A 230,686-nucleotide genomic window follows, 5' to 3' on the forward strand; every position below is an offset into this window, starting at 1 on the left:
TTGCATGTGTAAGGCATGCCGCCAGCGTTCAATCTGAGCCAGGATCAAACTCTTCAGTTCAATTCCTGTTTTGTGCCATCTCTGGCAGGTTCCGAAGAACCGTCGCTCACTCAAAATACTGACCAGGACGTTCTTGCGAACCTTCCTGTATTTCTTTTGTGCGAGCACTTCTATCATTTGAGCATTCCGGACCCGAAGACCCGGCGCATCTGATATCGTGCCCACACTTATCGGCTGTTGCTTGTTAAAGAACTTGTTCTGTCTGCCCCGACCTTCCGGTCAGCGCTGCGAAGCGTCGTGTTCGTCAGCAGCAGAGAAGCGAGATTATGCGGCGTTTCCTTCTTCGTGTCAACAGCGAATTTCACACTTCCAAACATTCGCTGTAACACCTCGCCGCACCTTCTCTCCTCTTGCAGTTGGCGCCTTCAGCATCCGCTGCAAGAGGACGCGCACTATATCAAACGACCCGGAACGATTGCAAGGGGATGGGGAAAACAAATTGTAGCTAGTGGCTTTCCGGCTGCCAGCCGGAATCGGCGGTTGAAGCGTGTGTCTTGAGCGGACCAGGCCGTATCGATTTCATGGGCGGCGACAGTGGATTGCGCCGGATAGCGAGCCACAATCAGCTGCTCCGACGTTCCCTTAGAGGAACGAGAGCGCTATCAACTTCGGCTGTACTGACTAGGAAGCACTGCGTCTCTTGTCGAACGCCTACGATTTCGAAACGCGATGTCAATATAGCTAACCGCCTTGCACCGGCTTGTATTTTTGCGCCATTTCGTCTCCGCCGTTTCTGACAACCATCTCTTTGCGGTTTTCGACAAGCCTATGGACAAGGATTTCGGAGGCCGGGTCTGATTGCGCGCGCGCGTGGCCCAGGAAGTTCCCAACGAAATAGCTCCGCGCTTAGATAGCAGTTTCAGGATTTCGAGCTAAGGCCATTATTCCGCTTGTAATAATGGCAAATGATGCTGCGCGCAGAGTCATAGCTATACCACGCACTGTTGTTGGATCAGAGCCGACACCGGTCATGCAGAAAACCCTCACCCGATTAGTTTTGGGCACGACAGACAAACGATATTGGCGTGCCAAACGACCTTGAACTCATGGATCCTAGCTCTTAAGCTTCTTATGCAAATGCACTCGCGCAAAGCTCATGCAAAGGCTTATGGATAAGTAAAATGAATCACGCTGAAGCTGCGAAAGGGATGGATACCAGGCGGTTCCCCGCGCAAAGGACGCGGATCAACGATCAATTAGGATTGGCTAAGCTATCGCTTTTGTTGGCGCGGCTGGCTGGGATCGAACCAGCGACCCTTGGCTTCGGAGGCCAATACTCTATCCACTGAGCTACAGCCGCGCTGTTGTGTTTACTACGAGAGGGAAGCAGGATACAGTCTTTCCGCCTTGCCGTCCACGGCTAGAGTTGCCGCATTACAAAAACGACATGTTACGTCTATAATTGACAGTTCGACGCGATCTTGCACTACGGCATTATCTGCTTGTGATCGTGAGCGTAGTGGCATAGGAATTCAAAACTGTTTTTTGAGGAACCAATGACTGACGCACATCATGAATCACAGTCGGTGATCCGTACTCCAAAGCAGCTGATTGCTGCGGTGCTGGCCGGGTTTCTTGTACCAATTATTACGATCGTATTGCTCGTACAGTACGTCGGCAATACAACACGGGTAGGTGCCGGCTCGGAAAGTCAGAGCGATGAAGCGATTGCTGAACGCATCAAACCGGTATCCGACATTGGCTTTACTTTCCGTGATGCGAACGCACCAAAACAGTTGCAAGCCGGCGCCGATGTGTACAAGGGTGTATGTGCCGCCTGCCATGCTAGCGGAGCGGCCGGGGCCCCCAAGGTAGGCGATGCCGCGGCCTGGTCGGCTCGTATTGGTCAAGGGTATGACACCCTCGTTTCCCATGCTGTTAACGGTATCCGTGCAATGCCTGCCAAGGGTGGCAATCCGGATCTCGATGACGTCGAAGTCGCGCGGGCCATGGTTTATATGGCCAATCAGTCCGGCGCAAAATTCAAGGAGCCGGAAGTGAAGGCAAACTCCTCGGCTGCGGCCTCAAAAAACGAGGCTATGGCGGCACCTGCTGCAACCCCGCAAAATGCCGCGCCAGCATCAGCGGCAGCTCCGACTCCCGCAGCTCCTGCTCCGGCTCCTACTTCGACTTCTGCCACCGCGGCGGATGCCGGACAAAAGCTTTATGCCTCTGCCTGTGTTGCCTGCCATGGCGCAGGCGTGGCGGGCGCGCCAAAATTCGGCGACAAAACCGCGTGGGCGGACCGCCTGAAGCAAGGCAAGGATGTTCTTTATGAACATGCAATCAAGGGGTTTCAGGGAAAGAACGGCATCATGCCAGCCAAGGGCGGTTCTTCGGCATCGGATGAGGAAGTCAAAGCAGCGGTGGATTACATAGCGGCTGCAGCTAAATAAAACCTGGTGTCGCGATAAAAGCCAGTTTTCGAACTGGCTTTTATTTTGTCTGCTCGCTTGGCGCTGCCGCAGATTTGGAAGTCTTAGACTGTGCCCAGCGCCAGAATAGATAGACGCCTATTCCGGCACCAAGTAATGGAATCCCTTTCGTAAGCCAGGGCTTGAGATGCTTGCAGAGCCTGCGGCGCACCGGCCACAGTGTCATAGCCAAAGAAAGGATGCGATTCGCACTGGAAAAATCAAATAGCCCCCAAGCCGCGGCCGCTGCACTCCGACTCGCAATCCGCTTCACCCAAGTATTAGGCTGAATTTGCTCGATTAGCAGATCGCGCTGCAATTTAATGCTCGACCGCTGCAAGCTGCCGGCGGTAAGCAGCTCGAGTTTGCGTCGGGCGCTATGGCCGGATTTCCACATCGCGCACGCTCTCCCGCTTATTTGACCAGGACGTCCATATCCTTGCGCAGCTCGGCCCGAGTTACTGGCAACCACTCCAAGCGCTGCAACATGGCTAGCGCCCAACGCAGCGCCATAAAGCAAGCGACTGTGAACACCGCTGCGAGGATAAGCAAAATTTTCCAGCCGATTACCGGCCAGGCGAAGTACACCAGCAAGCCTGACCAGAACGCCAGCGCGAACCAGGCAGTGAGCAAGCCCAATGCGGCGATAAGCATCGCCTTCAACAACACGGAACGCGTCTCGGCAAGCTCCAGAGACGCCAGTTCGATCCGATTTTGGAACAGAGCCGACATGTCGCGCAGCAAGGCCATCAATCTGGAAAGCGGTCCCGCACCCGGGGACGTTCCGACTGCCTCTGGCTTGTTCATGCCGGCTTGAAGAAAGAATTATCTGCGGCCGATGAGAATGCCGATCAGCATGCCGACGCCAGCGGAAATTGCCACTGCATTCCAGGGATTTTCACGTACGTAGGTGTTGGCATTTCCAGCGACTTCCTTGCTGGTGTCGATCGCCGCACTTTGCAATTCCTGAGCTTTGCCCATTGCGGTATCCAACAATTCCATACCGCGTGCACGCAATTCATCCGCCTTGGCACCGGTCGACGAGGTCGCTTCACGGAATAAGCTTTGGGCGTCGCGGACCAAGGTGCGAACATCAGTGCGTACGGTTTTCAGGTTATTTTCCAGCATGGCAATACTCCTGTGCGAAAACTAGAATGCGACCCAAGCGCCTTACCTCAGGTATCCGAGAGAAGTTGACTAGGACGCGGGCGGAACGAGCAGGGTACAAAAGAGTGTTGTTTTTTGCAAGCAATGAGCCGGCTGCAATGCTTGCCTTAACGCATCAGCTTGCCGGTCCGACTCACAACCGTCAGATCGACGAAATGTGAGCCGATATGGTTATTCGGCGAAAAACTGAGCGTATAACCACCCAGGTTGATTTGTCCCAGATTGTCCAGTGCCTGGCGCACCGAAGCGCGCGTTGGTGTTGTACCAGCCTTTTTTAGCGCGCTTACCAGAAGCTTCGCATTGAGAAAGCCTTCCATCGTCGGATACGAGTAAGGCGTGCCCTTCGCATAGGTATTCATCAGCTTCTGGTATTCCGCTACCAGTGGCAGCGTCGCACTGTAGGGAAAGGGCATGACCTGCGACATGCCGACACCCTGCAATACCGAAGCATTGACGGTCTTCGACAAACCCTCGACATTCGCGGTCGAAATGCAGAACAGGAAAGCTTGGCCGCCGGCCGCACGGAATTGCTGGATGAACTCCGCAGTCGGCGGCGTGATGGACACCATGATGACTGCATCCGGCGTGCTCTCGACCACATCCTTGACCGCGTTGCGCACATCCGTGGTGTAAGGCTCGTAACTTGCGCGTGCCACCAACGCGACATTGCGCTTCCTGGCCGCGTCCTCGGCCGCGCGCAGGCCTGCCTCACCGAAAGGATTGTCTTCATAAAATACCGCGATGCGCTTTGTGCCGAGGCTCGTTACATGCCGCACGATGGCATCGACTTCTTCGACATAGCTGGCGCGTAAATGGAAGATTGCCGGATTTTGTGTTTCGCGCAGCAGGCGTGCGCCAGTCGTTACACCAACGACCGGCGGCGCTGCGTTGTCGAATACTCCCTGTCGCAGCAATTCCGACACATTGTCGGTGCCGTACAGCCCGGTCAGTGCGATCACGCGTGGATCGGCGACGAACTCCCGGACATTGCGCAGCGTGTTTTCCGGCTTGTACGCGTCATCCTTGACCACCTGGACGATTTTCTGGCCATTGATACCGCCTTCGGACGCATTGACGTGATCGAAAACGATCTTGGCACCGAGCGCCAGCCCGCGGCCGGTGCCGCCCGCCTCTCCGGTCAGTGGTACCGACTGCCCCACCACGATGTCAGCATGCGCTGCCGAAGTGAGAAACATTGCTAGTCCCAGCGCCAGGGAATGAAAAGCTCGCGATCGCACCATGATTCTCCAATGCAACAAGGAATGCCCCTATTAAATCAGAGTCATTTATGTTTATCTAGAGAAATAATTTCTGTTGAGAAAATATGCAAACCTCGTGCATTGATCGCAACACGTCAATCAGTCTGCTCGTATGCCTCCCTTCATGCCCTGTCCGTGATGCGCCAGCGCATACCAGAGCGCGCCGATCCACTCATGCAGGGCATAGCTCGAATCACGCAAGGCAGCGGCATTCGGAATGAAATCGCTGATGAGAAGCGGACCGCGGGATCGGTAGTTGGTCGGCGCGGGAACCACCTGGAGGCCGGTTTGCAGGAAAACGGCGCGTGCTCGCGGCATGTGCATGGCATCAGTCACCAGCAAAATGCTTCGCACGCCAGACGAGCGCAGTACTTCAGCGGAGTAGCGAGCATTTTCGGCAGTGTTATCCGAGTTTGCCTCAACCCAGCGCACCGGTACCGAAAAGTCCTCGCGCAACGCCCGGGCCATCAGTTGCGCCTCGGATTCGAATGCGCCTTCCGGACTGCCACCGGTGACCAGGATCGGCAAACCGGTCTGTCGCTGCAGCCGGGCGCCATAACGCAGGCGCGCCAGCGAGGCGGCGATCGGCACATCATGACCCGCATATTCCGGCGCATTACGGCTGCGCCCGCCGCCGAGAATCACGATGACCTCCCCCTGCTGCGACCCGGACCATGGTGGATTCATCTCCTCCAGCGGCCACATCAGCAGGCGTGCGCAGACGCCAGTGGACAGCGCCGTCAGCAAGGCCAGCGCGCACAGCGTCAGCGCCGGGCCGCCGCGCGGAAAACGACGGCGCATCAACATGCCAGCCGCCGCTGGAATCAGCAGCGACAGCGGCGGCAGAAACAGTGCGGCAACGGCATTGGTCAGCAGCCAGACTATGCTCATTCGTCCATCTGTTCATGTGCGATCGAGCGCAACTGGAAGCGGCCGTCGTCGTTGAACAGCCAGGACTCGGCAACCTCGACCCGGCCATTGCGCAGCAGGTGCGATGCCGGTTTCGGAAATGGCGTGCTGCTGCGCAATGCGGCAAGCGCGGTCTGCTCATTGGCGCGGTCATGGTTGGAACGCAATATCTGGCTACGCACCAGATTGCCATCGCGGTCGACCGAAAAGCCGACCACGACGATGGAGCGCAGCAGTGCTTGTGGCCGATCGGTGTAGACGCGCGTGGAATTGACCTCGCTGATACGTTGCGCGAGGTCGGCCTTGTAGGCATCGACGCTGCGGGCGGTGGAAGTGCCATCGCCCGTAGTCTGCACCCGCGTGGCGCCGACGCGGCCGGTAGTCACATCGAGCGGCGCGTGGGAACAGGCGGCAAGCACGGCGACGAGCGGCAGGACAAGTTTGCGGTACATGGCGTCTCCTCGGTAATCATGGCGCGAGCCTTGGCGGCCCGGGATGATATTGTCATGGATGATTCGATAATCGAAACACAAGTAAACCGGCGTTTTCCGGCATTTCTCAAAAATTCGTGCCGGACACTGGCATTTCACGGGGAAGTCCTGTAGACTTCGCCCCGCTTCAGACGCAGAGCAACACGTCCGAAAGCAGAGGCAGCATGCAAAGCACCGGGGTGCTTAGCTCAGTTGGTAGAGCGGCGCCCTTACAAGGCGTAGGTCGGGAGTTCGAGCCTCTCAGCACCCACCAGCCGGTCGGCATGCAGCAGTACAGATTTCTCAGCAGTACTGGAGTGGTAGTTCAGTTGGTTAGAATACCGGCCTGTCACGCCGGGGGTCGCGGGTTCGAGCCCCGTCCACTCCGCCAATACCAAAAACGCCCGCGCAAGCGGGCGTTTTTCTTTTCCGGTGCCGCATCGCTGCCCTACCCCGCCAGGCGCAAATACAGCCTTGGCAAGCGTTCCGGCAGTTCCATCGCGCTTTTCACCACCAGATACTGCCCTTCCCCGAACATCCTGCGTGCATAAGCGCCGGCCGCGCCATCGACCGTCACGCAAAATGCATGATTGCCGCCTGCCCTGACTTCCGCCACCGCATGGCGCGCATCCTCAACCAGATAGCCCGGATGAAACACATCAATGTCATGCGGCTCGCCATCGGTGACGACCAGGATCAACTTTTCCTCGCTGCGCACCCCATTCAGCAAGCGGCCCGCGTGTCGCAATGCCGCGCCGATGCGGGTGGATTGTTCGCCGCCCATCGCGGCCAGGCGCGACATGGCCAGGTCGTCGAAGCGCGCATCGAAGTCCTTGAAGCGCAGGTAACTGAGCTCGTGCCGGCCAGCCGAGCGAAAGCCATGGATCGCAAAACGGTCGCCGTTGCGCTCCATCGCGTCGGCCAGTAACACCGCCGCCTCGCGTATCGCATCCAGCACCGTGCCCTCCTCCATACGTTCACACGTGGATGCCGACAGATCGAGCAGCACCAGTACCGCCAGCGAGCGACGCCGATGCAGCGTGCGCTGATGCACGCGCGCATCCGGCATCGTCCCCGAGCGGAAGGCGATGGCGGCATCGATCAGCGCGTCGATATCGAAACGCTCGCCGTCGAGCTGCCGGCGCAGATGCACCGGCTCGCGTGACCGACGCGCGCGAATTTGCGCCGCCAACCGTGCAGCCATGGATTCGTATTGCGCCATGCCCGCCTGCAGCAGCGCCGGATCAATGCCCGGCGCCGGACGCTCGATCACGCTGCACCAGCGCGGCCGCAAGGCGCCGAGGCGGCTGTCCCATTCCGGATAAAGCGTTGCCCGCGCGGGTGCTGCACTCTCCTCCATGTCCGCCCCTACCAGCTTCGCCGCTAACTCTTCCTGTCCCGCCCCCGGCATACGCTGCTGCGGCGCGCCCTCGGTGGAGACGTCCGCCAGCGCCACATCCTCGAAGCGCGTCTCGGACGGCGCCTCACCGTCGTCCCACAAAAAGCCATGGTCGTCGCGATACGGCGGCTCGACCGCATAGGTCTTTGCGTTGAACTGCAGCCGCATCTGCCCGATGTCATTGCCAAGCAGCGATGCCACCTCGCGCAGCGCCAATGCATCGCTGCCATGGCGCTGCGATGCGGCAACCAGGCGCCGCGCCTTTGCGATCCACGGATGACCATCCTCATGCGTCGGGTCCAGCAGCGCGCGCGACAGCCGCAGCATCAATCCGGCAAAGCTTTCATCGTCGCCAGCATCAGGAAAGCAGCCCAGCCACAAGCGGCGCAAGCCAGGCATGGCGGCGATCGCCAGGGCCTCGATGCGCGCATCTTCCAGCAGGCCCAGCAGCACGATCTGTATCGGCTTCAGGCTGCCGCGCGCAAAGCGCTGATGGCTGTAGGCCAGGTGCGCCGCTGCATGCGCCGCGGCTGCGCGATACAACATGAACGCCGCCTCGCCGCTGGCCGCATGCCAGGTCTGCGGCAAATGGATGCCGATCTCGGACAGATAGGGCCGCGTCTGCTGCAGCGGCCGCGCCAGCGGATGCAGCCGGATCTCGCGTCCCCATAACGCGCGCAGATATGGGGAAAGTCGCCGCGCCGCGGCATCGAAATCGACCGGCATCGATCTCAGTCGAAAAAAGTATCGACCAGGTCCGACAGCGCCGCCGCCATCGCCTCGTCCTCGGTAAGCGGCTGCACCAGCGCCATGCGGCAGGCCTGGTGCGCCGGTATGCCGCGCGCAATCAGGCTGGCCGCGTACACCAGCATGCGCGTCGAGGCGCCCTCTTCCAGCCCATGTCCCTTCAGATTGCGGCTCTTCGCGCCGACGGCCACCAACCGCCGCGCCACCTCGGCCTCGACGCCGCCTTCATGCGCCACGATCTCGGCTTCGCGCTCGGGCGGTGGATAGTGGAAATCAATGGCGACGAAGCGCTGGCGCGTCGAGGTCTTCAGATCCTTCATCAGACTCTGATAACCGGGGTTCCATGAAATCACGAGCTGGAAATCCTCATGTGCCCGCAGCACTTCATTGCGCTTCTCCAGCGGCAGCATGCGCCGCGCATCGGTGAGCGGATGGATCGCCACCACCGTGTCCTGCCGCGCTTCGACAATCTCATCGAGATAGCAGATCGCGCCAGTCCTTGCGGCCAAGGTCAGCGGACCGTCCTGCCACACGGTGCCGCCGGCATCCAGCAGCCAGCGGCCGACCAGGTCGCCGGCACTCATGTCCTCGTTGCAGGCCACCGTCACCAGCGGCCGCCCCAGGCGCCAGGCCATGTGCTCGATGAAGCGGGTCTTGCCGCAGCCGGTCGGCCCCTTGAGCATCGTCGGCAGCCGCGCCGCGTACGCGGCTTCGAACTGCGCGACCTCATCGCCGACCGGCAGGTAATACGGTTCCGTCTCGAACCGGTGCCGCTCCATCCTCTCCATCAGCGATGCTCCAGCTCCTTCGGACCCGGTATGCCGGGAATCGGGCATTCCTCGGTGCCGGGCGTGCTGCGCGTCATCGCCTCAACCATCTCGCGCGTGCCATCCGGATCGTTGACCCACTTCGCATAGAAGTCGAACGGACAGGAAGCCTTGCCGCGGATGTCGTCGCCGGAGTTGATCATGCCGGTGTAGCCGCGATGCAGCAGCTTGTACAGATGGTTTTCCGACTGCAGGTTCTTGCGCGCATCGCGGATCAGCGAGGTCGACAGCGCGGCGTACTGGATGCCCATTTCCTCCTCGCCGCATTCGCCCAGCGTGCGACCGTCGAAGCCGACGATGGCCGAATGCCCGAAGTAGGAATACACGCCATCGAAGCCGGCCGCATTGGCGACCGCGACATAGGTATTGTTGGCCCAGGCCATGGCCTTGGCCATCAGGATCTGCTGCTCCTTGGCCGGATACATGTAGCCCTGGCAGCGCACGATCAGCTCGGCGCCGCGCATGGCGCAGTCGCGCCAGATTTCCGGATAGTTGCCGTCGTCGCAGATGATCAGGCTGATCTTCAGGCCTTTCGGTCCTTCGGACACATAGGTGCAATTGCCCGGATACCAGCCTTCGATCGGCACCCAGGGCATGATCTTGCGGTACTTCTGCACGATCTCGCCCTGGTCGTTCATCAGGATCAGGGTGTTGTACGGCGCCTTGTTCGGATGCTCCTCATGGCGCTCGCCGGTCAGCGAGAACACGCCCCAGACCTTCGCGCTGCGGCAGGCTTCGGCGAAGATCGCGGTTTCCTCGCCCGGCACCGCGGCGGCGGTGTCGTACATCTCCTTGGCGTCGTACATGATGCCGTGGGTGCTGTACTCGGGGAAGATCACGAGGTCCAGGCCCGGCAGGCCGAGCTTCATGCCCTTGATCATCTCGGCAATCTTCCTGGCGTTGTCCAGGACCTCGGCCTTGGTATGCAGGCGCGGCATCTTGTAGTTGACGACGGCGACGCCGACGGCATCCTTGCTGCTGGAAATATCTCCGTGGTACATCTGGTTCTCCGGTGATGATGGGGAAAACGATTGCGCAAGCTCCCGCTTCCCCGTTCGCCCTGAGTAGGCCGCACAGCGGCCGTATCGAAGGGCTCGGTTGCACAAACAAGTCCTTCGATACGCCTGCTACGCAGGCTACTCAGGACGAACGGCATACGGAGGGTGCCGATCACGACACAAACTCCGATGCATTGCTCCAACGCTCACGCGCAAATGCTGCAGTGGTAGCCCTTGCAGTTATGCAGCACGCTGCTACGCGCCGCGCCGGCCTTGGTGCCCGGGCCGGTAATGCCTTCGCCGGCCAGCTGCTGCGCCAGGCTCTGCGGCCTCCACGCATCGACGCGCTTCAATTCCACGCGGCCCGTGATCGATGGCGTGGCCGCGGTCATCTCGCCGCAATACGGGCATTCGATCTTCTGATGCAGGCTGTCCACCTTCAGCATCTTTTCGAAGTTGCCCTCGCAGTGGCTGCAATGGATGTCGTAGAAAGGCATGTCGGTTTCCTGTCAGGTTGCTGTCGATGCGATGGCGCCGCGCTGCAAGCCGCGCGGCGCCGATGCGGGATTTACTTGCGGCCCCAGTACGGCTTGTCGTTCAACATGCCTTTCGGCGTGATGTCCTGGTCGAAGATCTCGGTCGGTATCGACACCGTCGCCGCGCAGTTCGGAATGTCGACGATGCCGCCGATGCGTCCTTCCACCGGCGCCGCAGTCAGCAGCATGTAGGCTTGCGGACCGGTCAGGCCGAAGTTGGTCAGGTAATCGATCGCCTTCAGGCAGGCCTGGCGATAGGCCACGGTGGCGTCCATGTAGTAGTTCTTGCCGTTTTCCACGCTGATGCCTTCGAAGGTCAGGTAGCGGCTGTAGTGCGGCTTGACCACGCTGGGCATGAAGATCGGCGCGCTCAGGTTGTACTTGGCCATGCCGCCCTTGATGAGATCGAAGCCGACGTGGGTCGCGCCATCCATCTCGATGGCACCGCAGAAGCCGATCTCGCCATCGCCCTGCGAGAAATGCAGGTCGCCCATCGAGAAGCCCGCGCCCTTCACATACACCGGGAAGAAGATGCGCGTGCCGGTGGACAGGTCCTTGATATCGGTATTGCCGCCATGCTCGCGCGGCGGCACGGTGCGCGCGGCTTCCCTTGCCATGCGATCGAACTCGGCGCCTTTCACGCCGCGCAGCACCGCGGTCTTCGGCTCGGGCGGCTTGGCCAGGTCGAGCTTGGCCAGCGGCGCTTCGCGCCGGTTCCATTCGGCCAGCAGATCATGCGACGGCAGGCAGCCCATCAGGCCCGGATGCGTGAGGCCGGCGATGCGCACGCCGGGAATGTGGCGTGAAGTCGCATACAGGCCCTTCAGATCCCAGATCGCCTTGGCCGCATCCGGGAAGTAGTCGGCCAAAAAGCCGCCGCCATTGGATTTGGCGAACACGCCCGAGAAGCCCACCGGCGTGATCGGCTTGATGTCCAGCAGATCGATCACCAGCAGGTCGCCCGGCTCGGCGCCTTCGACATAGAAGGGCCCGGTCAGCGGATGCGCGCGGGTCAGGTCGACGTCGCGCACGTCGGCCACATCGTCGTTGTCGAGGATTTGCGCATCGAGGAAGTCCAGCGTCTCGATGATGATTTCCTCGCCGGGCCGCACCCGCGACAGAAAGGGGATGTCCGGATGCCAGCGGTTGTGGCCCAGTTCGGCCTGCTCGGCCAGCGGCACGCCAGGCTTGATCGTGAAATGCTGCATGCTTCCTCCTTGTGTTTGCTCGATTGTTTGCTCGATTGACTTCGCTCTTTGCTGCGATGCGCGGCTCAGAACGGCGGGAAGGCGCCGGCCATGCAGCCAGCCTGGTAGCCGCCGTTGACGGTGTCGTCCTTGATTGCCTTGCACACCCGGTTGACCCACTCCTCCTTCGTCAGCACCGTGCCGTCCGGCAGCGTGCCGCCGTCGGCGTTGACCACCTTCAGGCAGACCGGGCAGGTCTGCACCGACGCCGTCGCGCGGCCCTTGCCGCGGTCGGTGAAACCGTCGTTGCCGTGCTTGTTGTGTTCCATGTATCCGATCATTTCGGTTCTCCTTGTAAAACGTCATTCGTAGGTTGGGCTGACGAAGGAAGCCCAACATGAATGCTGCGGGCATTTACGCTTCCGTTGGGCTTGTCAGCCCAACCCACGCAGCCATGTGCTGCCTGTTTGCGCTTCACACCGACAAATACCGGCTGATCGTCGGCGCATCGACCACATCGCGCGCGCCTTCGTAGACGAAGCGGCCCTTGTCGATCACCAGGAAGCGGTCCGCGATTTCCAGCGTGAAGGACAGCACCTGCTCGGACACCACGATGGTCAGCTGGCGCAGCTTGCGGATCTCCTTCAGGCTCTTGGCGATGTCCTTGATGATCGACGGCTGTATGCCCTCGGTCGGCTCGTCCAGCAGCAGCACCTTCGGGTTGGTGGCCAGCGCCCGCGCAATCGCCAGCTGCTGCTGCTGGCCGCCCGAGAGATTGCCGCCGCGCCGGCCGCGCATGTCGTACAGCACTGGGAAGAGCGCATACAGCTCTTCGGGCACACGGCCCCTGGCCGAGGCCGGCAGCCCGGTCTGTATGTTTTCCAGCACCGTCATGCTCGGGAAGATCATGCGGCCCTGCGGCACATAGGCCACGCCGCTGGCCACGCGCTCATGGCTTTCCAGGCCGCCGAGCTCGCGGCCGTCGACCTTCACGCTGCCGCTGCGGCTCGGCAGAATGCCCATCAGCGTCTTGAACAGCGTGGTCTTGCCCATGCCGTTGCGGCCCATGACGGCAACGATTTCCTGCTTTTCCACGTTCAGGCTGATGTCGTGGATGACTTCGCTCTGGCCATAGCCGGAAGCGAGATTGGCAATGTTCAACATGTGGACTCCCGCTCCCTCAATGACCCAGATAAACCTCGATGACCTTCGGATTGGCCTGCACCGATTCCATGCTGCCTTCGGCCAGGATCTTCCCCTGGTGCAGCACGGTGACCTTGTGCGCGATGCTCTTGACGAACTCCATGTCGTGCTCGATCACCACCACCGAGCGGCCCTGGCTGATGCGGCCCAAGAGCTCGGCGGTCTTCTCGCGCTCGGACACGCTCATGCCCGCCACCGGCTCATCCAGCATCAGCAGCTCCGGCTCCTGCATCAGCAGCATGCCGATCTCGAGCCACTGCTTCTGCCCGTGCGACAGCAGGTCGGCCTGCTGATGCAGCAGCTCGGACAGGAAGATCTCGGCCGCGACCCGCTCCACCCGCTCGACCACGTCCGCCGTGCGCTCGAAGGTCAGCGCGCCGAATACCTTGCGGCCGCGCGGAAAGGACATCTCGAGGTTCTCGAACACCGTCAGGCTTTCGTAGATCGACGGCGTCTGGAACTTGCGGCCGACGCCGGCGCGCACGATCTCGTGCTCTTTCATTTTGGTCAGCTCGATGTCCTTGAACTGGATGCTGCCCGAGGTGGCAGCGGTCTTGCCGCAGATCAGGTCCAGCACCGTGGTCTTGCCGGCGCCGTTCGGGCCGATCACGACCCGCACTTCGTTGCGGTCCACGTACAGGTTCAGGTTGTCCACCGCCTTGAAGCCGTCGAAGGAGACGGTCAGGCCTTCAATGGCCAGCACCGGACGGTTGCTGGTGATGCCGCCGATCGCGTGTTCGTTCATTTCGATGCCTCCATGCCGGGAACCTTGATGGCGCTCTTGCCGCGGCCGCGCCGCAGCAGGCCGAGCAGGCGCTTGCCATGGCTGTCATACAGACCCGCCAGGCCGTTCGGGAAATACATCACCACCGCGATGAACAGGCCGCCCATCAGGAACAGCCACAGCTCGGGAAAGGTCTCGGAGAAATAGCTCTTGCCGAGATTGACGATCACGGTGCCGTAGACCGCGCCCAACAGCGACATGCGACCGCCGACCGCGGCGAAGATCACCATCTCGATCGAGGGCACGATGCCGACGAAGGAAGGCGACATGAAGCCGACCTGCAGCGTGAACATGGCGCCGCCGATCGCGGAGAACGCGGCGGCCACGCAGAACACGAAGATCTTGAAGCTGGCCACGTCGTAGCCCGAGAAACGCACCCGCTCCTCCTTGTCGCGCATGGCCATCAGCAGGCGGCCGAGCTTGGAGCCGAGCACATAGCGTCCGAACAGGATGCAGCCGATCAGCAGGCCGGCATTGATGAAGTACAGCATCAGCTTGGCGTGGTCGCTGCGGATGTCCCAGCCATGCAGCGTCTTCAGGTCGGTGATGCCATTGACGCCGCCGGTCAAACCCTGCTGGCCGATGATGAGGATGGTCAGGATCGAGGCGATGGCCTGGGTCACGATCGAGAAGTACACATCGCCGACGCGGCGCTTGAACATGGCCAGGCCGATGACGAGGGCGAACAGCGTCGGCAGCGCCAGCACGGCAAGCAGCGTGAACGAGAAGCTGTGGAAGGGTTGCCAGAACAGCGGCAGCTCGGTGATCTGGTTCCAGTCCATGAAGTCCGGGATGCCGGGCGTGGTCTGGATCTTGGTGGACACCGGATCCGAAGCTTCCAGCTTCAAAAACATCGCCATGCAGTAGCCGCCGATGCCGAAGAAGATGCCCTGGCCCAGCGACAGGATGCCGCCATAGCCCCAGCACAGCACCAGGCCGACCGCAACGAAGGCGTAGGACAGGTACTTGCCCATCAGGTTGAGGCGGAACGGGTCCAGCAGCGCCGGGATCACCGCGAACAGCAGCGCGGCCAGCACCGCCAGGCCGACGGCGCCGTCGCGCCCGCCCAGGAGGTTTCGATATGCAGCTTTCATCGCTATTCCTTGTCAGGTGGTGGTCACTTGCGGACCTTGGTCGCGAACAGGCCTTGCGGACGCAGCATCAGGATCACGATCACGGCCGACAGCGTCAGCACCTTGGCCATGGAGCCGGTCAGGAAGAACTCGGTGGTGGACTGGGTCTGCGCGATCGAGAAGGCCGAGGCGATGGTGCCGAGCAGGCTTTGCGCGCCGCCGAAGACCACGACCAGGAAGGTGTCGACGATGTACAGCGAGCCCGAGGTCGGACCAGTGGAGCCGATGGTGGTGAAGGCGGCGCCGGCCACGCCGGCCACACCGCAGCCGAGCGAAAAGGTGGCGCGGTCGACCTTCTTCGTATTGATGCCCACCGCGCCGCTCATCATGCGGTTCTGCATCGTTGCGCGCACCTGCAGGCCCCAGCGCGAGCGGAACAGCAGCACGAAGATGGCGCCGGTCAGCAGCACGGTGAGCGCCATCATGAACAGGCCGTTCAATGGAATGTCGATGCTCTCGGTCGGTTTGAACGAGCCCATCAGCCAGTCCGGCAGCGTGGCCGAGACTTCCTTGGCGCCGAAGATGGAGCGGAAGGCCTGCTGCATCGCCAGCGACAGGCCCCAGGTGGCAAGCAGGGTGTCGAGCGGACGCTTGTACAGCTTGCTGATCAGCAGGCGCTCGGTGAGATTGCCGATCGCATAGGCGACGACGAAGGACAGCAGCACCGCGGCGAAGAAGTAGTAAGGCTGCAGCGCGGGCGCGTAATCGGTGGTCCACTTCGACAGCAGGTAGGTGATGTAGGCGCCGATGGTGAGGAATTCGCCATGGGCCATGTTGATCACGCCCATCTGGCCGAAGATGATCGCCAGGCCCAGCGCCATGAGCAGCAGCACGCAGAACACCGACAGGCCGTTGAAGCCCTGCATGGCGAAGATGGCGCCGAATTCGGATAAGGAACTCATGTTTGCTCCCGTGATGCATGAAGACGAAAGGGGGCAGCGCAGGACCAGCTCGGCGCCGCGCTGCCCGGAGAGGATTACTGATAGCCCTTCGGGAACGGGTTCGGCTCGATCAGGCCCGATTCATAGATGACCTTGAACTGGCCATCCTTCTGCACTTCGCCGATGCGGGTCTTGCTCCACAGGTGATGGTTTTCATGCACCTTCACATAGCCTTCGGGAGCGGTCTTCAGTTCCAGGCCCGGCGAAGCGGCGACGACCTTGTCGACATCGAAGCTGCCGGCCTTCTCCACTGCGGCCTTCCACAGCCACGGGCCGAGATACGCGGCCTGGGTCACGTCGCCCATGACCGAGTTGGCGCCGTACTTGGCCTTGAAGTCGGACACGAATTTCTTGTTGTTCGGGTTGTCGAGGCTTTCGAAATACTTCATCGACGCGAAGAAGCCTTCCATGTTCTCGCCACCGATGCCGAGCAATTCATCCTCGGTGACCGACAGCGTCAGCAGCTTCTGGCTCTTGGCGGTTACGCCGGCGGCCTTCATCTGCTTGTAGAAGGCGACGTTGGAGCCGCCGACCACGTCGGCGAAGATCACGTCCGGCTTCTTCAGCTTGATCTTGTTGATCAGCGAGCCGAACTGGGTATTGCCCAGCGGGTAGTACTCTTCGCCGACCACCTGGCCATGCAGCACGTTCTCGATATGCTTGCGCGCGATCTTGTTCGAGGTGCGCGGCCAGATGTAGTCCGAGCCGACCAGGTAGAAGGTCTTCGCGCCCTTTTCCTTGGCGATCCAGTCCAGGCTGGCGATGATCTGCTGCGTGGCTTCCTGGCCGGTGTAGAACACGTTCTTCGACTGCTCCAGGCCTTCATAGAAGGTCGGGTAATACAGCAGGCCGTTTTCCTTCTCGAACACCGGCAGCACCGCCTTGCGCGACGCCGAGGTCCAGCAGCCGAAGACGGTGGCGACCTTGTCGTTGACCAGCAGCTTCTTCGCCTTCTCGGCAAAGGTCGGCCAGTCGGAAGCGCCGTCTTCCTGCACCACGCGGATCTTGCGGCCGAGCACGCCGCCCATCGCATTGATCTGGTCGATCGCCAGGCGCTCGGCCTGGATCGAGCCGGTTTCGCTGATGGCCATGGTGCCGGTGGCCGAGTGCAGCTGGCCGACGACGACTTCGGTATCGGTGATGGCCAGGCCCGTGGTGTTGACCTTCGCGGTCGGATACTGCTGCGCGAAGACCAGGCCCGGCATGGCCAGCGCGCCGGCCACGGCCAGCGACAGCAGCGCCTGCCGGCGCTTGGGCGACTTCGGAGAAGAGGGGGTGCGTTGCGACATGCGATGCTCCTTTAGTTGGCTGGATGCTTGTGGCGGGATGCTGGTGGCCGGCACCGTTTTGCGATGACGTCCGGCTTGGGAAGGAGCATAGGTTTGCGGCTTGAGTCCCATCAATACGTCGTTTGACGTAAGCAGCGGGTACTGGAGCGCATGGGCATTGCGCATGCATCGCGATGCGGCATGAAAGGCACGGCATGCTTCAAGCGGGTGCAAGTCGCGTGCACCGGGGTGAAGCGTAAACATGCCGTGCCAGAGGAATTGGTGCGGCGCGGCAGGATGGCGCAAAGCTTGCTAAGACGATGTGTTCGGACGCGTCGCGTCCGCTCGCTACGGAGACCGTGTGCACGCCCCCGCCACACAACGCATCGTCAAGGTTCGACGCGACTACAACACCTGGGTCGCCGATGAAACCCTGGAAGACTATGCGCTGCGTTATGCGCCGCGCAGCTTCCGGCGCTGGTCGGCCTTCCGCATTGCCAATACCGCGCTGGGCGCAGTGTCCTTCCTCGCGCTGGAAGCGATCGGCGGCGCGATCACGCTGTCCTATGGCTTCATCAATGCGTTCTGGGCCATCCTGTGCGTGTCGCTGGTGATCTTTGCCACCGGCCTGCCGATCAGCTATTACAGCGCGCGCCATGGCATCGACATGGATCTGCTCACGCGCGGCGCCGGCTTCGGCTACATCGGCTCCACCGTCACCTCGCTGATCTACACCTCGTTCACCTTCATCTTCTTCGCGCTGGAAGCCTCGATCATGGCGCAGGCCATCGAGCTGTATTTCGGCCTGCCCGTCGAATGGGGTTATGTGCTGTGCTCGCTGGTGATCATTCCGCTGGTGGCGCATGGCGTGACGCTGATCAGCCGGCTGCAGTTGTGGAGCCAGCCCTTGTGGATCGCGCTGCTGGTGCTGCCCTATGCCTGCGTGCTGCTGCGCCAGCCGGATGCGGTGTCGCAGCTGCTGAGCTTCAATGGCCGCACCGAGGATGGCACGCACTTCAATGTGCTGCTGTTCGGCGCAGCCGCGACAGTGGCGATTTCGCTGATTGCGCAGATCGGCGAGCAGGTCGACTTCCTGCGCTTTCTGCCCGAGAAGACCCGCGCCAACCGCAAGCGCTGGTGGAGCGCGCTGCTCATCGCCGGGCCCGGCTGGATCGTGATGGGCGCGGCCAAGATGCTCGGCGGCGCCCTGCTCGCCTTCCTGGCGATACAGCAGCAGGTGCCGATGGAAAGGGCGATGGAGCCCACGCGCATGTATCTGGTCGGCTTTTCCTATGTCTTCACCGATCCGGCCTGGATACTCGGCGCGGTTACCCTTTTCGTCGTGGTGTCGCAGGTGAAGATCAACCTGACCAATGCCTATGCCGGCTCGCTGGCCTGGTCCAATTTCTTTTCGCGGCTCACGCACAGCCATCCGGGGCGCGTAGTCTGGGTGGTGTTCAATGCGCTGATCGCGGTGCTGCTGATGGAGGTCGGCGTATTTCGCGCGCTCGAGCATGTGCTCGGGCTGTATTCGCTGGTCGCGATTTCCTGGATAGGCGCGGTGGTGGCGGACCTGATGATCAACAAGCCGCTGGGCCTGTCGCCTGCCGGCGTAGAGTTCCGGCGCGCGCATCTGTACGACGTGAACCCGGTCGGCATAGGCGCCATGCTGGCCGCTTCGCTGCTGTCGATCGCGGCGCTGGCAGGCGTCTTCGGCCGTCATGCGCAGGCGCTGGCGCCCTTCATCGCGCTGGGCGTGGCGCTGTTGACCGCGCCGGTCATTGCGTTCGCAACGAAGGGCCGCTATTACCTCGCCCGCACCGACAGGCTCTCCGCTGCGCCGGGCACGGCGCAACGCTGCGTGGTCTGCGAAAACGTTTTCGAAGTGGAAGACATGGCGCATTGCCCGGCCTATGCCGGCGCGATCTGCTCGCTGTGCTGCTCGCTCGATGCCCGCTGCGAAGACCGCTGCAAGCCGCATGCGCGCTTTTCCGAGCAATGCCTGCAGGCGCTGGACAGGCTGCTGCCGCAAGCCTTCACGAAGCGTCTCAAGACGCGCCTCGGCCATTACCTGCTGGTGGTATCGGTGCTGTCGGCGACGATCGCCGCCATTCTGGGCCTGCTCTACATCGAGGAAGTCGACGCGCTCCATGCGATGCCCTATTACTCGGCAAGCGCGCTGGGCACGCTTTTCGTGAAGCTCTTTGCGGCGCTGCTGCTGTTGACCGGCATCGGCGCTTGGTGGCTGGTGCTGACCGATGAAAGCCGCGGCGTGGCGCTGCAGGAATCGGAACGGCAGACCAATCTGCTGCTGCAGGAAATCGAGGCGCACAAGCGCACCGACATCGAGCTGCAGCGCGCCAAGGAGGCGGCCGAAGCGGCGAACGGGGCCAAGAGCCGCTATGTGACGGGCATGAGCCACGAGCTGCGCACGCCCCTGAACAGCATCCTCGGCTATGCGCAGATCCTGCAGGCCGACCCCGGCATGCCCGAGCACCGGCGCGATGCGCTGGGCGTGATCCGCCGAAGCGGCGAGCATCTGCTGAGCCTGATCGACGACATGCTCGACATCGCCCGCATCGAGGCCGGCAAGATGCGGCTGAACACCGGCGAGCTGCCGCTGAAGGAGTTTCTCGACCAGCTCGCGCGCATGTTCCAGCCGCAGGCGGCGCAGAAAGGCCTGGCCTTTCGTTATGACAGCGCCGGCCGGGTGCCGGAATACGTGCATGCGGATGAAAAGCGGCTGCGACAGATCCTGATCAACCTGCTCGGCAACGCGGTGAAGTTCACCCGCGAAGGCGGCGTGACGCTGCGCTTTTCCTATGCGCGCGAGCTGGCGCAATTCGATATCGAGGATACCGGCCCCGGCATTCCGGCCGCAGATCTGCAGCGTATCTTCCTGCCCTTCGAGCGCGTCGACGGCGCTGGCGATGAGAACGGCACCGGGCTGGGGCTGGCGATCTGCAACATGCTGGCCCACATCATGGGCGGCGAGCTGACAGTGGCCAGCGAGCCGGGGCGCGGCAGCGTGTTCTCGCTGCGCATCTACCTTTCCGAAGTGCGAAGGCCGAGCTCGCGCGCGCAGCAGCCGGGCCAGATCGCAGGCTATCTGGGCGAACGCAAGCGCATCCTGGTGGTGGATGACCAGCAGTCGCAGCGCACGCTATTGGGGGCGATGCTCGCGCCGCTGGGCTTTGATATCGAGCAAGCTGATTCCGGCGCGGCGGCCCTCGCCGCGATCGACGCTGCGCCGCCGGACCTGGCGCTGATCGACATCGGCATGCCGGGCATGGATGGCTGGTCGGTATGCCGCGCGATCCGCGCGCGCGGCCATGCGACGCTGCCATTGATCCTGGTCTCGGCCAATGCCTTCGATCTGTCGGGCCGGCAGAACGAAGCGCTGCCTTGCAACGACTTCATCATCAAGCCGGTGGCGATGACGGAATTGCTGGCGAAGATCAGCCTGCATGCGGGCATCGCCTGGATACCGCGCCACGCGGCCTCGTCGCCGCCCCCATCGCCACGTGCGCGGCCGGTGCTGCTGGTGCCATCGCAGCGGCGGCTGAAGGAATTGCTGGAGCTGGGATCGGTGGGCTATGTGAAGGGCATCCTGGCGCGGCTGGACGATATCGAGCGCCTCGATCCGGCCTATGCCGCCTTCACCGGCCAGTTGCGGCACCTGGTGAAGAATTTTCGGCTGAACGACTATGCAAACCGACTGCAGGAGGTGATCCATCATGACCTGGACCAAGCCTGAACACGGCAACACGGTGCTGATCGTGGACGATGTGCCGGAGAATCTCGCGGTGCTGTCCGACGCGCTCGACGAAGCCGGCCATACGGTGCTGGTGGCCACCGATGGCACGAGCGCGCTGGAGCGGCTGGCGCGCATCACGCCGGATCTGATTCTGCTGGATGCGGTGATGCCGGGCATCGACGGCTTCGAGACCTGCCGCCGCATGAAAGGCATGGAAGCCTCGCGCGATGTGCCGGTGGTGTTCATGACCGGGCTCACCGAGACCGAGCATGTGGTGCGCGGCTTCGAGGCGGGCGGCGTGGATTACGTGACCAAGCCGTTGCGCCCGGCCGAGGTGCTGGCGCGCATTGCTTCCCACATCCGCCATGCGCAACTGCTGCGGCAGGCGCGTTCGTCGAATGATGCTGCGCCGGCGCAGGCTGAGCCCGGCGCGCCGGACCTGGCGCATTACGCGCTCACGCCGCGCCAGCTCGAAGTGCTGACCTGGATCGCGCACGGCAAGACCAATCGCGACATCGGCGACATCCTCGGCATGAGCCCGCGCACGGTGAACAAGCACCTCGAGCACATCTACGTGAAGCTGGGCGTGGAAACGCGCGCCGCGGCGGCGGCGCTGGTGGCGGGGAGGAAGATGGGGGAAAGGGCGCGGATGTAGGTTGGGCTGACGAAGGAAGCCCAACGGAGGTTCGCAAGGGATCGAGCTTCTGTTGGGCTTTTCAGCCCAACCTACGCAAATCCATACGGTTGCGTTCGTAGGTTGGGCTGACGAAGGAAGCCCAACGGAAGTTCGCAGGGGATCGAGCTTCTGTTGGGCTTTTCAGCCCAACCTACGCAAATCCATACGGTTGCGTTCGTAGGTTGGGCTGACGAAGGAAGCCCAACGGAGGTTCGCAGGGGATCGAGCTTCTGTTGGGCTTTTCAGCCCAACCTACGAAGCCTCAGGCCGCCTGCTTTACCGCCGGCGCGGCCAGCATGCCTTCCTTCACTTCGCCGCCCAGTGCGGCAACCAGGTCGGCGATCAGCTTGGCCAGCTCGCCGGTCATCAGCATCATGTCGGCGTCGAAGCGCTCGTCGTCGCCGGAGGTGGTGACTTCATTGCTTTCCTTGAGCACGTCCAGCGGCGCGATGCGCTTGATGCCGAGGTTTTCGGTCAGCACGAAGGACACCTTGTCGGACCAGGTCAGCGCCAGGCGGGTGCATTGCTTGCCGGCTTCGATGTGACGTCGCACGTCGTCGGCTTCCAGCGTGTGGCGCACATAGCGCACCGTGGCCTTGCCTTCGCCGGTGGCGCGCAGTTCGGTGTCCTGGTCCACGGTGAAGCCGCCCGGCGCTTCGTCGGCCAGCAGCCATTCGGTCATCGCGGTCACCGGCGAGAAGGCCACGCGCAGCGTATCCATCGGGAACGGGTTGATGGCCTTCAGCAGCAGGCGGATCACGTCTTCGGCCTTCGAGGCGCTGCCGGCATCGATCACCAGCCAGCCGTTGACCGGGTCGATCCAGACCCAGGTGCTGGAGCGAATCGAGAACGCGCGCGGCAGCAGTTCATCGGCGACCTGCTCCTTCAATTCCTTCATCTGCTTGCGGCCCGGCTTGAAGCCCTGCTGCTCTTCGAGCTCGGCGGCCTTGGCCTTGGCGACCTGGTTGATCACCGAGGACGGCAGCAGCTTTTTTTCGGTGCCGAGCTGAAGCAGCATCTGGCGGTTCACCGCATGCACCAGGCGGCCGTTGTCGCGCGGCGACAGCCAGCCCTGGCGTTGCAGTTCGAGGCTGGTGCAGGGCGTAAAAGCCTGCGGCGCCAGCGCTTCTTCAAGTTGTTCGGAAGTCATTGCCCACGGCGCGGGCAGACGGTAGATCTGCAGGTTCTTGAACCACATGGCAATCGTCGGTGCGTTGAAAAGGCGGCCATTCTACACGGCCGATTCGCGCTTTCCGGCAACATTGCCAGGCCGTTAAGGATTGGCCGATAACCGGCTTTGCGATGCTGCAAGAAGGCGACACCGCCATTGTGATAAGGTCAACGTTTCGCCAACTTCACAACTCTTACAACATGGCTAACATGCTCTACCGCCGGCTCGGCAACAGCAACCTCAAGGTCTCCGCCCTGTGCCTGGGCACGATGATGTTCGGCGACCAGACCGACATCGATGAAGCCGGACGCATCGTTGCGTCGGCACACGAGCACGGCGTCAATTTCATCGATACCGCCGACGTCTACACCAAGGGCGCTTCCGAGGAAATGGTCGGCCGGCTGATCGCCGCCAACCGCGATGACTGGGTGCTGGCGACCAAGCTCGGCAATCCGATGACGAGCGCGCCCAACATGAGCAATTACTCGCGCACCTGGATGCTGCGCGAAACCGAGGCCAGCCTGCGCCGCCTGAATACCGAACATATCGACATCCTTTATCTGCATCTCGACTACCACGGGGAAAACCTGGAGGAAGCGGTGCGCACGCTGGGCGATCTGATCAGCGCCGGCAAGATCCGCTATTTCGGGCTGTCGAATTTCCGCGGCTGGCGCATTGCCGAGGTGATGCGGCTGTGCCAGCAGCTCAATGTGCCGCAGCCGGTGGTGTGCCAGCCCTACTACAACATGCTGAACCGGATGCCGGAAGTCGAGATCCTGCCGGCCTGCGCGCATTACGGCATCGGCGTGGTGCCCTACAGCCCGATCGCGCGCGGCGTGCTGACCGGCAAATATGCGCCCGGCCAGAAACCGGCCGAAGGCACCCGCGCCGGTCGCGCCGACAAACGAATGATGGAAACCGAATTCCGCGAGGAATCGCTGCAAATCGCGCAGCAGCTGAAAGCCCATTGCGACGCGCGCGGCATCGCGCTCGGCCAGTTCGCCACCGCCTGGGTGCTGGCCAACCGCAACATCACGTCGGTGATTGCCGGTCCGCGCACGCTGGCGCAGATGGAGGATTACTACCCGGCGCTGGATGTGACCATCAGCGCCGACGAGGAAGCGATGATCGATGACCTGGTGCATCCGGGCCATGCATCGACGCCGGGATACACCGATCCGAACTATCCGTTCTTCGGCAGGGTAGCCCGGCCATGAATGCCGCCGACCTGCGACTGGCCCCGGCGCTGATGGCCACGTCCGCCGACGGCGTGGCAATGCGCACGGTGGCGCTGCGGCTGCCGCCAGGCACGGATTTGCGGCCGGCGCTGCTGCATTACTGCGAGTCGCAGGCAATTGAGGCGGCCTGCGTGCTGTCCGCGGTCGGCAGCCTGCAGGATGCAGCGATCCGCTTCGCCGGCCGCAAGAATGCGTGCCATGCCGAGGGCAAGCTGGAAATCGTGTCGCTGTCGGGCACGCTGTCGCGCCATGGCTGTCATCTGCACATCGCGGTGGCCGATGGTCGCGGCCGTGTGAGCGGCGGCCACCTGATGGAAGGCTGCCGCGTGCGCACCACTGCGGAAATTGTGCTGGGCGTGTTGCCCGGCGTGTGCTTCGAGCGCGAGCACGACGCGATGACCGGGCACCGCGAGTTGCAGATTCGAGCGCTTTGACTGCGCGGGTTGTCCGTATCCTCAAGTCGCGCGCAGCCGAATCGAAGCGTCCCATAACTGCAGAGCCGGACATTGCATGTTCCTCGTTGGCCCAGCAAACACCGCTTGCGCGCCAAGCCGTCGTTGAGACGCGATCCGCCTTCCACGTAATTTGATTTTCGTAGGGTGGGTGCAGCCCACGCGTTGAACGAAAAGACGCTTGGGCTGCGCCCACCCTACGCACCTCCCTCGCTTGCCGAATTCGGATCACGTTCCCGCCTTACGTTTCCTTCAACTTCCTGACCAAACAGATTTACGTCGGTCGATATCGACCACGTTTTCTCCATGCTTCTTTCCTGGGAGTTGATTGAACGCAAATCCGAAACATGGACAGGTTCCGTACAGGACAGTAGCGTCTAACCAACCGCTAAGCAAAATGCGGTTTTGCAGTGCAGAACAAAAGACGCCATCAATCGATTCTGTTCCCGTCAGCAAGGAGACCTGCAACCATGCGTACACGCCTTCCCACCCGTCCCGCACTGCTGCTATGCAGCGCCATGTCCCTACTGCTCGCCGGCTGCGGCGGCCAGAGTGACGGCGTCGCGGCCGGCACCAGCGTCAAGGCCGATCTGTCCACCGTCACCGGCCTGCTCGATCCGCTGGCGCCGACCAGCGATCTTGGCGGCGCCGATGCGCCGGCCATCGATTACAGCAGCCGCTCGCTGTATTCCGGCGCGGCGCCACGTCCCGGCCCGGACCTGCTGTACGCAGCCGCACCGACTGCGCCGCAATTGCAGAACACCGGCATCTGGCGCGCAAACCCGATCCTGATTTCCGGCGCCAGCGCCTACCGCCGCGGCGAGTTTCTGTACCAGGACTATCTGTACGACGACCGCGGCGCCAAGGCGCTGCCCGATGCGCTCGACCCGCGCATCAACGCCGAGACCTTCTCCGGCGCCAGCGGCACCTATACCTATCCGAGCGACGCCAGCTACGCCGGCAACGCGGCCGACATCGTCGAGCTGCGCGTCAAGCCGCAATCGACCTTCACCGCCTTCCGGATGACGATGAACAGCCTGCTCGATGCGGACAAGCTTGGCTTCACGATTGCCATCGGCGACTCGGCCGCGCCGCAGCCGTTTCCCTTCGGCGCCAATGTCTCGGCGCCGGCGCAGTACTTCCTGACGGTGCATGGCAGCCAGGCGGTACTGACCCGCGCTGCCGACGGCGCAGTGATCTCTCCAGCGCCGACAGTGACCATCGACATGACGCGCCGCCAGTTCGAAGTGCGCGTGCCGACCGCGGCCTGGAATCCCGGCAGCGCCAGCGTGCGCCTGGCGGCCGGCGCCGGGTTATGGGATGCGGCGAACAACCGCTACCTCGTGCCTGGCGCCACCGCTTCGGCCACCGCGCCCGGCGGCGGCGCGGGACTGACCGCGCCGGCAGCTTTCTTCAATGTCGCCTTCCGCTTCAACGAGCCGATGTTCACCCCGGCGCAGATCGCTTCCGGCAAGTCCTACTGGCGCGACGATGCGCAGTCGCGCGCGCTGGCTGCCAACGACATCAGCGCCTTCTACGCCTACGTCGATTTCGCCAAGCTGAAAGCCGGCGTCAATGACGACATGCCCGGCCAGCCGCAGGGCGTGCCGCAGTCCGGGCCCATGAACCGCATCTTCGCCAGCCATGTCGAGACCAAGCAGGGCGTGGATTTCTCGGTGGCCTGCGGCAGCGCGCCGACCTGCAAGGGCGAATACCGTGGCCAATTGCAGCCCTACACCCTCTACGTGCCGAGGAAAACCATGCCCTCGGCCGGCTGGGGCTTCACGCTGCTGCTGCATTCGCTCGGCGGCAATCACAACCAGTACCTGAATTCGAACAACCAGTCGCAGCTCGGCGAGCGCGGCACCGGCCACATCATCGCCACCGCGCTCGGACGCGGACCGGACGGCTGGTATGTCGAGGATGCGGCGGCGGACACCTTTGAAATGTGGGCGGACATCGCGCGCAATTACCCCTTGAATCCGCAGATGACCGCGATCAGCGGCTATTCGATGGGCGGCCATGCCACCTTCAAGTTCGCTACCCGCTATCCGGACCTGTTTGCCAAGGGCCATGCAGTGGTCGGCCCGCCGGCGCTGGGCATCTGGGCGCCGCCGGCCGCGCCCACCGGCGGCGAGGACACCAACACCTACAACCTGTTGCCGGGCCTGCGCAATGTGCCGCTGATGATGTGGGTGCAGGCTACCGACGAGCTCGTGCCCTACATCGGCACGCGCACCCAGGCGCAGCGCATGGACGATCTCGGCTACCGCTACCGTTTCGACACCTACACCAGCGGCGACCACCTGACGCTGGCGCTGCACGACCAGTTCCAGGGCAGCGCAGACTTCCTCGGCGACGCCAATGTCGAGCGCGATCCGCCGCATGTGACCTACGTCGCGAACCCGCCGATGGATGTGCCGGCGCGCGGCCTGGTCGGCAATCATGCGTACTGGCTGTCGAACATCGCGGTGCGCGATCCGGCGGCCGGTCCGCGCGGCACGGTCGATGTGCTGTCGCGCGGCTTCGGCCTTGCCGATCCCGTGGCCGATGCCACCGCCTTCGGCGCCGGCGCCACCACCGGCAATCTCGGCGTGCAGGTCTACAACAGCCAGTTCAAGACCTGGGGCCTGCCGCAGCCGGCGCCGGTTGCGAACCGGCTCGACATCGTCGCGCGCAATGTGTCGGCGGTGACGGTGAATGTGAAGCGCGCGCAGGTGGATTGCGCCGCGGCGCTGGTGGTCGACACCGACGGCCCGCTCACCGTGACGCTGGATGGCTGCAACCGGCAGGTGCGGTATTAGAGGCTGTTATGGACCATCAAAAGGGCCTGGGAGCCGCCATAACGGGCCATCTGCGGCGTTGCGAATGCTCGCGATAGCAATGGCTATCGCTGCGCTTCGCGCCTTGCATCTGACCCCTTCTGGCGGCTCCCAGACTCCTTCCGAAGTCCATAACAGCCTCAATGAAGCTCAGGCCGTCGCCAGCATCACGCGGTTGCGGCCGGCTTCCTTGGCCGCGTACAGCGCGGCGTCGGCGCGGCTGATGGTCTGGGCGCAGCGCTCTCCGGCGCGGCGCTCGGCAATGCCGGCCGATACCGTCACCCGGGCGCAGTCGCGCAGGCTGGGAATCTGCAGCGCCTCGATGCGTTGCCGGATGCGCTCGACGAACTGCTCACCGCCTTCGATGCCGGTATGCCGCAGCAGCAGCAGGAATTCCTCGCCGCCGTAGCGGCCGAAGCAATCCTGCTGCCGCACCTCCTGCTGTATCGTCGCGGCCACCACCTTGAGCACCTCGTCCCCGGCGGCATGACCGCAGTTGTCGTTGATCCACTTGAAGCGGTCCAGGTCGAGCAGGCAGATGCAGACCGCCTCGTTGCCGCTGGCATCGGTGCGATCGATTTCCTCGCCGAGACGGCGGCGGTTGTAGACGCCGGTAAGCGCATCGCGGATCGCCAGTTCGTTGATGGTGTGGTTCGCCACTTCGAGCCGGTGAAAGGCATCGCGCCGACCCATTTCAATCAACGCCAGGAACAGCGCGATGGCCACGCTCACGCCGATGAGACTGAAGATGTAGGCGAAATGCGGATAGGCGGTTGCCAATACCGTGAAGTGCACGTTGTCGCCCATTGCCGTCTGCATGGCGACCAGGCTGGCGCTGCTGATTGCCAGCCAGGTCAGCGCAGAGCCGGTGCTGCCAAGCATGATGGCCATGAGCGGACAGGCGATGTACCAGAGCGAGCCCGGCGACACCGCGCCGCCAAAGACAATCGATTCCCAGGTCTTGAAGCCGAACAGTGCGAGGATGAAGATTTCTCGGGCGAGCGCCAGGGAACCGCTGCAGCGGTAGATCAGCGGCGCGCCCAGCATGAAGGGCGTCACCGCCAGCAACGGCAGCGCCAGGTTCCACATGCCCAGCACCGCGTATTCGGCCACGAAGGCCGGCACCAGCAGCGCGCCCATCATTGACACGATGACCAGATTGGCGACCGAGATCCGGTGCTCCGTCGAGGCGTCGCCGGACGGCATGAAATAGCCGAGGTAACGCTCGTACAGCGCTTTGCCGGGCCAGTTGGTGTTGGACATGGAAGTGGTTGTCGGAAATGGCGATTCGAAAATCGCGCCTCATCCCGTTAACGACTTGGCCAGTTAAAACTTTAGCGACAGTTACAACGGCAATTCGCCCTGGCGCGGCAACGGCGACGGTGCGCCGTCTGCTTCACCACGGCGCACCAGGCTGCCCACGCGCACGCCGAGCAGCCGCAGCCGCAGCTGCAGCGGCACCCGGCGCAGGCATTCGCCGGCGGCGCGTCGTATCGTCACGGCGTCATCAGTGGCGTCGGGCAAACTCAGGTCGCGGGTGACGGTGCGGAAATCCTCGTAGCGCAGCTTGATGCCGATGGTGCGGCCGACGTAACCCTTGCGCCGCAAATCCTCAGCGACGCGTTCGCACAGGCCGGTGAAGATCTGCGACAAGGTGTCCCGGTCATGGCGCGCATGCAGATCACGCTCGAAGGTGGTTTCCCGGCTCAGGGATTTCGGCTCCGAACTGGTTTCGACGACGCGTTCATCCTGGCCCTGCGCCACGCGCGCCAGCCAGGCGGCATAGCTGCGGCCGAAATGCTGCTGCAGCAGGCCGGCATCGGCGCGCGCCAGGTCGGCGATGGTGGCAATGTTCAGCGCGGTGAGCTTTTCCGCAGCCTTCGGACCAATGCCATTGATTTTCTTCGCCGGCAGCGGCCAGATGCGGCGCTCCACGTCGCCGGGCTGCAGCAGCAGCGTCAGGCCGTCGGGCTTGTCGAGATCCGAGCCGATCTTGGCCAGCAGCTTGTTCGGCGCGATGCAGATCGAGCAGGTGAGGCCGGTGGCTTCGAACACCGCGGTCTTGAGCCGCTGCGCCAGGCTTGCGCTGTCTTCCGGATGCTCGGTCAGATCGAGATAGATTTCATCGATGCCGCGGTCTTCCATCTGCGGCGCGATCGCCAGCACCGCTTCCTTGAACAGCTGCGAATAATGGCGGTAAGCGTTGAAGTCAGCCGGCAGCAGCACCGCGTCCGGCGCGAGCTTGGCCGCCTTCATCAGCCCCATGCCGGAATGCACGCCCAGCGCCCGGGCTTCGTAGGTGGCGGTGGTGATCACGCCGCGGCCGGCATAGTCGCGCATGCGCGCGTACTGGCGCTGGCCGTCGGGCCCGGTTTGCGGCTGCAGGCTGGACGAGCGCCCACCGACGACCACCGGCCGGCCTTTCAGGTCGGGATAGCGCAGCAGCTCGACGGAGGCGAAGAAGGCGTCCATGTCGAGATGGGCGATGCGGCGGGTTGGGTGGGGCATGGATCGAAACGGCTGCGACGAAAGTGGCTTGCGGGTGTATTCGACGGCGGCATGCGTTGCTCCGTCTCATTTCGCCATCGGTTCAGGCGCACGGGATCATAGCACTGCGCTCCAGCCGTACGCGCCGCAGCGGCTCGTCGCGCTCCACCTGCATTTCACCCCCTCCCCGCCGCATTTCATCGCATTGCGCTCGCCCGCCGCGCGCGCCTGCCGGACCATGGCGTCGTCATCACTCACCTCTCACCTCGAAAGGAAACGCCATGTTCCAGCAAATCCTGCTCCATACGCCGGTCTGGGTCTGGGCCCTGCTCGCCTTCCTGGTCTATCGCGGCCTGTTGTCCAGTGTTGATCGCGAAACGCCGCTGCGCCTGGTCATCGCGATTCCGGTGGCGATGCTGGCGCTGTCGCTGCAAGGGATGCTGGGAGGATTCGGCGCGTCGCCGGCGGCGCTGCTGCTATGGCTGGCGTGCGCATCGGCCAGCGGCGCGATGGCATGGCGGCTGATGCCGGCCGATGGCGTCCGCGCCCATCCGGAGAAGAGGCGCGTGTGGCAGCGCGGCAGCTGGATGCCGATGGCGCTGATGCTGGGCATCTTCCTGACCAAGTACGCGGTCGGCGTTCTGCTTGCGCTGCGCCCCGGTCTCGCGCACGACGCCGACTTCGTGCTGGCGACCTGCGCGCTCTATGGCGTCTTCAACGGCCTCTTCCTCGGCCGCATGCTGCGGGTGCTGGCGGTGTGGCGCGAAGCTGTGGCTACGATCCCCGGTGCCGCTGCACCAGCACCCAGGGCTTGACCACCACTGCCCACAGGTCGGCGTCTTCTTCCAGCCAGGCGGCGGCCTGCTCGTCGCTGACCTTGGCCAGGCGATTGCTCTGCATCCAATCTTTCACCGCTGCGGTGTCATCGCGGGCGATGCACACCGCGACCTCGATCAGATCGAGGTCCGAGGAAATGCCGATCACATTGCCGCCGGCGTAATGCTTCAGCATTTCCCGCCATGGCAGGCGCGAGGTTTCGAGATTGAGCCGCTTCCTCAGCTCCTGGTCCTGCGGTTCCTGATGCTTCTGTTCTTCAGTCATGGTCATCTCAGTAATGCGGCGGGATCTCATGCACCGGCTGTCCGCTGCCGGCATCGGTAATGCGCTGCTGCGCTTCGGCCAGCCGTTGGGCCAGCGCGGTGCACAGCGCCTCGAGCTCATCGATGCGGCGCTGCTGCTTCCATACCGTGGTGTTGAGCGTATCCAGCAGATCGTCCTGCCGCGCCAGGGCAATCTCGATATCGGCCAGGCGGTCTTCAATCATGTGTCTTCTCCCGCGATGCCTTCGCCTTGCGGCAGGCATCGGAACAATACAAAACGTTTTCCCAGTTCGCCGCCCACTTGCGACGCCAGGTGAAGGGCCGACCGCAGGCGGCGCAGACTTTCACCGGCAAGCCATGCGGATTGCGAAAGCCTGCGGCCATCACGCCACCTTCGGCTTGTTCAGCAGCGCCTTCAGGTTCGCCAGCCGCGCCTGCGGCGTGACCTTTTCCTCTTCGGTCGGCACCGCGTCGCCTTCATCGAGCCGCATTTCCTTGATGAAGCGCGACACATCGCAATTGATGCTCTCCCGCGCGCGCTTGCGCCGCTTGCACCAGCTGATGTGCAGCGTGCGCTGCGCGCGGGTAATGCCGACATACATCAGCCGCCGCTCTTCCTCGATGCGCGCGCCCAGTGTATCCATGGGCGCATCCGGGTCGCCTTTGTGCGGCAGGATGCCCTCCTCGACTCCGACCAGAAACACATGCGGAAATTCCAGTCCCTTGGACGCATGCAGCGTGGACATGCGCACCGCATCCGGCTCTTCATCCTTGCCCTCGAGCATGGTCATCAGCGCCACCATCTGCGTCAGGTCCAGCACGCTCTTTTCTTCCGCAGTGCCGTCGCGTCCGCCAGTGCCCTTTTCCTTGAGCCAGCCGAGAAAGTCGACCACGTTCTGCCACTTGCTCTGCGCGGCGCGGTCGTCGAAGGTCTCGTACAGATAGGCTTCGTAGTTGATCGCCTTGATCATGTCGTCCAGCAGCTCGGCCGCGCTCTCGCCGGGTCGATGCGCGCGCGCCTCCAGCCCATTGATGAAATTGCCGAACTCGCGCAAGGGCGCCAGCTGCCGCTCGGACAGCTTGCTCTCGATGCCGCCCTTGAACAGCGCCTCGAACAGCGAGCATTGCCATTGCCCGGCGAAATTGCCCAGCACTTCCAGCGTGGTCTTGCCGACGCCGCGCTTGGGCGTGGTCACCGCGCGGATGAAGGCCGGATCGTCGTCCTCGTTCGCTACCAGGCGCAGGTAACTCATGATGTCCTTGATCTCGGCGCGGTCGAAGAAGCTCTGGCCGCCGGACATCACATACGGAATGCGCTCGCGCCGCAATGCCTGCTCGAAGATGCGCGCCTGATGATTGCCGCGGTACAGGATGGCGTAATCGGAAAACTTCGCGCGCCGCTCGAAACGGTGCGCCGACAGCATGATGGCAACCTGCTCGGCTTCATGCTCGTCGTCCTGCATCGCCATGACCTTGATCGGGTCGCCCAGGCCATGCTCGGACCACAGCGACTTCTCGAACAATTTCGGGTTGTTGGAAATCACCGCGTTGGCCGCCTGCAGGATGCGCGTGGTGGAGCGGTAGTTCTGCTCGAGCTTGATCACCTTCAGGTCGGGGAAATCGATCTGCAGCGTCTTCAGGTTCTCGATGGTCGCGCCGCGCCACGCATAGATGGCCTGGTCGTCGTCGCCCACGGCGGTGAACATCGGCTTCTTGCCTATGCCGGTCACGAGCAGCTTCACCAGTTCGTACTGGCAGGTATTGGTGTCCTGGTATTCATCGACCAGCAGGTAGCGCAGCTTGCGCTGCCAGCGCTCGCGCACCTCATCCTTGTCGCGGAACAGTTGCACCGGCAGGCGGATCAGGTCGTCGAAGTCCACCGCCTGGTAGGACGCGAGCGTGGCCACATAGTCGCGGTAGATGCGGCCGGCCTGGGCTTCGTCTTCGGTAACAGCGCTTTTTATGGCGGTCTCGGGATCGACCATGCCGTTCTTCCACAGCGAGATCGTGTTCTGGATGCGGCGGATCTCGCCCTTGTCGGTGGTCATCGCCATGTCCTGCACCAGCGAAAAGCAGTCGTCGCTGTCCATGATGGAAAAGCGGTCCTTCAGACCGAGTTCCTTCGCTTCGCGGCGCAGGATCTGCACGCCCAGCGAATGGAAGGTGGACACGGTGAGCTGCTTCGCGCCGCGAGGATCCTTCAGCAGCTTGGCGATGCGCTCCTGCATTTCCAGCGCAGCCTTGTTGGTGAAGGTCAGCGCGGCAATATGGCGCGGCTCGTAGCCGCATTCCTCGATCAGATGCGCAATCTTTTGCGTGATGACGCGGGTCTTGCCGGAGCCGGCGCCGGCCAGCACCAGGCAGGGACCGTCCATGTAGCGGACGGCTTCGCGTTGCGGGGCATTGAGCCCGAACTGGGGAGTGGCTGACATGCTGCGGGGGAATGGAATGCTTGCGGGGAAAGCGGCACATTGTAGCGGAGTCGGCGCTTGCGGCCCGCCTGATCTCATCCGGGAAAGCTGTTCCGAATCAAGCTTGTAAGCCGAGGCCAACGTGATACAGTTGCCCCTTTTCCCTACTTTCGCGTTCGCGCCTGCCTTGCGGCGCGCCGCCGCCTTTCAATGAAATTTGCCCACCTGGTCGAGATCAACGACCTGATGAATCCGCTGATCGAGCCGTTGACGCGCGCGCAATTGTGGCGCGGCCTGGTGCTGCGCGCCGAGCAGCCGAAGATGTTCATTCCGCACCTCGATTCCTGCGACATCCTCGAACGCACACAAGCCACGCTGGAACGCGAACTGCGTTATGGCGACACCGTAATCCGCGACCGCGTCAGCTACCTGCCGCAGCTGCAGGTGCACTACCACGTGCCGAAGCAGAACGACATACCGATGTCGGACCTGACCATGCGCATCGAAGAACCCGAGCCCGGCGCGCTGTTCGTGCGCTTCGAATACGACGACCACAAGAGCGACGAAACCGAGACCGAAGCGTTCTACAACGAGTTCCGCCGCTCGGCCTACCAGGAAGCGGACATCGACACGATACGCATGGTGCGCGAACTGGCGGGCAACGGCGCACTGGGCTGACGCCATATAAACCCCGTTCATTGGATCCGCCGCGCGGCCTGCGTCGACTATTTGCCATTCGCGACCTCGATGACAGACCGGCCTGCCCATGGTCGCCGCGTCTCATGCGATGCAGCCGCACCCTTGCCGGCAACGCATTTCCAACTATCCGTTCCACAACCCCGCCGCCGCCAGGCGTTGCGCCAGCGCGCGGCGCTTGCCATGGCGCTGCATGAAACGGCCGAGGGCTGCATCGAAAGCGGCGCGATTCGATACCAGCGCATAGGCCGCCGCAAGCTCGGCGATCGCCGCGCTCGCCGTGTCGTAGCCGGCTGCGGTGCCCTTTTGCACGCAAGCCTCGATGGCGTGCCATTGCGCATCGAAGTCCGCAGCCAGTTGGCGCAGACGCTTATCGTCTTCGGCCTTGCGCCGGGATCGCTCGCTTGTCTTGAGAGGCCGCCGCTCCTGCTCGACCAGCGCGCGCAAGTCGGCCACGGTGCGCGGCGCAGCGTCATCGTCGCAAGCGCCGTTGTCCACGCACCATGCGTGATAAAGCGCCCGCGCCCGGCGCTCGGCCAGTTGCGGCTCGCCTTGCACCAGCAGCGCGATCAGCGGGTCTCTTTCCTTCCTGGACAATCCGGCCACCCAGCTCTCGATCGCGTCGAAGTCACAGGCGTAGTCGTCCTGCCTTGGGACTGCTGCGGCCGCGATCCATTCCGGATCGATTTCCAGGAACCCGATCAACGCCTGCTGCGCGGTGGTCAAGCTCGCCAGACCCGGCGGAAGCTCCGGTTCAAGCGCGTGGTCATCGACCATGCCAGCAGAAACGCCTGCCAGCCAGCCCAGATACAGGGCGCGCCGGTCACCCCGCAGCAATTCGTTACGCAGCGCCGCCAGCCGGCCCATCCAGCCTCCGCCGGTTTCGATGTTGAAGCGCTCATGATTCTCGCTTTCGCTCAGCAGCCAGCTGACGATCAGGCTATCGCCTGCAACGTTGAACTGCAGCGCATCGCCGGCGGCATACCGCTGCAACGCGCTTTCAGCGATCAGATCGCGCGGTAGCCGCAACTTCAATTCGCAGGTGCACCAGTTCGCCGTATAAACCAGGGCATCGAAATAACGTTGCATCCACACCATCGGATCGGCTTTCAGACCGCCCCATTCATAGGAATTGATGAAGCTAGTGGACGTGATTTTCGCGCGCGTGGAGCGCTCGCGCAGTTCACGCATCTGTTCACGGCTCAAGGAGTGGTCGATGGTGATGAACTCGTAGTACTGGTATTCGCTCATGATGGATTTCCCATGTTGCGTCGCCTGTAGGTTCAGGCGTGTTCTTCAGCATTGGAAAGACAGGAATGGAGGCAGGCGCAGCGGTGCTGCCATCATGTTCTCGCGCCGGATTGCCGCGAAAGGCGCTGCGCTTGCAACAGGCGTTGTGAACTGCTGCGCGATGATACCGGATGCCCGATTCGCGGTAGCGGAATCGGTCGCCACGCCGGCTTCGCATAGCGCCGGCGCCACATGCCATGACCATGGCGCATGCGCACCCTTGCGGTATCGGAATCGACAATGCGGCGCCATGCCTTGTGCATGCCAGGTGCCCCGGCCCGGCGCATGACCGCCGGGCTTCATGGAACTTGACCACGCGCCATGAACACTAACGCGGCCTTCAGACAAAACCGATACCTGGCGTTCGAAGCAACCAGGCTTTCGCCAGGATCGGAGACATCGATCGCCAACCATTGTTCTCTTCCTGCCCAACGACCATGCACATCTCCTCCTTGCCGTCACCAGAAGTGCCAAACGACCAACCCTCGCCGTACAGCCATGCAGCGCAGACGACGGTGGCACAGGCCCCGCTTCCTGGGGCGCAACAGCCGCAACAGCCCGGGATCGGCGTACGAGACGGCGCAACGCATACCCTGCCGGCACGAGGAACGCAACATGCGCAGCCACAGCCTGTCGCGCTGACCACGGCGCCGTTGCTCGGCACTCCCGCCAAGCGCAGCACGCCTGACACCGGCTTCGATCAGGATGACGCGAACGATGCCAAGCGCATGCGCACGCAACTGCCCGAGACGCCGGTGCAAGCGCCCGAGCCTGCACAGCGGCCAGCACTCACGCCTGCCCCTGCCCTCGATGCGCAAGCTGTGCCAGGCATGGACGAGGACGGGATGGATGTCGACACAGCGGTCCCGTTGCAACCCACTGCGAACACTACGGTGCCGGTGCTGATCGAGGCAATTCTGCAAGACGACTGGCCCAGGTTTCGCGCACTGCTCGGCCAGACGGGAATCGATGTCAATGCCACGGATGACACGGGCGCTACTGCCTTGCATCATGTCTTGCGTAAGGGGTGGCATGAAATGGCCCAACGGCTACTCAAAGTCCCGGGCATCGATGTTCGTGCTCGTGATGACACGGGCGCTACTGCCCTGCATCATGCCCTGTGTGCGGGGCTGGATGAGATAGCCGAGCTGCTGCTCAAAGTCCCGGACATCGATGTCAATATCAGGGATGCGCATGATGTCACCCCGCTGATGTGCGCGGCATCGCAAGCGCACGAACAGGCAGTACGCGCGCTGCTCGCCTGCCCAGGCATCGATGTTCATGCTTGTGACGACGAAGGCGATACCGCATTTGTAAAGGCTTTGAAAGAAAGCAACTATGAGACCATCCGACAGTTGTTCCTCGTCGGCATAGAAGAGAAAGGGGCCCGCCTCCAGGACCAGTTGCTGATTGCTGCCGCCAAGGGAGACGTCGCAGCGGTGGAAGCGCTGCTTGCCGATCCGGAGGTCGATGTCAATGTAGAAGATGCTTTTGGCAAAGACACCGCATTGATGCTGGCTGCGGCCCATGGGCAGGAAGCCACGTTCCGCCGGTTGCTCCTCGCACCGGGAATTAATCTTGAGAAGAAGGACGGCAACGGCCATAACATTTTGATGCAGCTTGTCTTGCGTGAGGATGAATGCCTGTTGCGCTGCTTGCTTGAAAGGCCGGGCCTCGATGTTAATCAAACAAATCGCATAGGCTTTACAGCCTTGCGTTCGGCCGTACAGATTGGAAATTACAATATCGCTCTTGCGCTACTTGCCGTTCCAGGCATCGATGTCCATGCCCCAACGCCTGCATTGGTGGACGCGGTAGTCGGCTTACGCAAAGACATTGTCAGCATGCTTATTGCCATGCCCGGCATAAGGACCGACTTTAAATTCAACAGCAAACCGCTTTTTTTACGAAATTATCTGCTCTTATCTTCGTTCGAAAACCATTGGTTTCATAACGAAAACATCGTCCGCCTTCTCCTCGCCATGCCGAACACGGACGTCAATGCCAGAGACAACGAAGGCACTCCCCTCTTGCTCTCAGCGGTAAAGGGAAAAAGCGAAGCTGCCGTGCGTGCCCTGCTGGCGATGCCGGACATTCGCACTGATGTGAAAGACGCCGAGGGGCGTACCGCCCTGTGCATTGCAAAGGAGATGGGGCAGGAAGCCATCATTACGATGTTGCGCAACCATGTCCCGATGCTGGTCCCCGAGCCCGGAACCGTTCTGCGTTTTCTTCGGAAGGTTTTCACCGTGCATGCTGATGAATGGCAGCAGACCGCTTCGTCAAGCGCCAGTACCAGCCTCGATGCAGCGAACAGGCTCGACGAGCTCTGCGAAAGCCTGCAGTTCGGCAAGCTTGCCCGTGCCGATGTATTGACTGCCTTGACTTCCCTCGACGCACTGCCGAACGATGCGCCTTCCTCGATCGCCATGGCGCTTGCGTTCGCCGTATGCACCGGCCACTATCGCAATGCCGATGGCAAGCTCGACCCTGACATCGACCAAGCCCTTTGCAACACCGGGTTTAGCACTGCTTACGACAATGCCGCCAACCGTCTCTGGATTGCGGCACAGCACATTAATCTCTTCCATGTCGACGGCATGAACCTGCTCGGCATCGCCGCCAGGGACGGCAACGAACGCATGATCCGCGGCCTGGTGCGCATGGGCGCCTACATCAACCTGCCTTCGCCGAACGGCAAGACCGCGCTGGCCATCGCCGTGGAGAACCGCCAGTGGGGCGCTTGCGCCGAGCTGGTCTTCCACGGCGCGCTGCCCACGCTGCCACTGCATGACGGCTATCCGGCGCTGTATCACATCGTCAGGGACTTCGGCTCCGTTGACTACAGCAGCGAAAGCCTCGCGTACCTGATCCGTTATCTGTGCATGAAGGGTGTGCGCTTCGATATCCCGGTGAAGAATCCCGATGCCGACACACGGGCCCAGCAGCCCACGGTGATGCTGGACGAGCTGCTTTTCGCGAGCACGGAATCCTGGATCAAATACGGCCATATCGTGTTGAAGCCAAAGAACGCGGCGCCATCCGCCGCCTCGGCGCCCACGAGCACCGCGTCGACTTCAGCCGAGCCGATCCTGCCGACCTGAGCGCGAATCGAGGACTTCACAGGGCGCAAAACGCTTGCGTCTTCATGGAACAGCTTGCGTGGAAAGCTCACCAAGGCCACGCGCGCCAGCTTGCGTAGCGTCCTGCCCGATGTTTGATGGGAACAAGCCGGTGCGCGCATGCGCACCCTATCGCTTTTCTTCACCGGACATCGACCATGCAAAACTCCATTTCGCCGCCGCCTACTTCGTCGAGCGCTTCGACCGAACTGTCAATCGCTCGCGGCGGGGCAACGCCCACGCCAGCTGCGCCTTTCGCCATGCAGCCGGCGCCGCAACCCGCGCTCAATGCGCACAACGTCGCGCCGACCATGCTGCAGCCGGACGCCATCGAGGCGCAAGCGCCGGCTTCAGTGACCACAGCGCCGCTGCTGGGTGCGCCCGCCAAGCGCGGTGCGCCCGACGGCGGTTTCGATCAGCATGACGCCAACGATGCCAAGCGCATGCGCACGCAACTGCCCGAGACGCCGGTGCAAGCGCCTGAGCCTGCACAGCGCACGGCGCTCGCGCCTGCCCCCGATGCGCAACATGCGCCTGGCATGGATAAGGACGGGATGGATGTCGACACAGCGGTCCCATCGCAACCCACTGCGAACACCGCGAACACCGCGACACCGGCGCTGATCGAAGCAATCCTGCAGGGTGACCGCCACAGATTTCGCGCACTGCTTGGCCAGCCGGGAATCGATGTCAATGCCACGGATAACACGGGCGCTACTGCCTTGCATCATGTCTTGCGTGCGGGGATGGATAAGGAAGCCGAACTGCTGCTCAAAGTCCCGGGCATTGATGTCAATATCAAGGATGAGGACGATGTCACCCCGCTGATGTGCGCGGCTGCTCATGCGCAACAAACGACCGTTCGCGCGCTGCTCGCCTGCCCAGGCATCGATGTTCATGCTCGTAATCACAAAGGCTATACCGCCTTCGAAGAAGCTGTGAGTTTTGAGAATAGTGATAACCTTCAACAGCTATTCCTCGTCGGCATAGAAGAGAAAGGGTCCCGCCCCCAGGACCAGTTGCTGATTGCTGCCGCCAAGGGCGATATCGCAACGGTGGAAGCGCTGCTTGCCGATCCGGAGGTCGATGTCAATGTAGAGGATGCTTATGGCGGAAACACTGCATTGATGCTGGCTGCGGCCCATGGACACGAAGCCATTTTCCGCCGACTACTCCTTGTACCGGGAATCAGTCTTGCAAAGTACAACAATGGTGGCTTTAGCATTTTGGCGCAGCTTGCCCTACGTGGGGACGAATGCTTGTTGCGCCGCTTGCTTGAAATGCCGGGCATCGATATCAATCAGAGGACTAAGCCATCCAACCGTAGCGCGTTGTACTTAGCTGCAAGATTTGGCAATCACGATACCGCTCTTGCTCTACTTGCCATGCCAGGCATCGATGTCCACATTGGATCGCCTGCATTAGTAGCAGCGATATTGAACTCACACGAAGGCATTGTCAGCATGCTTATTGCCATGCCTGGCATTAAGACCGACTTTGAATTCAACTACGGCGAGTATGATATGAATACCCTTATTGGTAGTCATGAGTCTCTCGCACTTGAGTGGTTTCGCAATGAAAACATCTTCCGCCTTCTCCTTGCCATGCCGAACAATGATGTCAATGCCATTGACTGCAAAGACGATACGCTCTTGCTGTCCGCGGTAAAGGCAGAAAACGAAGCTGCCGTGCGTGCTCTGCTGGCGATGCCGGACATTCGCACCGATGTGAAAGACGCCGAGGGGCGTACCGCCCTGTGCATTGCAAAGGAGATGGGGCAGGAAGCCATCATTACGATGTTGCGCAACCATGTCCCGATGCTGGTCCCCGAGCCCGGAACCGTTCTGCGTTTTCTTCGGAAGGTTTTCACCGTGCATGCTGATGAATGGCAGCAGACCGCTTCGTCAAGCGCCAGTACCAGCCTCGATGCAGCGAACAGGCTCGACGAGCTCTGCGAAAGCCTGCAGTTCGGCAAGCTTGCCCGTGCCGATGTATTGACTGCCTTGACTTCCCTCGACGCCCTACCGAACGATGCGCCTTCCTCGATCGCCATGGCGCTTGCGTTCGCCGTATGCACCGGCCACTATCGCGATGCCGATAGCAGGCTCGACCCTGACATCTTCCGAGCCCTTTGCAACACCGGGTTTCACACTGCTTACGACAATGTCGTCCGCCGTTTCTACGCCGCGGTACAGCACATCAATCTCTTCCATGTCGACGGCATGAATCTGCTCGGCATCGCCGCCAGGGACGGCAACGAACGCATGATCCGCGGCCTGGTGCGCATGGGCGCCTACATCAACCTGCCTTCGCCGAACGGCAAGACCGCGCTGGCCATCGCCGTGGAGAACCGCCAGTGGGGCGCTTGCGCCGAGCTGGTCTTCCACGGCGCGCTGCCCACGCTGCCGCTGCATGACGGCTATCCGGCGCTGTATCACAGCGTCAGGGACTTCGGCTCCGATGACTACAGTAGCGAAAGCCTCGCGTACCTGATCCGTTATCTGCGCATGCAGGGTGTGCGCTTCGATATCCCGGTGAAGAATCCCGATGCGGCCATGCGGGCCCAGCAGCCCACGGTGATGCTGGAAAAGCTGCATTTCGCGAGCACGAAATCCTGGATCAAATACGGCCATATCGTGCTGAAGTCAGAGAACGAGGCGCCCACGAGCACCGCGTCGGTTCCAGCCGGACCGGTTCTGCCAGGCTGAGCGCGGGCCGAGGACTTCTCGGGGCGCAAAACGCGTGCGCCCCCGTGGAACAGCTTGCATGGAAAGCCCACCAAGGCCGCGCGCGCCTGCATGGCGTCCTGCCCGATGTTTGATGACAACAAGCCGGTGCATGCATGCGCACCCTATCGCTTTTCTTCACCGGACATCGCCCATGCACAATTCCACTTCGCTCTCGTCAACCACGCCGGGCACTTCGGCCGGATTGCCAGTCGCTCCAGGCGGGGCGACGTCCACGCCAGCTACGCCTGTCGCGCTGCAGCCGGCGCCGCAACCCGGACTCGGCGCGCACGCCAGCCATGGTGCGAGCGATGCCGATGCCTATCATGCCGTTCCTGGCGATGAGGCCGGCGCAGCGGCGATGTCGCCGCTTGCGGCGCCGGACCGGTCGCGCGCGCAGGCGTCAGGCAGCTTGGTCTTCCATGGCCCGGCGCATGCAACGCTTTCGTCTGCACCGACGTTCACCCTGGCCCCGTACGGCGCCGCTGCGCAGAACGCGCTGTTCAAGGCCGTGCGTCTTGGCCGGGCAGATGTGGTGGAGACACTGCTCGCCGCGGCAAACATCCATGGCAGCGGCAGGATGGGCCCGGTCTGCGGGCCCCTGGGCAGCAGTCTGCTGGTCATGGCGGCCAGTCTCGGCCATGAGGCAATCGTTCGCATGCTGTATCGCGCCGGTGCGACCGCTATTCATTCAGCGTTGAAAGAGGCCAGCAGCAGGGGACATAAGGGTGTTATCGAGGCGCTCATCACCATGCATGGCGTCAATACCCTCGACGACTGGGGACTGACGGTTCTGATCTATGCATTGATATTGCAGGACGACACGCTCATCAGGACCGTGCTTTCCATGCCTGGCCTCGATGTGAACGCCCGGAACTCCAGGGGTCTGACTGCATTGGTCGTGGCCGTCAACAACCGGTATGACGCAGGCATTCAGGCCTTGCTGGCCGTGCCCGGAATCGATGTCAACGCGCGCGGCGAGAATGACATGACTGTCCTGATGATCGCCGCGCAACGGGGTTACGCATCGCTAGTCCCGCACTTGCTTGCCAAGAGCGGTATCGATGTCAATGCCACGGCCAGCGATGGCTCGACCGCCTTGCACTACGCCGTGGTCAACCGGCATGAATCCATTGCGCTGGCGCTGCTCGACATGCGAGGTATCGACATCCTCGCTGAAGATGGCGAGGACGACGCGGCGCCGTACCTGGCCACGCGATACGGGCTCGACGCGGTCGAGCGAAAGATTTTCGTCATGCTGGGCGAAGGCGTGGCTGCCCAGGGCGCGGCGCCCGTGCCTGCGCTGGTCCTTGCCGCGGCCCGCATGGATGAAGCTGCCGTACGCGGCCTGCTTGCGCATGGCGGCGCCAGCATCAACGCGAAGACCGAATTCGGCGTTACCGCATTGCACCTGGCCGCAAGCGCCGGCAATGAAGCGATTTTTCGCTTGCTGATGCAAAGGCAGGACCTGGACATCAACGCGATCGATACGGCCGAAGGAAGCGCCCTGGTGCGCGCGCTGAAGAATGGCCATGCAGCCATCGCCCGGGCATTGCTTGCGATGCCGGGCATCAAGGTCAATGTCATGAGCCTCTTCGGTACCGCCCTGATGTTGGCCGCGAAGCACGGGTACGAAGACATCGTAGAGCAGCTGCTCGCGATGCCGGATATCGATGTCAATGCCACCAGCGAGGCCGATGCCCGCTGGTCTGGCGACACAGCCCTGGATCTGGCTGTCAGGAACGGACATGAAGCCATTGTCCTGGCATTGCTGCGCATGCCGCGCATAGCTGTCAGAACGGATGGGGTCCGCTTTGGAAAAGTCGTGGTGACCGCCGCGTTGAGCAAGCACATGCACATCGTTCGAATGCTGCTTGCCAGGCCCGAATGCGCGCATCACTTCTGCAGTGGCGCGTTAAAGCCGCTGTTCGAGTATGCCGCGCAACACGGGCGCACGGAACTGCTCCGCGAATTGCTTGCCACGCCGGGCGTCGACGCTGCGTGCCTGAATCTTTCCCTGTACCTTGCCGTGGAGTATGAGCATCCGGCCACTGTCCTTGCGCTGCTGGAGGTGCCGGGCATCGACGTCAATTTCCAACGCGAGGTACTTGTGAACGGCGGCTTCCTCGTGGCGAAGACCGCCTTGCTGCACGCGGCGGCGCACGGGCTTGAAGACATCCTCCAGATGCTGCTCGCCATGCCGGCCATTGAACTTGGAACCACAACGGTGCATGGCCAAACCGCATTGGAACTGGCTCTGTCTGTTCATCGGTCTGGCGCCGGCCGGGTCCTGATCGCCATGCCTGGCTACCGACAGGAAGCACAGAGCCAGTTTGGATATGTCTTTCCCGCTGCCAGCGAGTCCGCTGAAGCGAATTCGCTGCTGCAATCCCTGTTCGCCAGCCATGACGGGCAAGCGCTGGCGCCGGGGGCGAGCTCCAGCGTCGCTGCCGCGATCAGCAGCGAAGAAGCAAGGCGATGGGACACGCTTTGCGACAAGCTGTGCTTCGGCAAGTGCACGCCCGCTGATGTGCCCGCGCTACTTTCCTCCACGGACCGGCTGCCGGATGGCCTGCGTTCCCGCATCGCCATGGCCCTGGCCTTTGGCACTCTCGCCGGCCATTATCTCGATGCCGCCGGGCAGCCCGACCCCGCCATCGGCCGCGCCATCGACAAGGCCGGGTTGGGCGCGGCACTCACGGACGCGACCGGGCGCCTTCGCAGCGCGGCACAGCGCATCAACCTCTTCCATGTCGACGGCATGAACCTGCTCGGCATCGCCGCCAAGGCTGGCAACGAGCGCATGATCTGCGGCCTGGTGCGCATGGGCGCCTACGTCAACCTGCCTTCGCCGAACGGCAGGACCGCGCTGGCCATCGCCGTGGAGAACCGCCAGTGGGGCGCCTGCGCCGAGCTGGTCTTCCACGGTGCGCTGCCCACGCTGCCGCTGCATGATGGCTATCCGGCGCTGTATCACATCGTCAGGGACTTCAATGCCGACGCCCATGCCAGCGCAAGCCTCGCGCTGCTGATCCGCTACTTGCGCAAGAAGGGCGTGCGCTTCGACATCCTGGTGAAGAACCCGGACGAGAGCAGCCGCAACGCGCGTCCAGCGGTGCCCCTGTACGAGCTGCTCGTCTCGAATGCGCAATCCTGGACCAGGTACGGCCACATTCTGTTCGACCTGAAAGATGCCGCGCTCCCGGACGGTCCGGCTCCTGCGAGCACCGCGGCGGTGCCTGCCACTGCCATTGGCGACTCGTAGGCCATATCGCCCCCGCGCTCACCGCGCCGCGTAATGCCCAGGACCGATTTCCACCAGCGCGGCGTCGCCGTCCTCGCGGCGCGATGCGGCCACGTTGGGCACGTAGGTGAGGCCGCGCGCTTCCATCTTCGGCGCGGCCGCCAGGAGCGCGCGGGTGTAGTCATGCGCCGGCGTGCTGAACACCGCGTCGGCCGGCCCCACTTCGACGAGCCGGCCGAGATGGATCACGGCGACCCGGTCGGCCACATGGCGCACTACCGACAGGTCGTGGCTGACGAACAGGCAGGTCAGCGACAACTCGGCGCGCAGCGCCATGAACAGGTTCAGCACCTGCGCCTGTATCGACACATCGAGCGCGGCCACCGCTTCATCGAGGATCAGGAGTTCCGGCCGCACCGCCAGCGCGCGGGCAATGCCGATGCGCGCGCGCTGGCCGCCGGAGAACTGGTGCGGAAAGCGGCTCATCAATGCCGGGTCCAGCCCGACCTGGCGCATCAGGCCGGCAACGGCGTCGCGCTGTCGCGCCCGCGCGATCACGCCATGCGCAACCGGCGCTTCGCCAATGATGTCGATGACGCGCATGCGCGGGTTCAGCGAGGCGTACGGGTTCTGGAACACCATCTGCACCGCCAGGCGCAGGCGGCGGCGTTCGGCGGCGTCCATCGTCGCGGTGTCCTGGCCCTGCCACAGGCGCGTGCCCGAACTCGGCGGCAGAAGACCGGCGGCGATGCGCGCCAGCGTCGATTTGCCGCTGCCCGATTCGCCGACCAGGCCCAGGGTTTCGCCGGCGGCGATGTCGAGCGACACGCCGGCCAAGGCAGGCGGCGCGGCCTTCGGCGCCGGCGCGCCGAACAGCCTGAGCGCGCGCTGCGCCAAGTCCGGCGCGTGGTCGAAGCGCTTGACGATATCGTTCAGGGCCATCAATGGCGCGGTGTCGCGTGGCGTCATGGCGCTTCCTCGCGGTCGTCGCGGTCGCCGCAATCGTGGCAATCGTCGCCGGCGTCTTCGAACACCGGATGAAAGCAGCGCCATGCGTGCCCGCCCTCATGATCCGTATCCGGCGCCGTGGCGCAGATGTCGGTGGCGCGCGGACAGCGGTCGCGGAAGCGGCAGCCCGAGGGCCAGGCCAGCGGCGACGGCGTGCTGCCGGCAATCTGCGCCAGCGGCGCGCCGCGCGCATTGCGCGAGGGCGAGGAAGCGATCAGGCCGCGGGTGTAGGGATGACGCGCATGATCCAGCACCGCGTCGACGCTGCCGGACTCGACCAGCTGGCCGGCGTACATCACCGCGATGCGGTCGGCCAGGCCGGCCACCACGGCCAGGTCGTGGCTGATCCAGATCAGCGCGCTGCCGGATTCGCGGCACAGCGTCTGCATCTCGTACAGGATCTGGTTCTGGGTGGTGACGTCCAGCGCCGTGGTCGGCTCGTCGCAGATGATGACGTCGGGCCGGTTCAGCAGGGCAATGGCGATCGCCACGCGCTGGCGCATGCCGCCGGAAAACTGGTGCGGATAGGCGAGCAGCTTTTCCTCGGGATCGGCCAGGCCGACTCGCGCGAGCGCGTCGCGCGCCATCTCGCGGGCGCGCTCGCGGCCAACGCGGTGATGGGCGAGCACCGCCTCGATCATCTGGGTGTCGATGCGCAGCACCGGGTTGAGCGTCATCATCGGGTCCTGGAAGATCATCGCGATGCGGTCGCCGCGCAACTGGCGCATCCCGCCCTCGGGCAGGCCGCGCAGCTCGCGGCCGTTCAGCCGGATGCTGCCACCGGTGACCTGCCCCGGCGCATCGACCAGGCCCATGATGGAGTAGCCCGTCATCGATTTGCCGGAGCCGGATTCGCCGACCAGTCCCAGGATTTCGCCGGCCGCGAGGCTGAAGGACACGTCGTCCACCGCCCGCACCCGGCCTTCGCGGGTGATGAATTCGGTCCTCAGGTTTTCCACCGCCAGCACCGGCGCGCCGCTGTGCCTGTCGTCCATGCTCATCCCTTCTGCAGCCGCGGGTTGAAGACGTCGCGCAGGCCGTCGGCGACCAGGTTGATCGCGGCCACGGTCGCCAGCAGCACGAGGCCGGGGTAGACGCTGATCCAGTACGCGCCGGACAGCAGGTACTGGAAGCCGTTGGCGATCAGCAGGCCCAGCGACGGCTCGGTGATCGGAAGGCCCAGGCCGAGAAAGGACAGCGTCGCTTCCAGCGTGATGGCCGACGCCACCTGCAGCGCCGCCACCACGATCAGCGGCGGCAAACAGTTCGGCAGCAGGTGGCGCAGCATGATGCGCAGCGGCGACAGGCCCAGGCCGGTGGCCGCTTCGATGTATTCCTTGTTGCGCTCGACCAGCGCCGCGCCGCGTGCGGTGCGCGCATAGGTCGCCCATTGCACCGCGATCAGCGCGATGACGATCTTCGACAGGCCCGGTCCGGACACCGCCAGCAGCACCAGCGCGATCAGGATCGACGGGAAGGAGAGCTGGATGTCGACGATGCGCATGAGCAGCGCATCGGTGCGGCCGCCGGCATAACCGGCGACGAGGCCGGCGGCCAGGCCGATGGCCAGCGCCACCACCGTGCTGGAAATGCCGACCACGATCGAGATGCGCAGGCCGTACAGCAGCGCCGACAGCATGTCGCGCCCCTGCTCGTCCGAGCCGAGCAAAAAGCGCATGGCGCCGTCGGCCGACACGCTGCCCGGCGGCAGGCGCGAATTGGCAATGTCCAGGCGCGCCAGGTCGTAGGGATTCTGCGGCGCGAGCAGCGGCGCCAGCAGCGCGCCCAGGCAGAGCAGCAACAGCAGCAGCAGCGCCACGGCCGCGATGCGGCTGGAAAAATACTCGCGCACCACGCGCGCGAACACACCGGTCCTGGGGTCGGCCATCAATCTCCCTTTGACAGTCGCACGCGGGGATCGAGCACCGAGTACAGCAGGTCGACCACCAGGTTGATCAGGATGAACAGCAGCACCGACAGCAGCAGGTAGGCGACGATGACCGGCCGATCCAGCACGCGGATCGAGTCGATGATCAGCTTGCCCATGCCGGGCCAGGCGAACACGGTTTCGGTGACGATGGAAAACGCGATTAGCGAGCCGAATTGCAATGCCACCACGGTGACGATGGGGATCAGGATGTTCTTCAGCACGTGGACCAGCACGATGCGCGCGCCCGACAGGCCCTTGGCGCGGGCGAAGCGCACATATTCCTGCTGCAAGGCTTCCTGGGCGCCGGCGCGGGTCAGGCGGATCACGAGCGCGAAATTGAACAGGGCCAGGTTCGCCGCCGGCAGCAGCAGGTGGCGCAGGCCGTCCCAGGTGAGAAAGCTGAACGGCACGCCGAACAGCAGTTGGGTGTCGCCGCGGCCGCCGGCGGGCAGCCAGCCGAGCGTGACGGCGAACACCATGATGAACAGCAGCCCGACCCAGAAGGTCGGCAGCGAAAAGCCGAGGGTGGACAGCAGCATGATGCCGCGCCCTGCCAGGCTTTTCGGGCGCAGGCCGGCCAGAAGGCCCAGCGGTATGCCCGGCAGCACCGACAGCAGCATGGCCGCGGCGGCCAGCTCCAGCGTGGCCGGCAGGCGCTCGACGATCAGCCCGAGCGCGGGCGTGGCATAGACGAAGGAGCGGCCCAGGTTGCCGGCGGCGGCATTGTGCAAAAACAGCAGGTATTGCTGCCAAAGCGGCTGGTCCAGCCCGAAGGCGCGCACGATGGCGGCGCGCTCGGCGGCATTCGCATCCGGGCTGATCAGAATGTCGACCGGGTTGCCGATCGCGTATACGCCGACGAACACCAGCAGCGACATCACGAACAGCACCAGGAGGCTTTGCAACAGGCGGCGCAGCAGGAAGGCGGACACGGTCGGCTACCTCGGCAGGATCTGATGGGCGAAGGTGAATTCGTCGATGCGGCCGGGATAGGACAGGCCCTTGCGCAGCGCCCAGGTCGCCACCTGGTGATGCAGCGGGATCACCGCTTCCTCGCCCAGCGCCAGCGCCGCGCCCGCCTTCGCATGCGCCTCGCGCTGCGCCTGGTCGACCGAGCCGAGCGCGGCGCGTACCTCGGCGTCGGCCTGCGGGTTGCCGTACGCGCCCCAGTTCCAGGTGCCCCAGCCGGCTTTCGGATCCGGCGTGCCGACCAGCGTGCGCAGCGCGAAGTCGCCGGCCAGCGAGCCCCAGCCCAGCAGCGCCACGCTGAATTCACCCTTCCTGGCGCGGCCGAAGTACACCGACAGCGGCAGCGTCTGCACCGCGGTCCGGATGCCGATGCGGCTCAGGTATTGCGCCACCGTCTGCACGATGCGCTCATCGTTGACGTAGCGGTTGTTCGGTCCGTGGAGGGTCAGCCGGAAACCGTCCGGATAGCCGGCCTCGGCCAGCAATCGCTTCGCGCCTGCGGGATCGTAAGCCTGCACCGCCAGCGCATCGTCATAGCCGAAGACGCCGGGCGAGATGATGTTCGACGCCGGCACCGCCAGGCCTTCCATCGTGCGCGCCACCAGGGTCTTGCGGTCGATTGCCATCGAGATCGCGCGCCGCACGCGCACATCGGCCAGCGGATTGCGCTCCAGCGCTCGGCCGTCGTTGCCAGTCACCCACGGCGACGGGCGTGGCCGCTGGTCGACGGTCCAGAAAATCGTGCGCCAGGAAACGCGCTGGGCCACGGTGAAGCGCGGATTGCGCTGCAGATGGGCGACATCGGGTGTGGGCACGCTTTCCATCACATCGACATCGCCGGCCAGCAAGGCCGCCAGGCGCGGCGCGGCGGCGGTGATGATGCGAAAGCGCACCCGCTCCCAGGGCGCGCGGCCGCCCCACCAGGCATCGTTGCGCGCCAGATCGATGTGGTCGCCGCGCACGAAACCGGCGAAGCGGAACGGACCGGTGCCAACCAGAGCGCGGCCGCTGTCGAAGTCTTCCGGCCGGGCATGCTCGGCAGCCCGTTTCGAGATGATGAAGATCGAGGACAGGTCGAGCGGCAACGGGCCGTAGGGCTGCGCGGTCTTCAGTTCGATGGTGTGGTCGTCGATCGCCCGCTTGGCGACGATCTGGCGGGTGTAGGCGGTGAACGGCCCCGGGCTGGTCGTCAGCTGCGCCGGGCGATCCAGCGAAAACAGCACATCGTCGGCAGTGAGCGGGCTGCCGTCATGGAAAACGACGCCGCGCCGCAAGTGGAATTCCCAGGTGGTGTCGTCGACCGCGCGCCAGGATTCGGCCAGGCCCGGCACCAGCCGGCCGTTGGCGTCGGACATCACCAGGGTATCGAACAGGTGCGAGGACAGATTGATGTTCGGCGCGATGTTCAGAAAATGCGGGTCCAGCGACGATACATCGGCAGCCAGGGCAATCCTCAGCTCGGCGGCGGCAGCCAGCGCCATCGGAATGGCGAGCATGGCGGCGAGCAACAGTTTCGCGAGGGTTTTCGGCATGCCTATGTGCAAGTCAGGCGGAATTGACAAGAGCGCAATGATATACGGCGCACGCGATTCCGTTTTGCGCAGATTGGAGGGGGGCTGGCCGAAGAACTATTGGCAACCCGGCTGCTCTTATCTCCTTGTAAAGCATTCAGAGACAGCCTCACTGCCCAAGGAGAGGGACATGAGTACGATCATCGCAGGAAGGTTTGAACAACAAGCCAGCGCGCAAACGGCTGCGGAAGCCCTGGCACAGGCCGGTTTCGCGCCGGATCAGATCAGCGTGTTTTTCGTCACGCCGGCCGGGCAGCATGCGCAGCATCCGATTGGCGGTGATCGCGATCAGTCGCCCGGCGCGGAAAACACCGGCAAGGCCGATCTCGCCGGCGGCGCGGCGGGAGCGGCGATCGGCGCGGCGGTCGGTGCGATTGCCACGCCGATCGCTGGACCGATCGGTCCGGTCACCGGCGCCTTAGTCGGCGGGCATGTTGGCCAGATGATGGGCGCCATGGGCGGCACGAAGGAGGATGGCAGCGGCGGCAACCGCGTGCCGATCCGCCTGTCCGGCATGCTGGTGGCGGTGGCGGTCGGCGGCGACGGCATGCGCGACCGGGCGCTCGACACCCTGCGCGAAGTCGGCGCATCCGACTTGGAATTCGCCGAAGGCAGCATCGTCGCTGGGGACTGGGAGGACTTCGACCCGGTGGCGCCGCCGAACTATATCGACGCCGCGACAAGGCAGCCATTCCGCCCGCACGCGGAGAGCTGAGCGGGCGCTTCCAAAACGCCACCCGTGTCTGGCACGGCGACGCGTCGATAGCGCGTCAATGCCACTTCAGATATCGACCGGATCCACTTCCAGCGACCAGCGCGCCCGTGTACGCATGGCGCGCAGCAGCGGCATCCAGCCGCGAAGAAACGCCTGCAGCGCCGGCCGCGATGGCGATTCCAGCAGCAACTGGGCGCGGTCGACGTTGGCAACCCGGGTCATCGTCATCGGAATCGGGTCGTTGATGGTGATGCCGGGATGGTCGATCGCCCCGGCCGCGGCCTGCAGGAAGTCCAGCGCGGTTTGCAGTTCGCGTGCTTCGGCGCGCAGCAGCGCCTGGTAGACGAAGGGCGGCAAGCCGGCCTGCTGCCGTTCGGTCAGCAGGTCGTCGGCGAAGCGGTCATAGTCATGCGCCATCAGCGCACCGTAGAGCGGATGTTGCGGATACCGTGTCTGTATCCAGACTTCGCTGGCGCTGCCTCCCTCCTTCTGCCCTGCCCGCCCGGCGCGTCCCGACACCTGCATCAATTGCGCGAAAAGACGCTCACTGGCGCGATAGTCATGCGAGAACAGCGCGGTGTCCGGGTTCAAAATGCCGACCAGCGTCAGGTTCTTGAAGTCATGCCCCTTGGCGACCATTTGCGTGCCGATCAGGATATCGACCTCGCCGCGGTGCACGCTGTCGAATGCCGCCTGGGCCGTTCCCTTGCGCCGGGTGGAGTCGGCATCGATACGCAGAATGCGCGCCTCGGGAAACAGGCGCTGCAGGCCTTCCTCGACGCGCTGGGTGCCGCGTCCCATCGGTTGCAGATCGACATTGCCGCAGGTCGGACAGGCGCGCGGAATGCGCAATTCCAGGCTGCAGTGATGGCAGCGCAGGCAATGCTCGGGCCTGTGCAGCACCATGAACGCGCTGCAGCGCAGGCAATTGCTGAGCCAGCCGCAGGAGTCGCAATGCAGCACCGGCGCATAGCCTCGCCGGTTCAGAAAGAGTAGCGATTGTTCGCGCCGCTCGAGGCGCAGGCGCAGCGCGGTCATCAGAGTGGAGGTCAGGCCTTCGATCGGGCGGTCGCGCTCCATGTTGATCAGGCGCACCGTCGGCAGGACCGCATCGGGCACGGCCCGCTCGCGCAGTTCGAGGCGGCGGTAGCGGCGCGATTGCGCGTGCAGCCAGCTTTCCAGCGAGGGCGTGGCCGAGCCGAGCACGATGGGAATGTCGAGCTGGCGCGCGCGCCAGACCGCCAGGTCGCGCGCTGAATAGCGCAATCCCTCTTGTTGCTTGTAGGAAGGATCGTGCTCCTCGTCGATGATGATCAGCGCCAGGCGCGGCAGCGAGGCCAACACCGCCAGGCGCGTGCCGAGCACGATGCGGGCATGGCCGTGATGCGCGGCCAGCCAGGAAAGCATGCGCTCGCCTTCGGCCAGGCCGCTGTGCAAGGTCGCGACATGCAGCCCCGGAAAGCGCGCACGCACGTTCGATTCCAGCTGCGGCGTCAGATTGATTTCCGGCACCAGGATCAGGATCTGCGCATCCGGCGTACGCGCCAGCAGCCGTGCCGCCGCCTGCAGATAGACCTCGGTCTTGCCGCTGCCGGTTACGCCGTACAGGAGCATCGGTGCATATGCGCGCGCGGCGTCGATGGCTTCCACCGCGTCTTCCTGCGCGCGGTTCAGCGCCGGCATGCCAAAAGGCGTCGCATCCTGGTTGCTGAAGCCATCCGCGATTTTCTTCAGGGCCCGGTTCAGCGCCACCAGTTTGGCTGTGCGCAGATTCTTGGGCACGCCAGGCAAGGCGACCTCGCCCAGCGGCCGCTGGTAATACTCGGCCGCGAAGCGGCACAGCGCAATCCATGCGTCCGCGACCGGATGCACCTGATCCCGGATCGCCAGTGCCGATTTCAGCTTTTCCGTTGGCAGATCGCTCGTATCGCTGACGGCAACGATCAGCCCCATGACTTCGCGTGGGCCGAAGGGCACCAGGACGAATTGTCCCGGCACGGGCTCCGATGCCGCTTCTCCGACTTCCCAGCAATAGTCGAAGACCTGGTCGATGGGTGTATCCAACACCACTTTGAGTATCCTGATCGGTGCCACCTGGAAGCAATCCTGAGTTTGCGAGCTAAGTCGCGGTTTACTAAACAACTTTTTCTGATGTCCACACAGCCTGTGGATAATTTTGTGAACAAAAGGCTCTTGACACCTCGCTGGCAAACGTTTACCCGGGCGAAACTCGCCAATCAGTGCGCGCGGAGTATATTTTTTCCTTTTAAATCAAGGTATTAGGACAGAACGTTTTTGTTACGCCTTCGTTACGCTTGTGCTGCGCACAATGTCTCCGGTGTGAATAAGTGAAGCGAAATCATTGTTACGCATGCTTCATTCATCCGGATAACGAACGCCTTTCCGATGCCATTCGGCATATCGGGGAAAAAATTTAACAAACTTCTCACGAAGAAATCTTGAAACAGCAGAAAGCTTTTCTGAAAGCAAAAATGCCCGTCGGAATGTAACTGCGTACAGTGGGATTTCCCTTGTGCAAGGCTCGTACCACTTCACGGGCCATGGAAGGACGGGACGCTAAACCCCGGATTACAAATGCGTTTTTTCCCAAGTTCAAACTGTGGATAACTTTGTGCACAAATTTGGGAGCCTGGGGCTACAACCACTGCCGCAGATTTGCAAGCCTGTAAATCCACACAGGTTGCAAAAATAATTACTCTTTAATTTCAATGACTTAAAAAGCTTTTGTGTGAAATTTCATGGACATATTGGCAAGTCACGTGAAAATATGCTTGCAAGTTTTTTTGTGCATAAGTGCGACATCAAGAGTTGCCTGAGCAAATTTAACATTCCAGGCCACTGCTGCTCCGCAGAAGCGTTCAGGCGTGCTGCGCCATCGTGCGGCTGTATTTGTGCACTGTGTCGACGAGGACCGCAACGGACTCAGGTGGCGTGAATTGCGAGATGCCGTGACCCAAGTTGAATATATGGCCGCCGCGATCATCCGGCCTGCCAAAGGAGTCGAGCACTCGCACCACTTCCTGTTCGATACGTTCGGGATTGGCGAACAGGACGGAAGGATCGAGATTGCCTTGCAACGCTACCTTGTGTCCGACCCGCTTGCGCGCAGTGCCGAGGTTGACCGTCCAATCCAATCCGAGCGCATCCGCGCCGCTATCGGCCATCTCTTCCAGCCACAGGCCGCCGCCCTTGGTGAAAACAATGCTGGGTATGCGCACGCCCTCATGTTCACGCTTGAGCTGAGCCAGCACATCGCGCATGTAGCGCAATGAGAACTCCTGAAAGGCGCCATCGGCCAGAGCGCCGCCCCAGGTATCGAAAATCATGACGGCCTGAGCGCCCGCTTCGATCTGCGCATTCAGATAGGCTGCTACGGCGGTGGCATTGGTGCGGAGTATGTGATGCATCAGGTCAGGACGGTCATAAAGCATCGTCTTGACCCGGCGGAAATCGTCCGAGCCGCCACCTTCGACCATGTAACAGGCCAGTGTCCACGGGCTGCCGGAGAAGCCGATCAGCGGAACCCTGCCTTGCAAGGCGGTGCGGATCTGGGTGACGGCATCGAAGACATAGCGCAGGCTTTCCATGTCCGGCACCTTCAGCGCGCGGACTGCCGCCTCGTCGCGCAGCGGCCTTTCGAACTTGGGTCCTTCGCCTTCCGCGAAATGCAGGCCCAATCCCATGGCGTCCGGTACCGTAAGAATGTCCGAAAACAGGATGGCGGCGTCCAGCGCATAGCGATCCAGGGGCTGCAGGGTTACTTCCGTGGCGAAATCCGGATTCTTCGCCAGGCCGAGAAAGGAACCGGCTCTTGCACGCGTGGCCCGATATTCGGGTAGGTAACGCCCTGCCTGACGCATCAGCCATACCGGGGTGGTGTCCGTGGGTTGGCGCAGCAGCGCGCGCAGAAAAGTGTCGTTTTGAAGTGCTGCGAACGGTGTGGCCATCGGCATGGGTGGGTGAATTTTGGGAAGCCGGTATTATGGCCCATGGCGGCAGACTGCAAGCTTTTTTCAACGTACGGGCGATGTTCGGCCTGTGTTCTCCATTTTCCCTCCTGTTGAGGCGATCGACATGGCGCTCTTCAGCGTCGTGATATTGTTTTTGCAACGTTGCTGAAGATGATGACGGCTTGCGTACGGTGATTCGACGTGGCGACTCGCCATTCCCTGCGCCATGTCATCAACGCATTCAGGCATTCTCGTCACAGTTGCAGCAAAGCCGGGAAAAGGTATGCCCCGGCGGAAGGATGAATTTATGGATTTTACGATCGACTGCGATCTCCTCGTGATTGGCGGAGGTTTGATCGGAGCGGCGATCGCCCGCGATGCCGCTGGACGCGGCTTGTCCGTCACCCTGTGTGAAGAAGGTGATCTCGCCGAGCGGGCGTCGGCCCTGTCTTGCTGCCCGATGCGCGACACCGCGCCGGCTGAGGATCCGGTACATCTCACTACTTTGCGCATGGCCATCGCCGAGCGCGAGACGTTGCTGCGCTGCGCACCGCAACTCGGTAAATGCCTGCGTGTCGTCGTGCCGCAAACCGCTGCGGAAGGTAGCGGCTGGAAAATACGTTCGGCAATCGGTTTGCAGAATCTGCTCGGCAAGGGTGGCCTGTTCCCTGCGTCGCGCGAAGTTGACCTGTTGCACCATGCCGCTGGCGGACCACTGCGACCGGAGTACAGCCATGGCTGGATGTATTCGGATGTCGCCTTCGATGTGGTCAGGCTGACCGTTCTCAACGCCATGGACGCGGCCGAAGGTGGAGCGCGGATATTGACACGCACGGCTTGCCGCTCGTTACAGCGCGTGCCAGGCGGTTGGGAAGCGGTGCTGCGTGGTGAACACGGAAAAACGACCGGCGTGCGAACGCGTTCGGTGATCAATGCAACAGGTGGCAGTGTCAATGCGGTGCTGCAGGACGCCCAGTGCGACACCGTGGAGGCGAAAGCGCGCAGGAGTACACAACTACTGTCCACGCGCCATGTCGGCCACGAATATGCTTACCTGTTGCGCGCGGCTGATGGCAGACAGGTGCATGTCGTTCCGCAGGGCGCCGGTATGGCCCTGTTGAGCGTGATCAGCGATGACGATCATGCTGCGGATGACGATATCGCCACCTTGTGCCAAACCTTCAATCGCTACTTCACCGCGCAGATGACAGCCGCGGATGTGGTCTGGTCGCGTTCCAATGTCTGGCTGGCGGCGAGCGAGACGCCGGGCAAGCGGCAGCCGGCAAGAGATTACCGTCTTACAACGACGACGGAAGAGGCGCCCCTGCTCTCGGTAGTTGGCGGCAGTCTGTCCAGTCACCGTCGGCTGGCGGAAGAAGCGGTGGGCAAAATCGCCGCCCGCCTGCACAGCCAGGGCGGCACATGGACAGACCAATGCTGTCTTCCGGGCGGCGACTTGTACGGTCCGGTGCCGTCAAATCGTGCGGTCAGCGAATTCCATTTGTATGTACAGGGGGCGAAGCAGCGCTATTCCTGGGCGCCGCCACTGCTGATCGCACGGTACAGCCGCCTCTATGGCAGCCGCCTGCACCGGCTGCTGGAAAATTGCGCGAGCGTGGAGGATCTGGGCAGGGAGATCCTGCCGGGGATGCATGAACTCGAGTTGCGCTATCTGAGGGAGATGGAATGGGCGCAGACGGCGGTCGACATTCTGCGTCGCACGCGTTCTGGCCCTTTGTCCCAAGCCGATGCACAAGTGCGCCTGGATGCCTGGATTACCGAGGCGACCGCACGGCAATACGCGGCCGCGGTCTGAGCGCGCCGCGGTCAGAAGCCGGCGCTGCCGCAGCAGCGCTCGCCGCGTTTCACACCACCTTGATGTTGGCGTAATCCTCGCGCGGCTCCGGATAGGCGAGCTTCATGCCGACCAGAGTGTCCCGGATGACCGTGGCAATCGCCAGGTTGCGATGCGTCTTGGAATCCGCCGGAATGACATACCAAGGCGCATGCTCGGCATCGGTTTCCTGCAGCATTTCGGTATAGGCGTCCTGGTAGTCTTCCCAAAGCTTGCGCTCTTCCAGGTCCTGCGGATCGAATTTCCAATGCTTTTGCGGGTCGTCCAGGCGGGCCTGCAGGCGGCCGCGTTGCTCATCCTTCGAGATGTGCAGGAAGAACTTCAGGATTACGGTGCCGGTTTCGGAGAGCATCCGTTCGAAGTCGCGGATGTTCGCATAGCGTAGTCGACATTCGCCTGGATCAATCCAGTGATGCACCCGTGGCACCAGCACATCCTCGTAATGGCTGCGGTTGAAGATGACGATTTCGCCCTGCGCCGGTACCTGCCAGTGTATGCGCCACAGAAAGTCGTGCTCCTTTTCTGCCGTGGACGGCGCCTTGAAGGCAATGGTGCGTATGCCGAGCGGGTCCGTGAACTGAAAGACCGCGCGGATGGTGCCGTCCTTGCCGGCAGTGTCCATGCCCTGCAGCACGATCATGATCTTGCGCCGATGCTCGGCATAGAAGATGTCCTGCAGCGCGGCGATTTCCTGGCTCAAGGTTTCGACAATCGACTTGTCCACTGCCTTGTCGTTCGAAGACAGCGGCTTGGCCGACGCATCCTCATTCCGCACCCGGTACTTTTTTGACAGCCGGAACAGTTCGCGTGCGTTCATGCCATCCCCGTGTCCATGCCGTGGAGCGCGATGTGCTCGAGCTTCATGCAGTGATCCATGACGACCGTCATGCCGGCAGCACTGGCGATTTGCGCCGCCTCCTCGCTGACGATACCGAGTTGCATCCACAGGCAACGCGCGCCGATGGCGACCGCTTCGCGCGCGACGGCAGGAATGTCTTCGGGCTTGCGAAAGCAGTCGACCACATCGATGGCGGTATTCTCCCGGGCGGCCAGCGTCAGGCTGGCATAGCAGTGTTCGCCGAGGATATGTGAGCCGGCATACGTCGGATTGACCGGAATGATGCGAAAGCCATGCCGCTGCAGGTAATGCGCGACTTCATGACTGTCGCGCTCGGGCCTGGCTGACAAGCCGACGACAGCGACCGTGCGGCCGCGTGCGAGCACCTCGGCGATGGAGGCGTATGCCTTGGACATCGAACGCTCCTTGGGAAGGGGGAAACGGCCGGGCGGAGCCGGACTGTCGGGATTGTAATGGACTGGCGTTTGGCTGCTTTGCGCTTGATCCGGTAAGTGATTCAGTGCGCCGTTTGCAGCAGGAACTCACCGGGCGCCGTGAGGTAGCAAGTTCAGCGCACTCCCGTTATTTCGCGCGGCACGACATGGTTAATGCAGTGTGCGGACGAAGAAACGCCTCCGACTTTTATCCGGTAAATACCTCGAATCAGGAATATGGTGTTGCCTGCATTAAGTGGTCTTTACCGATTGCTTCCGAAAGATTCATGCACCTATTTCGGTACGCTGAATGTAACGAATGAAAAACCTCTGGATTTTTCGGCGACCGGTAGTGGTGTGCAATTCGGCGACAAGACTTGGCAAATTCGGGGCGGTAGCGAATTGGTGGTTGCAGTCACCGATGGCACTGCATATGGTTATGAACCGGGTAGATTCACTGTTCCGCTTTATTTTTACCATTCCGAGACCAACGACAATTTCGTGACAATTGCCTACGCCAGAAATAGGAAGATTTTGGGACTTACTGCAGTGGATAAAGACAAATCGATGGTGACTTGTACCTTTGGATACTCAAGCAGTAAATTTTTTCCGCAAAGCGCATCGAAGTCCTGATGCGAAAAAAAGAAAAGGCAGCTTCCGCTGCCTTTTTATGTTGATGCCGCTGCGTTTCAGCGCTTCTGCCGATATTTCTGTATCGCCGCCAGTTGCGCAATTGCCACTGCCAGTTCGGCCTGCGCCGCCGCGTAATCGATTTGCGACTCGCGGTTGGCCAGCGATTCCTCGGCAAGGCGTCTCGCCTCCGTTGCCTTCGCCTCGTCCAGGTCGGCGCCGCGGATCGCGGTATCGGCCAGCACGGTGACGGTATCCGGCTGCACTTCCATCAGGCCGCCGGCGACGAAGACGAACACGTCTTCGGACTGACCGGTCACCTTGATGCGAACCGCACCCGGACGGATGCGGGTGATCAGCGGGGTGTGCCGGGGATAGATACCCAGCTCGCCTGCTTCACCCGGCAACGCGACGAATTCGGCTTCACCGGAGAAGATTTCCTCTTCGGCGGAGACGACGTCTACGTGGATTGTGTTTGCCATATCAGAACCTTATTCAACCATCGAAGGACCAGTCACAGTAAGACGGAGAGCGGCGTCGCGTTTGTAGCAGCGCCGCTGCAGCCGTCATTACTGCATCTTCTTGGCCTTTTCGATGGCTTCGTCGATGGTGCCGACCATGTAGAACGCCTGCTCGGGCAGGTGATCCAGTTCGCCGGAAGCGATCATCTTGAAGCCGCGGATGGTTTCCTTCAGCGGCACATACTTGCCCGGCGAGCCGGTGAACACTTCCGCGACGTGGAAGGGCTGGGACAGGAAGCGCTGCATCTTCCGTGCGCGCGCCACGACCAGCTTGTCTTCCGGAGCCAGTTCGTCCATGCCCAGAATCGCGATGATGTCGCGCAGTTCCTTGTAGCGCTGCAGCGTGCCCTGCACCGCGCGGGCGGTTTCGTAGTGGTCCTGGCCGACGACCTGCGGGTCCAGCTGGCGCGAGGTCGAGTCCAGCGGATCCACTGCCGGGTAGATACCGAGCGAAGCGATGTCACGCGACAGAACGACGGTCGAATCCAGGTGGGCGAAGGTGGTTGCCGGCGACGGGTCGGTCAGATCGTCCGCGGGAACGTAGACGGCCTGAATCGAGGTGATCGAGCCAACCTTGGTCGAGGTGATGCGCTCCTGCAGGCGGCCCATTTCTTCGGCCAGCGTCGGCTGGTAGCCCACGGCGGAAGGCATACGGCCCAGCAGCGCGGACACTTCGGTACCGGCCAGGGTGTAACGGTAGATGTTGTCGACGAAGAACAGCACGTCGCGGCCTTCATCGCGGAAGCCTTCGGCGATGGTCAGACCGGTCAGCGCCACGCGCAGACGGTTGCCCGGCGGCTCGTTCATCTGGCCGTACACCATCGCGACTTTCGAGTTCGCCGGGTTTTCCAGATCCACGACCTTGGCATCGGCCATCTCGTGGTAGAAGTCGTTGCCCTCGCGGGTACGCTCGCCCACGCCAGCGAACACGGACAGACCCGAGTGCGCCTTCGCGATGTTGTTGATCAGTTCCATCATGTTCACGGTCTTGCCCACGCCGGCGCCGCCGAACAGGCCAACCTTACCGCCCTTGGCAAACGGGCAAACCAGGTCGATCACCTTGATGCCGGTTTCCAGCAGCTCCTGCGACGGCGACAGCTCGTCGTAGGCCGGAGCGGCGCGGTGAATCGATGCGGTCTGCTCATGGCTGACCGGACCGCATTCGTCGATCGGGTTGCCGAGCACGTCCATGATGCGGCCCAGGGTCGCCGGGCCAATAGGCACCATGATCGGACGACCGGTGTTCTGAATGATCATGCCACGACGCAGACCGTCGGAGCTGCCCAGCGCAATGGTACGCACAACGCCGTCGCCCAGCTGCTGCTGCACTTCCAGCGTCAGCTCCGAGCCTTCCATCTTCAGCGCGTCGTAAACCTTGGGCATGGCATTGCGCGGGAATTCCACGTCCACCACGGCGCCAATGCACTGAACGATTTTGCCATCAGCCATTTTCGTTCCTTCAATATTGAGATATGTATAAATTCCGTTGAGCGCCTACGCGCTTCAGACCGATTGCATCCGTTACACCGCAGCGGCGCCGGCGACGATTTCCGACAGTTCCTTCGTAATCGCTGCCTGGCGCGTCTTGTTGTACACGAGGCGCAATTCGCTGATCACGTTACCGGCATTGTCCGAGGCCGCCTTCATCGCGACCATCCGCGCCGACTGCTCGGACGCGAGGTTTTCGGCCACTGCCTGGTAAATCAGCGCTTCGACGTAACGCAGCAGCAAATCATCGATGACGCTCTGGGCATCCGGTTCGTAGATGTAATCCCAGGTCGGACGGGTGCGCTCGCTCTTCATGCGGCCCGCGCCCAGCGGCAGCAGCTGTTCCAGCGTCGCTTCCTGGCGCATCGTGTTGACGAACTTGTTGTACACCACGTAGACCGCATCCAGCCGGCCTTCCTGGTACGCATCCAGCAGCACCTTCACCGGTCCGATCAGCTTTTCCAGGTGCGGCGTATCGCCGATCTGGGTCACGTGGGAGACGACCTTCGCACCAACGCGGTTCAGGAAGCCAAAACCTTTGTTGCCGATGGCAACGGTTTCGATCTTCAGGTTCTGGCCTTCCAGCTCGCGCATCTTGTTGGTCAGCACCCGCAGCGCGTTGGTGTTCAAGCCGCCGCACAGGCCCTTGTCCGTGGTCACCACGATGATGCCCACCGTCTTGGATGCGTCCTGCTTCACCAGGAACGGATGGGTGTACTCCGGGTTTGCCTCGGCCAGGTTGGTAGCGATGTTCCGAATCTTGTCACTGTAGGGACGGGCAGCGCGCATCCGGTCCTGCGCCTTGCGCATTTTGGATGCGGCGACCATCTCCATCGCCTTCGTGATTTTCTTCGTGTTCTCTACGCTCTTGATCTTGCCGCGTATCTCTTTACCTACAGCCATGAGTGCTTACTCCTTATCGCCGCGGTGAAATCAGAACGAGACCGATTTCTTGTAGTCGGCAATCGCGGCCGCCATCGCAGCTTCGCCATCCTTGTCGAGCGCCTTGGTGTCTTCGATCTTCTGCAGCAGCGCGCCGTGGCTGGTTTTCATGAAGTTGTGCAGGCCGGATTCGAAAGCCAGCACGTTCTTCACTTCCACGTCGTCGAAGTAGCCCTTGTTCACGGCGAACAGCGACACGGCCATCAGCGAGATCGGCAGCGGCGAGTATTGCGGCTGCTTCAGCAGTTCGGTCACGCGTGCACCGCGCTCGAGCTGGCGACGGGTCGATTCGTCGAGGTCGGAAGCGAACTGCGCGAATGCGGCCAGTTCACGATACTGCGCCAGGTCGGTACGGATACCGCCGGACAGGCCCTTGATGACCTTGGTCTGCGCAGCGCCACCGACGCGGGACACCGAGATACCGGCGTTGATCGCGGGACGGATACCGGCGTTGAACAGCGAGGTCTCCAGGAAGATCTGGCCGTCGGTGATCGAGATCACGTTGGTCGGAACGAAGGCGGACACGTCGCCAGCCTGAGTTTCAATGATCGGCAGAGCGGTCAGCGAACCGGTTTTGCCCTTGACTTCGCCGTTGGTGAATTTCTCGACGTAGTCGGGGTTCACGCGAGCGGCGCGCTCGAGCAGGCGGCTGTGGAGATAGAACACGTCGCCAGGGAAAGCTTCACGGCCCGGCGGACGGCGCAGCAGCAGCGATACCTGACGGTAAGCCACGGCTTGCTTGGACAGATCGTCGTACACGATCAGCGCATCTTCACCGCGGTCGCGGAAGTATTCGCCCATCGCGCAGCCGGAGTAAGCGGACACATATTGCATCGCGGCCGACTCGGAAGCGGAAGCGGCGACGACGATGGTGTATTCCATCGCGCCATGCTGTTCCAGCGCGCGCACGATGTTCTTGATCGTCGATGCCTTCTGGCCGATGGCGACGTAGATACACGTCATGCCCTGGCCCTTCTGGTTGATGATCGCGTCGATCGCGACAGCGGATTTACCGGTCTGGCGGTCGCCGATGATCAGCTCGCGCTGGCCGCGGCCGATGGGCACCATCGCGTCAATGGACTTCAGGCCGGTTTGCATCGGCTGCGACACCGATTGACGGGCGATCACGCCCGGGGCGATCTTTTCGATCGGGGCGGTCAGCTTGGTCGTGACCGGGCCCTTGCCGTCGATAGGCTGGCCCAGCGCGTTGACCACGCGGCCTTTGAGTTCCGGACCGATAGGCACTTCGAGAATGCGGCCGGTGCATTTGACCGTGTCGCCTTCGGAGATGTGCTCGTAGGCGCCCAGGATAACGGCGCCGACCGAGTCGCGCTCGAGGTTCAGCGCCAGGCCGAAGGTGTTGCCCGGGAATTCCAGCATTTCGCCCTGCATCACATCGGACAGGCCGTGGATGCGGCAGATGCCGTCGGAAACGGAGATGACGGTACCCTGGTTGCGGATTTCGGCGCTGTCGCCCAAGCCTTGGATCCGGCTTTTAATCAGTTCGCTGATTTCAGACGGGTTGAGTTGCATGATGACTCCTAAATATGATGTCGCTTGCCGCGCGTTGCGTTCAGGCGGTCAGTGCGGTGTGCATTTGCTGCAGCTTCGCGCGCACCGAGGTATCCAGCACTTCATCGCCGACCACGACGCGCACGCCACCGATCAGCGAGTTGTCCACGGTCACGGACGGATTGAGCTTGCGGCCGAATTTCCTTTCCAGCGTCGCCACCAGGTCGTTCACCTGGGTGGGGGAGAGCTCGAACGCGCTGACGATTTCCGCGTCTGCGGCGCCTTCCTGCTCATTGCGCAGCGCATGGAACTGCTCCGCGATTTCCGGCATCAGCGACAGGCGGCCGTTTTCGACCAGCATGCCGATAAAGTTCTTCAGTTCCGGGTTCACCGGAGCGTTCAGAGCGGCCAGAAAGGCGTCGACGATCTGGGTATCGGAAGCCTTCGGATTGCTTGCCAGTTCCTGCATGACAGGATTGGCGGCAACCGCAGACATCGCCGACACCAGTTCGGACCAGGAAGCCAGGTTACCGGACCGGGCCACCTCGAACAGCGCCTCGGCGTAGGGACGGGCAATCGTTGCGAGTTCGGCCATGGTTACAGCTCGGTCTTCAGTTGGTTCAACAGCGTGGCATGTGCCGTCGGATCGATTTCGCGCTTCAGGATCTGCTCGGCGCCCTGGACTGCCAGGGTTGCCACTTGCGAGCGCAGTGCGTCGCGGGCCTGGCTGACCTGCTGCTCGGCGTCAGCGCGTGCGCTGGCGACGATGCGGGCAGCTTCTTCAGCGGCGACGCGCTTGGCGTCTTCGATGATGGCTTGCGCGCGCTTTTCGGCGTCGGCGATCCGCTTTTGCACAGCGTCGTTGGCCGAAGCCAGTTCCGACTGCACACGCTTCTCGGCCGCAGCCATTTCCAGCTTGCCGCGTTCGGCAGCAGCCAGACCGTCCGCGATCTTCTTGGCGCGCTCGTCGAGCGCGTTCATCAGTGGCGGCCACACGAATTTCATCGTGAACAGCGCCAGGATGAAGAAGACCACGAACTGCGCAAACAAGGTTGCATTCAAGTTCATGGTGGTGTCCTTCTCAGAATGTCGAGTGCTGAAAGCCTGTGCGAGCCCATTCCAGCAAGAGGCGAATTTCGGCGAACCGAATTAGCCGCGGACAAACGGATTCGCGAACGCGAACAGCATGGCGATACCAACACCGATCAGGAACGCAGCGTCGATCAGACCAGCCAGCAGGAACATTTTGGTTTGCAGGGTGTTCATCAGTTCAGGCTGACGAGCGGAGGATTCCAGGTACTTGCCACCCATGATTGCGATACCGATACAGGCGCCGATAGCACCCAGACCGATGATCAGACCACAAGCGAGCGCAACAAAAGAGACGTCAGTCATGACTATTCCTTCAAAGTTAAAGTTGAAAAGTGAAAAATTAAATTAAGAAAAAACTACCACTGCCGCCACTGCCGCTTTTTCATACTGATCAATGGCCTTCATGCGCCTGGCCGATGTACACCAGCGTCAGCATCATGAAAATGAACGCCTGCAACAGCACGATCAGGATGTGGAAGATTGCCCACATCGAGCCTGCGATCACCTGGCCCACGAAACCGAAGACGGTCGCGGTGGAACCAAGCAAGGCAATCAGCAGGAACAGCAGCTCGCCAGCGTACATGTTGCCGAACAGTCGCATACCGAGCGAGACAGTTTTTGCGGCGAATTCGATGATATTGAGAAGAAGATTGAAGGGCGCAAGCCAGATGCCGAACGGCGCGCTGAAGATTTCGTGCAGAAATCCGCCAAAGCCCTTGATTTTCAGGTTGTAGTACAGCATCAGCACCAGCACGCCGACGGCCATGCCAAGAGTGCCGTTCAAGTCGGCGGTGGGCACGACGCGGTGATGCGGGAAGACGTTTTCCAAACCGAACCAGTGGAACAGTGCCGAGAACAGGTCAACCGGCAGGAAGTCGAGCGAGTTCATCAGCGCGACCCAGACAAACACGGTCAGTGCCAGCGGAGCGATGAAGGCACGGTTGCCGTGCACGATCGATTTGGCTTGATCGTCGACCATTTCGACGATCATTTCGACAAAAGCCTGCATGCGGCCAGGAACGCCTGGAGTGGCGCGACGCGCGGCCATGTACATGATGAGCAAACCGAGCACACCCATCGCGATGGACCAGAACATCGTGTCCATGTTGATGATGGAAAAGTCGACGATCTTTTCCTGATGGTGAGTGGAGAGATGTCCGAGGTGGTGGACGATGTATTCGGACGCCGTCGGAGCAGCATGCTCCGTCGCCGCGCCAGCAGCCATTTCAGTCGCCATGTTATCTGTGCCTAAACAATAAGATGATGTAACTTTTCAGCGCCACGATGAAGGCAGCGATCAGCGCCAGCCGGTTCACATCGTGGTACAGCCAAACGACCGCGGCAAACATCCCGATCGTCAGCGCAATCTTGATAAATTCCCCAATGAAAAATGACATCGGGTTAATGGCTTCTGCGTTCCGCGCGGCCGCCGACAGTCGGAGCGCGAACAAACCATTCGGCACTACACAGCACAATCCGCCCAGCAAGGCTGAAACCAGCGCATGGACACCGCCTGCGAATCCTGCGATCGCACCGGCAAGGAAAGTCATTAACAGTTGCAAGAGGACGAGGCGAAACATGGTCCAAGTTCATGCAACCCGTTGGCGTCCTGCTTTTCCGGTACGGGCCGTGGTTCGTCTTAATGTTACGGGGATGCTGCTGCTGGGTGCGAATTCTGAAGCCACGGGATTATAAGTGCATTCTTTTTATCGCGTCAAACACAGAATGTGCCTAAGTGCACTGCAACAAACGCTAAAAATACGACATCAGCGACGATGGAACATACATGTCGCTGGAAGTAAAGCATCCTCGTAGTTTTACCATCGCTCGACTTTGCGTTATTGCATGGATGGCGTGGAATTCAGCGACGTAGACGTGCGATAACCCCATCAAGTGTATCGAGGCTGGCAAAGTCGATGACCAGCTGACCGCGATTGCGCGTGTTTACCTTGATGATGACTGACGTGGCGAGCGCATCGCTCAATTCTTCTTCGAGCCGAAGAATGTCCCGTGATTTCTCACGCTGCGCCGGCTCTTTGCTTTCCTCTTCCGGCAAATTCGCACGCGCTACGAGCTTTTCCGTTTCGCGCACGGAAAGACGCTTGGCGACAATCAGATTCGCCAGCGTGATCTGTGTGGCCGCGTCGACTGCTAGCAAGGCGCGTGCATGACCCATGTCGATGTCTCCGGCCATGAGCATGGTCTGCACCGGTTGCGCCAGGTTGAGCAGGCGCAGCAGGTTTGATACTGCGCTGCGCGAGCGGCCAACCGCGGTGGCGGCGCGTTCATGCGTAAAGCCGAATTCGCTGATCAGCCTGTGCATGCCTTGTGCTTCCTCGAGAGGGTTCAGATCTTCGCGCTGCATGTTCTCGATGAGCGCCATGGCCGCGGCGGTCAGATCGTCCACCGCCTTGATCATTACCGGGACTTCATTCAGGCCAGCAAGCTGTGCCGCGCGGAAACGGCGTTCGCCTGCGATGATTTCATAGCGATCCTCCTGGCCTGGCAAGGGACGCACGAGCAGTGCCTGCAGTAAACCCTGAGCGCGAATCGATTCGGCCAGCTCATTGAGTGCACCTTCATCCATTCGCGTTCGCGGCTGGTATTTTCCAGGCTGCAATTTTGCGATAGGCAATACTGGTGGCGCACCAGGCAAATCAGGTACGGCTTCGCTGATATCTCCATGGCCGCCGAGCAGTGCATCGAGGCCGCGACCCAATCCTTTGGTTTTCTTAATTGCCATATGCGTGATTCACTAGAAGAAGTTGTTGCTCGTCGACTTACCAGGATTTGATACGCTCGACCATTTCGGCGCCGAAAGCGACGTAGGCTTGCGCGCCCTTCGAAGATGGGTCGAAGCTGACCCCTGGCATGCCGTATGAAGGCGCCTCAGCAAGGCGGACATTCCTTGGAATAATGGTCTTGAAGACTTTGTCGCCGAAGTGCTGCTCTAATTGCGCCGAAACCTGTTGTGACAGAGTCATGCGCGGATCGAACATCACGCGCAACAGCCCGATAATGCGCAAGTCCGGATTCAGTTTCGCGTGAACCTTCTTGATGGTGTTGACAAGGTCAGATAGCCCTTCTAGCGCGTAGTATTCGCACTGCATCGGGATGATGACACCATGGGCAGCGCATAAACCATTCAGCGTGAGCATGGAAAGTGCCGGTGGGCAGTCAATCAACACGAAATCGTAATCAGCATCCACTTCGGCCAGCGCGATTTTCAAGCGCTTCTCACGCTGCTCCAGTTCAACCATTTCCACTTCGGCGCCAGCCAGTTCTCTGTTAGCCGGCAATACATCGAAGCGACCGGTTTCTGAATTCTTGCGCGCGGTCGCAACATTGCTCAACCCCACCAGCACTTCATAGATGGAATTCTCGAGCTCGGCTTTGTTAATGCCTGCGCCCATGGTGGCATTCCCCTGGGGGTCCAAGTCCACGAGTAGTACGCGTTGCCCAAGCTTGGCCATGCCGGCGGCCAGGTTCACTGCAGTGGTGGTTTTCCCTACCCCACCCTTTTGATTCGCAACACAAAATATTCTGGCCATGAAATGTAGTTCGCTTTCCGTATGAATTCAGTCCGGACCAAGTCTTATACCGGCGGCTGGGCTTTTTCGATGACTACCAGATGACGTTCGGCATTTAATCCCGGAACTTGCAAGGCCGTCCTGGCTGTTGCCTGCCATTGCGGCGGCAAGCCCTGGATTTCCTGTGGTGGGGCAACACCCTTCATCGCGATGAACTTTCCACCTGGCGCAATAAGGTGCCCGGCCCAATTAACAAAGTCAGACAGATCGGCAAAAGCACGCGATGTAATGACGTCGAACTGTCCTGTAAGCGGCAGCTCTTCGACACGTCCAGTGTAGACGGTGACATTGGACAGACCGAGTTCGGCTTTTACTTGTGTCAGGAACGCTGTCTTCTTGTGCACTGTATCGATCATCGAGACATGCATTTCTGGACATGTGGCTTGGCTCGAGATGGCGATTACCATGCCTGGCAGGCCGCCACCGGAACCGACGTCCAGTACATTTTTCGCACCGGCGAATGCAGGAACGGCAGCGAGAGAATCCAGTAAATGATGGACAAGCATTTGTCCTGGGTCACGAATTGCCGTCAGATTGTAGACAGCATTCCACTTGGACAGTAGTGACAGATAATCGAGCAGCTTGTCGCACTGCCTGTCGTCAAGTGAAAGCTGTAAAGCCTCAGCGCCTTGTCGCAAAGCTGCCTGCAACGCCTGCCTGTCGAAATGTCTAGCTTTCATTTTTCTCAGGCAGCTTCCGAGGGCAACGCGCTAACGAAACCCTTAAACCCGCCCTTCTTCAGATGCACCAGCAGCAGCGATATTGCAGCCGGCGTCACGCCGGCTATGCGAGAAGCTTGGCCCAACGTTTCAGGACGGTGCTTGTTCAGCTTCTGCCGCACTTCCATGGATAGAGCCTTGATCTGCATATAGTCGAGTTCGGCGGGCAGTTTCAGATTTTCATAATGCTCATGGCGCTCTACTTCGCGAGCTTGCCGATCGATATATCCCGCATATTTCAACTGGATTTCGACCTGTTCCCGGACAGCAGCGTTGATTTCCTCAGCCGCATGGAAATGCCGGCCATCTGCGGCAGTCAGGGTCATCAGGCTGTCATAGTCTACGTTGGGTCTGCGTAAAAGATCGGCGAGGCTGTATTCGCGTTCCATTGCCTTGCCAAGTACGCGTTCAGACTCGGCATTGGCAACCAGTTTCGGATTCACCCAGGTAGATTTCAGGCGCTCAATTTCGCGTGCAACTGCTTCACGTTTGCTCTCAAAGGCGGTCCATTGCGCATCGCTTACGCAGCCAAGCGCGCGACCGATTTCTGTCAAACGCATATCGGCATTGTCTTCTCGCAGGCTAAGTCGGTACTCGGCTCGACTGGTGAACATGCGGTATGGCTCCATGACGCCTTGGGTGACGAGATCATCGACCAGTACGCCGAGATACGCCTGATCGCGCCGGGGTGTGAACGCTTCTCTTCCTTGGGTCTGAAGTGCCGCATTCAGGCCGGCGAGCAAGCCTTGTGCCGCGGCTTCCTCGTAGCCGGTAGTGCCGTTGATTTGACCGGCGAAAAATAAGCCCTGGATAGCACGCGTCTCTAATGAAGCCTTCAAGCCACGTGGGTCGAAATAGTCGTATTCGATTGCGTAGCCGGGACGCAAAATATGTGCGTTTTCAAGGCCACGCATTGAGCGGACCAGTGCGAGCTGCACATCGAACGGCAAGCTCGTTGAGATACCGTTCGGATAGAACTCGGTGGTGGTCAGTCCTTCGGGCTCCAGGAAGATTTGGTGCGAGGATTTGTCAGCGAAACGATGGATTTTGTCTTCGATAGACGGGCAATAGCGCGGGCCGACGCCTTCGATTACCCCGGTGTACATGGGGCTGCGATCTAGGCCACCGCGGATGATGTCATGTGTGGCTTCGTTGGTGTGGGTGACCCAGCACGGCAATTGTCTAGGGTGCATATCGACGTTGCCCATCAGGGAGAACACCGGAATCGGATCGAGGTCTCCTGGCTGCTCGGTCATGACAGAGAAGTCGATACTTCGGCCATCGATTCGCGGCGGCGTGCCGGTCTTCAGTCTCCCTTGCGGCAGCTTCAGTTCTTTCAGCCGTGATGAGAGGGATACAGCCGGTGGGTCTCCCGCCCTTCCGCCGGAATAATTGTTGAGCCCGACGTGGATTTTGCCGTCAAGGAACGTTCCCGCGGTGAGTACGACTGCCCTGCTGCGAAAGCGTATGCCCACTTGCGTCACTGCGCCGACGACGCGATCGCCTTCGACCATGAGGTCGTCCACCGCCTGCTGGAACAGCCACAGATTCGGTTGGTTCTCCAAGCGTGCACGTATGGCCGCCTTGTACAGCAGACGATCAGCTTGGGCACGGGTGGCCCGTACCGCCGGGCCTTTGGAGGAGTTAAGAATGCGGAACTGGATGCCGGCCTCGTCGGTGGCGATCGCCATCGCGCCGCCGAGTGCATCAATCTCTTTCACTAGATGGCCCTTGCCGATGCCGCCGATGGACGGATTACAGGACATCTGGCCTAAGGTTTCGATATTGTGCGTAAGCAGCAGAGTCTTTTGACCCATGCGCGCGGAGGCTAACGCGGCTTCGGTGCCCGCATGACCGCCGCCTACGACGATCACATCAAATTCATTTGGGAATAGCATGGTGCGCCTCGAGGAGACGTTGAGCAGAGGCCGAGATTATACGAGCATTTCGGTTGGGGTCGCCCGATTAGGCGGCGGAGTGTGTTCCACGTGGAACAGTAGGACCCCATGTCCGCGTAGTTTCACGTGAAACATAGATACGAAGCTTGTCCCTGAAATCACAATACCGCCGTGTTTTCCCATCAATAAGTACATTGGTGAACTCGACTAACTTCGGCATGACTGCGCTGTAGAGATGCGGAGAAACAGGTTCTAAAAACAAGCCAGATCATCATGATCAACCGAGCCTCAGAGAATTGATCTTGTTACAATCCTTCAGAAAGGAGACGCCCATTGTGAATACAAACTTCAACTTCAGCACTGTTCCGAACGTAGTCAGCGAAGCAGGCAGCGCTAAAAAATTAGGAAGTATCCTGGCTCAGCAATTTCCTCTTGTACGGCATGCCCTCATCGTGACCGATAACGGGTTTCTAGCTACAGGTCTCCTCGAAGCACCAATCGCGAGCATGGAAGCCGCCGGATTCACGGTGCATACCTTTACCGAGGTAATCGCCGATCCTCCGGAACATATCGTTCTACAAGCTGCCGAAACCGCGCGACGTCACGGTATCGAAATCGTGGTCGGTTTCGGCGGTGGTAGCTCGATGGATGTAGCAAAGCTGATCGCTGTACTCAGTAAGGGCAACCAAGCGCTTTCTACGATGTACGGCATCGGAAACGTAAAACAGGAGCGTCTGCCGCTAGTGCAGATTCCCACCACCGCTGGGACTGGGTCTGAAGTTACGCCGATTTCCATTGTTACGACGGGTGAAACGACCAAAATGGGCGTGGTGTCGCCGAAGCTATACGCTGATCTTGCAATACTGGATGCTGAACTTACCACCGGCCTTCCGCCAAAGATCACGGCTGCAACCGGTATCGATGCGATGGTGCATGCCATCGAGGCCTATACAACACGCCATAAGAAGAACCCGCTCTCTGACATGCTCGCACGTGAAGCGCTGCGACTGCTTTCCGCAAACCTGGTGCGCGCCTGTGAAAACGGCAGCGACATTGAGGCGCGGCAATCCATGCTGCTAGGTGCGATGCTCGCCGGACAGGCCTTCTCCAATGCACCCGTCGCCGCAGTTCATGCGCTCGCCTACCCTATCGGCGGAGTCTTCCATGTTCCGCATGGTCTTTCCAATGCATTGGTGCTACCCCATGTATTGCGTTTCAACGCCTCACATGCTGCGCAACACTATGCAGAAATCGCGGAAATCGTCATACCCGGCTGCAGCGGCACGTCCGAAGCAAAGACTGACATGCTGATCTCCGCGCTGGAAGGCCTTGCCCGTAAAGTCGGAATTGCGACACGGCTGAGCGAGGTCGGTATTACTGCCGCCGACCTTGACCGCTTGGCCGACGATGCAATGCTGCAGACTCGCCTCCTCGTCAATAATCCACGTGAAATGACGCGCGAGCATGCGCATGCGATCTACGCCGCCGCGCTGTAAGGCTTGTCCGTGTTATTGCCCTCCCCCGCGACGTCACATCTCTTTTGCTACAGACCGCGGGAGAATCAGTTATCTCGCAGGAAGGAAAGAAGATGAGATTTACACTCACTGCGTTGACATTGTTTGCTGCCGCCAACGTATGGGCCGGTCAACCACACGGTGCATTAGAGAGACGCCAAGAGACAGTCGCACAACGCGGCGCTGAAGTCATGCCATTCGAACTTGCAGCTACGGTTCATATGTTCAAGAAAACCGCGGATGGCGGAATACAGCAGGTCGTCGCACGCGACCGGTCAGACGCAACGCAGATTCGCCTGATAAGGCGGCACCTGCGCGAGATTCAGCAGGAATTTATGCGACGCGACTTTTCCAGTCCTGCCACCATTCACGGCAATGACATGCCCGGTCTTGCAACGTTGAGAAATGCAAAACCGGATGAGCTGTTAGTTTACTACCGTAATGTCGCGGCCGGCGCCGAACTCGTCTACCACGGATCCGATGCGGAGACTATAAAGGCAGTACATCAATGGTTCGATGCACAGGTATCAGACCATGGCGCCGACGCTATTGAGATGCATCACCATCACTCCAAGTAAATACGCGCACCGCGCTCGGCCCTATGCGCAGCGCCACGCCTACAAATTGAAGTTTCCCGGGCGGGAAGGACCTCTCCCCTGCCCTCATACGCAAAAAAAGACCCAAAGCTTTCACTTTGGGTCGCGAGCCGAGATACTGGCTACACTCTTTACGATGTCATCGCGCTTTTGCCGGCCTTACTTTGGCCAGGATCTCACCGACAATGCCGCGTCGGAATGCCAACACACAGATGATGAAGATGAAGCCGGTGACGATCGTCACAGAGTCGCCGAGCGTATTAAACCAATCTATACGCGTGAGGCTTGCTAGCGAGTTGCCGAGATCACCGAGCTTGTTCTCCAGCGCTACGATCAATATTGCTCCAACGATTGGACCGATTACCGTTCCCAGACCACCCACCAGAGTCATCAGAACCACCAGGCCGGACATCGACCAATGTGCATCGGTCAGGGTCTCGAAACCGAGCACAACCGCCTTGGTCGAACCCGCAAGACCAGACAATGCCGCCGACAGCACGAAGGCAAGCAGCTTGACCCTGTCGCTGTCATAGCCGAGCGAAATTGCGCGCGGCTCGTTTTCCTTCACCGCCTTGAGCACCTGTCCGTACGGCGAGTGAATGATACGCACGATCAGTGCGAATGCAGCCACGAACAGCGCCAGCACGAAAAAGTACATCGCGATATCGTTTTCGAGGCTGATGAAACCAAGCAGGCGTCCGCGCGGTATGCCCTGCAGTCCATCCTCGCCACCGGTGAACGGTGCTTGTAGAAAAACGAAATACAACATCTGCGCCAGCGCCAGCGTGATCATCGTGAAGTAGATACCTTGGCGCCGAATCGCCAGTAATCCCATGCCATAGCCAATCGCTGCGGCAAACGCGGTGCCAAGCACAATGCCCACTTCCACCGGCAAGCCCAGATCACGCATCGCGTAGCCGGTGACATATCCCGCTCCACCGAGGAATGCTGCATGACCAAAAGACAATAAACCCGTGTAACCAATCAGCAGATTGAAGGCGCAGGCAAACAATGCGAAGCACAGCAGCTTCATCAGGAAAACCGGATACAGGAAGAATGGCGCGGCGATCGCCAACAACAGCGCAATGCCATAGCCAACAGTCTTGTTCATCTTCAGACTCCGATCACTTTTCTTTGCCGAACAGGCCGGCAGGGCGAATCATCAGCACGATTGCCATGATGATGAAGACTACGGTTGCCGACAGCTGCGGATAAAACACGCGGGTAAATCCCTCAATGATGCCGAGCCCGAGACCGGTCAGGATGGAACCCATGATCGAACCCATGCCGCCGATGACGACCACGGCAAAGACGGTGATGATCAGGTTCGACCCCATCAGCGGCGACACCTGGATCACCGGCGCGGCCAGCACGCCGGCGAAAGCGGCAAGCGCCACGCCAAAGCCGTAGGTCAGCGTCACCATCAGCGGCACGTTGACGCCGAAGGCTTCCACCATCTTCGGGTTCTCGGTTCCGGCGCGCAGATAGGCGCCGAGCTTGGTCTTCTCGATGACGAACCAAGTGGCGAAACAGACGACGAGCGATGCGACCACGACCCAGGCGCGGTAATTCGGCAGGATCATGAAACCGAGATTGGTGGCGCCGCCCAGGCCGTCCGGAACCGAATACGGCTGGCCCGAAACACCATAGAAGGAACGGAACAGACCCTCGACCAGCAGCGTGATGCCGAAGGTCAGCAGCAGCCCGTACAGGTGATCCAGTTTGTACAACCAGCGCAGCATCGTTTTTTCGATCACGATGCCAAAGATGCCGACCAGGACGGGCGCCAGGATCAGCATTACCCAGTAATTGATGCCGAAGTAGTTCAGGCCCATCCACGCCAGGAACGCGCCCAGCATGTACAGCGCGCCGTGCGCGAAATTGATGACGTTGAGCAGGCCAAAGATCACCGCCAGGCCCAGAGAGAGCATTGCATAGAATGATCCATTGACCAGGCCGAGCAACAGCTGGCTCAACAGCGCCTGCAGCGGTATGCCGAAAATTTCCATTGCACAGTCATTAGAAAGATCCGGAACGCTCCGGATGGACCTGCGAAAAAGCGGCGCACGTCAAACCGTGCGCCGCGCATTGCCTGCTTACTTCCAGAGCGAGCACTTGGTCTCGGCTTTCGTGGTGAAAGCCTCGTCGCCCGGGATGGTCTGCACGATGTTGAAGTAATCCCAAGGGGTCTTGGAATCCTTCGGCTCCTTCACCTGCATCAGGTACATGTCATGCACCATGGTGCCGTCCGGACGGATCGTGCCGTTCTTCGCATACATGTCGTTGATCTTGCTCGAGCGCAGATGAGCCATGACCTTCTCGGTATCGTCCGTGCCCACGGCCTTGACCGCATTCAGATACTGCGTTGCCGCCGAGTAGTCCGCGGCCTGCAGGCTCGAAGGCATCTTCTTCATCTTGTCGAAGTAGCGCTTTGCGAAGGCGCGGGTCTGATCGTTCTGGTTCCAGTACCAGCTGTCGGTCAGGTACATGCCCTTGGTCAGCGGCAGCGTCAGCGAATGGATGTCGTTGATGAACATCAGCAGGCCGGCCAGCTTCATGCTCTTGGTGACGCCGAACTCGTTGGCAGCCTTGATCGCGTTGATGGTGTCGCCGCCGGCATTGGCCAGGCCGAGGATCTGCGCCTTCGATGCCTGTGCCTGCAGCAGGAAGGACGAGAAGTCCGAGGCGGACAGCGGATGCTTGACCGAACCCAGCACCTGACCGCCATTGGCTTTCACCACCGCGGAGGTATCGTTTTCAAGCGAGGCACCGAACGCATAGTCGGCCGTCAGAAAGTACCAGGTCTTGCCGCCCTGCTTCACCACTGCCCCGCCGGTGCCCTTTGCCAGAGCCACGGTGTCATAGGCATAGTGGATGGTGTACGGCGTGCATTCCTCGTTGGTCAGGCGCGCGGTGCCGGCGCCGATCGAGATGAAGGGCTTCTTCTTTTCCGCAGCGACCTTGGCCATGGAAAGGCCGGTGGCCGAGTTGGTGCCGCCGATGAGCATGTCCACGCCATCGCGGTCGAACCATTCGCGCGCGCGGCTGGCGGCAATGTCCGCCTTGTTCTGGTGATCGGCAGTGACGAGCTCGATTTTCTTGCCATTGACCGAGCCGCCGAAGTCAGCGATCGCCATCTTGATCGCTTCTGCGCCGCCCTGGCCGTCAATGTCCGAATACAGGCCGGAGAGGTCCGTGATGAAGCCGATCTTCACCGTATCGCCCGAGATCTGTGCCGAGGCGTTGGCGCCAAAACCCATGGCCAGTGCCGATGCCACGCCCAATGCCAATGCTTTTGCCTTGAAATTCACTGTCTTCTCCTTTGATGAATGGTTTGATGCCATCTTCTGTGCGCTGCGTCAGACCCCGAGCAATTCGTTCAATACCGGCATCTTGGCTTGCAATTGCGATGCAGCGAAGGTTTCCACGATCTCCCCGTGCTCCACCACATAAAACCGGTCCGCCAGCGGCGCGGCGAAACGGAAATTCTGTTCCACCATCACGATGGTGTAGCCCTTCTCCTTCAGCGTGGTGATCATGCGCGCCAGCGTCTGCACGATCACCGGCGCCAGGCCTTCGGAAATCTCGTCGAGCAGCAGCAAGCGCGCGCCGGTGCGCAGGATGCGCGCCACCGCCAGCATCTGCTGTTCGCCACCGGACAGGCGTGTGCCCTGGCTGTGGCGCCGCTCGGCCAGGTTCGGGAACATCTCGTAGATTTCCTCGATCGACATGCCGCGATCGGTCTTGGACACCATCGGCGGCAGCATCAGGTTTTCCTCGGTCGACAGCGAAGAAAAGATGCCGCGCTCTTCCGGGCAGTAACCCAGGCCGAGATGGGCGACCTTGTATGTGGGCAGGCCAATCGACTCGCGGCCGCTGATCCTGATCGACCCGCGACGTGCACCGGTCAAACCCATGATCGCGCGCAGCGTCGTGGTGCGGCCAGCGCCATTTCGGCCCAGGAGCGTCACGACTTCGCCCTTGTCGACCGAAAAGCTGAGGCCATGCAGGATGTGCGACTCGCCGTACCAAGCGTGCAAGTCAGCGACTTCTAGCGCTTTTTCCATATCGATTCCAAAGGCGGCGAGCGGCCGCCAGGCTGTTGATCAATGCGCGCCTTCGAGCACGCCGCTGCTGGTGCCCATGTAGGCTTCCATGACCTGCGGATTGGCCGATACCTCCGCATAGGTGCCTTCGGCCAGCATGGCGCCGCGCTGCAGCACCGAGATGCGATCGCAGATGCCGGACACCACGTTCATGTTGTGTTCCACCATCAGAATCGTGCGGCCGGCCGATACCCGCTTGATCAGCTCGGTGACGCGGGACACGTCTTCGTGACCCATGCCCTGGGTCGGCTCATCGAGCAGCATCAGCTCGGGCTCCATGCCCAGCGTGGTGGCAATCTCCAGCGCGCGCTTGCGGCCGTAAGGCAGATCGACGGTCATCGTGTCGGCAAAGCTTTCCAGGTCCACCTGCGTCAGCAGTTCCATGGCGCGGTCGTTCAGGCGCGCCAGGCTGCGTTCGCTCTTCCAGAAATGAAACGAGGTGCCGAGCGCACGCTGCAGGCCGATGCGTACGTTTTCCATCACGGTCATGTGCGGAAAGACGGCGGAAATCTGGAAGGAGCGGATGATGCCCTGACGGGAGATCTGTGCCGGCTTGGCCGAAGTGATATCGCGGTTGTTGAACAGGATTTGTCCCGCCGTGGGAACGAGGAATTTGGTAAGGAGATTGAAGCAGGTGGTTTTGCCGGCGCCGTTTGGGCCGATCAGGGCATGGATATGACCGCGTTGCACACGCAGGTTTACGTCATTGACGGCGGTGAAACCCTTGAACTCTTTCGTCAAGTGCTTCGTCTCCAGGATGACATCGACCATGTCGTCTCCAATACTTATTATTTGTGCATTAAAGTTCGCGAATCCTACACACCCCGTGCCAAACGCAGCAATACGGTATAACTACCGTATCGTATAGCTTTGCTTTCTATCAACGTGTCGACGCATCATAAAGACTTCGCCCTGGTTTTACAATCGCCGCCGACCAGTCTTGAAAGCCTCTTACCGTCTTGCCGCGCGTATCATTTTTGCAGCCCGTTCGGCGATCATGATTGTGGGCGAATTTGGATTACCAGACGTGATCACCGGCATAATCGATGCATCGACGACGCGCAGTCCAATCACATTCCGTACCCGCAATTCGCTATCAACGACTGACGTCGTATCCTCACTGCGTCCCATCTTGCAGGTTCCTACCGGATGGAAGATCGTGGTGCTGATATCGCCCGCTGCATGGGCCAGTTCTTCATCGCTCTGGTATTGCTTTCCCGGCTTGAATTCTTCCGGCACATAAGGCCGGAGCGCTGGCGCGCTGACGATGCGGCGTGTGAGCTTCAGTGAATCCGCGGCGACCTGCCGATCTTCGGAAGTACTTAAATAATTGGCAGTGATCTTCGGCGCCGCAGCGGAATCTTTCGAGGCGATGCGCACATGGCCACGCGCCGTCGGCCGCAGATTGCAGACGCTGGCCGTAAACGCCGGGAACGGATGCAGTGGTTCGCCGAAGCGGTCGAGTGACAGCGGTTGCACATGGTATTGAAGATTCGGCGTTTCCTGAGTCGTATCCGACCGGGTGAACGCCCCCAGCTGCGACGGTGCCATCGACATCGGTCCGCTCTGCTTCACCAGGTATTCCAGGCCGATGCGCATCTTGCCGAACCAGCTGCTCGCCATGGTATTCAGCGTTTTCGCACCATTGATCTTGAATGCCATGCGAATCTGCAGATGGTCCTGCAGGTTTTCGCCGACGCCGGGCAGATCGACTTCGACATCGATGCCATGACGACGCAGCAATTCGCCCGGCCCGATGCCGGACAACTGCAGTATCTGCGGTGAACCGATCGCGCCCGCGCACAGTACAGTTTCATGCGCTGCATCGGCGACAAATGCTCGTCCCGCCGCAGTGAACTCGACGCCAGTACAGACTTTGCCGCGCTCGGTCGAGGCCAGCTTGAGTCGCTGCACATGGCAGCCGGTCATGATTGTCAGATTGCTTCGGCCTGCTGCAGGTCGCAGGAAAGCCTTCGAGGTGTTCCAGCGCACGCCGCGTTTCTGGTTGACATCGAAATAGCCGCAGCCTTCATTGTCGCCGCGGTTGAAGTCCTCGGTCTTCGGAATGCCGGTCTGCTCCGCCGCGTCGCGAAACGCTTCCAGAATTTGCCACTTCAACCGCTGCTTCTCGACGCGCCATTCGCCGCCGGCGCCGTGGAATTCGCTCGCGCCGAGGTAATGGTCTTCGGTCTGCTTGAACACTGGCAGCACGGCGTCCCAGCGCCAGGCAGCATCGCCGGTCAGCTCGGCCCAACGGTCGTAGTCGCGGGCCTGGCCTCGCATATAGATCATGCCGTTGATCGAGGATGATCCGCCAAGCACCTTACCGCGTGGGTAGACCAGAGAACGGCCATTCAAGCCGGCATCGGCCTCGGTGCGGTACAGCCAGTCAGTGCGCGGATTGTCGATGCAGTACAGATAGCCGACCGGGATATGTATCCACACATAGTCATCCTTGCGCCCTGCCTCCAGCAGCAACACCGACACCTCCGGATCCTGCGTCAGACGGTTGGCCAGCACGCAGCCGGCGGAGCCGCCGCCAACGATGATGTAATCGAATTTCCCGGCGTTCTCCATGTCCCCTCCAACCCGATGCGCGTTACTTGGCAACCGGCATCGTGAATTCCGCGCCTTTGACAATGGATTGCGGCCAGCGCTGCATGATGGACTTGTAGCGGGTGTAGAAGCGCACGCCTTCATCACCGTAGATATGCATATCGCCGAACAGCGAGCGCTTCCAGCCACCAAAGGAATGCCAGGCCATCGGCACCGGGATTGGCACATTCACACCGACCATGCCGACTTCGATGCGACGCGAGAATTCGCGCGCGGTATTGCCGTCGGAGGTGAACAGCGACACGCCATTGCCATATTCATGCGCATTGATCAGTTCGACTGCTGCGCGCAGATCGGGCACGCGCACCACGCACAGTACCGGGCCAAAGATTTCTTCCTGATAGATCTTCATCTCGGGAGTGACGTCATCGAACAGCGTGCCGCCGAGGAAGAAACCATTCTCATGCCCGGATACCTTGAAGCCGCGGCCGTCGACCAGCAGCTTCGCGCCGGCACGCACACCTTCTTCGATATAGGACTCGATCTTCGCCTTGTGCTGCGCGCTGACGACCGGACCCATCTCCGCCGCCTCTTCCATGCCGTTCATGATCTTCAGCGATTTCACGCGGGGAATCAGCGCATCGATCAGCCTGTCGGCCACATTGCCCACCGCCACGGCGACCGAGATCGCCATGCAGCGCTCGCCCGCCGATCCGTATGCCGCGCCAATCAGCGCATCGACTGCCTGATCGAGATCGGCATCCGGCATCACCACCAGGTGATTCTTCGCGCCGCCCAGCGCCTGCACGCGCAATGGCCAGGCGCCCTTGCGTCGGCTGCCTTCGGTGTACACATATTCGGCGATGGGCGTCGATCCGACGAAAGAAATTGCCTTCACATCCGGATGATGCAGCAGCGTATCGACCGCGGTCTTGTCGCCCTGCACCACGTTGAACACGCCATCCGGCAAGCCTGCCTGTTTCAGCAGGTCCGCCATGATCAGTGACGGCGTCGGGTCGCGTTCCGAAGGCTTGAGCACGAAACTGTTGCCGGTAGCCAGCGCCACCGGCGCCATCCACAGCGGCACCATGACCGGAAAATTGAAAGGCGTGATGCCTGCGGTCACGCCGAGCGGCTGGCGCAGCTGCCAGTTGTCGATGCCGCCGCCGATGTTGTCGGTGTACTGGGTCTTCAGCAATTGCGGAATGCCGCAAGCGAATTCCACGATCTCCAGGCCACGAACGACCTCCCCGCGAGCGTCAGAGAGCACCTTGCCGTGTTCCGAGGTGATCGCCTTGGCGAGATCCTCATGATGGCGTTCAATCAACTCCTTGAACTTGAACAGGACACGCGCCCGCTTCAAGGGCGCAGTGTCTGCCCATGCGGGCGCCGCCTCGCTGGCCGCGGCAACGGCGGCGTTGACTTCCTCGACACTACCAAGCGCAACCTGTGCAGTCACTTCGCCTGTAGCAGGATTGGTCACATCCTGGCTGCGGCCGCTGGTAGAAGGAACAATCTCACCGCGAATGAAATGCTCGATGCGTCGGGTCTGCTGGCTCATGGGAGTCTCTATGTCGGGGAAAAGGAATGTGCCAAATATATCCAGCAGTGCGCGGCAAATCTAATGAGTTTATGATTCCAGCAATATAAGGAATTTTTATAATGCCGGGAGCATCATATGGATTTCACCCAATTGCGCGCTTTTGTTACGGTGGCCAACGAAGGTAACTTGACTCGTGCCGCCGAACGCCTCCACCTTACACAGCCGGCTGTCACACTGCAGGTGAAGGCGTTGCAGAAAAATCTGGGCTTACAGCTTTTTACTCGCACCGCAAGCGGCATGACCCTCACCGCCGACGGCGTAAAGCTGCTGCCTTTCGCTGAACGGGTACTTGCAAGTGTTTCCGAATTCCGGCAAGGCGTTGCTTCGCTGAATTCCGTTCTTTCAGGAACCTTATCGATCGGTACCATTCTGGATCCGGAATTTATCCGCCTGGGCGCCTTTCTGAAACGGCTGGTAGAAACGCATCCTAAATTGTCGACGCAGTTGCAGCACGGCATGTCCGGAACGGTTGCCCAGCGTATCCGTAATGGTGAACTCGATACAGGCTTCTATATAGGAGCACCCGGTAAGGACTTCGATTGCCTGGTGCTTACGTCGTTCAATTATCTGGTACTGGCACCGCAGGGATGGAAAACCCGGGTGAGCCATCGCAGTTGGGATGAGCTTGCGAAACTGCCATGGATCTGGACTCCCCCAGAATCAGCGCACAGTCGTTTGCTGAATAAAGTGCTGAACTCGCATCGTGGACTCCCGCACAAGGTCGCCATGGTGGATCAGGAAGCCTCCATGCTTGACCTTGTGAAATCCGGAGTTGGCTTGGCCTTGGTACGTGAATCGATTGCGATGCGCGAAGCTCATGCGCACGGCTTGGCAATTGCTGACTCGGTAGCGCTAACAACAGAGTTGAGCTTCATTTGCCTTGCCAGAAGACGCAGGGAAACCATGATCGACGCAGTATTTTCACTTCTTGGCCAGGTCTGGCAGAGCTGAAGTCGCCAGGAATATTGGCAATTTTTTGTGGATAAGCTTCTGGATATGGCGTGCTTCGTATGTGCATAACGAGATTAGAGCGCGTGCCGAAAATTTTGTTCAGAAGGTGTCCGTACTGGATACAAGGCTTATACACCAATTTTCCACATGATAAGTCACTGTTTTTCTTATAAAAAATAGCCTTATTCACATGATTTTGATCTGGTTAACATTATTACCAGATTTGTATACAAGCTATTAATGTAAAACCCGAAGCTCGTTCTTTTTCCGTGTGTGCGGAAAATATAAAAAAACACTACAAATCTGATTGGCAAAATCCGAAGGCATTTTTGCCAGTTGGTACGCGCATATGGTTTATGTTTTTCATTTAAACCTGATTTGCCAAGCTGCTTTATTTAAGCTCGGCTTCGCGCATGGGAAAAGCACGGTCGGATTTTCTTTAATTGAATTTGATGTATACAAATGATGATGATAGTTAACGTAGCGGTATAGGTGTTAGTAAGTAGATTTTTATACATAAAATCAATCACTTGAGCTATGGATAACTCTTGTTGAAACCCTGTAGGTTGACTAGATGAATTCTGTATAAATATTCGACTGAGACAAGAAAAGGCCTTATCCCCATATTGTTGTCCGCTTATCCAAAAGGTTTTCCACATGAAATATCTTTCATGTTTAAGGCTGCAGAAAGAACACGGTACTTCCACGACGTTTAGTGACCGTAGGAGCTTTAATAATTACGGTATGGTTCCAAAGCAGCCACTTCATTATTAAATTAGGGCTAGCAGCTTTTAGATGAGAATAAGATAAGAGGTTAAGCCGAAGGTTCGGCCACACTGCTCCCAACTAGGCGCATCATCCCTTGATCGAGCACGGCGAGTTCACTACCTCGCTGGACCCGAGCATCTCCTACGCTATCGACTGATCACAACCGGACCGTAAGATGCCCTTTATTATTCATAAGAAACATAATAGGTATCCATACCAACAATTGGATTCGGTTGCCTATGGCTCATATACTGCAACGCAACATATGCTGGCGTGAGCCGGCGCGCTGAAACATCAAGGTTCATCATGTCGATACTCTCTATTGCTTTCCCCTTCGAATCTGCTGTCATGATTGGCGGCGTGGTTGCGGGTGCCGCTCGTCCGATTATCGGGATCAGCGCATTTGCTTCGTTATTGCTCTACTTCAAACCCCTACTCATGGGATTGTTGAAAGCGACTTTGATTTCGATTTCGCCGCGTAAGTCGCTGGAAGAGCGCCGCGGCCTCGACAGAGTCCGCGGCATACGCATGCTGCAGCGTCTCGCCAATGAATACGATCGGTCCCAGCCAAACTTGGCCGCAGAACTACGCCAACTCACAACGCGCGACTGATTTAACTAAAAATTAATAATCTTTTGTGATCAAGAGGTGGGAGAGCATTCTCTGACCTGCGTCAGATGTTCCTTTCAGGATGTCTCCTCCTCCCACTCGGGAAGGTTCGCCCCGCATGACAACATGCGGGGCTTTTTTATTGGGCCGCGGTTTTCTTTTTTCGCCTGTACAGCAATGTGCTGAAGTTGCTCGACACCAGGATGAGGCCGAAAGCGCCGGTTACGATGACGCCGTGCGTTCCGAACGTTGTAGCCAGCACGCCGCCCAAGCCTACGCCCAATGACTGGCCAAGAAAAAAGCAGGAAGCAAATGCCGCGACTGCTGCACCGCGCCGTTCCGGCGCCATCTGTGTTGCATTGGTTTGCAAGGTGTTGTGGAGCATGTAGAAGCCAAGGCCGGTGCAAAAGCATCCCGGTACGGCCCATGACCAGTGTGGAGCCAGCCCAATGGCGAGCAGCGCCAGCGCTGCCACTGCCCCGCCGCATGCCGTAAGTCCGGTTTCTCCCAGCCCTTTGACCAGCCAGCGAGAACAGAATGCGAACAACAGACCACCGAATCCAAACAGCATGACGAGCGATCCCGCTGTGGAAAGCGGCACACCGTGGACCAAGTGCACATGCGTGGCAATGAATGCGAACGCACCGTAAAGAAATGCGCCTTCCAGAAAGACCGTGAGCAGCACCCAGCGTGCCCAAGGCTGGGAAACCACTTGTGCAAATTCCTCAAGCATGCGTTGCAGCGCAGGACCGGACGTCCGATGCGCTTTTCGCGCCTCCATCGGCAATTGCCGGTTCATCCTCAGGAGCAGAATACCAATCAGTACGAATGCCGCCGAGATACCGAAAAACGGCACCCGCCAACTGAAGTAATCCGCCGCCAAGCCACCGATGAAAACGCCGGTCGATAACCCCATGATCTGTCCGATGAGAAAACGCGCCAGCACTGGCTGCCGTTCTTCATAGGGAATGACATCGCCTATCCATGCCATCGAAAGCGGAATCAAGGCTGCCGCGGTGGCACCGGCAAGCAGTCGGGCGAGCAGGAGAAATGCATATCCAGGCGCAATGGCGCATAGCAATGCCGTCGCTGCGCAACCCATGCACGCCCATGCAATAACCAGGTATTTCCCGAACCGGTCGCCGACCGGGCCAAAGAACAGCTGCGAGATGCCGTAGGCGACCGAAAAGGAGGTAATCACGTAAGACGCACCGGCCAGCGTAGTGCCGAATTGCGCTGCCAGTTGAGGTAATTGCGCATCGGTCACCCGCAAGGAAAGCCCGCTGCCGAAAGCCGCCAGCGATAGCGCGAGGATCGCGATGCCTGGGATGGGAATCCGGGACTGCGCGGCGGTGGAGATAGGCATCGTCATAATCGATCAATAGAACGCGCAGCACTGCAAACCTACAAGCTGCGGCGGCTTCGAAACTCCCTTGGTAGCCCCGACAAGGGGTCGACGAAGGCAATGGATCGCGCCAGCAGCTTTAGCGGCGCCGACACATCTTCGCCCTTGCACGGCAGCGCTTCCGGATAGAAAGCGTCATTCACAATCGGTATGCCCAGCGCCGCCATATGCACCCGCAACTGATGCTTCCTTCCGGTGTTAGGGCGCAATTCATACAGGACTTGGCCGCCACGGCGCTCCAGCGGCTTGATCACGGTTTCCGAATTCGGCTCTCCTGCCGCCTCGCGCATCCTGAAAAAAGGTTTGCCGTCGACCATGCGGCTGCGATAAGTCAGCGGAAATTCGGCATTCAACGGTCCGGCGAGTGCTTCATAAACCTTGATCATCGATCGCTTCTGGAACAGCGATTGGTAGATTCCGCGTGTCGCCGGATCATGGGAAAAGATGACCACGCCGGCGGTTTCCCGATCAAGCCGGTGAATCGGTGTCAGGTGTTCCAACCCGGTTTTGCGCCGCAGTCGTACTAACAGGGTTTCTTGAAGAAAGCGGCCGGATGGCGTCACCGGCAAAAAATGGGGCTTATCCGCCACCAGGAGGTGCTCATCGCAGTGCAGAATGCTCTCTTCGAAGGGTATGGGAGTTTCCCGTTCGATCTCGCGGTAGTAATAGACCTTGCGACCGCCACCGCAAATCGCATCCGGGAGCAATACAGTATTGTCCTCGTCACGCACTTCTCCGCGCAGCATGCGTGCAACCCAGGTATCACGCCCGACTGCCGGAAAGCGCCGCTCGAGAAATTCCAATAGGCTGCCGGTCTGGCCCGGCAGCAGGTAGATGAAGCTTGGTGCAACGCCATCGCGCACTGGCATCGGAGCACTCAAAGGCAGCTCCGCAGACTCCGGCGCATGGCCGCAACGCCTTCCTCGCTCAGGCGAACACAAGACGCGAGCCAGTCGCCAGGCAGCGGTCTTCCGGCGCCAGTATGCCTGTTATTACCGAGACAAAATGCGCGCATGAAAAGCAAGGTGATCGGCCATGAACGAAGAAATGAAGTAATAACCATGGTCATAGCCCGGATGGCGCCGCAGAGTTAATGGTTGTGCCGCCTCTGCGCAAGCCGCTTCGAACGACTCCGGCTTCAACTGCGCGTGCAAGAATTTATCTTCGAGACCCTGATCGATCCAAATGCCATCCGGGAAAGGAGTACGCCGCTTCTTCATCAATTCGCTCGCATCGTACTGCAGCCAAGCATCGCGATTTCGACCCAGATAACGCGAAAACGCCTTTTCTCCCCATGGACAAGCGCTGGGCGCGGCAATTGGCGCGAATGCAGATACTGACCGGAACACTTGTGGATGACGTAGCGCCATCACCAGCGCGCCATGTCCACCCATCGAATGGCCAAAGACGCCAACGCGTTCTGGCAGCACAGCAAAGTGCGACAGCACCAGCGGCACCAATTCCCGGACCAGGTAAGACTCCATCCGGAAACGCGCGCGGTAGGGTTCCTCCGTCGCATCGAGATAAAAACCTGCGCCTTCACCGAAATCCCAGTCCTGCACCGCATCGGCAATGCCGGTATCGCGCGGACTCGTGTCCGGCGCCACCAGCATGATGCCGTGCTCGGCTGCGTAGCGCTGCGCGCCGGCCTTGATCATGAAGGTTTCTTCGGTACAGGTCAGCCCGGCAAGGTAAAACAGCACCGGCACCGGCTGCTGCGCCTGTTGCGGCGGGCAGTAAACGGAGAAGCGCATCGGCGAACCGATTTCTTCAGAAGCATGCCGGTAGAAAGCCTGTCTGCCGCCGAAGCAGGCGTGTCCAGCAAGAAGCTCCATGACGGCCTTCCTCAGTAGAGCACTACGGAACGGATCGACTCGCCGCGCTTCATCAGGTCAAAGCCTTCATTGATCCGGTCCAGCGGCAATGTATGCGTGATCAGATCGTCGATGTTCAATTTGCCTTCCATGTACCAGTCGACAATTTTCGGCACATCGGTCCGTCCTCGCGCGCCGCCGAAGGCCGATCCTTTCCATACCCTGCCGGTGACCAGCTGAAAAGGTCGTGTGCTGATTTCCTCGCCTGCCGCCGCGACGCCGATGATGATCGATTGACCCCAGCCCTTGTGGCAGCATTCCAGCGCCTGACGCATGGTGGTCGTATTGCCGATGCATTCAAAGGAATAATCGGCGCCGCCATCGGTCAGTTGCACGATCGCATCGACCACGTTCTCCACTTCCTTCGGATTGATGAAATGCGTCATGCCGAACTTCCTGGCCATGGCTTCGCGTTCGGGATTGAGATCGATGCCGATGATCTTGTCCGCGCCGACCATCTTGGCCGCCTGAATCACATTCAGTCCAATGCCGCCCAAGCCGAAAACGACGACATTCGCACCCGCCTCTACCTTCGCCGTAAACAACACCGCGCCTACGCCAGTGGTTACGCCACAACCGATGTAGCAAACCTTGTCGAATGGTGCATCGGACCGGATCTTCGCCAAGGCGATTTCCGGCACCACGATGTAGTTCGAAAATGTCGACGTGCCCATGTAATGAAAGATAGGCTTGCCGTCGAGCGAGAAGCGCGACGTCGCGTCGGGCATCAGTCCACGGCCCTGGGTGCTGCGAATCGCCTGGCACAGGTTCGTCTTTTGCGAAAGGCAGAACTTGCATTGCCGGCATTCCGGCGTGTAGAGCGGAATCACATGATCACCGGCGCGCAAGGACTTCACCTCCGGGCCGACGTCGACCACCACGCCCGCGCCTTCATGACCAAGGATGGCCGGGAAAATGCCTTCCGGATCAGCACCGGACAGGGTGTAGTAGTCGGTATGGCAAATGCCGGTCGCTTTCACTTCGATCAACACTTCCCCGGCCTTCGGTCCCTGCAGCTCGACCTCTTCGATAGTCAATGGCGCTCCCGCTTTCCAGGCAACCGCGGCTTTGGTTTTCATAAGGATTCCTCTAGCGAATGGTGACATCCAGCAGCATTGGTGTGGATGAACGAAATTTGGAAAGTATAGACGATTAGCGAAAATTCATTAAACGATAAAAGAACAGATATTCGCTAATCTCAAGTTCTGCAGTAAAGCATTTCTCATGCTTGGCACTGACAATCGGCGCAGTTACTTAAATCTCGCAACTTGCTCCGGATTCATTTACACGTCAGTTTCAATTCAAGAGGTGCATTATGCGTATCAAAGAGTGGCAAAAGCAGACGCAAGATGTATCGAGTTCATATTCCGTTTCCCTCCACTTTCCCGGAAGCGGAGGCCGTCATTATTCCGCAAGATTTGTTCTTGGCTTACTGACTGCGTCCATGCTCTGGTATGCCAAACCAGTGCAGGCTTTGCCAGGCGCAGCCACGATTGCGTCGGGGTCTGCCAGTGTGACAAGTAACGGAAGCACGCAAACGGTCGTGACACAAGTGTCGCCCAAAGCCATCATTAACTGGAATTCCTTTAATGTTGCAATGGGCGAGACGGTGAATTTCCAACAGCCTGACAAGTCATCCATTTTGCTCAATCGTGTAACCGGTGCTGGAGAAAGCACTATCGACGGAAGGCTCACTGCAAACGGGCAGATATTTCTGCTCAACCCAAACGGTATCCTGTTTGGAAGGAACTCGGAAGTCAACGTTGGAGGCTTGCTCGCATCGACAATGTCGATGTCCGACAATGATTTTCTTTCGGCGAAATACAAACTGAGCGGCAACAACAATAAGTCTGTGAGCAATGACGGCGTATTAACCTCGCAAAATGGTTATATTGCTCTGCTCGGACAAAACGTCCTCAACAAAGAAAACGGCGTTATCCGAACGCCAGGTGGAAAAATCCTCCTAGGCGCTGCGGACGGAGCGACGCTTTATATGAGTAACGACTCAATTGTTGCCTACACGATAGACCGTGGCACAGCGGGTGCGCTTGTCGACAACGCAGCAAAAGGAAGAATTAGCGCTGAAGGTGGTTCCGTCACCTTGACCGCCATGGGCGGCGACGAGGCGGAATTCGCGAAGCGCGCGGTGGTCAATAATGCCGGTCTCATCGAGGCGAAAACCATCGCTTCGAAAAAGGGAATAATTGAACTGGTTGCCGACCGTAATACCGGCACCATCAATATCTCCGGAACGCTTGATGCTTCCGCAGCGCCCGGTAATGGAGACGGCGGCAATATCCTCACTTCCGCATCGATCATCAGTGTAAAAAGTGACGCAAAAGTCGATACCGGCGCGCAAATAGGAAACAATACCGGTTTGTGGTCAATAAAAACGAATGGCGCGGTCGTCGATAGTTCAAACGAATATATCAATGCCAACACCGTCAATAGTCAATTAAAGAATACGAATATCACTATTACTGCAAGCCGTGATGATATGCCGGGCACGGGTAATATCAGCATCAATACTCCATTAGCGTGGGAAGCCGCCAACAAACTCACGCTGGAAGCAGGAAATAATATTAATCTGAATGCATCAATCAATGCGGGCCGTGGCGGCATTAAACTGCTCACTGATCTTGATGGCTTTGGTAAGGGGCAATTGGTCTTTGTCCCGGGGGTGAGACTGCAATCGAATAATGACGGGAAGATTGACGTCTACACCAATATTTTAAACGCGAATAACGAAGCTGCTTACAACAATCCACGTGTTTATGATCAGTTCATTACCAGTCCTTATACCCTGTGGATGCTGGTAAAAGACGTGAATCAGCTTCAGGCGATAAATACAAATCTGACTGGAAATTATGCACTCAGTCGAGATATTGATGCCACGGACACCAAGAACTGGAATAACGGTGCAGGATTTATTCCACTCGGAAAAAATATAGCAGACTACAGTGGCACTTTTGATGGAATGAACCATGTTATAAATAATTTATATGTTAACCAAGCATACTTTTCGGGCCTGTTTTTCCGTAACGGTGGAACAATCCAGAATGTGGGCTTGGTAAATGCAAGCATAGGCAAGGGGGTCCAATATAACGGTACAGTGGCTGGAGCAAATTACGGCACGATTAAAAACGTGTATGCAACCGGCACAGTATCAAATGATGGTTTTGTTTGGCCTGCCGGCGCTTGGCAGGAAAGACGAGGTTCTACTCCAGACGATGTGCGTAATATTGTGGGAGGTCTCGTTGGCGCGAATTATGGAAACATTTCGGATGCGTATTCGAATGTTGAGATATCTGCGCGCAACACAGTAGGCGGTATTGCCGGAATCAACAGCGGTACGATAAAAAACACTTATGCTATCGGGAAAATTAATATCATCGACACCCGTTATGGTGTAAACGCACCGTTGGCTGTCAAAATTGGCGGCTTGGTAGGAGATAATGCTTTACGCGGAGCAAGTGGCGCCACGATATTGGGAAACTTGATCAATTCGTATTGGGCTACCGATACCACCGGTGTTGATTCCGCTGTTGGCGCCGCAAATGGCAACGTCATTAATCTTAATAGAGGTGGGAAATTCACCTATGACGAATTGATGTCCGCCGATATGAGCCTGGATTTCACGCAGGTATGGAAAAGATATGACGGCAAAAGCCTGCCTTTATTAAGGTCATTTCTGAAACCGCTTAATATCATCGCGTTATCGGAAAATCTGGTAAAGGAATACGATGGTAAAAGTGTTAGCGTTGCACCCAATCTACTGTACTCAGATCCCAGCGCTGCACAGTCGGCTCGTTTGCTAGCGTCTGCCACACCCTCTCCACTCAACTTGAAAGAGCAAGGCTCCTATCTTTATCGCTACGGTCAGGAATTTTGGTCAGATCAGCAAGGGTATGACATCAGCAGCCCGAAGGTAGCGGGCAGTTCATACATGACGATTTTGGTAAGTGGGGGCGGTTCTTATCCAGGGAATCCCATTCCATCCGGCCCTCAAGGCCCGGCTGGTCCCCCAGGCCCTCCAGGGCCACCAGGTGCTGACGGTGCTCCGGGTGCTCCGGGTGCTCCGGGTGCTCCGGGTGCTCCGGGTGCTCCGGGTGCTCCGGGTGCTCCGGGTGCTCCGGGTGCTCCGGGTGCTCCAGGTGCTCCGGGTGCTCCGGGTACTCCGGGTGCTCCGAGTGCTCCGGGTACTCCGGGTACTCCGGGTACTCCGGGTACTCCGGGTACTCCGGGTACCCCGGGTACTCCGGGCACATCCGGTACTCCCGACGATCTCAACAAACAGGGCGGCTCAGTGATTCCTCCTGCCGATGCTGTTGCCTATGCGCCTATCAAGAATGCGATAGCGGCGGCTTACATCGTTCAGGACGAAGAAATGCTCAAAAAGAGAAAAATCAAATCGACTGAGGGCGCCGCGATTGATATTAGGGACGGCGGACTACGTTTGCCTCTGGGAGTCGATTAGCACCCTGCTGTGCTGAAGCATTCATGTCCCACAACGAGAGGGAAAAATCCTTGCGAGTAAAAGATTCTTATAACTCGCAAGGATTTAAAACCGGCGCCTGCGTTTCGTCCAATTGTAATCGGCGGGTGGATCCGCAACCCCTGCATGGCCGACTGAATCCGGATTTTCTGAAGAAAGCACGATAAAGCAAAGCGGGTCTCCGTTTCTTTGCCTTGTTCTCAAATCTTCCATGAATCTCATGGCGCTCATCATGTCTTCGGAATCGAAGAGCTGCTGGTGTGCCTTTCTGATGTTTTTCCTAATCTCAGTCCAATAAACCATGTACATCGTTCTTGCCCTAAAAGTTTAAAAACGCTGATAACAGTGAACCTAATATTTGATCAATGAAAAGCCGCCTCGGTTTACCGTTGGAAGCGCCTTTTATATCCGAAAAACGGCGTTATTTTTCAAAACATTCATGAACACTTTTAAGGTTGGCTAACAGTGGTTGAAATTTGCCACAGATCGCGCATGCTGTTCGGATTGTATTTATTGCCAATATGCCGCAATAGAAAAGGCGCTTCACGGTAATACCTGTTTTTTGTTGCCGACCAATTGAATTTCTTAAAAAAATGATCCGGGCAAAATCTATCCTCACTGTATTTCTATTTTTCTTTTATGCAGTTAGCCATGTTGGCACTTCCCATGCGCAATTGCCGCCAGGTTCCGGAGCAACGCTGCGCGAGCTGGAAAAACCGGATTTCAGAGCGCCACCACCGCCAACGCAGACTTTACCGCTATTGAAATCTGAATCGGATATTCCGCCACCGGCGATTGAATCAAGCGGCGATGAGCGGCTGCTGGTCAGATCCCTGTCTGTCACTGGTGCCACCAGCATTCCTGCGGAAGAACTATCGGCTTTGCTGCTGCCTTGGGTAGGGCGCGAGTTAAGCATGAACGAGCTCAAGCAAGCTGCGGCGCGGATTACACAGCATTACCGCGACATGGGTTATCTCCTGGCTCGTGCTTATATTCCCGCGCAAAAGCCTGAAGACGGGGCAGTGAAGATTGCTGTGCTCGAGGGGCAGCTTGGCACATTGCAGTTGAAGAACAGCAGCCGGATTGCTGATGATCGCCTCTATGCGCTTAGCCGCTCCTTGGCCATCGGTAAGCCGGTCGAATCGGACAAGCTGGAAAGAAGCATCCTGTTGATGAGGTCACTGCCGGGCGTTGCCAGCGTCAATGCGGTTTTGCAGCCTGGCGAGGCAGTTGGCACGACTGCATTGCTGATCGACGTACTGCAGGCGCCATTGATCACTGGCAGCGTCGATGCCGACAACTATGGCAGTTCTTATACGGGTACCTATCGTCTGGGAAGCACGATCTATGTCAACAGTCCGGCTAATCTTGGCGATCAATTGACAATGCGCTTGCAGGCGAGCACGCATAAATTGTACTACGGGCGACTCGCCTACCAACTGCCGATAGGAAGCAGCGGCCTCAACGGTGGTCTGGCTTACGGCAGGAGCAGTTATCACCTTGGACGACAGTACGAGGTACTGGATGCAAACGGCACGACGCAAACCATCGGCGCTTTCGTTGGCTATCCATTCCTGCTCACCCAATCCACAACGGTGTCGGGCACGCTAGGCGTCGAACAAAAGCAGTTGCGGGACCGCATCGATGCCTTCGGCTTAGAGAGCAACAAGTCTGCGCAAGTCTGGTCTGCAACGCTCGCGGCGAATGGCGCTACCAACAAGGCCATGTGGAGCATGAACACTGTACTGAGCTCCGGCAACCTGGATATCAAGACACCATCCATTCTGGAAATCGACAACGCTGGTCCGCATACGAATGGCCGATATAGCAAATTGACATACAACGCAGTGGGACTGTATCGCCTCACTGGACCATGGTCGCTATTCGGTGCGATCAGCGGCCAATTTGCGAGCAAGAACCTCGATTCATCGGAGAAGTTTTCCCTCGGCGGCGCCGAGGGCGTCAGAGCCTATCCACAGGGTGAGGGCGTCGGCGATGTGGGTCTGCTCGCCACTACTGAGCTTCGTTACCTTCTCGATCCAGGTAGATGGGGACAAGTGGAGCTAGGCGGATTCATTGATTACGGAGCCGTCAGAATCAATCGCAATGCCTATCTTCCGGGTCCAGAAAATCGTCATCTCTCGGCTTTCGGGATGAGCATGCTGTGGAATTTGCCCGAGAACTGGCAAGTCCGCGCCAGCGTAGCGCGCAAGCTGGGCAGCGAAGCGGCCCAGTCAGATAGCGATAGTACAGTGCGTGCCTGGCTGCGTGCCATGAAGGGATTCTGATCAAATCGACGCAGCTGGACCTCGATGAGCGGACCGTCTACCGAAAGGGACGGTCGGCATGCGATTCTTAAACCACATCTTGCTCGACCGTTTTTCTGCCAGAGCGCTTTGCCGTCCAATCAACAGCAGGCAATCAAATATATTTTTCCAGCCACTCGTTCACTTCCTCGGGCCCGTAGCCGGCGTACGGCTTTCGCATCGTCATGATGTACAGATTGCGTGAGGCATCGACAAGAGGACGTAGTTGATCGAAGACGGTTTGTACTGACAGCTCCGTATAGATGGCGTAGGACGTGGTTGTCATTCTCGCCCATGGATACTTTTTGATTCCCTTCACCAGCCGGTAGGCCGAGCTTCCTTCAGGACCAAGGTCATAGGAAATCAACAATACCGGCATAAGGCTCCCAATTCGCTCAGAGATAAAAAAACGCGGCAGAGTGTCTGCCGCGTTGCTTATCCAAGGCTGACAGCCGCACCGAACTTCAATGCGGCTATGTGATCAGTTACCCAGACGTTGTTCCAGCTTGTTTTTGGTTGCCTGCAATTCAGCCGGCAATTTGTGCGACAGCTTGTCGAACAATTCACCGTGCAGCTTCAGCTCATCCTGCCATGCTGCTTTGTCGATGGAAGTAATCGTATTGAACTGCTGTTCGCTAAAGTTCAGGCCATTCCAATCCAGATCCTGGAAACGCGGCGTAGTGCCGAAGACGTGCTCGGCGCCATTGTCAGTGCGACCTTCAACACGCTCCATCATCCACTTCAGCACGCGCATGTTGTCCGAGAAGCCCGGCCACACAAAGCGGCCATTCTCATCGGTGCGGAACCAGTTCACGCAGTAGATTTTCGGTAGTGTTGCGCCCATGCCTTCGAGCTTGCTGCCAAGATTGAGCCAATGCTGAAAGTATTCGCTCATGTTGTAGCCGGTGAACGGCAGCATCGCGAACGGATCGCGCCGCACCACACCCTGCTGACCAGTCGCCGCGAAGGTGGTTTCCGAGCCCATGGTCGCTGCCATATACACGCCTTCGACCCAATCGCGCGCCTCGGTTACCAGAGGCACCGTCGTCGAACGGCGGCCGCCGAAAACGAAAGCGGAAATCGGCACGCCAGCCGGATCATCCCATGCCGGATCAAGTACCGGGTTTTGCGTGGCCGACACGGTAAAGCGCGCATTTGGATGTGCAGCCTTGCGACCGGTCTCCTTTGCCATCGCCGGCGTCCAATCCTTGCCCTGCCAGTCGATCAGGTGCGCTGGCGCTTCCTTGGTCATGCCTTCCCACCAGACATCGCCGTCATCGGTGAGCGCGACGTTAGTGAAGATGCAATTTTCGTCCAGCGAAGCCATACAGTTGGGATTGGTCTCGCCATTGGTGCCGGGCGCCACGCCGAAGTAACCGGCTTCCGGGTTGATCGCGTACAGGCGGCCATCGGCGCCGGGCTTGATCCAGGCAATATCGTCACCGATGGTCGTTACCTTCCAGCCTTTGAAGCCTGCCGGTGGAATCAGCATCGCGAAATTGGTCTTGCCGCAAGCGGACGGAAAAGCGGCGGCTACGTAGTGCTTCTTGCCTTCGGGCGATTCAACACCGAGGATCAGCATGTGCTCGGCCAGCCAGCCTTCGTCGCGGCCCATGTTCGAGGCAATGCGCAGCGCGAAGCATTTCTTGCCGAGCAGCGCATTGCCGCCGTAGCCGGAACCATAGGACCAAATTTCGCGTGTCTCGGGGTAATGCACGATGTACTTGGTCGGATTGCACGGCCAGGGCACGTCCTGCTGGCCCGGCTGCAGCGGCGCACCGACGGTATGCACGCAGGGCACGAACTCGCCATCGCTGCCCAGCACTTCGTACACTGCCTTACCCATGCGGGTCATCATGCGCATGTTGACCGCGACATAGGGCGAATCGGAAAGCTCGACACCGATATGGGAAATCGGCGAGCCCAGCGGACCCATCGAGAACGGCACCACATACATCGTGCGGCCGCGCATCGCGCCATCGAAAAGGTCATGCATCGTGGTGCGCATTTCGGCGGGTGCAACCCAATTGTTGGTCGGGCCGGCGTCTTCCTTGCGTTCGGAGCAGATGAAAGTGCGGTCTTCCACGCGCGCTACGTCGGTCGGGTCGGACCAGGCCAGGTAGCTGTTCGGGCGCTTCGCATCGTTAAGCTTCTTCATGGTGCCGCCTGCAACCAATTGCGCGCAGAGGCGGTCGTATTCTTCCTGGGAGCCATCGCACCAGTAGATCTTGTCCGGCTTGGCCAGCGCCGCGATTTCCGCGACCCAGCTGACCAGTTTCTGATGCTTGACATACGACGGTGCGTCAACGGCCACGATACCGTTCATGACGGGCTGATTCATAAGCACTACCTCCAAGCCAAAGAAACCTGTCTCGGCACGGCAGGATCGTCGTCAGCATGCGCTTGCGCCGGCATGCCGGCGATACGGCGGTCTTGTCGAAGCCTGAATGCTGTCACTGCGCCGCATGGGGCTCAGTGGCCCGGCACTGAGCCGGGGCGGCGAAAAGTGAAGTCGTGTTGCGAAAAATAGTGGGTGATTGTACACCTGCCTTTTTTGCAATCTCAACGGTTTAGCGCAAAAACGGAGTAAAAAGTAGCCGACAAATATAGTAGGAAATCGGACTTTAAATCCTTGTTTTTTCTACGTATTTACTCAAAGAAAATTGCTGCGCTGCGTCATTTTGTAATGCGCGGGCGAGCCTTTGCCAAGCGCATTATCATTGCTGCAGTGTGATAAAAACCGTAACGATTTGGGAGCTTTATGAAGATTGCGATTCTCGACGACTACCAGGACTGCGTACGCCAGCTCGACTGCTTCCGCATGCTGGAAGGCCATGATGTCAAGATATTCAACAACAGCGCGCGCGGCGTGGGCCAACTGGCTGTAAGGCTTGCTCCGTTTGAGGCGCTGGTCCTGATACGCGAGCGCACCGCAATCTCGAAGGCCCTCCTGGCGAAGCTGCCCAACTTGAAGCTGATTTCACAAACAGGCAAGGTGAGCGGACATGTCGATGTGGAGGCTGCGACCGAGCGCGGCGTGGTGATCGTCGAGGGCGTTGGCGATCCGACCGCCCCGGCTGAACTGACCTGGGCGCTGATCATGGCGGCCAGCCGACGCATTCCGCAATACGTGGCGAACCTGAAGATGGGCGTGTGGCAGGCGTCGTCGCTTTCTTCGCAATACAACGGCATCGGTGTGGCATTGAAGGGCCGCACGCTCGCCATCTGGGGATACGGCAAGATCGGCCGCAAGGTGGCAGGCTTCGGCAAGGCCTTCGGCATGCGCGTGGTGATCTGGGGCAGCGAAACCAGCCGCAATGCGGCGCAGGCCGACGGCTTCGAAGCAGCGCCATCGCGCGAAGCCTTCTTCGCCGAAGCCGATGTGCTGAGCCTGCATCTGCGCCTGAACGATGCGACCCGCGGCCTGGTGAAGACGGCAGACCTGGCGCGGATGAAGCCGAGCGCCGTGCTGGTCAACACCAGCCGCGCCGAGCTGATTGAAGCCGGCGCGCTCGAAGGCGCGCTGCGCGCGGGCCGGCCCGGCATGGCCGCGCTCGATGTATTCGAAACCGAACCGCTGCCTTCGGATTCGCCGCTGCTGCGCATGGACAGTGTCGTGGCCACGCCGCATCTGGGCTATGTCGAAAAGGATGGCTACGAGCTGTATTTCAGCGCGGCGTTCAGGAACATCCTCGACTATGCGGCTGGCGCGCCGAAGAACGTGCTGAATCCTGAAGCGATCGGGCGGAAGGCGTAGGTTGGGCTGACGAAGGAAGCCCAACGGTAGCCCGCACGGGAGCGAGCTTCATGTTGGGCTTGCCAGCCCAACCTACGATGCGCTACCCGTATCCAGGGACACAGGCAACGCGCTTAGGACTGGCCGCCTTAATACGTCTTGTACGGCAGGAACTTACCGGACAAGACGACCCGCACCCTGTCCCCTTTCGGATCGGCCTCGCGCGCGATATCCATCGAAAAATCGATGGCGCTCATGATGCCGTCACCGAACTCCTCGTGGATCAGTTCCTTGATCGTCGTGCCATACACACTCACGATCTCATACCAGCGGTAAATCAGCGGATCAGCGGGCACCGCGCTCGGCAGCGAACCCTTGTAGGGCACGATCTGCAGCCAGGCGGTTTCCTCGTCGGACAGGTCGAACAATTCACGCGCCACATCGGCCTGTTCACGGGTGAAGGTCATTTGCCCGAGACAGGCGGCGGTGCTCCATTCCTTGCTCTGGCCGAGACGCTCGGCGATGCCGCTCCAGCGCAGGCCTTTGGCTACCTTGGCGGCGATGATTTTCTTCGTGACTTCCGTGCGATCCATGTTGGGCTCCTCTGTGAACGATGGAAGCCGTCATCGCAAGAGACATGCCACGCATTTGCCGCTGATTTGCACCAGGGCGGCGCAAGCCAAGGTTCATGCGCACGACATCGGCGCACTGATGCAGGAACGTTCAGCGATCGGCGTCGAACGGCTCGCCAATGCGGCTCGTGCGTATGATCTGCACCGGTCCGCTATGGTGCCAGAGCCCGGCCCATCCTGGCGGAAATGGCAAATCCGGCCCGGCATAGTCCGGCACGCCGCGCCGCACTGGAATGATTGGCAGCCTCGCAGGCCGGGCGTCGCGCTGGTCCCAGCCCAACGAATAGGCATAGTTCGGCAGCAGTGCCTCGCAAATCGCTTCGAACCATGTCGCATGGTCCTCATCCCGGCCCAGCGCATGCGCCATGCCCTGCGGATCGAAGCGGGCCAGCGCGCTGGCGAGTTCCTGCGCATCGGCGCCGGGGGAATCGCCCCAGCCCATCACCGGGTTCAGGTTGTAGTCTGCGCCCGAGCCATACCAGCCTTCGCGCCAGGCGCGCTGCATCCAGTTGCGCGGGCCGGTGAACAGATGCCAGCGCCAATGCAGCCCGGACGGTTTCGGCCAGCTGTACAGGTAGAGCTTCTGATACCCCGCGCGATGCAGCTCCCGCACCATGGCCATCAGCCGCGCATGCGGCATGCGATCCGGCGGCGTGTGGCGAAACATGATGGGCTCGCCATCGGCATGCTGTACCTGATCGGACGACAGATTCAAATCCAGCGTGCGGCCTTCGGCGCCGAAGCGGGCCGAGATCCAGCCGGTCATCAGGTTGACCGCGGTGATCACGCCATAGCCGCGATAGCGGTGAAAGATGACGGTTCCGGGAGCGACGGGTTTCATGGGCGAGGGAAAACGGCAGAGAAGCGAAAGGCCAGTGTAAAGGTATTCGCAGAGAGGAAGGAAAAGAATTTTCCAGCTCTGCAGTAGGGACTAGGCTCATTTTGACGGGCATTTCCAGTGAAAGATTCCCGTCGCCGCGAAATTTATCGCGGCACCTCCGATCGGCTATTATCGACGCTTCGTTTCTGCCCAATCCTCACCATGAGCCTTTGCGTCATCGCCGCCGGCGGCACCTTCGACAAGCATTACGATGAAATCGCCGGCAAGCTGGTATTCCGCGACAGCGTCCTGCCAGGCGTGATAGAGCGCAGCCGCATTACCTTGCCGGTCAGGCTGGAAGCCTTGCCGCTGCTCGATTCGCTGGACATGGTCGACGCCGACCGGCAGCGCATCCGCGATGCCTGCGCGAATGCACTGGAGACCATGATCGTCATCATCCACGGCACCGACACGATGCAGCAGACCGCCGAAGTTCTGGGCCGTGCGGCCTTGGGCAAGACCATCGTGCTGACCGGCGCGATGGTGCCTTACGAGATCGCGCAGTCCGATGCGCTGTTCAACTTCGGTTTCGCAACGGGCGTGGCGCAGACCCTGCCCCCTGGCGTTTATGTCGCGATGAACGGGCAGGTGTTTGGCTGGGATGCGGTGAGGAAGGACAGGTCGCGCGGCGTGTTCGAGCGCAAGTCCATGGAGTGAGTGCGTCTCCGCAGTGGCAGGCCTTACTGGTTGCCACCCTTCTCCGGCGGCTCGTTCGCAGGCGCTGCGCTGGAGCCGAGCGGTGTGTCGGAAAAAACAAGGTATGGAGACCAATCGACATGCTGCAGCTGGATGTCGACCGGCGGAATCAAGTTGCTGGCTCGATCCAGCGCATTCCTCAGCGCCGCCGTGCTTTTTGCTGATGCCTCCTGCAACGGATCTGATGCAGACAAGGCTGGATCCGAGGCGACAAGCGCAGCCACGGACTGTTCCGATCTGGCTTTCATGTCCTGGGCGCGTTGCAGAAAGGACGGGCTCTGCGATACCTCCATGTCAAGAAGTTTCTGGCTCCTTCTCGCTTCCTTCTGGAATCGAACTTGCTCCTCGAACTCTTCCTCGTTCACATGCAGGCGTGGCCCGGCATTCTGTTTTTCACGAGCATGCTCGCCTTGCTTTTGCGATCCGGCGTCGTCATACGGCTGCGAATCGGGCGCGGAAAGTTTTTTCATTATCGCGGGTGCTTGGGCCATGGCGTTCTCCTGTCGTAGGCGGGTGAAATTGGGACCTTATGTGACCTCCATGTCGACATGGTTCACCCATCTGCCCATGGTCTTGTCGCGACGTGCCACAAGCCGGTCGCGCTCGCCGCTGCGCCAGCGCAATGAAAAACGCCGGCACAGCGGCCGGCGTTGGAAGAGCACTTCGGACTCTCAAAACACCCAGAGCTTCTCCGGTGGCAGCTGCAGCCAATAATCCCCGGCCGGCAGCCGATCGCGCGAATACGCACGCACGCCGATCTGTGGCGCCTCCGGATGATGGAACAGGCATTCCCATCGGTCGCCCAGGTACATGCAGGTCGACAGCGGCATGCGGATCGCATTGTCCGCCGCCGCGTCATGGATGCGCACGCTTTCCAGGCGGATCAGCGCGGTAGCATCTTCCCCCGCACCGCGCGCGGTGCCGGCCAGGCGCGTGCCATTCACATCGATGTGCACCCGATCGCCATCGCGCGCGAGCACCTTGCCCGGCAGGCGGTTGTTGCTGCCCATGAATTCCGCGGTGAACAGCGTCTGCGGCTGTTCGTACATGCTTTGCGGCGCGCCCTGCTGCTCGATCTTGCCATTGTTGAGCAGCAGGATGCGGTCCGAGATCGCCATCGCTTCGGCCTGGTCATGCGTGACCATCAATGCCGACAACCCGAGCCGCACGATCAATTCGCGCAGGAAGGCGCGCGCTTCCTCGCGCAGCTTCGCATCGAGATTCGACAAGGGTTCGTCGAGCAGGATCACCGGCGGGTTGTACACCAGCGCCCGCGCAATCGCCACGCGCTGCTGCTGGCCGCCCGAGAGCTGATGCGGAAAGCGCTCGCCAAGATGGCCCAGGCCCAGTTGCGACAGCACTTCCTTCACCCGTTTCGCGATCTCCGCGCCGCTCACCTTGCGCAGCTTCAGGCCATAGCCGACGTTGTCGGCCACGGTCTTGTGCGGCCACAGCGCATACGACTGGAACACCAGCCCGAGGCTGCGTTCCTCGGCCGGCATCTCCAGGCCGCGCGCGCCATCGAAGACGGTGCGATCGCCGATGGTGATGGTGCCGGCCTTCGGGCTTTCCAGACCCGCCACCGCGCGCAGCAGCGTGGTCTTGCCGCTGCCCGACGGACCCAGCAGCGCCACGACTTCGCCGCGCCCGAGCTCCATCGATACGCCCTTCAGGATCGGGTTCGCGGACGCGCCGCTGCCGTAATCCAGATGCAGGTCCTTGACTCGCAAAATATCCATGATTCGATCCTTTCCTAATCGTGCAGCTTCACACCGAAGCGCAACGCAATCGCCAGGCCGATGGCCACCAGCGTGATATTGATGAATGACAGCGCGGCCACCATGTCGATGGCGCCGGAGCCCCACATCGACACGATCATGGCGCCGATGACTTCGGTGCCCGGCGACAGCAGGTACACGCCGGTCGAGTATTCGCGCTCGAAGATCAGGAACACCATCAGCCACGCGCCGATCAGGCCGTAGCGCACCAGCGGCAGCGTCACGTCGCGGGTGATGCGGCCGCGGGAAGCGCCGACCGAGCGCGCCGCTTCCTCGAGCTCGGGGCCGACCTGCAGCAGCGCAGTGGTGATCAGGCGCATGCCATACGCCAGCCACACCACCGAATACGCCAGCCACACCGAGAACATGGTCGAGCGCAGCGCGCGCAACTGGCCGATCACGTTTTCCGACAGCCAGCGCGCGACGTCGCTGTCGAAGCCGCGCAGGAAGTTGTCCAGCAGCGCCGGCACGAACAGGAACACCCACAGGAAGGACAGGCCGGCCAGCAGGCCCGGCACCGCGCGCGGCACCAGCACGCTGTAATCGAGCACGCGGGTAATGCCGTCCGGTTTCCTGTGCATGGCCAGGGCGATCAGGCAGTAGCAGGCCACCGCAACGGCGCCGCCGACCACGCCGATCAATACCGTGTTGATGATGCCGCGCACCAGCGAAGGCTGGGCCAGGATGTCGCGGAAGTGGTCGAGCGTGAGCACATCGGCCAGCCGCACGCCCTCGCCCCAGTTCGACACGAAGGCGCGCAGCGCAATGCCCGACAGCGGCATGACGATGGTGAACAGCAGCCAGACCAGGATGAACGCAAACGCCACCCACTTCCAGCGACCCAGTGGCAGCGGCTTCTGGCGCGCGCCCTTGCCCTTGATCGCCACGTACTTGTTGGCCGACTTCAAGAGCCAGCGCTGCAGCAGCACCAGCGGCAGCGTCACCGCCACCAGGCAGACCGCGACCGCGGCCATCAGGTGATACGAAGGCGTGCCGAGCTTGTTGGTGAGCTTGTACAGATAGGTCGCCAGCACCAGGTGACCTTCCGGGTCGCCCAGCACCAGCACCAGGCCGAAGACTTCGAAGCCGAGGAAGAACACCAGCACGCCGGAGTACAACAGCGCCGGCATGATCATCGGCAGCGACACGTTCAGCGCCACCTGCAGGGGCGAAGCGCCGGAGACGCGCGCGGCTTCCTCCACGTCCGAGCCCAGGCTCTTCAGGGCCGACGACGCATACAGGTACACATGCGGCACGTGCGTGAGGCCGGCGATGATGACGATGCTCGGGAACGCATACACGTTCCACGGCTGCACGCCGATCAATTGCCGCACCCAGACGGTATAGAAGCCGACCGGGCCCATAGCTACCACGTAGCCGAAGGCAATCACCATCGGCGACACGAAGATCGGCACCAGGATCAGCGGCGCGATCCAGTTGCGGCCCGGCAGATCGGTGCGCACCATCAGGAAGGCGAGCAGGCCGCCGAGCGGCACCGCGATCAGCGCGAGGCCGCTTGCCAGGATGAAGCCATTGATGAAGGCCTGGCGGAAATCGGGATCATCGAAGATGAAGGCATAGGAATCGAGGCTGATTTCCTTTGCCGGAGAAAAGAAGGGCGCGGATAGAAAGCTCTGATAGACGATCAGCGCCAGCGGCACGAAGATCGCGAGCAGCGTGACGACCACCACCAGGCCGCGCGGCCAGTTGACGCGGCGCGACGGCTTGATCGGCGCGGGCGCGTCCGGCGTCGCGGCGTCCTGCATGGGCAAGGTTTGCATGATGTGAACGGGAGGAGGATGACGGGCGGCGCGTTGCCTGGCTCATGCAGCGCGCATGAGCCAGGCACGGGCACGGTTTACTTCTTCGGCGTTGCTTCCTTCCACTGCTTCAGGAAGGCCAGGCGCTTCTTCTGGTCCAGGTATTGCAGCTGCTGCGGTCCGACCGGCAGCGGCTTCAATGCCGAGCCCAGCTGCTCGTTCAGGCCGGCGGCAGTGGTCTCGCCCTTGACATCGCCGCGCAGCGAATACAGCTCGGCTTCATTGGCGATGATGGTCTGGCCGCGCTTGGACAGGGTGTAATCGAGCCAGAGCTTGGCGGCATTGACGTCCTTGGCGTTCTTGTTGATGAACATCACGCGCGACATCACCAGCGTGTAGTCCTTCGGATAGGAGATGCCGATGGACTGGTCCTTCTTCGAGCGCGCCAGCGCATACGAGCCGATCATGTTGTAGCCGATCAGATTCTCGCCCGAGGAAATGCGCTCGAGCATCGTGCCGGTGGAGGATTGCACGCGCAGGCCGGTGCTGCCGATGGCTTTCACGAAGTCCCAGAAGTTCGGATTGATTGCCGCATCGTTGGTGATGAACATGAAGCCCACGCCGGACTTCTCGATATCGTAGGTGGTGATCTTGCCGGCGTACTTGTCGGCCTTGGTCGTGACCAGCTTGGCCAGGTCCGCATGGCTGTGCGGCACTTCATCGGCCGGCACCAGACGCTTGTTGTAGACGATTACGGCCGGCTCGAAGGTGGTGCCGTAGGCAGCGTCCTTCCAGTTCGCCCAGGCCGGAATCGCCGCGGCTTCCGGCGACTTGTAGGTCATGGCGTAGCCTTCGGAGGCCAGCTTCACCTGCAGGTCCATCGACGAGGACCACAGCAGGTCGGCGGTCGCGCCGCCAGCAGCGGCTTCCGAGATGAAGCGGTTGTAGACCTCGGTCGAATTCATGTCGTTGTATTCGACCTTCACGCCCGGATAGAGCGCATTGAAGTCGCGGATCAGCGGCTCGGCCGCCTTGGAATCGGTGGTGCTGTAGATCACCAGCCGGCCTTCCTTCTTCGCGGCATCGACCACCTTGGCATAGTCGGCCGGATAGCCGGCCGGCACCTGCGCGAATGCTGCCGCGCCGGTCAGCGCCAGCACGGCGCCGGCGATGAGGGTGGGGAATGTTTTCATGTCTGCTCCTTGTCGTTATGCATGAGAAAAGTCTTGTCGGATGTGTTGCGTGTCTATCGCAACAGGCCCAGCTCGCTCGCCTGGTGCCGGTAATTGCGTACGGTTCTGGCGATGTAGTCGGTCAACAGCGGGCCCGTCATCGCGAAAGGATACAGGCCAGCCTTCGCGCGCAGCGCATCGAAGGAAGGCTGTGCCATCGCGCGATCAAACGCGGCGACCCAGCGCGCATAGTCGGCGTCGGATACGCTAGGGCCCATGTAGAAGCCGCGAATGATCGGCCAGGTGATGTCATAACCCTGTTCATGCGCGGTCGGCACCGAGGCCAGCGGCCCCGGCAGACGCGCATCGGACAGCACCGCCAGCACGCGGATCTCGCCGGATGCCGCATGCAGCGCCGCTTCCGACGCATCGCCCGAGACCGCCTGCACATGCCCGGCCAGCAACGCGGTGAAGGCTTCGCCGCCGCCTTCGAAGGCGACGAAGCGCAGGCTCTTCGGATCGACATCGGCCTGTTTGGCCAGCAGCTCCATCTTGATCCAGTCCTGGCTGCCGTAGGTGCCGCCGGCGCCGATGGCGATGGCTTCGGGCTTCTTCGCCAGCGCCGCCAGCAATTCGCGCAGGTTGCGATAGGGTGAATCGGTGCGCACCGCGATCATGCCGTAATCGGCGCCGACCGCCGCGACCCAGCGTACATCCGCATGCGAGCCGCGGCCGAACTTGCCCAGCGCCATGTTGAGCAGCGAGCCGCTGGAGAACGCGACCAGGGTATCGGGCTCGGCGCGGCGCTGCGACACGATGGAGCTGAAAGCCACCGCGCCTATGCCGCCCGGCATGTAGGACAGCCGCATTGTGTCGCCGCCGGGCAGCGCGCGTCGCGCCAGCTTGCAGGTCAGATCGAAGCCGCCGCCCGGCTTGGACGGCACGATGCATTCCGCCGCCCGCGCAACGAGGCAGCAGCAGAAGAGGCAGACCAGGACCAGAATGCGCGGCATGGCGATGGAACGAAGCGGCGGAGCGGCGGGATGGCGGTACCGGCGTTCAGCCGATGCGCGTTTTTGAAAAAGAACGGATGTTGGTTATGATGGGGCGGCTTTGCGGCATGGCGGACGTCTCCTGAGTATGGTGCGCATGCTGTGCGCGATTTTTTCTGCAACGATACCCGAAGCTTTCTTTCATTTACCTTTCAATCGCCTTTCATCGGGTTTTCTTTTCGATGCGCATCCTGCTGGTTGAAGATCATCTCGAGCTGTCGCGCTGGATCGGCCGCGCGCTGCAGGACGCGCGGCTCGCGGTCGAGTTCGCTACCGACGGCGAAGAAGCCGACACGCTCCTGCGCACGCAGGACTATGCGCTGGTGATCCTGGACCTTACCCTGCCCCGGCTCGATGGCCTGGAAGTCTTGAAGCGCCTGCGCGCCCGCGGCGGTCGCACGCCGGTGCTGATCCTCACTGCGCGCGGCGGTCTGTCCGACCGGGTGCAGGGCCTGAACCTCGGCGCCGACGATTACCTGGCCAAGCCCTTCGAGCTGGCCGAGCTCGAAGCGCGCGTGAAGGCGCTGTTGCGGCGCAGCCAGGGCAATGAAACGCCGACGTTGTCCTGCGGCGAGCTGCGCTTCGACACGGTGTCGCGTCAGTTCAGCTATGCCGGCACGCCGATGGCATTGACGCCGCGCGAATACGCGGTGCTGGAAACGCTGATCACTCGTGCCGGCCAGGTGGTGCCGCGTGACAAGCTCTTTGCCGAAGTGTTCCGGCTGGATGACGACGCCGGCATCGATGCCATCGATGTCTACCTGCACCGCGTGCGCAAGAAGCTCGATGCGCTGACCGCCGGCCGGGTGACGATCACCACGCTGCGCGGCCTGGGCTATGTTCTTCAGCAAAACGCCTGAGCCGGCGCAGCGGGCGCTCGGGAGTTTGCGCGGCCAGCTGCTGCGCTGGCTGCTGATTCCCTTGACGGTGCTGGTGGTGATCAACTCGGTGTCGGCCTACCGCAATGCGCTCGATGCCGCCGACCTCGCCTACGACCGCTCGCTGCTGGCGTCGGCGCGCGCGCTGGCCGAGCGGGTCACGGTGGCCAACGGGCACGTTGTCGTCGACGTGCCTTATGTGGCGCTGGACAGCTTCGAAACCGATGCGCTGGGCCGGCTGTATTACAAGGTCAGCGGCATCCACGGCGAATTCGTGTCCGGCTATGAAGACCTGCCGCCGGTGCCGAAAGACCTGAAGCGCTCGGACATCTATCCGGCGCTGGTGCGCTTTTATCACGCCAACTACCGCGGCACGCCGGTGCGCATTGCCGCGCTCCTGGACCCGGTGTATGACGACAGCATGCGCGGCATCGCGCTGATCCAGGTCGGCGAATCGCTGGAAGCGCGGCGCGAGCTGTCGCGGCGCATCCTGATCGACACCGTGTGGCGCCAGGCCGCGCTGGTGGCGGCCGCGGCGGTGCTGGCCTGGATCGCGGTGCGCTTCGTGCTGCGGCCGCTGATGCGGCTCACCGACGAAGTCGCGCATCGCGCGCCCACCGATCTGTCCGGCTTCGATGCCAATGGCGTGCACCGCGAACTGCGGCCGATGGTGGCGGCAATGAATGACTACATGGGCCGGCTCGATGCCCTGATCGCCGGCCAGCGCCGCTTCATCGCCGACGCTTCGCATCAATTGCGCACGCCGCTGACCGTGCTCAAGACGCAGGCCGAGCTGGCCCTGCGTGCCAACGATGCCGCGGCCATGCGCGACATCGTCGAAGGCATCGCCAGGACTACCGATTCGACGGTGCACCTGGCCAATCGCCTGTTGACGCTGGCGCGCGCCGATCATGGCCTGGCCGAAGGCGAAATGGGCCCGGTGTCCTTGAGCGAAATCACGCGCAGCGTGGCGCTGGAACTGGCGCCGCAGGCGCTTGCCGGCAAACTCGACCTGTCGCTGGAAGCCGATACCGAAGTCGGCATGCGCGGCAATGCGCTGCTGCTGCACGAAATGGCGGCGAACCTGCTCGATAACGCGATCCGCTACACGCCGCCGCTTGGAAAGGTGGCGGTGCGTGTCGCCTCGCGTGAAGGTGTGGCGCTGCTGGAAATCGAGGACAGCGGCTGCGGCATTGCGCAAGCCGACCGGGAGCGGGTGTTCGAACCCTTTTACCGCGCACCGGGCGCGCAGCAGCGCAATGGCGGCGGCGCCGGCCTGGGCCTGGCGATCGTGCGTGACATCGTCGAACTGCACCATGGCGCGATCCGGCTCGATGATGGCGCCTACGGCGGGCTGAAGGTGACGCTGCGCTTTCCGGTATGAGGCATGACGGGACGGCACGAGGCTTGCTCAGCGGCTGGAAGAATTTCAATCAGGAAGGAAGAGCATGAAAAAGAAGAATGCGGGCCAGATACCGCATGGCGCATGGCTGACAGCGGCGCTGGCCGCATTGCTGCTTACCGGCTGCGGCGGCGGAGGAGGCAGTAGCAGTGGTGCCGGCAGCGGCAACAGCAACGCCAGCAGCGCCGCCATCGTCGAATCCGGTTCGCCCGCCGCGACCGGCGACACCGCGACGGACGGCATCAACTGGTTCAATTACCGTCGCAGCCAGATGGGGCTGGCGCCGCTGGCGCGCAATGTGTTGATCGACAAGGCCGCGCTCAATCACTCGAACTACCAGGCCGCGAGCGGCTTCATCTCGCACGAGGAAGTCCAGGGCAAGAATGGCTTCACCGGGGTCTATCTGTATCCGAGTGCCAAAGCGCATCCGGAGTTGTTCAGGAATGGCGTCCCGGTGTCGGGTTCGAGCCGATTGAGTGCTGCGGGCTATGCGCTTCCGAGTTCGGGCTATGCCTTTGGCGAGGTCATTGCCAAGACGCCGGATGCTTCCGGCTTCAATTCCGCCGAGGCGCTGATTACCGCGATCTACCATCGCTTCGTCGTCTTCGAGCCCAAGTTCCAGCAAGCCGGCGCCGGCAGCGCCAAGGCCGCCGACGGCTACGTCTATTTCACCGCCGACTTCACCACGCCCGCCCTTGCCTCGGGCGGCTTGGGCGCCGGTCGCTTTCTTCCCTATCCCTATCCGAACCAGACCAATCTTCCGACCGTCTTCCAGTCGGACCAGGAAGAGCCCGATCCGGTGCCGAACCAGAATGAGGTTGGCTACCCGGTGAGCGTGCATGCGGACAATACCTCGACGATCACGGTAGGGTCCTTCACCATCGCGCCGCGCGGCGGCGCGCCGCTGGCTACCCGGCTCCTGAGCAGCGCCACTGACGCGGAAACCGGACCATCGACCGCCGCGATCATTCCACTGACCGTGCTGAATCCCCAGACAACCTATGACGTGCGCTTCAGCGGCGCCGTCGATGGCGTGGCGGCGAGTTTGTCGTGGTCGTTTTCGACGCGGTAGGTCGTAGGTTGGGCTGGCAAGCCCAACATCGGGCGTTCGCGGGCCGCGCAGGCATGTTGGGCTTCGCAGCCCAACCTACCGCCCCACCCGAAACATCGCCATCGCCGCCTGCAGCTGCCGCGCCTGGCGCTGCAGGCCGCCGGATGCCACCGCCGCCGAATCCACCAGCGCTGCGTTCTGCTGCGTGATCCGGTCCATTTCCGCCACCGCGCTGTTGACCTGGTCGATGCCCTGGCTCTGCTCGCGGGTGGCCAGGCGAATTTCTTCCATCAGGCTGCTGACCTGGCGTGCCGAGCCGGTCATTTCGGTCATCGTGACGCCGGCCTGCTCCACGCGCCTGGCGCCATCGTCCACGCGCGTCACCGACTCCTCGATCAGCGACTTGATCTCGCGCGCGGCCCCGGCCGAGCGCTGCGCCAGCGCGCGCACCTCGGTGGCCACCACGGCGAAGCCGCGGCCCTGTTCTCCAGCACGCGCCGCTTCCACCGCGGCGTTCAGCGCCAGGATATTGGTCTGGAAGGCGATGCCGTCGATGACGCCGATGATGTCGACGATGCGGTGCGCGGCCCGGCTGATTTCCCGCATCGCGTCGCCGGCCCCTGCCACGATGGCGCCGCCGCGTTCGGCGATGTCGCAGGCGGTGCTGGCAAGCCGGCTGGCATCCTGCGCATGGTCGGCGTTGGCGCGCACCGTGGAGGCGAGCTGTTCCATGCTGGACGCAGTCTCTTCCAGGCTCGCCGCCTGCGACGCGGTGCGGCCGGAAAGATCGCCGTTGTCGGCGACGATGCCATCGACATCAGTCAGCATTGCGTCCATGCCAACGCGCACGTCGCCGATGATCGAGGACAGATTCACATTCATCTGCTGCAGCGCGCGCATCAGGTGGCCGATCTCGTCATCACGGCTGCTGGAAAAATGCTGCGACAGATCGCCGCCGGCAACCGCGCGCGCCGTCGCCATCGCCCGGGACAGCGGCGCGAGCACCGCCGCGCGCAGCAGCAAGGCCAGCCCGGCGCACAGTGCAACGCCGATGCCGGCGCCGGCAGCGCGCCACACGGCGCCATGCCAGGCTGCATCCACGCCAAGCGCGACAAGAAGCAGCGCGACCGGTGCGAGCAGCAGGCCGAAGCGCGCGGCCAGGCCCAGATGCGCGACACGGTCCACCCAGCCGCGCCACCCGGTTTGCGCCACCCGGCCATTCCTTACCGTCAGCGTCGATCCGTCTTCGCGCATGCGGCGATAGGCACTTTCCGCCGCCTCGATCGCCGCGCGCTCGGGCCGGGTGCGCACCGACAGATAGCCGACAGTCACGCCGTTCTCGCGCACCGGCGTCACATTCGCCAGCACCCAGTAATGGTCGCCATTCTTGCGCCGGTTCTTGACCATGCCGGTCCAGGGCCGGTCGGATTTGAGCACCCGCCACATGTCGGCGAAAGCTGCTGGCGGCATATCCGGATGGCGCACGATGTTCTGCGGCGCGCCGATGAGTTCGGCTTCGGGAAAGCCGCTGACCTCGATGAAATGCGCATTCACATAGGTAATGCAGCCGCGGGTATCGGTCTTGGAAACGATGGATTGGTCTTCCCGCAGCACATATTCCTGTTGCGTGACCGGCAGATTGAGTCGCATGGCATTCCCTTTTAATTTCCTATGGGAAAGCATGTTGCTTTTTTCTGAACCAAATTTATTTGACTTAGATCAATTCACGCGGAGTCGTCCGCACCCGCTCATTTGCGCGATACATGCGCATTACCGGCGATGTAAAAACGCAACGGCTGCAACGCCCACGCGCCGGCGTAGTCCACGCCGATGCGCGCTCGCTCCACGACGCTCGGGACTTCCTGCTCCGAGCCGGCGCAGATGTGCAATTCGTCGCTCTGCAGATCGCAGCCGTTGTAGCGCAGATCGATGCCCATCGCCCGGCACAACAGACCTGGACCGGAAGTTTTGCCGGGCAAATTGCGCACTGGCTCGAGCGCGCGCAGCAGCACCGCCGCACCCTGCCCTTCGCCTTCGGTGACAACGTTCAGGCAATGATGCATGCCATAGATCAGGTAGACATAGGCATGACCTGGCGGGCCGAACATCACCCTGGTGCGCTTCGTGATGCCCTTCGAGGAATGCGAGGCCAGGTCATGCGCGCCGACATAGGCTTCGGTTTCGACGATGCGGCCGATGCGCTCCTCGCCATCGACCCGGTGCACCAGCAGGCAGCCGAGCAGTTCGCGCGCGACGGTGGCGGTATCGCGGTCGTAAAAGGCGCGCGGCAGGCGTGCCGCGGCTAGCGTTTCCGATGAGGGAATGGTCATGCGCCATGCTGCCACGCAGAGGCGACGACGGTCTTGCCAAAAGTCATTCCCGACTCGTAATACGCTGTTTTCGTGTGCGATCTTCGAAAGAATTCCCGAGTAGAATTGCCGCTTCCTTGCCGTAACAACACCGATAACGAGACATTTCATGCCGCTGCGACGCTCCACGCTTTCCCTCACCATTCCTCTCATTCTCGCTGCCTGGCAACCGGCCCAGGCACAGCAATCCGAAAAGTCGCTGGACGAAGTCGTGGTCAGCGCCAATCGCGGCGAGCAGCGCCGTTTCGATGCGCCGGCCGCGATCGATGCGGTGCAGGTCGATACGCTGCGCGCCGGCTCGCCGCTGGTGAATCTGTCCGAGCTGCTGTCCTCGGTGCCAGGTGTGGAGATTCGTGAACGGCAGAACTATGCGCAGGATCTGCAGATGTCGATCCGCGGCTTCGGCACCCGCTCGACCTTTGGCGTGCGCGGCATCCGCATCCTGGTCGATGGCATCCCGGCGACGATGCCGGACGGCCAGGGCCAGCTCTCCTCCATCGATCTGCATTCCGCAAAGCGCATCGAAGTATTGCGCGGCCCCCTGGCGCAGCTGTACGGCAATGCTTCGGGCGGCGTGGTCCAGGTGTTTTCTCAGGATCCGCCGGTGTCATCCAAACCGGTGTTCGCCGCCGGCATCGGCGCCGGTTCGGACCATCAGCGCCAGTGGGATGTGTCGGTCGGCGGCGGCAATGAAACCCTGGGCGCGACCATCGACGCCACCCGCTATCGCACCGACGGCTACCGCGACCACAGCGCCGCCGAACGCAACCAGGTCAATGCCAAGCTGGTCGCCCGGTCGTCTTCGTCGACCACGATCACCGGCGTATTCAACTACCTGAACCAGCCGCTGGCGCAGGATCCGCTCGGCCTGACGCGCGCGCAGTTTTATGCGAATCCGCGCCAGGTGGTGCCGCAGGCGCTGGCCTTCGACACCCGCAAGACCGTCGACCAGCGCCAGGCCGGCGTGTTGGTCGACCATGCGTTCTCGGACAGCGACAAAGTCAGCGCCCGGCTCTACGGTGGTACCCGCGGCGTGTTCCAGACGCTGGCCACCCAGAACAATGGCGTGGTCGACCTCGATCGCAGCTTCGGCGGCATTGGTCTGAACTGGACACACAAGACACGCATTGCCAACCAGCCGCTGCAATGGACCGTCGGCTTTGAGTCCGACCGGATGCAGGAAACCCGGCAGGGTTTTCAGAACAACGGCGGCACGCCGGGCGCGCGGTCGCGCTATGAAGATGACAATGCATCGAACTCGGATGTCTTTGGTCAATTGTCCTGGGCCTTCGCGCCGGACTGGGAAGCGATCGCCGGCTTGCGCGTTTCGCGGGTGGATCTCAACATCGGGGACCATTTGGGTAGCAACAGCGGCGGCACCAGCTACCACAACACCAGCCCGGTGTTGGGCGCAATCTGGCATGCGAATGACAGGCTGAATCTGTACGCCAACGTCGGCACCGGCTTCGAGACACCGACGCTCGCTGAAATCGCTTATAGCCCTAACGGCTCCAGCATTTCGAACGTTCCCAACTTCGCACTGCAGGCATCCAAGAGCGTGCAGGCCGAGGTTGGCGCGAAGCTGCGGCTGGAGCGCCATACGCTGGACGCCGCCCTGTTTACGGCGCGCAGTCGCGACGAAATCGTTCCGCTAATCAATAACAGCGGCCGCACCGTCTACCAGAACGCCGACCGGGTGCAGCGCCGCGGCATCGAAGCGGGCTGGACCGCGAACTGGCATCCGCTCTTGAAAACCCGTGTCGCCTATACGCTGGTGGATGCCTATTTCGACAGCAGCTACCGCAACGGCAACGTCACCATCCCGTCCGGCAACAAGCTGCCCGGCACGCCCGAACACAATCTGTTCGCCGATGTCGAGACCACGGTCGCGCCCGGCGCCACGGTGGCGCTGGAAAGCCGGTTCGAGAGCCGCACCTTCGTTGACGACCGCAATTCCGATGCCGCGCCGGGTTACGCGGTGTTCAACCTGCGCGCCGGCAAGGAAGTGAAGGCCGGACCCGGCACCTTCTATGTCTACGGCCGCATCGACAACCTGTTCGACCGCCAATACGCCGGCTCGGTCATCGTCAATGAATCCAATGCGCGCTATTACGAACCCGCGCCGGGACGCCGCCTCTTCGTCGGCCTGCGCACCCGGTTCTGAGCGGCGCCGATGAGCTGGATCGCGATCTATCTCGCCTGCGGCGGCGTCATCGGCATCCTGGCCGGCATGCTCGGCATCGGCGGCGGCATGACGCTGGTGCCGGTCTTGGCCGCGCTGTTCGAGATGCAGGGCTTCGCGCCCAACCATATCGTGCATCTCGCTCTCGGCACCGCGATGGCCTCGATCATCTTCACCGCCGCCTCCAGCGTGCGCGAGCACTGGCGCCTGGGCGGCGTCGATGCCGCCATCGTCAGGAGCATGGCGCCGGGCATGGTCACCGGCAGCTTTCTGGCGACGTTTGCCGCCGGCTGGATTTCGCAGCGCCACCTGGCGCTGGCTTTCGTGGTCATCGTGTACGCCGGCGCCACGCAGATGTTCCTGAACCGCAAGCCCGCCGCGGCGCGGCCGCTGCCGGGGGGCCTGCCGCTGTTCCTGTCGGGCCTGGCCATAGGCACCGTGTGCGGCCTGGTCTCGGCCGGCGGCGCCTTTCTCACCGTGCCCTTCATGCTCTGGTGCGGCGTGCCGCTGCGCAATGCGATCGGCACCGCGGGCGCGCTGGGTATTCCGGTGTCGGTGATCGGCACCATCGGCTATGTGATTTCGGGCTGGCGCATCGAAGGCCTGCCGCCGTATTCGCTCGGTTTCATCCTGCTGCCGGCGCTGGCCGGCCTGGTCTGCGGCAGCGTGCTGACCGCGCCATTCGGCGCGCGGCTCGCGCATAAATTGCCCGTGCTCACACTCAAGCGCATCTTCGCGCTGCTGCTCTATGCGCTGGCGACGAAAATGCTGGTGACGTACTGGTAGCGACTTCCGCACGATTCCATGGAGAGCGTCATGATTCCTTCCCTTCCTGAACTCCAGTCCGAACTTGCCGCGGGCAAGACCAGCTCGGCGCAACTGACCGAAGCGGCGCTTACACACATAGCCGATCCGGCTGGCGAAGGCGCGCGCGTCTATACCCGCGTCTATGCCGACACGGCGCGCGTGGAAGCGCAGGCTTCCGATCTGCTGCGCGGCGCCGGACTGGCGCGCTCGGCCATCGACGGTCTGCCCATTTCGATCAAGGACCTGTTCGACATAGCCGGCGAAACCACGCTGGCCGGATCGGTCGCGCTGCAGAAAGCGCCGGCCGCCACGGCCGATGCGGCGATCGTGCGGCGGCTGCGCGCGGCCGGCGCGGTCATCATCGGCCGCACCAACATGACTGAATTCGCGTTTTCCGGCCTGGGCCTGAATCCGCATTACGGCACGCCCAAGAACCCATGGGACCGCGCCACCGGCCGCATTCCCGGCGGCTCGTCCTCGGGCGCGGCGGTCTCGGTGACCGACGGCATGGCCGCCGCGGCCATCGGCACCGATACCGGCGGCTCGGTGCGCATTCCCGCGGCCTTCTGCGGCCTGACCGGCTTCAAGCCGACTGCGCGCCGCATCAGCACCCAGGGCGCGCTGCCGCTGTCGACCACGCTCGATTCGATCGGCCCGATCGCGCCTACGGTGGCCTGCTGCGCGCTGATCGACGCCATCCTGTCCGGCGAAGAAGCGCCCTTGCCCACGCCGGCGCGACTGCGCGGATTGCGCCTGGCGGTGCCGCAAACCGTGACGCTGGATGGCATGGATGCCGCGGTGTCGCGCGCCTTCGACGCGGCGCTGGCGCGACTTTCGGCGGGAGGGGCGATGGTGGAATCGATCGCGCTGCCGGAATTTTCGGAACTGGCGGGATTGCATGCCGGCGGCGGCTTTTCACCGGTCGAAGCCTGGGCCTGGCACAAGGAGCTCGTTGAGCGCGCCGGCGAGCGCTACGATCCGCGCGTGCTGTCGCGCATGCGGCGCGGCGAGCGCATGTCAGCCGCCGAGCTGATCGCGCTGATGGCGGCGCGCCGGCGCTGGATCGCCGCGGTCGAGGCGCGCATTGCCGGCTTCGATGCGATGCTGCTGCCAACGGTGCCTATCGTCGCGCCGACGCTTGCGGAACTGGAAGACGACGAACACTACTTCCGCACCAATGCGCTGGTGCTGCGCAATCCGAGCATCATCAATTTCCTCGACGGCTGCGCGTTGTCGCTGCCCTGCCAGGCGCGCGGCGAGGCGCCCGTCGGGCTGACGCTGGCCGCGCCCGGCGGCCGCGACCGCGCGGTGCTTGCCATGGGCATGGCGCTGGAAGCCTGCCTGCAGCAGGATTAAGGTTTGCAACCTGTCGCGTCAGGTTTGACGCGATGACCGCAAAAAGAAAGCCGCCGTGAAAACGGCGGCTGCGCTTTGATGCTCGTGGGGGATTACTTCATTGCCTTGGAGTCGGCCTTGGCATCGTCGTAATGGGCCTTCGCATTGGCCTTGGTCTGCTTGGCATGGGCCTTTGCCCTGTCCTTGCAGGCACTTTCCTCGGCGCCGCTGAGCTTGCTGCATTCTTCCTTGGCCGCGCTTTCACGGGCATCGGCTTTTTCCTTGGTGGCCTTGTAATCGCCCTTGGCCATTTCCTTGTGCGCCTTGGCATCGGCCTTTGCATCATCGGCGGCAAAGCTTGGTGCCTGCAGGGTGACTGCGACGAGGCCGATTGCCAGGGTGGACAGCAGTTTGTTCATGACGCGCTCCTTTGTGGTGTAAATGACAAGGCGCAGTCTAGAGTGGGATGCGCGTGTGGTCTGTGCGCTGCTGCACATACTGTCGAGGCAGGGGTAAAACGCAGGGTCTGCTCACCGTGCGGCCGGATGTATCCATCCCGAGCCGCACAGGGTGTAGCAGACCCTGTAGGCAAAGCCGTTGCGCGAACGCCGGTTCGCCGGTCGCGCAGCGACTCGCTCAGCCGCCGTGGTAAATGCTCAGCTGGCCGCTCGAATCGAACATCTGGCGTTGATACTGCAGCGCACTACCGGAAGACGTGGCATTCGAGCTGGTGCCCGAACCACCGGAAAAACCAGAACCCATCGACGAGCAGCCCGCCACCAGAGTCACAGCCAGAATCGCAAGTACCTTTTTCACGTTTTCACTCCTGAGAAATGCGTTGTGCACGCGGTATGCGATGGACACAACCTGACAGACCCGGTTCCGGATGCCGCTGTGCAGCATGAGAACTATCAAAAATCGCACGAGTGTCTGACAGAGCAGCGGAAAACGGCAAGGAAGAGCTATGTAGGCGCTATGGAATCGTGCAAACGTTTCCCGGGGCATGTTCCCGGCGTACTGTTGTGCAGTGCCGCAGCCGGACGAGGGGCAGGCCGGCTTTCGGCGATATCTGCGGGAAAGACCTTAAGGTCGAGCTCGCTCCGTACCGCGTGCTTCAAGCCGTTCGCTTTTGCAGCCAGCGCGCCGCTTCTTCGGCGCCCATTCTTTGCGCGGCATCGAGCGCGCTCAATCCGGAAGCGTCGCAGGCATCCGGATTGGCGCCACGTTCGATCAACAGCGACATTACTTCGATACGATTGAACATGGCCGCCAGCATCAAGGCCGTCTTGCCACCCGGCGCGGTGCCTTCCGGGTTGGCGCCATGGTCGAGCAGCAGCCGCACCATGGGTACATCGCCTTTGTAGGCAGCGCCAGCAAGCGGTGTCTGGCCCATATCGTTGCGCATCTCCGGGTCGGCGCCGTGTTCGAGCAGCGCACGCGCGGCATCGAGATGGCCGTGGTAACTGGCCAGCATCAGCAGATTGTCGCCGCGGTGGTTGCACAGATTCGGCGGCAGACGGTGCTCCAGCAAGTCCCGCAGCGTAGCCGCATCGCCGCTGCGAGCAAGCTGGAATACCTTCTGCGCAAAAGCCAGGGTGGCGTCATCGAGTTCCGCCACGGATGGCGGCGTCGTGCCGCCGGGTTTGTCATCCATCTCCGGCCCCATTGATCGATTGGCGGACTTCAGTATAGATAAGCGAACCCACCAAGTCCGCTTCAGCGCGCCGGCCATACCGTTATGCGCATGCTTCGATCAGCGCGTCGACTTTTCAAAAAGGAAAGTTTCCCGGCGTTTGCGCGAAATCAAGGCACAATAGCCGCTCGTCAATTTCCGGTCGACTATCGTTTATAGAGATCAGACGCCCATGAAGTCTTCCGTATTGCAGCGCGTTCCCCTACCCGTACAGCTGATTCTTTATCTTGCGCTGGTGCTGTCGCTGTTGTGGTCGGTGATCTTTCTCGACCTGCATCGCCTGCATCAGCAAGCGCTGTCCGGCAGCCGCGCCAGTGTCGACAATCTCGCGCGCGCCTTTGCCGAAGAAGTGAATTCCTCGATCAATGCCATCGATCTGACCCTGATCGAATTGCGCGAGGAATGGCAGAGCGGCTACAACGATTTCTCGCACGTGGTCGAACGCCGCCAGACCTATCTGGAAAAGGACGTCGGTTTCCAGGTGGCGATCTTGAACGCCACCGGCCAGCTCGTCTTTCTGAGCACGAAGTCCGATGGCGTGCCGACCAATTACAGCGACCGCGAGCATTTCAAGGTGCACGAGGGCCTGGCAATGGGCGACCGGCTCTTCATCAGCAAACCGGTGCTCGGCCGGGCTTCGCGGCGCTGGACGATCCAGTTCACACGGCCGCTGATCGATGCCAATGGCGCCTTCGCCGGCGTCATCGTGCTGTCGGTCTCGCCGGACTATTTCTCCCGTTTCTATCGCACCATCGACTTGGGGCGCGATGGCTCGATTACATTGGCGCGCGAATCCGGCGAAGTGCTCACGCAGTCGCCGGATACGCGCAACGGCGCCGGCCGGCAACTGCGCGGTCTGCCTTTTCTCTTCTCGCCTGGCGGCGTCAACGGCGGCTGGTTCGAAGGCAGCAATGGCGCGGACGAGGTCAAGCGGCTGTATGGCTGGCGCCGGATTCCGTCGCGCGAGATGGTGGTGATGGTCGGCCAGTCGCTGGACACCGTCTTCGCCCAATACCAGCAGCAGCGCGACGCCTATTTCCTCACCGGCGCCGGCATTTCGCTGGTGCTGGCGGCCATCGGCTATTTCCTGCTTGCCGGCCTGCGCCAGCGCGCGCAGGCCACGGCGCTGCTGGTGGAGAGTGAAGCGCGCTGGCAATTTGCGCTCGAAGGCGCGGCCGAAGGCGTCTGGGACTGGAACATCCCGGGCGGCGAGGTGCAATTCTCGCGGCGCTGGAAAGAAATTCTTGGCTACCGCGAATCCGAGGTCGACGGCGGCGTGGCGGCATGGCAGGAACGCATCCACCCGGAAGACAGGCCGGCTGCGTTGCGCGAACTGCAGGCGCACCTGGCCGGCGCCAACACCGCCTACAACAGCGAGCACCGGGCGCGTTGCCGCGACGGCAGCTGGAAGTGGGTGCTCGAACGCGGCATGGTGGTCAGCATGGAAGACGGCAAACCGTTGCGCATGGTCGGCACCCTGTCCGACATCAGCCGGCGCAAGGAAGCCGAGCGCCAGGACGAGCAGCGGCGCCGCGCGCTGGAAGACACCCGCCGCGCATTGCAGCAGGCGCAGAAACTTGAAGCGCTCGGGCGCCTCACCGGTGGCATCGCGCACGACTTCAACAACATCCTGCAGACGCTGTCCACCGGCATCACCTTCGCCTTGATGTCGAACCGGGACGCGCAACCGCGTACCGCGCTCGAAGCCTGCCAGCGCGCGGTCGAGCGCGGCGTGGAATTGACGCGCCAGCTACTGGTCTTCGGGCGGGTGCAGGATGCGCACCTGAAGACAGTCGATTGCGCATGCCAGATCCGCGACATGCGCTCGCTGCTGCAGGGCGCGCTGCCCAGCAATATCGCCTTTGCCATCGATTTGCCGGATAGCCTCTGGCCGGTGCGCATCGATCCGCTGCAGTTCGAGCTGGCAATGCTGAATCTGACGATGAATGCGCGCGATGCGATGCCGCAGGGCGGCAGCCTCAACCTGGTGCTGCGCAATGCTGTGGTTGGTGGCGGCGTCGGCGCGCTCGAGCCTGGCGATTATCTGCACATCACCCTGACCGACACCGGCGGCGGCATGAGCGAAGAGGTGCTGGCCAAGGCGCTTGACCCCTTCTTCACCACGAAAGCGGTTGGCAAAGGCTCGGGTATGGGCCTGGCGCAGGCCTATGCCTTCGCCCGGCAGATGGATGGCGAACTGTTGCTGCGCAATGCCGACGGCGGCCTGGAAGTGTCGATTTACCTGCCGCGCGCCAGCCAGGAAGCGGGGCTGCCTGCGCCGCAGATCGCCGCGCCCACCGCAAGCTTGCGCGCCAGCGGCAGGCTGCTGCTGGTCGAGGATGATGCGCTGGTGCGGCAAACGGTGCAGCCGGCGCTGCAGCAGGCCGGCTTCGAAGTCGAGGTCGCACATGACGCCGCACAGGCGATGCAACTGCTGGAACGGCGACAGGATATTGACCTGGTGTTTTCCGACATCGTCATGCCCGGCGAGATGAGCGGCATCGACCTGGCCGAATTTGTGCGCCAGCACTATCCCACCGTGCGGGTATTGCTGGCCACCGGCTATTCCGAGCACCGGGTCGACTCGACCGACATCCGCATTCTGGCCAAGCCGTATGGGATCGATGCGCTGATTGCTGCAATCGGCGAAGAGCTTGGCGCGGGCGCCGTTGCGCTTACTCAAGGCTGAACGGCCGTCATTGAATTCAGCCTTCCCCGGCACCATGGAAAATCACGTGTGCATTTCCTTGGTGCAAAAGCTCTGTCTTGGTGCGCGATTGTCGGCAATCCGCGCGTGCAAACGCACTCAACAATCCTGTTGCGTTCGATTGTTGATGGCATGCATCTCGCTATAGCACCCTGTCGTCTCGAAAACTTTCCCAAAGACACAGGAGCCCCCAATGCATGTGAAATCCCTTGCCGTATCCTTCGCGCTGCTGGCCGTTGCCGCCAGCGCCTTCGCCGAGGACGAAGCGCCGGCCAACCCGCTGACCGCGCATATCGACCTGGTCTCGCGCTACTACCTGCGCGGCAATACCACGACCTACGGCAACTTCAAGCCCGGTCCCGGCAATGCCGGCGCGGACGCGCCCGAAGCCGACAAGCCGGTGCTGCAATGGGGCGCGGACTATGTGCATCCGAGCGGCTTCTACGCCGGCTACTTCGGCTCGCAGATCAACTACTCGTACAAGCGCCTCGGCCAGTCCTATGACGACCGGTCCATCGTCACCGGCTTCCAGGACGACAAATCGATCGAGAACGATATCTACGGCGGCTACAACGGCAAGTTCGGCGACTTCGGCTATACGCTCGGTCTGACCGGCTATGTCTACATCAACGGCAAGTATGCGAATGCGCTGGAAACCAAGCTCGGTGTGTCCTACGGCGACTTCGGCCTGACCGCGCAGACGCTGTTGAACGACGTGGTCTGGGGCAACAAGGGCGACACCTATTTCGCGCTGAACTATACCCACGCGCTGCCGTACAAGATCAACTTCACCGGCAGCCTCGGCTATTACCTGTACAAGAAGGAAGGCAAGTTCCTCGGCACCACCGACACCGGCAGCGGCGCTTCCTGCGGTGCCGGTGCGGCCTTCAACATCAACGGCTGCTATGCCGGCAACGGCCCGATCGCCAGCGGCTTCCGCCACCTGATCGTGGGTTTCACCCAGCCGGTGTTCGACACCGGTCTGACCTGGGGCCTGCAGTACATCCTCGGCGGCAAGAACCGTTTCGATGTGAAACAGGACAATCGGGTGCTGGCGAGCATTTCGTACGGGTTCTGAGTTTTTCTGTCTGAGATGGAAGCCGCGTCCGGGATGACGCGGCTAAACACAAGCTTGTCTGGACAAGCCCATCACGTTCTACCACAATGGCCATATTGATCAATATGGTTAGGAGGGGCCGTGATTAACGAAGTCAATGCCGTCAATTTTCGGCAAAACCTTGGCGAAATGCTCAATCAGGTGCAATACCGGAACGACAGCATTGTCATCAACAAGGATGGCAAGCCGGTCGCCGCATTAGTAGACGCAGAGCTGTTTTCGCGCATTCGCCGTATGCGTGACCGCTTCGATGCGCTTACCACACGTATTGCCGAAGGATATGCGGGGCTGCCTGAAGCGGAGGGCATGAGTGAAATCGACGCTCTGGTTGCAGCAGAGCGGAAACGCTAATGACCAGTCTTCGAGTCGTGCTCGATACCAATGTCCTGGTATCGGGCTTGGCGTATCCGGGCAGTATTCCCGGCCGCATCGTCAACGCTTGGCGCCAGGGAGGACTGAGCGTAGTCCTTTCCCGCTATATCCTTGATGAAATGGTCAGGGTGCTGCCGCGTCTATCGAGAGTGTCGTTGAGCGCGAGCGAAATTCGCGACTTGGCCGACTGTTTTATGTTTCTGGCTGATGTCATCGAACCCGAAGTGTTGGAGGACGGCCGCTTGCGCGATGCGGCCGATCAGCCAGTCCTGGCCACATTGACCGCGTCCAGAGCTGATTACCTGCTCACCGGCGACAAAGACTTGCTGGCATTATCCGACACCTATCCCATCCTCACTCCGGCAGCGTTCTGGACGCGCCACGGCGGATGAGGTCGCGGGTATGTTTGCTGCCTCTGCTGTAATGCTCGGCTTTGAGATGTGCTTCGATACGCTGATTTGGCTCGTCTGTCAGAGTCATCGTCTTGCGTACGGTTCTCATGTCGCGCTCCACAAAGTCGACAGTGGTAGTCGATTTCAAAAATCCCTTTCCAAATCGGTGCTTGATCACGCAAGCATGCCCATTCATGGCGCGCCAGTCGGCTTTCACGCCCCATTCTTGCGCACTAACTGCGCACATCCTTACCAAACCCGCTGGCACCCTTATTGCAACACCGCTCCCCGAGAGTCGCGTGAGCCAGGGCACCGGCCGACACGCCTCAAAGACCGCTAGGGTTCCGGCCGCTTCGATGTGAAGGCGGCGCTGGTCCGAGAGCAGTCGGCTTCCTTTTCATCGAGGGGGCTCCACGGAGGGACAAAAGCCCGGGAGACAGCGTTTTATGTGCCGCGCTCTCTCGCCATGTCCCAACAACCAGGAGCCCGATTTGTCCGCCTCTTCCCCACGCCCGACACGCCCCGGCATCTGGCGCATCGCCGGCCACCTCGGCAGGCGCCAGTACTGGATGTTCGCCATGCTCGGCCTGATCGCGCCGCTCGTGGCCTGGGCGCTCCTGGCCGCCTCCGGCCTGATCAATCCGGTCTTTTTGCCCAGCCCGATACGGGTGCTCGAACGCGTCTGGACCTGGAGCATCGACGACGATCTGCTCGGCGACACCCTGATCTCGATCTACCGCGTCAGCGCCGGCTTTGCGCTGTCCGCCGTCATCGCCCTGCCGCTGGGCCTGTTGATCGGCGCGTTCCGGCCGGTGGCCGCGATGCTGGAACCGCTGACCGACTTCATCCGCTACATGCCGGCGGTGGCCTTCATCCCGTTGATCATGCTGTGGGTCGGCATCGATGAAAGCGCCAAGATCTCGGTGATCTTCATCGGCACCTTCTTCCAGATGCTGTTGATGGTGGCCGAGGATGTGCGGCGCACGCCGGCCGCGCAGATCGAAGCGGCGCATACGATGGGCGCCACCCGCTACGAAATCATCAAGCTGGTGCTGCTGCCCTCGGCCAAGCCCGCCATCCTCGATACGCTGCGCGTGACCATGGGTTGGGCCTGGACTTACCTCGTCGTGGCCGAACTGGTCGCGGCCAACTCGGGCCTGGGCTATTCGATTCTGAAAGCCCAGCGCTTCCTGAAAACCGACACCATCTTCGCCGGCATCATCCTGATCGGCCTGATCGGCCTTGTCATGGACCAGGCCTTCCGCTGGCTGCATCGCCGGCTGTTCCCGTGGGCGCAGGCAAGAGGATGAACATGACCAAGGTACATACGATGAGCAAGGTACAGATCCGCAATCTCGGCAAGATCTTCGACAGCGCCAAGCCCGTGACGGCGCTGGAAAACGTCAGCCTGGACGTGAAGGACAATGAATTCGTGACCCTGGTCGGCGCTTCGGGCTGCGGCAAGTCCACGCTGTTGCGCATACTCGGCGGCCTCGAATACCGCAGCTCGGGCGAGCTGGTCTGCGAAGGCCAGCCGGTGGTCGGGCCCGGCGCCGAGAGAGCCATGGTGTTCCAGCATTACAGCCTGTATCCCTGGCTGACCGTGCTGGAGAATATCCGCTTCAGCCGCAAGCTGAAAGCCAAGCGCGGCAACCTGTCCTCGTCCGAGGTCGAAGCCGCCGCCGGCCGCGCCGACGCGCTCTTGCAATTGATCGGCCTGTCGCACCTGGCCCATGCCTATCCGAACCAGCTCTCCGGCGGCCAGCAGCAGCGCGTGGCGATCGCGCGGGCGCTGATGTCCAAGCCCTCGATCCTGCTGATGGACGAGCCCTTCGGCGCGCTCGATGCGCAGACCCGCGAAGTGATGCACGACCTGGTGCTGCATGTGCAGCGCATCGAGAAGACCACCATCGTCTTCGTCACCCACGATGTCGAGGAAGCGATCTACCTCGGCCAGCGCGTGGTGCTGATGGCGCCGCGCCCGGGCCGCATCGACACCATCTACGACGTGCCGCTGCCCGCCGCGCGCGAACAGGACATGAAGCATGCGCCGGAATTCCTCGCGATGAAGAAGCGCATCCTCGCGCGCATCCGCGACACCTCGGGCATGTCCACCGACAGCGAGCTGCTCGAGCGGCTCAATCTGCAGGCCGCCGCAGCCTGAATAACGACAAGGGGAAACCATGATCACCAGCTTTTCCACGCTCACGCCGCTGGCCCGCGCCGCGGTGCCGGAACATTCCACGCGCTTCGATGCCGGGCTGCTGCTGTGGGAAGAAACCATGCCCGGCGGCGGCCACTGGTCCGGCCTGCTACGACGCGGCAACACGCTGCGCCTGACCGATCTGCACGGCGGCGCGAATGTCTCGGCGCTGTTCTACAACTTCGAGGAGCGCAACGAGCGCTACAACATGCCGGACACGCTGAAGGCGCAGCACACCGCCTTCCTCACGAAAGGCCATGTCTGCTATTCCGATATGGGCCGCATCCTGTGCTCGATTCCCGAAGACACCTGCGGCTGGCATGACACGATCTGCGGCATCAGCGACGCGGAGATGGTGAAGCAGCGCTTTGGCGTGGCGCGCTACCAGGAGCACCGCAACGCGATGTTCCGCAATGCCGAAGATGGCTTTTTGGTCGAGCTCGGCAAATGGGGCATGGGCCGGCGCGACCTGGTTGCCAACGTCAACTTCTTCAGCAAGGCCGCGGCCGGGCCCGAGGGCGAGCTGTCCTTCGAGACCGCGCATCGCCGCGAAGGCCAGTACATCGATCTGCGCTTCGAGATGAATGTGCTGGTGGTCCTGTCGGCCTGCCAGCATCCGCTCGATCCCGCGACCTCTTACGACCCGAAGCCGGTGCGGCTGTCCTGCTGGCGTTCCGGCACCGCCGGCCGCGACGACGTCTGCCGCCTGCACAGCGCCGAGAACGCGCGCGGCTTCATCAACACCGAACGCTATTTCCTGTGAGGACAAACACCATGACAGCCCAACTCGTGGAAAGCCGGCTCGATCCCAAGAACGCGGTGGCCGACATCATCCATCCCGCCGGCGAGCCGTGGATGCTGGAAATCCGCAAAGGCCAGGTCCTGCGCATCATCGACCTTGAAGGCAACCAGGCGGTCGATACCATCTTCTACAGCGCCGCCGACCCGTCCGAGCGCTACAGCCTCACGCGCACCATCGCTGCCCAGGGCAGCCTGTATCTCGGCGCGGGCTCGAAGCTGATGTCGTCCAAAGGCAATGCCTTGCTCACCATCGTCGCCGACACCTGCGGCCGGCATGACACCCTCGGTGGCGCCTGCGCTTCCGAGAGCAACACGGTGCGCTATGCGCTGGAAAAGCGCTACATGCACAGCTGCCGCGATAACTACCTGCTGGCGATCGCGCATGACGAGCGCGGCCTGGACAAGCGCGACGTGGTCTCCAATATCAACTTCTTCATGAACGTGCCGGTGACCGAGGATGGCAGGCTGACCTTCGAGGACGGGATATCGGGCGCGGGCAAGTACGTGGAGATGCGCGCCGAGATGGACATCGTCGCGCTGATCTCGAACTGCCCGCAGTTGAACAATCCCTGCAATGGCTATAACCCGACGGCAGTGCGCTATCTGATCTGGGACCGGAAGGAATGACGTAGGTTGGGCTGACGAAGGAAGCCCAACGAGAGTTCGCACGCCATCGACCTTCATGTTGGGCTTGTCAGCCCAACCTACGAAAGACAAGAACACGGGCGCAACAGCCCCCGGCACGGGACGACCCCTGCCGCATCGAATTCTTCGCGGGACGACCCGCAATGCCCGGACCCACACCATGTCAGCCAAAGTCCTGATCGCCAATCGCGGCGCCATCGCCTGCCGCATCATCCGCACCCTCAAGCGCATGGGCATACCCTCGGTCGCGGTGTATTCCGAAGCCGATGCCGATGCGCTCTTCGTCACGCAGGCCGAAGAAGCCGTCGCCATCGGCCCGGCCCCGGCCGCGCAAAGCTATCTGCAGGCCGCGCGCCTGATCGAAGCGGCCAGGGCCACCGGCGCGACCGCCATCCATCCCGGCTACGGCTTCCTGTCCGAGAACGCCGCCTTCGCTGAAGCCTGCGCCGCGGCCGGCATCGCCTTTCTCGGCCCGACGCCGGAACAGATGCGCGTCTTCGGCCTGAAGCACACGGCCCGCGCGCTGGCCGAGCAAAGCGGCCTGCCGCTCTTGCCTGGCACCGGGTTGTTGTCTTCGTTCGACGAAGCAGCTAGCGCAGCGCGCCGCATCGGCTATCCGGTCATGCTGAAGAGCAGCGCCGGCGGCGGCGGCATCGGCATGCAGATGTGCCGCGACGAAGACGAACTGTCACGCGCTTTCGATTCGGTGCGGCGCATGGCGCAGGCGAACTTTTCCGATGCGGGCGTCTTCCTTGAGCGCTATATCGAAGCGGCGCGCCATATCGAAGTGCAGATCTTCGGTGATGGACAGGGCCGCGTGATCGCGCTCGGCGAACGCGATTGCTCGCTGCAGCGGCGCAATCAGAAAGTCATCGAAGAAACCCCGGCGCCGAACCTGCCGCAGCCGGTGCGCGAGCGCCTGCTGGCAATGGCGGTGCGGCTTGCCGAGGCGGTGCAGTACCGCAGCGCCGGCACCGTGGAATTCGTGATGGATGCGAAGACGCATGAATTCTTCTTCCTCGAAGTGAACACGCGGCTGCAGGTCGAGCATGGCGTCACCGAAGCCGTCACCGGCATCGACCTGGTCGAATGGATGGTGCGCCTGGGCCTGGGCACGATGCCGCCGTTGCAGGACATCGTCATCGACCCACGCGGCTGCGCGGTGCAGGCGCGGGTGTATGCAGAAGACCCGGCCAAGGGCTTTCTGCCGTCCACGGGCCTGCTGACCGAAGTGGTGTTCCCGGCCGATGTGCGCGTGGACAGCTGGATTGCGCGCGGCGCCGAGGTCACGCCGTATTACGACCCGATGCTGGCCAAGATCATTGCCCATGCCGATACGCGCGAAGCGGCGCTGGGCAAGCTCGGCGCGGCGCTCGCCGCAACCCGCATCGCCGGCCTCGAATCGAATCTCGCGTACCTGCATGCGCTGACGACCTACCCGCCCTTCCTCGATGCGACCCATACCACGCGCAGCCTCGGCGACTTCATGCCGCCGGTCGCCACCATCGACGTGATCGACGGCGGCGTGCAGACCTCGGTGCAGGACTGGCCCGGCCGCCTCGGCTACTGGGATGTCGGCATGCCGCCCTCGGGTCCGATGGATGCCCTGTCCTTCCGCCTGGCCAATCGCCTGATCGGCAATCCGGAAGGCACGGCCGGCCTCGAGATCACCGTGGCCGGCCCGACGCTGTCCTTCAACTGCGACACCGAAATCGCCCTGACCGGCGCGCCCATCGAAGTGCTGCTCGATGAGGCGCCGCTGCCGATGTGGCAGCCGGTCGCGGTGAAGCGCGGCCAAGTGCTGCGCATACGCCGCGTCACCGGCGCCGGTTGCCGCGCCTACCTCGCGCTGGCTGGTGGCCTCGATGTGCCGGATTACCTCGGCAGCAAGTCCACCTTCAGCCTCGGCCAGCTCGGCGGCCACGGCGGCCGGGTGCTGCGTGGCGGCGATGTGCTGCACCTGGGCGGCATCGAAGCCATGGAGCGCATCGCACCTGCAGCCGCGCGCGACCTCGCGCCCAAGTTTGGCAAGCACTGGGACATCGCCGTGCTGTACGGCCCGCATGGCGCGCCGGACTTCTTCACCGGCGACGACATCGCGATGTTCTTCGGCACCGACTGGCAGGTGCATTACAACTCGAGCCGCACCGGGGTGCGCCTGATCGGGCCTAAGCCGCAATGGGCGCGCAGCGACGGCGGCGAAGCCGGCCTGCATCCGTCCAACATCCATGACAACGCCTATGCGATCGGCACCATCGACTTCACCGGCGACATGCCGGTGATCCTCGGCCCCGATGGCCCGAGCCTGGGCGGCTTCGTCTGCCCGGCCACCATCGTGCAGGCCGAGCTGTGGAAGATGGGCCAGCTCGCGCCCGGCGACACGGTGCGCTTTCATCGCGTCGCGCATGCCGAGGCCGACCGCATGCTGCGCGCGCAGAACGCGGCGATCTCGGGTAAGCCCGAAGCGCAGCCGCTCACCGCCGATTGCGCATTGTCAGATGACGCCATCATCCATCGCCTGCCGCCCGAGGACGACAAGATCGAAGTCGTCTACCGCCGCAGCGGCGACCACTATGTGCTGGTGGAATACGGCCCGCTGGTGCTGGACCTGAATCTGCGCTTCCGTGTGCAGGCGCTGATGACGCGGCTGCAGCAGCAGCGCGATGCCGGCGCGCTGCCCGGCATCATCGACATGACACCCGGCATACGCTCGCTGCAGCTGCACTACGACAGCAGCGTGCTCGGCCTTACCGCATTGATGAAGGCGCTGCTCGCGGTCGAGGAAGTGCTTGACCATGTGGATGACATCGAAGTGCCGACCCGCACCGTGTGGCTGCCGCTGTCCTGGGACGATGCGGCCACGCGCCTGGCCATCGAGAAATACATGCAGTCGGTGCGCGCCGATGCGCCCTGGTGCCCGAGCAATATCGAATTCATCCGGCGCATCAACGGGCTCGATGGCATCGATGACGTCAAGCGCATCGTCTTCGATGCCAGCTACCTGGTGCTGGGCCTGGGCGACGTGTATCTCGGCGCGCCGGTGGCCACGCCCGTCGATCCGCGCCATCGCCTGGTCACCACCAAGTACAACCCGGCGCGCACCTGGACACCGGAAAACGCGGTCGGCATCGGCGGCGCCTACATGTGCGTGTACGGCATGGAAGGCCCCGGCGGCTACCAGTTCGTCGGGCGCACGGTGCAGATGTGGAACCGCTGGCGGCAGACGCGCGACTTCACCGACGGCAAGCCCTGGCTGCTGCGCTTCTTCGACCAGATCCGCTTCTACCCGATGGAAGCCGAGGCGCTGCTGCAGTTCCGCAAGGACTTCCTCGCCGGGCGCGCGCAACTGAAGATCGAGGAAGGCAGCTTCCGCCTGGCCGACTACAACCGCTTCCTTGCCGACAACGCCGCGTCCATCGCCGCATTCAAGGGAACGCAGCAATCCGCCTTCGATGCCGAGCGCGAGCGCTGGCGCGCGGCCGGCGTGTCGATCGTGGAGGACGGCGGCATCGCCGCGGCAGTCCAGGAAGAAGACGTGCCGGCCGATTGCGACGCGGTGACCTCGCAGGTGGCCGGCAGCATCTGGAAGATCGCCGCCGCGGTCGGCGCGAAGGTGAAGGCCGGCGAGGCGCTGGTCATCGTCGAGTCGATGAAGATGGAAATGAACGTGGTCGCGCCGCGGGATGGCGAGATCGTGAAGATCGCGGTGGCCGAGGGCCAGGGCGTGAATGCCGGGCAGACCTTGATCGTCATTCGCTGAATACAGGAGAAACCATGAATCTCGAAATGAATGCGCTGCGCGCGCGCTATCTGGAAGGCAGCCTGACGCCGGTGGCAATGCTGGAGGAACTGGAAGCGGAGCTGGCCGCCGAGGAGGCGGGGCAGTCGCATCGCCTCTGGATACGCCGGCTCACGCTGGCCGAAATGCGCGCCTATGCGCAGGCACTGGAAGGCAGGGACATCGCCGGCCTGCCGCTGTACGGCATACCGTTCGCGATCAAGGACAACATCGACCTGGCCGGCGTGCCCACCACCGCGGCCTGCCCGGCCTATGCCTACACGCCGCAGCGGCATGCGACCGTGGTGCAGCGCCTGATCGATGCCGGCGCCATCCCCGTGGGCAAGGCCAATCTCGACCAGTTCGCCACCGGCCTGGTCGGCGTACGCTCGCCGCATGGCGCCTGCCGCAACAGCTTCGATCCGGACTACGTGTCTGGCGGCTCCTCGTCGGGCTCGGCGGTGGCCGTGGCGCTCGGGCTGGCCAGCTTCTCGCTCGGCACCGACACCGCGGGTTCGGGCCGGGTGCCGGCGGCGTTCAACAATCTGGTCGGCGTCAAGCCCACGCTGGGCACGCTGTCGTCGACCGGCATGGTGCCGGCCTGCCGCACGCTGGACACCATCTCGATCTTCGCGCTGACCGCGGACAACGCGGCCCAGGCCCTGGCCGTGGCGCAGGCCGAGGATGAAAGCGATCCGTATTCGCGCCGCGCCGAGCCGCATGGCCGGGACTTCGGCGCGGCAGCGCATTTCCGTTTCGGCGTGCCGCGCGAAGACCAGCTGCAATTCTTCGGCAGCGCCGACGGCCTGTCGCTGTACCGCATGGCGGTGCGCCGGCTGCAGGCGCTCGGCGGCGAGCCGGTCGAATTCGACTTCGCGCCCTTTCTCGACACCGCGCGCCTGTTGTACGAAGGCCCGTGGGTGGCCGAGCGCTATGAAGCGATACGCGACTTCTTCGAGGCGCAGCCCGAGGCGCTGCATCCGGTCACGCGCGACATCCTCGGCAACAGCCGCGGCATCTCGGCCGCTGACGCCTTCGGCGCGATGTATCGCCTGAAAGCCCTGCAGCGCGTGGCCGCGCGCGTGTGGCAGGACATCGACTGCTTCATCACACCGACCGCGGGCCGGCCGTATCGCATCGATGAAGTAGAGGCCGATCCGATCCGGCTGAATTCGAATCTCGGCTACTACACCAACTTCATGAACCTGCTGGACCTGGCCGCGATCTCGGTGCCGGCCGGCTTTCATGACAGCGGCCTGCCCTTCGGCGTGACCCTGGTCGCGCCGGCCTTTCAGGATGCGCCGCTGCTCAGGCTCGCGGCGCGCTTGCATGCGGCGCAGGACTTGCCGCTGGGCGCGACCGGCATGGCGATGCCGGCGCCTGGCCCGATGCCGGCCTTCGCCTCCGGCCAGGTACGCGTGGCGGTGTGCGGCGCGCATTTGTCGGGACTGCCGCTGAATCGGCAATTGACCGAGCGCGGCGCGAGGCTGGTCGCCGAAGTCGAGAGCGCGCCGGACTACAAGCTGTATGCGCTGCCCGGCGGGCCGCCGCATCGTCCGGGCATGGTCCGGGTCGGGCCGGATGCCGGCGGCGCGGCGATCGCGATGGAGGTCTGGGAAATGCCGGCCAGCGCCTTCGGCAGCTTCGTCGCCGGCATCCCGGCGCCATTGGGCATAGGCACGGTCACGCTTGCCGACGGCAGCGCGGTGCAGGGCTTTGTCTGCGAAGCGCAGGCGGTGAAGGGGGCGCGGGACATTACCGGGTTCGGCGGCTGGCGGGCTTATCTGGCGGCGGTGTAGGCGGCGAGCATGGTGGCGGGTTTCGTGCGCCGACCTGTCGCCCGCCGGGGAAGGATGGCATACTCGATGCCCTCCTTACCGTTCATGCAGAGGCAGCCATGCATATCGTCAATCTTCAGGAAGCAAGGGATACGCTGGCGGAACTGGCCGAAGAGGCGGCCAGGGGCGAGGAGATCGTCATTGCGGTGTCGGGCAAGCTCAGAGTGAAGCTGGTTCCCGTCGAGATGGAAAGGCAGGCCCGCAAGCCGGGTTCGCTGAAAGGAAAAATCAGGATAGCGCCGGATTTCGATGCCCCGCTCCCGGACGATGTGCAATCCGCATTCGAAGGGAGATGATGGACCTGCTGCTCGATACCCATGTCTATCTGTGGTGGCTGATTGATGATCCACAGCTTTCACCACGTGCCCGTTCATGCATTGGTCGGGCAAAGCGGGTATTCGTCAGCAGCGCTTCCATTTGGGAAGCCTCCATCAAGGTCGGCATTGGGAAACTGGAGGCGGATATCAATCACATGGTCCGCGAAATCAAGGCAAATGGTTTCATCGCCTTGCCAGTGAACATAGCGCACGCAGCCCGGGTAGTCGAGCTGCCTGATATACACCGGGACCCATTCGACAGGATCCTGATTGCGCAATCGATGGTCGAGAATGTTCAGCTTCTTTCCACTGATCGCCTTTTGTGCCGTTATACGGATCTGGTGCTCACGGTATAAAGTCTGCGCAGCACCGGCTTGCCAGCCTCATCTGCGTCAGCGGATAACATGCGGCCCATTTCACTTCTTGGCATTCCTGTTCCAGCGTGAAGCCATCTTTGGCTACCCCCCGGCTTCGCGCTTGTGCTATGCATAGCTCTCCACCCGCCTTGCGAGCACGCTACGCACTGCGGGTGAAAGAAGAACGTCTTCTGCTTTGATGCTGTCCAGGATCATGTCGACGAGATCGATCTTCTTGCTGAACGGCAGCTCGCTGATGGATTTCTCCGTCTCTTCCCAATTGAACTTGTTCATGGAAAAACTCCTGCGGCGAATGGCGGTAGACAGACGGAAACGATAACGCAGCAGCGACTTCTTCTTCGCCCACTTTTCTCTATCCCAAAACCGCACCGCATACCCGCCTGGCTCAACACCCCGATCCCCGGACGATGGCATGCTGACGCGTCGTCCGGCCGATCCGCGCCATTGCCCATCCGCATTCCACCGCATCCGTTTCCGCAAGGAGAATCGCCATGCACGGCTCCAAGCTGCTCCTCTGGCTCGTCGCCACGCTGGCGCTGTGCATGGGTACGGTTGCCGACGCGCAGCCCCGACGCCATGCCGGGGGGGCAAAGACAGCGCGCATCATCCCGCTTGCCGATGAAGACCGCGTGATGATCGAAGACATCGCCTATGCCAATCTCGGTGAAATCCTGCTCGGCCGCCTGGCGCTGGACAAGAGCATGAACTTCGCGGTGCGCAGCTTCGCGCGGCGCATGATCGACGACCATTCCCACGCGCAAAGCCAATTGGAAAAGCTGGCCCACTCGCGCGGCATGAGCCTGCCGGCGGAAACCGACATGGCGCACAGGACCATCGCGATCGGCCTGCGCGGCCTGGCCGGCGGGGCGTTCGACGAGGAATATCTGAAGCGCGCCGGCATCAACGAGCATGAGCGCTTCATCGACCTGCTGCAGCAGATGGAAGACGATGCGCAGGACAAGGTCTTGCGCGCCTATGCCGGCAGAACGCTGCGCCTGGTCGGCCTGCATCTGTCGATGGCCAATGAGCTCGATGGCGACGACGGGAATGACGGCAATGACAGCAAGAGCGGCGGCGAATAGCCGGCGCATCGTTGCAACCGATCAAACGGGAGCGCCCATTCCCGCAGGCAGCGGCAGGGTTTTTCCTTCCATCCAGGGCAGCGTCGAATGCAGCACGATCCAGCCGTCGCCATCCCTGCGTCCGAAGGAAATCTCGACATCCAGCCAGCCGAGCACGCGGTCGCGCTGCGTCGGAAGCAGAGCATCGACCAGTTGCGCGAGGCTGGTGCCGGGGGCCAGGTCCGGCGGCCAGGCGGCGCGGCGCGGGAGCATGCGCATGACATAGCCGCCGACGGCCAGCACGCAGCCGGAGTCATCGACGCATTCCACCGACTCGCCAACCGAATCCGGCAGCCGTTGCCAATGCTCGAGGTAATCGGCATGCACGCCGGTCTCAAGGATGCGCTCGTGCTGGAATACCATGCGACCCGCATCCTCCGTCGCGGCCGGCGGCTGCGCATCCCAGCGGCGACGCCAGCGGCAGATTTCCGGCTTGGCTGCCAGATCGATTTCGGTGACGCCGGCAAAGCCGGCCTGGCGCGCGAGAAAGCGCAGTTGCGCGTCGCTGCAATCGGCCAGCGCATGCACGCCGGCAAACGATGGTCGTCCCGCCGGGATGCGTATATCGGCATGCCAGCGTGAAGCCTGCAGCCACAGCACCGTGGACGTGTCATCGATGCCATCCGGCGTGCTCAGCAGCGTGCGCTTCCATACGCCGCGGTATCGCGCCGGCACCGCGGCCGCAAGCGTCATTCGTGCCACTCCGGAAAGCGGCGCAAGCTGCGCCAGAACGCCATGTCATGGTTGGGCCAGATCTCGGCACGCGTCTCGCGCGCGAGCGCCTTGAGCTTGCGGATGCTGTCCTCGGCCTGCTCATGGCGGCCGCGCCAGCAGCCGCCGGGCGCGACCTCGTCCTCGATGTTTTCGATCAGGTCCGCGGCATCGCCGGCGAGCAGCACCGGCGGGCCCTTCGGCATTTCAATGAACAATGACATGTGGCCTGCGGTATGTCCCGGCGTGGCGATCGCGCGCACGCCGGGCGCGACATCGTATTCACCATCGGTCACATGGAAAGGGCCGCAGGCCGCTTCATCGGCAAACACCGCGCCATCTTCGCCGCTTTCGGCGGCGGCAAGCTCATCGCGCTGCACATGCACCTCGGCGCCGCAGCCGCATGCGCGCAGCTCGCACAGCCCGCCGGCATGGTCGAAATGCAGATGGCCGATGAAGATCACATCCACATCCGACACCGCGAGGCCCAGGCGCGCGAGATGGCGTGGAATGCGGTCTTCCTCGCGCATGTCGGGCGCGCCAAAACCCGAGCCGCCGTTTTCGTAATGACGCGCGCGCAGCTGCGGATCGTGGATCTTGCGGTAATCGCAGCCGACGTCGTACAGGATGCGGCCGTTCGGCGTTTCGATCAGGTAGGCCAGGATCGGCGCTTCGATGATCTGGCCCATGCCGCGGCCATGGGTCGAGATCGATTTGTCGTAGCGGTGGGTCGCCGTCAGCAACGGCCACAGTCTCGTTGCGCCGCTCATGCCGGCTGCTCCGCGCGCATCATGCGCAGGGCGTCTTCGGTGTTCGCTACCGCGCCGAAGATGCCGCCTTCGACCGAGATCATCAGGAGCGCCGGCTCCTGCAGCGCCGGATCGCCTGCCGCGCAGGCATCGCCTATGGTGATGCAGCGATAGCCGCGGTCCACCGCTTCGCGCAGGCTGGAATGCACGCAGACCTCGAGGGTCACGCCGCACAGCAGCAGGCTCTTCACGCCGAGCCGCTGCAGCACCGCTTCCAGGTCGGTGCGATGGAAGGCGCCGTAGCCAGGCTTGTCGATGACGATGTCGCCGGGCTCCGGTGCGAGTTCATCGATGATGTCGTGCCCGATTTCCCCGCGCACCAGCAAGCGGCCCAGCGGTCCCTGCTGACCGATCGGCGCGCCGGCGGCGCGGCTGCGGTGCAGCTTGGCCGGCGTGCAGTCGGACAGGTCGGGCAGATGGCCTTCGCGGGTGTAGATCACGGGCATGCCGGCGGCGCGGGCCGCATCGATGAGCCGGGCGATGTTGCCGATCACCGAGGACAGCCGGGCTACGTCAAGCCCGGCATGCGCGGCATAGCCGCCGGGAGAGCAGAAGTCGCGCTGCATGTCGATGACGATGAGCGCGGCGGCGCGCGGATGGTTCATGCGGAGTTTCCTTCGGAGTTGGCGCTCGTGGCTTCGAGCAGTGTGGCGGTGATGATCATGCCGCCGCCGATCCAGTCCTTCATGCCCAGGCTGCCGCCGCCGAGCAGCAGCGCCGAGACCACCGCGACCAGCAGCTCCACCACCTGCAGCACCGCGGCGCGGCTGGCTTCGATGTGCGTCACGCCATAGGTGGTCAGGAGCGTGCCGCCAAGCAGCCACAGGAAGGCGAACAGGATCAGCAGGCACCAGGTGGACAGGCCCGTTGCGGGCAGCGCGGCCGGAAACAGCAGCAGCCCGATCGTGGCCACGCCGGCGCAGCCGATGAAGGTCACCATGGTGCGGCTGGCCACCGGGATGCGGCGCGCGCGCCGGTTCGCGATGCCGCCGGCGGCATAGCAGAAGCCGGCCGCGAGCGCGGCGCCGTCGGCCGTGGAGAAAGCGCCATCGAGCACTTGCGCGCCGCCCATGATGATGACCACGCCCAAGAGCGACAGCGCAACCGCCAGCAGGCGGCGTGCGCCGATGCGCTCGTTCAAGAACAGCTTGCCGCCGAGCGCGCCCCAGGCCGGCAGCAGATAGAACAGCAGCATCGCGCGCACCACGTCGCCGGCCATCAGCGCATGGGTGAAGGCGATGTTGGCGCTGCCGAAGGACAAGCCGATGGCAGCCAGCAGGATGCCTTCACCGCGCCAGGCATGTCGCTCGCGCCACAGCACCGGCAACGCCGCCAGCGCCACCAGCGCATAGGCGGTGGCGCCGATCAGGTTGCCGGTCAGGCCCTGCTGCGCAAAGCCTTTCAGCGGCAGCCAGCACAATCCCCACACCAGGCCGCTGGCCAAAAGCGCCATCGGCGCGAGCCGCGCGGCCCTGGTTTGCGCCGTGGCGCCAGGCCCGCGCATCACACCGCCGTCAGGAAGGACACGCCGACCGCGCCGATGAAGCCGTCGGCGCGACGCGGCGCGCCCGGCGGCAGCACCACGCCGTAATCCGGCGACAGCACGCGGCGCACGCGATGACGGTGAAAGCTGGCCAGCAGCTCGCCGACGGTGATCACCTGCGCACAGGCGTCGTTATACAGCTCGCGGTGATAAGCGGGCAACCGGTGCCAGGGCAACGTGGGACGCTCATGGTGGGCATTGTGATAGCCGAAATTCAGCCACAGCATGTTCAGCACCGGGTTGGAAAGGCCGACGATGTCGCTGTAGGTGTTGAACTGCTCGTACTGGCGATCGCGCTGCTTGTCGGCCGGGATGGGCGCGTCATCGGCGATCGGATAAGCGTCGTAGGTGTGCTGGAAGCAGTCGGCGAAGCGCAGCACCGTCAGGAACAGCAGATAGCTCAAGGCATACAGCAGGAAAGCCTTCATGCTGTACGCAGCCAGCAGCGCGAAGGCGGCCGCGCGCACCGCGACGATGGCCAGCATGCGTAGCTTCGACTTGCCTCGGCCGCTCTGCGTGAACGGCTGCGTAATCACAAAGCCGTGCATGATCAGTTCCACTGCTGGCACGTAGGCCCATTCCAGCGCCAGCACAAGGCCGCGCAGCGGCGCAGGCAGGCGGCGCAGGAAGGCTTGCACATCGAAGGTGATCACATCGGCGCGCTCGACATGATGGCGCATGTGCTTCTTGCGCATGCCGTCAAAGGTGGCATAGCAGCTGCCGTTGATCCAGCTCATCAGCGTGCCCCAGCGCGCATTGGCCGCGGGCGACCTGAAGATCGCCAGATGCGCGAACTCGTGGATGAAATAGGCGGACCAGGTCAGCGTGAGCATCGTCAGCAGCACGCCGATGGCAGGCAGCGCCCAGCCCGAACGGCTCAAGAGCCAGATGCCGGCTGGATAGCCGGCCAGGATGACGCCGAGCGCCGCGATGTTCGGCGCGGCGGCGTCGGGATGACGAAAGAGAGTGGATGGCATGGGGCTCCTGTTCCTGATGTCGCAGGCGCGTAGGTTGGGCTGCCAAGCCCAACATGCTCGCGGCCCGCAGTCGTTCGCTACCGGGCTTGGCAGCCCAGGCTGCAAATGGCCATTAGGCTTGCGGCCAGCTGGCGTCCGATGTCGCGTTGACGAAGAAAGCCCGACGACATCGTCAGCGGTTGATCGGGCTTCACGTTGGGCTTGACAGCCCAACCTACGCCCTTACTTCGCCAGCGCCTTCACGAACTGCCCGTCGAAGGTCGATTCCGCCGGCGGCACGCTGGCGATCTGGCCCTTGGTCTTCAGGATGTTGCTGATGATGTCGCCGCTGGTGTAGTAGGACTTGGTCGATGCCGACTTCACGAAGGCGGACGGCATTTCGGCCAGCGGGATGTTGTACACGCCGCTCATCTGCTCCTTCGCTTCCTTGGCCGAGATGCCCATGAACTTGCCGATGATCTTCGCGGCCTCGTCCGGCTTGGACTTCATGTAGGCCATGCCGTCGAGATAGCCCTGGATGACCGCGCTGATTTCCTTCGGGCTGGACTTGATGGCTTTCTCGTCGAACACCAGCACGTCGGCGATCAGGCCGGGCGCGTCCTTGGATGAATACACGACGTGGAATTTCTTGCCGTCGCCCTGCGACAGCACCTGCGACAGGCTCGGCTCATACGTCACGCCGATGGGCATCTGGCCGGACGCCATGGCCGCCGGCACCGATTCCGGCGTCATGTTGACCGGGGTGATGTCCTTCTCGGTCAGGTTCGCCGACTTCATCGCATACGACAGCAGGAAGTCCGACGGCGACAGTGGATTGAAGCCGATCTTCTTGCCCTTGAAGTCCGCGATCTTGGTGATCGACTTCTCGGCCACGATCGCATCGCCGCCATTGGAATAGTCGATCGGCATGACGACCTTCTGCATCTGGCCCTTGGCGACCTGGCCGATCACCTGGTCGTAGGTCAGCATCGCGCCCTGCAGCGAGCCGGAGGCGAGCGCCGGCGGGATCAGCGCCGGGTCGGCGAAGGGTTGCAGCTTGACCTTGATGCCGTACTTCTTGAACAGGTCCAGCGCCTCGGCGACGTAGAACGGCCCGTAGCCGATCCAGATCACGGTGCCGATATTGAGCGTCGGCGTGGCGGCGAAGGCAGAGCCGGCCACAGCCAGCGCCGCGCCGGCGGCGAGCGTACGGAGGAAGCGGCGCTTGGCCGGGGATGCGATGCGCGCTGCGTCTGTCGATTTCATGAAGGCTCCTGGTCGTTGAAATGGGCGCGGGAGAAGCGTTGAACGCCTTTGCTCTCCCGGGCTTTTATCCCTCCGTGGAGCCTCGCAATGCGCGAAGCCGGCGCACTCTCGGACCAGCCATCGCTCGCATGAGCAACCGGAACCCTAGTGCGCCTTGGTCGACGTCACGCTGCGCTGTGCGGCATGGCGTTCTCCCTGCGTCATCCTTTTAGCAATTCCAGTGCCAGTAAATACAGTGGCGATGTTGCCGAAAGCGGCGTGTACGAGGCACCGCGCCAGTGCATGGCGCTTCATGCAGGTGCGGCAAGCGATGAGGATGCACCGGGAATGAAAGGGATCCGCTTGCGCGGCGTTTGCGTTTTGATGCGTGTGCCAGGAGAGAGCATGGACTTGCGTGCGTTGCCGCGCCCAGCGGATGGCCGCAGCCTGCACGCCGTAATGGCATCGAAGCTTGCCGAGACTCATGGTGTTGTCCTGACAGCGTGCTTCCGGACATGCATCGATTCTCGGCAAGGCATGCGGGAAATACCCGGCGTGGTCGGTAAAGTCCTGTAAAGACTTGTAAAGCGCGGCAGATGCGGCCCGGCTTTCGCTATGCTTGCGGCCTCTGATCGGAGGAAAAACAAGCATGAGCCGGGTGCTGCTGGTGGATGACGATGTCGAATTGGTCGACATGCTGCGGGAATATCTGCAACAGGAAGGTTTTGACGTGGACGCGGTGCACGATGGCATGCGCGGCGTCGAATACGCGCTGTCCGGGCGCTATGCGCTGGCGGTGCTGGACGTGATGATGCCCGGCATGACCGGCATGGAAGCGCTGCGCGAGATCCGCGCCAGGAGCGCGCTGCCGGTGCTGATGCTCACTGCGCGCGGCGACGATACCGACCGCATCATCGGCCTCGAACTCGGCGCCGACGATTACCTGCCCAAGCCCTGCAATCCGCGCGAGCTCGCGGCGCGGGTGCGCGCCATCCTGCGCCGCGCCGGCACAAGCGATATGGCCAGCGGCGACGAGCCGCTCACGGTCGGTGATTTGCTGCTGTGGCCGAGCCAGCGCCGCGCGCAAATGGATGGCCGGCCGCTCGCGCTGACCAGTTCCGAATTCAATCTGCTCGAAGTGCTGGCGCGCCATGCCGGCAGCCCGGTCAGCCGGGCCGATCTGTCGCTGCAGGCGCTGGGCCGGCCGCTGGCGCGCTTTGACCGCAACATCGATGTGCATCTTTCCAGCCTGCGGCAAAAGCTGGGCAAGCTGCCCGACGGCCGCTCCTGCATCCAGACGGTCTACCGTCAGGGTTATCAACTCATTTCCGGCTAGGAAGCGCCGCATGGGACGCCTGACCTGGCGCTTCTTCGCCTTCATCTGGCTGGCGCAGCTCGCCGGCATCCTCATCATCGCCGGCGCGGTATGGCTGCGTCACGAGGCCAGGGAAGCCGAGCGCATCATCGCCTCCAGTCCGCCGGCGAACTTCATGGTCGCCTCGGCCGAGGCCACGCTTGCGCATGGCGGACCCGATGCGTTGAAGGACCTGCTCACAGAGATGCGCCAGGACCGTTTCGCGGTGTACGCGGTCAACGACGCTGGTGTGGAATTGCTCGGCCGCGCGATCCCCGCCGCCACGCTTGCGACGGCGCGCGCCGATGCCGATGCGAGCGGGCCGGTGCGGCGCGTGCGCGGCGACAATGGCACGTCGCTGCTGCTGTTCGTGCCCGAGACGCGTGGCGCCGGCGCGCATGGGCACATCGGCGCGCCGCATGATGGCGGTGCGAACAGCTTGCCGTCACATGGCCGTGGCTCCCGCAGTCCGTTGCCGGTGGTGCCGCTGCTGACGGCGATGCTGGGCAGCCTGGTGTCGGCCGCGCTGCTGGCGCGCTATGTCGCGCGGCCGATCCGTCAATTGCGTAGCGCCTTCGACGACGTCGCGCGCGGCAAGCTCGATCCGCAACTCGAGCAGCGCATGGGCAGCGGGCAGGATGAACTGTCGCGCCTGGGACGGGACTTCGACCGCATGAGCGCCCGGCTGCGCGCGCTCATGGCCAGCGAGCGTCGGCTGCTGCACGATGTGTCGCATGAACTGCGCTCGCCGCTGGCGCGCATGGAAGCCGCGATCGCTCTGGCGCGGCAGCAGCCGGCGCGCGCGGCCGACATGCTCGAGCGCATTGAACGCGACAGCGCCCGCATGGATGTGCTGATCGGCGAACTGCTCACGCTGTCGCGGCTGCAATCGGAGACGATGGCCGCTCCCGCCGGTGAAGTGCAGATGGATGAACTGCTGGCCGATATCGTCGACGACGCGAATTTCGAAGCAAGTCTGTCGCTGCGCACCGTCAGCCACCGCTGCGCAGCGATGGCGCCGGTTGCCGGCAGCAGCGAGCTGCTGCACCGGGCCATCGAAAACCTGGTGCGCAATGCGATCCGGCACACGGCGCCGGAATCGGACATCGAGATCGTGGCGGGCATGGATGGCCCGAGTCGGGTGCGCATTGCAGTGTGCGACCACGGCCCCGGCGTGCCGGAAGAGGAGCTCGAAGCGATCTTCCAGCCGTTTCATCGCGGCGCGAATGCGGCATCGAATGATGGTCATGGCCTGGGCCTGGCGATCGCGCGGCGCGTGGTGGAATCGCATGGCGGCAGCATCCGCGCGATGAATCGGGAGGGCGGAGGTTTGTGCGTGGAGGTGTTGTTGCCGGTGCGGCGAGCGTAACGGGCGTAGGTTGGGCTGCAAGCCCAACATGCTTGCGGTCCGCGGAAGCCCAATGTTGGGCTTGCCAGCCCAACCTACGTACCCGGCTCCGTCACGAACCCCAGCTTCTCTATCCCCGCGCGCTGCGCCGCCGCCATCGCGCGGATCACATGCTCGTAGGCTGCCTTGCGGTCGCCGCGCAGCTGTATCTCGGGCTGCGGCGTTCGCGCGGCGGCGGCAGTCAGCCGGCGTTCCAGCTCGGCTTCGTCCACCGCTTCCTCGTTCCAGTGCGCCGCGCCATCGGCGGTGATCGAGATCGTCACCGTCTGTGGCTTCACGTCATTGATCGCGCTCTGCGCGCGCGGCAGATCCAGCCGCACCGAGTTGGTCAGCACCGGCACCGTGATGATGAAGATGATCAGCAGCACCAGCATCACGTCGACCAGCGGTGTCATGTTGATTTCGCTGACGACGTCGTCGCCGTCGTCCAGTCCGCCTCCGAAAGCCATGTCAGATCACCTCGCGCAGATGGCGCGGCTTCGCATCCGGCCGGGACACCGGCGCGCCGGTCAGGAAGTACGCATGCAGCTGGCGCGCAAAGCGGTGCAGCTTGCCAATGACGCCCTTGTTGCCGCGGGTGAGCGTGTTGTAGCCGAGCACGGCGGGAATGGCCACCGCCAGCCCGAAGGCGGTCATGATCAGCGCCTCGCCGACCGGCCCGGCAACCTTGTCGATGGACGCCATGCCCGATGCGCTGATGCCGACCAAGGCGTGATAAATACCCCAGACGGTGCCGAACAGGCCGATGAAAGGCGCGATCGATCCCACCGACGCGAGGATCGCCAGTCCGCTGCCCATGCGCTCGGCGCTTTCATCGATGGCGCCGCGCAGGCTCTCGGTCATCCAGTCGGCCAGGGTCAGCTGGCCGTGCAGGTCTTCCTGGTTGTCGGCGTGATGCTTGACCGCGGCCTGGCCTTCGAGCGCGATGTGGCGGAACGGATTGAAGCCGGCGCCGACGTCGAGCGCGCTCATGCCTTCGGCAAAGCTCTTCGCATGCCAGAAGCTGCCCATCGCGCGCGCGGCGCGCTGCAGCTTGAACAATTGCCAGCCGCGCGTGGCGATCACATACCAGGAGGCGATGGACATCGCCAGCAGCAGCAGGGCGACCGCGCGCGTGGCCAGGTCGCCCTGCGTCCACAGGGCGGCAAGGCCGTAGGAAGTGTTGGTCATGGTGTTTTCCTTTCAGGGTTCATGTGTGCAGCGATTCAGCAATTCAGCGATTCAGTGCGAAGGCCACCGGCTGGACGTACCAGGTCGCGACCGGCTCGTCGCCGCGACGCGCCGGTAGGTAGCGCCAGTTCCGCACTGCCTGCAGCGCGGCTTCATCGAGACGATCAAAGCCGCTCGATTGCCTGAGCCGGACTTCGCCGACGCTGCCGTCGGCAAGGATGTGCACATCGAGCAGCACCCGGCCTTCTTCGCGCAGGCGGCGCGACAGCGGCGGATAGGCCGCCGGCTGGTTCAGCGCCGAGGCATCGCTGCGCGGCGGCGTCATTGCTGCCGGAGCGGCTGGCGCAGCAGGGGCGGCCGCAGGCATTGACGCCTGGCGGGACGCGACATCTTCCGAAGGCGCTGCCGCTTGCTGTGCGGGCGCGGCGGGGGCCGGTGCGGGAGCGGTTTCCTGCGGCCTGGAGACTGACGGCGTCGCCTGCGGCTTGGGCGCAGCCTGAGGCTTTGGTTTGAGCGGACGCGGCCTTGCCTGTTGCGGCCGCAGCTTGGTCGGCTGAGCCGGTTCTTCTCGGGGCGCGGGTGGCGCGGCGGATGCCTGGCTTGCTGGCTGCTTCGGCGGCAGCAGTATGCCGACCACCGACGGCGGCGTCGGCACGGGCACGGGTGGCTCCGTACTGGCGCCGTGCCAGGCGAGCGCGGCGCCAAGCAGCGCTGCATGCACTGCGATCACGCCGGCCAGCCAGACACCGCCGCGCGCCTCAGGTGAGCCTGCATCGCTTGCGGAAGGTGTCGGTGCTGCCATCGTCGCTATCCGTGCCTGCGGCTTCACATGCTCTGCATCGCGAACACGATGCCCAGCACCAGCGAAGTCATGCCGATGGTGGCGCCGACCATGCGTCGACGGTTCATCCCCGCCCACAGCAGCACGCCGGTGACGGATAGCAGCACCATGCCGCCGGCGATGGTATCGGCCAGCAGAATCCAGGCCACGCCGACGCCGGCGGCCTTGTGCAGGTTGTTGAGCATGCCGAAGACATTGTTCTCGTTGCGCTTCACATTGACGTAGCCGTTGCCGACCCAGTATTCGACCTGGGCATTGGCGCGCGGCGTGGAAAACATGCCGCTCCAGCGTTCCGGCTGCTTGACCGTGCGCTCGCCCCAGGCCACCGGGCGGCTGGGTTCCTTGCGCACCCGGTTGGCGGGCTGGTCGTAATGCAGCTCCTTCTGCAGCCAGTCCATCATCGCCTGCGGGCTCGCCGGCGCCGGGTCGGGCAGCGGTATCTGTACGCTCGATTCCTGCGTTTGCGCGGCCGGGATCTTCATCACCGCGCGATGGTTCTGCAGCACGCCGGTCACGCCGAACAGCAGGCCGGCCGCGGCGCCCCACAGGCCGATCCAGCTGTGAGTCTTGCGCAGCCATTTGAGGAAGACGCCGCGGCGCTGATTCGATGCGGCGGTGGGACGTGGAGGCGCGGCTCGGGTTGGCGTGATGGCGCGTTCTTCGTATTCGGTTTCGGACATGGTTCTTGCAAAGGAAAGTGGGTATGGAGCCGTAGGGTGGGCGCCAGCCCACGCGTCTGCCTGATCAAAGGACGGACCGCGTGGGCTGGCGCCCACCCTACGGGGTCATTCAAATCGTCAGGTCTCGCTCCACATGCGCAGCAGGTTGTGATAGCAGCCGGTCAGCCGCAGCACCGCGGCTTCGTCGCCGCCGGTGCGGTTCAGATGCTGGATGGCGCTGTCCATGTCGAACAGCATCGTGCGCTGGCCATCGTCGCGCACCAGGCTCTGGACCCAGAAAAAGGACGCCAGCCGCGCGCCGCGCGTCACCGGGTTCACGCGATGCAGGCTGGTGGCCGGGTAGACGATCATGTCGCCGGCCGGCAGCTTCACCGATTGCGTGCCATAGGTGTCTTCGATCAGCAGCTCACCGCCTTCGTAGTCCTCGGGTGCGTTGAGAAACAGCGTGGCCGAGATATCGGTGCGTATCTTCAGCGCGCTGCCCGGCAACAGCCGCACCGCGCCATCGACATGGGCGCCGAAGTGCATGCCTTCCTCATAGCGGTTGAACAGCGGCGGATAGATGCGCGACGGCAGTGTGGCGCTGATGAACAGCGGATGGCGTTCGAGCGCGGCAAGGATCGCATCGCCGAGTTCATGCGCCAGCGGCGAGGCTTCATCGATCTGGCTGTTGTACTTGACCCTGGCGCCCTGGTGGCCGGCGGTGGCGCGGCCATGGACCCAGGGCGCATCGGCATGCATGAGCTTTGCGCGCATGGCGCGCAGCGTGTCGGCATCGAGAACCTGCGGTATGCGCAGCAGCATCGCGTTGTTCCTTTCTAGAAGCGGTAGGTGCCGGTCAGCAGCGCCGCGCGACCGATTTCCGGCACGGCGCGGCCGCCGTCCGAAGCAATCGCAGCGACGTAGTCGCGCCGGTCGGTCAGGTTCAGCAGGTTCAGCCGCAAGTCGTATTTCGGCTGGTGATAGGCCAGCATTGCGTCCCAGCGCAGGTAGCTGCCGATGGCCGAGGTATTGGTGTTGTTGGCATAGCGGTTCGACAGATAGGTCGCGCCGCCGCCGGTTTCCCATGCCGGCGTGAGCTTGTAGCTGGTCCACAGCGTGGCGCTGCTTTTCGGCGTATTGGCCGGCACCCTGCCCTGGGTATTCTCGAAGGCGGCAGCCTGCACGATCTCGGCATTGAGCCAGGTGTAGCCGCCGAAGACCTGCCATTTCGGCGTAATGCGGCCGGCCACACCGATCTCGACGCCATTGACGCGGACGTCGCCATCGAGCTGGTACACGCCGGTGGCAACCTGGGTGCGCGCATTGGTCTTCTCGATGCGGAACAGCGCCGAGTTCAGCGACAGGTTGCCATCCAGCAGATCCCATTTGGCGCCGACTTCGACCGAGCGGTTCTTTTCCGGATCGAGGTTCTGCTGGCCGGTGGTCACGGTGAGCTGCTCCAGCGAGGGATTGAACGAGGTGCCGTAGGACGCGTAATACGACTGCGTGTCGCTGGGCTGATAGATCGCGCCGGCGCGCACGCTGGTGAAGTTCACCGTCTGGCTGGCCGACGGCACGACCGTATTGCCTGCAGTGTTGGCGCTGTTGATGCTGTTGCTGATGCCGGCGCGGTAACGGTCCCAGCGCAGGCCGCCCACCAGCTTCCATTGCTTGCTGAGTTCCAGCGTGTCGTTCGCATAGGCGGCGATGGTGGTGGCGCCGGTCTGCGCGAGATTGCCGACCGTGCTTCTTGATGTGGATGGCGTATCGGCATAGACCGGACCCTGCACCGGCATGATCGGCAGATTGTTGCGGCTGTAGGCCTGGTTGTTGTAGTTCTCGTGGCCGAGTTCGACGCCGGCGATCAGCGTGTGCTTGAACGCTCCGGTGTTGAACTTGCTGATCACATCGGTCTGGTTGAACAGCGATTCATCGGTGAGGTCGCGGTCGCGGCTGGAATAGCGCAGGTAGAGCGATGACAGCGGCAGGCTGGTGGCATTGCCGGTGGCGGTGTTGAGCGCGGTGAAGCTGTTGCCATTGAGCGTGCCGATGGCGTTGGGTGCGACGACGCGTGAATCGATGTTGTAGCGGCTGAACTGCGTCTGATTGCGCAGCGTCGTCGTCGGGCTGAGCTTGTGCTCGACGCGCGCGGAAAGCGTGGTCACGTCCTGCACCACGCGGCTGTCGGTAGTGCCGTAGTAATTGTCGCGGCGCACATCGGTGGGCCGGCCGTTGACGGTCAAGAAGCCGTAGTCCGGCATGTCGCGGTTGTGCTGGATGAGCGCCGACAGCGTGATTTCGGTCGGCGTGCCGATGCCGAGACGCAGCGAAGGCGCGATGCCGAAATCCTGGTTGTTGATCACATCGCGTGTGGTGCTGGTGTCCTGCGCCATCAGGTTCAGCCGGAAAGCCGAGGTATCGGACAGCACGTGGTTCAGATCGGCGGTGCTGCGCAGATAGCTGTTGGTGCCGACGGTGGCCGAGACTTCATGCGCCTCGCGCAGCGTCGGCTGCTTGCTGACCTGGTTGATCACGCCGCCGGTGGAGCCGCGTCCGAACAGCATCGACGACGGTCCCTTCAGCACTTCCACCGATTCCAGATCAAAGATGTCGCGGTAATACTGGCCGCGGTCGCGCATGCCGTCGAGGTAGATGTCGGTGCGCGCGGTGAAGCCGCGCAGGTTGATGTTATTGCCGATCTGTCCGCCCTCGGCCGCGCCCAGTGTGATGCCGGGCACATTGCGTAGCGCATCGGAAAGCGAGGCCGCGCCTTGGGCATCGAGCACCGCGCGGTTGACCACGGTGACGGACTGCGGAATGTCGCGCAGCGCGGTCGGCACCTTCGCGCCAACGCTGGATGTGGCTGGCGCGTAATCATCGGTCGGCGCTTCGCCGCTGATTCTGACTTCGGGCAACGCCGTGGCCGGTGCTGTTTGTTGAGCGCTTGCGGCGAGCGGATGCGCGCTCCAGATCATGGCGAGCGCGAGCGCGAGAGGGGTCCTGTTCACGTTTTTCTTCCTGTTTGCCGGACTGATCGCGTGTCGCAGGCGGCCGCGTGCAGTGCTTCACGCGTGCGTTCCGTGCGCTTTTCCTTCCCGCTCTGCCCAGCTTTGTTTGTAATGGTGATTCGAGCAACAATGTGCAGCGATTCTAAATGCGAATGGTTCTCAAGTAAACATGAGAATTATTCTCAATATGATCGGTGACAAGCAGGCAGGGAAGACACGCAGGGAAATACGTCGGAGTCAGGCTGGGATAGCGGCGGAAGAACCGGGGCGGAAAAGCGCGATCGCGCCTGACCGCAAGGCTGGGCGATCTTCTGGAGTCAGTAGCAGGTGGTAATGCCGCAACGATGGCATTCGGCGAGGTGAAGCAATGGTTGATCAAACGGTAGGCGGCCCACGCCGGGCGGCGATGCATTGCCCGGCGCGGATGCCGCAATCCCGCTCGTCAACGGCGGCGGGAACGCGGACAGGAGACGCTCAGGCAGTCGGATTGCCGGTGCCGTCGGCGGTCGTGCCGCTGCCGCCTTCCTTGCCCTTCTTCAGCTCTGCGCCGGTCAGCGGATCGGCGGTCGGGTCGGACTTGGTGCGCAGCGCCATCTGTTCCACCGTGGCGGCTTCCGCGGTCGACAATTTCACGCTGCCTTCGCCACTGCCGCCGTCCACGGCCATCTGTTTTTCGCGCTCGGAGACGAACTGCCATTGCTCGCCCTGGTTCCACGGACCACGACGCTCCGGCTCGCCCTGCGACATGTTGAAGTAGACATTGGTGAAGCGCGCATCGCCCGGCATTTTCCCCGGCGGGAAGTTCGGCTCCATCGCATACAGCGCCTTCTCGAAGGACTTCTGATGCGCGATCTCACGCGTCATCAGGAAACCGAGCGCTTCCTTCACGCCGGGGTCCTCGGTCAGCGCGATCAGGCGCTCATAGACGATCTTGGCGCGCGCCTCGGCAGCGATATTGGAGCGCAGGTCAGCGCTCGGCTCGCCGATCGTGTCGATATAGGCCGCGGTCCAGGGCACGCCGGCGGAGTTGACCAGCGGCGGTCCGCCGCCATACAGCACCTGGGTCAGATGGCTGTCGTTGCCTGCCCCGGTGATGGACCGATACAACTCGCCCTCTTCTTCCACCGCCTCGGACAGCCGGCCCTTGGCGCCCTTGTTCAGCATCGCCACGATGGTGCCGATGACCTCGAGGTGACTCAGCTCCTCGGTGGCGATATCAAACAGCATGTCCTTGCGGCCGGGATCATCCTCGCCGATGGCCTGGGTGAAATAGCGGCAGGCCGCGGCCAGTTCGCCCTGCGGGCCGCCGAATTGCTCGAGCATCAGGTTGGCCAGTCCGGGATTGGTTTCACTCACCCGGACCGTGTACTGCAGACGCTTGTTGTGTGCAAACATTCTTCTCTCCAGTCACTATTGATCGCTTCAGGATCGACGAGCTCGAAACTCACGCCGATTGAGGACACCATAGTCAGCCCGACTGGAGAGCTGTATAGGAAGGGTTCTTCTTTACATGTAGGAGAAGCCCTGAGGGAGCACGGGCAACATTGCGCTCGGGATAGAAGACGACACGGCGGCGTACGCAGTCGGATTACAGCAAGGGCCCGAGCCAGGACGCCACTTTCTCCATCGCCTTTTCCTGCAGCGGCCGTCGCAACCATTCCTCGTAACTCACGCGATGCGAGTGCTTCAAATCTTCATCGAAGGCGACGATCTGCCGCTGCGCGAAGTCGCGGTCATACACATTCAGGTTCGCTTCATCGTTCAGCTCGAAGGAACGGTTGTCGAAGTTGGTCGAGCCGACCGACACCAGCAAACCATCGACGATCATCACCTTGCAGTGATACATCGTCGGCTCGTATTCGCTGATCTCGGCGCCGGCCTTGAGCAACTCGCCCCACATGCCGCGCGAGGAGCGGCGCACCGCTTCCACATCGATATGCTTGCCGGGCGTGATGATCTGCACTTTCACACCGCGCTTCATTGCATCGACCAGCGCGTTGCGCGTCATCTCGTCCGGCACGAAATAGGATGCCGACAGCCGTATGCTTTCCTTGGCCGCGGTGATGGCAAGCAGATACATCAGATGCATGCTCTCGCTGCCGCCTTCCTGCGAGCTGCTGAACATCTGCGCGCGCATGTTGCCTACCGGCGCGATCTCGGGGAAATAATCGTCGCCATGCAATACCTTGCCGGTGGTCTTGGTCCAGTTGTCCATGAACACTGCCTGGACCTGCCCGACCACCGGGCCTTCGACGCGGTAATGCGAATCGCGCCAGTGATCCGGGTCCTGCGCATGGCCTGTCCAGTCCGGCGCGATGCCGACGCCGCCGGTGAAGCCGATGCGGCCGTCGACGATCAACAGCTTGCGATGGGTGCGGTTGTTCATGCGCCCGAGGTTGTACCAGCGCAGCGGATGGTATTTGCGCACCTCCACGCTAGAGCGCTGCATGGTCTCCATTTCATCGTCGCTCATCTTGCTGCTGCCCACGGCATCGATCAGCAGATGCACCTTGACGCCGGCGCGCGCGCGCTCGGCCAGCGCATCGGCGAACTGCTTGCCGATGGTGCCGGACCAGTAGATATAGGTTTCGAAATTGATGTTCTTCTTCGCGCCGCGTATCGCCTCCAGCATCGCGGGGAAGATCTGGTCGCCGTTCAGCAATTCCTGCGCCGCGTTGCCGCTGACCATGGGCGGACCGAGCAGGATGCCCAGCGAGCGCTGGAAGGCCGGGTCTTCGATCGAATACAGCCGCGGAATTTCCTGCCGCACTTCCTTCTCGTTCGGCGCGAAATTCAAGACCACGAGCGTGGCCAGCAGCGTCAGCAGCACGCTGACGACGGCGATCAAAACCTTCTTGCGAGTGGTGAGCGGTTTGCGCTGCATAGGCCTGAATCCATGGCGCCGCGATGGCGCCGCATGGATTGCGGCGCATTTCGCGGCAGGATTTCAGCTTAGCAGCGCATGGGCAGCCGGGAATTGCGTGCAATCCAGCTTCGCTCCGGCGTGCACGCCGGCGGCGAACGCTTATAGATTCGGCGCAAGCCAGCGCTCGATGTCTTCTTTCGATACGCCGCGGCGCCTGGCCATGTCCAGCACCTGGTCTTCGCCGATCTTGCCGACGCTGAAGTACTTCGCGTCCGGATGCGCAAGATAGAAGCCGGACACCGACGCGCCCGGATACATCGCAAACGCATCGGTGAGCTGCATGCCGATTTCCTCGGCCTGCAGCACTCGGAACATGTCGGCCTTCACCGTGTGTTCCGGGCAGGCCGGATAACCGGGCGCCGGGCGGATGCCCTTGTACTCTTCGCGGATCAGCGCCGCATTGTCGAGCTGCTCGTCGGCCGCATAGCCCCAGAGGTCCGTGCGCACGCGCTCGTGCAATTGCTCGGCGAAGGCTTCGGCCAGGCGGTCGGCCAGCGACTTGAGCATGATCGACGAGTAATCGTCGTGCGCATCCTCGAAGCGCTTCTCGTGCTTTTCGATGCCGATGCCGGCGGTCACCGCGAACATGCCGATGTAATCGGCGATGCCTGAGGACTTCGGCGCAATGAAATCCGACAGGCACTGGTTCGGCCGCGCCACGCCATCGATGACGGGCTTGACCAGCTGCTGGCGCGCGCCGTACCAGGTGAGCGCGACTTCGCGGCGCGAGTCGTCGGTATAGATCTCGATATCGTCATCGTTGATGCTGTTGGCCGGCAGCAGCGCGATCACGCCGTTGGCAGTGAGCCAGCGGCCTTCGATGACGCGCTTCAAGAGCGCCTGCCCTTCCTCGAACACCTTGCTCGCGGCTTCGCCGACGACCTCGTCCTTCAGGATTGCCGGGAACGGCCCGGCCAGGTCCCAGGTCTGGAAGAACGGACCCCAGTCGATGTACTGCGCAAGCGCGCCGAGATCGACGTTCTTGAATACGCGCCGGCCGATGAACTTCGGCTTCACCGGCGCGAACTCCAGCTTCGTCCGGTTCGCGCGCGCATCAGCGAGCGACAGCATCGGCTGCGCCTTGCGGTTCGCATGCTGGTCGCGGATGCGCTCGTAATCCTTGGCGATGTCCTGCACATAAGTGTCGCGCTGCTCGGGCGTCAACAGCGACTGCGCCACCGACACCGAGCGCGACGCATCCGGCACATACACCACCGGGCCTTCGTAATTCGGCGCAATCTTCACCGCGGTATGCGCGCGGCTGGTAGTGGCGCCGCCGATCAGCAGCGGAATCTTCATCATGCGGAAATGCGGATCGCGCTGCATCTCCTTGGCGACGTAGGCCATCTCTTCGAGCGACGGCGTGATCAGGCCGGACAGGCCGATGATGTCGGCATTCTCGGCCTTGGCTTTCGCAAGGATTTCCGAGCAAGGCACCATCACGCCCATGTTCACGACTTCGAAGTTATTGCATTGCAGGACCACCGAGACGATGTTCTTGCCGATGTCATGCACGTCGCCTTTCACGGTGGCGATCACGATCTTGCCCTTGGCCTTGGCCGCGATGCCGGTGCGGCGTTCTTCTTCGGCCTTCTCTTCCTCGATGAACGGAATCAGGTGCGCCACGGCCGCCTTCATCACCCGCGCCGACTTCACCACCTGCGGCAGGAACATCTTGCCCTGGCCGAACAGGTCGCCGACGATGTTCATGCCATCCATCAGCGGACCTTCGATGACCGCGATCGGACGTCCGCCCGCGCCCATGACCTTCTGCCGCGCTTCCTCAGTATCCTCGACGATCCATTGCGTGATGCCATGCACCAGCGCATGCGCGAGCCGCTCTTCCACGCCGCCGTTGCGCCACTCCAGGTTCTGTTCTTCCTTTTTCCCGCCGGCCTTCAGCGTGGCCGCGAATTCGATCATGCGCTCGGTGGCATCGTCGCGGCGGTTCAGCACCACGTCTTCCACGCGCTCGCGCAATTCGGGAGCAAGTTCACTGTAGACGCCGACCATGCCGGCGTTGACGATGCCCATGGTCATGCCGGCCTGGATCGCGTGATACAGGAACACGGTATGGATCGCTTCGCGCGCCGGGTCATTGCCGCGGAAGGAAAAGCTCACGTTCGATACGCCGCCGCTGATCTTGGCATGCGGCAGGTTCTCGCGGATCCAGCGCGTGGCATTGATGAAGTCGACCGCGTAGTTGTTGTGCTCCTCGATGCCGGTGGCAATCGCGAAGATGTTCGGGTCGAAGATGATGTCTTCCGGCGGAAAGCCGACTTGTTGGGTGAGCGTGTCGTAGGCGCGCTTGCAGATCTGGATCTTGCGCTCGAAGGTGTCGGCCTGGCCGGTCTCATCGAAGGCCATCACGATGACCGCGGCGCCGTAGCGGCGGCAGAGTTTCGCCTGGCGCAGGAATTCCTCTTCGCCTTCCTTCAGCGAGATCGAGTTCACGACCGCCTTGCCCTGCACGCATTTCAGGCCGGCTTCGATCACGGACCATTTCGACGAGTCGATCATGATCGGCACGCGCGCGATGTCGGGCTCGGACGCGATCAGGTTCAGAAAGCGCGTCATCGCCGCGACCGAGTCCAGCATCGCTTCATCCATGTTGATGTCGATGATCTGCGCGCCGTTTTCCACCTGCTGGCGCGCGACCGCGAGCGCTTCGTCGTATTGCTCGTTGAGGATCAGTCGCGCGAAGGCTTTCGAGCCGGTGACGTTGGTGCGTTCGCCCACATTCACGAACAGCGAGTTCTCGTCAATGGTGAACGGCTCCAGGCCGGACAGGCGCATCGCTGCTGGTACCTCGGGCAGCCGGCGCGGCGCGATGGTTTTCACCGTCTCGGCAATGGCGCGGATATGCGCCGGCGTGGTGCCGCAGCAGCCGCCGGCGATATTGACGAAGCCGCTTTCGGCGAAGTCCTTCAGGAGCGAAGACGTAACGTCCGGGGTTTCATCGAAGCCGGTGTCCGACATCGGATTGGGCAGGCCGGCGTTCGGGTAAATGCAGACGAAGGTGTCGGCGATCTTCGACAGCTCTTCCGCATACGGGCGCATCAGCGCCGCGCCGAGTGCGCAGTTCAGGCCGACGGTCAACGGCTTCGCATGGCGCACCGAGTTCCAGAAGGCCGGCACGGTCTGGCCCGACAGGATACGGCCCGAAGCATCGGTCACGGTGCCGGAGATCATGATCGGCAGGCGCTTGCCGCTCTCTTCGAAGAACTGGTCGATCGCGAACAGCGCGGCCTTGCAGTTGAGCGTATCGAAAATGGTTTCGACCAGCAGCACATCGGCGCCGCCTTCGACCAGGCCGCGGGTTTGCTCGAGATAAGCCGCGACCAACGCATCGAAAGTGATGTTGCGCGCGGCGGGGTCGTTCACATCCGGCGAGATCGACGCGGTGCGCGGCGTGGGGCCAAGCGCGCCGGCGACGAAGCGCGGCTTGTCCGGCGTCGAATACTTGTCGCAGGCTTCGCGCGCCAGGCGCGCCGCGGCCACGTTCATTTCATAGGCCAGGTGGCCCATGTGGTAATCGTCCTGCGCCACCGTGGTCGCGCCGAAGGTATTGGTTTCGATCAGGTCGGCACCGGCGGCCAGGTATTGCTCATGGATTTCGCGGATGATGTCGGGCCGCGTCAGCGTCAACAGCTCGTTGTTCCCCTTCAGGAACATCTCCTTGCCGGGCACCGAGAAATCCGCGAAGCGCGCGCCTCGGTAATCCTCTTCCGTCAGGCGGTACTGCTGAATCATGGTGCCCATGGCGCCGTCCAGGACCAGGATGCGTTGGGACAGCAGGTCGCGCAGCAGCGCTTCGGTTTGGGAGATGGGATCGCGTTTCATGTGGCTACTCGCAAGAATTCGGAAATGAAAAAACCCGGCTGCAAAGCGGGGCCGGGTTTTTCGGTCCGCTTTAGCTGCATTTATTGGGATAGGTGCTGGAAGATGTCCCGCGCCCGCAAGCTGGGTTTGACTTTGCAATCAAATCGGCGCGGCAAAAATTATACGTGAATTCAGCACATTGCCCGCCGCGCCGGCCATGCGTCATGCCGCGGCGCAGGCGGACACGCGCGCTTCATCGAGTTTCAGGCTCAGGCATTTGGCCGAGCCGCCGGCCTTCATGAATTCGCCCAGTGGCGTCTGATGCACCCGGAAACCGTGCGCCGCCAAGGCGGCGATCAGCGTATCCGAGGCGCGGTTGAGGATGATGTCGCGGCCGATGTTGATCGCGTTGCAGGCGAAATCCTGCGCATCTTCATGATCGACGGCGATGCGCAGCGCGGGCGGCACCAGCGCGTCGATGCGTGCGCGCGATATCGCATCGAAGGCAGACGGATGGTAGAGCAGCGCACCGCCGTCCAGCGGGCAGAAGCAGGTATCGAGATGGTAGAAGCGCGGATTGACCAATCCCAGCGGCTCGACTTCGACATCGAGCAGCCTGGCAATCGCCGCCGCCGCGGCGGCATCGGTGCGATGTCCATGGCCCATCCACAACAACGGCAGGCGCCGGTCGAACAGCGCGTCGCCAGCACCTTCGAAGCGCAGGTCCTGCGGCAGCAGCCGCACGTCAAAGCCGTGTTCGGCAAACCATCTCTCGAAATGCGGCTCTTCCAGCCGGCGCTCGGGATGAAGAAAGCGCGACAGCACGCAGGTGCGTCCAAACACCAGGCCGGCATTCGCGGTGAACACCATGTCCGGCACACCCGGCGCGGCGGCGATGGTTTCGACGGTGGCGAAGCGCCGCAGCAGCGCGACGAGCGCATTCCACTGCCGGCTTGCGGCGGCATTGCTGCCATGCGCCACATTGCCTTCCATCCAGGGGTTGATCACATAGGCCACTTCGAAATGGCGCGGCGCGCACATCAGAATGCGTGGTTTCATTTTTCGGCTCCCTTTTCCGGCCCGGGCGGCCGGCCTGATTCAGCAACTCATGCGGCAATCCGGATGTCATGCAGCACTGCGGCGATGGCAGCGACCGCGAAATCGATTTCCTCCTCGGTGACGATCAGGGGTGGCGCGAGTCGCACCACCGTTTCATGCGTGTCTTTCGTTAGAACGCCGCGCAGCATCAGCCGTTCGCAGAAAAGCCTTGCGGAGATCGTTGCCGGATGCAATTCCATGCCGATCAGCAGGCCCTTGCCGCGCAATTGCCGGATCGCCGGATGGCTGATGCGCCTCAGGCTGCTCATCAGCCGCTCGCCCCGTTCCCAAGCGCGCTGCGCCAGCGCATCGCGCTCGAGCAGGCGCAGCGCCGCTTCGCCGACTGCACACGCAAGCGGATTGCCGCCGAAGGTGCTGCCATGGTCGCCTGGCCGGAAAACCGCCATCACGTCCTCGCGCGCGAGAAAGGCCGATACCGGCAACAGGCCGCCGCCCAGCGCCTTACCCAGCACCAGGCCGTCCGGCTTCACGTTCTCATGGTCGCAGGCGAGCAGGCGGCCGGTGCGGCCCAGGCCGGTTTGCACTTCATCGCAGATCAGCAGCACATCGTGGCGGCTGCAGATGTCGCGGCAGCGGGCGAGATAGCCGTCGGGCGGCACGATGATGCCGGCTTCGCCCTGCACCGGTTCGACCAGAAAAGCCGCGGTGTCCGGTGTGATCGCCGCTTCCAGCGCATCGGCGTCGCCGAACGGAATGCTGATGAAGCCCGGAGCGAAAGGCCCGAAGCCCTGGCGATACTGCGCCTCCGAGGAAAAGCCGATGATCGTGGTGGTGCGTCCGGCAAAGTTGCCGGCGCAGACGATGATCTGCGCACGGCCTTCGGCGACGCCCTTGACTTCATAGGCCCATTTGCGCGCGGCCTTGATCGCGGTTTCGACCGCCTCCGCGCCGGTATTCATCGGCAGCGCGCGCGGCATTCCGGTCATCGCACATAGTCGCTCGAGGAAGGGACCAAGCCGGTCGGTATGGAAGGCGCGCGAGGTGACGGCCAGCGTCGATGCCTGCTGCGTCAGCGTCGCCACCAGTTCCGGGTGCGCATGACCGAAGCTGACTGCGGAATAGGCGGACATCATGTCGAGATAAGCGTTGCCGTGGATGTCACGCAGCCATGCGCCGGCGCCGCTGTGCAACACGACGGGAAGCGGATGGTAGTTGGCGGCGCAATAACGCGACTCGAGTTCGATCAGGCTTTCCATGTGGCTCCCCTGTTGGAATCACGGCGATTTGTTCTGTCATGGTAGACCTGAAGCCTCGCAAGATTTGTGCTTTATCAGGCGCGCACTCCCCTGCTTATGAAAGGATCTTTTACGACACTGCGCACGGAGGCATGCAATGGAGAAACTCGACCGATACGACCGGATTCTATTGACCACATTGCAAAAAAACGGTCGAGCATCCAACGTGGAATTGTCCGAGCAGGCGAGCCTGTCGGCGCCGCAGTGCTATCGCCGCGTGAGACGGCTGGAGATGGATGGCATCATCCGCGGCTATACCGCGCAGCTGGTGCCGGGCACGCTGGGACTGGAAGTGGTGGCCTTCGTCAGCCTTACGCTGGACCGGGAGCAATTCAAGAATGTGCGCGATCTGGAAACCGTGATCCGCGATTTTCCCGAGATCCTCGAGTGCTACACGATATCCGGCGACTTCGACTATCTGCTGAAGGTAGTGGCGACCGATTTGCGGGCATTTTCCGCGTTTCTCACCGACCGGCTGATGCAGGTGCCGGGAGTGTCCACGGTGCGTTCGATGATCTGCCTCGAGGAAATCAAGCCGTCCAGCCCGCTGCCCTTGCCGCCGGTTTTGCCGTGATGGCCTTAGTAACCCTCAACCGACGCCGAAGCGTGCGTCGTCGAAGGTGAAACCTTTCAGGAACTCGGCCACGGCGAGCCGCTTGCCGCCCGGCTTTTGCAGTTGCGTCAATTGCAGCGCGCCCTGCCCGCAGGCGACGATGACGCCGCGCTGCGCATCCACGCTCAGCACGGTTCCGGGAAGGGCATTGCCAGAAGCTTCGATGGCCCGGGCCTGCCATATCTTCAGCGTCGTGCCCGCATAGTTGGCAAACGCGCCGGGAAAGGGATGGAAAGCGCGAATGCGTCGTGCCAGCAGCTGTGCCGGCAGCGAAAAATCGAGCGCGGCTTCTTCCTTGGAAATCTTCGCGGCATAGGTCACGCCCGCATCAAGCTGCGGCTCGGCTCGCAAGCCGCCCGACTCCAGGCGCTGCAGCGCTTCCACGATCATCCTGCCGCCCAGGGTCGCAAGGCGGTCATGCAGGCTGCCGGTGGTGTCGTCGCCGACAATCGGCATCGCCTCTTTCATCAGCATGGGACCGGTGTCGAGGCCGGCGTCCATTTGCATGATGGTGATGCCGGTCTCGGCATCGCCAGACTCGATCGCGCGATGTATCGGCGCGGCGCCGCGCCAGCGTGGCAACAGGGATGCATGGATGTTCAGGCAACCGAGGCGCGGGATGTCGAGCACGGATTGCGGCAGGATCAATCCGTAGGCAGCCACGACCATCGCATCGGCTTGCAGCTCGCGCAGCTGGCGGTGCGCTTCGGCGGCAACATCCGGATGCTTGCCGTCAAGGCGCAACGACACCGGTTGCGCTACGGGAATACCGTGCTGTTGCGCGAATTGCTTCACGGGGGAAGCCTGCAGCTGCATGCCGCGTCCGGCGGGACGGTCGGGCTGCGTCAGGACCAGGGGAATGGAAAAGCCTGCCGCATGCAGGTCGCGCAGCGCTACCGCTGCGAATTCGGGAGTTCCGGCGAAGACGATTTTCATGGCGCGATTGTAACGTGCCGCTCCGGCAGCCCGCCTGAAGAGGGCAGACTTCCAGTCTTACCTTACGGCCGCGCGCGGCGCGTCGCGCTTCTGCTCGCGCTCTTCCTTGATCAGCCTGGTCTTGATGCGGTTGCGCTTGAGCGGCGACAGGTATTCGACAAACACCTTGCCCTTCAAGTGATCCATTTCATGCTGGATGCACACGGCGAGCAGGCCGTCGGCCTCGAGTTCGAAGGGCTTGCCGTCCAGGTCCAGCGCGCGCACCTTCACGCGCGCCGGGCGTTCGACCCCGTCGTAAATGCCGGGCACGGAAAGGCAGCCTTCTTCATACAGCTGCTTTTCCGGGCTGGCCCAGGTGATTTCCGGATTGATGAATACCCGCAGATCGTCGCGGGTTTCGGAAGTGTCGATGACGATCAGTTGCTGATGCACGTCAATCTGCGTGGCGGCCAGGCCGACGCCGGGAGCGTCGTACATGGTTTCGGCCATGTCGGCAGCCAGCTTCTTGAGCCGGTCATCGAATACCATGACCGGTTTTGCGACCTTATGCAGACGTGGATCGGGATAACGAAGGATATTGAGGAGAGCCATACGCGGTTTGCACAACAATGCGGGAGGAAACTGTAAAAGTAAGTGGTGGTTTTTCTTGCCAGTTCAAGCGAATGAAGGCAGAATTTAATTCACTACGGCAACATTTGCCGGATGCCATCACTGTCACACGCTGGGTCGCAAGCGATTCCGGGCCAGCATCAAAGTCGGGACCACCCTGCCGCATCTACCGGACAAACCATGAAAAAGTGTAGCACAGCCAGCCTGTTACTCGCCCTTGCCTGCGCGATGGCTCCGGCAGTCGCCCCGGCCGCCGATGCCGCAAAACCCGCGTCCTGTCAATTCCTTGCCAATGCGCCAGACCAGCACAAGGTGGTCCGCGGCGATACGCTGTGGGGCATTTCCGAGCGCTTTCTCGAACATCCCTGGTGCTGGCCGCAAGTCTGGGGGCTGAACCGCGACCAGATCCGCAATCCACACTGGATTTATCCGGGCCAGATCGTCATCTTCGACCGCGTCAACGGCCGCCTGCGCCTGGCCGGAGGCGATGGCCCGGACGGCGTGCCCACGGTGAAGCTGTCGCCGCGCATCCGCACCGAAGGCATTGCTGCGCAGGCCATCTCCACGATTCCCGCGAATGTAATCGAACCCTTCCTGACCCAGCCGCTGCTGCTGGAGGAAAGCAAGCTTGCGGGCGCGCCGCATGTGGTACAGGGCGATGAAGGACGCGTTGTTCTCGGCAAGGGCGACCGCATGTATGTGCGCGGCGATCTTGGCGATGCTACGACGTTCCAGATCTATCAACCTTCCACCGCGCTGCGCGATCCGGAAACCGGCGAGGTGCTCGGCCATGAAGCCGCCTATCTCGGCCTCGCCAAGCTCGATCGCGCCGCCGGCGCGCCGAATGAAGCGCATCGTTTCCTCATCACCGCCTCCGAGCGGGAAATCGGTCCGGGCGCGTTGCTGGCGCCGCTGCCGCCGATGCCGCTGGTGAACTATGTGCCGCATCCGCCGCAGTCGCAGGTAGAGGCGCGCGTCGTTTCCATCTACGGCGGCGTGGAGAATGCCGGCCAGAACGCGGTCGTGACCATCAATCGCGGCAAGAGCGATGGCCTGGACGTGGGCAGCGTGCTGGAGCTGTATCAGCATGGCAAGACGGTGAAGGACCGCAGCGCCGGCAATGAAGCGGTGCGCCTGCCGGATGAAAGGACGGGAACGCTTTTCATCTTCCGTACCTTCGATCGGGTGTCTTATGGACTGGTGATGCAGGTCGCCAACAGGATTCGCGTCGGCGACGCAGCCAGATCCCCCGACTGAGCCCGCCATGTCCGGCGCGGATACGCTGGCAACATGGCTGCGTCTGGCGCGTTGCCCAGACGTGGGCACCATCACGGCGCTGCGGCTGCTGCAGACCTTCGGCTCCGCGGAAGCCATCTTTTCCGCAGCGCCGGCGACACTGACCGAGCTTGGCGGCCCGCAGATTGCGCAAGCCTTGCTGGCGCCGCCCGGCAAGGAACTCCTGGAACTCATCGACCGAACGCGGGCCTGGCTCGCGCAGCCGGAAAATCATCTGCTGACGCTTGCCGATGAAGCTTATCCGAAGCAGCTACTCGAAATTCCCGACCCGCCTCTGCTGTTGTATGCAAAGGGCAGCCTGCCAGCCTTGACGGCGCCATCGATTGCCATCGTCGGCAGCCGCAACGCCAGCGCGCAAGGCATGGCCAATGCGCGGCAGTTCGCGCAGGCGCTGGCCGAAGCCGGGCTGGTTGTCGTGTCCGGCATGGCGCTCGGCATAGACACTGCCGCGCATGAAGGCGCCCTGCTCGCGCAAGGCCTGCTTGCCGCTTCCACCATTGCCGTGATCGGCACCGGCATCGATATCGTCTACCCGGCGCGCAATCGCGCGCTTGCGCATCGCATCGCCGAACATGGCTGCATCGTTTCCGAATATCCTCTGGGCATGCCGGCGCTGCCGGCAAACTTCCCGCGACGCAATCGCATCATCAGCGGCCTGGCGCGCGGCACGCTTGTGGTGGAAGCAGCGGCGCAATCCGGATCATTGATCACGGCGCGGCAAGCCGCTGACCAGGGACGCGATGTGTATGCGATCCCGGGTTCGATACACTCACCGCTGGCCAAGGGTTGTCACGAACTGATACGGCAGGGAGCAAAGTTGGTGGAATCCGCGCAAGACATCCTGGAAGACTGGAAAAACATGCATTTTCCGTGCGTTTTGGAAGAAAAACCGGCGCAGCCGACTTCATCTGACCATCCCGACAACGACCTTTTGCGGATTATCGGCTATGATCCCGTGAGCTTGAACGTGCTGGCTGCCCGCGCAGGTCTCGATGCATCAACGATCAATGCGCAACTGTTGATGCTTGAACTTGATGGCTGTATTGAAAGACTGGCAGGCGGCATGGTGAGGCGACTGGGCTGAAGCTTGAGCGTACTCGCATCGAACCCGGCCTCGCTCTTTATAATGAATTCAAGGTTTCCGGTTGCAGCGTGCCGTCTTATCTACATTGGCTTCAAGATTTGCGCGCAATACCTGTAGATGCCACCGAGCTGCAACTGTGTTCCGGTTATCCACGCAGGCGCTTGTGTCTTCCAACACCTTACCGTTACAGTAGAAACCATGTTTGACGTCCTTGTATACCTCTACGAAACTTATTACCGCCCGGATGCCTGCCCGGACTCGGAAGCGCTGGTGAAGAAGTTGTCAGCGGTCGGTTTCGAAGAAGAGGAAATCTCCAAAGCGCTCGGCTGGCTTACTGATCTTGCGGAAACCACCAACGAATTTTCGATGCTGCATCCGCAGCAGACGAGTTTCACGAGCGGCTTTCGTATCTATGTTGATCGCGAATACGATCTGCTCGGCACCGCCGCGATCGGCTTCATCCAGTTCCTCGAATCGGCCAAGGTCATCAATGCGCTGCAGCGCGAGATCGTGATCGAGCGCGCCATGGCGGCGGCCGAAATCCAGCTCTCGCTCGACAAGCTGAAGGTGATCGTGCTGATGGTGCTGTGGAGCCAGGGCAAGGAACCCGACGGTTTGATGTTTGACGAGCTCTTCCTTGACGACGACGAAGAGCAAACGCGACAGCCGCACTGAACACTGCAACATCCGGTTCACCGAAACGCCGGCCACCATCTGGTCGGCGTTTTCATTTGTTCCTCCATGGCGGTGCCGCCGCGCGTCTCCTTGCGATTTTCGACGCAACCCGCTTATCATTGGCCGCAATTGCGCCGGCCAGCTCCGACTATCGTCAGGCCTGCTCCTTATCAGGATGTTGAAAAAACCAGCAGGCGGGCCGAGATGGAGACCGCGCCGATGTTTTCAGCGCCCTGTTATTTCCTCCCACACTAATGCAGGATCGGCAACGATCCGAAGGCGTGGCAGATAATCCCGAATTCATGCCGGCACTGCCGCTCCACGCGCCCACAGCGAGACTCATTGTTATGACCAAGACCCTCATCATCGCCGAGAAGCCTTCTGTCGCGAATGACATCGCGAAGACGCTCGGCGGCTTCACCAGGCACGATGAGTATTTCGAATCCGACGAGTACGTGCTCTCGTCCGCCATCGGCCACCTGGTGGAAATCACCGTGCCGGAAGAATACGACGTCAAGCGCGGCAAATGGTCTTTCACCCATCTGCCGATGATTCCGCCGCATTTCGATCTCAATCCGATCGCCAAGACCGAATCGCGCCTGAAGGTGCTGTCCAAGCTGATCCGCCGCAAGGACGTCGGCATGCTCATCAATGCCTGTGACGCGGGCCGCGAAGGCGAGCTGATCTTCCGTCTCATCGTGCAGTACGCGAAGGCGAAGCAGCCGATCAAGCGGCTGTGGTTGCAGTCGATGACGCCGAATGCGATCCGCGACGCCTTCACGCATCTGCGCGAAGACCGCGAGATGATGCCGCTGGCCGATGCCGCGCGCTGCCGCAGCGAAGCCGACTGGCTCATCGGCATCAACGGCACCCGCGCCATGACCGCGTTCAATTCGAAGGAAGGCGGCTTTTATCTAACCACCGTCGGCCGGGTGCAGACGCCGACCTTGTCCATCGTCGTCGAACGCGAAGAAAAGATCCGCCGCTTCGTGCCGCGCGACTACTGGGAAGTGCGCGCCGAGTTCGGCTGCGAAGCCGGCACTTATGAAGGCCGCTGGCTCGACACGAAATTCAAGCGCGATGAGAACGACCCCGAGCGACGCGCCGAGCGCCTCTGGAACCGCAATGATGCCGACGCCATCGTCGCCGCCTGCCGCGGCAAGCCGGGCAAGGTCACCGAGGAATCGAAGCCGACCACGTCGATGGCGCCGGCATTGTTCGACCTGACCAGCCTGCAGCGCGAAGCCAACGCCCGCTTCGGTTTCTCGGCGAAGAACACGCTCGGCCTGGCGCAGGCGCTGTATGAAAAGCACAAGGTGCTGACCTATCCACGTACCGACTCGCGCCATCTGCCCGAAGACTACCTGAACACCGTCAGGCAGACGCTGGACACCATCGCCGAGAACAACAACTACCATCGCTTTGCCAAGCAGATCCTCGGCAGCAATTGGGTCAAGCCGAACAAGCGCATCTTCGACAACAGCAAGATCAGCGACCACTTCGCGATCATCCCGACGACGCAGGCGCCGAAGAACCTGTCCGAGCCCGAGCAGAAGCTGTACGACCTGGTCACGCGTCGCTTCATGGCAGTGTTCTTCCCCGCGGCCGAGTTCCTGGTTACGACGCGCTTCACCGAAGTCGAAGGCCATCAGTTCAAGAGCGAGGGTAAGGTGCTCGTCAATGCCGGCTGGCTTGCGGTCTATGGTCGTGAGGCGGCGAACGACAAAGACCCAGTCAACAAGGACAAGGAAGACGGCAACATCCTGGTGGCGGTCAAGCCGAACGAACAGGTGCGAACCGAAGAGATCGCCGCGCATGCGCTGGTAACCAAACCGCCGGCGCGCTACACCGAAGCCACGCTGCTGTCGGCGATGGAAGGCGCGGGCAAGCTGGTGGACTCCGAAGAGCTGCGCGAAGCGATGGCCGGCAAGGGCCTGGGCACGCCGGCCACGCGCGCGGCCATCATCGAAGGCCTGTTGAACGAGAAGTACCTGCTGCGCGAAGGTCGCGAGATCGTGCCCACCGCGAAGGCCTTCCAGTTGATGACGCTGCTGCGCGGCCTCGGCGTGTCCGAGCTTACCGCGCCGGAGTTGACCGGCGAATGGGAATACAAGCTCGCGCAGATGGAGCGCGGTCGCATCAGCCGCGAAGAATTCATGCGCGAGATCGCCGACATGACCGAGGTCATCGTCAAGCGCGCCAAGGAATACGACAACGCCACCATCCCCGGCGACTATGCGACGTTGAAGACGCCATGCCCGAACTGCGGCTCGGTGGTGAAGGAAAACTATCGGCGCTTCGCCTGCACGAAGTGTGATTTCTCGATCAGCAAGACGCCGGGCGGAAGGCAGTTCGAGATCGAGGAAGTCGAGGAATTGCTCGCGCGGCGCAGCATCGGTCCGCTGCAGGGCTTCCGCTCGAAGATGGGCCGGCCCTTCGCCGCCATCCTCAACATCGTGCGCGACGAGGACAACAACAACTACAAGCTCGAATTCGACTTCGGTCAGAACGAAGAGGAAGCCGAAGACGGCGAAGGCGTGGACTTCAGCGGCCAGACTGCGCTTGGCCCATGCCCGAAATGCGGCTCAGGCGTGTATGAGATGGGCCTGGCCTATGTCTGCGAACATGCGGTGGCCAAGCCCAAGACCTGCGACTTCCGCAGCGGCCGCATCATCCTGCAGCAGGAGATCCTGCCCCAGCAGATGACCAAGCTGCTCAACGAAGGCCGCACCGATCTGCTGCCGGGCTTCGTGTCGCAGCGCACGCGCCGTCCGTTCAAGGCATTCCTGGTGCGCGGCAAGGATGGCAAGATCAGCTTCGAGTTCGAGGAACGCAAGGGCAAGCCTGGCGCGAAGGCCGGTGCTGGCGAAGGCGCGAACGAGGCCAGCGAAGCCACGCTGAAGCCTGCAGCCAAGGCGCCGGCGAAGAAAGTCGCAGCAAAGAAGGTCGCGGCGAAGAAGGTCGCAACCAAGCGCGCCGCAGTCAGAAAGGCCGCGTGACCGGCGTACCCGAGTCGCTCCCCTTCTTCACAATGCCCGCAGTCTGCGGGCATTTTTCCTGGAGCGTCGCGCTTATCCTGCATGCGCATGCATAAGCAATTGTTCAATTGACTACGCTCAACGGCCTCGCATCCACTGCGCGCCGAGGCGGAACTCCGATCTTGTCGAACCCGTCTATCGAATGCAGCGAAACGAATGCCCGCGATCATGCAGGGCGGCTGTTCCCGACAATTGAATCAAGGAGATTCACATGACAATGACCAAATGGATTCTGCCCATTGCCTGCGTAGTCGCGCTGGGCGCCTGCAGCTCGATGGATCGTTCGAGCAGCATGGGCTCGAGCTCGGGCATGAGCTCATCCGGCAGCATGCAGAGCGCCAACAAGCAGGAGACGACTTCCGGCGCCTTCGCCTCGCCCGGCACCGCCAACGTGCCCGGCTCGAAAGGCACGGCTGGCGCGCCGGTTGATCCGAACAATCCGGGTAGCAGCATGAATGGTGGCTCCGGCATGGGCAGCGGCTCGGGCATGGGCGGCGGCATGGGACGCTAAGTTCTCAGGCAGCCTTCCTGATTTGCCTGGCGGCCTCGAAGGCAAGCAGATAACGCTTGCGTTCGAGGCCGCCTGCATATCCGGCCAGCGATCCATCGCTGCTCAGCACGCGATGGCAGGGAACGACGATACAGATCGGATTACGCCCGATGGCTGCGCCGACCGCGCGCGCTGCCGATGCTGAACCGATCGCGCTCGCATGCAGCGCATAGCTCGAGGTCGCGCCATAAGGCAGCTGCATCAGACGCTGCCATACCCGCTGTTGAAACGCGGTGCCGCGCAGATCCAGCGGCAGCGTGAATTCTCGCCTCTCTCCCTTGAAGTATTCATCGAGCTGCAGCGCCGTCTGCTGCAGCAGCGCATGCGCATCATCGCGTTGCCACAGCGCCGGGCCATCGAAATGCCGATGCTGCGGAAAGTACAGCCCGCACAAGCCTTGCTCGCTCGCTGCCAGCAGCAGTTCACCCAGCGGACTTGCATGAAAGCGGTAGTGGATCATGATGCGTCTCCGTGAAGTGGATGCGGCCCATGCCACAGCAGCATGGCCGCATAGCCGCGCCATGGTGACCAGAGCGCCGCGCGCGCAAGCAATGCGCGCTCGTCAGCCAGTCCCGTCGCACGACGCAATCCCAGGTCGCCTGCCGGGAAGGCATCCGGATGACGCAGGGCGCGCAGCGCGATGTATTGCGCCGTCCATTCGCCGATGCCCGGTACGCCTTTTAATCGCTCGACCGCTTGAGCCAGAGTGGCGCCAGGCGCAAATCGCAAGCCGCCTTCGGCCGCGAAGCGTGCCAGCGCGGATATGGTTTTTGCACGCGAGCCCGGCATGCCGAGCGTAGCGATGACTTCCGCCGGCGCTGCGGCCAACTCTGCCGGCGTCGGGAAATGCAGACCGACTTCGCCAAACGGCGTGACGGCGCTTCGACCAAAGCGTGCCGCCAGCCGGCCCGCGAGCGTGGTCGCGCCGGCCACGCTGATCTGCTGTCCGAGCACGGCGCGCACGGCAAGTTCGAACGCATCGAAGGCGCCGGGCAGACGTAGTCCGGGCCATTGCTGCAGGAGTGGCACGAGCAGCGCGTCCTGCGCCAGATGCGCGGCGATCTGCGCCGGGTTCGCATCGAGATCGAATTGCGCGCGCACCCGCGCCATCAGCGGCATCAGTGCCTGCGCCAGCGCCAGATCGACATCGAGCTGCAGCTGGCAGGACTGTGGCAGATGACGGATGCGCAGCCAGCCTTGTGTCTCGTTCAAGCGCACGCTGCGCGCGTAGCTGCCATCGGCCAGCACCGCTTCCACGCCCGGTATGCCGCGTCGCGCGAAATAGACAAGCATCGCATCCCATGCATAGGGCGGCCGATAGGCCAGGCGCATCGTCAGCATGCCGGCTCCAACGCAGTCGCCGGCGGCGCGGCGCAGCTCGCCAGGCGCCATGCGATAGCGACTGGCAAAGAGCGCATTGAAGCGGCGCACGCTGCGAAATCCCGCCGAGAACGCGACTTCCGGCATCGCCAGATCGGTTTCCTGCAGCAGCTTCTTGGCAAACAGCAGCCGCTGCGTCTGCGCCAGCTCGATCGGCGTCACGCCGAACTGCGCCAGCAGGATGCGCCGCACCTGGCGCGATGACAGGCCGATTTCCGTCGCAAGCCGCTCGAGCATGCCGCCTTCGCCATCGCCATCCTCGTTCAGGGCACCGGCGGCGATGCGCTGCCAGATCGCATGCGCGAGGTTCTGCTGCAGCGCATAGGGTGCCAGCTCGGGGCGGCAGCGCAGGCAGGGCCGAAATCCCGCCGCCTCGGCCGCCGCGGCGCTGGCAAAGAATACGCAGGAAGCGCGGCGCGGCGTCTTCACGCCGCACACCGGCCGGCAATAGATGCCTGTGCTCTTCACGCCGGTGAAGAACAAGCCGTCAAAGCGGGCGTCGCGCGCAGCCAGCGCGCGGTAGCAGCTGTCGGGATCGGGCAGGTCGGCCCATGGCGTGGCGAGAGTGTCCATGCGGGCTGTTATACGCGCGTGTGCGAGACGGGTACAGCCGTTTTCGGACAACAGATTGCAATGTGAACGTTTGAACCGAACAGCGCTCCGTCCCACTCAGTGAAGCTCTACTACCCCGACAGTATCTTCGAAGGATCACTAATGAAGCCGATCATTCTCTGCACACTACTGCTGCTTCAGGTGCTGCCCTGCTACGCTCATGCCCGCGCTCCATCACCGGAGCTGGTTCAACACATAGAGAAAGCCATGGAGAAGTGGCGCGTTCCGGGACTCAGCGTCGCTGTCGTGCATGACTACAGGATCAAATGGTCCCGGGGCTTCGGTCTGCGCGACGAAGCAGCGCAGCTCAGAGTGGATACGTCAACGCCATTCCAGGCCGCGTCGGTCAGCAAGCCGATAACTGCGCTTGCCATCATGATTGCCTTGCGCGAGCGCGGCCTGTCGGTGGACCAGGAAATCAACCCGCTTTTCGCAGGTTTGCTGCAGAACGATGCGGCTCACCCGTGGCAGCTCCCAAATCCCTTTCCCGAACCGGTCACCATACGGATGCTGTTATCCCATACGGCGGGAACCAGTGCCTTTCATTACAAGGGATACCGCTATCGCTACGACGCCGATCCGCCGGCGCCGGTCGACGCCATTCCAGGCATGCGCGAAGAACTCGACGGTCTGCCGCCCGCCAATACGCCGCCAGTCTCGGTGATCCGGCCGCCGGGAAAAACTTGGTCCTATTCCCCGGCGGGATATACGGTGCTGCAAGCCCTTCTCACCGCCATGTATCGCAAGGACTTCGCCGACATCATGTCGGAACTGATATTGCAACCGCTGGACATGAACGAGAGCAGCTTTGCGCAACCGATGCATCCGGCACAGGCGGCGGCGATCGCAACGCCATACGTCGCGCAGGGGCAGCCGCTCGCCTACGGACCTCGTGTATTCAACACCGCCGCATCTGGCGGCTTGACCACAACGCCCACCGACCTGGCGAAGCTGATGGTGGCACTGCAGCGCGCATTGAAAGGCGAGTCCAGCGGCAAGCTGATTCCCGGGATCGCCAGGGCAGTGCTGCGGCGCCAGTCCGGACGTACCGAGGATGGGAAATGCTTTGATACCGGTACAACAGGAAGATTCGCCTGCCGCTCGTCATGGGGGCTTGGTTTCGATGTGAACCTGAACCGGTATCTCGAGCACCAGCCGGACGATGCCTCCACCGGCGACTACTTTGGACACACCGGCTTCAATTCAGGTTATCTAACCGTATTCTTGGGCAGCAAAAAGGGGGGAAATGGCCTGGTGCTGATGAGTAATCTCGCGCCGGAAGACATGTCCGGACCTGTACCGCAATTCACATTCATGACTGAGCTCGTACGCCGCATCGCCGACGAAGAGCATTGGCGTTAGGCGCCGTATTGACGGGCTCGCGAGGCGAGCCTGCGGCGACAAATCAGGTAGGCTACACTTTCGATTCGAAAATCATAACGATAACGCCATGCAAGACCATGCCCCGGCCCCCAGCCTGAAAACCATCCTCCTCGCCACTGGCGTCATCCTCACCCTCGCCATGGGCGTGCGCCACGGCTTCGGCTTCTGGCTGCAGCCGATCTCCCAGGCCCATGGATGGACCCGTGAAACCTATTCGCTGGCGCAGGCGCTGCAGAACCTGCTGTGGGGCGCCTTCGGTCCCTTCGCGGGCATGGCGGCCGACCGCTGGGGCACGATGCGCGTGGCTATCTTCGGCGCGCTGCTGTATGCGGCCGGGCTGGCGTGGATGGCGCTGGTGGCGCAGCCCGCGGCTTTCGTGGTCGGCTCCGGCGTGCTGCTCGGCGGCGCGCTGGCCTGCACCGCTTTCGGCGCCATGAGCGGCATCATTGGCCGCAGCACGCCGGAAGCGAAACGGTCCTGGGCCTTCGGCATTTCCGGCGCGGCCAGCTCCTTCGGCCAATTCATGATGATGCCCATCGAGCAGCAACTGATCGCTTCCGCCGGCTGGCAAGGAGCCTTGATGGTGCTGGCCGCGGTGGTGGCGCTGCTCATGATCCCGATGGCGCTGTTCCTGCGCGAACCGAAGCTGGCGCGCGCCGCCGGCCCGCAACAGAGCATCATGGAAGCGGTGGGCGAAGCTTTCCGTTATCGCCCCTTCCTGCTGCTGCTCACCGGCTATTTCGTCTGCGGCTTCCAGCTGGTGTTCATCGGCGTGCACATGCCGGCCTACCTGAAGGACAAGGGTCTCGCCGATCCGAAGATCGCGGTCACCGCGCTGGCCCTGATTGGCCTGTTCAACATCTTTGGCTCGTATCTCGCCGGCAGGCTGGGCGGCCGCCTGCCGAAGCGCTATCTGCTGTCGACGATCTACCTGGCTCGCGCCGGCGCGATCGCGCTGTTCCTACTGCTGCCGCTGTCCGCGACCTCGGTGTATGTGTTTTCCGCGGTGATGGGCCTGTTGTGGCTGTCCACGGTGCCGCTGACCAATGGCGTGATCGCCGGGATCTTTGGCGTGCGTCATCTGTCGATGCTGTCGGGCTTCGTATTCTTCTCGCACCAGGTCGGCAGCTTCCTCGGCGTGTGGCTCGGCGGCTATCTGTACACGCTGCAGGGCAGCTACTCGACGGTATGGCTGATCACGATCGGGCTCGGCGTGGTGGCGGCGCTGGTGAATCTGCCGATCAACGAGAAACCGATCGTGCGCGCGCAGCCGGCGCTTGCCTGAACTTGCAACATGGAGGACGACATGGCGATGCTCGTGAAGAAGACGTTGGCGGTGACCGCGATCGCGACCTCGCTGGCGCTCGCTTTCGCCGCCTACCTGCGGCCGGACTTCATGCTCGATCTGGCCAATCGCCTGCTGCTGTGCGGCTGACACGGACTTCAATCGCCATGGATATCCCGCTGATCGACATCGAGCAAGCCATCAATTACTGGCGACAGCTGCGGCCTTCGCGCGGCGAGGAACGCGCGCTGTCGCCGGAAGTGAATGCGCTTGCGGAAGTCTATGCGCTGATGATCTGGGAGCGCCGCGCTGCGATGCCGGGCGAGCAGATTCCCGCGCATGCGCTCCAATTGATCGAGGCCTGGCGCAGCAATCGGGTTTGAGGCTGATCCTTCCTGAGGTGCCGGAAATACCTCGACAGACGTTTCGCGGAGGTTTGTAGGGTGGGTGTAACCCACGCGGATGTCGATCGAAACGCCGCATGGGTTACACCCACCCTACGAGCCTACACCGCCAAATGCCGCGCCTGCCGCTGCGGCGCGGCCTTCGTCTTCGTTGGCTGCGCATGCTGCTGATGCTCGCTCTTTCCGGCATAGTCGCCGGCCAGCGTCATCCTCACCTGCGGCTCGGGCCAGCCCTGCTCCACCAGCCATTTGCCGACCAGACCGGCGAGCCGGTCCAGCGCGATGCGGTGCGTCGCATCGGTATGCGCAAACAGCCAGTCCGACAGCGCCATGAAATTAGCGAACGGCGCATCGCGTAGGATCATCGGCAGCGTCTTCGCAAAGCGGCCTGAATTAGCCACCAGGTCCCAGTAGCGGGCGAAGCGCACCAGGCGCTGCATCGTCGGGAAATCGATGCGGTCGTTGGCCAGGATCGAATACGGCGGATGCGGGTCGTAGACCATGCCGAAGTCTGCCGTATGGCGAATGATCGGCGTGCCGCGCAGCCGCTTCAGGATGCCGAACTGGATCTCATGCGGACCGAGGCCCACCAGCTTGTCGAAGCCACGCGCAAAGCTTTCCACGTCCTCACCGGGCAAACCGGCGATCAGGTCCACATGCAGATGCGCCTGCGAGGCTTGCGTCAGCCAGCGGATGTTGTCGGCGGCCTTGTCGTTGTTCTGGCGCCGGCTCACCAGCGCCTGCACTTCCGGATTGAAGCTTTGAATGCCGATCTCGAATTGCAGCGTGCCCGGCGGAAAGCGCAGGATGCTCGCGCGCAGCGCCTCGGGCAGATGGTCGGGCACGACTTCGAAATGCGCATAGACCGGGTCTTCCGGATGCCTTTCGAGCTTGTCCAGGAAGAAGTCCATGATGCGCAGGCTGGTCTTCACGTTCAGGTTGAAGGTGCGGTCGACAAACTTGAACAGCCGCGCGCCACGCGCATGCAGCGTTTCCAGCTCGTCCAGGAAGGCATCGAGGTCGAAGGGCCAGGCAGTCTTGTCCAGCGAAGACAGGCAGAACTCGCATTTGAACGGACAGCCGCGTGAGGCTTCGACATACAGCGTGCGATGCGCGATGTCCTCATCGGTGTACAGCGCATACGGCAACGCAATGTCCGACAGCGGCGGCTGCTCGCCGGCGTGCACTTTCATCAAGGGCTTGGGACCATGAAGAATCGCGCGGCACAGCTTCGGGAAGGTCACATCGCCCCAGCCGGTGACGACGTAGTCAGCCAGGCGCACGATCTCCTGCTCGCCATGCTCATGTGATACCTCGGGGCCGCCGAGCACGATCACGACGTCCGGCGCGACGCGCTTGAGCATGGCGACCAAGCGTGTGGTTTCCTCGACATTCCAGATGTAGACGCCGAAGCCGATGATGCGCGGCTTGTTGACCAGCAGTTTCTCGGCCAGGTCCGCAGTGCGCGCGCCGATCACGAATTCCTGCAGGCTGGTAACGGCCTGCAGCTCGCCCATGTTGGCAAGCAGATAGCGCAGGCCGAGCGAGGCATGCGTGTAACGGGCGTTGAGGGTGGACAGCAGGATGGACATGGCAGGCAGGGACGGGCGCGGCAAAGCGCCCTATTGTACGTCCCTGCGTGGTCCGGCGTTTTACTTCGCCATTTCCTTTTCCTGCAGCGTGCGCCACATCACCTTGCCGGTGGCCGACTTCGGCAGCGCGTCGACGAACTCGACCTGCTTGGGCACCTTGTAGGCCGCCATCTTCGCGTGCGCCCATTGCATGACATCCTCGGGCGAGGCATCGGCGCCGGGCTTCTTCACGATCACCGCCTTCACCGTTTCGCCGCGATAGGCGTCGCGCGCAGCGATGATGCAGCATTCCTGCACCGCCGGATGCTGGTACATCATCGCTTCGACCTCGGCCGGCCAGACCTTGAAGCCGGAGGCGTTGATCATGCGCTTCAATCGATCGGTGAAGAAGAAGAAGCCATCCTCGTCCATGTAGCCGAGGTCGCCGGTGCGGAAGAAACGCTTGCCGTCGATTTCGACGAAGGCTTCGGCGGTCTTCTGCGGATCCTGCCAGTAGCCCTCGAACACCTGCGGGCCGTTCATGATGATTTCGCCGACTTCGCCCGGCGGCAGCGTGGCCATCGTGGCCGGGTCCACCACGCGCGAGTCGACGTTGAACAGCGGTATGCCCAGGCATTGCTGCTTGAGCATCTGCGGTGGATTGGTATGCGTCGCGGCGATGGTCTCGGACAGGCCGTAGCCTTCCATGTATTGCAGGCCAGTCAGATCGAACAGCTTCTGCGCGATCGCGGCCGGCATCGCGGCGCCGCCGCCGGAGACGCGCCGCAGGCTCGAGATGTCGTATTCGCCCAGGCGCGGATTCGACAGGAAGTCGATCATCATCGTCGGGATGCTGGTCCACGCGGTGACGCCGTAGCGGGTAATCAGTTGCCCCGCCACATCGCGGTCCCAGCGCGGCAGCACGGCGATGGCGCCGCCATTGAAGATCGGCGCGTTCATGCTGACCTGCATGCCGGTCACATGGAAGAAGGGCAATACCGCGAGCGATACGCTGTCCGGCACCGAGGCCACCGACCAGGCGTTCGATGAAACGGTTGAGAACATTACCGAGCGATGCAGATGGATGCAGCCCTTGGGCTTGCCGGTGGTGCCGGAGGTGTAAGGCATGACTGCCAAGTCTTCCGGTCCGGCCAGATGCGCTTGCGGCGCGATGCCGGCGTCCATCGCCGCCTTCCAGCTCACCACGCCGGGCGTAGCGATGTCGGCACGCGGCGCGCGTACCCAGTCAGGCACGGTGAGCTCGGTGTGTTGCGGCAGGTAATCGGAATACGCTGCCACGATGGCGCGCGAAAGTCCGGTGCTGCCAACTAATGGTGCCAGCCGCGAAAAGATCTCCTGCGAGACGATCGCGACCTTCGCGCCGCTGTCATCGACATAGTGGCGCAGCTCATCGGTCATCAGCATCGGATTGACCGGCACCACCATCGCATCGGCGCGCAGGATGGCGTAGTAGCTGATGATGAATTGCGGGCTGTTCTGCATGTTGAGCAGCACGCGGTCGCCGCGCGCAACGCCGCATTCCTGCTGCAGATAGCCGGCCAGCGCTTCGACCTGCGCATGGAATTCGCGGTAGGTGAGCGTGGCGTCGTAGAAGATGATTGCCGTCTTGTCGGGATAGCGCCGCGCCGAGATCTCGAGATTCACATAAAGGCTCGTGGCCGGGGCGGTGAGGTGATGCGGCAGGCCGGTCGGCCAGTGCCTGTAGTGCGTGGTGTTCATGAGTCTCCGCTATTGGTTATTATGCAAAGCCGCTGGCCATTATAGGCATGCGGCAAGCATGTCGCAGCTCCCGGATGCCACGCCATGCCGCTCGTCGAAGCGGGTTTGCCTGGCATCATGCGACCTCCACGCGCATTTCCGTTTTGAAAAGAAAGAAGCTCATGAAACTGTATTACAAAGCTGGCGCCTGTTCGCTGTCCCCGCGCATCGTGCTGCACGAAGCGGGCCTCGCTTTCGACAGCGAGAAAGTGGATCTGGCTACCAAGATCACCGAGACCGGCGCCGACTATCGTGCCGTCAGCCCGAATGGCTATGTGCCCGCGCTGGTGCTCGACAGCGGCGATGTGCTGACCGAAGGTCCAGCCATCGTGCAATACCTCGCGGATCAGGCGCCGGAAAAGCGCCTGGCGCCGCCGGCGGGCAGCATTGCGCGCTATCAATTGATGTCGCTGCTCAATTTCATCGGCACCGAGTTGCACAAGAGCTTCTCCCCGCTGTTCAAGCCCGACACGCCGGAGCAGACCCGGCAAACCGCGCGCGACAATCTGGCGCGGCGTTTCGATGTCGTGGCGCAGCGCCTGAAAGACCAGCCGTATCTGATGGGCGCCGACTTCAGCGTTGCCGACGCGTATCTGTTTACCGTGCTGCGCTGGACGGTGCCGATGTCCATCGACCTGTCGCGCTGGCCGGAACTCGGCGCCTACATGGAGCGTGTTGCCTCGCGCCCGGCGGTGCAGGCGGCGCTGCGCGAGGAAGGCCTAGTGTCCTGAGTCAGAGATTCGTTGAAAAATAAAAGTGGCGAAATCGTGTCGAGACAAGGAGAAAAGCACAGCAAGGGTGGGTTCCCTTGCGAGCATTTTCGACGCGGTATCGGCGCGATTTTCGCCATCTTTTATTCAACGAATTTCTGACTCGGGACACTAGCCTGAGGCAATCCGATGCTGCGTCTTGCGGCGACGCTGCTCGCGCTGTCAGCGCTCTTCTGCGCGGCCCCGGCGCGGGCCGCGCTTGATGCTTCAGCATGCGATCGTCTGAAGGCAGCCGGTGTCATCCGCGCAGGCGCGCCGGTGCGCTGCGATCAGCTCGCCGCCGTGCGCTTCTCCTATGTCGGCTTCGACGGCGCTGTCCATGATGATGGCGAAATCATCGTGATGGCCGCGGTGGCGCAACCGGTGCGCGAAATCTTCGACACGCTGCGCCGGCGCCGCTTCCCCCTGGCGCGGGCGCGCTCCATCGAGCACTACCGCGGTGACGATGCCGCATCGATGGCGGACAACAATACCTCTGGCTTCAACGACCGGCCGCTCACGGGCGGCGGACTGCCGTCGCTGCATGCCTATGGCCTGGCGATCGACATCAATCCGCTGCAGAACCCGTATATCGCCTTCGATCGCGACGGCCTGGCACGTTACAGTCCGCCGCAAGGCGCGCGCTTTGCGAACCGGCGCAACGACCGTCCCGGCAAGCCGTGCCGACCCGGCATGGCAGAAGACGTGGTGACGCTGTTCGCGCAGCACGGCTTCACCGTGTGGGGCGGCGACTGGGATGCGCCGATTGACTACCAGCATTTCCAGGTCGACCGACCGCTCGCGCAGCGGCTGGCGCAATTGCCCGAATCCGCAGCGCGCGACCTGTTCGAGCGCGAGCGCTTGCGCGGAAATGCGAACGGTCGTGACAAAGACAGGTCGAAACTTGATGCAGGCAAAACCTGCATGCCGGCCAAGACGCAATAATCCCTCCAGCTCCATTAATTTGGTGCGGCGCACAAATTTTGCTTGACAGGCAAGGGCGTGTCCTTAAAATGAGCAACATGTGCATGTTGCAGTGCACAATGCATTCCCCCATCCGCTTATCTTCCCAGGAGAAATTCCATGTTCCCGAATCAGGATCAGATTTCCAGCACCGCCAAGGCCAATTTCGAAACGCAACTGGCAGCGGTCACCGAATTGACCAACAAGGCTTTCGCCAGCATCGCGCAACTGGTCGAGCTGAACGTGAATGCCGCCAAGAGCACCCTGGAGAAATCGACCGCTGCTGCGCAGCAATTGATGGCCGCGAAGGACCCGCAGGAATTTTTCAGCCTGAGCGCTGCCCAGTCGCAACCCAACGCCGAAAGCGCCATCGCCTACAGCCGTAACCTGGCCAGCATCGCTTCCGCCGCACATGCCGAGTTCACCCGCGCCGCCGAAGCGCAGATCGCCGAGACCACGCGCAAGGTCACCGCGCTGATCGACGACATCGCCAAGAATGCGCCTCCGGGCTCGGAAAATGCGATCGCGATGCTCAAGGCTTCCATCTCCAACGCCAATGCCGCCTATGAGCAGTTGACCCGCACCACGAAGCAGGCGACCGACGCAATGGGCGCGAACATGAGCAATGCGGTATCGCAGTTTTCCCAGGCTGCGGAAAACGTGGCGGCGCGCACGAAGAAGTAATACGCCCCGTTCGTAAGACACGATCAAAAGACCGCTGCGGCGGTCTTTTTTTTCGCCCATGGCGCGTTAAGCTCTGGCAAGGCATGGGGAGAGAACAAGATGATCATCAACTGCGTCGTCTATCAACATGGAGAGAAATTCGCCGACATCCCGACGGTGGAAATCAGTGAATACCTGGAGCGTCCGGACTGCTTCGTCTGGGTCGGCATGAAGGACGCGACCCAGGAAGAGCTGGAGGAAATGCGCGAGGAATTCTGCCTGCATCCGCTGGCCGTCGAAGATGCGCTGGTCGGCCATCAGCGGCCCAAGATCGAGGAATACGGCGATTCGCTGTTCGCGGTGCTGCGGCCGGCCGAGCTCGTCAATGGCGACATCCACATCAGCGAGCTGGCGATCTTCGTCGGCTGCAATTACGTGCTATCCGTGCGGCGCGACAGCAGCCAGGGCTTCCAGGATGTGCGCGCGCGCTGCGAGCGCGAGCCCGAGTTGCTGCGCCAAGGCTCGGGCTTCGTGCTGTATGCGCTGATGGATGCGGTGGTGGACCGCTATCTGCCGGTCAACGATGTGCTGGAAGCCGAGCTGGAAACCGTCGAGGAAAGCATTTTCAACGTCGGTGCGCAGCGTTCCAACATCCAGCGGCTGTATTCGTTGAAGCGCAAGGCCATGCGCCTGAAGCACGCCGTCGGGCCGCTGCTCGATACGACCGGCAAGCTTTACGGCGGCCGGGTGCCACGGCCGGTGCTGAAGTCCGATGAATATTTCCGCGATGTCTACGACCACCTGCAGCGGCTGAACCAGTCCATCGACGGCATACGCGACACCATCAGCACCGCGATCCAGGTCAACCTGGCCATGGTCGCCATCGATGAAAGCGAGGTCAACAAGCGCCTGGCGGCCTGGGCCGCGATCTTCGCGGTGGCCACCGCCTTCGCCGGCATCTGGGGCATGAACTTCGAGCACATGCCGGAACTGCACTGGAAATACGGCTATCCGGCAGCGCTGGGCGTGATGGCCACCGTGTGCCTGTATCTGTATCGGCGCTTCCGACGCCTGAAATGGCTGTAGTCAGCCCGCCGACTGCAGCATCGACAAGGCCACCGCCTCGGCCACGCGGATGCCGTCAATGCCGGCCGACATGATGCCGCCGGCATAACCGGCGCCTTCGCCGGCGGGAAACAGGCCGCGCGTATTGATGCTCTGCAGCGTGTTGTCATCGCGGCGTATGCGCACCGGCGACGAGGTGCGAGTCTCCACGCCGGTCAGCACCGCGTCGTGCATCGCGAAGCCGCGGATCTGGCGGTCGAAGGCGGGCAGCGCTTCGCGGATCGCGTCGATTGCATAGTCCGGCAACGAAGGCGACAGATCGCCGAGCCGCACGCCGGGCTTGTACGAGGGCTGCACAGTGCCGAATTCGGTGGAGGCACGCTTCGCAATGAAGTCGCCAACGAGTTGGCCCGGCGCGCTGTAATCGCCGCCGCCGAGCTCGAAGGCTTTCGATTCGAGCGCGCGCTGGAAATCGATGCCGGCCAGCGGATGGCCCGGATAATCCGCGGGCGTGATGCCGACCACGATGCCCGCATTCGCATTGCGTTCATTGCGCGAGTACTGGCTCATGCCGTTGGTCACCACGCGGTTCGGCTCGGACGTGGCCGCCACCACGGTGCCGCCGGGGCACATGCAGAAGCTGTAGACCGAGCGGCCATTGCTGCAGTGGTGCACCAGCTTGTAATCCGCCGCGCCCAGCACCGGGTTGCCGGCATTCGGGCCGAAGCGGCAGCGGTCGATCAGGGATTGCGGATGCTCGATGCGAAAACCCACCGAGAACGGCTTGGCTTCGACATGCACGCCGCGCTCGTACAGCATCTGGAAAGTGTCGCGCGCGCTGTGGCCCACGGCGAGCACGACATGGTCGGTTTCCAGGCGCTCGCCGCCAGCCAGGTGCACGGCGCGCACTTGGTGTTTGTCGATCTCGATATCCTCGACCCGCGTCTCGAAGCGAATCTCGCCGCCGAGTTCTTCGATGGTCTCGCGCATGTGCTCGACCATCTTCACCAGCCGGAAGGTGCCGATATGCGGCTTGCTGACATACAGGATTTCCTCGGGCGCCTCGGCTTTCACGAATTCAGTCAGCACCTTGCGGCCGTAATGCTTCGGGTCCTTGACCTGTGTCCACAGCTTGCCATCGGAAAAGGTACCGGCGCCGCCTTCGCCGAATTGCACATTCGATTCCGGATGCAGCACCCGCTTGCGCCACAGGCCGAAAGTGTCCTTGGTCCGCTCGCGCACGCTCTTGCCACGCTCAAGGATGATCGGGCGAAAGCCCATCTGCGCCAGGATCAGCCCGGCGAACAGACCGCAAGGCCCCATGCCGATGACCACCGGACGCCGATTGAAATTCGCTGGCGCGTGCCCGACGAAGTGGTAGCCGGTGTCCGGGGCAATCTGCAGCCTGCGGTCCTGCGCATGGCGCGATAGCAGCGCGGCTTCATTCTTCGCTTCGAGATCGATGGTGTAGACCAGCACGATGTCGCTTTTCCTGCGCGCATCGTAGCCGCGGCGAAACACGGAAAAGCTCAGCAGTTCATCGTCGGGTATGCCAAGGCGCTCAAGGATGGCGGCCTTCAGTGCATGTTCAGGGTGATCGAGGGGAAGTTGTACTTCGGTGAGTCGCAGCATGCGCAGATTTCCGGTATTGAAGCGCGGCCGCGGAAGGACGCGGCCGATGGGCCGCCATTTTATCGCAGCCCGGCCGGCGCATTGCGCGCCAGCCAGGCCCGGGTCCGTCCTTAGCTCTTTGTGGCGCGGGCCTGATTGCGCAACTGTTTCACCTGGTCATGGTTGCGCAGCACGCCCTGATACTGCCTTTCCACCATCGTGCGTATGCCTTCCGGCAGCGGCTTCTCGAGCGCAGCGGCATAGCTGCGCTTGGCCACGTCTTCGCCGCGCTCGCATTCGTTGAGGATCGATTCATCATCCTTGCCGGTGATGGCGCTCTTGATATCGACCCAGCGCCGATGCAAGGTGGCCGAGACGCTGCTCGACTTTTCCGGATCGCCGCCGAGCGCGCGCACTTCCTGTTGCAATTCACCAGCAGCTTGCGCGCACTGCTGCGCACGGTCGGTGAAGAAAGACTTCATCGAAGCATTGCTGATGTCTTCGGCGCAGGTGCGAAAGCCCTGCTCGCCATCCTTGCAGGTTTCAATCAGATCATTCAGCGTGGAAATCACATCCTTGTTATCCATCGTTCTTCCTTTGGGTTTTGACAGGGTCCATGCGGACCAGAACAGCCCGCGACGAAACTCTGCTGAGGCAAGCCGTATGCCAGTGCTGGAACAACGCGCGCCCAAAGGGAAAAGCCGGATGCTTTCGGCATCCGGCAGAATGTGCCGGCAGAGCGGCAAAAATTACAGAGACACAGGCGACTTGATCTGCTCAATGATCAGCGATGACGCCGGTCAGTGCGGCACTCCTGGGTGGAAAGCACCTTGCCCTTCGGGTCGACGGTTTCCAGCCTGACGTCGAAGCCCCAAAGGCGCGCCACATGCTTCAGCACCTCTTCACTCTGATGATTCAGCGGCCGCCGCTGGAACTGCGTATGGCGCAGCGTCAGCGAACGATCGTCGCGGGTGTTGACCGACCATACCTGGATGTTCGGCTCGCGATTGCCCAGGTTGTACTGCGCGGCAAGCTGCTGACGCACATGGCGATAGCCGCTTTCATCATGGATCGCGGAAATCGTCAGCTTGTCGTCGTGGTCGTCGTCGAGAATCGCGAAGAAGTGGAAATCGCGAATCAGCTTCGGTGACAGGTATTGCGCAATGAAGCTTTCATCCTTGAAGTTGCGCATCGCGAAGTCCAGGGTCTTGCGCCAGTCGCTGCCGGCGATGTCCGGGAACCACTGGCGGTCTTCCTCGGTAGGTTCCTCGCAGATGCGGCGGATGTCGCGCATCATCGCAAATCCGAGCGCATACGGATTGATGCCGCTGTAATACGGGCTCGTGATCGGCGGTTGGTAGACGACGTTGGTATGGCTCTGCAGGAACTCGAGCATGAAGCCATCGCTCAAAATGCCTTCGTCATACAGCTGATTGAGGATGGTGTAATGCCAGAAGGTGGCCCAGCCCTCATTCATTACTTGCGTCTGGCGCTGCGGGTAAAAATATTGCGAGATCTTGCGCGTGATACGCACGAGTTCGCGCTGCCATGGCTCCAGCAGCGGCGCCGACTTCTCGATGAAGTACAGCAGGTTTTCCTGCGGCTCGGCCGGGAAACGCCGGTGATGCGGGCCTTCCTGTGCCGTCAGTTGCTCCTCGCGTCGCGGCAGCGTGCGCCAGAGGTCATTGACCTGGCTCTGAAGATAGGCTTCGCGCTCGCTCTGACGGGCGTTTTCTTCCTGCAGCGACAGCTTGGCCGGGCGCTTGTAGCGGTCCACGCCATAGTTCTGCAGCGCATGGCAGGAATCCAGCAGCAGCTCCACTTCTTCGACGCCATGCCGCCGCTCGCATTCGGCGATGTAATTCTTGGCGAACAGCATGTAGTCGATGATGGCTTCCGCATCGGTCCAGGTGCGGAACAGATAATTGCCCTTGAAGAAGGAATTGTGCCCGTATGCCGCATGCGCGATAACCAGCGTCTGCATCATCAGGCTGTTCTCTTCCATCAGATAGGCGATGCACGGATTGGAATTGATCACAATCTCGTAGGCCAGGCCCATCTGCCCGCGGCGATAGCTTTTCTCGGTGCTCAGGAAATGCTTGCCGAAGGACCAGTGGTTGTAGTTGACCGGCATGCCGACCGAGGCATACGCATCCATCATCTGCTCGGCAGTGATGATCTCGAGCTGATTGGGATAGGTGTCGAGCCCGAAATTCTCGGCAACGCGGCGCACTTCCTCGTGCGCCTGCTCGATCAGTTCGACCGTCCATTCCGATTGCTCGGGCAGACGGCGCTCATGGAGAGGAGTATCGGTGACAGTATTCATTTCGGCTGCTTCTTGAACAGTTCACGGAATACCGGATAGATGTCTGCCGGCGACTCGATCTTCTGCATGGCGAAGTGCGGATGGGCCGCGGCGACCTGCATGTATTCGTGCCACAGGTTCTGCGGCGCACCGTCGGTGATTTCCACATACGCGTAGTACTGCACCGCCGGCAGAATGGTGCTGATCAGCAATTGCCGGCAGTTGACCGAATCCTTGTCCCAGTTGTCGCCATCGGAGGCTTGGGCGACATACACGTTCCAGTCGCCGCCTGGATAACGCTCCTGCAGGATGCGGTTCAGCAGATGCAGCGCCGACGAGACCACGGTGCCGCCGGACTCGCGCGAGTTGAAGAACTCGTGTTCATCGACTTCGGTTGCAGCGGTGTGATGGCGTATGAACACCACCTCGATCTTGTCGTAGGCGCGGGTGAGGAAGAGGTAGAGCAGGATGAAGAAGCGCTTGGCCGTATCCTTGCGCTGCTCGTCCATCGAGCCCGATACGTCCATCACGCAGAACATCACCGCCTGACTGGATGGCTTGGGTGTCTTCACCCGGTTGCTGTAGCGCAGGTCGAACGGATCGATGAAGGGAATCGCATTCAGGCGCGTTTTCAGGTGCTCGATCTCGCGCTTGAGCTTGATGACGGCCGGATCGTCTTCGTCCACGACAAGCAGCAGCTGCTCGAGCTCCTGCTCGGCGCGCGCCAGTCGCTTGTTGTGCTTGCCGCCGAGGGCGATACGCCGGCCCAGCGCGCCGCGCAGCGAGCGCAGCACATGGATGTTGGCCGGCGTGCCGGACACGGTATAGCCGGCGCGATGGGTTTTGTATTCCGTGGTGGAAGCGAGCTGCTTCTTCACCATGTTCGGCAGCTCGAGGTCCTCGAAGAAGTAGTTCATGAATTCTTCGCGGCTGAGCTCGAAGACGAAGTCGTCCTGGCTCGTCTCTTCGCTGTTGCCGGCCTTGCCGCCGCCACCGCCGCCGCCGCCGCGCGGACGGGGAATACGGTCGCCCTTCAGATATTCTTCATTGCCCGGATTGACGGCTTCCCACACGCCGCCATGCGCATGGCCAAACGTGGGTTCGTTCACATCCCTGGCGGGGATGGAAATCTTTTCGCCGCTTGCAATATCAGTAATGGAGCGGCCCTTGATGGCGCGCTCGACCGCCTGCTTGATTTGCCCTTTGTAGCGCCGCAAGAAACGCTCGCGGTTGACCGCGGACTTGTTCTTGCTCTGCAAACGCCGATCGATGAGGTAAGTCAATATACTCTCCTGCTCGCATTGCGGACCCGGAACCGTCGCTTCCGCGTCTTCGCATCATCCACCGGCCCACCGGCGGCGAAAAGCGACGGCCGTCGCTGATACCGGTATCCCGGCCCTGCCTGTGAAAACACAAGCAAGACCGGGGCCAGATCATCGCTGCCTGCCCGTCGGGCCGAGGCGGGTCAGGACGATTTCCTTACACGCAGATACCACTCGCAAAGCAGGCGCACCTGCTTCGGCGTGTAGCCCTTGGCAACCATGCGCTCGACGAACTCCTTGTGCTTGTGCGCGTCGTCGGCGCTTGCTTTTGCATTGAACGAGATCACCGGCAGCAGTTCCTCGGTATTCGAGAACATCTTCTTCTCGATCACGGTGCGGAACTTCTCATAGCCCGTCCATGCAGGGTTCTTGCCATTGTTCTGCGCGCGGGTGCGCAGCACGAAGTTGACGATCTCGTTCCGGAAATCCTTCGGATTGGAAATGCCAGCCGGCTTTTCGATCTTTTCGAGCTCGCTGTTCAACGCATCGCGATTGAAGCTTTCCCCGGTGTCCGGATCGCGGAATTCCTGATCCTGGATCCAGAAATCGGCGAAGGTGACGTAGCGGTCGAAAATGTTCTGGCCATACTCGGAATAGCTTTCCAGATAGGCCGTCTGAATTTCCTTGCCGATGAATTCCACGTAACGTTGCGCCAGGTATTCCTTGATGTAGGAATAGTATTTCTGCTCGATCTCGGGCGGGAATTGCTCGCGGCTGACCTGCTGCTCCAGCACGTACAGCAGATGCACCGGGTTCGCGGCCACTTCCGTGCTGTCGAAGTTGAAGACCTTGGACAGGATCTTGAACGCGAAACGCGTCGACAATCCGTTCATGCCTTCATCGACACCGGCGTAGTCGACATACTCGGACCGCGACTTCGCCTTCGGATCAGTGTCCTTCAGGTTTTCCCCGTCGTACACCAGCATCTTGCTGAAGATGCTCGAGTTCTCCGGCTCCTTCAGCCGCGACAGCACCGCGAACTGCGCCATCATCTTCAGCGTTCCCGGCGCGCATGGCGCATTCGACAGCGAGGAATTGCGCATCAGTTTGTCGTAGATCTTGATCTCGTCGGATACACGCAGGCAATAAGGCACCTTGACGATATAGATCCGGTCGAGGAAAGCCTCGTTGTTCTTGTTGTTCTTGAAGGATTTCCATTCGGATTCATTCGAGTGCGCCAGCACCACGCCATCGAAGGGAATCGCGCCGAAACCTTCTGTGCCCTTGTAGTTGCCTTCCTGCGTTGCGGTCAGCAGCGGATGCAGCACCTTGATCGGCGCCTTGAACATCTCGACGAATTCGAGCAGGCCCTGGTTGGCCAGGCACAGGCCGCCGGAATAGCTGTAGGCATCCGGATCGTCCTGCGAGTATTCCTCGAGCTTGCGGATGTCGACCTTGCCGACAAGGGAGGAGATGTCCTGGTTGTTCTCATCGCCCGGCTCGGTCTTGGCCACGGCAATCTGCTTCAACACCGATGGATAGCGCCGCACCACGCGGAAGCGGTTGATGTCGCCGTTGAATTCATGCAGGCGCTTGACGGCCCAGGGGCTGGGAATGGCGCGCAGATAACGACGCGCAATGCCATAGTCTTCTTCAAGGATCGTGCCGTCCTCGGCTTCGGAGAACAGGCCAAGCGGCGACTCGTTGACCGGAGAGCCCTTGATCGAATAGAAGGGAACGCTTTCCATCAGGGACTTCAGCTTCTCGGCAATGGAAGACTTGCCGCCGCCCACCGGACCCAGCAGATAGAGAATCTGCTTGCGCTCTTCCAGGCCTTGCGCAGCGTGGCGGAAATAGGAAACCACCTGCTCGATGACTTCCTCCATCCCATAGAACTCGCGAAACGCAGGGTAAATCTTGATGACCTTGTTGGCGAAGATGCGTGAGAGGCGCGGATCGAAACGGGTATCGACAACTTCAGGCTCACCGATGGCCTGCAACATTCTTTCGGCCGCCGTGGCGTATGCCATCCGATCGCGTTTGCACAAGTCCAGATATTCCTGGACCGACATCTCTTCCTCACGGGTCCTTTCATATCGTGCCGCATAGTTCTCAAAGATTTTCATTTGCATGCTTCCTTTGAAGTGAATCTATTGTCAGCTGGCGGCGCTTTCAGTATGTGGCTTGCTGGACCGCAACTTAATAATACGCGCTCTTTTTTGTGATGGCATGAAGGCGCTGATGAAAAAATTTTTTCTTCTCACTCGCGCCCCATGACCTGCAAACGGTATGGTCTGGCAAGCTGTTCTCGATAAGGTTTCGCATGAGGACAGCTGCTACGTCACGGATTCATGATTGCATATTATCCGAACACATGGGGAAGACTTTGACCATGATGGATACAGGTTTATTTGGCTCATCATTCCCGCAGCGGCGCGGTGCAAACATGCTTGCAGCTTCATGCGCATCGCGCCACACAGGCATTCAACGCGCGAACTCAGGTTCATGATTACACCGCGTTGAAAACGGAATCGCCATTGATACTTTGTCTTACAATTCGGGCCTGTTGTCATCATCCTCTCAACCACCGCCGTCAAGGCTTTCCCATACATTGTCATATGCCCCGATCCAGAACCGCGGTTGAACACGCTCAGGAACCGATTCCATCAATTGTGGTGCGCCATTCCAAAATCCATGGCAATGGCGTCTTCGCCAGGCGCAAGATAGCGGCCGGCTCGCTGATAGCCGAATACATCGGCGAGCGCATCACGGAGAGAGAAGCGCAGAAGCGCACCGGGCTCGATCCGGAGAATCCCTATCACACGTTCTTCTTTGCGCTGGAGAACGGCAAGATGATCGATGGCGGCAGCGGCGGCAATGATCTGCGCTGGATCAACCACAGCTGCGCGCCGAACTGCGAAGCCCGTGAAGAAAAGAATCGGATCTTCATCTACGCGCTGCGCGACATCAAGCGCGGCGAGGAATTGAACTATGACTATGGCCTGGTGCTGGAAGGCCGTCATACGCCGGCGATCAAGCGCGCCTATCAATGCCTGTGCGGCGAGCCCAACTGCCGCAAGACGATGCTCGCGCCAAAGCGCGGCGCCCGCCAGGCAGCCTGAGGCAGCATTTCGAGCCTGATAAAGCCTGCGCACGCAGGCTTTTTTCATTTGCAAAACGCGCTGTTACACTGCGCCCTTTCCCTACCATTCCCCAGGAACTCTGATGTCAGGCCAACCCGAGATTTTCAACATGGCGCTGTTCTGCGATTTCGAAAACATCGCGCTCGGCGTGCGTGACGCAAGATATGCGCAGTTCGATATCCGCAAAGTGCTGGAAAGGCTGCTCTTGAAGGGCAGCATTGTGGTGAAGAAGGCCTATTGCGACTGGGAGCGCTACAAGGACTTCAAGGCGCCGATGCATGAAGCTTCCTTCGAGCTGATCGAGATCCCGCATCTGCGCCAATCAGGCAAGAACTCGGCGGACATCCGCATGGTGGTCGATGCGCTCGACCTCTGCTACACCAAGTCGCATGTTGACAGCTTCGTCATCATCAGTGGCGACTCGGACTTCTCGCCGCTGGTGTCGAAGCTGCGCGAAAACAATAAATACGTGATCGGCATCGGCGTGCGTGATTCCACCTCGGACCTGCTGGCCGCCAACTGCGACGAGTTCATCTTCTACGACGACCTCGTGCGCGAGCAGAAGACGCGACGCAAGGGCAGTGAGCGCAAGACCACGGCCAAGACCGCGCAGCAGCCGAGCGTACCGGCTGCTGGCAACGCGAACGGCGCCGCGGCCACGCCTGCTGTGACGGCGTCATCTGCTACGCAAGCCGCGACACCCGCCGTGGCCAAATCCGCGCCGGGCAAGCGCGATGAAGAGCCGCGCCAGGATGCGCTCGAACTCATCGTCGAAACCATCGAAGCGCTGATCGCGGAACGCGGCGAGGAAGACAAGCTGTGGGGCTCGATGGTGAAGCAGACGATGAAGCGCAGGCGTCCTGGCTTCAATGAAGCCGCCTATGGCTATCGTTCCTTCCGGCAGATGCTGGAGGATGCGCAGATGCACGGGTTGCTGACGCTGCAGAAGGATGAGAAGACCGGTCAATACATGATTCGCCTGCCGGCGCAGGAGGAATGACATCGATGGCGCGGCATGCGGCAATCATTGGTGGCGGTCCGGCCGGCCTGATGGCGGCCGAGGCGCTTGCCGAGGCCGGCGTGCGCGTCGATCTGTTTGATGCAATGCCTTCGGTCGGCCGCAAGTTTCTGCTGGCTGGCCGCGGCGGACTGAACCTGACGCACTCGGAACCCAAGCCGACCTTTCTGCAGCGCTTCGGCATGCGACAGGCACAACTGGCTGCCGTCATCGACGGCTTCGATGCCGATGCATTACGCGCCTGGTGCGCGAGCCTCGGCGTAGAAACCTTCGTCGGCAGTTCCGGCCGGGTCTTCCCGAAGGAGATGAAAGCCGCGCCGTTGTTGCGCGCCTGGCTGCACCGATTGCGCAGCCGCGGCGTGCGTTTTCACATGCGCCATCGCTGGCTGGGATGGGAAGGCGCGCCGGGCGCGGGCCCGCTGCGCTTCGCCACTGAAGACGGGCTGGTGCAGGTGCCGGCCGATGCGACACTGCTCGCACTGGGAGGCGCAAGCTGGAAGCGGCTTGGCTCGGATGGCGCGTGGGTGCCGTGGCTGGAAGCGGCCGGCGTGGATGTCGCGCCGCTGGTACCGGCCAACTGCGGCTTCGACGTGGCGTGGAGCGCGCATTTCCGCGAGCGCTTTGCCGGCCATCCGGTAAAGGCGGTCATCGCGAGGTGCAACACGTCGACCGGCGTCGTCGAGCGCCAGGGCGAGTTCGTGGTGACCGAGCAAGGTGTGGAAGGCAGCCTGATCTATGCGCTGTCGGCGCCGCTGCGCGATGCCATTGCCGCTGAAGGCAGCGCCACGCTGACTCTGGATCTTGCGCCCGGCAGGGACGCCACCCGCCTGACGGCGGAACTGACGCATCCGCGCGGTTCGCGCTCGCTCTCCAGCCATTTGCAAAGCCGTAGCGGCATTGCTGGCGTGAAGGCCGGGCTGCTGCGCGAAGTGCTGACGCGCGAGCAGCATGGCGACATGCCGACGCTGGCCGCGGCAATCAAGTCGCTGCCGCTGCGCCTGGATGCGCCGCGCCCTATCGATGAAGCGATCAGCAGCGCCGGCGGCGTGCGCTTCGACAGCCTGAACGATGACCTGATGCTGCACCGCCTGCCCGGTGTGTTCTGCGCCGGCGAAATGTTGGACTGGGAAGCGCCGACCGGAGGCTACCTGCTCACGGCCAGCATGGCCAGCGGCAGGCATGCCGGACGCGGCATGCTGGATTGGCTCGGTCGGCAAGGCGGGGACGGCACGCAATGAGCGAGGGGCGCAAGTTCACGGTGACAGTGCGGCCGCACGGCTGGCAATTCGAAGCCGATGCCGGACGGCCGTTGCTGGCGTCGGCGCTGGCCGCCGGCGTGATCCTGCCCAGCTCCTGCCGCAACGGCACCTGCCGCGCCTGCCTGTGCCTGATGGAAAGCGGGCAGGTGCATTACACGATCGAGTGGCCCGGCCTGTCCGCTGATGAAAAGCGCGAAGGCTGCATCCTGCCTTGCGTGGCCTGCCCCGACTCGGACGTGGTCATCAATAGCCGTTTCGCGCGGCGCAGCGAGTAAGGAAGGCGCTCAGCCTTTCCAGGTGCGCTGCAGCCCGGTATCGGCATGAATCCAGCCGCCGCGCGCGTCATTGCGGTAATAGAAGCCGACGCCGCCGCGCTGGAAACTGCGCACCAGCCCGCCGAGCACATTGGAATCGAGATGCGGAATCCGGATGTCGGCGGCGCGGCCGTCCATGTGCAGCGATTTGCGCGCCGCCGGCACGCCCTGTTCGCGCAGGCGCTGATTCGATTCGGGAGTGCGGTATCCCGACAGGATTTCCAGCGGCGTCGAGATGCCGTAACGGGCGACGAAAGCCTGTGTGCCCCACAGCGTTTCCAGCAGCTTCGGGTCGATGGCGATCATCTTGTTGCCGCCGTTGACGTCGCGCAGCAGGTGGCACAGTTCCTGGTAGGCGGAGTCGATGACTTCGCCATCTTTCCAGTACAGGATTTTTGCGCGCTCGCCGCTGGCGGGGCGAATGACTTCGAGCACCCGGGGCTTCACCCAGAAATCGAGATCGAGAACTTCGGCGTCGAAGATATCCGGCGGCGGCTCCAGCGCGAGGGCGGAAGTCGGCAAGGCGGTGTCGGCGAACAGGCCGGCGGCGGTAAGGAACAGGCTTTTCTTCAGGAAAGCGCGGCGGGCGGTCATGGTGAGTCGTGAGAGGCTGAGGTTTTCGGAAAGAGAGGAAATGTTTCCAAAAGCCCCGAGTTTACCCGAGCATGCACAAGCAAGTGGAAAAGCTTGTCGCGCTGCAAGAAAAACAGTGTTGCATTTTGTACGAAAGGCGGCCAGAACGGCCGCCTTGTTCACTGACGAATCAGTCTTCCCGGGCGAGCGCCAGGAACTCGGTACGCATTGCCAGGTTAGGCTGCAATTCGCCGAGCATGGACGATGTGACGGTTTCCTCGCCTGGCGAACGAATGCCGCGGCTTTCCATGCACATGTGGCGGCAGCGCAGCACCACGCCGACCGCTTTCGGTTCCAGGTGCGTCATCAGCGCATTGGCGATCTGGCTGGTCAGGCGCTCCTGCACCTGCAAGCGCTTGGCGAAGCAGTCGGTAAGACGCGTCAGCTTGGACAAGCCAACGATCTTGCCGTTCGGCACATAGCCGATCACAGCCTTGCCGAAAAAGGGAGCGAGGTGATGTTCGCAGTGGCTGTACACCGGAATATTGCGCACAACGATCAGCTCGTTGTACTGCTCGGCGCCGTCTTCGAAGGCCTTCAACAATTCCGCCGGATCCTGGTCATAGCCCGAGGTCCAGTGTTTCCAGGCTTTCGCCACGCGTGATGGGGTATCGATCAGACCCTTGCGGTCCGGATCCTCGCCGAGGCTGACCAGCAGGCGACGCCAGTCCTTCTCGGTAAAGTGTTCGTCTGACATTGAATTCTTCCCGGCCGTGCGGCCAACGACGTTTGCAAAAGAGCGCGGCGCCGAAAGGGGGCGCCGCAAAGGCGCACATCGTACTCCATTTCCGTAAACGTCGCGGAAAGCCCGCTGCGCCACGGCAATGATGCCGAGAAGAATCGCGCGGAATGTCAGCCATCCCAACGCGATCGGAATCAGAGTTCAGTGCTTGGTGACATTGCCGGTATGCGCACCACCCGCGCCCGTCTGCAGCGAGGCGCCGTCAGCTGCGCCCTGGCGCGACATTTTCATTCCCTCGATTTGCTCACCCAGGCTTTCCATGTCGAGCTTGGCCTTTTTTGCCTTCGGGAACATTTCCTCTTCCTCTTCCGTCACGTGATGCTCGACATATTCGCCAAGCACCGAGACGCGTGCCGACCACATCGCATCCTTCGGGTCGCCGTCTTCGATCAGGGCAATTAGATCCTTTGCGCTCGCATGCTCGACCTCGGCTTCATCGAGCATGTCCTGTTCCTTGATAGCCTTGCGCACCGCCGGATAGAAAATCTGTTCCTCAACCTCGGTGTGCAGCTTCAATTCCTCGCAGATCTGCTGGGCCAGCGCTTGCTTTTCTTCCGGTTTGCCGTCTTCCTTCATTTTCTCGAACTGCTTGAACATTTTCCGCACACGCTTGTGGTCGTCGATCAGGATGGCGATTGCATCGTGTTCCGACTTCTTGGTCTTGGACGAGGGTGCAGCCTTCTTGGCAGCGGTCATGATGGGCTCCTTGATGCTTGGCTATGACTACGGAGAAAGAAAAAGACCTGACCTCCCGCAAGAGAGTCAGGTCCTGTGCATTGGGGTGCGGTAAAGATGTTTTCCGTACTTAGCGTACCGAACCGCGACGGAACAGATTCACGATCATCAGCAGGACGACAGCACCCAGGAAGGAAACAAACATCGAGGACAGGCTGAAGTCATTTTGATTGATGGTTCCGGTACCGAACAGCGGAGCGAGCAGCCAGCCACCCAGGAAGGCGCCGACAATACCAACAACGATGTTCAGGAAAAGACCCTGCTGCGCATCGGTGCGCATAACCATGCTGGCCAGCCAACCGATCACACCGCCTACAACGATCCAGATGATGAAGTTCATGTTTCCCTCCTGTGTTTTAAAAAGCGACATAAGAAATTTATGTCCATGTGAAACAGCTTAACCACGGCGCAGCCGAGCCCATATCGGACAGGCACTCAATGCACTGTAGGAAATCATGAGCAATTGACATCGGTTTTTGTTACCTGTGCAGCGCGCCATGGCGAAGAAGTGAACCGAAACTTTGCGTCTGGCGCACGGTCTGCCCGATAGCGAAAGGAAAGTGGATATGCCTGACACGGATACGAAAGCGGATCAGAAGTGGCCACAGCGCCTGTGGATCCTGCGCCATGGACAAAGCGCGGGCAATGTCGCGCGCGACGCGGCGGAGGCGGCCGGCGCGCCGCTGATCGATATTGCCGATCGCGATGTCGATGTGCCCTTGTCGGCGCTGGGCGAACGCCAGGCACGTGCGGTCGGACAATGGTTCGGCGCGCTGCCTGAAGAAGAAAAGCCGACGGTGATCCTGGTGTCGCCGTACACCCGCGCACGCATGACCGCGCAGAGCATCCTCGAGCTGGGCGTGAGCGACCCGGAGGATGTCTCGCTTCATGTCGACGAACGCCTGCGCGAGAAGGAATTCGGCATCCTCGATCGCCTGACCCGGCACGGCATCATGCAGAAATTCCCCGAGCTGAGCGAGCAGCGCGCGCATGTCGGCAAGTTCTACTTCCGTCCGCCGGGCGGTGAAAGCTGGTGCGACGTGATCCTGCGTCTGCGCAGCGTGCTCGACACCATTATTCGTGAGCATCGCGGCGAGAACGTGCTGGTGGTGGCGCACCAGGTCATCGTCAACTGTTTTCGCTATCTGCTCGAGCGCATGGACGAGCAAACCATTCTGGATGTCGATCGCATGGGCGACGTGCCGAACTGCTCGATCACTTCCTATGAATTCGATCCCCTGCTGGGCCGACGCGGCAAGCTGGCGCTGAACCTGGTCAATTTCGTAGTGCCGCTGGAAGAAGCCGGCGCGCCGGTGACCAGCGAGCCGGATGCGCAGGTCGCGCCGAAATCCTGAGCAACCCGAGGAGCTTATGCAGCAACCCGTAATCATCGATGACAACAGCCTGCGCGACTGGCCGCTGCCGATGCCGGATGAGTCCGGCGACAAGGAAGAGCGCGGCCGGCTGCTGATCGTCGCCGGCTCGGCGCAGATGCCGGGCGCGGCAATCATTGCCGGCAATGCCGCGCTGCGCGCCGGCGCGGGCAAGGTGTCGATCGCCACGACCCGAAGCATCGCACCGCTGGTGGCGCTGGCCATACCCGAGTCCCGGGTCATCGCGCTGGAAGAAACCGCGGCCGGCGGCATTGCTCCGGGCGCGCTGACCGCGCTGGAATCGATGCTGGCGAAACTGGATGCGATTCTGATTGGACCGGGCATGTTGGATGAGCCGGCGACCTGCGAATTGGCATCGCGGCTCTTGAGCATGATGAAGGAGGACATGCGCATCATCCTCGACGCGGCGGCGATGGGCGCCATCTGCAATGCACAGGAAAACCCCGGCATCCCGGGCGGCGTGCAGGCGCTGCTGACGCCGCATGCCGGCGAAATGGCGCACCTGACCGGCATAGCCAAGGGCGATGTGGCAGCCGATGCGGCCGCCATCGCCCGGCGCATGGCGGCGCAATGGCGCGCGACCGTGGCGCTGAAAGGTCCGATCACGCACGTTGCCGCGCCCGACGGCCGGCTTTGGCGACACGAGGGCGGCAGCATCGGGCTGGCGGTTTCGGGCTCCGGCGATGCGCTGGCCGGCATCATCGGCGGCTTGACCGCGCGCGGCGCGCCGCTCGAGCAGGCTGCGGCCTGGGGTGTAGCGCTGCATGCGCGCGCCGGCGACCGTCTTGCCGAAGCCAGCGGCCCGCTCGGCTACCTGGCGCGCGATCTGCCGTCGCAGGTGCCGATGCTGATGCATGCGCTGGGCGACTGAGCCGCTGAGCCGCGCAATACTTTGCCGGCTCAGCCCGGCTCGGCCGGTTTCTGCGGCTGGAACACCTTGCCGTGGATCGCGCCGAGGATCGCATCCACCGCCGGGTGCTTGATCTTGCGCTCGTTGGAAATCGCATAGAACTGTTCCTTCACCGGCGACAGCGCGCCCACCGGCACTGCGTCGAACTGGTTGCGCACATCGGTTTCCAGCGCAGATGGCGCAGGGAACAGACCCAGGCCATTGCGGCCGAAGGTGTTCAGCAGCGCGTTGTCGTCGAACTCGCCGACGATGTCGGCGCGGATGTCATGGCTTTCGAGCCAGTGGTCAATGCGGCCGCGTATCGCATTGTTGCGCGTGGGCAGCAGCAGCGGCGCGCCATTCAGGCTGGCGGGAAAATCCGCCTGGTAGCGTTGTGCCAGCTGCGGCAGGCCGAACAGCGAAATTTCGCTTTCGCCCAGCAAATGGCTGAAAACCCGCAACGTCGTCCCGGAAGGCACCGGGCGATCGGTCAGCACCACGTCGAGCTTGTGCACCGACAGGTCGCCAAGCAGCGATTCGAACTTGTCCTCGTAGCAGACCAGCTTCACCCGCTCGTTCAGGCCCAGCGCCGCTTCCAGCAGGCGCGAGGAAATCAGTTTTGGCAGCGAATCCGAAATGCCGACCGTCAGCCGCATCGTCCGCTCGAGGTCGGTATTGGCCAGCGCATCCATCAATTGTTCGCCGAGCAGGAAGATCTGGTCGGCATAGCCCAATGCCAGGCGGCCCGCCTCGGTCAGCACCAGTCGGCGCCCCTGCGGCGCGAGCAGCGACTTGCCCAGGGATTGCTCGAGCAGGCTCAGCTGCGCGCTGATGGTCTGTATTGCGACATCCAGGCGTTCGGCGGCGCGGGTGATGCTGCCTTCCTTGGCCACGACCCAGAAATAATAAAGATGACGGTAGTTGAGGGCGGCATTCTGCATTCTCTGATTTTTGCGAAACAAAAGTCTTATTATCTTCGCTTTTTGCGGGATGGGAAGCGCAATATCATGCCCCGGTTACTGATATGCCGGTTCCGCTTTCGGGAACACGGTTTTCAACACACCACGGGAGTTACCTCATGAACGATCGCACCACCTCCCTGCGCGCTCGCGGCGCCACCACTGTCATCGACAGTGCGTCGCACCGGGTGCTGCGCAATACCTATCTGCTGCTCTCGCTGTGCCTGGGTTTTGCGGCAGTCAGCGCTGGCGTCACCGCGTCGCTGGGATTGCCCTATCCGGGCCTGCTTTTAACGATGCTCGGCTACTTCGGCCTGCTCTATCTCGTCACCGCCAACCGCAACAGTAGTCGGGGCGTCGCCTTCCTGTTCGCGTTGACCGGCTTCATGGGCTATACCCTCGGCCCGATCATCAGCATGTATCTGCGCATGCCGAATGGCGCACAAGTCGTGATGAGCGCGCTGGGCGGCACTGCCGCAATCTTCCTGTCGCTGTCCGCCGTGGCGCTGTTTTCCAAGCGGGATTTCAGCTTCATGGGCAGCTTTCTGACGGTCGGCATCCTGGTCGCCTTCCTCGCGGGCCTGGCGGCGATCTTCCTGCAGATGCCGGCCTTGTCGCTCGCGGTGTCGGCGCTGTTTGTGCTGCTGATGTCCGGCATGATTCTGTTCGAAACCAATAACATCGTGCGCGGCGGCGAGACGAACTATGTGATGGCGACGCTGTCGCTCTTCATATCGCTGTTCAACCTGTTCACCAGCCTGTTGCACTTGCTCGGCTTCGCCAGCAGCAGGGAATAATTCCAAAACTGCCTGTCGGGCGCCGCCTTTCCAGGCGGCGCCTGTTTTTTATGCGGAGAAGTTCATGCTCGACCTGCTTGTCGACCCCCACACCTGGATTGCGCTCACCACGCTCACTGCACTCGAGCTGGTACTGGGCATCGATAACATCATTTTCATTTCCATCCTGGTCGACAAGCTGCCCGCGCAACGCCGTGAATCCACGCGCCGGCTCGGCCTGTTTGCCGCGATGTTCATGCGCATCGGGCTGCTATTGATGCTGGCCTGGATCGTCGGCATGACCAAGCCGCTCCTTTCGTTCCTTGGCCACGGCTTCTCGGGCCGGGACCTGGTGCTGCTGGGCGGCGGCCTGTTTCTGCTGTGGAAGAGCGTCGGCGAAATTCATCAATCCATCGAAGGCACCGAGGAAGAAGAAATGTCCGCGGCCAAGGCGGTGAAGAGTGGACTGGCAGCAGTGATCCTGCAGATCATGGTGATCGATATCGTGTTTTCGCTGGATTCCATCATCACTGCCATCGGCATGGCCCAGGATGTGGAAGTCATGATAGGCGCGGTCATCGCCTCGGTGGGATTGATGATGCTGTTCGCCGGGCCGATCGGACGCTTCGTGTCGCGCAACCCGACCATCAAGATGCTGGCGCTGGCGTTCCTCGTCGTGATCGGCGTAGCGCTCATCGGCGAAGCTTTTGGCTATCACCTGCCCAAAGGCTATATTTATACGGCGATGGCGTTCTCGCTCGCGGTGGAAATGCTCAACATGCGCATGCGCAAGCGGCGGCCGCATTCGTAGAACCCGTTCGCCCGGGACGCTGCAGCGGCGCAACCTTCCGCGCCGCGGCAAGTCCAATCCTGACCTCAACCACTGAAAGGATTGATCATGCGGCTGGACATCTACAAGCGCCCCGAGAGCGGCGGCAAGTTTTCCTATCTGGCAGTGCCCGAGGGCAAGGCAATCCCGCAGGAGGCAATCAGCGTCGACTGGGAGATCGCCGAGCGCGCCGTCAACGTGGACGACAATGCAGATGATCTGCCGAAGTATTCGATCGAGACGCCATTGCGGCAGATCCGCGACAAGGCTTATGCGATCACCAGCGTAGCCACGCTGGGCGACCCGACGCCGATGCCCTGAACCCCGGCCGGCGCAATGCCGGCCGACTGCCGCGGTCTGGCCTTGCGCCAGGCGTTATCAAACCAGGCCGCGGTTGCTCAACTCCATCTTCAGATACGCGTAGAACACCGGCGCGGCAATGACGCCCGGTATGCCGAACACCGCTTCCAGCACCAGCATCGCCGACAGCAGTTCCCAGGCGCGCGCATTGATATGCCCGCCGATGATCTTCGCGTTCAGAAAATATTCGAGCTTGTGGATGGCGACCAGGAACAGCAGCGCCGCAATCGCGGTATGCAGTGAATGCGACAGGCCGACCACGACCAGCACCGTATTGGAAATCAGGTTGCCGACCACCGGCAGCAGGCCGGCGACAAAGGTCACCGTGATCATGGTTTTCACCAGCGGCAGATGTATGCCGGCCAGCGGCAGCACGATCAGCAGGAAGATGCCGGTAAAAAGCGCATTCAGCGCCGCGATGCGCACCTGCGCGAACACGATCTGCCTGAACGCATAGGCCAGTGTCACGACCCGCGCATGCAGGGCGGCCGCCAGCGGCTTGTAATTTTTCGGCTCGGTCGTGTCGTACAACGCGGCCATGGCGCCGATGACCATGCCGATGAGCACATGCGCAATGATGCGGCCGGCCACTTCGCCAACCACGCGGGCTTCCATCGCATGCTCACGTATCCAGTGCGTCAGCATTTCCCGCAGCGCATCGACGCCGGTCGGCACATGGGCGCGCAGCCACGCGGGAAGCTGGGCGCGTGAACTTTCGATGATGTCGGCCAGCTTTTCCAGCATGCGCGACAGGCGGCTCGGATCCGAAGTAAAGAAATCCACGACCCACCAGATCGCGCCGCTCAGGATCGCGACGATCAGGGTAGACAGCAGGGCCACGGCAATCATCCGTGCACGCTGCCCGCTGATGCGGCGCCCGAGCACCGGCGCCATCAGATGCACCAGCGCATAGACCAGCAAACCGGAAAACAGCGCCGCAAGCAGGCCCTTGGCAAGCATCAGCAACAATGCCGAGCCCGACAGGATGTAGGAAGCCAGGACAACAGGACTGGGTCGGTTTGAGGCGGGATGCATGGATGCGAAATTGACAAAATTGGACGGGACTGTACCCCAAATGGGGACGGCCCACAAAAAAACCGCGCACGGTTACCCGTGCGCGGTCAGGATTTGCAAGGCTTGCAGCGTCAGCTGAGCTGCTGGATACCGGCCAGTGTCCAGCCACCATCACCGGCTACCGGCTTGGACAGATTCCAGACTTCGGCAAACGGCTGGGCTTCAGCGCCGCGCTCTTCGCGGATCATGCCGCTGAATTTCACGCTCGCCAGATAACGGCCGTCCGTCGTTTCTATGCCGAGCAGCTGCCCGTCGAGCGAGACCACATCAGTATGGTTCTGCGTCGCACCGCGCTCGGTGATCTGCATACGGATTTCCGCATACATCTCCGGCGTGGTGAATTCGCGGATGTCATCCAGATCGGCCCGGTCCCAAGCGGCCTGCAGTCGAATGAAATACGACTTGGCATTGCGCAGGAAGGCAGCGCTGTCGAAATCCGCCGGCACGCCCCACGGCGCTTCCACCGATGCCGTCGAACCGTAGGTCGGCGCTGATGTGGCCGGCAGCGCTCCACCAAGTCCCGAACCGATTTCCGGCGTGCGCGCCATCGGCGTGTCGTTGGCCGGTTGCCAACCGGGGGCACCGGCGTATTTCGGCGCTTGCGTGTCCGGTTTGCGCTTGAGCATGCGGTAGATGAACAGACCAGCGAAAGCGAGCAAAGCAATCATCAGCACGGTGCTGATCATGCTGGCCAGCGCGCCGCCGATACCGAGGTGGGACAGCAGCGCCCCCAGGCCGAGTCCGAGCAGCGCGCCGCCCAGCATGCTCTTCCAGGGGCTGGAGGGACGCGGCGGCACGGTGGCCGGTGTGGCGCCACGCGTAGCGTTCGCCGCTTGCGACGGCGCTGGCGTCTGCGCGGGGGTAGATTGCATCGGCGCTGAACGCTGCACTTGCTGCGATTGCTTGCCGTAGGATCCGCCACCGCCAAGGCGCTTGGCTTGCGCATCCTGCAAGCCGGCGCCGGCGGCGGTCAGCACAATGAGCGCTGCGATGAGCATGCGTTTCATCTTTCTCTCCTGTCTGGATGAAGGTCGGTAAAAATCATCAGGGCGGACGTTTCCGCCACAGTGCAGGCATGGTAATAGCTTGTTACGACATAAAAAATCGAAGACTTGCGAATCATTTCTTCGTAAAAACGGGAAGCTATGAGATGCCTTCAGACTGGGTGCGCCAACGTACTGAAACTCGCTTCGTTCCTGGTTAGGCTTTCCGGTTCGGTAACGCCTGGCGCAGTGCTGGCGAAAGGTTTCAGGGAGTTTGATGACCGAATATCTGTCGAGATGGATTGATAATCTGATGGTGAATCCGCCATGGTGGCTCAGCGATCTGGATCACCATCCTTGGCTGGAGCTGATACTGCAGATCGTTGCGGTGCTGCTGATCGTCGCCGTGTGCGACCGTGTCGCCCTGCCGATATTGCAGCGCCTGGCCCGACCTTTTCCGTTTTCGCGCCGCTTTCTGCGTTACGGCAGGAGCGCGGGCCGCACCGCCGCGTTCTTCCTGCTGCTGCAGATCGTGTTGCGCAACGGCGAGCCGGTCTTGCGCATCTCACCGCTGCTGATGCATCTGACCGCCCTGTGCTCCATCGCGACACTGACCTGGCTGGCGACCCGTTGCGTCAAATCGATCAGCGATACGATCGTTGAACTCAATCCCACCACCACGATTGATAACCTTGGCGCGCGCCGCATCCATACCCAGACCAAGGTGCTGGCACGTTCGATGAACGTGCTCATCATCCTGATCGGCACGGGCATGGCGCTGATGACGCTGCCGCTGCTGAGGCAGATCGGCACCAGTTTGCTGGCTTCCGCGGGCGTGGCTGGACTGATCGTCGGTTTCGCCGCCAAGCCGGTGCTCGGCAATCTGCTGGCGGGACTGCAACTGGCATTGAGCCAGCCGATCCGACTGGACGACGTGGTAATTGTCGAGAACGAATGGGGCCAGATCGAGGAAATTACCGGCACTTATGTGGTGGTGCGCATCTGGGACCAGCGTCGCATGGTGGTTCCACTGCAATGGTTCATCGAGCATCCGTTCCAGAACTGGACGCGAACAAGTTCCGAACTGCTGGGTACGGTGACGATTTGGGTCGATTACCGGCTGCCCGTAGATCCATTGCGTGCCGAATCCACCCGCATCTGCCAGGGTGCGGAAGAATGGGATGGCCGCCTGTGCATCGTCCAGGTCCTGGATGCCAACGAGCGGGCGATGCAGCTGCGCGTGCTGGTCAGCGCGCAGGACGCCGCACGCTGCTTCGATTTGCGCTGCAAGGTGCGGGAGGGCTTGATCGCTTACATCCATCTTCACTATCCCGAATGCCTGCCGCGGGTGCGGGTCGATGAGGATGCGCGGCAGTTGGCAGCCGAACAGTGAGATACCAGATCGACCGCCTCGATCCGGGCAAGAACCGCGTCATGCGCTGGAAGAGGCGATGCCGGCCGCGTTCCTCCATTCCAGCTCCTTCAGCGCCTTTAGCACCCGCTCGATATCGTCCATGTCGTTGTAGAAATGAGGCGCAATGCGGAGGTGTCCCGGCCGGGCATCGACGATGATCGACTGTCGCGCCAGTTCCACGACCCAGGCCTGGGCATCCGGACATTCCAACATCACGATGCCGGCGCGCTTTTCGGGATCCGTTGCCATCGTCAATTGGAAGCCGGCCTCGGTCAGGCCGGAAACCAGCGTCTCGGTCAGCCACTTCACGCGCCGACGAATCGCATCCACACCGGTCTTGCGCACCAGTTCCATGCCGGCATTGGCGGCATAGACCGCTGGCAGGGCGGGCGTTCCGAGTTCGAAACGACGGGCGTCGCCACGCGGTTCCCAGGGCTGCAGCAGGAAATCCAGCTGGTGCGCATGTCCGAACCAGCCCACCACGCTGGGATGCAGACGCGCATGCAGGCGCTCGTGCACGTACAGGAAGGAAAGACCCGGGCCGCCCAGCAGCCATTTCTGCGTTCCGCCTACGAGCATGTCGATGTTCGCTTCCTTGACGTCCAGCGGCACCTGGCCCGTCCCCTGGTAATCATCCACGAGCAGCAGCGCGCCGGCGTCATGCGCAAGCCGCGCCAGCGCGACGATATCCTGTATGGCACCGGTCGTGAAATAGACCCGCGCGGTGGCAATCAGCGCGGTGCGTTTGTCGACGACGGCGGCGAATGCCTCTACCGGCACCGTGCAGCCATCGGGACTGGGCAGTATGTCGCAGTGCGCGCCGGCACTTGCTTTGGCCAGCCATTGATGCGCGAGCGTCGGGAAGTCCAGGCTCGTCGTCAGCACGCGCGGTCGCGCGGCATAGTCCATGCACGACGCGAGCGCCGCCAGCGCGGTGGAAACATTCGGCGCGAGCGCGATTTCATGTGGACTGGCGCCAAGCAGGGCGGCAATGTGAGCGCGCGCCGAGTCCAGCGCTTCAAGCCAGCCGCCGTCGGCATACCAAGCGCGGCCGCCGTGACATTTCCATAGCTGCAGATAGTGCTGCACCGCGTCGATGACCGGCTGCGCCAACGCGCCGCATGAGCAGCTGTTGAGATACGTGGAGTGCTCCAACTGGGGAAACAGCGAACGCAGCATGGCATGCTCCATCATTGGGCGCTTGCTGTGATTGGCCCATGTCCGGCATCGATGCTGTCGCACGCGTGCAGGCCGGGCGGAGCCGCAGGCGGGGTGTCCAGCTTGCGCATTTGCATCGGCTTGGGAGCGAAGGCGCTTGCAATGGCATATTCGATCATCTGCGTGTAACTGATGCCGGCGGTGCGACACATTTCCGGATACAGGCACCGCTGCGGTAATAGGCCGGGAAGCGTGTTGATTTCAATGAGATGCATGCGCCCCGCGCTGTCGAGCATCAGGTCGAGCCGGGCCATGCCGCACAGGCCTAGCGCCTCTCCCACCCCCTGCGCTGCGCGGCCGAGGCGCGCCGCAAGGTCGTGCGGTACGGGACGGGCTTTACCCGCATGGCGCATTTTTTCATCGACACTGAACACGCTGCCGTCCCCATTGCTGCGCACCAGGAGAGGCGGCAGCGCGACGAGTCGGGAATCCATCTGCAGCAGCCCGATGCTGCATTCCTCTCCGCGCACAAAACTTTCGGCCAGCATGTAGTCGTACTCGAGCAGCATGCTGTCGCGGCAGGCTGCGTATTGCGCCGCGCTGGCAATCACATGCAAGCCGAACGACGCGCCCGAGGACAGCGGTTTGAAGACAAACGGTATGCCGAGGCGCTGCGCCAGCATGTCGAATTCATGCGGAGACTGCCTGCTGACCACGATGCTGTCGACCGCCAGCGGCAGCGCATGGCCGTCGCTGCCCGGCAGCCCGCGCACATAGTTCGAACAGGCGAATTTGTTACAGCACAGCGCGCTGGCGAGCGGGCCGGCGCCGACGTAGGGACGACCCAGGTAATCGAGCAAGCCTTGCAGCGTGCCATCCTCGCCCCATGCTCCCAGCGTCTGCGGGAACACCACGTCGATGGCGGGGTCGGCGACTTCCGACAGGAAGGTGGGCGAGCGGTAATCCAGGTGCACGGCCCGCAAGCCAAGCGCGTCGACGGCGGCGACGACGCATGCTGGATCGGCGTAATTGGCTTCGTGCGACCAGCCGCCCGAGACTACGGCAACGGTCAGTCCGGCCATGCTCTTACTTCGCGGCGACATGGCTCGCCTCCGGGATTGCCGGCACGGTTCCCCCATGCGTGACGGGTAGGCCGGGACCTTCGCATGACGAGGCCGGCACATCTCCAGGCGCGCTGGCCGAGGCGGGCATGCCGAGCCAAGGCCGCATGTCTTCCTCGCGCACGAGGCTGCGGGCTTCCCACAGGTAGGAAAATATGCGCTGATACGCAAAGGTGCGCAGCAGATAAGGCCGGCCATCCAGTTTGCCGTTCGATGCCGGCGATGTACCGGCCTTCAGCGGAAGCGGATCATTGCCAGCCACGCCCAGGCTTTTGCGGTATCCGATCATGCGATCCACCATCGACAGGTGGTGATGACGCCAGCTATCCAGTTCCTGCTCCAGTTCGATGAGAGACTCTCCCAGCGCGATGAGCGCGGCATGCGGATTCGGTGCACCGGTTGGACGCAGAAGCGCCGCGATGCTGCTGGCCGCCTGTTCGAGGTCTGTCGGATCCCGCAGCAGGCCAGCGCGCAGCAGCAGGTGCAGGTACGCGTCTGAAAGCGAGGGACGGGACAGTCTGGCTGAGAGCTCGTCGGTCAGCAGATGCATCTTTTCCAGATTGCGCAGCAGGATGGGATCGCGCTGGCCGATGGTGATTTCGAGCATCCGGAAGCCCACGCTCTCCAAGCCGCTGCCGCCCTCGAGCTGGCTGCGGAAAGCCAGGTAGTCCGCCGCCGACATCGTCTGCGGTATCCGGATCATGTCTCCGAAGAGCTGGTAGAACGCTGCGACGCGTCGCACGCCTGCTTCGGCGGCGGCAATGTCCGGTGCCTCGCGCAGCATATCGGCCATCGCATCGTCGACGCAGGCGAGCACGCTCGGGAACCATAGCTCGAAGGCCTGGTGCGCAGTAATGAAGCACAGTTCGTCGTGCGTGGAACGGCTTTCGTTGAGCGCCTGCGGATGATGCCGCTGCAGCGTGATGTCGGCAGCGTGCATCAAGGTGCGATGATCGATCAAGGCATGCATGGGATGCAGGCCTTGATCGCCGCCGGGCGCGGTGATCCTCTGACTCAACCTGCGTGTGTGCCGAAGGTAGTCCTGGTAGCAGTCTTCGAGCAGGGCCAGGATCCCGGTCAGGGTTTCGGATTCGGCTGCCGAATAGCGTCGGTCTGCATGCAGCCCGGCGCGCACCGCTCTCAGTGCCATGGAGGCCTCATGCAAGAGAGGAATGGCCAGACCGTGCGCTTCCAGTCTGAAGGAAAGCGAGGCGCGCCGGTTGACGAGGCAGGTATTGATGAGCCTGGCCTGCATGGCCAGCACGTTGCCGACCGCCAGCCCGCGCCGCAGGTGCTTGCTGGCGAGTGCGACACAGCGCAACGCAGGAAGGTCTCGAGCGGCATGGTCGATCGCCCTGAGGTCTGCCCGCAGCAGACGCAGCCACAATACGCTGGAGGCATAAAAGGAGTACAGGAGGCGATCGTCAGTCGTGGCGAGAAAGGGCGGAAAGGTTGCTAGCAGGTGCTGTACCTGGATATAGCTGCAATAGTGCGGCCGCTGTGGCCTCTTGCCTGCGAACCCATGAGGGCAGCCGCACACGGTCGACATGGGTTCCTCCTCGGGAATTTGACGCGAGCACAACGAGCCTTCTAAGTGCCGATAATCAAACTATTGTTCATTTTATAAGCTCGCAGAACGAAAGCTCCTGCCAGATCGATGCCTGCCCATTGCCCTTGCAGTCGATGTCACGCGTACCGGGAACAGCGCTCAGGACATCGGCTGCAGGGACAGCGCTGGCTTGCTCCGAGTTTGCCGGTCCTTCTTCCGGGAAGTTGTATTGCCTTCGGCGCGATTTCAGGCTACAGATGCACCGGTCCCGCCCGGGCGCCATGCCGAGCGCGCAAAACTTGCAAGCCACCCGTCGCATTTGCGCCATGGCGCGAAAAGCGCTGCTTGCGCATTGCCTGCCGTGGCGGGTAAGCCACTGGATTGTCGGATGCGCTCGCGGGTAGTGCTGTCCGGGTCGGTGGCGCCCCGGCGCGCGATGTCACTCGTCGAGCGGCGCAATCATTTGCGGCCGGCTGCTGCCGACCCGGTTCACGTCACGGCTTACCCGATACCAGGTGAACGCCTCCGCTGGCAGCGCCATCGACCGTGCCAACTGCTCGGCGCCCTCGGCCGGCATGTGCGGATCCATCCACAAGCGCGCATCTTCCGGCGCGAGCACCAGCGGCCGGCGATCGTGGACGTCGACCATGCCGGCTTCGGCCGGCGCGGTAACAATCACCAACCCACATCCTTCACAATCCTCCCGGTCGGGGCGAAAGTTGGTAATGGCGGCAAGGAACATCGGCGCATCGTCGCTCCTGCGGATGTACCAGGGATCCTTGTTCCCCGCTTCCCCGGTCCATTCATACCAGCCGTCAGCAGGCACCAGTACACGACCGCGCTGCCACATGTGCCGGAAATAGCGTCCGGTCGCCGCTTTCTCTATGCGCGCGTTGATTGCCATCGCCATGCCCTTTTCCGCCGCCCAGCTGGGTCGGTACCCCCAGTGCAAGGTATCGAACATCGGCCCATCGTCTTCAAATGCATGGATGAACCACGGCGTGCTGCCGGGAGGCGTGTTGTAGGAGGGGTGGCGCGCTGCGGCGCTGTTGGCTTGCCGCAGAGGTATGTCAAGGACTTCCGCATAGGCCTGCGGCTGGCGGTGCTGGGTGATCCTTCCGCACATGGCTGCTCCGGTTATCGCTTGGTGAGAATGTCCTGCTGTCGAATGCACGGCGATTATTGGTCTGAACCGAAACAGTGAGCATGATCGGCCGCGATATCAGTGCGATTTACGATAAGGACTTTCCAGTAAAGACCGATTCGATTGCGCTGCATCAAGAGTTGCTTTGGAAGGAGAATTGTTTCCTATGGCAATTTGCAGTAATTTAACATTGTGCCAATTGACAATCTTGGCAACTAACTACCGGTGATACGACTGGCAAATGATAGTAAGGGCAGGGGGATTCCATCGATTTGGACCAAGATCGCGAAAGTCATCGATATGGCCAGTTCGGCATCAGTTGACTATTTCGCAATATTCTTTGTTTTTAATCAAATAAATCTTAGCGAGATGGAAATTATGTGCGCCCGAGAATGTCTTTTGTACGGTACAGCGCACCCATTCTTAACCCGATATTGAAAGTGAATTGCCATGGCGTCCGAAAATCTCGTTACCCAAGAATCCTATAATCCCAACCACCTGCTCGACATGCTGATCGAGCGCCTGAATCTGAAAAATGATGCGGCACTGTCCCGCGCACTCGAGGTGGCTCCGCCGGTCATCAGCAAGATCCGCCATCGCCGCTTGCCGGTAGGCGCTTCGATGCTGATCCGCATGCATGAGGTGAGCTCCCTGTCGGTACGTGAGCTGCGCGATCTGATGGGCGATCGTCGTACCAAATATCGCCTCAGCGATGCGCAAGGCAAACCGAAGCCCGCAACGGCGCAGCCAGCGGCCGAGAACAAGGCGCAGGCCAACAGCTGATCTCGCACAGTCCAACGGTCCTTTCCGCGTACATAGGCCCGCAAGCGGCGCCGACAGGCTTTTCGTCCTGCCGGCGCCGGTTTCATTACTGAGCCGCGGCTATACTGCCGTCTGTTCAAACAGGCGAGAAAAGATCATGCGGCGACATTCCCTTCCTTCTTCGCTGGTGGAGGCTTGAATTTATGGCCAGCGTAATCACACATCACAGCGTGCGCATCGTCACCCTGGAACCAGGTGACACGGTCGCCACGCAGGGTCTCCCCGGCGACATCATTCTCGAAGACATCGGCCGCGGCTGGATCACCCACTTCATCGACGAAGACGGCACGGTGGAAAGTTACGAAGATCCGTTCGACACCTATAACAAGGCGCTGGGATCAGCCAAGGCAGCGGCTGAATATCAGGCAAGCGGCGAATAAGCCTTCTGCCGCTTCAGCATCATTGCCGCGGGGACCCGGGGTTGGTAGGTTGGTACATAGCAGTCTCACCCGGTAAAAGAGCGCACTGGTGCGCTTTTTTTGCGTCCGGGATCCAAACCGGAGGACTGCATGAAAAGCACAGTTTCAATCCTCGTCGCAGGCAGCCTGATAGGGTTGTTGGCGGCTTGCTCGGGAGGTGGCGAAGCAGATAACAATAGCGCTTCTGCCAAAGCGACCTTGCCGCCACCGACCCCGATACTTGCGGGACAGGCGGAAGTTGGCGGTGAGATTTTCACGCCATCACCTCAGCTTGCAACGGCGACCGGCGGCAGCGGCGGCACGATCAATCCGATTTCAAGCGTCGATCCGCGCAGCATCCTTGGGCAGCAACGCTCCGTTGCCAATCCATGGAATCCCGGAGACATTGCTGCACTCAAGCTCGTTGCCTTGCCGGATGGCGTACGCGACCGACTTCCGACCGGAAAATGGTCGAAAGGCTTCTTCTATCAAAGTCCGTACAACCTCGATGCCTTTTTTCAGTTCAACCCGCAAGTTTCCGCAAACGATCCGCGTAACCAGGGCTTCGATATCAACCAGGCCAGCATCTTCCCGTTTCCAAACAAGCTGAATCTGGACGACAGATTGGGAATGGTGGCCGTCAGCTTCCCGACCAGACGCTACATCGCGTATGGCGCCGATCCGAATGCGGATGTCTACAACTTCAGCAATCCCTACCGGGCCGATACGCTCACTTATGAGCTGGCGCCCAATTCAGCGCAAGACATGCGCCTGAGCTATGTGCAGCCCGCCGAAGGCCGCCTGTCCCGCAAGATCGATGCTTTTGACGAATTGACCGTTACCACCAGCTGGTCCAATCCGGCGGGCAACAAATACCTGCGTGTCATCGCTGCCCAGGGTTCGCCCTATGTCACCGTGATGTACGCGGGCTTGCGTCCCGTCGTGCAAGTCGGCCAGGGCAGCCTGCCGCGTTCTGCGAAGAATGAAACCGGTTTGCCGATTCCGGGAAAGTTCGACTATACGCAACAGGAAAGTGACAACAGCATCGTAGCCGTGGCGGTTGGAGAAGAACCGCTGCAAACCTTCGTCGAAAACGACACCGTTCGCAACACGCCTGAGCTGACCGGCACCAAGTTCCGCCTCCTCTACTGGTTGCCCGATCGCGGCCGTACGCCGCCTGGCGTGAATGACAACAAGAGCGTCAACCAGCTCAACAGTTACAAGGAACTCGTTGTCTATTCATCGAGCCCGATCACGCTCCAGTGGGATATGCCGTCTCGCTCCTATGTCGCAAGAGAGGATTTCAATGGCGTGATCCGCACTGCATTCGTGGACGATGTGCAGAAGGAAACCTGGACTGCCCCAATCAGCGAGATTTCCAATGTGCAGTCTTTCCGCGACCGGCGCGCAATTCTGGACAAATATGCGAACACCTTCCCGATTTCGTCCGAGATCTTTCTCCAAATGGAGGGTAGTGCGACCGGTCTGGTTAAATACCGCTGGGCGACGCGCACCATGGACGGTCAGACCCCGAGTGACGATAGCCTGCTGATGATGGGCTTTGATGCCACCCATATTCCCTCGCTGCGCAATGCCACGAAAGTTGCCGGCTTGACGTATCGCTCCAATTTCGGCTCGATGAGCGCCGTGGCTGGCAAGACATGGACGCAGGTGCTGACGATACCCGACATCCTGCGCAATGGCGCAAGCGCAAAGCAGTTCTGGATGGGCATGGGGGACGTCAAGTCGGACGAGGAGCGGCAGCGCCTGCTGAAGTCGCTGCAGGACGACACCAAGCTGTACACCGCCGATTTCCTCGCTACCTGCAACGCGGATTCCTACATTTGCGGCAAGTACCTGCACAATGTGTCGCGCCTGCTGCTGATTGCGGACTACCTGCAGTCGCAGGGACTATCGACCGACCAGCAGCGCGCCGATCTGATCGCCTATCTGAAACGCTCGCTGAACCTGTGGCTGGATGGCGTCAATCCCGCCGGCGCGCCAGTCATCCCGAACGTCAACACCGTCGACGATACCTTCGTCTATGACACGACCAATGGCGGCCTGATCACCACGCTGGGCTTGCTGGACCGCATGAAGGACTACACGAACCGGGAGTATGTCGACCACATGTTCCACTATGGCTATTACATCTACGCGGCGGCGGTGCTCGGTAGTCATGCTCCCGAATGGCTGGAGGAAAACAACCATCGGGAAAAGGTCAACTTGCTGGTACGCGATATCGCCAATCCCAGCCTGGAGGACAAACATTTTCCGATCGCGCGTACCTTTAACTGGTTCAGGCTGCAGAACATTGCCGATGCCGGCCCGAACACGAACGGTGGCAATACCGAGTCGTCCAGTGAATCGATCAATTCCAACTATGCACTTGTTGCCTGGGGCGCGCTGAATAGTGAGCGCGCAAAGACAGATAAGGACCGGACAACATTTGAGAACTTTCAGTGGCTGGCTGCCATCATGACCGCCGCCGAAATCCGCACCGCACAAGCCTTCTATCAGCTCACGCCCGGAACGCCTTATGTGAACAGCCTGGCGAACCTTGATTATCCGGAAGTGCCTGGACTGGCGGTGAAAACGCCGAATGGCAGCTCATCGCTGACGATACGCCCCAGCACCGAGCCGGTAATGAACATCTTCCGTGACAATAATGCGGAGTCCAACGTGTTCTTCGGACCGATGCTGAGAAACCGGATCGGCATCAATCTGCTGCCGATCAGCCCGATCTCGGATTTCGTGATATCAAGGGATTGGGCAAAGGCACATGCGCAAACGCTGCTTGCGGAGGAAGCCAAGAATAGCGACCTGTTCGCCCGCATCATTGCCACGCCCCCGAGCGTAAACGCGGATTGTTACCTCGCCTCAGCAGATCCTGCCAAGCCGCCGCCGCCAGACGTGAACCCGGGCGCCGTCTGTGCCGGACAATTACGCATCATCTACAGCTGGAGGCAGTTGCTGGTAGCGGCCAATGCCCTTAATGACGCGAATGGCGCGTATCAGCGGTACACAAGCATCGTGGATCGGCTTGCGTCGGACCAGGAGACATACAAGCAAAACACCGATCAGCGCACGCATCCCGGCTCGTCGCGCAACGATGGCGTAGTGGCCGACGTGCTGAAAGACCACTCCACGCCATCAACCAACACCAATACGTTGTGGTGGGTGATGACGCATCGCTAAGGCCAAGCCGCGCTGTCCCATTCAAACTCCGCCCGCGGGCGGAGTTTTTCCATCCACGCCTCTCAGCGCAACGCCGAATACCCCGTCGGCATCAGAAAGCTGTTCTCAATGCGCTCAACGATGATCGCCTGCGCTTCCGTCTCCGCGCGCTTGGCAATCCATTCCTGGTCCTGCTGGAACGCGCCCCATTTCTGCTCGCGCTCGGCCAGGCTCTCCCATTCCAGCAGGTAGGTCAGCGTCTGATTGCTGTTGCCTACCAGCGTGGTCCAGAAGCCGACCGGCTTGATGCCGTATTTTTCAAAGAATTTCAGGGTGATGTTCTGGAAGCGGGCGTTCAGCGCCGGCAGGCGGCCGGGCGCGCAGTGGTAGACACGCAATTCGTGGATCATGGTGTTGGTCGGTTGGTGGTGAAGAAGACAGGAGTGTAAAGTTTTTGCAATACCGCCGCTTGCGCGATTCACCATTCCAGGTAAGCGGCGCGCACTTCCGGATCGGCTTGCAGCTCGTCCATGCCGCCGGCGAAACGGATCTGACCCTTTTCCAGCACATAGGCACGATCACTGACGCGCCGGGCGAAATGCAGATTCTGCTCGGACAGAAGGATGGCCACGCCAGCGCGCTTCAATTCGATGATCGCCTCGGCCATTTGATCGACGATGACCGGCGCCACGCCCTCGGACGGCTCGTCCAGCATCACCAGCAGCGGATTGCCCATCAGCGTGCGCGCTACCGTCAGCATCTGCTGCTCGCCGCCACTCATGCGCGCGCCAGGCCGGTCGGGCATCGTTCCCAGGTTCGGAAACAATTGGAACAGCCGTTCCGGCGTCCAGGCCGGCAAGCCGGGGCGGGGCGGCTGCCGGCCGATGTCCAGGTTTTCCATCACGCTCAGATCGCCGAAGATGCGCCTGTCTTCAGGCACAAAACCGAGGCCGAGCCGGGCGATGCGGTGACTGGGCAGGCGCGCGATGTCGTGACCGAGAAAGCGCACCGCGCCGCGTCGCCGCTCGAGCAGGCCCATGATCGCTTTCATCGTGGTCGACTTGCCGGCGCCGTTGCGGCCCATCAGCGCCACCACCTCGCCACGCCGCACCTCGAGATCGATACCGAACAGCACCTGGGCCCGGCCGTACCAGGCTTCCAGGCGTTCGACTTTCAGCATGGCCTCGCTCATGCCGGCTGCCCCGCACTGCTGCCGAAATACACTTCGCGCACCTGAGCATCCTTCCTCACGCTCTCCGGATCGCCCTGTGCAATCAGCCGGCCGCGCGCCAGCACCAGGATGCGGCCGGCATAGCCGAACACCACATCCATGCTGTGCTCGGTGAACAGCACGCCGAGCTGACGTTCGCGCGCCAGATCGCGCACCAGCGCCATCAGCGCATGCCGTTCCCCCATGCCCATGCCGGCGGTCGGCTCGTCCATCAGCAGCAGACGCGGGCGGTTGGCAAGCGCAATCGCCAGCTCCACCCGTTTCACATCGCCATAAGCGAGCACCGCGCACGGACGGTCGCGCTGCGCCGCCATGCCGACGGCGTCCAGCAATTGCGCCGCCTCGTCAGAAAACTGCGCCGCTGCGCGCCGCCACAGGGAAAAGAGCCGCTGTTCGCGCGACAGCAAAGCCATCTGCACATTCTCGAGTGCGGTCATGGATCCGAAGGTTTCCGCGATCTGAAAAGTGCGGCCGACACCAAGCCGCCAGATCGCACGCGGCGGCAGGCCGGACAGTTCACGTCCAGCCAGACGCACCGAGCCGGCATCCGGACGCAGCTGGCCGGACAGCATGTTGAAGCAGGTGGTCTTGCCGGCGCCGTTCGGGCCGATCAGCGCCAGCATTTCGCCGGCCGCGAGGTCGAAGGAGACGTCGGCCACTGCATCCACGCCGCCATAGCGTTTGCGCAGATTGCGGACTTCAAGCAGCGGCGTTGTCATACGCCGTCTCCCGAAAAGCGCCGTCTGAGAGTGCCGACGATGCCCTGCGGGAAAGCCAGCACCAGCGTCAGGATGGTGATGCCGAGCGCGCCGCGCCAGTAATCGGTTTCCCGCGCCAGCCAGTCCGCGAGCCAGGTATAGACTGCGCCGCCGACAATTGGCCCGGACAAGGTATGCACGCCGCCGAGCAGCACCATCACGAGACCATCGACCGAACGTCCGACCGAAATCGTTTCCGGTGAAATGCTGCCCTTGGCGAAGGCGAACAAGGCGCCGGCCACGCCGCAGAACAGGCCGGCAATGATGAAGCCCAGCCACTGTATGCGCCGAACATCGATGCCAATGGCGTCGGCGCGCAGCGGCGCGTCGCGCCCGGCACGCAACGCAAAACCGAACGGCGAAAACAGGATGCGCCGCAGCAGCAGCACGCAGCCGCCGCACACCAGCAGCGTCAGCAGAAAATAGGCGCGCTTGTCGGCAAGCCAGTCCGGCGGCCAGATGCCGACGATGCCATTGCTGCCGCCGGTCAGTGCATCGGTCTGATAAACGACCGACCACACGATCTGGGCAAAGGCCAAGGTCAGCATCGCCAGGTACACGCCCGACAATCGCACGCAGAACCAGCCAAAAACGGCCGCGCCCAGGCCGGCAACCAAGGGCGCCGCGGCCAGCGACCATGCCATTGGCAGCGCCAGCGCCTTGAAGAACAACGCCGCGCCATAGGCGCCGAGGCCGAAATAGGCGGCATGGCCAAAGGAATGCATGCCGGCCGGGCCCATCAGGAAATGCAGGCTGGCCGCGAACAGCACCGCGATCAGGATGTCGATGCCCAGGGTCAGCGCATACGGCGACTGCTGCGCGAAGATCGGCAGTGCGAGTAGCAAGGCGAACAGGATGCCGGCGACGAAGCGCTGGCGCCGCCCGGCTGGACGCAGCGGCAATTCGGCTTCGGCGATGCGGACCGGCACTTGCGGCCGGCCAAGCAAGCCCCAGGGCCGCAGGATCAGCACGATGGCCATGATCAGGAATTCCACCACCAGGGTCAGTTTGGAAAAGGAGATTGCAACGCCGAACATCTCCACCGTGCCGATCGCCGCACACATTGCCTTGGCGATGCCGATCAAAAGCGCCGCCAGGTAGGCGCCCGGCAGGCTGCCGAGGCCACCGACGACAACCACCACGAACGCGTCACCGATGGTTTGCAGGTCCAAATCCAGGTTCGCCGGCTCGTTCGGCAGCGCCATCGCGCCGCCCAGGCCGGCCAGAAAGGCGCCGAGCGCGAACACGCCGGTGAAGAGCCAGGCACTGTTGACGCCGAGCGCGCCGACCATTTCCCGATCCTGGGTCGCGGCGCGCACCAGCGTGCCCCAGCGGCTTCTGGTGAGCAGCAGCCATAACGCCGCCAGCACCAGTGGACCGACCGCGATCAGCAGCAGCTTGTATTGCGGAAAATGCTGGCCGGCGACGGCTACCGCACCAGCCAGGCCGGGCGCGCGTCGGCCGAGCAGATCTTCCGCGCCCCAGGTGGCCAGCGTCGCATCCTTGATCACCAGTACCAGTGCGAAGGTGGCGAGTAGCTGGAACAGTTCCGGCGCGCGATAAATGCGGCGCAGCAGCAGAATTTCGATCGCCGCACCAAGCGCGCCAGTGACAAGCGCGGCCGCCAGCACGCCACACCACCAGCCGGCAGCGCTCGCGCCGAAGCGCTCGGTGAAGCTGTAGGCAATGTATAGGCCGAGCATGTACAGCGAGCCGTGCGCGAAATTGACGATACGGCTGATGCCGAAGATCAGCGACAGCCCGGCCGCCACCAGGAACAGCGACGAAGCGCCGGCCAGGCCGTTCAACAACTGGACGAGGAAATTCGACAGGGTCATGGCGTCTGCAACTTGCCGGTCCAACCGTTCACACGGGAACCGGCTGGCCGGAAAGGATTACTTGTTGCCGCGCAGTGCCTTGACTTCAGCATCGGACGGCTGGAATTTGGCGCCGTCGCGATAGCTGGCGTTTTCCATCACGCCTTTGCCATCCTTGACCGCCAGCGTGCCGACAAACGCGCCCATGGTGGATTGATGATCTTGCGGACGATAGGTGATGCGGCCGAACGGCATGTCGACTTGCAGGCCGCTGAAGGCCTGCGCCAGTTTTTCGCTATCGGTGGCGTTGGCCTTCCTGATACCCGCAGCCAAAGACATCACCGCGGAATAGCCGACTACCGAACCCATGCGCGGATAAGTGCCGAATTTCTTCTGGTAGGCGGCAAGAAATGCCCCGTGTTCCGGCGTCTGTATCGTTTGCCATGGATAGCCGGTGACGATCCAGCCAACCGGCGCTTCTTCCTTCAGCGGATCGAGATACTCGGGTTCTCCGGACAACAGGCTCACCACCGGCCGGTTGCGGAACAACTCACGCGTCTGACCTTCACGAACGAACTTGGCCAGGTCGCCGGCGAACAGCGCATTGAAGATCGCATCCGGCTTCGCATCGGCAAGCGCCTGGGTCACCGCGCCGGCATCGACCTTACCCAGCGCCGGCGCCTGCTCGGCCACGAATTCCACGTCCGGCTGCTGCTGCTTCAACAGCTTCTTGAAGGTCGCGACCGCCGATTGGCCGTATTCATAGTTCGGATACACCAGCGCCCAGCGCTTCTTCTTCAACTTCGCCGCCTCGGGCACCAGCATCGCCACCTGCATGTAGGTCGACGGCCGCAGGCGATAGGTGTAATGGTTGCCGTCTTGCCAGACGATCTTGTCGGACAGTGGCTCGGCGGCCAGGAAGAAGGTCTTGCGCTGCCTGGCGAAATCGGTCACCGCCAGGCCGGTATTCGACAGGAATGTACCCATCAGCACATCGGCCTTTTCCCGCGACAGCAGCTCATCGGCCACGCGCACCGCATCGCCGGGATTGGCGTTGTCGTCGCGGGAAATCAGTTCAAGCTGGCGTCCGAGCACGCCGCCGCCGGTATTGATCTGCTCCAGCGCCAGTTCCATGCCCTTGCGGTAGGGCTCGAGAAAAGCAGCCTGCGCCTTGTAGCTATTGATTTCGCCGATGCGTATCGGCTCGGCGGCCAGCGCCTGACCTGCGCAAAGCGTCATGGCGACCAGCGTGGCGCAGCGTGCGGCGTGCTTGAAATGCATGTCTTGCTCCTTCAGGAACCTGCGGAAAACGGCGTAAGGCAGCATTCTAGTGGGGAAAGCCTGTTTGTACAGAATGACAATCCGCGGACCGGGTTTCCGCGCAAAGTACAAGGTGGATGCGAACCGGAGCGGAACAGAAGCCTGCGCATTCATTGGATTCCCGTTGCCCGCTTCGATCATCGCAAACCGCTCGCACGACGAAGCCGTATGATCGCTGCCACGAAAGACTCGGGTTTGCGTGCACCCGGCTTGCGCATACCGCAATCGATGTGCGTCATACCGTTCGAACATGGAACCTGCAACAAGGGGGAACGTCTATGCTGGAGCGGACCGGCGGGCGCATCCGACCGCAATTTTCAGGAGAAGTTATGCAAACCACGCCGGCCAACGGCGACCGCGGCCCGCTTCACACAACAATGCCGCCACAGGAAGCAAGGATGGATGCAATGACTACAGCGGCAGACAGCTTCAGCGCCATGCGCAGCGGCGCACCGCAAGCCACCGAAAACGGCGGCGCTGGCAGCGCGGGCCAACGTGCGAAGCAGAAAATTCTGGTGGTCGACGATAACCAGGATGCTGCAGATACCCTGGCCATGCTGCTCGAGTTCATGGGCAACAGCGAAGTCCGCGTCGTCAACGGCGGACAGGCCGCGCTGGATTTACTGCCCCAGTTTCATCCGGACGTGGTGCTGCTCGATATCGGCATGCCGGGCATGGATGGCCACGAAGTTGCGCGGCGCGTGCGCAGCCAGCCGCAGTTCAACTCCACGCGGCTTGTGGCGCTGACCGGTTGGGGCCAGGACGAGGACAGGCGCCGCACCCAGGAAAGCGGCTTCGACCATCATCTGACCAAGCCGGTGGACATCGCGTCGCTGCAAAACCTGCTGAGCTCGCTGTAAGCGAGCATTCATCGAATAAATGCCCGAGGCACTGCGCACTCGTGGCATCAGCTCACAAAACAGCGCGGCGGAGTGGTGAAAACTGGAATTAGCTTTTCATGCTAATATTTCGCATGAAAACTAATTATGCTTGCCATGGATGAGTTCGACCACACGCTGATGCAGCTGACGATGGGCCTGACTTCGGTGTCGCGCGCCTACAAATCGGCTGCGGACCGGCTCGCCGCAGATTTCAGCCTGTCCCAGGCGACCGGCTGGCCGGTGGTGATGATCGGCCGGCTCGGCGATGGCGTGCGTCCCGGTGCGCTGGCCGATTCCCTCGGCCTGGAGCCATCGTCGCTGGTGCGGGTGATCGACCAGCTCATCGACGCCGGCCTGGTCGAGCGCCGCGACGATGCCAACGACCGCCGCGCGCGCACGCTGCACCTGACCGACAGCGGCCGCGAAGCCGCGAACCGCCTCGAAGCCGCGCTGCTGCCTTTCCGCCGCCAGTTGTTCGACGGTGTGCCGCGTGCGGACATCGATGCCTTCATGCGCATCCTGCAACACATAACGACCGTGCTCGCCGACAACAGTGTCGCCAGCGGCCGCTCTCCGCAGTGAACTCAGTGCAAAGACCCAGCGCCGCCGAGCTCATCTTCTCGGTCAAAGCCTTTGCCAGCGCGATGCTTGCGCTGTACCTGGCGCTGTCCATCGGTCTGCCGCGGCCATTCTGGTCGGTGCTGACCGCCTACGTGGTGTCGACGCCCCTGACCGGCGCGGTCCGTTCCAAGGCGCTGTACCGCGTCGCCGGTACCTTCCTCGGCTCGATGGCCACGGTATTGATGGTGCCGCGCCTGGCCCAGGCGCCGGAACTGCTGACGCTGGCCATGGCCGGCTGGGTCGCGCTGTGCCTGTACATCTCGCTGCACGACCGCACGCCGCGCGCCTACACCTTCATGCTCGCCGGCTACACCGCCGCGATGATCGGCTTTCCCTCGGTGACCGCGCCCGGCGCGGTATTCGACGTGGCGCTGGCGCGGGTCGAGGAAATCACGCTCGGCATCCTGTGCGGCACCGTCGTGCACACGCTGATCCTGCCGCGCAGCCTCGGACCGGCGCTCTTGGGACGGCTGGACCATGCGCTGACGGACGCGCGGCGCTGGCTGCGCGACGCCCTGGGCAACGGCAGCGATGCGCGCGAGCGCAGGAGCCTGGCCGGCGACATCACGGAACTTCGCCTGATGACCACGCACCTGCCCTTCGACACGTCGAACCTGCGCTGGACCAGCAACACCATCCACGCGCTGCAGGACCGGCTGGCGATGCTGGTGCCCATCCTGTCCGGCATCGAGGACCGGCTGCGCGCGCTGCGCGAACTGGGTGAGGAAGATCCGCGCTGGCGTGCGCTGCAGAGTCGCATCACTGCGTGGAGCGACGCGAGCGCCGACCGAACCGGCGGCGACATCGAAGCCGCAGCGCTACGCCGCGAGATCGATACGCTGCGGCCGCGCATCGCCGCCGACAGTTCCTGGGCCGACCTGCTGCGGGTGAATCTCGCCGCGCGGCTGTCGGCGCTGATCGACCAGGTCGAGGAATGCCGCCGGCTGCGCCGCCACATCGACGCCGGCCTGTCGGGCCGGCTGCCGCGCGAGGCGCGCGCGGTGGCGCCGTCCGCGCCGCGGGTGCTGCACCACGATCCCGGCATGGCGCTGCTGTCGGCGGTGGCCGCGTTCATCGCCATCGTCTGCGTCTGCGCCTTCTGGATCCTCACCGCCTGGCCGGCCGGCTCGGCCGCCGCGATGATGTGCGCCGTGTTCTGCTCCTTCTTCGCCGGGCAGGACGACCCGGTGCCGAGCATCAAGCAATTCCTGCAGTACACGATCGCCTCGATGCCGATCTCGGCGGTGTACCTGCTGTTCATCATGCCGGCGGTGCACAACTTCGAAACGCTGATCCTGGTGCTTGCGCCCTGCTTCATCCTGCTCGGCATCTTCATCGGCCGGCCCGCCACCACCGGGCGCGCGATGGCAATGACCTTTGGCGTCGCCGGCACGCTGTCCATGCACGACACCGGCACGATGGACCTGGTGTCCTTTTTGAACAGCATGCTCGGGCAGCTGGCCGGCATTTCCGCGGCCGCACTGTTCACCCGATTGCTGCGCTCGGCCAGCGCACAGCACACCGCGCGCCGCCTGTTGCGCGCGGCCTGGGACGAACTGGCGCGGCTGGGCACCGCGCGGCGCTTGCCGGATGCGGCGGCGATGTCGGCGCGCATGGTCGACCGCATCGGCATGCTCACGCCGCGCCTGGCCGCGGCCGGACCGCACGACGATTTGTCCGCGGTCGATGCGCTGGCGGATCTGCGCATCGGTTTGAACATGGTGCAGCTGCAGCGGGTGGCAGGCGATCTGCGCCATCACCACGGCGCGCTGCGGCGCCTGCTGCGCGCGCTGTCCGAGCATTTCCGCGCGCAGCCGGGCAAGCCGGCCGACGCGCCCTTGCTGGCGCAGCTCGATGAAGCGCTGCGCGATGTCTGCGGCGCGCAGCCGGGACAGGCGCAGCGCGAGGCGATCGTCGCGCTGACCGGCATCCGCCGCGGCCTGTTCCCGAAGGCGCCGCCGTATCGGCCGGCGCCACTGAACGCGCCGGCGCCGCTGGCCGCATGAGGCCGCGTTCTCGCGTTCCACCCGTATTCAAGGATTGATGATGATCGGCGAAATCAGTTTCTACGGCGTTTATGTGCCGGTATTGCTGCTTGCGGCGCTGCTGTCGCTGGCGCTCACGCGCGCGCTCGGCTACGTGCTCTCGCGCCTCGGCTTTTACCGGCTGGTGTGGCACCCGGCGCTGTTCGACTTCGCGCTGTTCATCATCGTGCTGGGCGCGGTGAACGCTGTTTTTTCCAATTGGTTGTGAGGATTCAATGAAACATTCCCTGGCGGCCGCAGGCCGCGTTGCGATCACGCTGATTGCGGTTGGCGCCGCGATCCTGGTCGGCAAGGCCTTGTGGCAGCACTATGAAGTCGCGCCCTGGACCCGCGACGGCCGCGTGCGGGCCAATGTGATCCAGGTCGCGCCGGACGTGTCCGGCCTGGTGGTCAAGGTGCTGGTGCATGACAACGGGGTGGTGAAGGCCGGCGACGAGCTGTTCGAGATCGATCCGTCGCGCTTCGAGCTGGCGCTGCGCCAGGCCGAAGCCACCGTCGAGGCGCAGCGCACCGCGCTGGCCCAGGCAGAAAACGAAGCGCGCCGCAATGCGCAGCTGCAGGACCTGGTATCGACCGAGACGCGCGAGCAGGGCCGGTCCCGGGTCGACCAGATCCGCGCCGCGCTGCAGGGCGCCATCGTTGCGCGCGACGTAGCCAAGCTCAACCTCGAGCGCTCGCGCGTCGTGGCCGCCAGCGACGGCGTGGTCACCAACCTCGACCTTTACACCGGCGGCTATGTCGCCGCGGGGCGGCCGGTGCTGGCGCTGGTGGAAAAGAATTCCTTCTACGTCGAAGGCTATTTCGAGGAAACCAAGCTGCCGGGCATCCACATCGGCGACGCGGCCACGGTGGTGGCCATGGGCAGCCGCAGAGAGCTGCAAGGCCATGTCGACAGCTTCGCCGAAGCCATCGCCGACCGCGACCGCGCCACCGGCAGCAACCTGCTGCCGAACGTGAATCCAACCTTCAACTGGGTGCGGCTGGCGCAGCGCATCCCGGTGCGGGTGAAGCTGGACCATGTGCCCGACGATGTGCGCCTGGTCGCGGGCCAGACCGTGACCGTCGAGATTCACGACCCGAAGAGCGATGCGCAGCGTCCGGCCGACCGGACCGCGGCGCGATGAGGGCCGGCATGCGCATGATGTCTACCCGCCTCGCTGCAAAAATCCTGTGCGCGTCCGTGATCGCCGCGTTGACCGCCTGCACCACGGTCGGCCCGAACTACAAGGTGCCGGATCAGGCCGTGGTCAAGCGCTCTGATGCCGCAGCCGATTTCGCCAGCGCGCAGGCCGCCGCGTTCAGCCGGCAGCCGCTGCCGCCGCAATGGTGGAAGCTGTACCAGGACCCGGAACTCGACCGCCTGATCGAAAAAGCGCTGGGCGCGAATGCCGACCTGCGCGTGGCCGCCGCCAACCTGTCGCGCAGCCGCTCGACGCTGGCCGCGACCGAAGCCATCGAAAACCCGGCGCTGTCGGTCAGCGCCTCGCCCGGCTACGGCCGGCCGTCGGCCGAGGCGCTCGGCATTCCGGTGCCGATTCCGAATACCTGGCTCTACGACGTCGGCGCGACGGTGTCCTACGAAGTGGATTTGTTCGGCAAGATGAAACGCGTCATTCAAGCCGCCGAAGCCGACAGCGAATCCGCCGAAGCGGCCTATGACCTGGCGCGGGTCAATGTCGCCGCCGGCACCGCGCGCGCCTATGCCGATGCCTGCACCTCGGCCGCGCGCATCCGCGTGGCCGAGCATTCGGTGGCCTTGCAGAAGGAATTCGTCGACGTCAACGAGCGTCGCATCCGCGCCGGCCGCGGCACCGCGCTCGACCGCAGCCGCGCGACCGCCCAGCTCGAGCAATTGCGTGCCGCGCTGCCGCCGCTGCAGGCCGCGCAGCGGATCGCCCTGCAGCGCCTGGCGGTGCTGACCGGCGAGACGCCGAACCAGTTGCCGCAGGCCGCCGCCACTTGCGCCGCCATGCCGCGGCTTAGCGCACCGGTACCGGTCGGCGATGGCGCAGCGCTGTTGCGCCGGCGTCCGGATATCCGCCAGGCCGAGCGCTCGCTGGCCGGCTCGGTGGCGCGCGTGGGCGTGGCCACCGCCGACCTGTATCCCAACATCGGCCTCGGACTGCAGCTCGGCAGCACCGGCATCCTCTCCGAATTCGGCGCGGCCAACGCCACCCGCTTCACGCTCGGCCCGCTGATTTCCTGGTCGATCCCGATCAATGGCGTGGCGCGGAACCGGGTGGCCGCCGCGCAAGCCGGCAGCGAGGCCGCGCTCGCGCATTTCGATTCGGTGGTGCTGAACGCGCTGCGCGAAACCGAAAGCGCGCTGACGGCCTATGCGCGCGAACTCGATCGCAATGCCGACCTCAAAGCCGCACGCGACCAGAGCGCGCTCGCCGCGCGCCAGTCCGACGAGCTGTACCGCTACGGCCGCACCGATTTTCTGTCCGCGCTCGATGCGCGTCGCACGCTGGCGGTGGCCGAGAGCACGCTTGCAGCCAGCGATGCGCAACTCGTGGCCGACCAGATGACGCTGTTCCTGGCGCTGGGCGGCGGTTGGGAAGAGAAGGAAGGTAATGGAAGGCCGGCGCATGGACAGCAAGCGGCGCGGCAGGAAGACAGCGGCAAGTAGTCCAAGGAACGGTCCGGCGGCCTCGACAACTGTTGGGCCGTAGGGTGGGCGCAGCCCGCGCGTCTGCATGCAGGCAAGGATTCCAGCAACAGGCAGCCTACGTAGGTTGGGCGGACAAGCCCAACAACAAGCGCCCGCAGCCCGCGAGCATGTTGGGCTTCCTTCGTCAGCCCAACCTACGAGCCGCCATGCATTGCCCAGGCGAAGCGGCAGCCCAGCATCAATTCAGCAAACGCAGCAAACGCAGCAAACGCAGCAAACGCAGCAAACACAGGAGAAAGCAGTATGCGTAGTCAAGGCGCCGGCAGCGGCATCAATTCACCCGGCACGGTGCTCTTCGCCAGCCTGATCGGCACCACCATCGAATTCTTCGATTTCTACATCTACGCCACCGCCGCGGTGCTGGTGTTCCCGAAACTGTTCTTCCCGCCCGGCGACGCCACTGCAGCCACCCTGCAGTCGCTGGCCACCTTTGCCATCGCCTTCTTCGCGCGACCGATCGGCTCGGCCGTGTTCGGCCACTATGGCGATCGCATCGGCCGCAAGGCCACGCTGGTCGCGGCGCTCTTGACGATGGGCTTGTCCACCGTGGCGATCGGCCTGCTGCCGACCTATGCCAGCATCGGCACCACCGCGCCGCTGCTGCTGGCGCTGTGCCGCTTCGGCCAGGGCCTGGGCCTGGGTGGCGAATGGGGCGGCGCGGTATTGCTGGCCACCGAGAATGCGCCGCCGGGCAAGCGCGCCTGGTATGGCATGTTCCCGCAGCTCGGCGCGCCGATCGGCTTTCTGCTGTCCGGCGGCACTTTCCTGCTCTTGTCCGAAACGCTCACCGATGCCCAGTTCTTCGAATTCGGCTGGCGCATTCCCTTTCTCGCCAGCGCGCTTTTGGTGGCGGTGGGCTTGTTCGTGCGCCTGAAGATTACCGAGACGCCGGCCTTCCAGGCGGTGCTGGAAAAGAACGAGCGCGTCGACGTGCCGGCGCTGACCGTGATCCGCGAGCATTTCGGCATGCTGATGCTCGGTACCATCATTGCGGTGGCGACCTTCGTGCTGTTCTATCTGATGACGGTGTTTGCGCTCAGCTGGGGCACCAGCGCGCTGGGCTTCGCCCGTCCGCGCTTTCTGATGCTGCAACTGTTCGCGGTGCTGTTCTTCGCGCTGACCATTCCGTTCTCCGCAATCTGGGCCGACCGCAGCGGCCGCCGCGCGACCATGATCATCGTCACCTTCGCGATCCTGCTGTTCGGCCTGGTGCTCGCGCCCATGTTCGGCTCGGGCAGCGAGCTGCAGGTGGTAGTGTTCATGGCGATCGGCCTGGGCCTGATGGGCCTGACCTATGGTCCGCTCGGCACGCTGCTGTCAGAACTGTTCCCGGCCGAGGTGCGCTACACCGGCGCCTCGCTCACCTTCAATCTCGCCGGCATCGTCGGCGCTTCGCTCGCGCCCTATATCGCGACCTGGCTCGCCAGCCATTACGGGCTGGCCTATGTCGGCTATTACCTGTCGGCGGCGGCATTGCTGAGCCTCGTGGCATTGATCGCCACGGGCAAGAAACGCGCGACGCAATACGCCTGAGCCGTGCCGGGCGGCCTTGCGCCGTCCGGTCGCTTGCGCGTTCGGCGGAAACCTTGGCCGCGCGATGCCGTCTGACAAGGGTCGTCAATGCCGGATAATCCGAACCCATGATCCCCGAACGCAAACCCCATTCCCATCGCCCGCGCCTCACGGTCTACCTCGACCTCGACGGCGTCTTCGCCGACTTCGACGCGCGCGTCAAGCACCTGTGCGGCAAGCATCCGTCGCAGCTCGACCGCAGCCGTCTGTGGAAGATGATCAATGCCGACCGCCGCTTCTTCGCCGAGCTGGAACTGATCGACGGCTGCATGACGCTGTGGGAAGCGACCAGGGACCTCGAGCCAATCTTCCTGACCGGCGCGCCGTCATCGAAAGTGTTCCAGGAACAGAAGCGCGAATGGGTCGCGCGCATCTTTGGCCCGGAGTTCACGGTGCACGTGGTGCCCAAGCGCCTGAAGCAGGATTACAGCGGCCCGCACAAGGTGCTCATTGACGACACGCCGGAAAACATCGAGCAATGGAAATCGCGCGGCGGCTACGGCATCCTGCACCGCGGCGACCATGCATCGACGGTGGCGGCGCTGCAGGAATTGATTGCGCTGTATCGGGAAGAGAAGGAGCAGGGGTAAGCGGCGGCATTTCACTGGGGCGCATGGTCCGCGGTCTGTTAGGTCTGCTCCTTCACGGCAAGCTCGACATGCGCCATCGTGTTGGCGAAGTCCAGAATGCTGTGTTCCAGCTTCAGGATATGTTCCGCCAACACGTCGCTCGGGCCTTCGGGCAGCCATGACGCGGAGGTGGAAGGCTGCTCCGTGAAGACGGATGCAGCCCTGCGCAGCAAGCTGCCTTCAACAAGTGCCGCATTGCGCTGCATCGTTCTTGCCACCACACCGTCTTCTTCGACAACGAAAGGGTTGGGACTCGACAAGTTCAACAGGTTAGGGCTCAGCCTAAGCAGGCTGGTATTGTGAACCAGCGTATTCGGCATGTTGAGCGGGATGAAGGTGACAAAATCGAGTTCCTTCATGACGGTATTGCGTGCAATGCAGTCGCACAGTGCCTGTCCCGTATGTTCGTATACCAGGTCATTTGCATCGATTTCCGCTTTTTCGATGCTGCGATTTCGACCCAATCCGTCGAGAACGTCTCGGGCAATGCGGTCGAACGCATCGGTCCATATCAAGAATGATTTCAGCGTGGTGGTGCTTGCAAGCCATCGCCCAAGGCATGCCGCCGGCTCTCCGCTTGCGATGCTGCAAAACATGAGCTTCAGGTCTTTCACGTGGCGATTCGCTTCCAAGGCATCCAACAGAAATGACCATCCGCGCGGTCCGAAATCACAGCGTGACAACTCAAGTCCGACGATGCCGGTGTTCTTTGCCAAGGCTTCACCCAGCATTTTCGCAACGTCTTCGTTCAGCGTATTGCAGTCGTATAGAACCAGCTTGGTGACGGTCGTGTTCGATCGCAGTGCATCCGCAATTAGGCAGATTGCCTTGCTGCCAAGGTTGGCGCACTGCATTTCGAGCTTGGTCACACGTCCGTCCCCGATCAGCTCGGCGAGATCCAAAGCCGCATCTTCCTCGAGGTTGAGACTACAGAAAGCAAGCCTGACCTGCGGATTGCTTTGCAATGCTGGGCGCAGCAGCGCAACCGCGCGTCGATTCAGCGTTCCTTCAAACTGGAACTCCCGAGTCGTGCCGGACTCGCGGAACAAAAACTCGAGCGCCGTATCTTCGCCATGTTCGATGCACCACTTGACGATGGCTTGCATCGGGATCTGCACATCCCCTTCATTGCCGTCTGGCTCCATGCCTGGGATGATCCCCTCGATGATGAAATCCAGCGCCGCATTTTTTTGCTCGGTGGGCAGCGCACGATACTCTTCCCGTGTGTACGGCAGCGCGCCCTTGCGCGGAGGCTGCATGCGCTGGCTGGGCTGTTGTGGCGGCACTGCGTTATCGGCGGTTTGCACGTTGGCTGGACCAGGCGGCCGCGTTGATTTCAGGTCGTAATTCATTGGATTCCTTTTTCGGCAAATTCTCGTTGCAACGATGGAGAGCAGCTCTTGGGGAAGGTGAGTCAGCACAAGGCTGATTGATCACGTCGAGAAACTGCGAGGGAAACGGCTCGGTAACCGAGCAAATGATCAAGGTTCCTGTGAGACACCGTGCATATAACGAGGCTGCATGCGTCAAAAACAGCGTTTGAAGTGATCGCTTAGAATGCCCCCTCCTTGCGCGCCATCTTAACCCGACCTCTCCATGCCTCTCGAGCAGCCATCACTTCATGACGCGATCATCGTCGGCACCGGCCCCGCGGGCGCGATGCTGGCGCGCGAACTGGCTCGCGCCGGACGCCGCGTGCTGGTGCTGGAGCAGGGCGGCGCCGCGCCCCTGCGCGGCACGCTGGCGCAGATGGCGGGCATGGCGGCCATCCCGGGACGCGGCGCCTTCTTCAATGCTGACGGCTCGCTGCTGGTGCGCGGCATCACCGCCGGCGGCAGTTCGGCGATCAACTTCGCTACGGCAATGGCGCCGCCCATGGCGCTATTCGACCGATACGGGGTCGACCTGCGGCCCGCGCTGGCCGCGCTGCAACGCGAATTGCCGTTGTCTCCGCTGCCCGATGAGCTGATCGGCCCGATGGCCATGCGCATCATGGCCGCGGCCAGAAAGCGCGGACACGCGTGGAACAAGCTTCCCAAGATGATCCATGCCGACCTGTGCCGCAGCGGCTGCTGGCGCTGCGTGTACGGCTGCCCCTTTGGTGCGAAATGGAGCGCGCGCGACCCGCTCGACGAAGCCGTTCGCCACGGCGCGCAATTGCTTGCGCATGCCGGGGTGCGGCGCGTGCTGATCGAGAACGGCCGCGCGACCGGCGTCGAATACCAGGCGCAGGGCCAGCTGAGACAGACCCGCGCGCCGCTGGTGGTGCTCGCCGCTGGCGGCATCGGCAGCCCGAGAATCCTGGCGGCCTCCGGGCTGAGGATCGATGCCCGCCATTTCACCGACCCGGTGATTGCGGTCATGGGCAGCGTTGACGATATCGACGGCGGCGCCGAAGTGCCGATGGCCGCCGGCATGCACTTGCCCGATGCGGGCATCACGCTGTCGGACCTCACCCTGCCGCGCACGATGTACCAGGCCTTCGCGCTGCAGGTCGGCCGCGCCGACCGGCTGCTGGCGCATCGCAACACGCTGACCATCATGGTCAAGATTCGCGATGCCTTGGGCGGTCGCATCGGGCCGCGCTGGGTCAGCAAGCCGCTCACGCCAGGCGACCGTGAGAAATTCGCGCAGGGCGTAGCGATCGCGCGCGGCATCCTGCTTGAAGCTGGCGCGAAGCGGATCTTCCAGAGCTGGCATTTCGCCGCGCATCCCGGCGGCAGCGTGCGCATCGGCGATGGCGTGGGCAGCGATCTGCAGACGCCTGTACGCAATCTTTACGTTTGCGATGCCTCGGTCATCCCGGGCGAATGGGGCTTGCCGCCAACGCTGACGCTGCTGTGCATGGCATGGCGGCTGGGGCAACACCTGGTCGGCCCGACGCTGCATGCCTAGTTCCCTGGGCTGACGAAGGAACTCGACAGCAACACCCGCGTACGTTCGGCATTCCCGGGAGCTTGCCAGCCGGGCCGACCGGTAAACACCTGCATGAACGCCAGCATTTCCTGACCGCCTTGCCCTCTCGCGTCGGGAAGCATTCGCTTGGAGACACTTGAATGGAGGCTCCCCGCCGTCTTCTGCGTTCCAAAAAACTGGCCAAGGTCAATGACGCGGGCTGTTTGATGCGCGTTTGTTTGTAATCAAGCCCGAAAAAAGCGCCATCTTTGCGTAAAACTCACAACTCAATTGACCAAAGCTGGCGTCAATAAAAGTATCGATTGCCTATACTTGCGCGCATCGTTTCGACGAAAGGCAATCCCATGCCCCTGCGGGCCATCATCTTCGACGCCTACGGCACGCTGTTCGACGTCTATTCCATGGGCGTTCTGGCGGAGCGGCTGTTTCCCGGCCAAGGCAAAACGCTGGCGGAAATGTGGCGCGACAAGCAGATCGAGTACACCCGCCTGCGCACGCTGTCCAATACCTACAAGCCATTCTGGGAAGTGACGCAGGATGCGCTGGTGTTTTGCTGTCGCAAGCTCGGCCTGCCGCTGACGCTGGAAGCGCAGAACATGATGCTGGGCCAGTACGCGAAGCTGCAGCCGTTTCCGGAAAGCCTGGAAGTGCTGCGCGAGCTGAAGGGTAAGGGAATGCGGCTGGCGATTCTGTCCAACGGCAATCCGGAAATGCTGGACGCCGTGGTCGAGTCGGCCGGCATGAAAGACGTGTTCCACCATGTGCTGTCGGTGGATCCGGTCAGAAAGTTCAAAACGGCGCCGGAAGCTTACCAGCTGGGCACCGACGTTCTTGGCATACCAGCCAAGGACGTAGTTTTCGTCTCCAGCAACTGCTGGGATATCTGCGGCGCGGCCTGGTATGGCTATCCGACCTTCTGGGTGAACCGGTCGGGCGCGCCGCTGGAAGAACTGGGCGTGACACCGCACGGCGAGGGCACGAGCCTTTCCGACCTGCGCGACTTCGTGCGCCAACGCAATGAAGCCGCTGTCCCCGGTTCGCAGTGATCCCTCTTCACATTTGATAACGACAAGGTTTCGACATGACGACTGAAAACTCCATCGAGCGCACCACTTGCCAGCGGCTGCAGGTCGCCACGCCCCTGTACCGCTTCATCGAAGACAAGGTGCTGCCGGGCACCGGCGTGTCCAGCGAACAGTTCTGGTCCGGCTTCGATGCCATTGCCCACGACCTCGGCCCGAAGAACGATGCGCTGCTCGCCGAGCGCGATCGCCTGCAGGCCGAGCTCGACAAATGGCATGCCGCCAACCCCGGCCCGATCACCGACACCGCCGCCTATCGCGGCTTCCTGGAGTCAGTCGGCTACCTGCAGCCGGTGCCGCAGCAGGTGAAGGTCACCACCACCAATGTCGACGCCGAACTGGCGCTGCAGGCCGGCCCGCAGCTGGTGGTGCCCATCCTCAACGCCCGCTATGCGCTCAATGCCGCGAATGCGCGCTGGGGCTCGCTGTACGACGCGCTGTACGGCACCGACGCGCTCGCCGAGACCGACGGCGCCACCCGTCGCGGCCCGAATGGCGAAAGCTACAACCCGGCGCGCGGCGCGAAGGTCATTGAATTCGCGCGCAAGTTCCTCGATGAAGCCGCGCCGCTGGCCTCCGGCAGCCATCGCGACGCCACCGGTTACCGCGTCGAAGGCGGCAAGCTGGTCGTGGCGCTGAAGGATGGCGCCGCCACGGGCCTTGCCGATGAGAAGAAATTCGTTGGTTACCAGGGCGATGCCGCCGCGCCGAGCTCGGTCCTGCTGCAGAACAACGGCCTGCACATCGACATCATCGTCGACCGCAACACCCCGATCGGCAAGAGTGACGCCGCCGGCGTGGCCGACGTGGTGCTGGAAGCGGCGCTGTCGACCATCCTCGACCTGGAAGACTCGATCGCCGCCGTTGACGCCGCCGACAAGACCCTGGCCTACGCCAACTGGCTCGGCATCCTGCAGGCCACGCTGACCGAGAGCGTCAGCAAGGGCAGCAGCACCTTCACCCGCATGCTGAACCCGGACCGCCGCTACACCGCCGGCGTCGGCGCGACCGACGCGAAGGATGGCGTGGTCACGCTGCACGGCCGTTCGCTGCTGTTCCTGCGCAATGTCGGCCACCTGATGACCAATCCGGCCATCCTGTACGACGGCGGCAAGGAAATCCACGAAGGCATCATGGACGCGATGATCACCGTTGCCATCGCCATCCACGACCTGAAGCGCCGCGCCGGCCAGGAAATCGGCAACTCGCGCACCGGCTCGGTCTACATCGTCAAGCCGAAGATGCACGGCCCGGCCGAAGTGGCCTTTGCCAATGAACTGTTCGCCCGCGTTGAAAAAGTGCTGAACCTGCCGGAAAACACCGTCAAGCTCGGCATCATGGACGAAGAGCGCCGCACCAGCGTCAACCTCGCCGCCTGCCTGGCCGAAGCGCCGGCGCGCGTGGCCTTCATCAACACCGGCTTCCTGGACCGCACCGGCGACGAGATCCACAGCGCCATGCGCGCCGGCCCGGTGTTCCGCAAGGGCGACATGAAGACCTCGACCTGGCTCACCGCCTACGAGCGTAGCAATGTGCTGGTCGGCCTGTCCGCCGGACTGCGCGGCCGCGCCCAGATTGGCAAGGGCATGTGGGCGATGCCGGACATGATGGCGGCCATGCTCGAGCAGAAGATCGTGCATCCGAAGGCTGGCGCCAACACCGCCTGGGTGCCGTCGCCGACCGCGGCTACGCTGCACGCGCTGCACTACCACAAGGTCAACGTGGCCGAAGTGCAGAAGGAAATGGAAAAGATCGATGCGCCGACCGAGCTGGCCAAGCTGCGCGACGACCTGCTGCAGATCCCGGTGGTGGCGCAAGCGAACTGGGACAAGGACGCGATCCAGCAGGAACTGGACAACAACTGCCAGGGCATACTCGGCTACGTGGTGCGCTGGGTCGACCAGGGCGTCGGCTGCTCCAAGGTGCCCGACATTCACAACGTCGGCCTGATGGAAGACCGTGCCACGCTGCGCATCTCCAGCCAGCACATCGCCAACTGGATGCTGCACGGCATCGTCAACGCCGACCAGGTGAATGAAACCCTGCAGCGCATGGCCAAGGTCGTCGATGGTCAGAACGCCAACGATCCGTTCTATCAGCCGATGGCGCCGAACTACGAGTCGTCCTTCGCCTACCGCGCCGCACGCGACCTGATCTTCAAGGGCCTGGAGCAGCCGTCCGGCTACACCGAGCCGCTGCTGCATGCATGGCGCCTGGAAGTGAAGGCGGCGCACGCGAGCTGATCCGCGTTCGCCTCGTTTTGAAAGCCGGCCTTGCGCCGGCTTTTTTCTTGGCAGGGGAAACCGCTCTACAATGGCCGCTTCCCTTTCGTCATCCAACAACGATGCCCACCATCGATGCCCTGCCCGCCTTTGGCCTGTGGCTGCGTCCGTTCCGCGCCCAGGACATTCCCGAGTTCGTCGCCGCAGTGCGTGAATCCGTGTCCACCGTCGGCCGCTGGATGGACTGGTGCACCGCGGATTACGATCCGCATCAGGCGCTTGCCTGGTTCGATTTCTGCGAGCGCGCGCAAGCCGAAGGCAGCGCTTACGACCTTGGCATCTTCACGCACAACGGCCTGCTGCTCGGCAGCGCCGGGCTGAATGAAATCAGCCGCGAACACCACTATTGCAACCTCGGTTACTGGGTGCGCGAAGGCGCGCAGCGCCAGGGCGTGGGTTTGCGCGCAATCGTCGCGCTGTGCCGCTATGGCTTCGCTGCCCTTGGCTTGAACCGCATCGAATGCGTGATCGCCGAGAACAACCTGCCGAGCCGGCGCCTGGCCGAGCGCAGCGGCGCGCGCTTCGAAGGCGTTTGCCGAAACCGGCTGATGCTGAAGGGACGACCGGTCGACGCGGCGCTGTATGGGTTCACGCCGGACGATGCGCTGCCGCTACCTGGCGAAACGCGGGGGGAGGGCTAAATGCGGCTGCGACGCGCTGGGGCGGGAGATGCAGAGGCGATCGTCGGAGTACAGGTGGCCGCCTGGCGTGCGGCCTATGCCGGGCTGATGCCCCAGGACTTCCTTGACGCCATGGATCATCCGCGCCGGTTGGAAAGCTGGCGGCGCGCGCTGTCGATGAGCGGTCCGCAGGTCTTCACTGTTGCGGAGGACGAGAGCGGCACGGTCGCCGGCTTTTGCGTCTGCGGCCCGTCGCGCGATGCAGATGCCAATTCTTCCATCGGCGAAATCATCGCCCTCAATGTGCTGCCATCCGCATGGAGGCAGGGAATCGGACGCCTGCTGTGCGAGGACGTGATCGCGCTGGCGCCAGAACGCGGCTGGCAAACGCTGACGCTCTGGGTGCTGCGCGACAATGCCCGCGCGCGCAGCGCTTATGCGCGCATCGGTTTCGAGGCGGATGGCACGCGCAAAGTGGAGACGGCGCTGACAGGCACGCCGCTCGTGGAGCTACGGTATCGGCGGGAGGGCAGGTCAGCGTAAGTTGGGCCGACGAACGAAGCCCAACGACGAAGTTCGTGGGAATTCGAAGTCCTGTTGGGCTTGTCAGACAGCCCTTTCAAGGTGACGTCGAATTGTTTTTCAGGGCGTCGGTAGTCCGCATCAGGTTGGCAGGGCGAGATAAGGGTGCAGTTGCAGTGCCTTTGCCTTTGCAGTTGCCTTTGCAGTTGCCTTTGCAGTTGCCTTTGCAGTTGCCTTTGCAGTTGCCTTTGCAGTTGCCTTTAACCCCGTTGATTGCGCCGTGACGGCGATGCCCGGAGCGGGAAAAGGTGCGGCGTCTGTTTGAGCGAAGCGCAGCGTAGCGAGTTTAGCCGCGCCCCGCTCCGGGCATCGACGGCACGGGAACCCCGCGCAGCGGGGCGCAATCTCCGGGGCGCCTTTTCTTGCCTACTTCTTTTGGCGCGCAAAAGAAGTAGGCCGGCTGCCGGGCCGGGACCCCGGCTAGGTCGAGGGGATGCTGAACGTATTGCGTCACCGGAGTGATGTCGTTGATGGGGCGGGCTCTTGCCTTGGTCGTCGTCGCGTAATCGAGGCGTGGATTGAAAGGCCCGCCCGATCGAAGTTTCTAGGCCCGATGACCCGAAATGGCCATCGCGCTTGGCGAACTAGCCGGGTCCCGGCCCGGCAGCCGGGTCACTTCTTTTGCTCGCCAAAAGAAGTAACCAAGAAAAGGCGACCCGGAGATCGCGCCCCGCTGCGCGGGGTTCCCGTGGCGCCGAACCCTGAAGCGGGGCGCGGCTAAACTCGCTACGCTGCGCTGCGCTCAGACAGACGCCGCACCTTATCCGCTTCAGGGCCCGGCGCCACGGCGCGATCAACGGGATTAAAAGCAACGGCAACTGCAACGGCAACTGCAACTGCAACTGCAACTGCAACTGCAACAGCAGGCTTGAACGTCCCGCACCTTAACCGTAGCGTTGCACCCCTGCAGCGTAGTGCTATTACAACCAATGCAGCAGTTACCGGGCGGCGACCTTGAAAGGGCTGGCTTGTCAGCCCAACCTGCGTTCGCGCAAACACGGCCTAGGCGGCACGTACTCCGGCACGCGCGCCCATCGCCTCACCCAGCCGCAAGCCGCGCGCGGCCTGCCATTCATGGTGAAAATCCAGCGTGCCGGGCGGGAAAAGCAGCACCACGGTCGAGCCGAGCAGGAAGCGGCCCATTTCCTCGCCGCGCTTCAGCATGACTTGCCCCGGCGGATAACGCCATTCACGCAGGCTTTTCGTACGCGGCGGATTCACCACGCCATGCCAGACCGTGGCCATGCTGCCGACGATGGTCGCGCCGACCAGCGTCAGCACGAACGGCCCGTGCTCGCCCTCGAAGACGCAGACCACGCGCTCGTTGCGGGCAAAGAGTCCCGGCACACCGCGCGCGGTGGTCGGGTTCACTGAGAAAAGCGCGCCGGGGATGTACACCATGCGCGTGAGCTGGCCGTCGCAAGGCATGTGCACCCGGTGGTAATCGCGCGGACTGAGGTAGAGCGTGGCAAAGCTGCCGTTCTCGAACTGCGCGGCGAGCGCACGGTCGCCGCCGACCAGGGCGGTCGTGGAATAGCTGTGCCCTTTGGCCTGGAAGATCTGGTCCTGGCGGATCGGGCCGAACTGGCTGATCGCGCCATCCACCGGCGCAATGAAATCCGTATCGGCAAGCGGCCGCGCGCCGGGACGAAGCGCACGCGTGAAGAAGTCGTTGAAGGTGGCGTAGCTGGCGATGTTCGGCTGCTCGGCTTCGCTCATGTCGACGCGATAACGCTCAACGAAACGCCGGATGATTGAAGTGGTCACGCCGCCGAGCCGCGCATTGGCGACCAGGCCGGCGAAGGCGGTCATCGCCTGTTTCGGAAAAAGGTATTGCGGCAATACCGCGGTGCGATCGGACACGTGACCTGACCCTGGCTGAAATGATCTGCGGATTATAACGATCCGCCACTGGCGGACAAGCTGCGGCCCGCATGACAAGCGGACAGCGGCAATGGGCAAGCGCTTTTGTCCTGTCAATTTCTGTCTACGCGGCGGGTTTCCTGTTGTCAAACTGTCCGTTTTCCGGACAGACAGCCTTGACGCCGCACGCGGTTTGCGCGAAATTTCGGGCCTCTCAGTAGGAGTGGCACATGGCGGTGGTATCGATTTCCGAAGCGTCCAGGCTGGTGGGCAAGACGCGTCAAACCCTGTACAACGACCGGGACAGCGGCAAGCTCTCGTGGACAAGCTTCGATACAGGCAAGCCCGGCATCGATACATCCGAGTTGCAACGGGTGTATGGCCCATTGAGAATGAATCCGATCGGACAGGCAGTGCGCAACGTCAAGTTCGACGGCGCCGACAACGGCGCCAGAGGTGGCGAGACAGGCGAGGAGACAAGCCGCGTCGTTCTCGAAACCGAACTCAAGGGTGCGCAGCAGCGCATCGAATTGCTCGAACGGATGCTGGCACTGGAAGCCACCGCGCGGCGGCAGCAGCTGGAATCCCAGCGCGCTGAGCTGAGCGCGAAAGACCAGATCATCAATGTGATGCAAAGCCAGATGAAACTTCTGGAATACATCTCGCCCGTCAAGGCGCAACAGGACAGGGACAGCCAGCGCACGGTAGACATGACCACTGCCCAGGCGCGCAAGGAAGCACCGTCCAGGCGCGGCTGGTGGACACGCCTGTTCCGCGGCCGCGGAGCCTGAGCGACAGGCCTTCGTCGCGCCACCGTCTCCCGTCGACGTCTTCCATTACCAGTCTTCCTTGCCCGCCGCTTCCGCGCCCGCTTTCTTCACTGCGGTTGTTTTTGCCGGCGTGGCGCTGCGTTGTGTTCCATCCAAAGTCGGGCCGACCCTTCCATACGCTTGCGCAGCCTCACTCGCTCTCCAGTGCGATTAATGCATCATTGACCCCATAAATTTCACCAGGGGAATGAAAAGTTTTCAACCGGGAGAAGAAAATCCCCGTGCGAAAATCGCCGGCTGCATTTTTAACAATTAGAAGGAGACACATTATGTGGTCACAGGTGTATGACCCGTTCGGAAATGCGGTCATATCGACGCTCGTCGCCGCAATCCCGGTCGTTGTTATGCTGGCAGCGCTGGCGTTTTTCCATATCAAGGC

Annotated in this window: 206 protein-coding genes, 3 tRNA genes and 2 riboswitches (1 of these 211 cut by a window edge); of the genes, 87 read left to right on the top strand and 122 right to left on the bottom strand. The window is 62.1% G+C overall.

All coding sequences use genetic code 11. The features are described 5' to 3' along the window. Positions 1–1,284: 1,284 nt before the first annotated feature. Positions 1,285–1,360: transfer RNA gene (locus tag JJB74_RS20635), tRNA-Arg, on the bottom strand. Between the two features lie 196 nt (positions 1,361–1,556). On the opposite strand from JJB74_RS20635, the gene JJB74_RS20640 reads away from it, so the two are divergent. Beyond that, positions 1,557–2,456: a c-type cytochrome gene (locus JJB74_RS20640; RefSeq protein ID WP_200595029.1), complete on the top strand. Its 900-nt coding sequence runs from the start codon at positions 1,557–1,559 to the stop codon at positions 2,454–2,456. A 432-nt stretch (positions 2,457–2,888) separates the two neighbouring features. Here JJB74_RS20640 and JJB74_RS20650 read toward each other — a convergent pair whose 3' ends face one another. The 5 genes from JJB74_RS20650 to JJB74_RS20670 form a co-directional block, all read right to left on the bottom strand. Beyond that, a complete protein-coding gene (locus tag JJB74_RS20650) occupies positions 2,889–3,281 on the bottom strand; it encodes a phage holin family protein (protein ID WP_200595031.1) in 393 nt (130 codons plus the stop codon). Between the two features lie 18 nt (positions 3,282–3,299). After that, positions 3,300–3,602, bottom strand: a complete 303-nt coding sequence (locus tag JJB74_RS20655; protein WP_200595033.1) for a DUF883 family protein — start codon at positions 3,600–3,602, stop codon at positions 3,300–3,302. 146 nt (positions 3,603–3,748) lie between these two features. Then, positions 3,749–4,882 (bottom strand): ABC transporter substrate-binding protein, encoded by a 1,134-nt coding sequence (locus tag JJB74_RS20660; RefSeq protein WP_200595035.1) that lies wholly within the window; start codon positions 4,880–4,882, stop codon positions 3,749–3,751. Between the two features lie 117 nt (positions 4,883–4,999). Then, positions 5,000–5,791 carry a YdcF family protein gene (locus JJB74_RS20665; protein ID WP_200595037.1) on the bottom strand — a complete coding sequence of 264 codons (792 nt, stop codon included), beginning with the start codon at positions 5,789–5,791 and terminating at the stop codon, positions 5,000–5,002. Then, positions 5,788–6,261, bottom strand: a complete 474-nt coding sequence (locus tag JJB74_RS20670; protein WP_200595039.1) for a TonB family protein — start codon at positions 6,259–6,261, stop codon at positions 5,788–5,790. Before JJB74_RS20670 ends, JJB74_RS20665 begins: the two co-directional genes overlap by 4 nt. 216 nt (positions 6,262–6,477) lie before the next feature. Between JJB74_RS20670 and JJB74_RS20675 the strand changes: the two genes are divergently transcribed. Together JJB74_RS20675 and JJB74_RS20680 are read left to right on the top strand one after the other, a co-directional pair. After that, positions 6,478–6,553 (top strand) — tRNA-Val (locus tag JJB74_RS20675). Between the two features lie 40 nt (positions 6,554–6,593). Further along, a tRNA-Asp gene (locus tag JJB74_RS20680) sits at positions 6,594–6,670 on the top strand. Between the two features lie 57 nt (positions 6,671–6,727). On the opposite strand, the gene JJB74_RS20685 is transcribed toward JJB74_RS20680, so the two are convergent. From JJB74_RS20685 to urtA, 11 genes are all read right to left on the bottom strand, one after another. Continuing rightward, positions 6,728–8,404 (bottom strand): nitric oxide reductase activation protein NorD, encoded by a 1,677-nt coding sequence (locus tag JJB74_RS20685; RefSeq protein WP_200595041.1) that lies wholly within the window; start codon positions 8,402–8,404, stop codon positions 6,728–6,730. Between the two features lie 5 nt (positions 8,405–8,409). Continuing rightward, positions 8,410–9,213, bottom strand: coding sequence for a CbbQ/NirQ/NorQ/GpvN family protein (locus JJB74_RS20690; protein ID WP_200595043.1), 804 nt, complete (start codon positions 9,211–9,213; stop codon positions 8,410–8,412). Then, a complete protein-coding gene (locus tag JJB74_RS20695) occupies positions 9,213–10,253 on the bottom strand; it encodes an aliphatic amidase (RefSeq protein ID WP_200595044.1) in 1,041 nt (346 codons plus the stop codon). The genes JJB74_RS20690 and JJB74_RS20695 overlap by 1 nt, the downstream gene beginning before the upstream one ends. A 203-nt stretch (positions 10,254–10,456) precedes the next feature. After that, on the bottom strand, positions 10,457–10,747 hold the full coding sequence (locus JJB74_RS20700) for an FmdB family zinc ribbon protein (protein WP_200595045.1): 291 nt from the start codon (positions 10,745–10,747) through the stop codon (positions 10,457–10,459). A gap of 71 nt (positions 10,748–10,818) precedes the next feature. Then, positions 10,819–11,994: a formamidase gene (fmdA, locus tag JJB74_RS20705; RefSeq protein WP_200595047.1), complete on the bottom strand. Its 1,176-nt coding sequence runs from the start codon at positions 11,992–11,994 to the stop codon at positions 10,819–10,821. A 65-nt stretch (positions 11,995–12,059) separates the two neighbouring features. After that, positions 12,060–12,314, bottom strand: coding sequence for a hypothetical protein (locus JJB74_RS20710; protein ID WP_200595048.1), 255 nt, complete (start codon positions 12,312–12,314; stop codon positions 12,060–12,062). A gap of 133 nt (positions 12,315–12,447) precedes the next feature. Beyond that, the gene (gene urtE, locus JJB74_RS20715) at positions 12,448–13,137 is read right to left on the bottom strand and encodes an urea ABC transporter ATP-binding subunit UrtE (RefSeq protein WP_200595049.1); all 690 of its coding nucleotides are present in this window, start codon (positions 13,135–13,137) and stop codon (positions 12,448–12,450) included. 16 nt (positions 13,138–13,153) lie between these two features. After that, complete coding sequence (urtD, locus tag JJB74_RS20720; RefSeq protein ID WP_200595051.1) at positions 13,154–13,921, bottom strand: urea ABC transporter ATP-binding protein UrtD; 768 nt, start codon at positions 13,919–13,921, stop codon at positions 13,154–13,156. Next, positions 13,918–15,054 carry an urea ABC transporter permease subunit UrtC gene (urtC, locus tag JJB74_RS20725; protein ID WP_200595053.1) on the bottom strand — a complete coding sequence of 379 codons (1,137 nt, stop codon included), beginning with the start codon at positions 15,052–15,054 and terminating at the stop codon, positions 13,918–13,920. Before urtC ends, urtD begins: the two co-directional genes overlap by 4 nt. Positions 15,055–15,077: 23 nt before the next feature. After that, a complete protein-coding gene (gene urtB, locus JJB74_RS20730; RefSeq protein ID WP_200595054.1) occupies positions 15,078–15,995 on the bottom strand; it encodes an urea ABC transporter permease subunit UrtB in 918 nt (305 codons plus the stop codon). Between the two features lie 74 nt (positions 15,996–16,069). Beyond that, the gene (urtA, locus tag JJB74_RS20735) at positions 16,070–17,323 is read right to left on the bottom strand and encodes an urea ABC transporter substrate-binding protein (RefSeq protein WP_200595056.1); all 1,254 of its coding nucleotides are present in this window, start codon (positions 17,321–17,323) and stop codon (positions 16,070–16,072) included. Positions 17,324–17,663: 340 nt separating this feature from the next. Here urtA and JJB74_RS20740 point away from each other — a divergent pair, with 340 nt between their 5' ends. Both JJB74_RS20740 and JJB74_RS20745 read left to right on the top strand, forming a co-directional pair. Then, the gene (locus JJB74_RS20740; protein WP_200595057.1) at positions 17,664–21,059 is read left to right on the top strand and encodes a hybrid sensor histidine kinase/response regulator; all 3,396 of its coding nucleotides are present in this window, start codon (positions 17,664–17,666) and stop codon (positions 21,057–21,059) included. Beyond that, a complete protein-coding gene (locus JJB74_RS20745) occupies positions 21,040–21,714 on the top strand; it encodes a response regulator (RefSeq protein ID WP_200595059.1) in 675 nt (224 codons plus the stop codon). Before JJB74_RS20740 ends, JJB74_RS20745 begins: the two co-directional genes overlap by 20 nt. A 283-nt stretch (positions 21,715–21,997) precedes the next feature. On the opposite strand, the gene JJB74_RS20750 is transcribed toward JJB74_RS20745, so the two are convergent. Continuing rightward, positions 21,998–22,933, bottom strand: a complete 936-nt coding sequence (locus JJB74_RS20750; protein ID WP_200595060.1) for a recombination-associated protein RdgC — start codon at positions 22,931–22,933, stop codon at positions 21,998–22,000. A 182-nt stretch (positions 22,934–23,115) separates the two neighbouring features. Here JJB74_RS20750 and JJB74_RS20755 point away from each other — a divergent pair, with 182 nt between their 5' ends. From JJB74_RS20755 to JJB74_RS20765, 3 genes are all read left to right on the top strand, one after another. Then, complete coding sequence (locus JJB74_RS20755) at positions 23,116–24,123, top strand: aldo/keto reductase (protein WP_200595366.1); 1,008 nt, start codon at positions 23,116–23,118, stop codon at positions 24,121–24,123. Continuing rightward, complete coding sequence (locus tag JJB74_RS20760; RefSeq protein WP_325170148.1) at positions 24,120–24,578, top strand: PPC domain-containing DNA-binding protein; 459 nt, start codon at positions 24,120–24,122, stop codon at positions 24,576–24,578. The genes JJB74_RS20755 and JJB74_RS20760 overlap by 4 nt, the downstream gene beginning before the upstream one ends. Before the next feature lie 488 nt (positions 24,579–25,066). Then, on the top strand, positions 25,067–27,400 hold the full coding sequence (locus tag JJB74_RS20765) for an alpha/beta hydrolase-fold protein (RefSeq protein WP_200595061.1): 2,334 nt from the start codon (positions 25,067–25,069) through the stop codon (positions 27,398–27,400). 168 nt (positions 27,401–27,568) lie between these two features. On the opposite strand, the gene JJB74_RS20770 is transcribed toward JJB74_RS20765, so the two are convergent. Both JJB74_RS20770 and dinB read right to left on the bottom strand, forming a co-directional pair. Continuing rightward, complete coding sequence (locus JJB74_RS20770; protein ID WP_200595063.1) at positions 27,569–28,681, bottom strand: GGDEF domain-containing protein; 1,113 nt, start codon at positions 28,679–28,681, stop codon at positions 27,569–27,571. Positions 28,682–28,762: 81 nt separating this feature from the next. Beyond that, on the bottom strand, positions 28,763–29,926 hold the full coding sequence (gene dinB / locus JJB74_RS20775) for a DNA polymerase IV (RefSeq protein WP_200595065.1): 1,164 nt from the start codon (positions 29,924–29,926) through the stop codon (positions 28,763–28,765). Positions 29,927–30,186: 260 nt separating this feature from the next. Between dinB and JJB74_RS20780 the strand changes: the two genes are divergently transcribed. After that, positions 30,187–30,720 carry a DUF6622 family protein gene (locus JJB74_RS20780; protein ID WP_200595066.1) on the top strand — a complete coding sequence of 178 codons (534 nt, stop codon included), beginning with the start codon at positions 30,187–30,189 and terminating at the stop codon, positions 30,718–30,720. Here JJB74_RS20780 and JJB74_RS20785 read toward each other — a convergent pair. Genes JJB74_RS20785 through JJB74_RS20800 form a run of 4 tightly spaced genes read right to left on the bottom strand, consistent with a single transcriptional unit; the run spans position 30,680 to position 33,437 of the window. After that, a complete protein-coding gene (locus JJB74_RS20785) occupies positions 30,680–31,006 on the bottom strand; it encodes a DUF2288 domain-containing protein (RefSeq protein WP_200595067.1) in 327 nt (108 codons plus the stop codon). The genes JJB74_RS20780 and JJB74_RS20785 overlap by 41 nt on opposite strands. A 7-nt stretch (positions 31,007–31,013) precedes the next feature. Next, positions 31,014–31,229 carry a SlyX family protein gene (locus JJB74_RS20790; RefSeq protein ID WP_200595069.1) on the bottom strand — a complete coding sequence of 72 codons (216 nt, stop codon included), beginning with the start codon at positions 31,227–31,229 and terminating at the stop codon, positions 31,014–31,016. Further along, complete coding sequence (locus JJB74_RS20795; RefSeq protein ID WP_200595071.1) at positions 31,222–31,389, bottom strand: DUF2256 domain-containing protein; 168 nt, start codon at positions 31,387–31,389, stop codon at positions 31,222–31,224. The genes JJB74_RS20790 and JJB74_RS20795 overlap by 8 nt, the downstream gene beginning before the upstream one ends. Beyond that, positions 31,389–33,437, bottom strand: coding sequence for a UvrD-helicase domain-containing protein (locus JJB74_RS20800; protein WP_200595073.1), 2,049 nt, complete (start codon positions 33,435–33,437; stop codon positions 31,389–31,391). Before JJB74_RS20800 ends, JJB74_RS20795 begins: the two co-directional genes overlap by 1 nt. Positions 33,438–33,626: 189 nt before the next feature. Between JJB74_RS20800 and JJB74_RS20805 the strand changes: the two genes are divergently transcribed. Further along, positions 33,627–34,094, top strand: a complete 468-nt coding sequence (locus JJB74_RS20805; protein ID WP_200595075.1) for an SRPBCC family protein — start codon at positions 33,627–33,629, stop codon at positions 34,092–34,094. A 144-nt stretch (positions 34,095–34,238) separates the two neighbouring features. Here the strand turns inward: JJB74_RS20805 and JJB74_RS20810 are convergent, their stop codons facing one another. Next, a complete protein-coding gene (locus JJB74_RS20810) occupies positions 34,239–35,363 on the bottom strand; it encodes a hypothetical protein (RefSeq protein WP_200595077.1) in 1,125 nt (374 codons plus the stop codon). A 476-nt stretch (positions 35,364–35,839) separates the two neighbouring features. Between JJB74_RS20810 and JJB74_RS20815 the strand changes: the two genes are divergently transcribed. From JJB74_RS20815 to JJB74_RS20825, 3 genes are all read left to right on the top strand, one after another. Next, positions 35,840–38,506, top strand: a complete 2,667-nt coding sequence (locus tag JJB74_RS20815) for an ankyrin repeat domain-containing protein (RefSeq protein ID WP_200595078.1) — start codon at positions 35,840–35,842, stop codon at positions 38,504–38,506. Positions 38,507–38,682: 176 nt separating this feature from the next. Beyond that, positions 38,683–41,232 (top strand): ankyrin repeat domain-containing protein, encoded by a 2,550-nt coding sequence (locus JJB74_RS20820; RefSeq protein WP_200595079.1) that lies wholly within the window; start codon positions 38,683–38,685, stop codon positions 41,230–41,232. 172 nt (positions 41,233–41,404) lie between these two features. Beyond that, positions 41,405–44,515: an ankyrin repeat domain-containing protein gene (locus JJB74_RS20825; RefSeq protein ID WP_200595081.1), complete on the top strand. Its 3,111-nt coding sequence runs from the start codon at positions 41,405–41,407 to the stop codon at positions 44,513–44,515. 18 nt (positions 44,516–44,533) lie between these two features. Here the strand turns inward: JJB74_RS20825 and JJB74_RS20830 are convergent, their stop codons facing one another. The 5 genes from JJB74_RS20830 to JJB74_RS20850 are packed head-to-tail and all read right to left on the bottom strand — an operon-like array spanning position 44,534 to position 49,933. Further along, positions 44,534–45,463 (bottom strand): ATP-binding cassette domain-containing protein, encoded by a 930-nt coding sequence (locus JJB74_RS20830; protein WP_200595083.1) that lies wholly within the window; start codon positions 45,461–45,463, stop codon positions 44,534–44,536. Next, a complete protein-coding gene (locus JJB74_RS20835; RefSeq protein WP_200595369.1) occupies positions 45,460–46,497 on the bottom strand; it encodes an ABC transporter ATP-binding protein in 1,038 nt (345 codons plus the stop codon). The genes JJB74_RS20830 and JJB74_RS20835 overlap by 4 nt, the downstream gene beginning before the upstream one ends. Positions 46,498–46,499: 2 nt before the next feature. After that, entirely contained in the window at positions 46,500–47,390 is an 891-nt protein-coding gene (locus JJB74_RS20840; RefSeq protein WP_200595085.1) for an ABC transporter permease, read from the bottom strand. After that, positions 47,390–48,364 carry an ABC transporter permease gene (locus JJB74_RS20845; RefSeq protein ID WP_200595087.1) on the bottom strand — a complete coding sequence of 325 codons (975 nt, stop codon included), beginning with the start codon at positions 48,362–48,364 and terminating at the stop codon, positions 47,390–47,392. Before JJB74_RS20845 ends, JJB74_RS20840 begins: the two co-directional genes overlap by 1 nt. Positions 48,365–48,370: 6 nt before the next feature. After that, positions 48,371–49,933: an ABC transporter substrate-binding protein gene (locus JJB74_RS20850; RefSeq protein WP_200595089.1), complete on the bottom strand. Its 1,563-nt coding sequence runs from the start codon at positions 49,931–49,933 to the stop codon at positions 48,371–48,373. A 169-nt stretch (positions 49,934–50,102) separates the two neighbouring features. Here JJB74_RS20850 and JJB74_RS20855 point away from each other — a divergent pair, with 169 nt between their 5' ends. Further along, positions 50,103–50,687: a hypothetical protein gene (locus JJB74_RS20855; protein ID WP_200595091.1), complete on the top strand. Its 585-nt coding sequence runs from the start codon at positions 50,103–50,105 to the stop codon at positions 50,685–50,687. 66 nt (positions 50,688–50,753) lie between these two features. On the opposite strand, the gene JJB74_RS20860 is transcribed toward JJB74_RS20855, so the two are convergent. Beyond that, the gene (locus JJB74_RS20860) at positions 50,754–52,754 is read right to left on the bottom strand and encodes a primosomal protein N' (RefSeq protein ID WP_456093996.1); all 2,001 of its coding nucleotides are present in this window, start codon (positions 52,752–52,754) and stop codon (positions 50,754–50,756) included. 812 nt (positions 52,755–53,566) lie between these two features. Beyond that, positions 53,567–54,655: a uroporphyrinogen decarboxylase gene (gene hemE / locus JJB74_RS20865; RefSeq protein WP_200595093.1), complete on the bottom strand. Its 1,089-nt coding sequence runs from the start codon at positions 54,653–54,655 to the stop codon at positions 53,567–53,569. A 310-nt stretch (positions 54,656–54,965) separates the two neighbouring features. On the opposite strand from hemE, the gene JJB74_RS20870 reads away from it, so the two are divergent. Next, entirely contained in the window at positions 54,966–56,474 is a 1,509-nt protein-coding gene (locus tag JJB74_RS20870) for a glycerol-3-phosphate dehydrogenase (RefSeq protein ID WP_200595094.1), read from the top strand. A gap of 49 nt (positions 56,475–56,523) precedes the next feature. Here the strand turns inward: JJB74_RS20870 and JJB74_RS20875 are convergent, their stop codons facing one another. Together JJB74_RS20875 and JJB74_RS20880 are read right to left on the bottom strand one after the other, a co-directional pair. Then, positions 56,524–57,330 carry a PPK2 family polyphosphate kinase gene (locus JJB74_RS20875; protein WP_200595095.1) on the bottom strand — a complete coding sequence of 269 codons (807 nt, stop codon included), beginning with the start codon at positions 57,328–57,330 and terminating at the stop codon, positions 56,524–56,526. Then, complete coding sequence (locus JJB74_RS20880; RefSeq protein WP_200595096.1) at positions 57,327–57,767, bottom strand: CoA-binding protein; 441 nt, start codon at positions 57,765–57,767, stop codon at positions 57,327–57,329. The genes JJB74_RS20875 and JJB74_RS20880 overlap by 4 nt, the downstream gene beginning before the upstream one ends. Positions 57,768–58,022: 255 nt before the next feature. On the opposite strand from JJB74_RS20880, the gene JJB74_RS20885 reads away from it, so the two are divergent. Then, on the top strand, positions 58,023–58,418 hold the full coding sequence (locus JJB74_RS20885; protein ID WP_200595097.1) for a hypothetical protein: 396 nt from the start codon (positions 58,023–58,025) through the stop codon (positions 58,416–58,418). 56 nt (positions 58,419–58,474) lie between these two features. Here JJB74_RS20885 and JJB74_RS20890 read toward each other — a convergent pair whose 3' ends face one another. The 13 genes from JJB74_RS20890 to mnmG form a co-directional block, all read right to left on the bottom strand. Beyond that, complete coding sequence (locus JJB74_RS20890) at positions 58,475–58,897, bottom strand: F0F1 ATP synthase subunit epsilon (protein ID WP_200595098.1); 423 nt, start codon at positions 58,895–58,897, stop codon at positions 58,475–58,477. 87 nt (positions 58,898–58,984) lie between these two features. Further along, positions 58,985–60,385 carry a F0F1 ATP synthase subunit beta gene (gene atpD / locus JJB74_RS20895; RefSeq protein ID WP_200595099.1) on the bottom strand — a complete coding sequence of 467 codons (1,401 nt, stop codon included), beginning with the start codon at positions 60,383–60,385 and terminating at the stop codon, positions 58,985–58,987. A 72-nt stretch (positions 60,386–60,457) separates the two neighbouring features. Further along, positions 60,458–61,327, bottom strand: a complete 870-nt coding sequence (gene atpG, locus JJB74_RS20900) for a F0F1 ATP synthase subunit gamma (RefSeq protein WP_200595100.1) — start codon at positions 61,325–61,327, stop codon at positions 60,458–60,460. Between the two features lie 30 nt (positions 61,328–61,357). Then, entirely contained in the window at positions 61,358–62,899 is a 1,542-nt protein-coding gene (atpA, locus tag JJB74_RS20905; protein ID WP_200595101.1) for a F0F1 ATP synthase subunit alpha, read from the bottom strand. Positions 62,900–62,939: 40 nt separating this feature from the next. After that, complete coding sequence (locus tag JJB74_RS20910) at positions 62,940–63,473, bottom strand: F0F1 ATP synthase subunit delta (RefSeq protein ID WP_200595102.1); 534 nt, start codon at positions 63,471–63,473, stop codon at positions 62,940–62,942. Between the two features lie 2 nt (positions 63,474–63,475). Next, positions 63,476–63,946, bottom strand: coding sequence for a F0F1 ATP synthase subunit B (locus JJB74_RS20915; protein ID WP_200595103.1), 471 nt, complete (start codon positions 63,944–63,946; stop codon positions 63,476–63,478). A gap of 81 nt (positions 63,947–64,027) precedes the next feature. Next, the gene (gene atpE / locus JJB74_RS20920; protein WP_200595104.1) at positions 64,028–64,273 is read right to left on the bottom strand and encodes a F0F1 ATP synthase subunit C; all 246 of its coding nucleotides are present in this window, start codon (positions 64,271–64,273) and stop codon (positions 64,028–64,030) included. Between the two features lie 88 nt (positions 64,274–64,361). Continuing rightward, positions 64,362–65,195 carry a F0F1 ATP synthase subunit A gene (atpB, locus tag JJB74_RS20925; protein ID WP_200595371.1) on the bottom strand — a complete coding sequence of 278 codons (834 nt, stop codon included), beginning with the start codon at positions 65,193–65,195 and terminating at the stop codon, positions 64,362–64,364. A 13-nt stretch (positions 65,196–65,208) separates the two neighbouring features. Then, positions 65,209–65,550: an ATP synthase subunit I gene (locus JJB74_RS20930; RefSeq protein WP_200595105.1), complete on the bottom strand. Its 342-nt coding sequence runs from the start codon at positions 65,548–65,550 to the stop codon at positions 65,209–65,211. Between the two features lie 281 nt (positions 65,551–65,831). Next, complete coding sequence (locus JJB74_RS20935; RefSeq protein WP_200595106.1) at positions 65,832–66,713, bottom strand: ParB/RepB/Spo0J family partition protein; 882 nt, start codon at positions 66,711–66,713, stop codon at positions 65,832–65,834. A gap of 37 nt (positions 66,714–66,750) precedes the next feature. Continuing rightward, entirely contained in the window at positions 66,751–67,521 is a 771-nt protein-coding gene (locus tag JJB74_RS20940) for a ParA family protein (protein ID WP_200595108.1), read from the bottom strand. A gap of 44 nt (positions 67,522–67,565) precedes the next feature. Next, on the bottom strand, positions 67,566–68,240 hold the full coding sequence (gene rsmG / locus JJB74_RS20945) for a 16S rRNA (guanine(527)-N(7))-methyltransferase RsmG (RefSeq protein WP_200595110.1): 675 nt from the start codon (positions 68,238–68,240) through the stop codon (positions 67,566–67,568). A 5-nt stretch (positions 68,241–68,245) separates the two neighbouring features. Continuing rightward, complete coding sequence (gene mnmG, locus JJB74_RS20950) at positions 68,246–70,177, bottom strand: tRNA uridine-5-carboxymethylaminomethyl(34) synthesis enzyme MnmG (RefSeq protein ID WP_200595111.1); 1,932 nt, start codon at positions 70,175–70,177, stop codon at positions 68,246–68,248. A 335-nt stretch (positions 70,178–70,512) separates the two neighbouring features. Here mnmG and JJB74_RS20955 point away from each other — a divergent pair, with 335 nt between their 5' ends. Continuing rightward, positions 70,513–71,673: an iron-containing alcohol dehydrogenase gene (locus JJB74_RS20955; RefSeq protein WP_325170149.1), complete on the top strand. Its 1,161-nt coding sequence runs from the start codon at positions 70,513–70,515 to the stop codon at positions 71,671–71,673. 92 nt (positions 71,674–71,765) lie between these two features. Continuing rightward, a complete protein-coding gene (locus tag JJB74_RS20960) occupies positions 71,766–72,269 on the top strand; it encodes an aspartate carbamoyltransferase (RefSeq protein WP_200595113.1) in 504 nt (167 codons plus the stop codon). A 157-nt stretch (positions 72,270–72,426) separates the two neighbouring features. Here the strand turns inward: JJB74_RS20960 and JJB74_RS20965 are convergent, their stop codons facing one another. From JJB74_RS20965 to JJB74_RS20995, 7 genes are all read right to left on the bottom strand, one after another. Beyond that, entirely contained in the window at positions 72,427–73,398 is a 972-nt protein-coding gene (locus tag JJB74_RS20965; RefSeq protein ID WP_200595115.1) for a branched-chain amino acid ABC transporter permease, read from the bottom strand. A gap of 13 nt (positions 73,399–73,411) precedes the next feature. After that, entirely contained in the window at positions 73,412–74,296 is an 885-nt protein-coding gene (locus JJB74_RS20970) for a branched-chain amino acid ABC transporter permease (protein ID WP_200595117.1), read from the bottom strand. A gap of 87 nt (positions 74,297–74,383) precedes the next feature. After that, positions 74,384–75,547 (bottom strand): ABC transporter substrate-binding protein, encoded by a 1,164-nt coding sequence (locus JJB74_RS20975; protein ID WP_234484526.1) that lies wholly within the window; start codon positions 75,545–75,547, stop codon positions 74,384–74,386. Positions 75,548–75,646: 99 nt separating this feature from the next. After that, positions 75,647–76,354, bottom strand: coding sequence for an ABC transporter ATP-binding protein (locus JJB74_RS20980; RefSeq protein ID WP_200595120.1), 708 nt, complete (start codon positions 76,352–76,354; stop codon positions 75,647–75,649). 39 nt (positions 76,355–76,393) lie between these two features. Next, entirely contained in the window at positions 76,394–77,164 is a 771-nt protein-coding gene (locus JJB74_RS20985) for an ABC transporter ATP-binding protein (protein WP_200595122.1), read from the bottom strand. 180 nt (positions 77,165–77,344) lie between these two features. After that, the gene (locus JJB74_RS20990; protein WP_200595124.1) at positions 77,345–78,970 is read right to left on the bottom strand and encodes a GMC family oxidoreductase; all 1,626 of its coding nucleotides are present in this window, start codon (positions 78,968–78,970) and stop codon (positions 77,345–77,347) included. A 22-nt stretch (positions 78,971–78,992) separates the two neighbouring features. Continuing rightward, entirely contained in the window at positions 78,993–80,510 is a 1,518-nt protein-coding gene (locus JJB74_RS20995) for a CoA-acylating methylmalonate-semialdehyde dehydrogenase (RefSeq protein ID WP_200595126.1), read from the bottom strand. A 117-nt stretch (positions 80,511–80,627) separates the two neighbouring features. Here JJB74_RS20995 and JJB74_RS21000 point away from each other — a divergent pair, with 117 nt between their 5' ends. Beyond that, positions 80,628–81,503, top strand: a complete 876-nt coding sequence (locus JJB74_RS21000) for a LysR family transcriptional regulator (RefSeq protein WP_200595128.1) — start codon at positions 80,628–80,630, stop codon at positions 81,501–81,503. 1,074 nt (positions 81,504–82,577) lie between these two features. After that, entirely contained in the window at positions 82,578–82,883 is a 306-nt protein-coding gene (locus tag JJB74_RS21005; RefSeq protein ID WP_200595130.1) for a hypothetical protein, read from the top strand. Positions 82,884–83,019: 136 nt separating this feature from the next. Here the strand turns inward: JJB74_RS21005 and JJB74_RS21010 are convergent, their stop codons facing one another. From JJB74_RS21010 to JJB74_RS21025, 4 genes are all read right to left on the bottom strand, one after another. Beyond that, positions 83,020–84,246 carry an MFS transporter gene (locus JJB74_RS21010; protein ID WP_200595131.1) on the bottom strand — a complete coding sequence of 409 codons (1,227 nt, stop codon included), beginning with the start codon at positions 84,244–84,246 and terminating at the stop codon, positions 83,020–83,022. A gap of 38 nt (positions 84,247–84,284) precedes the next feature. Continuing rightward, the gene (locus JJB74_RS21015) at positions 84,285–85,154 is read right to left on the bottom strand and encodes a pseudouridine synthase (protein WP_200595375.1); all 870 of its coding nucleotides are present in this window, start codon (positions 85,152–85,154) and stop codon (positions 84,285–84,287) included. 123 nt (positions 85,155–85,277) lie between these two features. Further along, positions 85,278–86,120 carry an S-formylglutathione hydrolase gene (fghA, locus tag JJB74_RS21020; protein WP_200595132.1) on the bottom strand — a complete coding sequence of 281 codons (843 nt, stop codon included), beginning with the start codon at positions 86,118–86,120 and terminating at the stop codon, positions 85,278–85,280. Between the two features lie 11 nt (positions 86,121–86,131). After that, positions 86,132–87,238 (bottom strand): S-(hydroxymethyl)glutathione dehydrogenase/class III alcohol dehydrogenase, encoded by a 1,107-nt coding sequence (locus tag JJB74_RS21025; RefSeq protein ID WP_200595134.1) that lies wholly within the window; start codon positions 87,236–87,238, stop codon positions 86,132–86,134. 236 nt (positions 87,239–87,474) lie between these two features. Here JJB74_RS21025 and JJB74_RS21030 point away from each other — a divergent pair, with 236 nt between their 5' ends. Both JJB74_RS21030 and JJB74_RS21035 read left to right on the top strand, forming a co-directional pair. Next, the gene (locus JJB74_RS21030; protein ID WP_200595135.1) at positions 87,475–90,636 is read left to right on the top strand and encodes a two-partner secretion domain-containing protein; all 3,162 of its coding nucleotides are present in this window, start codon (positions 87,475–87,477) and stop codon (positions 90,634–90,636) included. Positions 90,637–91,247: 611 nt separating this feature from the next. After that, positions 91,248–92,942: a ShlB/FhaC/HecB family hemolysin secretion/activation protein gene (locus JJB74_RS21035; RefSeq protein WP_200595137.1), complete on the top strand. Its 1,695-nt coding sequence runs from the start codon at positions 91,248–91,250 to the stop codon at positions 92,940–92,942. 133 nt (positions 92,943–93,075) lie between these two features. Here JJB74_RS21035 and JJB74_RS21040 read toward each other — a convergent pair whose 3' ends face one another. Together JJB74_RS21040 and JJB74_RS21045 are read right to left on the bottom strand one after the other, a co-directional pair. Next, entirely contained in the window at positions 93,076–93,339 is a 264-nt protein-coding gene (locus JJB74_RS21040) for a hypothetical protein (protein ID WP_200595139.1), read from the bottom strand. A gap of 102 nt (positions 93,340–93,441) precedes the next feature. Next, a complete protein-coding gene (locus JJB74_RS21045; RefSeq protein ID WP_200595141.1) occupies positions 93,442–95,301 on the bottom strand; it encodes a phosphoenolpyruvate carboxykinase (GTP) in 1,860 nt (619 codons plus the stop codon). A 420-nt stretch (positions 95,302–95,721) separates the two neighbouring features. Between JJB74_RS21045 and JJB74_RS21050 the strand changes: the two genes are divergently transcribed. Further along, entirely contained in the window at positions 95,722–96,717 is a 996-nt protein-coding gene (locus tag JJB74_RS21050; protein WP_200595143.1) for a D-2-hydroxyacid dehydrogenase family protein, read from the top strand. Positions 96,718–96,845: 128 nt separating this feature from the next. On the opposite strand, the gene cynS is transcribed toward JJB74_RS21050, so the two are convergent. Together cynS and JJB74_RS21060 are read right to left on the bottom strand one after the other, a co-directional pair. Next, positions 96,846–97,289: a cyanase gene (gene cynS / locus JJB74_RS21055; RefSeq protein WP_200595145.1), complete on the bottom strand. Its 444-nt coding sequence runs from the start codon at positions 97,287–97,289 to the stop codon at positions 96,846–96,848. Between the two features lie 130 nt (positions 97,290–97,419). Further along, the gene (locus JJB74_RS21060) at positions 97,420–98,169 is read right to left on the bottom strand and encodes an L-asparaginase (RefSeq protein ID WP_200595147.1); all 750 of its coding nucleotides are present in this window, start codon (positions 98,167–98,169) and stop codon (positions 97,420–97,422) included. A 201-nt stretch (positions 98,170–98,370) separates the two neighbouring features. On the opposite strand from JJB74_RS21060, the gene JJB74_RS21065 reads away from it, so the two are divergent. Further along, positions 98,371–98,865 (top strand): asparaginase domain-containing protein, encoded by a 495-nt coding sequence (locus JJB74_RS21065; protein WP_200595148.1) that lies wholly within the window; start codon positions 98,371–98,373, stop codon positions 98,863–98,865. Between the two features lie 23 nt (positions 98,866–98,888). Here JJB74_RS21065 and JJB74_RS21070 read toward each other — a convergent pair whose 3' ends face one another. From JJB74_RS21070 to JJB74_RS21095, 6 genes are all read right to left on the bottom strand, one after another. Then, entirely contained in the window at positions 98,889–99,395 is a 507-nt protein-coding gene (locus JJB74_RS21070; protein WP_200595150.1) for a hypothetical protein, read from the bottom strand. A gap of 180 nt (positions 99,396–99,575) precedes the next feature. Beyond that, complete coding sequence (locus JJB74_RS21075; protein ID WP_200595152.1) at positions 99,576–100,643, bottom strand: ABC transporter ATP-binding protein; 1,068 nt, start codon at positions 100,641–100,643, stop codon at positions 99,576–99,578. A gap of 14 nt (positions 100,644–100,657) precedes the next feature. Beyond that, complete coding sequence (locus tag JJB74_RS21080) at positions 100,658–102,448, bottom strand: ABC transporter permease (protein ID WP_200595377.1); 1,791 nt, start codon at positions 102,446–102,448, stop codon at positions 100,658–100,660. 92 nt (positions 102,449–102,540) lie between these two features. Next, the gene (locus JJB74_RS21085; RefSeq protein WP_200595154.1) at positions 102,541–103,635 is read right to left on the bottom strand and encodes an ABC transporter substrate-binding protein; all 1,095 of its coding nucleotides are present in this window, start codon (positions 103,633–103,635) and stop codon (positions 102,541–102,543) included. A gap of 53 nt (positions 103,636–103,688) precedes the next feature. Further along, positions 103,689–104,627, bottom strand: coding sequence for a Bug family tripartite tricarboxylate transporter substrate binding protein (locus JJB74_RS21090; protein ID WP_200595156.1), 939 nt, complete (start codon positions 104,625–104,627; stop codon positions 103,689–103,691). Positions 104,628–104,673: 46 nt separating this feature from the next. After that, the gene (locus JJB74_RS21095) at positions 104,674–104,811 is read right to left on the bottom strand and encodes a hypothetical protein (protein ID WP_200595157.1); all 138 of its coding nucleotides are present in this window, start codon (positions 104,809–104,811) and stop codon (positions 104,674–104,676) included. 37 nt (positions 104,812–104,848) lie between these two features. Between JJB74_RS21095 and JJB74_RS21100 the strand changes: the two genes are divergently transcribed. The 3 genes from JJB74_RS21100 to JJB74_RS21110 all read left to right on the top strand — a co-directional run bounded on the left by JJB74_RS21100 (position 104,849) and on the right by JJB74_RS21110 (position 108,018). Continuing rightward, positions 104,849–105,526, top strand: a complete 678-nt coding sequence (locus tag JJB74_RS21100; RefSeq protein ID WP_200595159.1) for a response regulator — start codon at positions 104,849–104,851, stop codon at positions 105,524–105,526. Then, entirely contained in the window at positions 105,504–106,928 is a 1,425-nt protein-coding gene (locus tag JJB74_RS21105; protein ID WP_200595161.1) for a sensor histidine kinase, read from the top strand. Before JJB74_RS21100 ends, JJB74_RS21105 begins: the two co-directional genes overlap by 23 nt. A gap of 64 nt (positions 106,929–106,992) precedes the next feature. Further along, the gene (locus tag JJB74_RS21110) at positions 106,993–108,018 is read left to right on the top strand and encodes a CAP domain-containing protein (RefSeq protein ID WP_200595163.1); all 1,026 of its coding nucleotides are present in this window, start codon (positions 106,993–106,995) and stop codon (positions 108,016–108,018) included. Positions 108,019–108,093: 75 nt separating this feature from the next. On the opposite strand, the gene JJB74_RS21115 is transcribed toward JJB74_RS21110, so the two are convergent. Both JJB74_RS21115 and JJB74_RS21120 read right to left on the bottom strand, forming a co-directional pair. Beyond that, a complete protein-coding gene (locus JJB74_RS21115) occupies positions 108,094–109,647 on the bottom strand; it encodes a methyl-accepting chemotaxis protein (RefSeq protein WP_200595165.1) in 1,554 nt (517 codons plus the stop codon). Between the two features lie 98 nt (positions 109,648–109,745). Next, the gene (locus JJB74_RS21120; protein ID WP_200595167.1) at positions 109,746–110,327 is read right to left on the bottom strand and encodes a DNA-3-methyladenine glycosylase; all 582 of its coding nucleotides are present in this window, start codon (positions 110,325–110,327) and stop codon (positions 109,746–109,748) included. Positions 110,328–110,475: 148 nt separating this feature from the next. Here JJB74_RS21120 and JJB74_RS21125 point away from each other — a divergent pair, with 148 nt between their 5' ends. From JJB74_RS21125 to JJB74_RS21135, 3 genes are read left to right on the top strand one after another with little or no spacing between them, the layout of a single operon-like run. Further along, positions 110,476–112,530 carry a TonB-dependent receptor family protein gene (locus JJB74_RS21125; protein ID WP_200595169.1) on the top strand — a complete coding sequence of 685 codons (2,055 nt, stop codon included), beginning with the start codon at positions 110,476–110,478 and terminating at the stop codon, positions 112,528–112,530. A gap of 9 nt (positions 112,531–112,539) precedes the next feature. After that, complete coding sequence (locus JJB74_RS21130; protein WP_200595171.1) at positions 112,540–113,334, top strand: sulfite exporter TauE/SafE family protein; 795 nt, start codon at positions 112,540–112,542, stop codon at positions 113,332–113,334. A 30-nt stretch (positions 113,335–113,364) separates the two neighbouring features. Continuing rightward, positions 113,365–114,711: an amidase gene (locus JJB74_RS21135; protein WP_200595173.1), complete on the top strand. Its 1,347-nt coding sequence runs from the start codon at positions 113,365–113,367 to the stop codon at positions 114,709–114,711. 92 nt (positions 114,712–114,803) lie between these two features. On the opposite strand, the gene JJB74_RS21140 is transcribed toward JJB74_RS21135, so the two are convergent. The 3 genes from JJB74_RS21140 to JJB74_RS21150 form a co-directional block, all read right to left on the bottom strand. After that, positions 114,804–115,109, bottom strand: a complete 306-nt coding sequence (locus JJB74_RS21140) for a hypothetical protein (protein WP_200595175.1) — start codon at positions 115,107–115,109, stop codon at positions 114,804–114,806. A gap of 217 nt (positions 115,110–115,326) precedes the next feature. Next, the gene (locus tag JJB74_RS21145; protein WP_200595177.1) at positions 115,327–115,506 is read right to left on the bottom strand and encodes a hypothetical protein; all 180 of its coding nucleotides are present in this window, start codon (positions 115,504–115,506) and stop codon (positions 115,327–115,329) included. Positions 115,507–115,804: 298 nt separating this feature from the next. Continuing rightward, positions 115,805–116,344 (bottom strand): ankyrin repeat domain-containing protein, encoded by a 540-nt coding sequence (locus JJB74_RS21150; protein ID WP_200595179.1) that lies wholly within the window; start codon positions 116,342–116,344, stop codon positions 115,805–115,807. Positions 116,345–116,555: 211 nt separating this feature from the next. Between JJB74_RS21150 and JJB74_RS21155 the strand changes: the two genes are divergently transcribed. From JJB74_RS21155 to JJB74_RS21170, 4 genes are all read left to right on the top strand, one after another. Beyond that, complete coding sequence (locus JJB74_RS21155; protein ID WP_200595181.1) at positions 116,556–119,072, top strand: PAS domain-containing protein; 2,517 nt, start codon at positions 116,556–116,558, stop codon at positions 119,070–119,072. 211 nt (positions 119,073–119,283) lie between these two features. After that, positions 119,284–120,168: a TorF family putative porin gene (locus JJB74_RS21160; RefSeq protein ID WP_200595183.1), complete on the top strand. Its 885-nt coding sequence runs from the start codon at positions 119,284–119,286 to the stop codon at positions 120,166–120,168. Positions 120,169–120,288: 120 nt separating this feature from the next. Continuing rightward, complete coding sequence (locus JJB74_RS21165; RefSeq protein WP_200595185.1) at positions 120,289–120,558, top strand: type II toxin-antitoxin system prevent-host-death family antitoxin; 270 nt, start codon at positions 120,289–120,291, stop codon at positions 120,556–120,558. After that, positions 120,558–120,971: a putative toxin-antitoxin system toxin component, PIN family gene (locus tag JJB74_RS21170; RefSeq protein ID WP_200595187.1), complete on the top strand. Its 414-nt coding sequence runs from the start codon at positions 120,558–120,560 to the stop codon at positions 120,969–120,971. The genes JJB74_RS21165 and JJB74_RS21170 overlap by 1 nt, the downstream gene beginning before the upstream one ends. On the opposite strand, the gene JJB74_RS21175 is transcribed toward JJB74_RS21170, so the two are convergent. Further along, on the bottom strand, positions 120,934–121,188 hold the full coding sequence (locus tag JJB74_RS21175; RefSeq protein WP_200595189.1) for a hypothetical protein: 255 nt from the start codon (positions 121,186–121,188) through the stop codon (positions 120,934–120,936). The two genes, JJB74_RS21170 and JJB74_RS21175, sit on opposite strands and share 38 nt — an antisense overlap. A gap of 108 nt (positions 121,189–121,296) precedes the next feature. After that, a riboswitch (guanidine-I (ykkC/yxkD leader) is annotated at positions 121,297–121,409 on the top strand. 53 nt (positions 121,410–121,462) lie between these two features. Here JJB74_RS21175 and JJB74_RS21180 point away from each other — a divergent pair. The 8 genes from JJB74_RS21180 (at position 121,463) to JJB74_RS21215 (ending at position 130,909) form a co-directional block, all read left to right on the top strand. Further along, entirely contained in the window at positions 121,463–122,281 is an 819-nt protein-coding gene (locus JJB74_RS21180; protein WP_234484483.1) for an ABC transporter permease, read from the top strand. A 2-nt stretch (positions 122,282–122,283) separates the two neighbouring features. Continuing rightward, positions 122,284–123,135, top strand: coding sequence for an ABC transporter ATP-binding protein (locus JJB74_RS21185; protein WP_407672398.1), 852 nt, complete (start codon positions 122,284–122,286; stop codon positions 123,133–123,135). A gap of 19 nt (positions 123,136–123,154) precedes the next feature. After that, positions 123,155–123,937, top strand: coding sequence for an urea amidolyase associated protein UAAP1 (locus JJB74_RS21190; protein ID WP_200595193.1), 783 nt, complete (start codon positions 123,155–123,157; stop codon positions 123,935–123,937). An 11-nt stretch (positions 123,938–123,948) separates the two neighbouring features. After that, positions 123,949–124,602 (top strand): urea amidolyase associated protein UAAP2, encoded by a 654-nt coding sequence (locus JJB74_RS21195; protein ID WP_200595195.1) that lies wholly within the window; start codon positions 123,949–123,951, stop codon positions 124,600–124,602. A gap of 178 nt (positions 124,603–124,780) precedes the next feature. Then, positions 124,781–128,380 carry an urea carboxylase gene (uca, locus tag JJB74_RS21200; protein ID WP_200595197.1) on the top strand — a complete coding sequence of 1,200 codons (3,600 nt, stop codon included), beginning with the start codon at positions 124,781–124,783 and terminating at the stop codon, positions 128,378–128,380. Positions 128,381–128,394: 14 nt separating this feature from the next. After that, positions 128,395–130,197, top strand: coding sequence for an allophanate hydrolase (atzF, locus tag JJB74_RS21205; protein ID WP_200595198.1), 1,803 nt, complete (start codon positions 128,395–128,397; stop codon positions 130,195–130,197). Between the two features lie 98 nt (positions 130,198–130,295). After that, a complete protein-coding gene (locus JJB74_RS21210) occupies positions 130,296–130,532 on the top strand; it encodes a type II toxin-antitoxin system Phd/YefM family antitoxin (RefSeq protein ID WP_200595200.1) in 237 nt (78 codons plus the stop codon). Continuing rightward, entirely contained in the window at positions 130,532–130,909 is a 378-nt protein-coding gene (locus tag JJB74_RS21215; RefSeq protein ID WP_200595381.1) for a type II toxin-antitoxin system VapC family toxin, read from the top strand. The genes JJB74_RS21210 and JJB74_RS21215 overlap by 1 nt, the downstream gene beginning before the upstream one ends. Positions 130,910–131,035: 126 nt before the next feature. On the opposite strand, the gene JJB74_RS21220 is transcribed toward JJB74_RS21215, so the two are convergent. Then, positions 131,036–131,398 (bottom strand): hypothetical protein, encoded by a 363-nt coding sequence (locus JJB74_RS21220; RefSeq protein ID WP_200595202.1) that lies wholly within the window; start codon positions 131,396–131,398, stop codon positions 131,036–131,038. A 23-nt stretch (positions 131,399–131,421) separates the two neighbouring features. Between JJB74_RS21220 and JJB74_RS21225 the strand changes: the two genes are divergently transcribed. Further along, the gene (locus JJB74_RS21225; protein ID WP_200595204.1) at positions 131,422–132,012 is read left to right on the top strand and encodes a DUF4142 domain-containing protein; all 591 of its coding nucleotides are present in this window, start codon (positions 131,422–131,424) and stop codon (positions 132,010–132,012) included. A 21-nt stretch (positions 132,013–132,033) separates the two neighbouring features. Here the strand turns inward: JJB74_RS21225 and JJB74_RS21230 are convergent, their stop codons facing one another. From JJB74_RS21230 to JJB74_RS21260, 7 genes are all read right to left on the bottom strand, one after another. Beyond that, complete coding sequence (locus tag JJB74_RS21230; RefSeq protein ID WP_200595206.1) at positions 132,034–132,744, bottom strand: hypothetical protein; 711 nt, start codon at positions 132,742–132,744, stop codon at positions 132,034–132,036. After that, on the bottom strand, positions 132,741–133,532 hold the full coding sequence (locus JJB74_RS21235; RefSeq protein ID WP_200595208.1) for an N-acyl homoserine lactonase family protein: 792 nt from the start codon (positions 133,530–133,532) through the stop codon (positions 132,741–132,743). Before JJB74_RS21235 ends, JJB74_RS21230 begins: the two co-directional genes overlap by 4 nt. Further along, the gene (locus tag JJB74_RS21240) at positions 133,529–134,176 is read right to left on the bottom strand and encodes a cysteine hydrolase family protein (RefSeq protein ID WP_200595210.1); all 648 of its coding nucleotides are present in this window, start codon (positions 134,174–134,176) and stop codon (positions 133,529–133,531) included. Before JJB74_RS21240 ends, JJB74_RS21235 begins: the two co-directional genes overlap by 4 nt. Continuing rightward, positions 134,173–135,075, bottom strand: coding sequence for a DMT family transporter (locus JJB74_RS21245; protein ID WP_200595212.1), 903 nt, complete (start codon positions 135,073–135,075; stop codon positions 134,173–134,175). The genes JJB74_RS21240 and JJB74_RS21245 overlap by 4 nt, the downstream gene beginning before the upstream one ends. Then, positions 135,075–136,091 (bottom strand): fatty acid desaturase family protein, encoded by a 1,017-nt coding sequence (locus tag JJB74_RS21250; protein WP_200595214.1) that lies wholly within the window; start codon positions 136,089–136,091, stop codon positions 135,075–135,077. The genes JJB74_RS21245 and JJB74_RS21250 overlap by 1 nt, the downstream gene beginning before the upstream one ends. 222 nt (positions 136,092–136,313) lie before the next feature. Further along, positions 136,314–137,336 (bottom strand): ABC transporter substrate-binding protein, encoded by a 1,023-nt coding sequence (locus JJB74_RS21255; protein ID WP_200595216.1) that lies wholly within the window; start codon positions 137,334–137,336, stop codon positions 136,314–136,316. A gap of 51 nt (positions 137,337–137,387) precedes the next feature. Beyond that, positions 137,388–137,495, bottom strand: a riboswitch (guanidine-I (ykkC/yxkD leader). Further along, on the bottom strand, positions 137,481–137,966 hold the full coding sequence (locus tag JJB74_RS21260; protein WP_200595218.1) for a hypothetical protein: 486 nt from the start codon (positions 137,964–137,966) through the stop codon (positions 137,481–137,483). It overlaps the preceding riboswitch by 15 nt. Between JJB74_RS21260 and JJB74_RS21265 the strand changes: the two genes are divergently transcribed. Continuing rightward, positions 137,965–138,651: a response regulator transcription factor gene (locus JJB74_RS21265; protein WP_200595220.1), complete on the top strand. Its 687-nt coding sequence runs from the start codon at positions 137,965–137,967 to the stop codon at positions 138,649–138,651. The two genes, JJB74_RS21260 and JJB74_RS21265, sit on opposite strands and share 2 nt — an antisense overlap. Positions 138,652–138,661: 10 nt before the next feature. Continuing rightward, positions 138,662–140,038, top strand: a complete 1,377-nt coding sequence (locus JJB74_RS21270) for an ATP-binding protein (protein WP_200595222.1) — start codon at positions 138,662–138,664, stop codon at positions 140,036–140,038. A gap of 74 nt (positions 140,039–140,112) precedes the next feature. On the opposite strand, the gene JJB74_RS21275 is transcribed toward JJB74_RS21270, so the two are convergent. The 11 genes from JJB74_RS21275 to rocD all read right to left on the bottom strand — a co-directional run bounded on the left by JJB74_RS21275 (position 140,113) and on the right by rocD (position 154,821). Next, positions 140,113–140,526 (bottom strand): ExbD/TolR family protein, encoded by a 414-nt coding sequence (locus JJB74_RS21275; RefSeq protein ID WP_200595225.1) that lies wholly within the window; start codon positions 140,524–140,526, stop codon positions 140,113–140,115. Between the two features lies 1 nt (position 140,527). Further along, positions 140,528–141,247 (bottom strand): MotA/TolQ/ExbB proton channel family protein, encoded by a 720-nt coding sequence (locus JJB74_RS21280; RefSeq protein WP_200595226.1) that lies wholly within the window; start codon positions 141,245–141,247, stop codon positions 140,528–140,530. A 43-nt stretch (positions 141,248–141,290) separates the two neighbouring features. Then, on the bottom strand, positions 141,291–142,049 hold the full coding sequence (locus JJB74_RS21285; protein WP_200595227.1) for an energy transducer TonB: 759 nt from the start codon (positions 142,047–142,049) through the stop codon (positions 141,291–141,293). A 23-nt stretch (positions 142,050–142,072) separates the two neighbouring features. Then, positions 142,073–142,768, bottom strand: a complete 696-nt coding sequence (locus tag JJB74_RS21290; RefSeq protein ID WP_200595229.1) for a PepSY-associated TM helix domain-containing protein — start codon at positions 142,766–142,768, stop codon at positions 142,073–142,075. 117 nt (positions 142,769–142,885) lie between these two features. Further along, the gene (locus JJB74_RS21295) at positions 142,886–143,572 is read right to left on the bottom strand and encodes a Fe2+-dependent dioxygenase (RefSeq protein WP_200595231.1); all 687 of its coding nucleotides are present in this window, start codon (positions 143,570–143,572) and stop codon (positions 142,886–142,888) included. 14 nt (positions 143,573–143,586) lie between these two features. After that, on the bottom strand, positions 143,587–145,725 hold the full coding sequence (locus JJB74_RS21300; RefSeq protein WP_200595383.1) for a TonB-dependent receptor: 2,139 nt from the start codon (positions 145,723–145,725) through the stop codon (positions 143,587–143,589). A 507-nt stretch (positions 145,726–146,232) separates the two neighbouring features. Then, positions 146,233–147,153 carry a manganese catalase family protein gene (locus JJB74_RS21305; protein ID WP_200595233.1) on the bottom strand — a complete coding sequence of 307 codons (921 nt, stop codon included), beginning with the start codon at positions 147,151–147,153 and terminating at the stop codon, positions 146,233–146,235. 193 nt (positions 147,154–147,346) lie between these two features. After that, positions 147,347–148,642, bottom strand: a complete 1,296-nt coding sequence (locus tag JJB74_RS21310; RefSeq protein ID WP_200595235.1) for a phospholipase D-like domain-containing protein — start codon at positions 148,640–148,642, stop codon at positions 147,347–147,349. A 141-nt stretch (positions 148,643–148,783) separates the two neighbouring features. Next, a complete protein-coding gene (gene metH / locus JJB74_RS21315) occupies positions 148,784–152,527 on the bottom strand; it encodes a methionine synthase (RefSeq protein ID WP_200595237.1) in 3,744 nt (1,247 codons plus the stop codon). A gap of 201 nt (positions 152,528–152,728) precedes the next feature. Continuing rightward, the gene (locus JJB74_RS21320) at positions 152,729–153,565 is read right to left on the bottom strand and encodes a dimethylarginine dimethylaminohydrolase family protein (RefSeq protein ID WP_200595238.1); all 837 of its coding nucleotides are present in this window, start codon (positions 153,563–153,565) and stop codon (positions 152,729–152,731) included. Between the two features lie 47 nt (positions 153,566–153,612). Continuing rightward, entirely contained in the window at positions 153,613–154,821 is a 1,209-nt protein-coding gene (gene rocD / locus JJB74_RS21325; protein ID WP_200595240.1) for an ornithine--oxo-acid transaminase, read from the bottom strand. 136 nt (positions 154,822–154,957) lie between these two features. On the opposite strand from rocD, the gene JJB74_RS21330 reads away from it, so the two are divergent. Then, positions 154,958–155,434, top strand: a complete 477-nt coding sequence (locus JJB74_RS21330) for an Lrp/AsnC family transcriptional regulator (RefSeq protein ID WP_200595242.1) — start codon at positions 154,958–154,960, stop codon at positions 155,432–155,434. Between the two features lie 15 nt (positions 155,435–155,449). On the opposite strand, the gene fmt is transcribed toward JJB74_RS21330, so the two are convergent. Both fmt and def read right to left on the bottom strand, forming a co-directional pair. Beyond that, the gene (fmt, locus tag JJB74_RS21335; protein ID WP_200595243.1) at positions 155,450–156,409 is read right to left on the bottom strand and encodes a methionyl-tRNA formyltransferase; all 960 of its coding nucleotides are present in this window, start codon (positions 156,407–156,409) and stop codon (positions 155,450–155,452) included. 57 nt (positions 156,410–156,466) lie between these two features. Next, a complete protein-coding gene (gene def / locus JJB74_RS21340; RefSeq protein WP_200595245.1) occupies positions 156,467–157,000 on the bottom strand; it encodes a peptide deformylase in 534 nt (177 codons plus the stop codon). A 198-nt stretch (positions 157,001–157,198) separates the two neighbouring features. On the opposite strand from def, the gene JJB74_RS21345 reads away from it, so the two are divergent. From JJB74_RS21345 to JJB74_RS21365, 5 genes are all read left to right on the top strand, one after another. Further along, positions 157,199–158,275, top strand: a complete 1,077-nt coding sequence (locus JJB74_RS21345) for a LysM peptidoglycan-binding domain-containing protein (protein WP_200595246.1) — start codon at positions 157,199–157,201, stop codon at positions 158,273–158,275. Positions 158,276–158,282: 7 nt separating this feature from the next. After that, positions 158,283–159,398 (top strand): DNA-processing protein DprA, encoded by a 1,116-nt coding sequence (gene dprA, locus JJB74_RS21350; RefSeq protein WP_200595248.1) that lies wholly within the window; start codon positions 158,283–158,285, stop codon positions 159,396–159,398. A 198-nt stretch (positions 159,399–159,596) separates the two neighbouring features. Next, complete coding sequence (locus tag JJB74_RS21355) at positions 159,597–160,073, top strand: DUF494 family protein (RefSeq protein ID WP_200595250.1); 477 nt, start codon at positions 159,597–159,599, stop codon at positions 160,071–160,073. 347 nt (positions 160,074–160,420) lie between these two features. Continuing rightward, the gene (locus JJB74_RS21360) at positions 160,421–163,072 is read left to right on the top strand and encodes a DNA topoisomerase III (RefSeq protein WP_200595252.1); all 2,652 of its coding nucleotides are present in this window, start codon (positions 160,421–160,423) and stop codon (positions 163,070–163,072) included. Between the two features lie 250 nt (positions 163,073–163,322). After that, positions 163,323–163,622 carry a hypothetical protein gene (locus tag JJB74_RS21365; protein ID WP_200595253.1) on the top strand — a complete coding sequence of 100 codons (300 nt, stop codon included), beginning with the start codon at positions 163,323–163,325 and terminating at the stop codon, positions 163,620–163,622. A gap of 4 nt (positions 163,623–163,626) precedes the next feature. Here JJB74_RS21365 and JJB74_RS21370 read toward each other — a convergent pair whose 3' ends face one another. Next, positions 163,627–164,121: a methylated-DNA--[protein]-cysteine S-methyltransferase gene (locus JJB74_RS21370; protein WP_200595255.1), complete on the bottom strand. Its 495-nt coding sequence runs from the start codon at positions 164,119–164,121 to the stop codon at positions 163,627–163,629. After that, complete coding sequence (locus JJB74_RS21375) at positions 164,118–165,614, bottom strand: DNA-3-methyladenine glycosylase 2 (protein ID WP_200595257.1); 1,497 nt, start codon at positions 165,612–165,614, stop codon at positions 164,118–164,120. The genes JJB74_RS21370 and JJB74_RS21375 overlap by 4 nt, the downstream gene beginning before the upstream one ends. A 141-nt stretch (positions 165,615–165,755) precedes the next feature. Between JJB74_RS21375 and JJB74_RS21380 the strand changes: the two genes are divergently transcribed. The 4 genes from JJB74_RS21380 (at position 165,756) to JJB74_RS21390 (ending at position 168,704) form a co-directional block, all read left to right on the top strand. Next, the gene (locus JJB74_RS21380) at positions 165,756–167,015 is read left to right on the top strand and encodes a serine hydrolase domain-containing protein (protein ID WP_267913177.1); all 1,260 of its coding nucleotides are present in this window, start codon (positions 165,756–165,758) and stop codon (positions 167,013–167,015) included. 88 nt (positions 167,016–167,103) lie between these two features. Further along, a complete protein-coding gene (locus JJB74_RS21385; protein WP_200595260.1) occupies positions 167,104–168,321 on the top strand; it encodes an MFS transporter in 1,218 nt (405 codons plus the stop codon). Positions 168,322–168,342: 21 nt separating this feature from the next. Then, positions 168,343–168,471: a hypothetical protein gene (locus tag JJB74_RS33690; protein ID WP_267913178.1), complete on the top strand. Its 129-nt coding sequence runs from the start codon at positions 168,343–168,345 to the stop codon at positions 168,469–168,471. 17 nt (positions 168,472–168,488) lie between these two features. After that, positions 168,489–168,704 carry a DUF3717 domain-containing protein gene (locus tag JJB74_RS21390; protein ID WP_200595262.1) on the top strand — a complete coding sequence of 72 codons (216 nt, stop codon included), beginning with the start codon at positions 168,489–168,491 and terminating at the stop codon, positions 168,702–168,704. Positions 168,705–168,826: 122 nt separating this feature from the next. On the opposite strand, the gene JJB74_RS21395 is transcribed toward JJB74_RS21390, so the two are convergent. Together JJB74_RS21395 and JJB74_RS21400 are read right to left on the bottom strand one after the other, a co-directional pair. Beyond that, complete coding sequence (locus tag JJB74_RS21395) at positions 168,827–170,317, bottom strand: B12-binding domain-containing radical SAM protein (RefSeq protein ID WP_200595264.1); 1,491 nt, start codon at positions 170,315–170,317, stop codon at positions 168,827–168,829. A gap of 60 nt (positions 170,318–170,377) precedes the next feature. Further along, a complete protein-coding gene (locus JJB74_RS21400) occupies positions 170,378–172,036 on the bottom strand; it encodes a long-chain fatty acid--CoA ligase (protein ID WP_200595266.1) in 1,659 nt (552 codons plus the stop codon). 161 nt (positions 172,037–172,197) lie between these two features. Here JJB74_RS21400 and gstA point away from each other — a divergent pair, with 161 nt between their 5' ends. From gstA to JJB74_RS21420, 4 genes are all read left to right on the top strand, one after another. Beyond that, the gene (gstA, locus tag JJB74_RS21405; protein WP_200595268.1) at positions 172,198–172,806 is read left to right on the top strand and encodes a glutathione transferase GstA; all 609 of its coding nucleotides are present in this window, start codon (positions 172,198–172,200) and stop codon (positions 172,804–172,806) included. A gap of 168 nt (positions 172,807–172,974) precedes the next feature. Further along, on the top strand, positions 172,975–173,769 hold the full coding sequence (locus JJB74_RS21410) for a M15 family metallopeptidase (RefSeq protein ID WP_234484497.1): 795 nt from the start codon (positions 172,975–172,977) through the stop codon (positions 173,767–173,769). Positions 173,770–173,907: 138 nt separating this feature from the next. Continuing rightward, positions 173,908–174,471 (top strand): TIGR01841 family phasin, encoded by a 564-nt coding sequence (gene phaP / locus JJB74_RS21415; RefSeq protein ID WP_200595270.1) that lies wholly within the window; start codon positions 173,908–173,910, stop codon positions 174,469–174,471. 99 nt (positions 174,472–174,570) lie between these two features. Continuing rightward, entirely contained in the window at positions 174,571–175,536 is a 966-nt protein-coding gene (locus JJB74_RS21420; protein ID WP_200595272.1) for a magnesium and cobalt transport protein CorA, read from the top strand. Here the strand turns inward: JJB74_RS21420 and JJB74_RS21425 are convergent, their stop codons facing one another. From JJB74_RS21425 to JJB74_RS21445, 5 genes are all read right to left on the bottom strand, one after another. Continuing rightward, positions 175,537–177,147, bottom strand: a complete 1,611-nt coding sequence (locus tag JJB74_RS21425; RefSeq protein ID WP_200595274.1) for an NAD(P)/FAD-dependent oxidoreductase — start codon at positions 177,145–177,147, stop codon at positions 175,537–175,539. Positions 177,148–177,257: 110 nt separating this feature from the next. Then, the gene (locus tag JJB74_RS21430; protein ID WP_200595275.1) at positions 177,258–177,713 is read right to left on the bottom strand and encodes a ferritin-like domain-containing protein; all 456 of its coding nucleotides are present in this window, start codon (positions 177,711–177,713) and stop codon (positions 177,258–177,260) included. Positions 177,714–177,910: 197 nt separating this feature from the next. Next, the gene (locus JJB74_RS21435; protein ID WP_200595277.1) at positions 177,911–179,452 is read right to left on the bottom strand and encodes a SpoVR family protein; all 1,542 of its coding nucleotides are present in this window, start codon (positions 179,450–179,452) and stop codon (positions 177,911–177,913) included. Then, positions 179,449–180,714 (bottom strand): YeaH/YhbH family protein, encoded by a 1,266-nt coding sequence (locus JJB74_RS21440; protein WP_200595279.1) that lies wholly within the window; start codon positions 180,712–180,714, stop codon positions 179,449–179,451. Before JJB74_RS21440 ends, JJB74_RS21435 begins: the two co-directional genes overlap by 4 nt. A 182-nt stretch (positions 180,715–180,896) precedes the next feature. Next, positions 180,897–182,819: a PrkA family serine protein kinase gene (locus JJB74_RS21445; RefSeq protein ID WP_200595281.1), complete on the bottom strand. Its 1,923-nt coding sequence runs from the start codon at positions 182,817–182,819 to the stop codon at positions 180,897–180,899. Between the two features lie 492 nt (positions 182,820–183,311). Between JJB74_RS21445 and JJB74_RS21450 the strand changes: the two genes are divergently transcribed. From JJB74_RS21450 to JJB74_RS21465, 4 genes are all read left to right on the top strand, one after another. Beyond that, positions 183,312–183,815 (top strand): SET domain-containing protein, encoded by a 504-nt coding sequence (locus tag JJB74_RS21450; protein ID WP_200595284.1) that lies wholly within the window; start codon positions 183,312–183,314, stop codon positions 183,813–183,815. 103 nt (positions 183,816–183,918) lie between these two features. After that, complete coding sequence (locus JJB74_RS21455; RefSeq protein ID WP_200595286.1) at positions 183,919–184,836, top strand: NYN domain-containing protein; 918 nt, start codon at positions 183,919–183,921, stop codon at positions 184,834–184,836. Continuing rightward, a complete protein-coding gene (locus tag JJB74_RS21460; RefSeq protein WP_200595288.1) occupies positions 184,833–186,092 on the top strand; it encodes a TIGR03862 family flavoprotein in 1,260 nt (419 codons plus the stop codon). The genes JJB74_RS21455 and JJB74_RS21460 overlap by 4 nt, the downstream gene beginning before the upstream one ends. Next, complete coding sequence (locus JJB74_RS21465; protein WP_200595290.1) at positions 186,089–186,388, top strand: 2Fe-2S iron-sulfur cluster-binding protein; 300 nt, start codon at positions 186,089–186,091, stop codon at positions 186,386–186,388. The genes JJB74_RS21460 and JJB74_RS21465 overlap by 4 nt, the downstream gene beginning before the upstream one ends. A gap of 9 nt (positions 186,389–186,397) precedes the next feature. Here the strand turns inward: JJB74_RS21465 and JJB74_RS21470 are convergent, their stop codons facing one another. The 4 genes from JJB74_RS21470 to JJB74_RS21485 all read right to left on the bottom strand — a co-directional run bounded on the left by JJB74_RS21470 (position 186,398) and on the right by JJB74_RS21485 (position 188,877). Next, positions 186,398–187,021 (bottom strand): YcbK family protein, encoded by a 624-nt coding sequence (locus JJB74_RS21470; RefSeq protein WP_200595292.1) that lies wholly within the window; start codon positions 187,019–187,021, stop codon positions 186,398–186,400. A 169-nt stretch (positions 187,022–187,190) separates the two neighbouring features. After that, a complete protein-coding gene (gene folE / locus JJB74_RS21475; protein WP_200595294.1) occupies positions 187,191–187,757 on the bottom strand; it encodes a GTP cyclohydrolase I FolE in 567 nt (188 codons plus the stop codon). Between the two features lie 186 nt (positions 187,758–187,943). Further along, a complete protein-coding gene (locus JJB74_RS21480) occupies positions 187,944–188,498 on the bottom strand; it encodes a hemerythrin domain-containing protein (protein ID WP_200595296.1) in 555 nt (184 codons plus the stop codon). A 109-nt stretch (positions 188,499–188,607) separates the two neighbouring features. After that, a complete protein-coding gene (locus JJB74_RS21485; protein ID WP_200595298.1) occupies positions 188,608–188,877 on the bottom strand; it encodes a GlsB/YeaQ/YmgE family stress response membrane protein in 270 nt (89 codons plus the stop codon). 226 nt (positions 188,878–189,103) lie between these two features. Between JJB74_RS21485 and JJB74_RS21490 the strand changes: the two genes are divergently transcribed. Together JJB74_RS21490 and JJB74_RS21495 are read left to right on the top strand one after the other, a co-directional pair. Then, positions 189,104–189,892 (top strand): histidine phosphatase family protein, encoded by a 789-nt coding sequence (locus JJB74_RS21490; protein ID WP_200595299.1) that lies wholly within the window; start codon positions 189,104–189,106, stop codon positions 189,890–189,892. A 16-nt stretch (positions 189,893–189,908) separates the two neighbouring features. Further along, a complete protein-coding gene (locus JJB74_RS21495) occupies positions 189,909–190,802 on the top strand; it encodes an NAD(P)H-hydrate dehydratase (protein ID WP_200595301.1) in 894 nt (297 codons plus the stop codon). Between the two features lie 29 nt (positions 190,803–190,831). On the opposite strand, the gene nhaR is transcribed toward JJB74_RS21495, so the two are convergent. Further along, complete coding sequence (gene nhaR / locus JJB74_RS21500; protein WP_200595303.1) at positions 190,832–191,761, bottom strand: transcriptional activator NhaR; 930 nt, start codon at positions 191,759–191,761, stop codon at positions 190,832–190,834. Between the two features lie 137 nt (positions 191,762–191,898). Between nhaR and JJB74_RS21505 the strand changes: the two genes are divergently transcribed. The 3 genes from JJB74_RS21505 to JJB74_RS21515 all read left to right on the top strand — a co-directional run bounded on the left by JJB74_RS21505 (position 191,899) and on the right by JJB74_RS21515 (position 193,705). After that, positions 191,899–192,576, top strand: coding sequence for a Bax inhibitor-1/YccA family protein (locus JJB74_RS21505; RefSeq protein ID WP_200595305.1), 678 nt, complete (start codon positions 191,899–191,901; stop codon positions 192,574–192,576). Positions 192,577–192,640: 64 nt separating this feature from the next. Continuing rightward, positions 192,641–193,366 carry a TerC family protein gene (locus JJB74_RS21510; RefSeq protein WP_200595307.1) on the top strand — a complete coding sequence of 242 codons (726 nt, stop codon included), beginning with the start codon at positions 192,641–192,643 and terminating at the stop codon, positions 193,364–193,366. Positions 193,367–193,453: 87 nt separating this feature from the next. Then, positions 193,454–193,705, top strand: coding sequence for a DUF6139 family protein (locus tag JJB74_RS21515; RefSeq protein WP_200595308.1), 252 nt, complete (start codon positions 193,454–193,456; stop codon positions 193,703–193,705). Between the two features lie 57 nt (positions 193,706–193,762). Here the strand turns inward: JJB74_RS21515 and JJB74_RS21520 are convergent, their stop codons facing one another. Together JJB74_RS21520 and JJB74_RS21525 are read right to left on the bottom strand one after the other, a co-directional pair. Beyond that, positions 193,763–194,779, bottom strand: a complete 1,017-nt coding sequence (locus tag JJB74_RS21520) for an AI-2E family transporter (protein WP_200595310.1) — start codon at positions 194,777–194,779, stop codon at positions 193,763–193,765. A gap of 110 nt (positions 194,780–194,889) precedes the next feature. Next, positions 194,890–195,825 (bottom strand): Tim44 domain-containing protein, encoded by a 936-nt coding sequence (locus JJB74_RS21525; protein ID WP_200595312.1) that lies wholly within the window; start codon positions 195,823–195,825, stop codon positions 194,890–194,892. A 289-nt stretch (positions 195,826–196,114) separates the two neighbouring features. Here JJB74_RS21525 and JJB74_RS21530 point away from each other — a divergent pair, with 289 nt between their 5' ends. Continuing rightward, positions 196,115–197,194 carry a mechanosensitive ion channel family protein gene (locus JJB74_RS21530; protein ID WP_200595386.1) on the top strand — a complete coding sequence of 360 codons (1,080 nt, stop codon included), beginning with the start codon at positions 196,115–196,117 and terminating at the stop codon, positions 197,192–197,194. A 39-nt stretch (positions 197,195–197,233) separates the two neighbouring features. On the opposite strand, the gene JJB74_RS21535 is transcribed toward JJB74_RS21530, so the two are convergent. From JJB74_RS21535 to JJB74_RS21550, 4 genes are all read right to left on the bottom strand, one after another. Further along, positions 197,234–198,394 carry an aminotransferase class V-fold PLP-dependent enzyme gene (locus JJB74_RS21535; protein ID WP_200595314.1) on the bottom strand — a complete coding sequence of 387 codons (1,161 nt, stop codon included), beginning with the start codon at positions 198,392–198,394 and terminating at the stop codon, positions 197,234–197,236. A gap of 11 nt (positions 198,395–198,405) precedes the next feature. Beyond that, entirely contained in the window at positions 198,406–199,476 is a 1,071-nt protein-coding gene (locus JJB74_RS21540) for a D-alanine--D-alanine ligase family protein (protein WP_200595315.1), read from the bottom strand. After that, positions 199,460–201,043: a tryptophan 2,3-dioxygenase family protein gene (locus JJB74_RS21545; RefSeq protein ID WP_200595317.1), complete on the bottom strand. Its 1,584-nt coding sequence runs from the start codon at positions 201,041–201,043 to the stop codon at positions 199,460–199,462. Before JJB74_RS21545 ends, JJB74_RS21540 begins: the two co-directional genes overlap by 17 nt. A 439-nt stretch (positions 201,044–201,482) precedes the next feature. Continuing rightward, positions 201,483–202,169 carry an SOS response-associated peptidase gene (locus JJB74_RS21550; protein ID WP_200595319.1) on the bottom strand — a complete coding sequence of 229 codons (687 nt, stop codon included), beginning with the start codon at positions 202,167–202,169 and terminating at the stop codon, positions 201,483–201,485. A gap of 468 nt (positions 202,170–202,637) precedes the next feature. On the opposite strand from JJB74_RS21550, the gene JJB74_RS21555 reads away from it, so the two are divergent. The 3 genes from JJB74_RS21555 to JJB74_RS21565 all read left to right on the top strand — a co-directional run bounded on the left by JJB74_RS21555 (position 202,638) and on the right by JJB74_RS21565 (position 206,605). Further along, positions 202,638–202,970, top strand: a complete 333-nt coding sequence (locus tag JJB74_RS21555; RefSeq protein WP_200595321.1) for a hypothetical protein — start codon at positions 202,638–202,640, stop codon at positions 202,968–202,970. A 182-nt stretch (positions 202,971–203,152) separates the two neighbouring features. Then, a complete protein-coding gene (locus tag JJB74_RS21560) occupies positions 203,153–203,389 on the top strand; it encodes a hypothetical protein (RefSeq protein ID WP_200595323.1) in 237 nt (78 codons plus the stop codon). Positions 203,390–203,518: 129 nt separating this feature from the next. Next, on the top strand, positions 203,519–206,605 hold the full coding sequence (locus JJB74_RS21565) for a glycosyl hydrolase (protein WP_200595325.1): 3,087 nt from the start codon (positions 203,519–203,521) through the stop codon (positions 206,603–206,605). Positions 206,606–206,667: 62 nt separating this feature from the next. Here JJB74_RS21565 and JJB74_RS21570 read toward each other — a convergent pair whose 3' ends face one another. The 5 genes from JJB74_RS21570 to JJB74_RS21590 all read right to left on the bottom strand — a co-directional run bounded on the left by JJB74_RS21570 (position 206,668) and on the right by JJB74_RS21590 (position 211,629). Further along, positions 206,668–206,994, bottom strand: a complete 327-nt coding sequence (locus tag JJB74_RS21570; RefSeq protein ID WP_200595326.1) for an NIPSNAP family protein — start codon at positions 206,992–206,994, stop codon at positions 206,668–206,670. A gap of 68 nt (positions 206,995–207,062) precedes the next feature. Then, a complete protein-coding gene (locus JJB74_RS21575; RefSeq protein WP_200595327.1) occupies positions 207,063–207,776 on the bottom strand; it encodes an ABC transporter ATP-binding protein in 714 nt (237 codons plus the stop codon). Further along, entirely contained in the window at positions 207,773–208,534 is a 762-nt protein-coding gene (locus JJB74_RS21580) for an ABC transporter ATP-binding protein (protein ID WP_200595329.1), read from the bottom strand. The genes JJB74_RS21575 and JJB74_RS21580 overlap by 4 nt, the downstream gene beginning before the upstream one ends. After that, positions 208,531–210,411, bottom strand: coding sequence for an ABC transporter permease (locus tag JJB74_RS21585; RefSeq protein ID WP_200595331.1), 1,881 nt, complete (start codon positions 210,409–210,411; stop codon positions 208,531–208,533). Before JJB74_RS21585 ends, JJB74_RS21580 begins: the two co-directional genes overlap by 4 nt. 57 nt (positions 210,412–210,468) lie before the next feature. Further along, positions 210,469–211,629 (bottom strand): ABC transporter substrate-binding protein, encoded by a 1,161-nt coding sequence (locus JJB74_RS21590; protein ID WP_234484553.1) that lies wholly within the window; start codon positions 211,627–211,629, stop codon positions 210,469–210,471. Positions 211,630–212,117: 488 nt separating this feature from the next. Here JJB74_RS21590 and JJB74_RS21595 point away from each other — a divergent pair, with 488 nt between their 5' ends. The 8 genes from JJB74_RS21595 to JJB74_RS21630 all read left to right on the top strand — a co-directional run bounded on the left by JJB74_RS21595 (position 212,118) and on the right by JJB74_RS21630 (position 220,093). After that, on the top strand, positions 212,118–212,570 hold the full coding sequence (locus JJB74_RS21595; RefSeq protein WP_200595335.1) for a response regulator: 453 nt from the start codon (positions 212,118–212,120) through the stop codon (positions 212,568–212,570). Between the two features lie 135 nt (positions 212,571–212,705). Continuing rightward, positions 212,706–213,173, top strand: a complete 468-nt coding sequence (locus tag JJB74_RS21600; RefSeq protein ID WP_200595388.1) for a MarR family winged helix-turn-helix transcriptional regulator — start codon at positions 212,706–212,708, stop codon at positions 213,171–213,173. Positions 213,174–213,178: 5 nt separating this feature from the next. Further along, positions 213,179–215,218, top strand: a complete 2,040-nt coding sequence (locus JJB74_RS21605) for an FUSC family protein (protein ID WP_200595336.1) — start codon at positions 213,179–213,181, stop codon at positions 215,216–215,218. 37 nt (positions 215,219–215,255) lie between these two features. Then, positions 215,256–215,465 carry a DUF1656 domain-containing protein gene (locus tag JJB74_RS21610; RefSeq protein WP_325170152.1) on the top strand — a complete coding sequence of 70 codons (210 nt, stop codon included), beginning with the start codon at positions 215,256–215,258 and terminating at the stop codon, positions 215,463–215,465. Positions 215,466–215,472: 7 nt separating this feature from the next. Then, positions 215,473–216,381 carry an HlyD family efflux transporter periplasmic adaptor subunit gene (locus tag JJB74_RS21615; protein ID WP_200595339.1) on the top strand — a complete coding sequence of 303 codons (909 nt, stop codon included), beginning with the start codon at positions 215,473–215,475 and terminating at the stop codon, positions 216,379–216,381. A gap of 17 nt (positions 216,382–216,398) precedes the next feature. Beyond that, a complete protein-coding gene (locus tag JJB74_RS21620) occupies positions 216,399–217,889 on the top strand; it encodes an efflux transporter outer membrane subunit (RefSeq protein ID WP_200595390.1) in 1,491 nt (496 codons plus the stop codon). Positions 217,890–218,174: 285 nt separating this feature from the next. Next, a complete protein-coding gene (locus tag JJB74_RS21625; protein WP_200595341.1) occupies positions 218,175–219,464 on the top strand; it encodes an MFS transporter in 1,290 nt (429 codons plus the stop codon). 107 nt (positions 219,465–219,571) lie between these two features. After that, positions 219,572–220,093 (top strand): 5' nucleotidase, NT5C type, encoded by a 522-nt coding sequence (locus JJB74_RS21630; RefSeq protein ID WP_200595343.1) that lies wholly within the window; start codon positions 219,572–219,574, stop codon positions 220,091–220,093. Between the two features lie 38 nt (positions 220,094–220,131). Here the strand turns inward: JJB74_RS21630 and JJB74_RS21635 are convergent, their stop codons facing one another. After that, entirely contained in the window at positions 220,132–221,484 is a 1,353-nt protein-coding gene (locus tag JJB74_RS21635) for a leucine-rich repeat domain-containing protein (RefSeq protein WP_200595345.1), read from the bottom strand. 244 nt (positions 221,485–221,728) lie between these two features. Here JJB74_RS21635 and JJB74_RS21640 point away from each other — a divergent pair, with 244 nt between their 5' ends. The 5 genes from JJB74_RS21640 (at position 221,729) to JJB74_RS21660 (ending at position 227,575) form a co-directional block, all read left to right on the top strand. Beyond that, a complete protein-coding gene (locus JJB74_RS21640) occupies positions 221,729–223,027 on the top strand; it encodes a GMC family oxidoreductase N-terminal domain-containing protein (protein WP_200595347.1) in 1,299 nt (432 codons plus the stop codon). 365 nt (positions 223,028–223,392) lie between these two features. Beyond that, positions 223,393–224,094, top strand: a complete 702-nt coding sequence (locus JJB74_RS21645; protein WP_200595348.1) for a haloacid dehalogenase type II — start codon at positions 223,393–223,395, stop codon at positions 224,092–224,094. 35 nt (positions 224,095–224,129) lie between these two features. Then, on the top strand, positions 224,130–226,373 hold the full coding sequence (locus JJB74_RS21650) for a malate synthase G (protein ID WP_200595350.1): 2,244 nt from the start codon (positions 224,130–224,132) through the stop codon (positions 226,371–226,373). Positions 226,374–226,474: 101 nt separating this feature from the next. Then, positions 226,475–227,053, top strand: coding sequence for a GNAT family N-acetyltransferase (locus JJB74_RS21655; protein WP_200595352.1), 579 nt, complete (start codon positions 226,475–226,477; stop codon positions 227,051–227,053). Next, positions 227,054–227,575 (top strand): GNAT family N-acetyltransferase, encoded by a 522-nt coding sequence (locus JJB74_RS21660; RefSeq protein WP_200595353.1) that lies wholly within the window; start codon positions 227,054–227,056, stop codon positions 227,573–227,575. A gap of 1,041 nt (positions 227,576–228,616) precedes the next feature. On the opposite strand, the gene asd is transcribed toward JJB74_RS21660, so the two are convergent. Beyond that, the gene (gene asd, locus JJB74_RS21665) at positions 228,617–229,477 is read right to left on the bottom strand and encodes an archaetidylserine decarboxylase (RefSeq protein WP_200595354.1); all 861 of its coding nucleotides are present in this window, start codon (positions 229,475–229,477) and stop codon (positions 228,617–228,619) included. 230 nt (positions 229,478–229,707) lie between these two features. On the opposite strand from asd, the gene JJB74_RS21670 reads away from it, so the two are divergent. Both JJB74_RS21670 and JJB74_RS21675 read left to right on the top strand, forming a co-directional pair. Continuing rightward, the gene (locus JJB74_RS21670; protein ID WP_200595356.1) at positions 229,708–230,268 is read left to right on the top strand and encodes a hypothetical protein; all 561 of its coding nucleotides are present in this window, start codon (positions 229,708–229,710) and stop codon (positions 230,266–230,268) included. Positions 230,269–230,576: 308 nt separating this feature from the next. After that, positions 230,577–230,686, top strand: partial view of an L-lactate permease gene (locus JJB74_RS21675; protein ID WP_200595357.1) — the 5' end (the start) only. It continues 1,546 nt past the right edge of the window; 110 of the gene's 1,656 nt are visible here — the first part of the coding sequence; its start codon is at positions 230,577–230,579; its stop codon lies off the right edge, out of view.

Source organism: Noviherbaspirillum pedocola (genome assembly GCF_016632335.1).
Taxonomy (GTDB): Bacteria; Pseudomonadota; Gammaproteobacteria; order Burkholderiales; family Burkholderiaceae_D; genus Noviherbaspirillum_A; species Noviherbaspirillum_A pedocola.

Coding starts and splice junctions, on each gene's coding strand:
- JJB74_RS20640 (WP_200595029.1), top strand. CDS start 1,557: ATGACTGACGCACATCATGAATCACAGTCGGTGATCCGTACTCCAAAG.
- JJB74_RS20650 (WP_200595031.1), bottom strand. CDS start 3,281: ATGAACAAGCCAGAGGCAGTCGGAACGTCCCCGGGTGCGGGACCGCTT.
- JJB74_RS20655 (WP_200595033.1), bottom strand. CDS start 3,602: ATGCTGGAAAATAACCTGAAAACCGTACGCACTGATGTTCGCACCTTG.
- JJB74_RS20660 (WP_200595035.1), bottom strand. CDS start 4,882: ATGGTGCGATCGCGAGCTTTTCATTCCCTGGCGCTGGGACTAGCAATG.
- JJB74_RS20665 (WP_200595037.1), bottom strand. CDS start 5,791: ATGAGCATAGTCTGGCTGCTGACCAATGCCGTTGCCGCACTGTTTCTG.
- JJB74_RS20670 (WP_200595039.1), bottom strand. CDS start 6,261: ATGTACCGCAAACTTGTCCTGCCGCTCGTCGCCGTGCTTGCCGCCTGT.
- JJB74_RS20685 (WP_200595041.1), bottom strand. CDS start 8,404: ATGCCGGTCGATTTCGATGCCGCGGCGCGGCGACTTTCCCCATATCTG.
- JJB74_RS20690 (WP_200595043.1), bottom strand. CDS start 9,213: ATGGAGAGGATGGAGCGGCACCGGTTCGAGACGGAACCGTATTACCTG.
- JJB74_RS20695 (WP_200595044.1), bottom strand. CDS start 10,253: ATGTACCACGGAGATATTTCCAGCAGCAAGGATGCCGTCGGCGTCGCC.
- JJB74_RS20700 (WP_200595045.1), bottom strand. CDS start 10,747: ATGCCTTTCTACGACATCCATTGCAGCCACTGCGAGGGCAACTTCGAA.
- fmdA (WP_200595047.1), bottom strand. CDS start 11,994: ATGCAGCATTTCACGATCAAGCCTGGCGTGCCGCTGGCCGAGCAGGCC.
- JJB74_RS20710 (WP_200595048.1), bottom strand. CDS start 12,314: ATGATCGGATACATGGAACACAACAAGCACGGCAACGACGGTTTCACC.
- urtE (WP_200595049.1), bottom strand. CDS start 13,137: ATGTTGAACATTGCCAATCTCGCTTCCGGCTATGGCCAGAGCGAAGTC.
- urtD (WP_200595051.1), bottom strand. CDS start 13,921: ATGAACGAACACGCGATCGGCGGCATCACCAGCAACCGTCCGGTGCTG.
- urtC (WP_200595053.1), bottom strand. CDS start 15,054: ATGAAAGCTGCATATCGAAACCTCCTGGGCGGGCGCGACGGCGCCGTC.
- urtB (WP_200595054.1), bottom strand. CDS start 15,995: ATGAGTTCCTTATCCGAATTCGGCGCCATCTTCGCCATGCAGGGCTTC.
- urtA (WP_200595056.1), bottom strand. CDS start 17,323: ATGTCGCAACGCACCCCCTCTTCTCCGAAGTCGCCCAAGCGCCGGCAG.
- JJB74_RS20745 (WP_200595059.1), top strand. CDS start 21,040: ATGACCTGGACCAAGCCTGAACACGGCAACACGGTGCTGATCGTGGAC.
- JJB74_RS20750 (WP_200595060.1), bottom strand. CDS start 22,933: ATGTGGTTCAAGAACCTGCAGATCTACCGTCTGCCCGCGCCGTGGGCA.
- JJB74_RS20755 (WP_200595366.1), top strand. CDS start 23,116: ATGCTCTACCGCCGGCTCGGCAACAGCAACCTCAAGGTCTCCGCCCTG.
- JJB74_RS20760 (WP_325170148.1), top strand. CDS start 24,120: ATGAATGCCGCCGACCTGCGACTGGCCCCGGCGCTGATGGCCACGTCC.
- JJB74_RS20765 (WP_200595061.1), top strand. CDS start 25,067: ATGCGTACACGCCTTCCCACCCGTCCCGCACTGCTGCTATGCAGCGCC.
- JJB74_RS20770 (WP_200595063.1), bottom strand. CDS start 28,681: ATGTCCAACACCAACTGGCCCGGCAAAGCGCTGTACGAGCGTTACCTC.
- dinB (WP_200595065.1), bottom strand. CDS start 29,926: ATGCCCCACCCAACCCGCCGCATCGCCCATCTCGACATGGACGCCTTC.
- JJB74_RS20780 (WP_200595066.1), top strand. CDS start 30,187: ATGTTCCAGCAAATCCTGCTCCATACGCCGGTCTGGGTCTGGGCCCTG.
- JJB74_RS20785 (WP_200595067.1), bottom strand. CDS start 31,006: ATGACTGAAGAACAGAAGCATCAGGAACCGCAGGACCAGGAGCTGAGG.
- JJB74_RS20790 (WP_200595069.1), bottom strand. CDS start 31,229: ATGATTGAAGACCGCCTGGCCGATATCGAGATTGCCCTGGCGCGGCAG.
- JJB74_RS20795 (WP_200595071.1), bottom strand. CDS start 31,389: ATGGCCGCAGGCTTTCGCAATCCGCATGGCTTGCCGGTGAAAGTCTGC.
- JJB74_RS20800 (WP_200595073.1), bottom strand. CDS start 33,437: ATGTCAGCCACTCCCCAGTTCGGGCTCAATGCCCCGCAACGCGAAGCC.
- JJB74_RS20805 (WP_200595075.1), top strand. CDS start 33,627: ATGAAATTTGCCCACCTGGTCGAGATCAACGACCTGATGAATCCGCTG.
- JJB74_RS20810 (WP_200595077.1), bottom strand. CDS start 35,363: ATGAGCGAATACCAGTACTACGAGTTCATCACCATCGACCACTCCTTG.
- JJB74_RS20815 (WP_200595078.1), top strand. CDS start 35,840: ATGCACATCTCCTCCTTGCCGTCACCAGAAGTGCCAAACGACCAACCC.
- JJB74_RS20820 (WP_200595079.1), top strand. CDS start 38,683: ATGCAAAACTCCATTTCGCCGCCGCCTACTTCGTCGAGCGCTTCGACC.
- JJB74_RS20825 (WP_200595081.1), top strand. CDS start 41,405: ATGCACAATTCCACTTCGCTCTCGTCAACCACGCCGGGCACTTCGGCC.
- JJB74_RS20830 (WP_200595083.1), bottom strand. CDS start 45,463: ATGACGCCACGCGACACCGCGCCATTGATGGCCCTGAACGATATCGTC.
- JJB74_RS20835 (WP_200595369.1), bottom strand. CDS start 46,497: ATGGACGACAGGCACAGCGGCGCGCCGGTGCTGGCGGTGGAAAACCTG.
- JJB74_RS20840 (WP_200595085.1), bottom strand. CDS start 47,390: ATGGCCGACCCCAGGACCGGTGTGTTCGCGCGCGTGGTGCGCGAGTAT.
- JJB74_RS20850 (WP_200595089.1), bottom strand. CDS start 49,933: ATGCCGAAAACCCTCGCGAAACTGTTGCTCGCCGCCATGCTCGCCATT.
- JJB74_RS20855 (WP_200595091.1), top strand. CDS start 50,103: ATGAGTACGATCATCGCAGGAAGGTTTGAACAACAAGCCAGCGCGCAA.
- hemE (WP_200595093.1), bottom strand. CDS start 54,655: ATGGCCACACCGTTCGCAGCACTTCAAAACGACACTTTTCTGCGCGCG.
- JJB74_RS20870 (WP_200595094.1), top strand. CDS start 54,966: ATGGATTTTACGATCGACTGCGATCTCCTCGTGATTGGCGGAGGTTTG.
- JJB74_RS20875 (WP_200595095.1), bottom strand. CDS start 57,330: ATGAACGCACGCGAACTGTTCCGGCTGTCAAAAAAGTACCGGGTGCGG.
- JJB74_RS20880 (WP_200595096.1), bottom strand. CDS start 57,767: ATGTCCAAGGCATACGCCTCCATCGCCGAGGTGCTCGCACGCGGCCGC.
- JJB74_RS20885 (WP_200595097.1), top strand. CDS start 58,023: ATGGTGTTGCCTGCATTAAGTGGTCTTTACCGATTGCTTCCGAAAGAT.
- JJB74_RS20890 (WP_200595098.1), bottom strand. CDS start 58,897: ATGGCAAACACAATCCACGTAGACGTCGTCTCCGCCGAAGAGGAAATC.
- atpD (WP_200595099.1), bottom strand. CDS start 60,385: ATGGCTGATGGCAAAATCGTTCAGTGCATTGGCGCCGTGGTGGACGTG.
- atpG (WP_200595100.1), bottom strand. CDS start 61,327: ATGGCTGTAGGTAAAGAGATACGCGGCAAGATCAAGAGCGTAGAGAAC.
- atpA (WP_200595101.1), bottom strand. CDS start 62,899: ATGCAACTCAACCCGTCTGAAATCAGCGAACTGATTAAAAGCCGGATC.
- JJB74_RS20910 (WP_200595102.1), bottom strand. CDS start 63,473: ATGGCCGAACTCGCAACGATTGCCCGTCCCTACGCCGAGGCGCTGTTC.
- JJB74_RS20915 (WP_200595103.1), bottom strand. CDS start 63,946: ATGAACTTGAATGCAACCTTGTTTGCGCAGTTCGTGGTCTTCTTCATC.
- atpE (WP_200595104.1), bottom strand. CDS start 64,273: ATGACTGACGTCTCTTTTGTTGCGCTCGCTTGTGGTCTGATCATCGGT.
- atpB (WP_200595371.1), bottom strand. CDS start 65,195: ATGGCTGCTGGCGCGGCGACGGAGCATGCTGCTCCGACGGCGTCCGAA.
- JJB74_RS20930 (WP_200595105.1), bottom strand. CDS start 65,550: ATGTTTCGCCTCGTCCTCTTGCAACTGTTAATGACTTTCCTTGCCGGT.
- JJB74_RS20935 (WP_200595106.1), bottom strand. CDS start 66,713: ATGGCAATTAAGAAAACCAAAGGATTGGGTCGCGGCCTCGATGCACTG.
- JJB74_RS20940 (WP_200595108.1), bottom strand. CDS start 67,521: ATGGCCAGAATATTTTGTGTTGCGAATCAAAAGGGTGGGGTAGGGAAA.
- rsmG (WP_200595110.1), bottom strand. CDS start 68,240: ATGAAAGCTAGACATTTCGACAGGCAGGCGTTGCAGGCAGCTTTGCGA.
- mnmG (WP_200595111.1), bottom strand. CDS start 70,177: ATGCTATTCCCAAATGAATTTGATGTGATCGTCGTAGGCGGCGGTCAT.
- JJB74_RS20960 (WP_200595113.1), top strand. CDS start 71,766: ATGAGATTTACACTCACTGCGTTGACATTGTTTGCTGCCGCCAACGTA.
- JJB74_RS20965 (WP_200595115.1), bottom strand. CDS start 73,398: ATGAACAAGACTGTTGGCTATGGCATTGCGCTGTTGTTGGCGATCGCC.
- JJB74_RS20970 (WP_200595117.1), bottom strand. CDS start 74,296: ATGGAAATTTTCGGCATACCGCTGCAGGCGCTGTTGAGCCAGCTGTTG.
- JJB74_RS20975 (WP_234484526.1), bottom strand. CDS start 75,547: ATGGGTTTTGGCGCCAACGCCTCGGCACAGATCTCGGGCGATACGGTG.
- JJB74_RS20980 (WP_200595120.1), bottom strand. CDS start 76,354: ATGGAAAAAGCGCTAGAAGTCGCTGACTTGCACGCTTGGTACGGCGAG.
- JJB74_RS20985 (WP_200595122.1), bottom strand. CDS start 77,164: ATGGTCGATGTCATCCTGGAGACGAAGCACTTGACGAAAGAGTTCAAG.
- JJB74_RS20990 (WP_200595124.1), bottom strand. CDS start 78,970: ATGGAGAACGCCGGGAAATTCGATTACATCATCGTTGGCGGCGGCTCC.
- JJB74_RS20995 (WP_200595126.1), bottom strand. CDS start 80,510: ATGAGCCAGCAGACCCGACGCATCGAGCATTTCATTCGCGGTGAGATT.
- JJB74_RS21000 (WP_200595128.1), top strand. CDS start 80,628: ATGGATTTCACCCAATTGCGCGCTTTTGTTACGGTGGCCAACGAAGGT.
- JJB74_RS21005 (WP_200595130.1), top strand. CDS start 82,578: ATGTCGATACTCTCTATTGCTTTCCCCTTCGAATCTGCTGTCATGATT.
- JJB74_RS21010 (WP_200595131.1), bottom strand. CDS start 84,246: ATGCCTATCTCCACCGCCGCGCAGTCCCGGATTCCCATCCCAGGCATC.
- JJB74_RS21015 (WP_200595375.1), bottom strand. CDS start 85,154: ATGCCAGTGCGCGATGGCGTTGCACCAAGCTTCATCTACCTGCTGCCG.
- fghA (WP_200595132.1), bottom strand. CDS start 86,120: ATGGAGCTTCTTGCTGGACACGCCTGCTTCGGCGGCAGACAGGCTTTC.
- JJB74_RS21025 (WP_200595134.1), bottom strand. CDS start 87,238: ATGAAAACCAAAGCCGCGGTTGCCTGGAAAGCGGGAGCGCCATTGACT.
- JJB74_RS21030 (WP_200595135.1), top strand. CDS start 87,475: ATGCGTATCAAAGAGTGGCAAAAGCAGACGCAAGATGTATCGAGTTCA.
- JJB74_RS21035 (WP_200595137.1), top strand. CDS start 91,248: ATGATCCGGGCAAAATCTATCCTCACTGTATTTCTATTTTTCTTTTAT.
- JJB74_RS21040 (WP_200595139.1), bottom strand. CDS start 93,339: ATGCCGGTATTGTTGATTTCCTATGACCTTGGTCCTGAAGGAAGCTCG.
- JJB74_RS21045 (WP_200595141.1), bottom strand. CDS start 95,301: ATGAATCAGCCCGTCATGAACGGTATCGTGGCCGTTGACGCACCGTCG.
- JJB74_RS21050 (WP_200595143.1), top strand. CDS start 95,722: ATGAAGATTGCGATTCTCGACGACTACCAGGACTGCGTACGCCAGCTC.
- cynS (WP_200595145.1), bottom strand. CDS start 97,289: ATGGATCGCACGGAAGTCACGAAGAAAATCATCGCCGCCAAGGTAGCC.
- JJB74_RS21060 (WP_200595147.1), bottom strand. CDS start 98,169: ATGAAACCCGTCGCTCCCGGAACCGTCATCTTTCACCGCTATCGCGGC.
- JJB74_RS21065 (WP_200595148.1), top strand. CDS start 98,371: ATGAGCCTTTGCGTCATCGCCGCCGGCGGCACCTTCGACAAGCATTAC.
- JJB74_RS21070 (WP_200595150.1), bottom strand. CDS start 99,395: ATGGCCCAAGCACCCGCGATAATGAAAAAACTTTCCGCGCCCGATTCG.
- JJB74_RS21075 (WP_200595152.1), bottom strand. CDS start 100,643: ATGGATATTTTGCGAGTCAAGGACCTGCATCTGGATTACGGCAGCGGC.
- JJB74_RS21080 (WP_200595377.1), bottom strand. CDS start 102,448: ATGCAGGACGCCGCGACGCCGGACGCGCCCGCGCCGATCAAGCCGTCG.
- JJB74_RS21085 (WP_200595154.1), bottom strand. CDS start 103,635: ATGAAAACATTCCCCACCCTCATCGCCGGCGCCGTGCTGGCGCTGACC.
- JJB74_RS21090 (WP_200595156.1), bottom strand. CDS start 104,627: ATGCCGCGCATTCTGGTCCTGGTCTGCCTCTTCTGCTGCTGCCTCGTT.
- JJB74_RS21095 (WP_200595157.1), bottom strand. CDS start 104,811: ATGAAAGAAAGCTTCGGGTATCGTTGCAGAAAAAATCGCGCACAGCAT.
- JJB74_RS21100 (WP_200595159.1), top strand. CDS start 104,849: ATGCGCATCCTGCTGGTTGAAGATCATCTCGAGCTGTCGCGCTGGATC.
- JJB74_RS21105 (WP_200595161.1), top strand. CDS start 105,504: ATGTTCTTCAGCAAAACGCCTGAGCCGGCGCAGCGGGCGCTCGGGAGT.
- JJB74_RS21110 (WP_200595163.1), top strand. CDS start 106,993: ATGAAAAAGAAGAATGCGGGCCAGATACCGCATGGCGCATGGCTGACA.
- JJB74_RS21115 (WP_200595165.1), bottom strand. CDS start 109,647: ATGCGACTCAATCTGCCGGTCACGCAACAGGAATATGTGCTGCGGGAA.
- JJB74_RS21120 (WP_200595167.1), bottom strand. CDS start 110,327: ATGACCATTCCCTCATCGGAAACGCTAGCCGCGGCACGCCTGCCGCGC.
- JJB74_RS21125 (WP_200595169.1), top strand. CDS start 110,476: ATGCCGCTGCGACGCTCCACGCTTTCCCTCACCATTCCTCTCATTCTC.
- JJB74_RS21130 (WP_200595171.1), top strand. CDS start 112,540: ATGAGCTGGATCGCGATCTATCTCGCCTGCGGCGGCGTCATCGGCATC.
- JJB74_RS21135 (WP_200595173.1), top strand. CDS start 113,365: ATGATTCCTTCCCTTCCTGAACTCCAGTCCGAACTTGCCGCGGGCAAG.
- JJB74_RS21140 (WP_200595175.1), bottom strand. CDS start 115,109: ATGAACAAACTGCTGTCCACCCTGGCAATCGGCCTCGTCGCAGTCACC.
- JJB74_RS21150 (WP_200595179.1), bottom strand. CDS start 116,344: ATGGATGACAAACCCGGCGGCACGACGCCGCCATCCGTGGCGGAACTC.
- JJB74_RS21155 (WP_200595181.1), top strand. CDS start 116,556: ATGAAGTCTTCCGTATTGCAGCGCGTTCCCCTACCCGTACAGCTGATT.
- JJB74_RS21160 (WP_200595183.1), top strand. CDS start 119,284: ATGCATGTGAAATCCCTTGCCGTATCCTTCGCGCTGCTGGCCGTTGCC.
- JJB74_RS21170 (WP_200595187.1), top strand. CDS start 120,558: ATGACCAGTCTTCGAGTCGTGCTCGATACCAATGTCCTGGTATCGGGC.
- JJB74_RS21185 (WP_407672398.1), top strand. CDS start 122,284: ATGACCAAGGTACATACGATGAGCAAGGTACAGATCCGCAATCTCGGC.
- JJB74_RS21190 (WP_200595193.1), top strand. CDS start 123,155: ATGATCACCAGCTTTTCCACGCTCACGCCGCTGGCCCGCGCCGCGGTG.
- JJB74_RS21195 (WP_200595195.1), top strand. CDS start 123,949: ATGACAGCCCAACTCGTGGAAAGCCGGCTCGATCCCAAGAACGCGGTG.
- uca (WP_200595197.1), top strand. CDS start 124,781: ATGTCAGCCAAAGTCCTGATCGCCAATCGCGGCGCCATCGCCTGCCGC.
- atzF (WP_200595198.1), top strand. CDS start 128,395: ATGAATCTCGAAATGAATGCGCTGCGCGCGCGCTATCTGGAAGGCAGC.
- JJB74_RS21210 (WP_200595200.1), top strand. CDS start 130,296: ATGCATATCGTCAATCTTCAGGAAGCAAGGGATACGCTGGCGGAACTG.
- JJB74_RS21215 (WP_200595381.1), top strand. CDS start 130,532: ATGGACCTGCTGCTCGATACCCATGTCTATCTGTGGTGGCTGATTGAT.
- JJB74_RS21220 (WP_200595202.1), bottom strand. CDS start 131,398: ATGCGGTGGAATGCGGATGGGCAATGGCGCGGATCGGCCGGACGACGC.
- JJB74_RS21225 (WP_200595204.1), top strand. CDS start 131,422: ATGCACGGCTCCAAGCTGCTCCTCTGGCTCGTCGCCACGCTGGCGCTG.
- JJB74_RS21230 (WP_200595206.1), bottom strand. CDS start 132,744: ATGACGCTTGCGGCCGCGGTGCCGGCGCGATACCGCGGCGTATGGAAG.
- JJB74_RS21235 (WP_200595208.1), bottom strand. CDS start 133,532: ATGAGCGGCGCAACGAGACTGTGGCCGTTGCTGACGGCGACCCACCGC.
- JJB74_RS21240 (WP_200595210.1), bottom strand. CDS start 134,176: ATGAACCATCCGCGCGCCGCCGCGCTCATCGTCATCGACATGCAGCGC.
- JJB74_RS21245 (WP_200595212.1), bottom strand. CDS start 135,075: ATGCGCGGGCCTGGCGCCACGGCGCAAACCAGGGCCGCGCGGCTCGCG.
- JJB74_RS21250 (WP_200595214.1), bottom strand. CDS start 136,091: ATGCCATCCACTCTCTTTCGTCATCCCGACGCCGCCGCGCCGAACATC.
- JJB74_RS21255 (WP_200595216.1), bottom strand. CDS start 137,336: ATGAAATCGACAGACGCAGCGCGCATCGCATCCCCGGCCAAGCGCCGC.
- JJB74_RS21265 (WP_200595220.1), top strand. CDS start 137,965: ATGAGCCGGGTGCTGCTGGTGGATGACGATGTCGAATTGGTCGACATG.
- JJB74_RS21260 (WP_200595218.1), bottom strand. CDS start 137,966: ATGCTTGTTTTTCCTCCGATCAGAGGCCGCAAGCATAGCGAAAGCCGG.
- JJB74_RS21270 (WP_200595222.1), top strand. CDS start 138,662: ATGGGACGCCTGACCTGGCGCTTCTTCGCCTTCATCTGGCTGGCGCAG.
- JJB74_RS21275 (WP_200595225.1), bottom strand. CDS start 140,526: ATGGCTTTCGGAGGCGGACTGGACGACGGCGACGACGTCGTCAGCGAA.
- JJB74_RS21280 (WP_200595226.1), bottom strand. CDS start 141,247: ATGACCAACACTTCCTACGGCCTTGCCGCCCTGTGGACGCAGGGCGAC.
- JJB74_RS21285 (WP_200595227.1), bottom strand. CDS start 142,049: ATGGCAGCACCGACACCTTCCGCAAGCGATGCAGGCTCACCTGAGGCG.
- JJB74_RS21290 (WP_200595229.1), bottom strand. CDS start 142,768: ATGTCCGAAACCGAATACGAAGAACGCGCCATCACGCCAACCCGAGCC.
- JJB74_RS21295 (WP_200595231.1), bottom strand. CDS start 143,572: ATGCTGCTGCGCATACCGCAGGTTCTCGATGCCGACACGCTGCGCGCC.
- JJB74_RS21300 (WP_200595383.1), bottom strand. CDS start 145,725: ATGATCTGGAGCGCGCATCCGCTCGCCGCAAGCGCTCAACAAACAGCA.
- JJB74_RS21305 (WP_200595233.1), bottom strand. CDS start 147,153: ATGTTTGCACACAACAAGCGTCTGCAGTACACGGTCCGGGTGAGTGAA.
- JJB74_RS21310 (WP_200595235.1), bottom strand. CDS start 148,642: ATGCAGCGCAAACCGCTCACCACTCGCAAGAAGGTTTTGATCGCCGTC.
- metH (WP_200595237.1), bottom strand. CDS start 152,527: ATGAAACGCGATCCCATCTCCCAAACCGAAGCGCTGCTGCGCGACCTG.
- JJB74_RS21320 (WP_200595238.1), bottom strand. CDS start 153,565: ATGAAACCACGCATTCTGATGTGCGCGCCGCGCCATTTCGAAGTGGCC.
- rocD (WP_200595240.1), bottom strand. CDS start 154,821: ATGGAAAGCCTGATCGAACTCGAGTCGCGTTATTGCGCCGCCAACTAC.
- JJB74_RS21330 (WP_200595242.1), top strand. CDS start 154,958: ATGGAGAAACTCGACCGATACGACCGGATTCTATTGACCACATTGCAA.
- fmt (WP_200595243.1), bottom strand. CDS start 156,409: ATGAAAATCGTCTTCGCCGGAACTCCCGAATTCGCAGCGGTAGCGCTG.
- def (WP_200595245.1), bottom strand. CDS start 157,000: ATGGCTCTCCTCAATATCCTTCGTTATCCCGATCCACGTCTGCATAAG.
- JJB74_RS21345 (WP_200595246.1), top strand. CDS start 157,199: ATGAAAAAGTGTAGCACAGCCAGCCTGTTACTCGCCCTTGCCTGCGCG.
- dprA (WP_200595248.1), top strand. CDS start 158,283: ATGTCCGGCGCGGATACGCTGGCAACATGGCTGCGTCTGGCGCGTTGC.
- JJB74_RS21355 (WP_200595250.1), top strand. CDS start 159,597: ATGTTTGACGTCCTTGTATACCTCTACGAAACTTATTACCGCCCGGAT.
- JJB74_RS21360 (WP_200595252.1), top strand. CDS start 160,421: ATGACCAAGACCCTCATCATCGCCGAGAAGCCTTCTGTCGCGAATGAC.
- JJB74_RS21365 (WP_200595253.1), top strand. CDS start 163,323: ATGACAATGACCAAATGGATTCTGCCCATTGCCTGCGTAGTCGCGCTG.
- JJB74_RS21370 (WP_200595255.1), bottom strand. CDS start 164,121: ATGATCCACTACCGCTTTCATGCAAGTCCGCTGGGTGAACTGCTGCTG.
- JJB74_RS21375 (WP_200595257.1), bottom strand. CDS start 165,614: ATGGACACTCTCGCCACGCCATGGGCCGACCTGCCCGATCCCGACAGC.
- JJB74_RS21380 (WP_267913177.1), top strand. CDS start 165,756: ATGAAGCCGATCATTCTCTGCACACTACTGCTGCTTCAGGTGCTGCCC.
- JJB74_RS21385 (WP_200595260.1), top strand. CDS start 167,104: ATGCAAGACCATGCCCCGGCCCCCAGCCTGAAAACCATCCTCCTCGCC.
- JJB74_RS33690 (WP_267913178.1), top strand. CDS start 168,343: ATGGCGATGCTCGTGAAGAAGACGTTGGCGGTGACCGCGATCGCGACC.
- JJB74_RS21390 (WP_200595262.1), top strand. CDS start 168,489: ATGGATATCCCGCTGATCGACATCGAGCAAGCCATCAATTACTGGCGA.
- JJB74_RS21395 (WP_200595264.1), bottom strand. CDS start 170,317: ATGTCCATCCTGCTGTCCACCCTCAACGCCCGTTACACGCATGCCTCG.
- JJB74_RS21400 (WP_200595266.1), bottom strand. CDS start 172,036: ATGAACACCACGCACTACAGGCACTGGCCGACCGGCCTGCCGCATCAC.
- gstA (WP_200595268.1), top strand. CDS start 172,198: ATGAAACTGTATTACAAAGCTGGCGCCTGTTCGCTGTCCCCGCGCATC.
- JJB74_RS21410 (WP_234484497.1), top strand. CDS start 172,975: ATGCTGCGTCTTGCGGCGACGCTGCTCGCGCTGTCAGCGCTCTTCTGC.
- phaP (WP_200595270.1), top strand. CDS start 173,908: ATGTTCCCGAATCAGGATCAGATTTCCAGCACCGCCAAGGCCAATTTC.
- JJB74_RS21420 (WP_200595272.1), top strand. CDS start 174,571: ATGATCATCAACTGCGTCGTCTATCAACATGGAGAGAAATTCGCCGAC.
- JJB74_RS21425 (WP_200595274.1), bottom strand. CDS start 177,147: ATGCTGCGACTCACCGAAGTACAACTTCCCCTCGATCACCCTGAACAT.
- JJB74_RS21430 (WP_200595275.1), bottom strand. CDS start 177,713: ATGGATAACAAGGATGTGATTTCCACGCTGAATGATCTGATTGAAACC.
- JJB74_RS21435 (WP_200595277.1), bottom strand. CDS start 179,452: ATGAATACTGTCACCGATACTCCTCTCCATGAGCGCCGTCTGCCCGAG.
- JJB74_RS21445 (WP_200595281.1), bottom strand. CDS start 182,819: ATGAAAATCTTTGAGAACTATGCGGCACGATATGAAAGGACCCGTGAG.
- JJB74_RS21450 (WP_200595284.1), top strand. CDS start 183,312: ATGCCCCGATCCAGAACCGCGGTTGAACACGCTCAGGAACCGATTCCA.
- JJB74_RS21455 (WP_200595286.1), top strand. CDS start 183,919: ATGTCAGGCCAACCCGAGATTTTCAACATGGCGCTGTTCTGCGATTTC.
- JJB74_RS21460 (WP_200595288.1), top strand. CDS start 184,833: ATGACATCGATGGCGCGGCATGCGGCAATCATTGGTGGCGGTCCGGCC.
- JJB74_RS21465 (WP_200595290.1), top strand. CDS start 186,089: ATGAGCGAGGGGCGCAAGTTCACGGTGACAGTGCGGCCGCACGGCTGG.
- JJB74_RS21470 (WP_200595292.1), bottom strand. CDS start 187,021: ATGACCGCCCGCCGCGCTTTCCTGAAGAAAAGCCTGTTCCTTACCGCC.
- folE (WP_200595294.1), bottom strand. CDS start 187,757: ATGTCAGACGAACACTTTACCGAGAAGGACTGGCGTCGCCTGCTGGTC.
- JJB74_RS21480 (WP_200595296.1), bottom strand. CDS start 188,498: ATGACCGCTGCCAAGAAGGCTGCACCCTCGTCCAAGACCAAGAAGTCG.
- JJB74_RS21485 (WP_200595298.1), bottom strand. CDS start 188,877: ATGAACTTCATCATCTGGATCGTTGTAGGCGGTGTGATCGGTTGGCTG.
- JJB74_RS21490 (WP_200595299.1), top strand. CDS start 189,104: ATGCCTGACACGGATACGAAAGCGGATCAGAAGTGGCCACAGCGCCTG.
- JJB74_RS21495 (WP_200595301.1), top strand. CDS start 189,909: ATGCAGCAACCCGTAATCATCGATGACAACAGCCTGCGCGACTGGCCG.
- nhaR (WP_200595303.1), bottom strand. CDS start 191,761: ATGCAGAATGCCGCCCTCAACTACCGTCATCTTTATTATTTCTGGGTC.
- JJB74_RS21505 (WP_200595305.1), top strand. CDS start 191,899: ATGAACGATCGCACCACCTCCCTGCGCGCTCGCGGCGCCACCACTGTC.
- JJB74_RS21510 (WP_200595307.1), top strand. CDS start 192,641: ATGCTCGACCTGCTTGTCGACCCCCACACCTGGATTGCGCTCACCACG.
- JJB74_RS21515 (WP_200595308.1), top strand. CDS start 193,454: ATGCGGCTGGACATCTACAAGCGCCCCGAGAGCGGCGGCAAGTTTTCC.
- JJB74_RS21520 (WP_200595310.1), bottom strand. CDS start 194,779: ATGCATCCCGCCTCAAACCGACCCAGTCCTGTTGTCCTGGCTTCCTAC.
- JJB74_RS21525 (WP_200595312.1), bottom strand. CDS start 195,825: ATGAAACGCATGCTCATCGCAGCGCTCATTGTGCTGACCGCCGCCGGC.
- JJB74_RS21530 (WP_200595386.1), top strand. CDS start 196,115: ATGGTGAATCCGCCATGGTGGCTCAGCGATCTGGATCACCATCCTTGG.
- JJB74_RS21535 (WP_200595314.1), bottom strand. CDS start 198,394: ATGCTGCGTTCGCTGTTTCCCCAGTTGGAGCACTCCACGTATCTCAAC.
- JJB74_RS21540 (WP_200595315.1), bottom strand. CDS start 199,476: ATGTCGCCGCGAAGTAAGAGCATGGCCGGACTGACCGTTGCCGTAGTC.
- JJB74_RS21545 (WP_200595317.1), bottom strand. CDS start 201,043: ATGTCGACCGTGTGCGGCTGCCCTCATGGGTTCGCAGGCAAGAGGCCA.
- JJB74_RS21550 (WP_200595319.1), bottom strand. CDS start 202,169: ATGTGCGGAAGGATCACCCAGCACCGCCAGCCGCAGGCCTATGCGGAA.
- JJB74_RS21555 (WP_200595321.1), top strand. CDS start 202,638: ATGGCGTCCGAAAATCTCGTTACCCAAGAATCCTATAATCCCAACCAC.
- JJB74_RS21560 (WP_200595323.1), top strand. CDS start 203,153: ATGGCCAGCGTAATCACACATCACAGCGTGCGCATCGTCACCCTGGAA.
- JJB74_RS21565 (WP_200595325.1), top strand. CDS start 203,519: ATGAAAAGCACAGTTTCAATCCTCGTCGCAGGCAGCCTGATAGGGTTG.
- JJB74_RS21570 (WP_200595326.1), bottom strand. CDS start 206,994: ATGATCCACGAATTGCGTGTCTACCACTGCGCGCCCGGCCGCCTGCCG.
- JJB74_RS21575 (WP_200595327.1), bottom strand. CDS start 207,776: ATGAGCGAGGCCATGCTGAAAGTCGAACGCCTGGAAGCCTGGTACGGC.
- JJB74_RS21580 (WP_200595329.1), bottom strand. CDS start 208,534: ATGACAACGCCGCTGCTTGAAGTCCGCAATCTGCGCAAACGCTATGGC.
- JJB74_RS21585 (WP_200595331.1), bottom strand. CDS start 210,411: ATGACCCTGTCGAATTTCCTCGTCCAGTTGTTGAACGGCCTGGCCGGC.
- JJB74_RS21590 (WP_234484553.1), bottom strand. CDS start 211,629: ATGACGCTTTGCGCAGGTCAGGCGCTGGCCGCCGAGCCGATACGCATC.
- JJB74_RS21595 (WP_200595335.1), top strand. CDS start 212,118: ATGACTACAGCGGCAGACAGCTTCAGCGCCATGCGCAGCGGCGCACCG.
- JJB74_RS21600 (WP_200595388.1), top strand. CDS start 212,706: ATGGATGAGTTCGACCACACGCTGATGCAGCTGACGATGGGCCTGACT.
- JJB74_RS21610 (WP_325170152.1), top strand. CDS start 215,256: ATGATGATCGGCGAAATCAGTTTCTACGGCGTTTATGTGCCGGTATTG.
- JJB74_RS21615 (WP_200595339.1), top strand. CDS start 215,473: ATGAAACATTCCCTGGCGGCCGCAGGCCGCGTTGCGATCACGCTGATT.
- JJB74_RS21620 (WP_200595390.1), top strand. CDS start 216,399: ATGTCTACCCGCCTCGCTGCAAAAATCCTGTGCGCGTCCGTGATCGCC.
- JJB74_RS21625 (WP_200595341.1), top strand. CDS start 218,175: ATGCGTAGTCAAGGCGCCGGCAGCGGCATCAATTCACCCGGCACGGTG.
- JJB74_RS21630 (WP_200595343.1), top strand. CDS start 219,572: ATGATCCCCGAACGCAAACCCCATTCCCATCGCCCGCGCCTCACGGTC.
- JJB74_RS21635 (WP_200595345.1), bottom strand. CDS start 221,484: ATGAATTACGACCTGAAATCAACGCGGCCGCCTGGTCCAGCCAACGTG.
- JJB74_RS21640 (WP_200595347.1), top strand. CDS start 221,729: ATGCCTCTCGAGCAGCCATCACTTCATGACGCGATCATCGTCGGCACC.
- JJB74_RS21645 (WP_200595348.1), top strand. CDS start 223,393: ATGCCCCTGCGGGCCATCATCTTCGACGCCTACGGCACGCTGTTCGAC.
- JJB74_RS21650 (WP_200595350.1), top strand. CDS start 224,130: ATGACGACTGAAAACTCCATCGAGCGCACCACTTGCCAGCGGCTGCAG.
- JJB74_RS21655 (WP_200595352.1), top strand. CDS start 226,475: ATGCCCACCATCGATGCCCTGCCCGCCTTTGGCCTGTGGCTGCGTCCG.
- JJB74_RS21660 (WP_200595353.1), top strand. CDS start 227,054: ATGCGGCTGCGACGCGCTGGGGCGGGAGATGCAGAGGCGATCGTCGGA.
- JJB74_RS21670 (WP_200595356.1), top strand. CDS start 229,708: ATGGCGGTGGTATCGATTTCCGAAGCGTCCAGGCTGGTGGGCAAGACG.